The sequence below is a fragment of the Undibacterium sp. Jales W-56 genome (assembly GCF_025548535.1).
Taxonomy (GTDB): domain Bacteria; phylum Pseudomonadota; class Gammaproteobacteria; order Burkholderiales; family Burkholderiaceae_D; genus Undibacterium.
Map to the genome: position 1 here is coordinate 230,687 of NZ_JAJLQW010000004.1, position 195,294 is coordinate 425,980.

Below are 195,294 nucleotides of genomic sequence, written 5' to 3' on the forward strand. Positions count from 1 at the left end.
AATCACCAATTGACCATAGATGGTAGGACGCAGCATCTCGCGTGACGATGCCACCACTTCCTCCAGCCTTTCCTTGAGTACCAGCAAGCGGCCCTCACTGTACTGACGTTCTGCCAGGCGGCGCAGGGTATTTTCTACAATGATGACGGCACCATCGATGATCAGCCCAAAATCCAGTGCCCCCAGACTCATCAGGTTGCCAGAAATGCCCAGCGAGTTCATGCCTATCGCACTCATCAACAGCGACAAAGGAATCACCAGGGCCGCAATCAGAGCAGCCCGCCAGTTACCCAGCAAGGCAAACAGGATGACGATGACCAGTAAGGCACCTTCGGCAAGGTTCTTGGCAACGGTAGAAATTGTTGCAACCACCAATTGCGAACGATCAAGCGTGGGCACCACGGTAATGCCATCTGGCAGTGTCTTGCCAATCACTTGCAGCTTGTGGCCGACACCACGGGCAACGGTGCGGCTATTAGCACCTACCAGCATTAATGCACTGCCAACCACGGTTTCATAGCCATTGCGGCTAGCCGCACCAGACCGCAATTCACCGCCTATATTGACCGTGGCGACCTGGGCCACGGTGATGGGAACGCCTTTACGTGTGGCTACCACAGTACGGCTGATTTCATCCGCAGTCCGTATGCGGCCATCGGCGCGGACCAGATAGGATTCGCCCGAACGACGTATGTAGTTTGCCCCTACCGAGACATTGGCTTCTTCCAGTGCACGGGCCAGCTCAGCAAAGGAAATGCCGTGTGTTGCCAGTCTGGCGGCATCTGGCTCTACCACGTATTCTTTGACATATCCGCCCAGGGAATCGACATCGGCCACACCTGGTGTGATACGCAATTGTGGCCGTATGATCCAGTCCTGCACGGTACGCAGGTAAGCCAGTTTGGCAATTTCAGTTTTAAGGTGTTCGCCTTGCTCGGTCAGGAAGCTGCCATCAGTCTGCCAGCCAGGTTTGCCGTCATTGCGCGTTGCTCCGTTGCCGTTGGGATGGGCATATTCGACGCTATAGTGGAACACTTCACCAAGGCCGGTGGACACTGGCCCCAGTTGTGGTGTTGCGCCCTCCGGCAATTCTGGCTTTGCGCGTGCCAGGCGTTCTGCGACTTGCTGGCGCATGAAGTAAAGGTCAGCGCTTTCCTTGAAGATTGCAGTGACCTGGCTAAAGCCATTGCGTGAGAAAGAGCGCACGCTCTCTACGCCATTGAGGCCAGCCAAGGCTGTTTCAATTGGGAAGGTCACACGTTTTTCGATTTCAACCGGACTTAGCGTAGGTACGACGGTATTGATCTGCACCTGTTTATTGGTGATATCAGGGGTGACATCAATCGGCAGCAGGTTCAATTGCCAGCCGCCGACCAAAGCGAGAACGATGGTCAGGAACAGAATCACCCAGCGTGACCGGACTGAGCCGGTAAGTATGGAGTCAATCATCATTCTTCCTTGCCACTCTTGATCATGTCCGCCTTGATCAGGAAAGCATTACGGGTAGCTACCTGCTCGCCAGCACGGATGCCGGACACGATGTGTGCCACACCACCGCTGCGCGCACCTACCAGTACAGGCTGGATTTTAAAACCCTCTTTGGTACGCACGAACAATACGTCACGGCCATCGATGTTTTGCACAGCGTCTTCAGGCACTGAAATAGCAGTTGAACTGCTTTTAACATGCAGACGGGCTTGAACACCTTCACCTACGACCAGTGCACCTGTGCCCGCTGCCGGAGTCAGCACAACAGTGGCAGCGCGAGTATTGCCATTAACTGTGGTGCTTACTGAGCGGACGGTCGCTGCTACTGGCGTGCCACTGGCAGCCATGATGCTGGCTTTGTCATCAGTGGCAATGCGGCTGATGTCAGCAGCAGACACGGATACTTCAACCTGCACTGGCCCAGCACCAGCCACACGGAACAGTTCAGTCTGAGGTTGCACAAAACCACCCAGCACTCCCATTTGTGCCGTGATCTTGCCAGCAATAGGACTGACTACCGCCACTGATTTGCCATCGCCAGAGACCTGTGTGGTACGGGCTATGGTGGCAGCACGTTGCACTTCACTCTCTGCTACTGCCAGCGCAGACTGTGCAGCTTCCATTTCCTGGCGCGGCGTCACTCCTTGCTGGAATAGCGTGGATTCGCGGGCAAAGGTCTTGCGTGCCAGCTCTACCTTGGCCTTGGCGACGGTCCTGTCGGCAGCCATGGTAGCCGCCTCCATACTCTCTACCAGCGCCAGAGATTCACCAGCACGTACAGTGTCACCCAGTTGACGATGGATGCGAGACAGATTGCCCGATGCACGCGCCACAATGATGGCTTCACTATTCGGTGGCGCTGTGACGGTGCCCGAAGCCAGAATCTCGGCTTCCAGGCCACCATTGAGCACCGGTTCTACGGCAATCTTGGCGATGTTCAGGTATTCGGCTGGAATCTTGATTTCTGGCGTGCCACTCTCTGCCTGTGCAGACGCAGCAGCACCGGCTGTGCTGGCAGCGACAGGTGTCGTTGCAGGGGATCTCTTTGCCGCCATCCAGTGCGATGCACCGAATCCCAATGCGGCGGCGACTGCGACCATGCCTGCGGTGACAGGCCAGTTCATGGACCGGCGTTCTTGTTCTATCATGGTGATTCTCCAAATGCGACGCGGCCTTCAGCCGTTGAAAGAGTGGTGAGTGCGCGCACGCGAACCAGGCGGGACTCGATGGTGAGTGCCTTGGCTTCTGACAGGGCACGGCGGATAGCGAGTAATTCGACTAACGCGGTCTTTCCTGCGTCATAGCCAACACGGCCCAGCCGGTATGCTTCTCCTGCGGCAGCTTCACCTTGTTCTGCTGCTTGCAGGCGCTTTTCTGATGCCTGGACCTGGGATAATGCAGACCGGTGTGAGGCAGTGGCTTCCAGTCGTGCTGCTTCTACGCGCATGGACGCACTGACAGCACGTTCCTTGGCGGCGGTGACGCCACTCTGGTTGCGGTCAAATAGCGGAATATTGGCCGTCAAGCCTATGATTGCGGCTTTTTCTGTGCTCCAACCAAACTTGCGCATGCCAACACTGACACCGATATCTGGCAACCAGCGCTTTTCTTCCACCCGTATTTGTGCAGCGACAGCATCGCGCTCTGCCACAGCGCTCGCCAGTGCGGGCGTGGCATCAGCCGACCATGGGCCTGCTGGATGAACTGCGCTTGCCGTCGCCAAAAAAGGATGGTCGATCTGTGTAAAAGATTCGGTGGCACCGACCAGGGCGGTTAATCTCTCCATCGCCTCGATCGCATCGGCGGATGCCGACTGCACGGCAGCCTGGGCAGCAGCGACACTGGCGCGTGCCTGTGCCAGCCGCAGCTCTGCTTCCCGACCGGCCTTTACCAGGGCTTGCGCAGCACGCAAGTCATCTCCTGCTCTGACAAGTTCGGCATCGGCCACTTCCTTGCGTTGTTGCATGGCTTCTGCGGTGGCATAGGTGATAGCCAATTCATTGGCAAAGGAAATGCGGGCCTGGCGTTCGCGAGTGCCAACGGCAGCAGACTTGAGCTGTTCAGCCTCCATACGCGCCGAGCGCTTGCCACCCACTTCAAAGACCTGGGTAATAGCATACGTGTCCTGACGCTGACTCATGCCGCCGGACAAGGGCGCGCCCAAGTTCTCTGCGGTGACGCTCAGGGATGGGTTAGCCCAGGCACCAGCCTGGCGTGCCTCGGCACTGGCTGCCCTGACATTGGCGGCCTGTTCGAGTAAATACGGCGCATTCAGTTGCGCTTGTCGCAGCAAGGCAGCAAAAGACGGAGTTTCAGCAGCATGACTCACTGAGACGCCGGAACTGAGCATCAAAGCAAATATTGCCCTGTTGATGGTGCCATTGGTAAATAGACGCGCACGCGATAAGCCGCGCAAGCGTTTGGAAATTTTGTGCATGAATAGCCTCTGCAGAATTAAATTGAGTGCAGTAAGGCGGGCGACAAGACGAAGTGACCATATCAAACACTCAATGGCCACACAGGACGAATTACCCGCGTGTCAGGCGGGTGTACGGGGCGGACGCAATAAGGGTATGGTCGTGCGGTCAGAATAGGTATCTGACCATCTGACAGAAGGCGTAGGTGAAACGTATACCCCGTCTGGCTGACTGGGCACAAAAAACAATACATTCAAACTGCCAGCCTGGTCATAGTCGGCCAGATGCTGTATGGATTTCAGGGAATCATCGACATGCGTGTCATCGTCATCATCTTCATCCGCATCGTCGTCATGGTGATGCAGGACGTGGTCGGCATGCTCGGCAATGTGCTTGATGACGAACTCCATGCCATGGCTTTTACCGCTACCCAATACATGCGTGACGTTACGCTCCGTGGCAGCGATAGCTTGCCATGGAAGTATCATCATCAAGAAAATCAGGATTGCCTTTTTCATATTGGGGCAATTACAGGCCGTTTGAAACACGGCATTGTACAAAGTTTGGCGATTATATCCCCCAGGGACAATGGCGTGTCAATGCCTAGTGCATAACTCGCGAATATAAAGCGGTTAAGGCTCCTCCAAAGAGCGGGTAACTATCAATGCCATTAGATTGCAATGGTCTGCGCAATGACTTTTGCCACGCTTGATCTGAACACTTTATGGTATAGTCCCCCACCCTATACTTGGAGACTGCCATGGGTCACACTATCCGCGATAAGCAAAAACTATTGAACCGCGTGCGTCGCATCCGGGGACAAGTCGATGCCATAGAACGTGCTTTAACAGAAGAAAACGACTGTATACATGTGTTGCAACAAATTACTAGTTGCCGGGGTGCGATGACGGGCTTACTGGCAGTCGTGCTGGAGGATCATATTCGCACCCACCTTGTCGATGCCGAAGCGCATGCGGGTGAACATGGTGACGCCAAAGAGCAGTTGATCGATGTTGTCCACAGTTATTTTAAGTGAGTTAGTCATGAGTGAACTATATGAAAAACCCTTCGCTGTCGATCATGATCACGTCTTCCTAGGTGAAGGTCATGCAAAGAATGAACGAAAAACCTGGGTGGTAATTGCACTTTGTAGTGCAATGATGATCGCAGAGATTATCGGCGGTAGTTTGTTTGGCTCCCTGGCACTGGTAGCAGATGGCCTACATATGTCCACGCATGCTGGCGCAATGCTGATTGCAGCACTCGCTTACACTTACGCACGCAAGCATGCTAATGACCGGCGTTTTGTGTTTGGCACAGGCAAATTGGGGGACTTGGCGGGTTTCACTAGTGCCATCGTCCTGGCAATGATCGCCTTACTGATTGGTTATGAGGCCATTGCTCGTCTTATGGCACCGGAGCCCATCCACTTTGCTGAGGCAATTCCCATTGCTGTAGTTGGTCTCATAGTCAATATTGTCAGCGCGTGGCTGTTGAGTGGTGACGATCATCACGGGCACAGCCACGGTCATAGCCATGGACACGGCACACATGAGGAACACGATCACGATGACGAGGTGCGGCATATAGAAACACCTGAAGGCCTATTCGCGCTGTCTATTTATGAAGATGGCATTCCTCCTGTGTTTCGCATTCATACCGAAAAGGAAGGGGCAACCTTAATGCCTCAGGACTTTACGGCAACGACGATTCGACCTGACGGCACACGTCAGAAATTCATCTTTTTGCGCAAAGCCGATTTCTTGCAATCAACCACGGATATTCCTGAACCACATTCCTTTAAGGTAGAAGTTTCGTTGCACAGCCATATCCATGTTGCGGAGTTTGCCGAACATGCGCATAGTCATGACGACCATGACGTAGATCACCGTGATCACAACATGCGAGCTGCCTATATCCACGTCATTGCAGATGCTGCGGTCTCGGTGCTGGCGATCATTGGCCTGTTGTTGGCGAAGTCATTTGGCTGGCTATGGATGGATCCTCTTGCTGGTATTGTCGGGGCTTTTGTCATTGCTAACTGGTCTTACGGTCTGATTCGTGACACGGGGAAGATATTGATGGATGTCATTACTGACGACAAGATGGCGAATAAGGTTCGGGCGGTCGTGGATGCCGCTGGCGATAGATTGCTCGATTTACATGTCTGGCGACTTGGCCCGGGACATTTTGGTGCGGTGCTATCCGTGGATGCCTCTGATATACAACGTGGGCCAGCGTATTATCATTCACAACTTCGGCGTCTCAAAGGCTTGTCGCACATTACTGTCGAAGTTCACTCGCCGATTGAAATCTAAAGTATGAGTGTCAAGTCACACTGCATTGAAATATGCAAATTTGAGGGAAAAACCGGTTTTTGCGTTGCCTGTCTGCGTACACGTGAGGAATGTCGGGACTGGAAAAAGATGAAAGACAATCGTCGGCATCAGATTTTGAATGACAGACCGAGACGTGAAAGTAAACTCTCGGATTAAATTGATGACAGCTTAAATATTGACGACATTCAGCAAGTGTCAGGAAAGATTCACCATTGTGCAGACTTGTCGAAATTGCGCGTCCCTCCGTTACCCTATACACTTTCGCAACGCTCGGTTGATCTGATATTAGGTTGGTTTATCTATTGTTTTTTTGGAATCTTTTTTGACTACAAACCTGATCGCTCGCTATAAAACCGACCCCGAATCGGTCTATCACACTTGGTTCATTGTTGGCGAACAAAGGATGAAGGCGTTCCGGGCAATACGCTGATCACTCGCGCCGATGTTCATTCAATAAAAAATAGGCTGCAACCGCACCAATGACAAGATATTCAGGGCTGTATCTTGAGCGCCGGAAACACCAGATTCGGAATGACTTTCGTGTACGTGCTCGATAACACACCTCCTAATTCATTAACAGTTGTATAGATGGGCGTACTGTCCATCATCGTTCATCCGAATTGAAGGTTGTTTGATCTACGTCGAGCGCCTGCTCCCTCAGTATCAAAACAGTCGATCAGACTACAATGAAAGGGGGAAGATGGTCTTATGCTCTCTCGGTTTTTAGTAAGGCGTGTCTTTAAGTAACTCTGCGATTTCTTTATAGTGTCCTCGTCCCCGATCGACGTGATATTCGTACATGAGTGCATTCTCGGCATACTTAACCCGCTCAACCTCCATTTATACCGTGTTACCATCAATCGCACCTTGGCAAAGCGTCACATAGCGGCGTGTTACCGTATTTGAAGTTTTTCCGTCTCTCAATGCCACTTCATTTTCAATGTCCATGGTCTTATAACCAGGAGTGTCGGAGTTGGCGATATTTGAGGTCAGCAATGTCTGGCGATAGATCCGTAAATCCAGGGCGCGCCCGTTGAATTCATTTTCCAAGGCTTTATTGGTCAAACCAGTTACGGGCAAATGCGCGGGGAGAATGTTTGATGAAGTGAATGGTAGCGATCCTGGAGATTGCAGATGGTTGCGGCCACTTGGCGATCTTTGTTCAGCACGGGTCAACATCACTTTATCCTTTATATGTGCCAAGGCTTCCGCAAAAGATCCCCGAGTCAGTAGATTTGATTTTGCTTGTACCGGGGTAGCAGACGTAACGTTGAAAGTGCATAGCGGCACTAAAAGTTCTGAAATACTTTTCATATAAACTTCTCCGCTTATCAGGTCCGCTATCGCGATGCTTAGCCACAATTGCCGCGTGCAGCCTGTACTAAGGCTGTGATTTGGCCATTGCTATTTTGCTTTTCGGGAGGACCAATGGACATGCACGATTTGCCAGTCTTCGCCATTTTTTTGCAGTAAGGCAGTTTCTGTTCCAAATATCTGCGTGTCCTTGCCCTTTATTTTGGCTTTGGTCTCTGTCTCCGCCCAAATCACCGCCAGATTCCCGTCAATTCGCTGGCTTTGCTGCAATACCGTACGTATCGATTTCTTGGCAAAAGTCATATCTTCCGGCAGATGATGTCCGGCATAGTCTGCCCGTGAGCGTTCGACATAGCCGGATTCATAGATGGTGACGTCAGGTGCAAGCAGTTCAGTGGCTTTCGCTTTATCACCTGATGCCAAGGCCGAATAGAAGGCAGCCAGTGCGTCTTTGGGCTCACTGGCATAAGTAAAACTTGTCAGCATGCTCAATGCCAGAAGTGTCAATATTTTGATCATCGTAGTGCTCCCTTGTTTCTTATTGGATTGCGAGCATGTGCCAGCCCGCCTAACGTGCTGGCTGGCACACGTAGCTCGCTACGTTTATTTGGCGACTTGAATTTCCGTTACTACGATCGCGCCATCCGCTTTTTCTGCTCTGAATTTCACCTTGTCCCCGGGCTTCAGGGAGTCAAGTGCAGCAGGATCTTTAACCTTGAACACCATACTCATGCCAGGCATATCCAGATTCTTGATATCGCCGTGCTTCAGCGTAATCTTGTTGGTACTTTTATCGATTTTTTTGACCTCACCGTCTGTCATGTCGGTGCTGACACTATTCATGGAAGCGGATGCTTTTGCAGACATGGAGTGATCTGCTGCAAGGGCTGTATGAAATGTGACGGCAGTGAGAACGCTCAGGGTCAGAGATTTAATAATGGTCATGATGTTTCCTATTTTTAAGTCAATCAATAAAATTACCGTGTAATCAACTGAGAACACGGTCTGCATCATTACTGTTTGTGTGCGTGGGCATCAGGTTCAGCACTTGCACTGGCAACAGCCTTGCCCTTAGCGACGGCGACCTTACCCTTCATGCCAGCGTCATAATGACCAGGTTGCAGGCATGCGAAATCAATCTTTCCAGCCTTGGTGAATTGCCAGACAACTTCACCTGTTTGACCACTAGCCAGGGTGATCATGTTGGGATCGCTGTGTTCCATTTCTGGATTTCTCTTCATGACTTCATAGTGTTCTTTCAGCTCCTTTTCTGTTCCCAGGACGAATTCGTGCTTGATGCCGCCAGAATTCTTAATCACGAAACGAATGGTCTCACCTTGTTTGGCGACGATATTGGATGGCGTAAAACGCATGTTGTCGGTCATGTTGACGTTGACCGTACGGGTGGCTGCCGTGGCGGTGCCTGGTTTGCCGATGGCTTCGTTATCATGGCCATGTGCGTGATCATCATGGGCGAAACTGGCTTGAGCGGCTAACGCAAGCGCTAAAGTAATTGTGATGGCAGTGAGGCGAGTTTTCATGGGAGTGATCCTTTCAGTGTTAAAAATTAATGTTCCATCTTGCCGACAGGTTTGCGGACTTGTACTTCAACTTCTTGCTGATTCTTCCGTTTCAGGGGCATGGATTTACCGCCTACGGTCGTTGCCCTCGCAGGTTCTGCGATGCAGCCGGTCCATTCCTGAGCAACTGTTCCTGGCGGGTGTTTGTACCATCCGTGATCTTTGTAATCCCCTGGCTTCTGGTCTTTCCTGACTTTCAGGACGCTGAACATTCCTCCCATCTCAACGCCACCAAATGGGCCGTCGCCCGTCATCATGGGTAGCGTATTATCAGGAAGAGGCATTTCCATTTCTCCCATATCCGCCATGCCACGTTCGCCCATGGCCATGTATTCAGGGATAAGACTGGTAATTTTCTTGGCAACACCAGAGTGGTCAACGCCAATCAGGTTAGGAGTGTCGTGGCCCATCGCGTTCATGGTGTGATGTGACTTGTGGCAATGGAAAGCCCAGTCGCCTTCTTCATCTGCCAGAAATTCAATCTGACGCATTTGACCCACCGCGATATCTGTCGTGACTTCTGGCCAGCGCGCCGAATGAGGAACTGGGCCGCCATCCGTGCCCGTGACCTGGAATTCATGACCATGAATATGGATAGGATGATTTGTCATCGTCAGATTACCGATACGGATGCGAACCTTGTCGTTCTTGCGCACCACAAACGGGTCAATACCAGGGAAGACGCGGCTATTCCAGCTCCATAGGTTGAAGTCCAGCATGGTGGAAGTCTTGGGGGTGAAGGCACCAGGGTCAATATTGTAGGCATTGAGCAGGAATACGAAATCGCGATCCACTTCAGCAATCTGCGGATGTCTGGTTTTGGGATGCGTGACCCAAAAGCCCATCATCCCCATCGCCATTTGTGTCATTTCATCTGCATGCGGGTGATACATGAAGGTGCCCGGCCTGCGCGCGACAAACTCATACATGAATGTCTTACCAGGCTGTATCGACTTTTGTGTCAAGCCTGACACCCCATCCATACCGTTTGGCAAGCGTTGCCCATGCCAGTGCACGCTGGTATGTTCTGGCAGCTTGTTAGTGACAAATATTCGCACGCGGTCACCTTCGACCACCTCGATGGTTGGGCCAGGTGACTGGCCGTTATAACCCCACAAGTGTGCTTTCATGCCTGGTGACATTTCACGCACGACTGGCTCAGCCACCAGATGGAATTCCTTGACACCATTATTCATCCTCCATGGCAAGGTCCAGCCATTGAGGGTCACCACCGGGTTATAGGGGCGTCCTGTATTTGGCACTAGCGGTGCCATGGTATCCGGCGAGGTCTGGGTGGCAGGTTCTGGCAATGCTGCCATGGCGACTTTGCTGACTGACGCAGCGGAAGCCGCAGCAGTGATCGCGCCCAGGCCGCTTAAAAAATTTCTTCTTGAACTCATTTTATTTCCTCTATTTTTCGAATGCGCGATGTCATCAATGTCCGGCAGTTGGTGTATCGCTGCCACCCGTACCAGTCATCGGTGCGGCGCTCATGTTTGGGCGTCCCAACAAGCTCATTTCCAGATCAGCTTGCGCAATCCAGAAATCACGGCTGGCCTCAATCGCGCTGTTCACACTGGCGATTTGGGAGCGCGCATCGGCCAACAGATCAAACACGCCGATCAGCATGCCGTTGTAGCGCAGTTGGTTTTCTTCAGACACGCGCTTCTTCAAAGGCACAATTTCATTCTGATAATGCATGGCGATGTCGTAGCTTGAGCGGTAGCCCAAATAGGCTTCCCTGACTTCAGAACGGGCATTGATGGCAATCTCAGTAGTACGATTGAGCGCTTGCATATACAACGCTTCTGCCTTGGCTACTTTGGCACCGCTCCAGTCAAACAAAGGTAGCTCCAGTGTTACCGAGTAACCCCGTTGCACAGGCTGATCATTAAAGGTATTGCGGATAGCACCCACTTCCAGGACATTGATGAACCGGGTAGCCTTGCTCAAGCCCAGATTTTTCGCTAACTGCTCTGTACTGAGGCGGGCAGCCTGCACATCCAGCCGTTGCACCATCGCCATCTGTTCAACATTGGCCATGTCATTCGGTTTCTTAGGCAGATCAGGTAATCTGAGCGGCAGAGTAAAGGTTGTTTGAGGCCCCCATAGCCCCATCAGGCGCGTCAACTTCTCTTTGCTACGAGTCTGCGCCTGCTCTGCACGCGCCAGATTGAGGGCAGCTTCAGCAAAAAACCCCTGCTCGCGGACTTGTTGCAGTTTGTTGTAGTTACCCGCCTTTGCAAGCCTTCCCGCCAACTCTGCGCCTGCATCAGCAGCTTTTTTGACCTGTTGCATGTACAGCATGGTCTGGTCTGCCGCCACGGCCATGTAGTAGGCTTTGCGCGTTTCCGCAGCCAAAGACAACATTTGCATAGTCACTTCACGCTTGGTTTTCTCGAAGCGACGTTGTTCCATCTGCCTGGTTAAAGGCATCGTCAACAAGTGCGCAATATTGAAAGTCAGGCTCCGGTCAATTTCAACTTCACTACCTTGCCGTGTACGGCTGAATGAAAACCCGGGATTGGGCAATCGGCCAGCCTGCACAAAATCAGACTCGGAAATGCCCAGTTCATAGAACGAAGCCTGTAGCCTACGATTATTAAGCAAGGCGATTTGTACGGCATCATCGACAGTCAAAGGAGATGCAAGTAATTCTTTTACCCTTTGTGCTGCGGTATCAATCGCGTTATCAGAACGCTGCCAGGTAACTTCCTTGCCAAGGCGCTCTTTTGCTACTTGCTCTACCGTTGAAAATCCACTATCAGAACTGAAACTGGCGCAGCCGCCTAGTATCAATGGGAGACTTATCAGGGCGGCGAGCTTGCCTGGCCGGTGGAAAAACTTGCCATTTGAGGTTGTTCGCATGGTGGTTTCCTTCATTTTGTATGACTGCTGTGGTCCATGGACTTGGCCTTGTCCGATGTGGGAGTCTCTTTTTCGGTCGCGATAGGTTTAGCGTCATTGGGATCAGGCTCCCTGGCTTGCTTGGCATAAACTCGCCATCCTCCAACGCGCGCCGTTGTGTCATTCAACTCCTTCCAGGAACTAACTTCCTGATCCGTAAAAGGGCGATAATTTTGTAAAGTGGAGAGATAGATCACAGGTGGCACGATGGCCTGGGCGTCTACGGGATTTGGTCGTTGGCTGCGGTTTGCTTCCTGGGCAAGGACGTTCTGACCTAAGGTAAGCATGGCGAGCATAGCTAGTACCAACCGTAGCCTTGACGGAAAAATAGATGGATTCATGAAATCCTCAGTGAGTGAATGAATAAGGTAGCCAAGGCAAAACGCGCATAGACGCGGCAATGCAATGGCGAATATCAACGCAGGGCTAAGCTGATTGAAACAGACGATCAGCGCCTCTATAGCTTCAAATAGCTACTGGCGTTGCAGATGGAAATTAAGCGCGCGGAGGTCGTTCGAGGCCATCACTGATATGGCCAATGTGGCAGGAAAAGATCTGAGTAATTTTTTCCGAGGAAGGGCTAGGACTGCTTTGAAGCAGCGATCCTGTCACCATTGCAGCACCAACACAACAGGCAGCGCAAGAACTGCATTTGTTTTTGGAGAACTTTGAGGAGGTGTCGGGCTGCGAATGATCCGACGACTTTTCTACTACATCATGATGATGTTCATTTTGCTCGTGCTGGCTCTGATCACTAGACAATGCATGGTGATGCTCGGTTCCACAATAGAGCATGGTAGCCGCGGCAATACCCTGAACGGGAATCGTCGCGATCATGATGCATAATAGAAATAGTCGGACCAGCTTTTTCATATCAATGATTATAGCTGAAATTATTATTTACCATGGCCTTGCTAAAACTATCTTGCAAAATGACGTTATTACCTGCGATAGGTCACTCCGATCAAGGCTGTACTTCAGATGGCTACCAGAAAGCAGAATGTGTTACTTTTTTTAGATTTTGACGGCGTGCTGCACCCATTCGCTGCCCGAAACGATAAAGCTCAGCAATTTATATATCTGGCCTCAATAGAGGAAATTCTTCGTGAATTTCCCGAAGTAAACATTGTTGTTACTAGTGATTGGCGACTGCGATTTTCTATAGACGAATTGAGGGGATTTTTCGCATCAGATATCGCAACGAGAATTATTGGAGTAACCCCAGAAATTCAACTTCGCGAAACAACCGATATTTTAGGAAGTAGGCTACGTGAAATTGAAGCCTTCTTGCTAAGTTACTCGTCTGTCGTTCAAAGCTGGCTAGCATTGGATGACGATGCCTCTTTGTTTTCATCAGATTGCTCAGAATTAATTTTATGTACCGAGCTGTTTGCAACCAATCGATTTTCGATGTTAGAGGAACGTTTAAGAAAATCGCTTAACAAGATTGCCAATCATTCAGAATCGTTTAATCAACGCAAATACGACGGTTAGGACTGGGTGCTCATGGATTAAAGAAATGCATTGCTTTAGTTTTGTTACGTTATTTTTTTGAACGACTGTCCATCAACCCACGAATGTGTAGAAAACCACGTCCACCGATAAAACCAAAGACAGCAAAAGCAATCTTTTCGGCGGTGCCAATTTGATTGATACAAGCTAGATAAGCAGCAAAACCGAGACCACTAAAAATAACAGTAGCAACAAATATCGCTTCTGCCCAAAGTGCGCGCCCCCAAAGCTTAGCTTGCACATTATTGTGTTCTCTAATGGCTTCAATACTCTCTGCTTGGTTTTTCTGGAATGCCGCAATGATCTGTCCAGCGGTTTCGATCATTTGTGGAACGGTGATTGTTAATGGAATTGGCGGCTCTGATTTTTCTGGGTTTTCTGACATTACGTTTTCCAAAAGTGTGTTGTCCGGGAATTGTACCCTTTCATTCTAGCGAGAGATCTATCCGGAGGATCAGGGTATTAAACATTATTCTGGAGATACTTGGTAACGGATTGCCGGGATGAGGCTGATCATCAATGACAGGCAGTCATTGTTCACGCATCAGATAAATGGACGCGCATACATGTAGTAAAGAACGATGTTGGACTTACCCAAGTGGGAAATGACATTCGCATTCATGGCAAGATCATTGGCCGGATTGATAACAGTAGACGGAGTTGGCCGGTAGGTTGTACAAATCGAAGACATTCCATAGAACTTAAACAGGAAGGAAAACGCATGAGTACCACTAGTCAATTTGTCGATTACGTGCGAGAACTCCTTGCGCCTTTAGCGCCATTCTCAGACAGTAAATTCTTTGGTGGTCAGGCCATGAAATACCAAGGTATCCAGTTCGCCATGATTATGGGGAATACGCTTTATTTTCGCGTCAACGCTGAAACCCGACCTGAATATGAGAAGCGCGGTTCACTGCCATTTTCATACCACACTAAAAAAGGACGAATCGAGGTGAGGAAATTTTATTCGTTGCCCGAGGAATTATTTGAACAGCCTGAAGAATTAGTTGCCTGGGCCAGGCAAGCGATCATGGCATCCGAAGATAAATAGTTACGACTGCAATGGTCTAGGTCGCGCAGCCAGCAGCGATTGTTCCACCGCTTGTCTAACCGCTTTGGCGATCAACCATCCAAGCAAGGTAGCCGGCCCCGCATAGGACTGTGTCGTTCCGTGCCCGGTCGTGGCTACGGTGACGGTATCGGTCGACGTACCCGTGGCAAGCTCACCGTCTGGCGTGCGGATGTCCATCGCATACAAAACAGCACACTTAGCTTCAGTTGCGGTGATGATGGCGTTCACCATCGCCGCCCGGGTGAGCTTTGTATCCAGCAGCAAAATGATATTGATCGTGCCCGGCTTGGATGCATGCCACGGTCGTGTGATACCAGCACAGGTTGCGTTACCCACGCCTGCCGTTACCACAGCCCCCACGCGTATGCCACCGTTGAAGTTAGAGGCGTAGCCTTGACTCGGGGTGCCGTAGCAGCGGATAACTTGGGCCCAGTCTAATTTTCCAGGCTTGCCGGGCTGCGGTTTATGGTTCGCGACAGCGTACAACCGGTAGGAATCATCGAGAAAAATAACTATTCTGTCATTCGCTGCTTCGTCAAACTTCGCAAATCCCCACCTCACTAGCTCGGCCGGCGAGTCAGCTGCCCTAAGGTCTGACAGCCGCGCGTGAAGCGAAGGTCCCACGATTCCGCCATATTTCCGCTTCGCCGAAATACTGCTCTCGCAAACTTTTCTAAGATTTTCGTCTTGAAACGCCAGTTGTATAGGCATTGGATTAAATATTTCGACCGCCGATATTGCCGGCATGCCGACACCACAGACCCATTATGTGCGTTAGGAAAAAACCGGTGACACTTAACCTGTGCTGCACACCACTTTTGATGCTTTCATTATTACGATTCTATCAAAAAAATCTGCAGAACTGGAAATATCTACTAAGCCGTGGTTTGTATCGATTGTACCTGTTGAACTCGACGCGCCTCAAATCGGCAGCCAGAGAGTTCAGTGATTGTCGTGCGGCGTGCAAAAAAAGCGGCCACTTTTTGATGTGGCCGCTTTTTTTCGACACGGTGGCAGGCTAAGTGCCATCAACCTGAGTTATCAAGGTGCAATCATCAATAAATGTCTCAATGGATGCCTCCCATAATCTCACATTATAGGTCTCGCTACACTATACAGGTACAAGTATTGAGTGAATCAATCACACTTGGCGATGTGTGGTCAGAATACATTCTTGATTCACACACCTCTCTCTATAAAAGAGTAAAAACCAATTTTTCGCATTCAGAATCAATCGCCAAATTGGATATCGTTCATGGCTCTTGGCGTTCAATTCCATTCATATTGTGCCGGGTTACGCTGATCTGGTCATAGACCACTTTCCGCAAACGATTTAAGGAGCCTAAGGGCTTATGCTCGGGAATAGCATGCCATGGCGTGAATGATAAATTTTCACAAAAGGCATTCTGCTCAGGAGTGTCGAACTTCTGTTTCGGAATTCGGATAGTGGCAACCTTTACGAACGGCGCATCAGATTCGAGCCATTCTGAACGTGCGTCTTCTACCTTTTGTTTATCTGAAATTTTGGGCTGGATCAAGAATTCCATACAAGCGTCCTCCTTGTTTAGAGAGTTGATCATTGCTTCACGTAGGAAATTAGGACTTGGCTTATCTGGGATTATATCTCCACCTGATTTACAAGCTCTAGCAGAGAATTTGATCGCTTGCCGACCATCTCCTTGGCCCAACTGAATTGGTGCGGGAGACCAATAACGAGTCTGCAGTGGGTTAGCAATTTTTAAATCGTTTATTTTCAGCAATACCATTGTGCCATTCCAGCCCAATGCAAGAGGAATCCCCAGCTTGCTCAGAGGACCTCCCTCCAATTTTTCATAAAAGGAAACCGCATTCGAGGCGTCTGCCATAAAGAACACTGGATGGCTCATCATGATGAAGTCTTGAGTAGAAGCATGACGTTCATTTTCCAATATCTTGTCGCCTTGCACCCCAAGTAGTTTGATAGACATTCCTCGCTCATTACCCTCAATGTCAGGCTTACTTGCATCAGGATTACCATTAGAAAAACGTATCCAAGCGGCATATTGTTTTCCAGGTAAAAATACTCCTTTAGCCAATCGATTTGGAATATCGTTTTCAATTTGAAATTCGGCCCTCACGCAGCCATGCGCCTTTGGATGTGCGTCTCGATGTGCTTTGCTTCCATTCGCCTCTTTTCGTACGATCTTTTCAATGATGTTGGCAGTTTCACGGACGAGCGCTTCCTCATTTGGAAGAAGTTGCTCACCAAGTACTACATCGGGTTGAGGGTACGGCAACATAGATTTAGTCTCTGCGTAGACTGATGTTGTGATGAAGGCTACGGCCATAGCCACAGCGTGCGCAATTGGATTCAACTTGATCTCCTCAGGGGTTAAGATTGATTAATAATATGACTTCACCTGATTGGCGTATATCGGTCAAACATCCGATGTGGTTTGCGTCTCGAAAATGTTAGGATGGCAAATATGACACTATTCATTTTGCCGCCCCTTAAGGATAATTCGATAGACCTATTGGATGCCTTACATGCACTTGCATTTATGGGCGACCTCAGTATGGGACAGCCGACAGATCATTCGACACGCGTTGCTATGTTGAGTTCGAAGCTCGCTCAGCACCTCGGTCTCGATGAGGTGCATCAAGAATTCATTGAACAGGTTGCGTTACTGCGTTGGTCCGGCTGCACTGCCAATGCGATGGAGGTTTCCAGTGTTACAGTAGAATTTCTTCTATGCTTTCACAAATAACCATACACGGCATTGCTATTCACATAGAGCCAGAGGTGCTTCATATTCAAAGTCGGAAGATGTTGTCGATTCTTTCGTCTTCATTCTTTGGCGGTGGGTTCCGACGTGCTCGCCACATCGTCAACGCCAATGTGTCTAAGGATTATTGCTCAGATGACCCTGCGGCAGACTTGCTGAGCATTGCCAGTCGCCGCGGCATCGATCAACCGTTTGTTGGACTGCTGACGGCCGTGCCGTTGCGCAATGCCAGAGTCGCGTTCTTCGAGGAGGATGACATCATAGTGCGGTAGCGATGCGTGAGCTTGGAACCATGCGCGCTTAAGTCCGAGTGTATGAGCAAATTGATGCAGTTCATCAAGTGAGTCGGCGACCAGATGGCACCAGTGACGTCCGCGCCAAGCTATCCGCACGTTATCAACATATACTCCCAAAACTCCTCCAAAAATTACCCATCACAAATTGCTTACTATGATACTCAAAAAGTTGCGACTTTGTAACCACATTTTTTTCAGCTCCATTAACTCAGTAGCGAACTTGCCAGCGTCCTAATCTGGGGCTGGAACTGGAATCGGAGGGTTTAAGCAGGAATCAGTGTGCACAATATATCCACCAATTGGCAAATTTCAGCGGATCGGAATGTGACGAAGATACATTTTTCAGTTCGTCTCCGATATTTGGAATTCCATTGGTTTTGCTGCACTCATTGCCAAAGACATAGCTGATTGGGATACAAGTACAGCCTTGTCGCATGCATCCTGACGACGTGCCAATCGATGCGAGACGACCAACAAGTGATGCACTGTTGGATCGTATGTTGTTGATTTACATTTAAAAATGACCCATCGGGGGTGCGGTCAAGTTAACTGAGCTGGCCTCTAGAGTTGCGAATAGAGTGTGGCTTTCGCACTTTTAACCACGCTGATCTAACAGACACGTTCAGTTTAGATTTCGTTGAACGATAAATAAGAAGAGGAGAAGGACAATATGACAGATCTTGACAACATTTTGCAAAAAAAGAAGTAAAAAGCAAAATTCAGCGAAAAAACAAATTGGTCGCGGCAATGGGAAAGGGAAACGCACTTTGCGTTCGCAGCCTTTAACTGGGTCATTTTTCAGTCATCAGCAACACCCGGATAGCGGGATGTTTGATCGACTTTTATCTGTTCAGCACGGCACACAAAAAACCGAGTTATCACCTCAGAAATGTCCTGCTTGATCTTCTTTGCCAGACGTTCATCAATTCTTGCCTTGTTGCCGGGCAGAATGAAGGGCATGCTCTCGCGACCCTTAAGTTTCATGATAGTTCGAATATACATACGGGTCGTCTCAAGATCCGCGTGTCCGAGCTGTCCTTGCAGAACTTCTTGAAACACAGTGGCGAGCCGTACATCGGGCTCAATATTATGTATTTGGCAGTAGTTCCAAAGCGTGTGAGTTGCACCCGTATGGCGCAGCATGTGAGGGTGAACTTCCAAACCTGTGCCCCTAAATGCGTCCTCGATCATGTAAGGCTTCACAGGTGCTCCGGTCCGAGTCAGCCAGAGAATATCTTCCGGACAGGTTCGTCGAGATTTGTCGCGAATGTTGCCGAACTCAAGCGTTGCGTTTGCCCGTTTCATGTAGCTCGAATCAAACAATTCTTTCCGGTCTCGGTAATGTGGCTGGATGTAATCCTCATAGATGGCACGCAAAGTATCGCCATAAACATCGATTTCGATCAGCTTGCTTCGCTTGGTCAGAAGCTTGTAGCGCATTGAATTTCTGTCTTTGCGCTCGAACTCCGGCCAGAGTGGCAAATAGCGGTTGTGGCGATTGGCGTGCAGTGGCATCTCACAAACATCTGCGACACGCAAAAAGGTTTGCATCATTACTTGTGCCAGTACCGCATACACGGGATCAATCTCCTTGAGCGCCCGATACAGCTTACCGTAGTGATCAATGCTGATCACCTGGTCTTTATAATCCTCTTTCAGTGTTGTCCGCTTATGGCTGTCATCTTTTTCATAGGTCGTAGAGTGACCATACGCCGTATGACTTAGGAAGTTATCGTCAAGATTCAGGGAACGACGCTGGACGGTTCGAGCAGGAAACCTGGCCCTTACGCGAATACCTTGCTTCTGAAGGTATGTGTAGAAATCCCGAATGCGCGTGATTCTGGAGTTGTAGGTCGTGGGGTTCGCCGTCCCCAGCTGCGCTTCGATGATTTTCTCGATATGGTCAGAGAAGTCCGCTTCCGTATATTCGATGCCGTTATGTGCAAGCGCCTCAAGAAACGCCTTGAGGTCGTAGGCAATTTGGCGCAGAGAACCGCCTGTGACAGGAGCCATGTTCGGGGAGATGTCACGGGGATAGTAGTAGCGCGTCACCAGAAACCCGTACAGGTGGGTGTGCAGGTGATATTTGTCCGTGAGCGGAACAGGTACCACTCTGCCTTCTGGCCACACTAGTTCAAGTTGCATTTTCGTCTTCCTCAGATCGAATGGCGGTACATTCTACGCCAACCGTTGCCCGTATTCGTAGTTCGTCAGTCTAGATGGATCCATCAAAGTCGATGGAGTCAGGTCTCCGCTGTCGCTTAATTACGTCAAACCGTGTCTGGCAACAAACTTGGCAACCTCCACTTTTAGATTTTTCATCATGTTAAGGAAAACTTCTCCAAGGTATCGAATATACCTACCCAAAAACATGCAAGTTTATGCTTGAGGTCGGGAATTCAAAACTTTAATCTGGAATGAAGTCAATTCAGAGGACGACACACTTTTCTTTTTCTGATATATCATCAAGCCGTACACATTAGCCAGCGCTCGCGCTTCCTGACCAAGTGCAAGGCCATCAATGAGCCCATAATAACGCCAGGCGTTTATAGCTTGCTCAATCTCATTGATCGTATAGTCATTTTTCATAGCATCAGTTGGGTAATTTGTAATTAGATCCTTGGAGCCAGGGATTTTCCCAATGCGCCGAGTAGGAAGCGGCTAGCTCAGAGTTATTCAAAACAACACCTAATTCGTTACCAACCTCAGAGAGCCGCAGCACACGTACTGATTTGGGTTCCGTGAGCAGCGCATTGCTCATGGAGGCAGTTCAGCATATTGGGCAAATGAAGGCGGCAGTAACCACAGGCAGGGCATTCCCATTATTCCCCGCGATTGTGCGTGACCGAGACATGCGGACAGGAGCAACGAACACGCATATCCGTCCGGCCAACGACTCACTACCAATGCTTCTTCACATTGCTCTTTAGTGCCATTTTGATCAAAAAAAGTTTCCAACGAAATCCCTTTTTAAAACTCCAATCGATTCATCGCCATTTCGTCACTCCCGAAACGCTTTCAAAACATAACTGTATGCATAATCAGTAGTATTTGCAAGCTTATCTGAGGTTGGTAACTAATCAGGAGACGACAAGCACGTTTTCGCTGCACGATTTGATGGCAGCCATACTGAAATTAAAGGATCAGGTTGCAACGCGTTTGCAGTCCAAGACAATAAATTTCCCATGATGAATCGCATACGCACTAATCGTTCGAATCGGTATGTCACCCAAAGCCAGAGTGTTTAATGCCGAGTGGCGCGCATTTGATTTATTGACCTTCTCGCCCACCAACACCATCACATCGACACCACGTTTTTGGATCCAGCATATTTTGAATAAAGCTGGTTGGAGTTCAATTTGAGCCCACCGTCTGTAACTATCGTGAGGAGCTTTCGCAAGAGCTGTCCAATATACCATTTCAACGGTTAAGCGTCCGAATCTCTTGAAAGACGCCTGATTGGTTGGGTTTGAACCGGAACGAGTAGCATGGCTTCCACTGTGATACTTACTTAAAGGAAGCAAGTGCAACCGTCTTTTTTTGGTTAACCTAGGTCTGGTGTGTGAGGTGTGTAACTTTAGGTCAACCGATTTACGTTTTTTTCGGTCGTCTGGTCGGTTGATAAAAATTCGGTTCTACCGCTCATCATATCTACGGTTCGACGGTCAACCGTTTTTAGATAATAATAAAATGCGGACAATGCATCGAATGGGATTGAGCCAGCGTTTTCATGGGTCTATAACCGGAAAAAGCGCATGCACGACGGCGCCAGCAAAATCTATGAAGTCGCCGATCACGCCTGGCGTCTGTATCGCCACATGGGCAACGATGTCAGCGACGACAGCAAGCTGCCGCCGCAGTTTGTGACCGCGCTGAATATGTCGGCGACCGACCACATGAAGATGTTGCAAGTGGTGCAGCCTTACATTGATTCCTCGATTTCAAAAACAGTGAATGTCCCTGCGGATTATCCGTATCAAGACTTCCAGAACCTGTATATGGATGCCTGGCATGCCGGCCTCAAAGGCTTGGCCACCTACCGTCCAAACAACATTCTGGGCAGCGTATTATCGGTCGCAACGGAAACCGCCCCTGCGGTCAACACGACGCCAGACGACGATCTGCTGCGCAAGCAATTCGATGGCCGCCCTTTCGGCGACCTCGAATCGGTGACCTCCAAAGTCCAGTACATGACCTATGAAGGGAAGAAAACCGTCTACCTGACTGTCAGCTTCATCCACCTGCAAGGCATGGTCGGCGGCGAGCGCGTGACGATAGAGCGTCCGTTTGAATTCTTCATGCCGGCCGGACAAAAGAACGACGGCCAGCAATGGATCTCCGCCAGCATGCGCCTGCTATCGATGGCAGCGCGCTCCGGCGGCTCGATTGCCAAAGCGCTGGCTGATATGCGGGAAGTGGTATGGGACAAAGGTACGGTCCGGTGCGGCGCCATCACCAAAGAAGACGGTACCCAGGCGCCGCTATTCCATGAATCCGAAGTCGCGGCGATCGGTTATTCATTGCAGCGCATCCTGATCAAGCGCGGCTTTCTCGATGCCGCCGGCAATCAAGTTCCGGTGACTGTATTGGCAGAACAATTCCGCAACAAGAGCCTGGCCTATGGCATGGACGATCTGGCGTATGAGGCAGAGTCGGCCCCGGTCAGCTATCTCGCAACAGGCAAGAAATGCCCCGATTGCGGCGCCTATGCCTTGCAGAAAATCGATGGCTGCAGCCGCTGCGTTTCTTGCGGTTATGTGGGGGCTTGCGGCTGAAGAGGCTCGCATGAGCTGCACACAATTTGAGCAGGATTAGATCGTCGAATACCCTCCGCTGTAAACCGGAGGGCATTTTTCTGGTTCGCTACCAAGTTTATTGGGATCCTGATCAACAATCGCCTGGATGTAGCGCGATTCGCGCATCCAGTTCGGATACATCGCGGTAAAATTGTCCGATGAAAATTACCGTACTCTTCCCTACTCTTACCGAAGCCAGCCTGTTTCAACGTGATGGCGTTAACACGATCATCTCTGGTGTTGGACTGACGGCCACCGCCATCGCCACCCTGAAAGCGATACAGGCTGAGCAGGCGGATGTCCTGATCCTCGCCGGGATCGCAGGCGTCTATCCGCATTCGCCGCTCAAACTGTTTGATGTGGTGCTCGTAGAGAGCGAGTTGGAAGGCGACCTGGGATTTTTCACGGTGAACGGATTTGTCCACATGGCACACCTGCCTATCGCCATGGAATTCGAACGACGTCATACCTTGCACTGTCCGTCGATCACGACCAAAACCGCGTTCAAACGCGCGCGCAGTGTGTCCTTGAACGCCGCACTTGCGCCATTTATCGATACGGGCAATATCGATATTGAAAACATGGAAGGCGCTGCTTTTTTCCATGTTTGCCTGCAAGAAAATCAACGCTTTCTGGAATTACGGGCCATCTCCAATGTGGCCAGAATCGGCGACGATGATTGGGATATGCAGGCATCCGTCGAAGCGCTGACTGACGGCCTGCACCGGCTCATCGATGAGCTACAGCAAGCTAATGAACCTCACTAATGGACTGACACAAAAACCAAAACCTCTCACTACAGCGACACGAAGACAGAAAGAAAAGGCAAGAGCAACTGGCTCGAAGAAGTGCGCGTATAAAAACGAAGCCGCAAGCCGGGTGCGCCGGTTGGCGCGAAATTGCCCGGAAAGCCGCATCCAGCCTGCGGGCGTGATGTACATGGCGGTAAGCAGCTTTCTGTTTTGCGTAAATCCCAGGGCCTGCCAACAATTAGATCGGAATAAAAAAGGAGCCGCAGCTCCTTTTTGACTTTGTCTATTGCCGCACATATCCTTACCTGCAGATATGTGCGACAAAACTCCAGCACGATTATTTTTTCGCTGGCTCAGCCGTCTTTGTTTCCGCTGAAACAGCGCTTGCGGATGCAGACGCAGGTGCTGGCGCTGGCGCGGCAGCTTTTACCATCTCGATTTTCGCTTTGGTATGAATGTCGTCTAACAATTTCTTCAAACTCTCTTGCTGCACCTGCTGCTTCAAGCCATCCTTGATCTGTGCCAGCGGCGGAATCACTTTGGCGCGGGAATCTTCCAGCAAAATGATGTGGTAACCAAATTGCGATTTCACGGGCTCTTGGGAGAATTTACCTTTCTCCAATTTGGCTACGGCCTCGCCGAATTCCGGCACCATGCGCTTAGGATCGAACCAGCCTAAATCGCCGCCATTGGCTTTAGAGCCTGCATCCAGAGATTTTTGCTTGGCAATGGCCTCAAATGCGCCAGCATCCTTTTGGAGTTTGGCGATAATGTCTTTTGCGTCCGCTTCTTTTTCTACCAGGATGTGGCGCGCTTTGTATTCATTGCCGGCCAGCTTGGTTTTGAGTTTGTCGTATTCGGTATTGAGTACTTCGTCAGTGATCACATTATTTTTCAGGTAGTCCTGAATGAATGCATTCGCCAGGATCGATTGCTTGGTCAATTCGGTCTGCTCAAGAACTTCCTGGGATTTATCCAAGCCCTTTTTAACGGCTTCCTGCGCAATCAATAATTGCATCGCCAGGTGATCGACGATTTCTTTGCGTGCCTCAGGCGTATCCGGCTGACCTTGCGCTGCACGTTGTTTCACCATCAAATCCACGCGGCTCTCGCTGATTGCCGTACCGTTGACGGTGGCTGCGGCCGGACCTGTCGCAGCCACTTCGGTTTTATTACACGCGGAGAGTGCCAGCATAGAAACAGCGCTTGCCAACAAAATACGGTGATGCATACGAGATTTGATCGTCATGTTTTCATTCCTTTTCAATGAGGTAGGCTTAGTTGTGCTGCAGGCGGCTAAATTCGGTAGCGATGCAGCAAGCCGCACATATTAGCAGGATTAAATCCCTTGCAATACTAATGCCGTACGCACCACCTCATTTTCCGGCAAATTGCAGCGCCAATTCAAATATCTATATTATTAGGGCTTACCCAATACAGAAAACTGCTTGCCACGATCTGCATTGAACCCGCAGGCTGGATGCGGCTTTCCGAGCCATTTCGTGTCAACAGGTGCACCCAGCTTGCGGGTTCGTTTTAATATCATCATTCCATGGAGCTGTTTACTCTTGCGCTTCCTCTGAGTCTCCGTGTCTCTGTGGTGAGAGGTTTTGATTTTTGCGTCAATCCTATATAAACAAAAACCTGCTTTCGCAGGTTTTTTTTTGCAGGCTGACTCTTGCCAAATCAATGTTGCAACAAATCATTAATTTCTGCCAGGTCAGCTTCTTTCAAGGTTCCTGCGGCCGACTTTAAGCGCAAACCATTCATGATGGTGTCGTAACGTGCTTTGGCCAGATTCTGGCGCGTGGTGTACAGCTGCTGCTGGGCATTCAGCACGTCGATATTGATACGTACGCCTACCTGGTAGCCGAGCTTATTCGAATCCAGGGCGGATTGGGACGAAATCTCGGCCGCCTCTAAAGCCTTGACCTGTGCCAGGCCGCTATTCACGCCGAAATAAGCCTGGCGCGCTCCTTGCGCTGCGGTACGGCGCACATAATCGAGATCGCTCCTGGCTTTATCTTCCAAAGCGATTGACTCACGCACGCGGCTATCCACGGCGAAACCGGAAAATAAGGGAATACTCCATTGCACGCCGATGGTCGTCGGTTTGCTAACGCCGGTACCGGACAAGGAATTGCCGCCCGATGCAGTGCGCCCGGTACTGGCGACCAGATCCACCGTTGGCATATGACCGGCGCGATTTTTTGAGATATCGCGCTGGGCGATTTCTAAAGCGACCTGCGATGCAACGACGCCGTAGTTCTGTTTCTCTGCGGAACCGACCCATTCATCGATACGCTCTGGCTGAGGCGAGCTGAGTTTGATTCCCCGTTTTAAACTCGCCAGATCACCGGCCTCTTTGCCGATGATCTGTTGAAGTGCCGCACGTTTGATTTGCAGATCGCTTTGGCCGGCAAATTCTTGCGCAACGATCAGGTCGTAACGGGCTTGCGCTTCGTGCGTGTCGGTAATGGTGGAAGTACCGACTTCAAAATTACGCTTCGCCGATGCCAGCTGTTCGGACGTGGCTGACTTCTGCGCCTGCAAAGTGGCGAGTGTATCTTGCGCTGCCAGCACATCAAAATACGCCTGCCCTACCCTGACGATCAGGTCTTGCTGCGCTTGGGCAAACTGCGCATCGCTGGCGATCACGGATAATTTACCCTGCTCATACTGTTGCCAGTTGGCCCAGCGGAATAATGGCTGCGACAAAGCCAGCGTGTAGGTATTGGTGTAGCTGGTGCCCTTGCTGTCACGGCCGATATAGTCCGATTCAAAACTACTGTTGGTCCGCACATCGCTACCGCTCAACGCCACGCTAGGTAAAATGCCGGCACGGCCTTGTATCGATTTTTCTTTGCCTGCGACTTGCGAGGCGCGAGCGCTACTGTATTGCGCATCATTGACTAAAGCATCTTTGTAAATTTGCAGCAGGTCGCTGGCGCTGGCATCTAGCGACAGAAAAGCACTGGCAACCAGTGTGGCAATGATGGAATTACGCATGTAACACTCCGGGAGAGTAGTAGTTAGTTAAATGGTTGTTTGAGGTGTTGCACGTCAAACGTCTCAATCAATAGGTCGGCATTGCAGTATCGACCGACTGTGCCCAAGCATGCACACCGCCAGTCAGGTTGATCACTTGGGTAAATCCTTGACGCTCTAAGAAATTGGCGACTTGCATGCTGCGCGCACCGTGATGACAAATACAGACGATGCTTGCATCAGGATCCAGCTCTTGCTGTCGCGCCGGTATGCTCTGCATCGGCATCAGCACAACACCTGGAATATGACAGGTTTCATGCTCCCAAGGTTCCCTGACATCGAGCAAAACCGGAGGATTTTTTGCCGTATCCGCCAACCAGTTTGCCAACTCGGGTGCAGTTATATGTTGCATGAAAATTTCCGCTATTTAGAAAGTGAAACGCGATACGTGCCCGGATTGCGGCAAGGCTGGAACGACCGTTTCAAACAAAGTCGTCGCTTTAAAACTGGAACCGGATTCACGGCGAATCAATTGCGCCTCCATGACCGGTGCCTGTCCGGTCACGACGAACAGACGACCGCCGACATTCAGCATGTCCTGCAATCCTTGCGGCACGATTTCGAGAGAGCCGCTGACAACGATGACGTCGTAAGCCGCACCCTGCTGCGCAGTCAGGCCATTGGCTTGAATAATGCTCACATTTGAGACGTCGTTATCACGTAAATTTTTGCTTGCTGTCGCGATCAGTTCGGGATTGGTTTCAGTCACCGTCACATGCTTGGCCTGATGCGCCAGCAGCGCTGCGAGATAACCGGTGCCGGCCCCGATCAGCCAGACGGATTCCGATTTTTTTGCTGCCACCTCTTGCACGATCCGCGCTTCCAGTTTGGGACTCAATGCAAAAGCGCCGCCGGCTAGCGGTAACTCGGTATCAAAGAAGGCCAGGCTTTTTTGGCTTTCCGGGAAAAAATTTTCGCGCTTGCAAACGATCAGCAAATTCAATACATCCTGGTCCAGGACATTCCATGGACGGATTTGCTGCTCTATCATGTTGAAACGGGATTTTTCGATATTCATGGTATTTGCTCTGTCGCTATATAGGTGGAGAACCCGCATTTTATCAAAGCGCGCACCCCGATTAGAAGATTCCTTGTTTCCCGCCGCAAGAAGTCCGTTGCACTGATGCTCAGCGGCACTGACTTGTCCTTGAACGCAATCACTGACGGACTGTTTTGCTTTATCTGACCAGCAAACCGTGCAAAGCCATATCGATGTAATGCTCCAGATAATTCTCCAGATCCTTGGTAGGAATCTGGCACACGCTATATGAATGCTTCCACATCATCATCATGATCATCGGCGCAATCAAAATTTTCGCCCCGATTTCCGGGTCTATCGCGCGCATCTCGCCACTGGCGATACCACGACGCAGCATGCCGACGATCATCGCATCGCCCGGAGCAATCACTTCATCGTGATAAAACTGCGCCAGGTCCGGGAAATTGCTCGCCTCCGCCATCATCAGCTTGCTCAGGCCGGACAGCTTGGTCTTGCCCATGCGCTCCCACCAGGTCGTCATAAACAAGCGAAACAAATCGGCAGTGCTGCCCGAAAAAGCCTGTATCAATTCGCCGGCCTCATCGATCAACGGCAAAACATTTTCGCGGACGACCGCTTTAAACAATTCTTCTTTGCTGCTGTAATACAAATACAAGGTCCCCTTAGATACTCCGGCGGCTCGTGCAACGTCATCCAGGCGCGTAGCCGCGAAGCCTCGGTCGACAAACAAGTCAAGGGCGGCGGAGAGTAATTCTTGAGGGCGAGCATCCTTACGGCGCTCCCAACGTGGCTTAAATGGGCAAGACATCATGGCGGGGAAAATTAACTTACTTTTGAGTCAGTAATATAATCATCTATCCCGATAGCGTCAAGCAAAGAGCACGTCGATCCGCGAGAAGGAGTCTGACGGTTGCTTGCTCTAAGCACAATAGAAATGCGACGAATGCGCAAATCAGCAGCCTGAACTGCGGCAAAACGGTTTTAATCCGCATTGCTGGAACCGGAGCAGCCTACAACTGCCATGACGCCCGTGCTGACCCGCTCGGGCCATGCAAACCAACTGCAGCAGCGAACGACCTGCGGTAACAACTTACCGGGCAAAAACATGATCCGGTAGAATATCTCCCTATCCAGCCAAAAACGATCACCCTTGTTTCGACGCTACGCACTCCCGCCACAATAACTGCGTCATCTTGAATAAAGACCCACATGAACTGTCGCGACAACTGCGGCGCATGCTGCATCGCGCCCTCGATCTCCAGCCCGATTCCGGGTATGCCCAACGGCAAACCGGCTGGCGTGCGCTGCATCCAGCTCGCCGAAGATCACCGCTGCATGATCTTCGGCCAAGCCGAACGCCCCGCATGCTGCGGCGGCTTACAGCCTTCGTTAGAGATGTGCGGTGAGACCCGGGAGCAGGCGATGCTCTGGATTGACGAGCTGGAACGGGTTACCGCTGTGGGGTCAATTTGAGTTAGTTGATTTTTGACGTCCAATCAACCCAATTTTGATTGCCTGCGTACATTGAAAAGCTAAAAAAAATGGAAATGTTGGCCTTAATACTGCTCCCAATCAAATTCTTGGCTTTCAATCCGGTTGCAACCGGGGCAATCGCATTATTGTTTTCGGTGCCGTGCGTGCTAACTTATCACTCGCCGCCGGCCAAATGGCTGCTCGGCATCTGTGCCGCATTTTGGTGGCTGTTCACATATATCGAAGCGACCACGGCCATCCAAACAAATATCCGGGTAGATCTGGTTTTACTAGGGCCGGTATATTTACTCACTGCCATTGTGGGAGTCATCGCACTTTTCAAAAGAAAATAGAAGAAAACCGGTGCCGCGTAATCTGCCAGTGTTGAAAAAGTGTTGCGCGATCTGCCGGGTGTCCAGTTATTAATGGGATTGCTCATCAATAGAGTAATTATGTTTTTATTGCGACTCCAAATAATTTCAAATAAAAGCAAGGTAGAAGGTCTTGCACGCCGCATTGCATTATCGTATTGTCACGAACTCGCTTTGCTTACAGTATCAGACTAGGATTTATCTTAGCCATCCAGTCTCACTCTGCTTATTTCACTAATTTTAATATCCTCACATATGAGAAAACTACTAATCCCTTTGCTCTCAATCATCTTGTCAGCATGCGCTGCCATCAAACCACCTCTGTCTTCTGATAATCAAACATCGTCTTCCTACAAGCGCCCAGATGCGGGGGCGTTTATCGTATTACTACCACCAGAGGTAGATGTCTATGAGTTGAAGGCAGGGATCGATATATTGAAAAGAGAATTGCACCAGCAACTAAGCGCCGCTGGATATAAAATCGCAATCATTGATCAAAACAGCTATGACACCATTTGGTCACAAGAAGTATCTATCGTGGGTGGCATTTATGATCCTGTAAATGGAAATTTAAAACGTACAGAGTACTTAAAAGCACTTTCTTTTCTCGTTCAACGCATCAGCGGAGAAACCAAAGCCACCCTAGTTTTACGGCCTAACTTAGTCTTGCGGACCGCTAAATTGGCAGGTAGTGCGGCCACTTGGGATGGACAGCAAAGACGTGTTCCGGTGCTTGGCTCAGCGAATGAAACATGGCGTTACGATGGCACAACCCAAGGATTATCAGTCGAACTCACCGCATTCAGTACAGATGGCGCACTTGTCGTACATAGCTTTGGAGGTGCATCCCTGCCGTTTAGAAGTAATCTCCTGACAAGCAAAAATGAGGTGCGGCCCGATTTATTTGCCGCAGAAAATGAATTGAAAGAAGCCGTCGAATTGTCCCTCAAACCCGTGTTGGGTCAATAGAGTTTACTCGCGTGCAAATTAAGCAATCGCAGCGCGTGTACTCAACAATAGTCTGACACAAATACATACTCCTATCTAGTATTTTTTAATACCGCAATAGCAGTATGCAGATTAGCCTGTTTTTATGGCCAATACCTGGGAGTATCTGATTACCATCTTCATTGCTGAAATATTGAGCAGCGCACTGCAGGTGCGCATGTTAAGCTTCGTGCCGACTAAATCCCGCGCTCATTTTTGAGTTTTTTTAACCTTTCTACTCTTTCGCCGACCATGGATATTCTCTTCGCCGTAAAAATCATCATCATGGGTATCGTTGAGGGCTTGACAGAATTCTTGCCTATCTCGTCGACGGGTCATCTGATCCTGACCGGTAGCTTGCTGAACTTTACGACCGAGACCGCGAAAGTATTTGATATCGTGATTCAGGCCGGCGCGATTTTTGCCGTGTGCTGGGAATATCGTCAAAAAATTGCCAGCGTGTTGCTCGGCCTGGCGAGCGATGCGAAGGCGCGTAAATTTGCACTCAACCTGGTGGTTGCCTTCTTGCCGGCAGCGATACTCGGCGTCTTGTTCATCAAGAAAATCAAGGCCCACCTGTTTGCACCGGTGCCGGTGGCGAGCGCGTTTATTGTCGGCGGCTTGATTATCTTGTGGGTCGAGCGCAAGCGGGCCGACGCGAATGGCGGCAATGCGGCGGCTGACGGCGCTACCGATAGCCATGACGACCAGCATGCGCGCATCCACTCCATCGATGACATGACGATCGTCGATGCATTAAAAATTGGTTTCGCCCAATCATTCGGCCTGATCCCGGGCATGAGCCGCTCCGGTTCGACGATTATCGGCGGCATGTTGTTTGGTTTATCGCGCAAGGCGGCGACCGAGTTCTCGTTCTTCCTGGCGATCCCGACTTTGCTCGGCGCAACCGTGTTCTCGCTGTTTAAAGCGCGCAATGATTTGTCGGGCGCCGACCTGCCGATGTTTAGTCTGGGTACAATTGCGGCGTTTATCTCGGCGTTCTTTTGTGTGCGCTGGTTATTGCGTTATATCAGCTCGCATAATTTCAATGTGTTCGCCTGGTACCGCATTGCTTTCGGCATCATGATTTTAATTACGGCTTATACCGGCACGATTGCATGGGTTGACTAAGTAGTGACAGAAGCAAGCAATAACGCCAATCCCGCCCTGCACTTGTTGCAGACTGTATTTGGCTACCCGTCTTTTCGCGGGCAACAAGAACAGATCGTCGATCATGTAGTGCGCGGTGGCGATGCGCTGGTGCTGATGCCGACCGGCGGCGGTAAATCCCTGTGCTATCAAATCCCGGCACTGATACGGCATGGCGTCGGCATTGTGATCTCGCCCTTGATCGCATTGATGCAGGATCAGGTCGATGCGCTCGAAGAAGTCGGCGTGCGTGCGGCGTTCTTGAATTCGACTCAAAGTTTTGAGGAAGCCTTGCGCATCGAGAAGATGATGCGGGATGGCGAGCTCGACATGGTGTACATTGCGCCGGAACGCCTGATGACGCAACGCTGTCTGGAACTGCTGTCGGTCACGCCGCTGGCGCTGTTCGCGATCGATGAGGCGCATTGCGTCTCGCAATGGGGCCATGATTTCCGCCCCGAATACATCAAGCTGTCGATACTGCACGAGCGTTTTCCCGAGGTGCCGCGGATTGCGCTGACAGCGACGGCGGATCAGCAAACCCGCGATGAAATCATTCATCGGCTGCAACTGGAAAACGCGCTGCAATTCGTCTCATCGTTTGATCGCCCGAACATCCGCTATCAGATTGTAGAAAAGGCGAACGGCCGCAAGCAATTGCTCGACTTCATCAACGCGCAACACAGCGGCGATGCCGGAATTGTGTATTGCCTGTCGCGCAAAAAGGTCGAAGAGACTGCGGAATTTCTCAATGAAAACGGCATCACTGCCCTGCCGTATCACGCCGGCATGGCGCTGCCGGACCGGACTAAAAATCAAGCGCGCTTTTTGCGTGAAGATGGCATCGTGATGACGGCCACAATCGCCTTCGGCATGGGCATCGACAAACCCGACGTGCGCTTTGTCGCCCATCTCGACCTGCCCAAAAGCATAGAAGGTTATTACCAGGAAACCGGTCGCGCAGGTCGCGACGGCAGCAGCGCGAATGCCTGGATGGCGTATGGCTTGCAGGACGTGGTGCAACAGCGCCGCATGATCGATGAATCGGAAGCGAACGAGACCTTCAAGCGGGTGCAGGGCGTCAAACTCGATGCGATGCTGGGCTTGTGCGAAACGCTGAATTGCCGGCGCGTGCACATCCTCGATTATTTCGGTCAGCCATCGCAGCCTTGCGGCAACTGCGACACCTGCCTGGCACCGCCGACCTCGTTCGACGGCAGCCTCGCTGCGCAAAAAATTCTGTCGACCATCTATCGTGCCGATCAACGTTTTGCTGCCGGTCATATCATCGACGTGCTGCGTGGGGTAGATACCGATCGCGTCAAGCAATGGCGGCACGACCAGCTCTCGACTTACGGTATCGGTTCGGATAAAAGCGAGGCCGAATGGCGTGCGCTATTGCGTCAACTGATTGCGCTCGGCCTGGTGGCGGTCGATTACGACAACTTCAGTTCGCTCAAACTCACCAAAGAATCGCGGGCCGTCCTGAAGGGCGAGACCAAGGTCCAGCTGCGTCAGTACAAAAAGGCAGAAAAAGCCGTCAAGCATAAACGCCAATCCGCCCGGGATTATGCCGAGGCGAACCTGTCCAGCATTGAACAGACCATCTTTGAAAAGCTGCGCTGGTGGCGGGTCGAGACGGCCAAGAAACACAATACGGCGGCCTTCATTATTTTTCATGATGCGACCTTGCGCGAAATCGCCAAAGCGCATCCGCGATCGATGGCGGATTTGCGCGGCGTCACCGGGGTCGGCGAGAAAAAGCTGGAACGCTATGGCGCCGAGATCGTCGCCCTGATCGCCGAAGTCGGGTAGGCAGGCTGCCATGTCGCGCTCGCAACGTCTGCTCCAACTCCTGCAAGTCTTGCGTCGCCATCGTTACCCGGTCAAAGGCGCCGACCTGGCAAATGAACTCGGAATCAGCCTGCGCTCACTGTACCGCGATATCGCCACCCTGCAAGAACAGGGTGCCAAGATCAATGGCGAAGCCGGTCTCGGCTATGTATTGCAACCGGGATTCAGCCTGCCGCCCTTGATGTTTTCTGAAGAAGAAATCGAAGCGATCGTATTAGGCTCGCGCTGGGTTGCCGAACGCGGCGATACCCATCTGGCAGCGGCGGCACGCGATGCCCTGGCAAAGATCGCCGCCGTGCTGCCCGCCGACTTGCGCCACGATCTCGACAGCAATGCCTTGCTGATCGGCCCCGGCGAGACGCTGAATAAAAATGATGAACAACTGAGCCAGATCAGGCGCGCGATCCGGACTGAACATAAATTGGATATCGCCTATCTCGATCAGCATGGCAAGCGCAGTCAACGCATAATCTGGCCATGTGCCCTGACTTTTTTCGATCGGGTTCGCGTGATTGTGGCATGGTGTGAATTGCGCCAGGAGTTCCGGCATTTTCGTACCGACAGGATTGCCGGACTCTGCATCATGGAGCAGAGATTACCGCGCCGCCGTCAGGCTCTGCTCAAAGAGTGGAGAATCCTGGAAGGGGTGCAGGCGCAATAGAAAAAGAGTCGCGCCATTACATAAGCAAGGATTAAAATTATTTGATAATATAGCAACACATTCAACGACATTCTCACTCCTCATGCAAATCAAAACTTTCATTTGCGCCTTCGCTGTCGCGCTGTCTTTATCTGCTTGCGTAAGTACATCACCCTTGCCGAAGTTCAATGCGAAAGCAATTTCTCCGGTCGAAGCAATTCAACTGGCTGCCGCCGCACCGAATGGAGTAGCGGGTACTTTCGCCTTGCGAGTGAAAGCCACTGGTATGCAGGATAATCGGGTTTATTTGAATTCCGAAAGCGACTACCGTGATCAGCGCAATCTGTCGATAGAGATAACACCCGAAGCCGCCGCCAAAATGACGAAACTGCTCGGGGCGGATCCCTTGGTCGAACTAAAAGGTAAACAACTGCGTGTGGTGGGTACTGCACGTCGGGTCACGGTGTATTTTTTCATCGATGGAAAGCGAACCGACAAGTATTATTATCAAACGCATGTTCTGGTCAGCGATCCGACCCAAATCATGGTCGAAAACTAGCGATATGAGAAGGCGCGATCATCATGACCGCGTCTTCTAAGATCTCGGTATCTGAAAGTCTGGTTGGATTTTTTCAGCTCAATCGTTCAGATGATTATTCCAGCGAGTGCAGGCCGACCATATTGCCTTCCGTATCGAAGATCAATGAAATAAATCCGTATTCACCGATCGACATTTTTTCTCGCTGTATGCGTCCGCCGGCGGCGACTACCCGCCCTTCTTCCACCGCGCAATCGGCACAACTGAAATACACCAGCGTGCTGTTGCCGCCAGATGGATAGCCAGGCATCCGGACTAAGGATCCGCCGGCACCCCAGCCATCCATATTCGCCGGAAATGCCCACATGTCGATATCGGGACTGTTTAATTTTTCCAGAGTGATTTGAAACACGGTTTGATAAAAAGTCTTGGCACGCTCGATATCCTGGACATAGATTTCAAACCAGCCGACTGGATTTGTTTTCATGGCAATCTCCTGAAAATGCGATCTTTGAAGAAAGTAATTGTCTTGAGAGCAGTAAGCTGATTCCCTAAGCTCACTCCTTGTAAAACCTCATGACGATACGCCAAAATAAGACGCTTGACATCACTTCCTTTTCGGCAATTCTGGCGCTGGCCTGATGTGTTTCGCCGGGCCTCTTCGTGCTTAATTGTGCTGCTTAATCTGGTGCTTCCTCACTCTATTGTCACGGTCAAATCCGTTCCTTTGGTCGCAATATTACCGGCATAATCCGCGGCAAAAACCCTGATGACATACTCACCGGCCGGCAGATCGGCAATACGCCAGCGACCTGTTTTAGCCATGCCATCCCGCACAATATTGGTCACCATGTAGTTAAATCGGGTTTCGGCATTGCCATGCGCCGTGATGCCGCTGTTGGGTGCATAAGCAATCTTGACGGCGTCATTGTCGGCAGGCAATTGGCTGAAGTCGAGATTGATCAAAGGCTGCTCATAGCCGGGCAAAGCGCTGCCATCCTTGCCCAGGATCTGGTAACCGACCTGGTACAAACCCAAGCGGCGTCTGGCGGTGTTGCCATCGATCTTGTCATGCGCATCAACCGCAATGCCCAGCTCGCTGGCGGCCTTGGCAATATGCACGCGGCCATCGCGCGCTTTAGCGAATGGCTTGCCATTCGGATCAAGCACCTGGATTTCGTCGATCACGGGCACGACCCGATCAAGGAACCCATCGAATGAAAAAATAAACGGATTGCGGTAACGACCGAATTCCTGATACGCCAGATGGACGTGAAACATCCGATTGATCGTTCCCACCACATCCCCGCTGGTGAAACGGGTGCCGCGCTTGACGCGTATTCGTTCCAGTTTGCCATCTGGACTGATGATCTGCGTGAATTTTTCCGGATCGATGGAGACATCCCGAATGCTGCGGCCGACGCGCATATGGATGTAACTCATCTTGTTGATCGCCAGGCCTTCGCTCAATTCGCCAAAGCCCCAGTTCGGCATCGGGTCGCTGATTTTTTCATCCATGACCGCCAGCACACTCGCGCCCATGTCGCCTTGCACATCGAGGCCGTTATGCAAATGATCGCGGCTCTCGCCTTTGAAATTGCCGCGGACTTCACCGACTACGCCAACGACTTCATGCCTTGCATGCTGCGGTTTTAACGGCCAGGGTAATTTGTTTGCTGCTGGCGTACTTAACGATTTCTCTTGCCGCTGGTGCAGGGCGTTGAGGCTGCTGTCTGTACTTGCTGAGAAGTTGAGCAGTTTTTGTATTGCATACGCATTGGCATCAGCCACCAGCAGGTCGCCGTTTTTTTGGAAGGCCATCCCGACCGGACGCCCGAATCCGATATCGGATTCTTTACCAGCCAATGCCTGTATTTGCCGATCCGGCGTCCAGCTTAAGATGCGCCCGTTGCGCATTTCCGCGATAAATAACACGCCTTGTCTGCTCAGAGCCAAGGCGACCGGTCTTTTCAATAAAGCCTCTTTATCTTCCGCTAAAGAACGCACCACGGTACTGACCATACCGTCGCGATCGATGCGACGAACCGCATTATTGCGCGTGTCGGCAATCAGCAGTTCGCCTTGCGGATCGACCATGACGGCACAGGGTGTATCGAGCAATGCGTCCATACCAATACCATCGCTGTAACCGGGACGACTGCCTGCAATCGTCGTGACTTGCCCATCAGGACTGATGCGGCGAATTCTATCGTTATAGGTATCGGCCACATACACATTGCCGCTTTGATCCGCGGCAACGCCGATCGGACCATTGAACATTGCAGTCTTGGCCGGGCCATCTTGAAAGCCTGCGACACCTGTCCCGGCGACTGTGCTCACCAGACCTTGCGGTGTGATTTTGCGGATCGCATTATTGCCAGTATCGGCAACCAGCAGATTGCCTGCGGCATCGATGGCGAGACCTGAGGGTGTGTTAAACGAAGCCGCTGCACCAAGACCATCAGCATAGCCTTCGCGTTCCCCGGCCAGGCTAGTCACCTGGCCCTGCGGAGAAATTTTGCGAATCCGGTTGTTGTCGCCGGCATCGCTGACATACGTATTACCCGATGCATCAAGCACCACGCCATAAGGATCGGAGAAACGCGCCACGCCAGATTCCGCATCCTTCAAGCCCGCCAATCCGTCGCCTGCGAACACAATTTGCGCGACGGGAGAAGCCAGCAGATCTGCCGGCGCCGCAGCCGGCCTGCCGAATTGCTCTTTAAGCTTGCCGACACTGCCGGAGTCTTGAAAAAATACATAACCGCAAACTAAAGCGAGGCCAAGGATCGCGCCGGAGATAAGACGAAATTGGGATTTTTTTAGAGACACGTGTGGACTGATTCACTGATTTTGGAGCGCGTAGTGTAGCGCAAAAAATTTTGATATTTCCGCTAAATCACCCATCGCTGCTGACAGAAACTGACACCAGGGCCAGTGACAATGTCCTTGCAGCAGAATCGCAGAGACCCCTCAGGCTCTTCCATCAACAGTTATTTCTCACAAAGGACACATCATGCCGCATCCTAATTTCATTCTTCTGTATGTAGATAATCCCCTCGCCAGCGCACAGTTCTACCGCGACATACTCGGTCTGACAGCGATCGAAACATCACCGACATTTGCGATGTTTGCACTTGATTCAGGCATCATGCTTGGACTATGGTCAAAGCACACGGTAGTGCCGGCGCCGGCGCATCCCCAGATCGGAGGCACCAGCGAAATCGCGTTCGCCCTGGAAACAAATGCCCAGGTTGATCAGACATATCGTGACTGGAAAGAACGTCATTTGCCTGTTATTCAGGAACCGGCTACGGTGGATTTCGACTACACCTTCGTGGCGACCGATCCGGATGGGCATCGCTTGCGCGTGTTTGCCGCGAGCCATTAGCCGTTACCCAATAAAAATGCGCCTTAGCGGACTGTATTGGCCGCTAAGGCGCATCGAATATGCGGGTATTGCTGCGCTGTGCTTTACAGATTAAAACGCATTCGCGTTAAACAATGTTAACGCTTGCTGAAAACCAGATCCCAAACCCCGTGGCCGAGTTTCAGACCCCGGTTTTCAAATTTCGTGACCGGGCGATAGTCGGGGCGTGGCGCATAGCCATCGGCAGTATTTTGCAGGCCAGCTTCTGCACTCAGCACGTCGAGCATTTGGATCGCGTACTCTTCCCAATCGGTCGCGCAATGCAGGTAACCACCCGGAGCAATGCGCGAAGCGAGTAAGGCGACCAAAGGGCCCTGTATCAGGCGGCGCTTGTTGTGGCGCGCCTTGTGCCAGGGATCGGGGAAAAATACATGGACACCCGCCAGTGACTCCGGCGCAATCATATTGGTCAGCACTTCAAACGCATCGTGCTGAATAATGCGCTGATTTTTCAAGCCTAATTCACCGGTCAATTTCAACAAACTGCCGACACCCGGAGTATGCACTTCGACACCGATGAAATTCTTTTCCGGCACGCTGGCAGAAATTTTGGCACTGGTTTCCCCCATGCCAAAGCCGATTTCAAACACGGTAGGCGCATGACGACCGAAGGCCGCATCGATATCTAATATCGCTTTTTGGTAGGGCAGCATGAATTGCGGCCCCAGCGTCTCTATCGCTCTTGCCTGTGCATCCGACAAGCGACCCGCACGGGTGACAAAGCTGCGGATGCGATGCTCGGTTGGATCGTAAAAAAGGGCCTTAGGCGCGCCATCGGCAGATTTGGAATCGGACATACTTGAACTTAATAAGAGAGATGATGCGTGACTGGAAGCACCAGGATCATGCTCATAGAGATTTGATGGATTGATCGGTACGATTGATTAGTACCATACAAGGATAAGAGCGTATTTTACGCGGTTTTAAGCGTGCTTAGCAAACCGGGAGCCAGCCCTCAAGGATGCCCGCAACAAAAACAAACGGGGCAATCATTGCTGATTGCCCCGTTTTTACTGCGAATTCACTTCCGCTTAATTCAGACCTGAGTCTGAATTAAATTAGAACTGGTGACGTACACCAAATGTCAATTCTTTTACATCTGCGCCTTTAGAAGATGCGCCATTCTTTTGAGAATTTGCATCTTGTGTCAAGCCAGCGTATGCAGCGTACAAATCAGTGCGCTTAGACAAAGCGTATTGGTAACCCAATGCGAATTGCTTAGCATCGCCAACTGTATCTGGCGTTGTTGTATTGATACGTGTGGAATCTTTGATTTTTGTGTAAGTAGCGATGACTTTGCTGGAAGTATCGACTGGTACTGTTACGCCCAGTGTGAATACTTTTTGATCCAGGGCCAAAGCAGCTTCGTCTTGAACTTTTTGGTAGATCACGACTGGCTTAGCTACGCCGAAATCATAAGAAGCAGCGATTGTGTTTGCTTTCTTCGCATTGATTGGACCGCCAGCAACAGCTTGTGCGTTGTCTTTAGCGAAAGAGTAACCAACGTCCAGGCCGTTTGCCGTGTAACGCAGGTTCAGACCCAAAGCACGACCAGCGGATGTATTGCCAGCAACTTCACCGAAACCATATGCGCCAACAGCAGAGAAACCACTCAGGTTGCCTGGAGTTGCGTACATGATTGCATTAGTGATACGGCCATTGGATGCGCCAGCAGTGTTAGCACCGCCGCCAACGAAGTACAAAGTGTTGTTGGACAAACCGCTGCCGTTGTTGATGTAGCCAGATGCAAACGGATCAAAGTTGTCGAAGAATTTGAAAGTTGGAGTCTTGTCACGGCCCAGATCGACAGAACCGAAATCGCCAGACAGGCCAACCAAAGAGCGGCGACCAAACGCCTTGCTGCCTTGACCAGATGTGCCATCATCAACGTTCAGGCCCATTTCCAACACGAAGTTTGCTTTCAAACCGCCGCCCAGATCTTCAGTACCTTTGAAGCCCAAACGTGAACCACTTTCTTGACCACTTTGCAGTCTGGAAACTTTACCAGCGCCAGTGTCCAGGCTTTGGAAGCCAGCGTCAACGATACCGTAGACGGTTACAGAAGATTGCGCGAATGCTGCGCCGGAGAAAGCACCGATTAGAGCCAGTGCGAGTAATGATTTTTTCATAGGGTAATATCCAGAAAATTATAAGTTTGGTCTTTGCTGCAACACAACAAATTTAGCAAGCAAAAACAAATTTGCAGGTTTTTTACAGCCTTGAGCACCAGAAGCGACTCAATGACAGAAGCCACAATACCTGCGGAAAATGACAACTTGATGAAATTGGTAACAGTCCGTAAGCAAGATTGTACCTAGCGTTGCTTAAAAAATACACGAAGTGTTTTTCATAAGCTTATGGACAAAGCTTTGATACGCCAATTTCGATTTGGTTCGCATTATATGCAAATTTTCAAAATGCTGCAGAGCATCAATCATGTAAGGTGCCAAAACTTTATTTCAAGTCAAGAAAAGCAAATATTTTCGCTTGAATTGTAAGTAAGTGTTTCAGATGCAGTCATACCAGTTGAAGCTAACGAGGCATAAGCCAATTAATTTATTAGCCGACTGTCTCCCAGGCATTTTGCTGTTGATTCGACATGGCGCGCCAGTAATGGCGTCCGGTGTACCACAAACTCATGCCGATCACCGCAAACACGAATTGGCCTAGCGCCAGGGTCAATGCGGAATGATCCAGCGCAGGCGCCACGACACCGGCAACCACTGCGCCCAGCATGGTCACCGATGCCGATTGGCAAGAGGCGACAATGCCGCGAATAGTTGGAAACAGGTCCAGCACCAGCAACGTCGCACCGGGTGCTACCAGCGACATGCCGAAACAATAAAAAAATAGCGGCAATACCGACCAGGGCAACATCGGCGGCCAGACTGCGTGATACGCGACATTGAATAAGGCAGCGCCAATCAAGAAAGCAAAACCGATATTCACCTGCTTCCATACCGATAATTTGCCAGCCAGGCGATTCGCGGCCAGGGCGCCGAGGAAAATACCGCCGACCGATGGCACAAACTGCCAGCCGAACTGATCGGCCCCCAAATGCAGGTGCCGCGTGATGAATGCAGGGGCAGACGAGACATACAAAAACAATCCTGCGAAATTAAATGCAATCGTGCCCGCCTTCAAATGAAACAGTGGCGACTTAAATACCTTTTTATAGCTATCCCATAAAAATTCCGCGCTAAACGGCTGGCGCTTCTCTAGCGGTAAAGATTCTGGCAAACGCTTATAGCAAGCCCAAAACAACACCAGCGTGTACACGAACAACAGCAAAAATATGCTGCGCCAGCTCAGGTAGCTCACGATCCAGCCGCCCAGTATCGGCGCGATCGCTGGCGCGATCGAAAAAATCATGGTGACCAAGGACAGCAAGCGCTCCGCAGGTGCGCCGGCATACAGATCGCGGATGATCGCCCGGCCGACCACCACGCCGGCACCGGCGGATACCCCTTGCAAAATGCGAAAACCCCACAGGTAATGAATGCTATGCACCGACGCACATCCGAATGAGGCCACCGCGAAAATCGCCAGCGACACCAGAATCACATTACGACGGCCGAAGGCATCGGACAAGGCGCCATGCCACAGCGTCATTACGGCAAACGACAACATATACGCTGTCAAAGTCTGCTGCACTTCTATCGCGCTCGCCTGCAAACTCGCTTGTATTGCTGGAAAGGCCGGCAGATAGGTATCGATAGAAAACGGCCCCAGCATCGCCAGCGCTGCCAGCAGCGTGGCTAAGGCGCCTGTGCCGGCAACTTGCAAATGTGAGGGGAATGAGGGCGGCGTTGCGGGAGCAGCAGGTGGAGTGGTCGACATAATTTCACTTATTAAAACAGGAATATCACCACATCACATACGCGGCGATTTACAACATCTGGCAACAACGGCGTCGTAGTCAGGACGCCGTTTTTGCTTAAATCCAGTCAATTCACGTTCTGGCTTAAATTCCACCCATGCATAAATATTTCATTTCGAGATATTCATCCATGCCGTAACTCGACCCTTCGCGTCCTAAACCTGATTGCTTGACACCGCCGAATGGCGCGACCTCGTTCGAAATCAAACCCGTATTAATGCCGACCATGCCGTATTCGAGTTGCTCGGCAACCCGCCAGACGCGGCCGATATCGCGTGAATAAAAATACGAGGCCAGACCGAAATCGGTATTATTCGCAGCAGCGATCACTTCCGCTTCTGACTTGAACTTGACTACCGCAGCCACCGGGCCAAAGGTTTCTTCGCTCATGATCTGCATCGACTCTGTGACATTCGACAGCACCGTAGGTTCATAAAAAAGTGCGCCTGCCGCATGTTTCTTGCCGCCAGCCAGAATCCTGGCACCTTTAGCCAGGGCATCGGCGACATGTTCCTCTACTTTTGCCACGGCCTGCTCATCGATCATCGGCCCCTGATTAACACCCGCTGCGAGGCCATTGCCGACCTGGATTTTTTTCGCGCCTGCAGCGAGTTTCTCAACGAAAACATCGTAGATCGATTCATGCGCATAAAAACGATTGGTACATACGCAGGTCTGCCCGGCATTGCGGAACTTCGACAGCAAAGCGCCCTCGACCGCAGCATCCAGATCCGCATCGTCAAACACGATGAAAGGTGCGTGGCCGCCTAATTCCAATGCCAGTTTTTTCACTGTCGGTGCGCATTGCTGCATTAAAATCCGACCCACCGGTGTCGATCCGGTGAACGATAAATGACGTACTACCGGGCTATCGCACAGAACTTTACCGACTTCAATCGAGCGCTCCGAGTCGGCGGTAATCACGTTCATCACACCAGCAGGCACACCGGCACGATGCGCGAGCTCTGCCATTGCCAGTGCCGATAAAGGCGTCTGTTCTGCTGGCTTGATCACGATGCTGCAACCGGCAGCCATGGCCGGAGCGACCTTGCGCGTGATCATCGCAATCGGGAAATTCCATGGCGTGATCGAGGCGCAAACGCCGATAGGCTGCTTCAAGACGACCATGCGCTTGTCGCTCCAGGTCGATGCCATCACATCGCCGCAAACACGCTTGGCTTCTTCGGCAAACCATTCAATGAAACTGGCGCCGTAGATGACTTCGCCCTTCGCTTCGGCCAACGGCTTGCCCTGCTCTAATGTCATCAGGATTGCCAGGTCGTCCGCATTCGCGACCATCAGCTCGAACCATTTACGCATGATGGCGGCACGTTCTTTGCCGGTCTTCGCCGCCCATAGCGGGAAAGCCGCTTGCGCCGCGTCGATCGCGACCTGAGCCTGCTCACCGCCGAGATTAGGGACAGTCCCGACCAGCGCATGCGTGGCCGGATTCGTCACATCAAAATTGTTTGACGCACTAATCCAGGTACCGTTGATATATGCCTGATTACGCAACAAACCAGGATCTTTTAAATTGAAAGGGGGAAAACCTTGTTCCATGAAAAAATCTCCTATTGTATTTTTTAGTTTAGCAATGAATTGAGCATAAAGTGTGCTTAGAGCATAAAGCAAAACGGGCGAATCTGCTGTGCAGCTTCCGCCCGTTTTATCATGATTTAAGACAAGCTCTTAGGCTTGGCTTCTTCGCGCCGGTTAAATCCGGCGACCATATCGAAACGGAATAAACGACACTCCAATGCGCCGTTAAAGAACGGGGTTTTGCGCGACTCTTTCAGGCGCAGCATCTTCGGCAACCCCAGATCGGCTGTGAACAGGAACACGCTCCAGCCGGCAAAGCGCTGCTTCAAGGTCGAACTAAACGCGCTGAAAAAATCCTTCGCCATGTCATCTGGTTCTATGCTGCTGTCGCCACGCACACCGATACGTTCGCCGTACGGCGGATTGGTCAGCAAGACGCCTGGCAGCTCGGTCGGCGCTTTGATTTCCTGCGCCTCGATCTGCTTCAGCGGAACCTCGAAACGGATGCCTGCCTTATTCAGATTATTGCGTGTCATGACGATCATGTCGCCCGAAATATCGCTGCCAAAAATCGTCGGTTCTGCCGGCAGCGGATGCGGCTTAGCTTTAGCCTTGATCGCCTGCCATTCCTCGTCCTGAAAGCCGGCGAATTTCTCAAACGCAAATTCGCGACGCAAACCCGGTGGAATACCAGCGACCATCTGCGCCGCTTCGATCAGGATCGTGCCGGAACCGCACATAGGATCGAGCAAAGGTGTGCCCGGCTTCCAGCCCGTGGTGCGCAGCAAACCTGCGGCGAGATTCTCACGCAACGGCGCATCGCCGGTTTCCATGCGCCAGCCACGCTTGAATAAAGGCTCGCCCGAGGTATCGAGATAAAGCGTGAAGTTGCGCGCATCCAGAAAACCGACGATCCGCATATCCGGATTCTTGGTATCGACCGACGGCCGCTGGGTGAACTGATCGCGGAAACGATCGCAAATCGCATCCTTGATTTTCAGCGTCGTGAATTCCAGACTCTTGAGCGGCGACTTCACTGCGGTGACATCGACGCGAATTGTGTGATGATAGCCAAACCAATCTTCCCAAGGCTGCGCCAGAGTCAGGTCGTAAATATCGTTTTCGTTCAGGTAGCCGGCATGCGCCATGCGCAGCAAAACGCGGGATGCAATGCGGGAATGTAAATTGATGCTGTAAGCATCGCGCAACTCGCCGGAACAATGCACACCGCCCGGGACTTGCGTGTGCACATGCAGGGTTTTATCAAATTGGGCAATCTCATTCAACTCTTCAGCGAGAGCGACTTCCAGGCCGCGTGGGCAAGGGCAGAAATACGAGTAACGTGTCATGGGGAACCTTTTATCCAAATTAATTTTTAAAGGCTGAAGCTCTTGCTTAGCCGGTATTAAACATCAAACACTGCGTAAAAACCAAGGTGAGCATACGCAGCATTCGCTCACCTGATTACAATTACCACTACGAAAATTATTCTTGAAAAACACGTTCTAAAAAATCCAGACGATCCTGCCCCCAATAGCTTTCGCCATTGAAGACGAACCAGGGCACGCCGAATACATTATTCGCAATCGCCTCGTTCGTAAAACGCTCGTACTCGGCAGACACGCTGCCGGTTTCCGACGACTTCAGCAAGGCTTTGCCATCCAGATCGCAGTCGAGCGCAATGCCGGCCAGCGTATCGGCATCGGCAATATTTTTTTGCTCTGCCCAGACTGCGCGCATGATGGCGCCAGTCAACTGCAACGCGGTTTCGGTACCGTGCGTCAGCTGTGCGGCAATGATCAGCTGCGCGGCTGTATCGGCAGCGACCGGGAAAAACGTCGGCTGCAAATTCATAGGCAATTCCAGATGGGTACTCCAGCGCTGCATTTCCACCAGGCGGTAAGCCTGCCGTTGCGGCGCCCGTTTTGCCAGCGGCAGGCCGCCGGAAATCGCAAACACTTTACCTAAATCGACCGGCTTGAGATCAACTTTGACCGCATGCTTTTTCGCCAGATCGACGAAACGCTGATGTCCCAGATAAGCCCAAGGCGACTGCGGCGCAAAATAGTATTCACATACTCGGTTCATCGTCGTTCCCTGGCGAATTAAAACGGTTTAACTACCACGAGAACCACGACTGCGAGCAGCAAGAGCACGGGTACTTCGTTGAACCAGCGGAACCAGGTATGTGCGCGTTTGTTGTTACCCTGTTCAAATTTTTTCAGGATGCTGCCGCAGGCATGGTGGTAGCCGATCAGCAAAACGACGATAAAAAGCTTGGCATGCATCCAGCCGCTGCCAGGGCCACGTCCAATGCCTGTCGCCAACCAATACCAGACCCCAAATCCAATCGCCGGGATCGACAATATGCTCATAAAGCGATACAGCTTACGCGCCATCAGCAACAAGCGCTCAGTCGTAACGGCTTCATTTTCCATCGCCAGATTCACAAAAATACGCGGCAGGTAAAACAGCCCCGCGAACCATGAAATCACGAACACAATATGTAGCGCTTTAATCCAGAGCATAATTAAAATTTCCTAAATTGGAGAATGGTTTCAGTCTCAAATGCATCGAATGAAGAGAGGCCTTGGAGAGTTGAAAAATCTTCGGTTAATTCGGTAACACGCGCCCTTTGTAAGTGTGGATTAAATTTTGCCAATGCTCGACCAGTTTTTTCTGAAGATGCGAGTAAAGCATCAAATAAAATTTCCTTAGGGTTAGCAAGTACTTCCCATTTATTTTTTGGCGGCAAACTTAACTTTACTTTTCCATTGCGATTACCGGCGGCTGCTCGTATTGCCATTTCATCTGACAGAAGCCAAGCTTCTGTCATCCTGATTGGAATAATCGGCACGTATTTGTCAATGCTAAGATTTACTGCTGAACTGATTTCTTTCATTCGGTCAGCATATGATTGATTCTCCACATCTCTGTGAACAAACAATACATCGCAAGGAAACTGCTCTAATGCAACAACTAATCGACGCTGTAAATCTAAGCCGATTTGCCCCAGGTCACGGGCAAATTGGCTTTGAAAATTCAATGTAGGAAAATTTTTACGAATCACCCAATCAATAATTGGTATTAACATCGCGTCTGAACTGCCATCTGCCAGCAAGGTATAACGAATAATTTTCATCGTCTTATTTACTTAACAAATCTAATTGATGTTTGTATTGCTGGATTAATCCAATCCGACCTTGATGAGACTCGTCATCTACAGCGCCAACTTGCAAGTAGTCCAGTAAAACACCAAAAGCTGCTGTATCAGCACCAGCACTCTCACTACGCCAAGTATTTTCGACGGGCCTGAAAGCCGATAAAGAAGCACCTTCACGCTTGTATGCTTGAGAAACGATAATATCTTCAGACGCAATGTGTTTAACTACCAAAGGAGAATGAGTATTAATGATAATCTGGCGCAACGGATTATCGTTATTAATCGCAAATTCCGTATCCACCGCCATTTGATATAACAATTCTACGATAGCAGGGATACGCGCAGGGTGAATTCCATTTTCTGGTTCTTCCAAACAAATTACGCCACCTGACTCAGGATCAGCACCGATAATGGAAAGCGCCAAAAATCTCAACGTACCATCAGATAAAGCCCTGGCTTCGTGTTTTATCTGATTCATGCTCTCCAAATATAAGGTTTTTAATTGCCTCTTTTCGTCGACATCTACAAATACGTTCTTTACATCAGGCAAGAGATTCGCTAATTGATTGGCGATTTCCTGATTTTTACCCAACCGATCTAAAGTTGCAGGTAAATGTTCACCATACTCAGAAACATGATTTTTAGAAAGAAAATCATCCGGCTTCCTGAGTGAGCTGGATTCCAGTTGCAGTAAGGTCCAGGATTGCATCTCACGTCTGGCGGCCAAAGCAGTAGGTCGATCAATCGTGTTGATATTACTCAGTATGGTGCGGTCTGCTTTTGAAATTGGAATACTGATCGCATTACCACTGGTCTGATCCTGGCGGATTTTGACGACGTTAGAATTTTCTTCTGTATAGATAAAATCAATCTTGCTGCTACCCACATAAGCAGAATCAAAAAATTCTTTGGTAAGAGAAAAACCCAATTCCGACTTGGCACTACCTTTTTGAATAAAGTCCAAAGACTCGTGAACCAGCTCGATACCCTCTGGCGTTGTCGCAGTAGATTTTATGTACCTCAGACCAATTTTGTAGCGGAGATAAGTCACTTTAGGTTTCGCCTCTCGACTAAAATCATCAATGACTTTATCTCCCACCAACATATCTGCTTCAAACTCCATCAATTGAGCTTGACTGGAAAATGTCTGGGTAAATAAAGAAGCGATGCTGGTTCTTTGTTTACCACTGTTTCTTATACTATTTGCTGCCTCAATGATGGAAGTATTAGATAAACCTTTGAGAAAAAGAATTGCATCAAATAGATTCGATTTTCCGACACCATTTGCGCCAGCAATGCATGTAAAAGGTCCGAAGCGCACCTCAACATCTTCCAGACTTTTAAATCCTTTGACACGCAATCTCGTCAACATGGCTGTTCCCTATTTTTGATTTGAACTAAGCACGAACTTGGCCGTTGCCAAATACAACATACTTTAATGATGTCAGGCCTTCCAATCCCACCGGTCCGCGCGCATGCAATTTATCGTTCGAGATGCCGATCTCGGCACCCAGGCCGTATTCAAAACCGTCGGCGAAACGGGTCGAGGCATTGACCATCACCGAGGCCGAATCGACTTCACGCAAGAAGCGCATGGCGCGGGTGTAGTCTTCGGTAATGATGGATTCGGTATGTTGCGATGAATAGTGATTGATGTGCTCAATCGCTTCATCCATACCGGCCACCACTTTGACCGCCAGGATCGCCGCCAGATACTCGGTGCGCCAGTCTTCTTCAGTCGCACTGGCTAAATGCGGATAACCCGCCAAAATCTGTTGGGCCGCCGGATCGCAGCGCAATTCGACTTGCTTGCTGGCATACAGCGTCGCCAATTCCGGCAAAATTTGCGGGGCGATGCCACGCGCTACCAGCAAGGTTTCCATGGTATTGCAGGTGCCGTAGCGATGGCATTTGGCGTTGAAGGCGATATCCAGTGCTTTTTTCGGATCGGCCTTGTCATCGATATAGACATGGCAAATGCCGTCCAGATGTTTGATCATCGGCACTTTGGATTCGCGCATCAGGCGCTCAATCAAGCCTTTGCCGCCGCGCGGCACGATCACATCGACATACTCGGGCATGGTGATCAGTTCGCCGACCGCAGCGCGATCGGTGGTCTCGACCACTTGCACCGCGTCCGATGGCAGACCGGCGCCCGCCAGACCTTGTTTGACTAATTTTGCCAGGGCCTGGTTGCAGTGAATCGCCTCCGATCCGCCGCGCAGAATCGTCGCATTGCCGCTCTTGATGCACAAGCCTGCGGCATCGACCGTGACATTCGGCCGCGCTTCGTAAATGATGCCGATCACGCCCAGAGGCACCCGCATCTGGCCGACCTGGATGCCGCTCGGACGGAATTTCATATTCGAGATTTCGCCAATCGGGTCGGACAAGCTGACGATTTGCTCCAGGCCGTCTGCCATGGTGGCAATCGCTTGGTCGGACAAAGTCAGTCGATCCAGCATGGCGGCGTCCATCCCATTCGCGCGCGCGGCGGCCAGATCGAGTTCGTTCGCGGCGCGTAAGGTCGCAGCCTCGCGGCGTATAGCCGCGGCGATCAGCGACAAGGCTTGATTCTTGGCAGCGGTATTCGCCTTCGCCATGGCACGCGAGGCCTTGCGGGCGCGTATGCCCAGGTCCTTCATGTAGTCTTTGATATCCATGTGTGTTTCTTTGTGTGTTTCTTTATCGGTTGCCACGGGCCATATGATGATTAAACAGATACTCCACCGTGTATATTTTTAATGCGCAATACCAATATGCGGATCAATGCCTATTTTTTGACATACTCCCCAATAATTACTTGGCTCGCGCGGCGCGCCTGGCGGCACCCTGCATGGTGCAGATGCTACCCGCGCGCTACCCTGAGGCCCAACTGCAACAGCGCATCCCAGGCATCGCCCGCAAACGCTTTGGCACGCAAACCCTTGACCATCTTATCGACTTGCGCGGCTTCTTGCAGCGCGGCTTCCAAAGTGGCGAGGCTGACCCGGCGCAATGCCGGCTCCATCAATTTTTCACGCGGGCCCCAGATCCGGTATTCCTTGAGCAGCATGCCCAAGGACTTGCCCTGACTCATGCCGGACTTCAGTTTCAACAAGGTGCGCAGTTCTTCGGCGACCGCCCACAATACCAGCGGCAGCGCTTCGCCCTCGCCTTTCAAGCCTTCCAGCATACGCACCAGACGGGACACATTGCCGGCCAGCATGGCTTCATTCAGTTTGAAGACGTCGTAGCGCGCCACGTTCAGGACCGCATCATGGATCTGTTCAAAACTCAGCTTGCCTGGCGGATGCAGCAAGGCGAGTTTTTGGATTTCCTGGTGTGCCGCCAGCAGGTTGCCTTCGACCCGGTCGGCGATAAAATCCAGGCTCTGCCGATCGGTATTTTGTCCTTGCATAGACAGACGCAGGGAAATCCAGTTGGGCAATTGCGCCCGCTCTACCAGCGGGATCTCGATATATACCGCCGCCTGTTGCAAGCTGGTGACCCAGGCCGCCTTTTGCGTCGCCCAGTCGAGTTTGGGTAACGTGATCAGGGTCAGGTTATCGGGCGATAAATTGCCCGCATATTCTTGCAAAGCCGCACCGCCATCCTTGCCGGGCTTGCCGGTCGGGATGCGCAGATCGATCAGCTTTTTATCGCCGAATAAAGACTGCGATTGATTCGCGGCGAGTAGTGCGCCCCATTTAAAGCTGCGCTCTACGGTCAGGATTTCACGCTCCAGAAATCCCTGCGCTTTGGCGGCACGGCGGATTTTGTCCGCAGTTTCCAATGCCAACAGATGCTCGTCGCTGGTGATGACGTACAAAGACGCCAGCGATTTAGTCAGATGAGCGTCGATTGCATCAAAGCGTAATTGCATATCATTGTTCTCCAAGGATGACAAAGTCATCCTCAGTCTTCGCCCTCTCCCGCCTGCGGGAGAGGGATGGGGATGAGCGCGGAGCGAGGGAATGCATCCGCATCATCAATCCATTTTCAGCACAGCCAGGCGGCGCATGATTTGCTGGACCAGATCGCTTTGCATATCGCGATACAGCAGCGCTTCTTCCGCTTCTTTTGCCAATACCTGGGATTCGTTAAAGCTGATATTGCGCTTCAGGCTGATGTCGGTCGGCGCCAGCAATTCTTTACCAGCCTCGTTACGCACCCTGAAACGAAACGTGTACAGCAGATTGTATTCACGTGCCCGGCCCTGGTTGTTCAGCGACAAAATCACTTTCTCACGCGTCTCGCCCAAGACCTCGATGATCACATCAACATTCTTGGCTTCGTTGACGATGAGGGTTTTGCCGTTCGCGCGAATATTGCGCTTTAACTCACCACCGAGCGGCGAACTGTCCGGCAAGCCAACATAGATGCTGGAAAACGGGAATACCACCGGCCCGCGCAAAGCAAAACCGCAGGCAGATAGCATCAGCGCCGCGATCACGGCGATCAGTGAAGCCCAATGCTTATGTATACGATGCATACGCCCGCCCGAAGATAAGATCGTCATCATGATCAGGCGACGATGTTGATGAGTTTGCCCGGCACCACGATGATTTTTTTCGGCGTACCTTCGACAAAACGCTGCACATTCTCATTCGCCAGAGCCAGCGCTTCTATCGTCGCCTTATCCGCATCCTTGGCCACCGTGATGCTGCCGCGCAGCTTGCCGTTGACCTGGATCATCATTTCGATTTCTGTTTGCACCAGGGCCGCTTCATCGACTTGCGGCCAAGGTGTATTTAACAGATCGGTGAACGCGACAGCGTAGCCCAACTCTTCCCATAAGACATGCGTCAAATGCGGACAGGCTGGATACAAGACGCGCAACAGGACGCCGAAGGCTTCGCGCAAGACGGCTGCATGGCCCGCGCCTTCGAGCTGGAAGGCTTCCATCGTATTCAGCAACTTCATCGCGCCGGACACCACGGTGTTGTATTGCATGCGCTCATAGTCGTAGCTGACCTGGCGCAAAATGGTATGCACTTCGCGACGCAGGGTTTTGCTGTCGGCACTTAAGTCAGCGGTGACGGAACTCGCAGAACGCAATAATTCGGCATTTTTAAAACCAAAGTTCCAGACCCGGCGCAAGAAGCGGTGCGCGCCCTCAACCCCGGAATCATTCCACTCCAGGGTCTGCTCAGGTGGCGAGGCGAACATTACAAACAAGCGGGCGGTATCGGCACCGTATTGGTTGATCAGTTCTTGCGGATCGACGCCGTTGCTCTTCGATTTGGACATGGTGGTCATCTCGTATTCGAGTGCCGAGCCATCCGATTTCAGGGTCGCGCCGGTGATCTGGCCTTGTTCATTGGTGATGACATTGACTTCATCTTCCCAGAAATAATTCTTACCCGCGCCTTCCGGCTTCTGGAAGAACGCGCCCTTCAAGACCATGCCTTGCGTCAGCAATTTGGAGAACGGTTCATGCGCATCGATCAGCTTCAGGTCGCGCATCACCTTGGTCCAGAAACGCGCATACAACAGATGCAGAATCGCGTGTTCGATACCGCCGATGTATTGATCCATCGGCATCCAGTATTTGCTGCCTTCCGCGACCATCGCCTGATCGTTGCTGGCGTCGCAATAGCGCATGAAATACCAGGAACTGTCGACGAAGGTATCCATGGTGTCGGTTTCGCGCTTGGCAGGCTTGCCGCAACTTGGGCAGTCGACATGCAGGAAATCGAGACGTTTATTCAGCGGATTGCCGGAACCATCGGGGATGCAATCTTCCGGCAAGACCACCGGCAGATCTTTTTCCGGCACCGGCACCGCACCGCAAGCGTCGCAATGGATGATAGGAATAGGCGTACCCCAGTAGCGCTGGCGGCTGATGCCCCAGTCGCGCAGGCGCCAGGTGGTTTTTTTCTGGCCCAATTCTTTGGCTGCCATCAGTTCAGCGACTTTGCTGACTGCCTGTTTGCAGGTCAGTCCATTCAATTCGCCGCTATTGATGGTCAAGCCGCGCTGCTTGTCGCCATACCATTCGGCCCAGGCGTCAGTGGAATAGGTTTCGCCTTCTACGGCAACCACTTGTTTGATAGTCAGATTGTATTTTTGTGCGAAGAGGAAATCACGTTCATCATGCGCCGGTACACCCATGACCGCGCCGTCGCCGTAGCTCATCAACACGTAGTTACCGACCCAGACTTCGATTTGTTCGCCGGTCAAGGGATGCGTGACGAACAAGCCAGTCGGCTGGCCTTCTTTTTCACGCAAGGCCAGCTCGGCTTCGGTGGTGCCGCCTTTTTTGCATTCTTCGATGAAGGCAGCCAGACCCGCATTACCCGCTGCGGCCTGCGTTGCCAACGGGTGCTCCGGTGCCACCGCGCAGAAGGTCACGCCCATGATGGTGTCGGCACGGGTGGTGAACACGTACATCTTGCCGTCCTGGATCAGCTTGCCGCTGGCATCTTTGATGTCATGTGTGAAGGCAAAGCGTACGCCCTCGGATTTGCCGATCCAGTTTTCCTGCATCAGGCGCACGCGCTCTGGCCAGCCGGACAGATAATTCGGATCTTCCGGATTCGCCACGGCAGACAACAACTCTTCAGCGTAGTCGGTGATGTTCAAGTAGTAGCCGGGAATTTCGCGCTTCTCAACCAGAGCGCCGGAGCGCCAGCCGCGACCGTCGATCACCTGTTCATTGGCGAGTACGGTTTGGTCAATTGGGTCCCAGTTCACGACTTGGGTGCGGCGTTCGCAAATGCCGGCTTCCAGCATTTTCAGGAACAGCCATTGATTCCATTTGTAGTATTCCGGCGAGCAAGTCGCGACCTCACGCGACCAGTCGATCGCCAGGCCCATGGCTTGCATCTGGGTCTTCATGTAGGCGATGTTGTCGTAAGTCCATTTGGCAGGCGGCACCTTGTTTTTGATCGCGGCATTTTCTGCCGGCAGACCAAAGGCATCCCAGCCCATCGGCATCAGAACGTTATAACCATTCATGCGCAGTTGGCGCGCCAGCATGTCGTTGATCGTGTAATTGCGCACATGACCCATGTGCAACTTACCCGATGGATAAGGCAGCATAGAGCAGGCGTAGTACTTTCCTTTCGGGAAGCGCGGGTCGTTTTCCACGGCCTTATACGCGTCAATTTTTTTCCAATGGGATTGCGCAGATTGCTCGATGTCGGCTGGTTTATATACTGAGCTGAATTTTTCTTGCATGGCGGGCTATATTTTCTAAATGCGAGGGAATCTTTTGAACCTTCGATTATAACTGGTTCAGGGAGGCTGCTGGCTGCGGGACGCCTGAGCCTAGCGATTTTTTGCCGGTGCCGGCGGTTTCATTTCAGACTGGCCGCCAGAGCCTGCTGCGCCAGGATCGGTTACAAAGCCGATTTTATCCAAACCCTGCGCCTGCGCAACCGCCATGACCTGGGCGATGATCTCGTAGCGCGTTGCCTTATCGGCACGCAATTGCAGCTCCGGCTGCGGTTGTTTTTGCGCAGCCTCGCTCAGCCTGACTTCCAGGTCGCGAAAGCTGATCGGGCTGCTACCCCAGAATAGCTGCCCCTGCGCATTGAAGGATAGGCTGATGGTTGTGGGTTTTTCTGGTGCAGCGGTGGCTTTGGCGGCAGGCAATTCCAATTTGATCGCCTGGGTCATTAAGGGAGCGGTGATGATGAAGATCACCAGCAATACCAGCATCACGTCGACCATGGGCGTGACATTGATGTCGGCCATTGCTGCCGGCACTTTGGTAGTGAAATCATTACGGCTGAATTTACCGAAGGCCATGATCCGCTCAGGCCTTGGTTAAATGGGCATGCAAGTCATAGGCAAACGCATCCAGCTCGGCCTGACAGATTCGGTTCAGCCGGTTAAACGCGTTATACGCCAGCACCGCCGGAATCGCCACCAATAAGCCGAGTGCAGTCATCATCAAGGCCTCGCCTACCGGTCCAGCGACTTGCGCAATCTGTACGTTACCGGCCGTTGCAACCGTCGTCAGCGCATGACAAATACCCCAGACCGTCCCCAATAAACCGACGAACGGCGCGGTGGCGCCGATCGAGGCCAGCAGGCTCAAACCCGCTTCCAGCCTGACTGTGGCGCGATTCAACTGTTGTCGTAATACGCGGGTCAGCAGATCGTCGAGACTGGCTTTGGCATTCAGGTGTGATTGCTGCGGTGCTTGCGCGATTGCTGCCAGTGCAATCGATTCTCGCGCCAGCGGAACGTACATCTCTTCAAAATCGGCCTGATGCAGCAAGGCGAGTGCATCGGCCAGGCTCGGCGCTTGCCAGAAATTGGATAAGGACGCGGCAGCGCGGCGGATACGCCAGAACGACCAGGATTTGTACAGCAAAATGAACCAGCTCACTAGGGACATCGCCAGCAGTACATAGGCAATGAAGTGACTGAATTCATCCACTTGCGCCCAGTAGTGGGCAATCGTCGGATTCATAATAGGGTGAGCGGATTCAGGCGAACCGCGCAATAGCACGGGGCGCACTCAAGCGGCACCGGTTTAATGCAAACCCAGCACATCATACATATCGTACAAGCCGGTCTGCTTATCCGCCAGGAAGCGGGCTGCACGCAAACTGCCGTGCGCATAATTGATGCGGCTGGACGATTTGTGGCTGATTTCCACGCGCTCACCGATACCGGCAAACATCACGGTGTGATCGCCGACGATATCGCCGCCGCGTATCGTGGCAAAGCCGATCGAGGATGGATCGCGCTCGCCGGTCACGCCTTCGCGTGCAAATACGCCGACTTCGTTCAAATCACGGCCGAGCGCATCGGCGATGACTTCGCCCATTTTCAGGGCGGTACCGGACGGCGCATCGACTTTATGACGATGATGCGCTTCGATGATCTCGATGTCATAGCCTTGCGCAAAACTCTTGGCCGCCATTTCCAATAATTTCAACGTCACGTTGACGCCGACACTCATATTCGGCGCAAACACGATCGCTGTTTTACTCGCAGCGGCGGCGATCGCCGCCTTGCCTTCTTCATCAAATCCGGTAGTGCCGATGATCATCTTGATCCCATGTTCGGCACAATAGGCGAGATGCGTCAGCGTTCCTTCGGGTCGGGTAAAGTCGATTAAGAATTGCGCATCGGCCAGGCCTTTGGATAAGTCGGATTCAATCAACACGCCAGCTGGCTTGCCCATACTGGCCGCCGCATCGGTGCCGATGGAAGGCGAAGCGGCGACATCAATCGCACCCGCTAATACCATATCGTCGGCAGCAGCGATCGCTTCTATCAACATTTTACCCATGCGGCCGGAGGCGCCGGCCACGGCAATTTTCAATGCGCTCATGCTTGTCATCCCGATTATTTTTTCTTGTCTTTATCCGTGGTCAGGATAGAAGATTCAGCCCTGACGCCGATCGCGGAAGTCGTGATGTGGGCGAGATAGTCTTTCTCGGTCGGCAAGTTGCCGCCTTCAAAACGTTGCACCGTATTATTTTTAAAGAATACTGCGACGCGGCTGGTGATCAGATCGCCATTCGGCTTTTGCAGGCGGAAAGGATAATCCCAGCGGTCTTCATGGAACATATCTGTCAGCAAAGCCGTGCCCAATAAAAAGCGCACCTGCTCACGGGTCATGCCTACCTTGAGCTGCGACATCATTTCTTGCGAAACAAAGTTACCTTGTTGAATCGTAATCCGATACGGCGAGATATAGCCCAGGAATTTGGAAACTCCCGAGCGCGTCACAACTTGCGCATCGGTCGATGCCGCTGTCTTTGACGTTTCGGTGCTGGCCACATTGGCGTCCGGGGCGACTGCAAGCTTGGTCGTTGGCTGTGTATCGACCATAGGATTGAACAGCGCACAGCCAGACAAGCTTAAGGCAAAAACCATCGCCGTCAATCGTAATGGCGTGCCTCTGGATGCTTCGGGGAACAACAATCGCATAGTGTTAACCTCAATGTGTGTGCAACAGTGTACAGTTTGCAAATAGTTCACGGCATCAGCCGTGGCCCAACTCAAACGGATCTGCGGCGAATCGCAGGGAAATCGCCAAAAAATCAGCGCGTGATTTACTTTGAGTTAAGCTTTAAACCCTATATCATAAAGCAGATAGACTCTTTTTAACCGAAAACATGACGAATTCCACTACCGATCTCAAATCCAGCGGCCTCAAAGCGACTTTGCCAAGATTGAAAATTCTGGAAATTTTCCAAAACAGTTCGATTCGCCATCTGACAGCAGAAGACGTCTATAAAATCCTGCTGAATGAAAATATGGACGTCGGCCTAGCGACGGTTTATCGTGTTCTGACTCAATTTGAGCAAGCCGGCTTATTGCATCGCAACCATTTTGAAACTGGCAAAGCGATTTTTGAGCTGAACGAAGGCACGCACCATGACCATCTGGTTTGTTTGGACTGCGGTTTGGTCGAAGAGTTCTTCGATGAGCAGATTGAAAAACGGCAACAACTGGTCGCACTCGAACGTGGCTTTACCATTGCAGAACATGCGCTGGCGCTGTATGGCAACTGTACTAAACAAAATTGCCCGCATAAAACGCGTAAGATTTGAATGGTGCAATAAGCAATTAGGGCAGACTGAATAATTTCCGGCTGAATTTTAGATTAATTACCAAGACGTGCGCAAAACCCCAGACCTCTCATCCCAGAGATGCGGAGACGCAGAGAAAAAGCAAGAAGAAAGATTTCATCGGGTGTTGATATTAAAACGAAACCGCAAGCTGGATGCGGCTGTTGGCGCGAAATACCCTTGAAAGCCGCATCCAGCCTGCGGGTTACTTGTGAATTCTTACCGCGACGCCGGCAACCGTATCCAGTACACGTTGTGCGTTAAACGGTTTTACGATAAAGCCTGCGATCCCTGCCTTGACAGCCTCGCTGACCGTCTCCTGATCTTTATTGGCTGTGACCATCAATATTTTCACCTCCGGCAATACCTCTTTGATCCGCGGCAGAATTTCTAGGCCGCTGATTTTTGGCATCACGACATCGAGCAAAATAATGTTCGGTTTAAACTGGACCGCCAGCTCCAAGCCCGCGATGCCGTCAGCCGCTTCACCCACCACCTCATAATCTTCGCTCAAGATGAGGCGCAACACTTCACGCGTCGCTTCGTTGTCATCCACAATCAGGATGGAGATGTCTTTGCTATCCATACGTTTTTTACTGGCTGAGGGCATTGGAAAGCAATTTCGCCGTAATATCCACAATCGGAATGACGCGCTCATACGCCATGCGCGTCGGCCCTATAACCCCCAGGGTGCCGACAATTTTGCCGTTGACGCCATACGGTGCAGTCACAATACTCATCTCATCCATCGGCACCAATTGCGATTCGCCGCCGATAAAGATCTGCACCCCGGTTGCCTTGCTGGAGACATCCAATAGCTGCATCAAGCCGGTTTTCTGCTCGAACATATCGAACAATTTTCGCAAGGAAGTCATATTGTTCGACAAGTCCTGCACATTGAGTAAATTGCGCTCACCCGAAATGACCACTTCATCCGATTGATCCGACATCGCATCGCTGCCGGCCTCAACTGCCGCCTGCATCAGGCGCGTCATGTCGTTTTGCAATTGGCGTAACTCGCTATTGATACGCAACCTGGCATCTTCAAAACTCAAGCCGCCAAAATTCTGATTCAGATAATTCGCGGCTTGCACCAGCTGCGATGCGTTGTAATCGACATCGGTCAGCAGCAGGCGATTATGCACCTCGCCATTGGGCGCCACCACCACCAGCAAAATCCGCTTTTCAGACAGCCGCAAAAACTCTACCTGCTGAAAAATAGATTCATGCCGCGGCGTCATGACGACGCCGGCAAATTGCGACAGCGACGATAAAACCTGGGCCGCGTTAGAGATGATCTTTTGCGGGGAATTGGCGAACACATGCGCCTGCATCCGCGACTCCAGCGCGGTGCCGTCGATTTCCTGCACCGTCAGCAATTTATCGACAAACACACGGTAACCGCGCGGCGTAGGAATGCGCCCCGCCGACGTGTGCGGACTGGCGACAAAGCCCATCTCCTCCAGATCCGCCATCACATTGCGTATGGTTGCGGGCGATAGCTCCAGGCCGGAGATTTTAGACAAGGCACGTGAACCTACCGGCTGACCATCAGCAATATAGCGTTCTACCAGGGCTTTTAATAATGTTTGTGCGCGGATATCAAGTTGCATGAAGATATTCTATGCCAGTGCGGACAAAATCACTTAAAAATCTATGGATAACAAGCTCTGCTGAGGAAATTGCGATTGATACCGAGAGAAAATCCGTTTACTTTGATATTTCAATCAATATAGAATTATTGAATTAAAAAGGAATAGTATGGAAACCAAACAAGCGGTTGCCGCACTCGCTGCCATTGCGCAAGATTCCAGGCTCGCCATCTTCCGCCTGCTGGTACAAAGCGGGCCGGATGGCGTGATCGCCAGCAAAATCAGCGAAAGCCTGGGGATTGCGCCATCGTCACTGTCGTTTCATCTGAAAGAACTGACGCACGCCAAGCTGATCAGCGCTACCCAGGATGGCCGCTTCATGATCTATGCCGCCAATTTCGCGACCATGAATGCGCTGCTTGGTTTTTTAACGGAAAACTGCTGTGGTGGCAACGCCTGCGCAATACCGCTGGCGAATCAAGCGGAGACTGCGACATGAGTTCAATGAGTTTGTCACGACGACTGGTTGCAGAGGGCTTGGGCACTGCCTTCTTGCTCGCCATCGTGGTCGGCTCGGGCATTATGGCTGAGCGGCTGGCTGGCGGCAACGCGGCGATCGCCCTGCTGGCGAATGCGATTGCCACCGGCGCTGGCCTGGTTGCGCTGATTCTGATGTTGGGTGGCGTCTCGGGTGCGCATTTCAATCCGGTCGTCAGTTTATCGGAAGCCTGGCAAAAAAATCTGCCGTCGGCCGAAGTGCTTCCCTATATTACCGTGCAAATCCTGGGCGCTTTCGCCGGCGTCGCCGCGGCACATGGCATGTTCGATGATCCGGTGTTTTTTGCCTCGGAGCATATCCGTACCGGCATCGCGCAATGGTGGAGTGAATTTATCGCGACCTTCGGTCTGATCGGCGTGATTATCGGATGCTCACGCAGTCGCCCGAACCTGACGCCGTTTGCCGTGGCGGCCTATATCACCGCGGCCTATTGGTTCACCTCGTCGACCTCCTTCGCCAATCCCGCAGTGACGCTGGCACGCGCTGCCAGCAACAGTTTTGCCGGCATCCGCCCAGTCGATGCGCCCGGATTTATCATGGCCCAATTACTCGGCGCTGCTGCGGCGACCTGGCTATTTGGCTGGCTCTATCCCCCCGGCAAAGTCGCATTTGACAAAGAATCAACAACCCGCGCCGACTGAACTCAACTAAGGACGTTTCCCAACATGACGATCACCATTTACCACAACCCAAAGTGCGGCACCTCGCGCAACACCCTAGCGCTGATTCGCAACACCGGCGAAGAACCGCACATCATTGACTATCTGAGCCATCCACCCAGCCGTGAAAAACTACGAGAATTGATCGCGGCTATGCATCTCCAGCCACGTGAATTGCTGCGTAAAAAAGGCACGCCTTACGAAGAACTGCAGCTCGACGATAGCAAATGGTCCGATGAAGAGCTGATCGATTTTATGATCGCCCATCCCATCCTGATCAATCGCCCCATCGTGGTCACGCCTGTCGGCACCAGACTATGCCGCCCGTCCGAGCTGGTGCTGGATATTCTGCCGCTACCGCAATTGGGTGAATTTATCAAAGAAGACGGCGAAAAAGTCATTGATGCGGACGGCTGTCGCGTCTGAGTATAGGATTAAGCTGGCCACAATTGTGCGATAGTCGCCATTCAAATCTAAAGCTCTTTCTCAAAACATTGCCACCACATCATGCAAGCTAGTGACCACCGCATGCGGTTTGATGTGTGCATGATGCGGCTTGTCTTGCGCTAGCTGGTGGCGATTCATCCAGACGCCTTGCATGCCGACTTTTTGCGCGCCCTCTACGTCGAGCAATAGATCGTCGCCGACATACATGACTTGCTCAGGCGCCAGCTTCAGTGCGTGACAGGCCGCGGTAAAAATCCGCGGATCCGGTTTTGCGCAGCCGAAGCGATGTGCGGCGAGCGAGACTTTGAAATGCGCTGCGAGTCCGATTTCGTTCAGGTCGGCAAACCCGTTCGACACTGAGCCCAGGCTGACCCGCTGTCCCAGCGTCTGTAGCCCCGGCAAAACATCGTCATACAGGCTGACTTTATTTCTGGCATCAGCAAATACCGCCATTGCCTCATCGGCCTTGCTCACATCGACTTTAAATTCTTTAAACAGCCTGGATAACAAAGCGTGGCGCAGCGACCAGAGATCGTATTCAAAACGCGGATTGGTTTTCACCAGTTTTTCACGATAAGTCCGCATCCGCTCTATCGAATAATGCCGGGCGACTTCGGGGGTATTGAACATCATCCACTGATACAGAGTCGCCTCGGCATATTGGATCACCGGCGCGACCGGCCACAAGGTGTCGTCTAAATCAAATAGAACTGCCTGGATCTGCATCTTTGCTCACTTTTCCTTTATTTCCTGCTGCGTCAGGGTATTTGGAATATCCAAATCAGATGCAATTATGGTCTAATCTGAGTCATCCCGTCATTCCAGCGACCAAATCTGACCCTTATGACTTCTTCGGCCAAAACCATCGCACTCGTCGGCAAGTACAACGCCGCAGGTATAACCGAATCCCTGACCGAACTTGCCGGCTTCCTGCATCAGGCTGGTCACACCGTGGTGTTTGAAGAAGAAACCGCGCAAAACATTCTGTTAGACGGTTTTACCATCATGAGTGCCGCCGAGATAGGGAGGCTGGCCGATGCCGCGATCGTGCTCGGCGGCGATGGCACCATGCTGGGCATTGCACGTCAGCTGGCGCCCTATAACGTTCCGCTGATCGGGATTAACCAGGGGCGGCTCGGATTTATTACCGACATCCCGATGGACAGAATGTTTCCCGTCATCACAGAAATGCTGGAAGGTAAATATGAGTCCGAACGGCGCAGCCTGCTGCAAGGAATGGTGATCCGTGACGGTAATCAGATTTTCAGCGGCATGGCATTCAATGACATCGTGGTGTCGCGCGGCGCCGGATCGGGCATGGTTGAGCTGCGGGTCGATGTCGATCATCACTTTATGTATAACCAGCGTTCCGATGGCTTGATCGTCTCGACCCCGACCGGATCGACCGCGTATGCGCTCTCTGCCGGCGGGCCTTTGCTGCACCCTAGCCTGAGCGGTATCGTGATGGTGCCGATTGCGCCGCATGCCTTGTCCAATCGCCCTATCGTGTTGCCTGACTCCAGTGAAATCGTGATTGAGATCGTGGGAGGGCGCGACATCAGCGTGAATTTCGATATGCAATCCTTCGCCAGCCTGATGTACCAGGACAAAATCATCATCCAGCGCTCGGCGCATACGATCACCTTTTTGCATCCGCGTGGCTGGAATTACTATGACACGTTGCGCGAGAAGTTGCACTGGAATGAATACCCCTCGGTCGAAGGGGCTTTACGTTAAAATACCATGATGTTTTGCTGGACCTGACCTGTCGGTGCAGCCATCATGGTGACGCTACATTCACTATGTTGCGATTCCGGTTTCCTTCAATTTTTATTCCCTGTAACCACCTATGCTGCGCACGCTTGCTATCCGTGATTTTGTTATCGTCGATGCGATAGAACTGGAATTCTCCGCGGGTTTCTCCGTGTTTACCGGTGAAACTGGTGCGGGCAAATCGATCCTGATTGATGCCCTGAGTCTGACTCTGGGCGGCCGCGGCGACGCCAGCATGGTGCGCGAGGGTGCGGCACGGGCAGACATCTGCGCCGAGTTCTCGGTCGATGACAACGCCATGGCGTGGCTGAGCGCCAATGATTTTGCCAATGATGATCGGGAATTGATGCTGCGCCGCGTGATCGACAATGCAGGCCGCTCGAAAGCCTATATCAACGGCATCCCGGCAACGGCCAGCCAATTACGTGAACTCGGTGAATTATTGGTCGATATTCACGGTCAGCATGCGCATCAATCTTTATTGAAATCCGATGCCCAACGTGCGCTGCTCGATATGCAAGGCGGCCTGCAAACTCAGACGCAAGAGGCCGGGAAATTATTCAAGACCTGGCGCAATCTGGTCAGGCAAAGAGAAGAGTTCGAGCGCGATTCTAAAAATGTCTTACTAGAACGCGAGCGTCTGGAATGGCAAGTCAAAGAGCTCGATAAATTGCAGATCCAGCCCGGCGAATGGGAGAGCATCAGCCATGAGCATAGCCGTCTGGCACACGCTGCCAGCCTGCTCGAAGGTGCCCAGGAAGCTGCCGATCTGATTTCGGAAGCCGATCACCCCATGCTGTCGCAACTCTCGTCCTTGCATCAGCGTTTATTGAAATTACTCGAATACGATGTGGCGCTGCAACCGGTCGTCGATGCACTCGATTCGGCCCGGATTAATTTGCAGGAAACCAGCTATGCGCTGAATGATTACCTGAACCGGATTGAACTGGATCCGGCACGCTTACGTACCGTTGAAGCCCGCCTGGAAATCATGCATGCCACTGCGCGTCGCTTCCACGTCGCACCAGAATCCCTGCATTTGGAATTAGCAACTCTGTCGCAACAATTGCAGCAATTAGCCGATGCTTCAGATATCGAGGCCTTAAAAACCCAGGAAAAAAATGCCTATGCAGCTTACGAACAAGCCGCGCAAAAATTGTCCAAAGCGCGCCATAAAGTCGCTAAAGAATTGTCGGCGGCAGTCACCGCCGCGATGCAGGATCTCAGCATGAGCGGCGGCAGTTTTGCGATCGCATTGCATCCCAGCGAAGCGGCCAGCCATGGGCTAGAGCAAATTGAATTCCAGGTTGCCGGTCACGCCGGCGTCCAGCCACGTTCCCTCGCAAAAGTCGCATCGGGCGGTGAACTGGCCCGTATTTCGCTAGCGATCTCGGTGATTACCTCGTGCGCGACCGCCACGCCGACCTTGATCTTTGATGAAGTCGATAGCGGCATCGGCGGCGGCGTTGCCGAAGTTGTCGGACGCCTGTTAAAACGCCTTGGGCAAGATCGTCAGGTCTTATGCGTCACGCATTTACCGCAAGTGGCGAGCCAGGCGAATCAGCACTTCCAGGTCAGCAAAGACAGCAGCAATGGCAAAACCCTGTCGCAGATCGACAGGCTCGACTCCAAGCAACGCGTAGAAGAAATCGCCCGTATGCTGGGCGGCATAGAGATCACCGCAACCACCCGTAAACACGCCAGAGAATTGCTGGCATCCTGAAGCGGTTAATCTGCTAAACGTATCTATTCAAAAGTCTCCGCTTAATTTCATCTACTGATAACACCAATAAAAAACTATGCGCTTCCTGAAAGAACCCGATCATACGCACGGCAAAGCGACTAAAACCGGCGTCGTCCTGATCAATCTCGGTACACCCGATGCGCCCACCAGCCCGGCAGTCCGGCGCTACCTGAAAGAATTTTTGTGGGACCCGCGTGTGGTCGAGGTGCCGCGCCTGATCTGGTGGTGTATTTTGCACCTGATCATCCTGCCGTTTCGCTCGGGTCAGTCAGCCAAAAAATATGCTTCGATCTGGAGCAAAGAGGGTTCGCCGTTAAAAGTCCATACAGAAAAGCAAGCGATCCTGCTCAAAGGCTATCTGGGTGAACGCGGGCATGAGGTGCAGGTCGCCTATGCGATGCGCTACGGCTCGCCGAATATCCCGACGGTACTGCAAAAACTCAAGGAAGAAGGCTGCGAACGGATTTTGATTTTGCCGGCCTATCCGCAATACTCGGCAACCACGACGGGATCGAATGCCGACGCCGTCTTCAGCTATTATCAACGCACCCGCAACATGCCGGAACTGCGTCTGGTACGCAGCTATCACGACCATGACGCCTACCTCCGCGCCCTGCGTTTTTCGATCATGAACCACTGGCAAAATAATGGCCGCCCTGAAAAACTCGTCATGAGTTTTCACGGCTTGCCAAAAGCCTTCCTGATGCGCGGCGATCCTTACCATTGCGAATGCTATAAAACCGCCCGCCTGCTGGCAGAGCAGCTGGGACTCAGCAAAGACCAGTATGTCGTCACTTTCCAGTCGCGCCTCGGGCGTGCCGAATGGTTGCAACCGTACACGGCTCCCACCGTTAAGGCGCTGGCGCAGCAAGGAACCAAGCGCATCGACGTGGTTTGCCCGGGCTTCATCGCCGATTGCCTGGAGACGCTGGAAGAAATCGCGATCGAAGTACGCGATGAATTCTTGCATGCCGGAGGTAAAGAATTTAACTATATCCCCTGCCTGAATGAGTCGCCGGAATGGCTGCGTGCGCTGGCTGAAATTACCGAACAGCACCTGATCGGCTGGCCGACCATGTTGAGCGTCAGCATGCGTGACAAACAAAAACAAGATGCCTTGATCAGCCGCTCGGAATCCAGGCGTCTCGGCGCAACCCATTGATCCAGAAACCGAAACACAGTATGCATGCAACGCCATCAGGCAAATCCGACACCTACTTCATCGGCGACCTCCAGGGTTGCGCTGAGCAGTTACAGCAACTGCTGACGAAGATAGAGCGGCAGTCGCCGCAGGCCCGGTATTTGTTTGCCGGCGATCTGGTCAATCGCGGACCGCAGTCATTGGCAACCCTGCGGCTAGTCAAGCAATTGCATGAGCAGGGCCGTGCCGACAGCGTGCTGGGCAATCACGACCTGAATCTGCTGGCGGTCGCAAACGGGATACGTACGGCGCATCGTAGCGATACGCTGGACGATATCCTGAACGCACCGGAGCGCGGCGAATTACTCGACTGGTTGCGGCATCGACCGCTGGCCATCTGCCAGGACGATCATCTGTTGGTCCATGCCGGGCTAGTGCCGCAATGGTCGGTGCAGCAGACGATGGGATTGGCGCATGAAGTAGAGGTGCAATTACAAAGCGCTGACTGGGTCGCGCTGCTCAGCCGGATGTATGGCAACACGCCCGCTCAATGGGATGATCAATTGCGCGGTGCCGACCGCCATCGTTGCATCATCAACGTACTGACACGCATCCGTTTTTGCAGTGAGGACGGCATCATGGATTTCGCGAGCAAAGACGGCGCCGCTGCCGCACCAAGCGGCTACTTGCCGTGGTTCGATGTGCCGCGAGCGAGTGACGGCAGCACAGTGGTATTCGGACATTGGTCAACATTGGGATTGGTCTTGAGACCGAACTTGATCAGCCTCGATACCGGTTGCGTGTGGGGCGGCAAACTGACTGCCGTGTCATTGCAAAACCGGGACGTGGTACAGATCGCTTGTCCGCAACAACAAAAACCCGGCTAGTTTTAGGGCCAACTTATTCGGTGACGCCGAGCTGTTGCATCACCGCCGCCCGCGCTACCAGGGCGACTTCACGCCGGTGTGCGCCCTCGGTAGGGATCGACGGCAGACGCACCAATTCCGCGGTCATTTTGGGTGCTTGCAAAATCGCATGCATGCTTTCCACAAACGTCATGTCGCCGATAAAATCGGCTGCCGCATGCAAGCGTCCTTGCGCATCGACGTAGCGCACCACCAGCGGCTGCACCGGGACACGCGCTTCGATCGCGGCTTCAAACAGGTTCGCATGAAACGGCAGCACGCGACCCTGTGCCGCCGTGGTACCTTCGGGGAAAAAAGCGATGCGCTTACCGGCTTCGATCTGATGCACCAAACCCTCGTAGATACGGCGCACGTCGCGTTGCCTGCCGCGCTTGAGAAAAATGGTACCGGCTTTTTCGCATAGCCAACCTAACAGAGGCCAGCCGCGGATATCGGCTTTGGCGACGAAGTGACAGGGGTGCAGAGTATTGATGACAAAGATATCCAGCCAGGACACATGGTTGGACACGATCATGGCACGCTCTGCGACCTCGCCGTCGCTGCGATCTTTGAACACCACAGTGACAGTACAAATCGCCAGCAATTTTTGCGACCAGCGACGCACCAGGCGTTCGTGCGTCTGCACCGATGTAAATGGAAACACCACGGCACAAGTCAATAATCCGGCGAATAAATGGATCATCACCCGTGCGAAACGCCAAGCTATCATGCCTATCCTGTTTTTATATACTTAGTAGGAGTATTTTTTATCGCCGCGATATAATTTGCGCGAATAAGGCATTTTATGCCCATACTCCCCTATTTTTCGATACTGCAGCGTATTTTTGAGGTACTCGCAGCTTTTAAGAGACATTGACCGGGAAATCTCGGCTAAGAGAGATCAAATGCAATGTGACCGGAGACGATCGTCGCCTTCACCACTCCCGGCAATTCATAGCCGAGGAAAGGCGTGTGCTTGCCCTGGCTCGCCAATACTTTGGCATCGACAGTCCAGCGCGTGGCCGGATCGAACAGGCAGACATCGGCAACACTGCCGACACTCAGTTGACCGCAACTCAGGCCTGCGACTTTTGCCGCCGCATGCGTGATGGTGGAAATCACTTTAGACAGAGACACTGCGCCGCGACTTTCTTCCGCCCATTTCAAGGACAGCGACAGTAATAGTTCCAGTCCCGTCGCACCGGGCGACGCTTCGGCGAACGGCAACAGTTTTTCATCATCATCGACCGGCGTGTGATCCGAACAAATTGCATCGATGGTGCCGTCCACGAGGGCACGACGAATCGCATCGCGGTCACGCTGACTGCGCAAAGGCGGGGTCAGGCGCGCATTCGAATCGAAGTAGCCAATGTCGGCATCGGTCAGATGCACATGATGCGCCCCGACGTCGCAGGTCAGTAACAAGCCCTCTTGTTTCGCCTGCCTGACTAGTTCCAGACCGGCAGCCGATGAGATACGGCACAGATGCACTTTGGCACCGGTAGCCCGCATCAATTCAAACAGCGTATGCAGGGCAATCGTCTCCGACATCACCGGCACGCCAGCCAAACCTAAACGCGACGCCAGCGCTCCGCTATGCGCAACGCCGCCTTTGCCGATGAAGGCATCCTGCGGACGCAACCAGACGGTGTAGCCAAATGTGCTAGCGTATTGCAGGGCACGCTGCAATACATTGGTGTCGGCAATCGTGACTTCTGCCTGCGAGAAACCGATGCAACCGGCATCGGTCAGGGCGGCCATCTCGGTCAGCGCTTCGCCCTGCAAGCCGACGGTCAAGGCGCCTAGCGGATAGACGTGGGCTTTGTTCTGGATCTTGGCGCGCTGCTTGAGCATCTCGACCAGACCGGACTCATCCAGCACCGGATCGGTATCTGGCGGACAGACTAAACTGGTGACACCGCCGCGCATGGCGGCTTGCAACTCGGATTCCAGCGTGGCCTTGTACTCAAACCCCGGCTCGCGCAAACGGGCGCTCAGGTCGACCAGACCGGGAGCGACAACCAGACCGGTGGCATCGATGGTTTTATTCGCGACAAAATCGGCCGGCGCCTGGCCGATCGCGACGATCTTGCCGGCGGCGATGAATACATCCTGCACTGCATCGACTTGATTCGCAGGATCGACCAGGCGGCCGTTCTTGATATGTATTTTCATGCTTGTACTTTCGCTCGTTCTTCTCTTATTCTGGTGTTCGTTGTGCGCTTTTTCTGGCCGCAGAATGGCTTAATTGCCCGCCACGATGCTCATCACTGCCATCCGCACGGCGATGCCGAATGTCACCTGCGGCAAGATCACTGCCTGCGGCCCATCGGCCACGGCGGAATCGATCTCGACACCGCGATTCATCGGTCCCGGATGCATGACGATGGCATCGGGCTTGGCCAGCGCCAGACGTTCTGGCGTCAGCCCATAGCTCTTAAAGTATTCCTGCGCCGATGGCAGCAAAGCGCCGCTCATACGCTCATTCTGCAAGCGCAGCATGATGATGACGTCAACGCCTTTGAGGCCTTCGTTCATATTATTAAAGACGCGCACGCCCATTTGCTCCAGACCGCCGGGCAACAAGGTACGCGGCCCGATCACCCGCACCTCCGGCACGCCGAGCGTGGTCAAAGCGTGAATGTCAGAGCGTGCCACCCTGCTATGCAAGACGTCGCCGACAATCGCCACGGTCAGATTGGTGAACTCCTTTTTGTAATGGCGGATCGTGTACATATCCAGCAAACCCTGAGTCGGATGCGCATGGCGGCCGTCACCGGCATTCACTACGTGCACATGATTTTGCCGGGTGTCGTTCAGGTGCTTGGCAATCAGGAACGGCGCACCCGAGGTCGCGTGACGCACCACAAACATATCGGCATGCATCGCCGCCAGATTGTCGATGGTGTCCAGCAGGGATTCGCCTTTGCTGGTGCTCGATGCCGCAATGTTCAGATTGATCACGTCAGCCGACAAGCGTTTCGAGGCAATCTCGAACGTGGTGCGGGTGCGCGTCGAGTTTTCAAAAAACAGGTTGAACACGCTTTTGCCGCGCATCAGCGGGACTTTTTTAACATCGCGGTCACTCACGCTGACGAACGAAGAAGCGGTGTCCAGAATGTGATTGACGATGGATTTTGGCAAGCCATCGATGGTCAGCAAATGCTGGAGTTCGCCGTTTTTATTGAGCTGGGGATTATGCATGATCTATCGAGAAGCTAAGTTGACCACCGTCTGCGCGTTGCAGATTGACGGAACAGTTTTTTTCAAATTCGGCAGTGTGAGCGACGAAATCAGCGGCGATCGGCAACTCGCGCCCGCCTCTGTCCAGCAGGGCGGCCAGCATGATCTTGGCCGGGCGACCGTAGTCAAATAATTCGTTGATTGCCGCCCGCGTGGTGCGCCCGGTGTACAGCACATCATCGACCAGGATGATGTTGGCGCCATCCACGTCGAATGGAATCTGGCTGGGTTTGACTTCGGCATGCAAGCCCTTGGCCGCATAGTCATCGCGGTAAAACGAGACGTCGATAAAACCGGGCTTGCCGTTCAGTCCAAGGTCTTGCACCAGGCGCTCTGCCAGCCAGGCGCCGCCGGAATAAATACCGACAATGGCCAGGTGATCATCGGTGGCAACGCGGGCTTTAATTTGTGCCAGCAATTGCTGGTACAGCGTTTCTGCATCGGGTAGTTGCGTAGAAGAGGTCATGGGTTTTGGTCGAAATATTGTTGCAGAATGAGGGCCGCCGCCTGGGCATCGATATGTTCGCCGCGTCTGGCATTCAGCACCGCAGACGAGTAGCGCTCGTCGACCAAGAGGGTCGGTACCGCAAAGCGGCCATGCAGCTGGTTGGCAAACCGGGTGCAGCGCACCGTCATCTCATGCCCGGCACCGTCCGGATGCATCGGCAAACCCACCACGCAGAGCGCTGGCTGCCAGTCTTTGATCAGGTGCGTGATTTCAGTAAACTTGGCGTCATTAGTTGCGGCATTGATGATTTTTAAAGCCTGGGCCTGCCGCAGCAGGGTATTGCCGACGGCGACTCCAATACGCTTTAATCCGAAATCAAATGCCAGGATGGTGCCAGATACATTGGCCGCAACATTCATCAGGCGTGCCCCGCGTCGGCCGCGAGCATCGTCGGATCGATACCTAATAATTTGATCGCTGCGGTAAAGCGATCTTCAATCGGCAAATCGAACATAATCCTGGCATCGGCGGCGACCGTGAGCCAGCCATTCGCGCCTATTTCCTGCTCAAGTTGACCCGCACTCCAGCCTGCATAGCCGATACTTACCAGGACCTGCGCCGGGCCGTCACCCAGAGCAACGGCTTCCAAAACGTCGCGCGACGTAGTGAAAGCGATCTGATCGGTGACTTTCAGCGAAGACGAAAACTTGCCTGCCGGTGCATGCAAGACGAAACCACGATCATCCTGCACCGGGCCGCCAAACATGACAGGCTGCTGGCGCATGGGGTGAGAATCGGGAATAATTTCAAGTTGTAAATCGATGCGATCAAATAGCCCGGCCAGCGTCATATCAGTCGGCCTGTTAATGACTAGCCCCATGGCGCCGCGTTGATTATGCTCGCAGAGATAAATCACGGTTCCGCCAAAAATCGGATCATGCATCGCCGGCATTGCAATCAGGAAATGATTGGTCAGATTTAAGGTGGTATCGGAAGATGTGTCAGATCCGGCAGTGTCAGCAGCGCCCTCGACAGGAGCATCTGGCTCTTGTGGTGCGGATTCTGCCAACGACTCAGAGTGAGGGGTTTTAATTTGCTTCGCCATGCCATCATTTTAGCATTTTTAACCTGTTTTTTCGATGCCTGCTACCCCGGGTATCAACCCAAATTTTTGCTGCTTTTGTGCATCTTTTTCCTATTTTTTAGACTATCTGCATCTGTGCCGAGGCAAACTCATCACGACTCATAACAACCCATCATCAACAATGACGAAACCATGACTACCGCCCCTCCCCTGTTCGACCGCTCTCTGGTATGGTTCCGGAGAGATTTGCGTTGCTTTGATCATGCCGCCTTATATGCGGCGCTCAAACATAGTCAGTCGGTGTACTGTGTCTTTGTGTTTGATAAAAGCCTATTGCAGGACTTAGCGCCTCACGACAGGCGAGTCTGGTTCATCCATGCAAGTATTCGGGAATTAGCGCGTGAACTGACGAAGTTGGGCGGCCAGTTGATCGTGCGTTACGGTATTGCCGAAGATGAAATCCCGGCATTGGCAGTAGAATTAAAAGTCTCAGCCGTGTTCGCCAATCACGATTACGAACCGCAGGCGATCAGGCGTGACGCCAATGTGCAGAATCGGCTGGCCAGTTTCGGCTGCGCTCTGCATACGCGCAAAGATCAGGTCATTTTCGAAAAAGACGAAGTCTTGTCGCTGGCAGGAACCCCTTTCTCGGTATTCACCCCGTATAAAAATGCCTGGCTGAAGAAATTTTATGCGGACGGTAGCGACTTTTTCAGCAAGCCCTATCCGGTTGATACTTATGCAAATCGTTTTGCATCGGATCTGCCGGACGCACTGCGTTCCATACCCAGCCTGAAGGATATGGGTTTTAGCGATGCGCCCACGTCGCAGATGAACCTGCCGACGGGGATGTCAGGCGGCGCAATATTGCTGGAAGATTTTTTGCAACGGATACAGCGCTATGACCATGCTAGAGATTTTCCATCGGTCAAAGGGCCGTCGTATTTATCCGTGCATCTGCGCTTTGGCACCGTATCGGTGCGGCATTTAGTACGCGAAGCCATGGCCTGTATGCGTACCGCAGCAGATCAGGCCGGGGCACAAGTCTGGCTGGCTGAATTGATCTGGCGCGATTTTTATTTCCAGATTCTGCACCATCATCCGCACGTCGCAGAACGCTCGTTCAAGCCCGCTTATGATGCGATTCAATGGGAACAAGGTGCTCATGCTGAGCGCTTATTTGCTGCGTGGTGCGAAGCGCGTACCGGCTACCCTCTGGTGGATGCGGCAATGATGCAATTGAACCAGACCGGCTATATGCATAACCGCCTGCGCATGGTGGCAGCATGTTTTCTGATTAAAGATCTCGGCATCGATTGGCGCTGGGGTGAACGCTATTTTGCCCGGCATTTGAATGACTTCGATTTATCCGCCAACAATGGCGGCTGGCAATGGGCATCGTCTTCCGGCTGTGATGCGCAGCCGTATTTCAGGATTTTCAATCCCATCACACAGTCTGAGAAATTTGATGCGGAAGGCAAATTCATCCGGCACTATTTGCCGCAGCTCGGCAAACTGACGAATAAACAAATTCACGCGCCATGGCAGCATCACTCTGATGTATTGCGATCGGCCGGGCTCACATTAGGCAAAGACTATCCTCTACCCATCGTCGAACATGAGCAGGCGCGCACAGCGACCTTGGCGCGCTACGCAGTGGTGAAAAAAGCCGGCGAAAAAAATGCACCTTGAGCAAGGTGCATTTTTAAATTTACATCTGATGGATGATCTCTAGAAGACATCCGTTACGGTTTATTTATACGACAACCGCTTCTTTACCCACAAAACGCATAATCGCCCCGAGCAAATCATCTTCCCGATATGGCTTACCGAAGTATTCATTCACACCCAGTTCTTGCGCATAGTTGCGATGCTTGTCCGCTGTACGCGAAGTGATCATGATGATAGGGATATGGCTGGTGCGTGCATCACTGCGGACATTGCGGGTCAGGTCGAAGCCGTCCATACGCGGCATTTCAATGTCGACCAGCATGACGTCCGGCGTCACCGACTGCAATTGTTCCAGCGCATCGATGCCGTCTTTTGCCAAGACAACCTGATAACCCTCGCGCGTCAGCAAACGCTGGGTTACACGACGTACCGTCAGCGAATCATCGACTACCATAATCGTATGCTGGGTACGCAAGCCCTGAACCGGTGCGACCTGGGCATTCGCAGTACCAGCGCTGAGGTTCGCCACCGCCCCCATTTCCGGATGATCCTGCGTCGCTTGCTGGGTAGGATGACGCGCATGCTCATGTTCCATCCTGTGCGCCAAAGGTACCGGATTCAGAATCAGCACAATTTCACCTGAGCCCAGCACCGTTGCACCGGCAATACCGATCATACGCGCCAATTGCGGACCGATATTTTTAACCACGACCTCGCGGTTACCGACGATATCATCGACGTGAATGGCAACACGTTCGGTACCACTCTTCATGATCAGGATTGGCGAATACTGCTGCGCGATCGGCGCCACATCATGCTCACCCAGCATCGATGACAAGTAGTGCATCGCAACCCGATTGCCTTGCCACACGATCGCACCATCGTTATATGCCGTCGCCAGCATGGCGGATTTCAATTGCTGTACTTGCTCTACCAAAACGGAAGGCACCGCAAAGGTTTTGCCGCCGGATTTTAAGATCACGACTTGAGTCACGGCCAGTGTCAAGGGCAAATGAATCGTGAAATGCGCGCCTTTGCCTTCGGTAGAACTGACAGCAACACGACCGCCCAGGGAGGCGGCTTCTGAACGCACGACGTCCATCCCAACGCCACGACCTGCGAGTTCGGTTACTTCACTGGCAGTAGAGAAGCCTGGTTCAAAAATCATGTTGACAACATCCAGGTCACTGGCATTTTCATCGTAGCCAATCAAGCCGACTGTTTTGGCTTTTTCACGAATACGGGACAAGTTCAAGCCCTGTCCGTCATCACTGAAATGGATCACAACTTCATTACCTTCTTGCCGGATCTCGACTAATAATTCGCCGATTTCTTCTTTGCCGCTGGCACGACGGGCATCCCGGGACTCGATGCCATGCACAATTGCATTACGCAATAAATGCTCAAATGGTCCGATCATTTTTTCCAAAACGCTACGGTCAATCTCCACCGAGGTACCGCGAATATCCAGGTTGACGCGCTTATCCACTTCTTTGGAAGTTTGACGGGTTACCCGATATAAACGTTCGGCGATACTGGCAAATGGGATCATACGGACACGCATCAGATCCTGTTGCAATTCACGCGTCAAACGCGCCTGTATATGCAAATCGTTCGATGCGCCGTCAATCGTGCGTGTCAAGTTGGTTTGTACCGTAGCCACGTCGCTGACGCTTTCGGCCATCATACGAGTCAGCTCTTGCAAACGGGTAAATCGGTCGAATTCCAAAGGATCGAATTCACGATCGCCGGACATCGCCATACGCGAGGTGATTTGCGTCTCTGCCTGGATTTCTACTTCACGCAACTGATCGCGCAAACGGTTGACGTTTTCAGTCAATTCCGTCAATGAGGTACGCAAGGTGCCGACTTCGTTTTCCAGCTTGGAGCGTGAGATCGAAACTTCACCGGCCTGATTGACGAGGCGGTCGAGAATATCGGCGCGAACCCGCACCAGAGGCACAGGAGCTGCCGGCGTTGCAGCTGCGGGAGTAGTGGCACGGCCAGGCACGAAATTACTAAGCGCATTAGATGTCTGCAGCGGTATCACAGGTGCTAGGTTGATTAATTCTTTAGCTGCAGAACCGGTTTCAGCCGGGTTCGCAGCCGCTGCATCCTGGTTCAATACTTCCTGGAATTGATCTAATTCCTGCGCCGGCGTCAGCGCTTCCGCAGCGCTTGGCGCCGCCACCTGAGCCTGTGGATTTTGCAGGCGATCAAACAATTGCATGCTGTAATCATGACGCATGACCAGATCATCCATCAATGGCTGACGTGCTGCGCCGCCACCGGCGTGCATCAGATTCTCTACACGCGTTTCCATATCATGGGTATGTTGGCCCAACTCCATCGCCCCTGCCATGCGCGCGCTACCCTTGATGGTATGCATCAGGCGCAAGATGGATTGAGGGATCGCGGTCTCTTCAGGTTGCTGTTGCCAGGAACGCAGCAATTGCCCGACCATAGGCAATAAATCATGGCCTTCTTCGATAAACACCGGCAACAGATCGAGATCGAGATCATCCTTGATGCGCAAGTCAGGATCGGATGTCAGCGGAACGGCTTCATATAAAGCGTTTGCCGCGACCTCCTGATGTGGCGGCTCTGCCGGGGCCGTCACAGGCTCGGCGACGGCTTCAGCCAGCGGGGGCACGACCAGCGGCGGCGCCAGGTCTACGCTGACCAATGATGCAGGTTCCGGCTCAACCAGTGTACCTGAGGCTGGACTTGTCGATGCCGCGGGATGCTCAAGCAAATCGGCGGCAATCGCCTGTTGCGTTTCCAGATCCAGCAAATGATCTTCTGGCTTGTTTAAGCTGGTGTCTGAAGGTGAAACCAGAGTCAACTCTGGCGCGGCGGCATCGTCGGCAACACTTAACCCGGATAAATCATTGATATCCAGTTTTTCATTGGTAGAGGTAATGAATTCATCATCTGCACCGACATCAGAACGCGCTATGACGGCCAGCAATAATCTATCAAGCTGGCGGACTTCGGTCGAGGCATGCTCCGCAAGCTCGGATAAAGCAAATTTTTTCAACATCTGCTTGACCGTTTCAACAGCGTGATCAAGCGTATCAAACTCCGTCTTATCCAGTGCGACCGGGTGACGCTCCAGTCTCTGAAGTACCATTTCCAGACTGTGGGCCAACTCCTGAACCGACTTCAGGCCGACCGTAGCGGAGCTGCCAGCCAGAGAATGTGCGGCGTGTACCGCATGTTTTGACACATTGCGATGCGGCTCATGACGCCACTCGGCAAAATCTTGTGACAAGAAGCGGACAATTTCATCCGTTTCTGCCATGTAGATCGTATGCAAAGGCAAACTGATTTCTATATCGCCGATACGTTTTACGTTGTCATCTTGCGATTCTGCCGGCTTGGACAAGTCGGGAAATTCAAGAATCTGCGCAGTCACAGCTTCGGCGACGATGGTTTCTGTTACCGGTTCAGGAGCGGGAGTCGCTTCATGCGCCAAAGGCAGTTGCGTAACTAAGTCTAAATCGGCACCCAAATCAACGATATGTTCCAGCTCTTGATGTGCATCGGCCAACGGCTCTATTGGCAGCGCATCTGGAAGATCCAGACGCTCTGCAATCGGATGCGGTTCCGGAGCTGATGCTGGCTCCGCCAAAGCGGCAGGAGCGGCGCCTTCTGCGCTGCCGGCCGGATTCAGCAACGCTGATTCGGTGATCGCAATCTCGGCGATATCCTCTACATGCTCAAGCTCGTCGGCTTCATTTTCATCGAATGCGGCAACCGCTTCAATCACGGCTTCCGGCTCTTCTGCGGATAGAATATCGATCGCGGCAGCGGGTGCAATATCTGCAATAGAAAGAGGTTCATCTTGAGCAGTTTCAAGTACCCGATGATCCGCTTCCACTATGACAGCCGGGATAACCGAAGCGACTGTCTCGGCCGGTGCAGCTACTGCTGCTTCGACATAGTGGAAATCTTGACCGGCTTTAATGCGTTCTGCCGCAGCGATCAGCGCCAGTCCGTTACGGCTGGAGAATCCGGTATGTTTTAATTCTTCGACCCAGGCAAACAGGTCGTCGGCAGCCCGATCCAGCAAGGCATACAAATGTTCGCTGCCTTCACGCGACTCGGACAGCCACATGTTCATGACCTGTTCAATGCTCCATGCGGCTTCACCGAAGATGGTCAGGCCAACCATGCGTCCACTGCCTTTTAAGGTATGGAATGAGCGGCGCAGACTCGTGAGATGTTCTTGATTGCCTGGATCGCGTCTGGATGCCGGTACCGTTTCTCTGACAAAACCAAGAACCTCATCCGCTTCCATCAGAAATATCTCTAATAATTCTGCATCGATTGCTTCGTCATTGGCAGGCAACTCCGGGACATAGCTTGGCGCAGGCTCGCTGACCACAGGCGTCGTCGCCGCTACGATGTTGTTGAGCGCATCTTGCGAAATGGTGGCGTCTGCCTTGCCCAGCAAATCAATTGCTGCGCGGGCACGGGTACTCGCATCGGCATCATCCAGAAGGGTTGCTACCGAGCGTTCCGATTCCAGAGAATCTTTTAACTGGGCTTGCAGCGCCTGATTTTCCGGCTCTTCCATCAATGAGGCGACCAGTTTTGAGGATTGCTGCTGCTGGTTGGCCAGCTCTTGTTCAGCGGTCACCACCGATTCTGCCGATGGTGCCGGCACCGAGTTTCCGGCAGATTCATTCAGCGAAGACGGCAGCAATTCTTTTTCCGCACTCTTCTCAAGCAGTCTTGAGCGTAATAATCCGGCCTTCGCGTCAAAACTGAATTTTTTCTTCGCCGTATCCGGTTGCGATTGCAAAATCTCGATGAAGAAAGTCAGGGCGCCGATATTTTGCGCCACATTTTGATGAGCGCTTTCAGCATGCTCGGTACCTGCAACTTCTGAGAATTGCGCAATGATTTTGCGTGCATGCTCAACAGCAAGCATCGCATCGTCCTGATCCAAAATGGCCAATGCACCGCCAATCTGATGCAAAATCGGATCAACTGGCGACAACACATCGACACTGGCCGGATCACGGAAATATTCATCCAGGTTTTTTTCGACCTGGCGCAAACTGGACTGCATTTCTGCGACCAGTACCGACATGGTTTGCCTTTGCTGCGCTTCACGGGAAATTTCTCCCATCCATGCGGCCTGGGTAGCAGGCTCGTCGCCAGAAACCAGGGACAACAGACGCGCAGTGACTTCGTCAGCACGCTCAGCGAAGTGATCAGGTAAACGCGTTATATGATCAAGTGCGTTTTCTACAAACAACAAACTGGTGGCCAGTTCTATGCCTATCTTACTTTTTTCAGTGGTATGCGCTGCGTGACGTGCGATGCCGCTCAACTCCCGCAGCAACTTCGACAAAGGAGGTGAATTCAGGTTCGAGCCATTCTCCGCCAGGTCCTTCATTTTTTGCGCAAAACGATCTGCAATACTGGCATCGCCATTGGCAATCCGGCCCCACAGATTTTTCAAGCTCGCGACTTGTTCTTTGGCTGTCGCCAGAACATTGGCAGCAATCTTGCCGTAATTCTTTTGATCGTAATCGACTGGAACTTGATTATCGAGTTGATACGCGCGACGGATTTGCGCAACAAAGGCTGAAGGATGATCGACTTGAGCAATAAAAAATAATGCGTCCCGCAACAGTCGCTCTGGAATACTGGAAACGCCATCCACCAAACGACGAATCTGCAGATTGATGCGGCCGAAAATTTGCTTTACATATTGTTTGTTCTCGATCGCTCCCTGCGCAACCGCTTCGGCAAATCCACGCATCACCAGCCAGAATGCTTTGGCTTGCGGGGTTACCTGGGCATGTTCGATCTCGCCAATCAAGTCGTGCATCGCCTGCACCGCACCCAGTTGTTGCGCATTGTCCTTGCTGGTCAAGACGGTCAGCAAGAGTTTTTCAAAACGTTGCCTCAAGCCGGTGTAATTCACTGCCGCCACATTGTGCGCAATCGTCAATTCAGGAATTTGCTCCTGCACCGACAGAGAGGGAAAGAATAAGTCGGCAGGATGAATGCGTTCCGCCCCTTTCAACTCAAGCAAGGCACGGTAGTAAGGGAATAAACGGACCGGCTGATGCGCGCTGCCAGACAACAGATCTTCGAGGTAACGCAAAATAGCGTGAAAAGCGTCATTGATGACATCGATATGCACCGGACTCATTTCAAGCTGGCCTGATTGCAGGCGCTCGATTAAATCTTCGATGGTTTCTGTGACGATAGACACGCCATCGATATCCACAATCTGTAAGGCGCCATGCGCCTGATGCAGATAACTTTTGGCATGCAATAGCATCGTGGATTTGCTGTCGTCGTCCTGCGCAACAGCATCCGACAATAATTTTCCAGCACTGGTAATTGCTTCGCGAACTTCACCCATGACCCAAGACAATGGGCCGATATCAAACTGCTCCTGGGGAGTTTCTTGCGAAATTGAAAAATCAGACGTCATGCGTACCCCGCAAACTCAAAGGGCGATAAACCTTCGCTTATCGCCATGCATTTATGATATGGCTGCACATAAGGCACAGCCAATAGCTGAAAATTAAGCAGCAACCCGGAAACGAGATACGGAGTTTCTAAGTTCTTCAGCCAACATCGACAATTCACTAATGGAATGCGCAGTTTGTTGTGTACCGGTCTGAGTCTGCTCAGTAATCGTCAAAATATGCTGGATGTTCTGAGCAACGCCGTTCGCAGAAGTAGCCTGCTGTTCGGTAGCCAGGGAGATACCTTGAATCAGTTCCGCCAAACGATTGGAAACGCTACGGATTTCAGACAACGCCGTACCCGCAGCATCGGAAAGCTTGGCTCCCTCAACCACACCCTGCGTGGATTTTTCCATCGCGGCAACCGCGTCATGGGTATCGGTCTGAATCGTACGAACCAGCGCACCGATCTGCTTGGTCGCTTCAGCTGAACGCTCCGCCAGTCGCTGAACCTCTTCCGCAACCACAGAGAAGCCGCGTCCTGCCTCACCCGCTGACGCCGCCTGAATCGCCGCATTCAGCGCCAACACGTTGGTCTGTTCGGTAATGTCGGAAATCAGTTCCGTGATCTCGCCAATCTCTTGCGAAGATTCACCGAGTCGTTTAATACGTTTGGAGGTTTCCTGGATCTGTTCGCGAATCTCGTTCATACCCTTGATCGCATTTTCCACCGCATGAGAACCTTGCTCTGCCGCTGCAACCGACTGGCGCGCAACCTCGGCCGATTCATTCGCAGAACGCGATACGTCGGTAATATCCTGTGCCATGGTCACAACGATCTGACCGGCGTCAGAGATTTCGCGCGATTGCTGTTGCGACGCTTCCAGCAAATCGTTCGAAATACTTTGCGCCTGATTCGATGCAGAAGTAACCTGCGCTGCGGTTGAAGTTACGCGACCGACCAGACCGCGCAATTCTTCCACCGTGTAGTTAACCGAGTCGGCGATCGCGCCGGTGATGTCTTCGGACACCGTCGCCTGAATCGTCAAGTCACCATCCGCCACTTCCTGCAATTCATTCATCAGCCGCAAAATCGCAGCCTGATTCTGATCGTTTGCCGCTTTCGCTTCCTCTTCCTGCTTTTGCGCTTGTAACATCTGGGCATCGGCCTCGATACGACGTTCATTCGCTTCTTTAGCGCGGTTACGGCTATCTTGCAACAGAACCAGAGCGATACCTGCCGCGGAAACCAGCGCCAGAACAGCGCTCAACAACATCAGCCAGAACGAGATGCTGATCGTATCTTGCTGCGCGGTATAAGTTTTTTGGAGCTTGGTAATTTTTTGCTTCAGATCTTCGTTTTCATTAAATACCAATTGCTCGGACTGTTTCGCTGCAATAAAGTTTTGCAGGTTGCCGAGAATGCTGGAAACGGAAGTCTGGTATTCAGCAAACGCTTTTTGCAATTCGAGTAATTTTTCACGGGTTGCCGCATCTTTAGTCGGCGTCAGACGCAATACATCGCTACCGTTCAGGAAGCCGTCAACCAGATCACGGAAGGTGTTGGTATCTTTGCCCAGCAAGAACGCGGTTTCAGGATTGACACCCTCGGAAGTCAGGAATTCATTTGCGCTACGTGCCAGGCGTTGCGTCAACATGACCAACTGGCCAGATGCCGAAATTTCGCGGGAATTACCGCCGCCCTGTACTTTTAAGGTGGAAATTTGTTCCGTGAGTTCCAGCAAGCCACCGGACAAGCCATTCAGTTTCTGTAGCGTCTGACCGAAACCAGTCAATTCTTTACGTAACTTCAAAATCGTCTCAGCGGCTTTGTCGGAGTTATTCCAGGCTTTTTTGGTGTCGGCCAATACGGGTTCAACCGAAGAGTCCGGTTTTTTCAGTTCACGGCCCTGGTAAGAAAGCCCGTTCAGCAGCACGTTCAGATCGCTGTTGATCTCACGACGACTTTCGTCCAGCTGTTTAAACGCTGCCGGATTACCCTGAATCGCATTCGGCGCCGCTTTACCGATACGCTGCGAGTGCATCAGCACCTCACCCGCGATCTGCGCCTGAGTGGAAATCAAGGTCGATTGCGCGGAGTTCAGATACACGAACAAAGCAACCGCCAACAGCGAGCCCACCATCAGGATCAGCAATACGCGGATTTGTCTCTGCAAAGGCAAATGACCGATCAAAGGGAGACGTATATCGCCGCCTTTTTCCAGTGCATCACCGATGAAAGTCGCGTCAGCACGCGGCACATGCGTACGCTCTGCGGCTACCTGTACGGATTCTGCTTTCTGCGCGCTGCCGGCATCTTCCGGGAGCATCTTCACATTACTCGCCTCTTCAATCGAATCGGCAGCATTATTGAACTCCCGGACGCTTGATTCTGCTAAGTCAAGCTCTTGGTCTTGTTTTTTCTTGGACAAGGACGGTAGTTTAAATGCCATTACTAGGTCTCCTAAACGATTGAGAAGCTGTCAGCCAATCTAATGAAGATGGCTGACGAATTACAAACCAATATGTAAAAAATCCTGATCTTGCACCAGCGCAGCCAAACTCAGTTGCGTCCAGATGTTTGCATCACGATCACGATATTTTTTGACGATCCAGGGTTTCTGACCGGGCCGGATGCCCCCGTCCGAACTCTCTTGTTCTTCCATTTCTGCCGCGTTCCTCAAACCCAACACCTGGCTGACCAGCAAGCCGCTGTTAAACGCCAGGCTCGGTGCGAATGCGACCACACGGCAGCTATGATCCAGATTGGTCACATCGCGCCCTTCAAAGCGCGCGAGATCGACTACGCTGGTCAAGTTTCCCCGGATGTTGGATACGCCGACATACCAGTCTTTGGTCAGGGGGACTTTAGTCATCGATCCGGCAGACACGATTTCGCCCGATTCCTGCAAATCCAGCAAATACCTTACCTGCCCAATCATCACGCCCAATTGACTGGCGCTAACACGCGCACCACTTTGAGCAGCCTGCATACGCTCGACCAACTGCGCCTGAAATTCCCGCAAGCGGGTACGACGCAAACCGGCATCTGGCCTGGTTCTGTCCAGGCTTGTCGCTGGTTTATCGCGAGAAGTTTGGTCCATAATGGTCCGGAAAAGTTATCGAATGTGATCGAATAAAAAGCTTTAGCCGAGTGCGGCTATCTTTGCCAATAATTCTTGCGGGTCAATTGGCTTGACAAGGTAATCACGCGCACCTTGACGCAATCCCCAAATTCGGTCCGTTTCCTGATTCTTACTGGTGCAGATAATCACGGGCACATCCTGCGTTTCAGGATCGCGGGCAATTGCGCGCGTGATCTGGAAACCATTCTGGCCCGGCATGACCACGTCCATCAAAATCAATTGCGGCTTATCTGCCTTGATTTTTGTCAGCGCTTCTTCGCCATTTTCAGCGGTCGACACTGAAAAACCATTTTTAACCAGAATATCCGTTAAAAAGTAACGCTCGGTCGGGGAGTCATCCACTACCAAAATTTTCTGTATAGCCATTTTTTACCTCAACATTAATACGTTTAAATCATTTGGATGGCGTGCCGGATGTGTAATTACGCACTGTTTTGAGCAAACTGTCTTTTGTAAATGGCTTGGTCAGGTATTCATCTGACCCTACCATTGCGCCACGCGCGCGATCAAACAGACCATCTTTTGAAGACAACATGATGACCGGCGTATCACGAAATTTGGCACTTTTTTTGATCAGTGCACAAGTCTGATAGCCATCTAATCTTGGCATCAAAATATCGCAAAAAATCAAGTCGGGGTGAGAGTCGTTGATTTTAGCCAAAGCATCAAATCCATCTTCCGCTAAAACCACTTTATACCCCACCTGCCCTAAAAAAATCTCTGCTGAGCGACGAATCGTACTGCTGTCGTCGATCACCATAATTTTCAAGCTTTCATTGCCTGTCAATGTTGACATAAGATTATTCTCTAAGAAACCGGGGTTAAAAATCATTTCACACTGTAACAAAAAATGCCACACTTGCGACGTTTTTTTCCCCGAACAAACATTCGAGTACAACACGCAACACCAAACCACTTTAAAAATTATTTTTTAAGCAACCAAATCAAAAAGCAACCATCTCAAAATCTTCTTTGCGAGCGCCACATTCGGGACAAGTCCAATTCATCGGCACATCTTCCCAGCGGGTGCCTGGAGCAATCCCCTCGTCCGGCAAACCTTGTTGTTCATCATAGACCCAACCACAAATCAGGCACATCCATGTCTTAAATTCTGCAGTTGCTGATTCTTTATCACTCACGACCAAAACCCTTCAATCAAGTAAAATACCGAGATTGTCGCAAAACATTTCCGCAAGTCCTGTCCAAGCACTTTTAGCACCGGTCGCGCCGCAACTTGAAACACCATCGGAATATTGAGCAATAACCTCTACAAAGTCGACTATATTAATCTACCCAACGTGCAAAACCAAATTTCTCCACTTATTTTGACCTTTGGCGCTTCGGATCCGGTTGCCGCAATCGGCGTGCAGGCTGATCTTGCCTCGTTCGCCGCGATGGGCTGCCACGGCCTCCCTGTGATTACGGCCATTCTGGTCGGCGACACTTCGCAAATAGACGATATCTATCCCATGGAAACCGACCTGGTCATCGATCAGGCCAGAACCATCCTGGAAGACATGCCCATTGTCACCTTCAAGGTCGGACAAATCGCGAGTGTGGAAAATGTGACCGCAATCGCAGAAATCGTCTCGGACTATCCCGACATGCCCTTGATACTGGATCCGTTTAATTCCGGCATGCCGGAAGTCCCGGAAGCCGAAGACCTGTTGCTGGCGATCCGGGAATTACTCATCCCGCAAGCGACTTTGCTGCTGATTTCAGCGGTTGAATTATCCAGGCTGGCGGAAACCTGGCGCGAACCGGGAGCGCCAAGCAGCGCCAACAGCGACGACGACATGCTGGCCGATGTGATGGCCTTAATTGAATCCGGCTGCGAATATGTATTTGTGACGGGCACGCCGACCAGCACTACCGAAGTCGCCAATATTTTATTCAATGACGCCGGCGTAGTACGCAATGATCACTGGCCACGGGTAAGTGGCTTACATGCCGGTGGAGGCACTACTTTATCTGCCAGCATCGCCGCCCTGCTGGCGAATGGCCTGGAAATCCCGGAAGCAGTGCTGGAAGCACAGGAATTCACCGTCGCTGCCATCGGCCACGCACAACGTCTGGGCATGGGCAAACTGATACCCGATCGCTATTTCTGGGCGAAAGAGCCGGAATAAATAATGACGCCCAATTTGATTGCCAAATAATTTTGGCCAACAATCTATATCCACCTGATCCTGCATGACCATGACCAATAAAAACGACAGCTTGTTTTCCCGCGCGCAAAAAACCACGCCCGGCGGTGTTAACTCTCCCGTGCGCGCATTCCGCTCCGTAGGCGGCACGCCGCGTTTTATCACACGAGCTGAAGGCCCGTATTTCTGGGATGCCGAAGGCCAGCGTTATATCGACTACATAGGCTCCTGGGGCCCAGCAATCGTCGGACATGCGCATCCGGCCGTGGTCAAGGCGGTGCAGGAAGCCGCCGCACGCGGCCTGAGCTTCGGCGCACCGACCGAAGCTGAAATCCTGATGGCAGAAGAAATCTGCCGCCTGGTTCCGTCGATCGAACAGGTGCGCCTGGTATCCAGCGGAACCGAAGCCACCATGAGCGCATTGCGCCTGGCACGCGGCGCAACCAAACGCGACAAGATTATTAAGTTTGAAGGCTGCTATCACGGTCACGCCGACTCGCTGCTGGTGAAAGCCGGCAGCGGCTTGCTGACCTTTGGCAATCCGACTTCGGCAGGTGTGCCGGAGGATTTCACCAAGCATACGCTGGTGCTCGACTATAACGACCCGCAGCAATTGGAAGACGCCTTCAAAGCCTACGGTACAGAGATCGCCTGCGTGATCGTCGAGCCGGTTGCCGGCAACATGAATCTGATCAAAGCCACGCCAGAGTTCCTGCAAACCATGCGCCGCCTATGTACTGACTACGGCAGCGTCCTGATTTTTGACGAAGTGATGTGCGGCTTCCGCGTTGGTCTCGGCGGTGCGCAAGCGCTGTACGGTATTCAGGCCGATATCACGGCGCTGGGCAAGGTGATAGGCGGCGGTCTGCCGGTCGCTGCATTCGGTGGCCGCGCCGACCTGATGCAGCATATGGCACCGCTGGGCGGCGTCTACCAGGCAGGCACCTTATCGGGTAATCCGGTCGCTGTGGCTGCCGGCCTGAGCACACTGAAACTGGTGCAGGAGCCCGGTTTCTATCAGCACTTATCTGCACAGACTACCAAGTTGGTGGAAGGATTAAGCGCCGCAGCCAAAGCCGCGAATATCTCCTTTTGCGCTGACTCACAAGGCGGCATGTTTGGACTGTATTTTGCGCAAGAAATTCCAGGCAGTTATGCCAGCGTGATGGCCAGCGACAAGGAGAAATTCAATCGCTTCTTTCACCTGATGCTGGATGCCGGCGTGTATCTGGCGCCATCGGCATTTGAGGCGGGATTCGTCTCTGCACAACATGACGATGCGGTAATCGCAGCCACCATAGAAGCCGCCAAACAGGCTTTTGCGCAATTGCATTGATGCTAGAGTAGGTGCGGGTTGCACTAAATTAAGCTTCTTAGGATTGGTGCAGCGTTCCTTTGTTTTGCATCTTGATGATGATACTTACGGACACTTCATTTGTCATCGCGCTTTCGTCAATTGCACATGCTGGCTAAGCTGACATTTTTTGTGTCGGCTTTGTGCATGCTATTGACTGTCGGCGCGTTCGACTTCCCGCGCTTACAAGCCAGCATCCGCGCGCTCGGCGGCAGTCAGCAAGCACTCAACGATTGGCAAAAACTGGTGCAAGCCAATAGCCATGCATCGATCGCCAGCCAGCTCAAGAACGTCAACGATTTCTTCAATCAAAAAATAGCTTACGCCGAAGACCAGGAAGTCTGGGGCGTCCCCGATTATTGGGCGACGCCGATGGAAACGCTCGCCAAAGGCAAAGGCGATTGCGAAGATTTCGTGATCGCCAAATACTTTACTTTGCGCAGCATGAATGTCGCCGATAATCAGTTGCGTCTCATCTATGTCAAAGCGCGCATAGAAAATGCCGATGGCGCTGGCGGCAGCCTCCAGCAAGCACATATGATTCTGGCATATTACCCCTCGCTCGAGGGCGAACCGCTGGTATTGGATAATTTAAATACCGAGATACATCCAGCATCCCAGCGCAAAGATTTAACACCAATATTCAGTTTCAATAGCCAAGGGATTTTCTCCGGCGCTGCCGCCAATGCCACGCTGGGTGCCGGCGGCACCAGCCGGCTCTCAAGGTGGCAGGATTTATTGGAACGTGCACGACGCGAAGGTTTTTAAAGGAAACGCATTATGTCTATGTATCGTCAACTCTGGCTTGCCATTATCCTAAGCACCCTGCTCGCGTCGATGGGCAGTCTGCTGGCATCGACACTCAGTTCACGAGCGTATTTAAACGAACAATTAAGATTGAAAAACGCTGACAATGCCAGCGTTCTTGCGTTATCCCTCAGTCAAAAAAACGCCGACCCGGTAGCGCTTGAATTGATGGTCGCCGCGTTATTCGACCGGGGACATTATGAAAGCATCAGCATCGCGAATCCCGTTGGTAAAAAAATGGTCGAACGTACGGCTGCGGCAGAAAGAAGCCCGGTGCCCCAATGGTTTATTCAGCTATTCCCGCTCAGCTCTCTCCCCGGTCAGGCCCAGATCAGCGATGGCTGGAAGCAAGTCGGAACGATTTCTGTAGTCTCGCAAAGCGGTTTCGCGTATCAGGCGCTATGGGATTCGACCTGCCGCATGCTGGCAGCGATCGGTCTGGCGGGATTGATTGCCGGCTATCTCGGCACACGAGTGTTGCGCCGCCTGAAACAGCCTTTAGACAACGTCATAGCGCAGGCGCGCGCCTTGGCAGAACGCCGCTTTGTCACAACACCAGAGTCACTCGTTCCAGAGTTAAGACAACTGTCGATCGCCATGAATGCCTCGGTGAATTTATTAAAATCCATGTTTGCCGAAGAAGCCTCAAGGCTCGACAGCTTGCGACGCGAGGCCAATACCGATGCCATCACAGGCCTGGCAAACCGGTCGCATTTCATGGCGCAGCTGCAAGTCATGACAGAGCAGGAAAACGCAGCAGCCGGTTGTCTCGTGATGCTGCATCTGACCCATTTCGCGGAATTGAATCAGCAATGGGGGCGCGCAAAAACAGATGCCCTGCTCAAAGCGATCGGGCAAGTCTTGCATCAGCAGATAACGGCCTTGGAAGACGGTTTCGCGGCCCGCCTGAACGGTTCTGATTTTGCGATTTTATGCCGTCATCCTGACGCAGAACCGTTGGCGCACGCCTTGCTGGAATCGCTCAAAACCACGCTCGATCAGACGGGCGAACAGCCGTGCCGGGTCTGCATAGGCTACAGTGAATTTGAGTACGGCATGACGGCAGGTAATCTCTTGTCTCAAGTCGACACAGCCATTGCCAGCGTAGAAATGAGCGGTCACAGTGACATACGCCGCGCCGCGCCGCTGGGGATTGCGCAGGCACCAAAAAGCCAGGAGGAATGGGCCGGCCTGATACAGCAAGCGCTACAACAAAACAGGGTCAAGCTCGCCTTATTTCCGGTCGCTGATTTCAATCGCCACTTGCTGCATCAGGAGAGCGCATTGCGGCTGATGTTTGCAGATAACTGGTTCGCCGCAGCACGCTTTCTGCCGATCGCCGAACGCCTCGGTTTGTCGGCAAAACTCGATCTCAGCGCAGTCACGCTGGGCTTGACGACTCTGGGTCAGCAGCCAGAACTGCCTGGACTGGCGATCAACTTGTCAGGCTTATCCATACGCGACCCAGGCTTCAGGGAAGCGCTGCGCAAGCTCATGCAAGCCCACGCCGATTTATGTCATCGCCTATGGCTGGAAATTCCTGAGCACGGGGTGCTTGCACATCTCGATGCTTTCAAAATATTTGAACAGATGGTACGTCCGTCCGGCTGCAAGATAGGCTTGAAACATGCCGGCCATCAACTGAGTAAATTACATTTAATCGATGACGTGAAGTTGGATTACTTCAAGATTGACGGTGCTTTTGTGCGCAGCATTGATAGCAATGAGCGCAATCAGTTATTCATCAAAGGCCTTACCAGCATCATGGGCCGCATAGGTACGCAAGTGATTGCCGAGGGCGTTGTATCCCGGGAAGAATTAGAGACGCTGGCCAGACTGGGACTGGCAGGCGCAACCGGAGCAGGCGTGAGGACAAGCTGATGCCTGCCAGCCGTTTGCCTCAGTCGGTCAAGGCGAAGTATGCCGACATCAGCGAGTTTGCTTATTGATCAATTGCTCGCGTAAATCCGGCATGCCGTTCGCTTGACTTTCTGCGCTGGACGCGGGGACTTTGGGCGGTTCAAAGCCCTTGTTATCCATCAGCTTGATCGTGCGGGTTGTTGCATTCGTATCGAGACAATCGGTATTCGAAAAAACGACTTTCCCTTTGATGATACAACGACGTACCTCAGAATCTGCGGTAATCGTCTGTCCTGCCGGATTGCGCAAATTCGCCGCCTCTTTGATCCCGCTGGAAATGGCGTTGCCGGATTTGCTCCAGCGTGTCAACGCATCGTGAAAAGGTAATTCGCCATAGCGCATGAAATAAAAAAACGCCAAAGCCGCAGCCGTCAGCAACATCATCACGATCGCTGTCATGAGCAGACTGATGGCACCTGATTGACGCTGCAGAGTCATGGCAACTCCGCCCAATTCATACGTTTCAAAATCATTTCACTACGCCTTTGCAAATAAGCAGATCCTGTATTTTTATCGAAATATCGCGGCTTGGGCAACATCACCGCGAGCCGCGCTGCCTGCGCCGGACTCAGGGCCGCCGCGCTGATACCGTAATAATGCTGGGCCGCGGCCTCGGCGCCAAATACGCCGACACCCCACTCGACGACATTCAGATAAATTTCCAGAATCCGTTCTTTGTCCATGCACAGTTCCAGCATGTAGGTCACGATTAATTCTTGCGCTTTGCGTAGATAGCTACGCTGTCCTGACAGGAACAGATTTTTCGCTAACTGCTGGGTGATCGTGGAACCGCCGGAAACGACTTTGCCCTTCTTCTGGTTTTTTTCATAGGCCTTTTGCATGGCCTCCCAGTCGACTCCGTCATGATCGACAAAACTATCGTCCTCAGAAGCGATCACCGCACGCTTCAGATTGTTCGAGATTTTGCTATACGGCACCCATTTGTACTGAAGCCTGGCATCAGGATTTTTTTCTTGCAACACGCTGAGCTGTTGCCGCATGAAACTGGTTGAAGACGGATTGAATTGTACCCACCAGCAAATTTGCAAAAGGAAATACGCCTGCAACAGCACGAACAATAAAATCGGCAACAAGATCAGCCACGAGAAAAAACGCCTCATATTTAGCTCGCCGAGGTCGTCAGGGCGCTGCGCAATTCGGCCAGCACCGTCGCCGTTGCCGGCGCCACGCCGCGCCATAATTCAAAAGCGACAGCGGCCTGTTCGACCAGCATCCCAAGCCCGTCACGTACCTGCGCGCCGTGTGCCGCAGCAAAGCGCAAGAACGCCGTCGGCTGCGCACCGTACATCATGTCGTAGGCCAGGCTGGCGGTCGTAAAAACGGTGGACGGGACAGGCGGCACATCCTCATGCAGGCTGGCCGAAGTCGCATTAATCACCACGTCGAACGCACCATCCAGCGCGCTAAAAGAACTGGTTTTGACGCGCGCCACCATCGCTGCATTCTGTGCCTGCTGATGCGCCAGAGCCATCAACTCCTGCGCTTTCGCGACAGTGCGATTGGCAATCACGAGTTCCTTTGGCTCCTGTTCAAGCAAAGGCAGCAAAGCGCCGCGTGCTGCACCGCCCGCACCCAGCAGCAATACCCGCTTGCCTTTGATCGCCACACCGGCATTGCGCACGATATCGGCGATCAGTCCCTGGCCATCGGTGTTGTCGCCAAGAATCGTATCGCCATCAAATTTCAGCGTATTCACCGCACCGGCAGCCTGCGCACGCGGCGTCAATCGGGTGGCTAAGGCGAATGCGTCGAGTTTAAAAGGCACGGTGACATTCGCACCTTTTCCGCCAGCCTGGCGAAAAGACAGCACTGCCTCGGCAAAGCCATCCAAAGGCGCCAGCAAATGCCGGTAATCGATGTGCTGCGCGGTCTGAGCGGCAAAGCTGGCGTGGATCGCCGGCGACTTGCTATGCGCAACCGGATTGCCGATCACCACGTAACGATCGGGCGGCATGATGTCATTGAGTGCGTTCAATTCGGACCTCCGCGCAATTCTGTCTCTAGCTGCTGGTCGCGGGTAAATTTGAAGCGCGTGATGACCACCCAGAGATCGTCTTTGTCGTTCGAGCGCATATTCACTGGGAATTTCCCGAACGGTGCAGCGCGTCTTACGATGCGTAAGGCGGCGGCATCCAGGGAGCGGTTGCCGGAGGATTTTTCTACCCGCGGACCACCGTCTTTTTCATAGATGGTGCCGTCTTGAAAAATCGGGATATAGATAATCAATTCGCCGTAGAGCTTTTTGCCGTCTTTCTGCGGAAAATTCAGCGTACCGATATCTTCGATTTTTTTCTGCAAGGTTTTGTAATAGATGGCATAACCGACGGCCTGCGTACTCGGGGTGATAAAAGTCTTGCGCGGACGTTTATTCTGGTCTTCTATGGTTTGCGAAATTTCAGCCGCCATTCTTGCCAGCGCCTGATTGCTATCCGCATTATCGCGCCCGTTACTGCTTTGTTTACTATCGTCCGTTTTGTTGCTATCGCTGGCTTTGCTCGAGTTGAACGGGGTTTTTAGATTGACCTGATCCATCAAATTTTTTTGCCGCTCCTCCAATTCTTCGACCTTGCGCTTGGCGGTCATGATGCTGTCGCCATTCTCGGTCTTGCGCATATCCGGTAGCGGGGATTTAGCACGCCCGGCATCGCTGGCGCCGCCACCGTCAAGATCTGCCTGCGCTAAGGCTTCTGCCTTCAGCGGTTTTTTATCATGCTTGGCATTGACCAGGATAACCTCGAGGCCAGGATCGGCGGCAACTGCCTCGGCGGGCCTGGGGGCGACAAAATGCATCAGCAAGACCATCCCGTGGACTACCAGGGAGATCATGATGGCAGTGGACAGAATCAGATTATCAAAAATGGATTTCACAAATAGTTTCGTCGTTTTTTAATGGGGCTGCGGCACTCGGACTCAATCGCCTTCAGGTTCCGCTAATCTTCTGCTTTGGCGGGATTGATATGATGCTCGGCTTGCTGTGACACAGGTAGCGATTCGATATTGCCGTTTTCTTCTGCCATTGTAGCGCCGTTGGTTTCATCCGCATTCGCCAATGCGGCCTGACCGGCACTGCGATCGAGCGCCTCGCCGGCAAACTCATCGGCAACAGCGTCAATCACCTCGGCGATGACGCCGTCCGCCGCATCATCGTCGACATCGCCCAAGCCTTCATCGGTGACGCTGGCCAGCATTTCCAGGATGCGCGCTTCGACGCTCAGATCGACTTCATCCCAGCGCAGGATATCCAGTTTCACCTGTGCGCCACGCGCCATCTGCGGCATGCCGGGCAAACGGATAATCAGCGGGATATCGACCAGGCGCAGCACTTCATCCTTCAACACCACGGCGTCGACCTGACGTGCCTCTTCTTGCTGCAACCAGCGCAGGCACCAATATCTTTCCATGCTGGACTGGAAATCGCCGTACGCAGAATAGGCCGCATCGAAACCGGAGACGATGGCGAACAGGTCGGCATCTTTGGGTTTAAACGGCGCAACCAGCGGCGCCGTCACGCCACTCTGCACACAGGCGATGATTTGCCATTGATTGACCAGATCGGTATACCGGCGCAGCGGTGAAGTGCTCCAGGCATATTGATCGACGCCCAGACCCTGATGCGGCGCGGCGTGCGTGACCATGCGCACCTGCATCTTGGCAGCCCAGCCGCCGGAACCGCCGCCCTGCGCACGGTAGATGCCGGGGATGCCGTGATCGGCCATGAATTTACCCCAGGTGCTATTCGCGAAAATCATCAGCTCGGCAACCATCTTGTCGAGCGGCGCGCCGCGCTTGCGACGCACGATAGAGACGACATCGTCTTCGACGTAGAAATTGAAATCGACGCGATTGGTTTGTTCCGGCTTCAGGCCGAAACTTTCGCGCTTGGCCATACGCGCCTGTTCAAGCACCAGCGCCCATTGCCAGATTCTGGCGATCTCGGCTTTGTGCGGATACTCGCCAGCGCCATTCGCGAGATTGTCCTCGGTCACCAGCGCATCGAGGTTGTTGTGACGCAGATTCGATGCCATCGGTATCGCTTCGATCTTGGTCACCGTGTTGACGACAGACCAGTCCGTTGTATTCAGCGTCACATATAGAGACAAGGCCGGACGCGTCTGCCCTTCGCCGAGGGTGTAAGTTTCGACCAGAGCATCCGGCAGCATGGTGATCTTGTCGCCCGGCATATACACGGTGGACATGCGGGAACGCGCAATCGCATCGAGCGCATCGCCGCGCTGTATGCCGAGTGCCGGCGCAGCGATATGGATGCCGACCCGGATCTGATCGCCACCCAATTCGACCACGGAAAATGCATCGTCGATCTCGGTCGTGGTGACGTCATCAATCGAAAAAGCCTGCACATCGGCCACCGGTAAATCGTTGGGCAGAGCTGGAATAGGCGCAGCCGGAAAACCGACGCCTTTAGGAAAATTCTCAAACAAGAATTTAGAAAAATGCAGATCCTTGGCGCTCTTCAAGCCGCCGCACGCCAGCATCAAGCGGGCGGGCGAACTTTGCAAGGCGTCGCAAGCCTCTGCCATGGCTTTGTATTCGATACTGTTTTTATCCGGTTTGAATAGCAATTGCAGCGCCAGCGATTTAAACGCGTCGGGCAGGCGATGCTGTTTCAGTTCTTCGACGTACGCGGCCTGCACGATCAATTGCTGCTTCTTCTTTTCTATGCCGGCCAAGGCCGCTTTGAGCGACGCCTCCGGCGCTTTTTTATAGCGGCCGCGACCTTTTTTGTAGAAGTAAACCGGTGAGCTATGCAATGCCAGGATCAGGCCGGCCGCTTCCTCAGGGGTCGGCGCGTGACCAAAGTATTCGGCACCCAATTCGGCGAAACCGAATTCGTCTTCGCCCGCGACTTCCCACAAAAACGCCAGGTCCATCTCAGCCGCCAGCGCCTTGGCCTGGGCGATCAGGCTCGCCGGATCCGGCGAGCTGAATTGCAACAGCACGTCCTTGGCCTTGACCTTGCTGCGCTTGCCGCTCGCCAGTTCTACCTGATACGCCTCACCTGCCTGCGACAACACGCTACCTGCCTTGAAATCACCGGATTCTTCAAAAAATAAATTCATGCAATACTTCTTCGATGCGCCGGTCGCCCGGCTATTGTTTATCTAATATTTATTTAGCTTTAGAGGGAGTATCGTCAAATTTAAGCTCAATCCGCATAGAATACGGCGCGACTTAAATATGCTCCCTAGTAGTATGTATTAACTTCAATTCTGTAATTGCCGGCAAAAACACCTCCGTCACCAGCAAGCTGCTGCCTTTGCGGCGGAACACGGATCGCCTGGCCAGCAGGCTGAATACGCCCTGCGTCACCGCTGCCAATTCGTCGATTGCCAAGATTCTACGCATCAAGGGATGGGATGGCCGCAAGCGTGCGTACATCAGATCGCCACGCTCGACCAGAGGATCATTAAACAGCGTCGTGCCCAAAGAACGCTCCCCGAGCGAACGGAACAAAGGCCACTGGCTCGCACTCGCGGTCAAAGGCACCACCGTGTGCGCATACACCATCGCGCGTCCATCGCAACGCAAAATCACTTCGCGCTCATGCACTTTACTGACCGCCGGCAAACCGATCTGGCTCGCCTCATCGGCCAAACACATGGCGCGGCGCTGATGCAGGCGCTGCACGCGGAATTGCTCGCATCGCGCCACCAGCCGCGCTGTCAGCGAACCGCGATTGGATAGCCAGTCCGCCATGATAGCCGATGCCTGCACCCCATTCACATGGGCAAACCAGTGCGCCCAGGCCGGCGATGCGCTCAAGGGCATGCGATGCAGTTCATCATTTGTATGATTATCCTGCATCACGTTTTGCATCGCAAAATGCCAGTACCTGATCCATATATCCGGCGAAATCCGCCATGCCGTGATCGCTGCCCTGGATCACCAGTTGTTTCGCGCCGGGATAATGCGCGACCATCTCGCGCCAATCCAATACTTCGTCACCGGTTGCCGCCAGCAAAAAATAACGCTCGGGCCGGGTAATTGCAGCAACTTCGTAAGCACGCAATTCCGCCACGTAGCCGGCTTTGAATTCAAACACCTCGTCGCTGTGATACGCCGTCGTCACACCGACATATTTTTCCAGATCGCGCGGCGGCTTGACGGCGGGATTCAGCAGCACCGCCTGATAACCGTAGCGTTCCGCCAGCCAGGTCGCATAGAAACCGCCGAGCGAAGAACCGATCAGCGTCACTTCATGTGCCGGACAGGCGGCGAGAATTTGCTCGGCCTGCCGTATCGCCAGCAAAGGCGAGGCCGGGAGTTGCGGACAAACGTATTCGCCGGCACGGCCGAGACGCTGCATGTAGTCTGCCATCATGCGGGCTTTAAACGACTGCGGCGACGAGCGAAAACCGTGTAAATACACAATCATGCTTGCGCAGCCTTGGTCAGCGCATCCAGCAATTTTTGATGAACGCCACCAAAACCGCCATTGCTCATCACCAGAATATGGTCGCCAGGCCGCGCCTTGCCGACAATATCAGCAATCAGTTCGGCCAGATCATGATGCGCCCGCGCCTTGTCGCCCAGAGGGTGTAAAGTTTCGGCCAGATCCCACCCCATGACGGTGTTGCCTGTTGCCGGCGCACCGTAGGCGAAAACCAAATCCGCCTGCGCCAGGCTGGCCGGCAGCGCTTGTTTCATGGTGCCGAGCTTCATGGTGTTAGAGCGCGGCTCCAGTACGGCCAGAATACGCGCCGCGCCGACTTTACGGCGCAAACCCGCAATCGTCGTCGTGATCGCGGTCGGATGATGGGCAAAATCATCGACTACCGTGATGCCGTTCGCAATGCCGCGCACTTCCATGCGGCGCTTGACGTTGACAAACTGTCCCAAGGCGTCAATTGCAATCGCCGGCGTGACGCCGACATGACGCGCAGCGGCGATTGCCGCCAGCGCATTCATGCGGTTATGCGCCCCATTCAATTGCCAGCGCACCGTGCCTTGCCGCTCACCATTGAATAGCACGTCGAAATCTTCGCCGTCTTTTAATACGAATGACCAGCCCGGCTGATCCGCCGCATTTGCGGTAACGCCGAAGCATTCTTTTTCACTCCAGCACCCGCGTTCAAGCACTCTTTGCAGTGACGCTTCTTGCCCGTTCACAATCAGGCGACCGACGCCCGGCACCGTGCGCACCAGATGATGGAACTGCGTTTCTATCGCGCCGATATCCGGAAAAATATCGGCATGATCGTATTCGAGATTGTTCAGAATCGCCGTCTTGGTGCGGTAGTGGACAAACTTGCTGCGCTTATCAAAGAAGGCGGTATCGTATTCATCGGCTTCAATTACAAAAAAGTCCGAGGCTTGCTGACCGGACAAGCGCGCAGAAATACCGAAATTCAGCGGCACGCCGCCGATCAGGAAGCCCGGCGCATAGCCAGCCGACTCCAATATCCAGGCCAGCATCGCCGAGGTCGTGGTCTTGCCATGCGTGCCCGCCACTGCCAGCACCCATTTATCGCGCAGGATATGCTCGCCCATCCATTGCGGCCCCGAGATATACGGTAAACCGCGATTCAAGATTGCTTCCATCAAGGGATTGCCGCGGGTAACGACATTGCCGATCACATACAAATCCGGCGCAATCGCGATCTGCTCTGCGCCAAAACCTTCGGTCAAACTAATGCCCTGCGCTTCCAGTTGGGTACTCATCGGCGGATAGACATTGGCGTCACAGCCGGTCACCTGATGCCCCGCCTGTTTCGCCAGCACGGCCAGGCCGCCCATGAAAGTACCGCAAATACCTAATATATGAATATGCATAATTGTTTAACTAGACCTGCAGGCCTGCGCGCAAATTTCAGAATCCCGCAATTCTACCCGACAGACGACATCAACAGTCTGCGATTGTGGCTTGGGAAATTGTCCGGCTTGGGAAATCGCGAAACGACATAAAATGCCACTGCCTGGAAACGGCAACGAGTCTTTTAGTTTATGATGCCGCAATGATGATAAGTACTCCTAATCAAGCCGAATCCCTGCGCGCCGAGATCGCTGCGCTGGCGGCTCGCATGATCGCTGAAGACGGTGCCGATTACGGTTCCGCCAAACGCCGCGCTGCCAAACAATTACTAGGCAACCAGAAAATTCGTGGCGATGTCATGCCAGACAATCAACAAATCGAGCAAGAAGTGCGCGAATACAACGCCATTTTTTTGGGCGACAGCCAGCCGCAGCGCCTGCGCGACTTGCGTGCGATTGCGCTCGATGTCATGCAATTATTAGAGCGCTTCAATCCCTACCTGGTCGGTGCAGTTCTAAATGGCACGGCAGGCGAGCATTCGGATATCTATTTGCATTTATTTACCGACAATGGCAAAGACGTCGCGATTTTTCTGTTGAATCAAGATATTCGTTTTGAAGTCACAGAAAATAACTCGAGCAAACGTCATGAACCCGTCGAGACCCTGAGTTTTATGTATCAGCAAGAAGGTGTGCATCTCGCCCTGTATAACCAGGATGATCTGCGCGCAGGGGGCCGCAATGAGCGCGCCAATCTGGCCGCAGTGACTGCGCTAATTTCAGAAAGTCAGGAATGAATCCACGTTTTTTATTCGCCGCCGTACTGGTTGCCCTTGCCTCGCTCACGTTCGGTGTGGTTGCTGCCAACCGGCAGTTAGCACCCACTACGCCTAAAAATACCAGCGTGGCGCAATTACTTGCCCTGTCCTTGCCCGATAGCCAAGGACAAACCCAAAAACTGGCGCAATGGCAGGGGAAATTTCTGGTGGTGAATTTTTGGGCTACCTGGTGCGGCCCTTGCGTGCAGGAAATGCCTGAATTGTCTGCGCTGCAAAAAGATTTGGCGGGCCGTAATGTACAACTGCTGGGCTTGGGCATCGACAGTCCGACCAATATCGCCGATTTTGCTAAAAAATATCAGATTACTTATCCTTTGTTTGCCGCTGGCATGGAAGGTACCGAGTTATCCCGTCAGTTGGGCAACCAGGCAGGCGGATTACCGTTTACCGTGCTGATCGCACCGGACGGCACCATCGCAAAACAGTATCTGGGGCGCCTGAAAATGGATGAATTGCGTGCCGATATAAGTAAACTGACTAAAGCCGTCAAATAGTTTTCCTTGCCAATCCACCACAAATAGCGGCAAAATGCGCCTATCTTCGTGAAACAGAATTGATAATATGGCAAGCAACCTGCTGCTGCTGAATGGTCCGAATCTGAATTTGCTAGGCACCCGCGAGCCGCAGGTGTATGGCGCGACGACGCTAGCTGAGTTGGAAAATGCGGCAAAAATCCAGGCGCAACAGGCTGGCGCAAACCTGACAAGCTTCCAAAGTAATCACGAAGGTGCCTTGATTGACCGTATCCATGCTGCGCGTCTGGAACACATTGACGCCATCATCATCAATCCGGGCGGTTTGACGCATACCAGCGTTGCTTTACGCGATGCACTTGCCGGAGTCGCCATCCCTTTTATTGAGGTACATATTTCCAATGTGCATCAAAGAGAGCGCTTCCGGCATCATTCTTTTCTTTCTGAAATTGCCAAAGGCGTGATTTGCGGCCTTGGTACCGAAGGCTATCGATTAGCGATTGACTTTAGTTTAAAAAATCTTTAAATTCTTGCATCTTCACGCAATTTACTCACATTGGCTTTTATATAGCATATAATTGCGTGCATTCCAATAACGCATGCTGAGACAATTTTCAAGCTCAGACGCATCTTCACTAGGGGATTTCACATGGATTTAAGAAAACTCAAGACTTTAATTGATCTCGTTGCCGAGTCCGACATTGCAGAACTTGAAGTCACTGAAGGCGAAGGTAAGGTCCGGATTGTCAAAACTTCTGCCGTTCCGCAAAATCAAGTCGTGATGATGCAGCCTCAGCACATGCAACAAGCGCCCATGCCGGCGGCAGCAGCCCCCATAGCCAGCGCGCCAATAGCGCCTGTAGTACCGGAAGGTAATGTCGTCAAGTCTCCGATGGTAGGCACGTTCTACCGCTCCTCCGCGCCAGGTTCCGCCCCCTTCGTCGATATCGGCAAAAATGTCAATGTCGGCGACACCCTGTGCATTATTGAAGCGATGAAGCTTTTAAATGAAATCGAGAGTGATTTCAGCGGCACCATCAAACAGATTCTAGTAGAAAACGGCCAGCCGGTTGAATACGGCCAACCTTTGTTTATCGTCGGCTAAGTTCAAGATAACTAGCCTGGACTTCGTTTTAAGACAGGCCAAGATATCAGAACGGCTAAACTCAGTATTCCACGTTGTGTACGCTGTGAGTTTTGTACCCAAGTGACGATACTGCCTGCAACGCTGCAAGCACTGCTACTGCAAAATTTATATCATGTTTGAAAAAATTCTAATCGCCAACCGGGGGGAAATCGCGCTACGCATCCAGCGCGCCTGCCGTGAAATGGGCATCAAAACCGTGGTCGTTCACTCCGAAGCTGATCGCGAAGCAAAATACGTAAAACTGGCGGACGAATCTGTCTGCATCGGCCCGGCGCCATCCAATTTAAGCTACCTCAGCATGCCAGCGATTATCAGCGCGGCGGAAGTCACCGATGCGCAGGCGATTCATCCGGGCTATGGTTTTTTATCTGAAAATGCCGATTTTGCTGAACGCGTAGAACAATCCGGTTTTATTTTCATCGGCCCACGCGCTGAGTCGATCCGCTTGATGGGCGACAAAGTGTCCGCCAAGCACGCGATGATCAAAGCCGGCGTGCCTTGCGTGCCGGGTTCGGAAGGGGCTTTGCCAGACGATCCTAAAGCGATCGTCCAGACCGCGCGTAAAGTCGGCTATCCGGTCATCATCAAAGCCGCTGGCGGTGGCGGTGGCCGCGGCATGCGTGTGGTGCATACCGAAGCCGCGCTGCTGAATGCGGTCACCATGACCAAAACCGAAGCCGGCGCCGCTTTCGGCAATCCGGAAGTGTATATGGAAAAATTTCTGGAAAATCCACGCCATGTGGAAATCCAGATCCTGGCCGATCAGCACGGCAATGCGGTCTGGTTAGGCGAGCGCGATTGCTCGATGCAACGTCGCCATCAAAAAGTCATCGAAGAAGCGCCGGCACCAGGGATTCCACGCAAGATTATTGAAAAAATCGGCGACCGTTGCGCCGCAGCCTGCCGCAAGATCGGCTATCGCGGTGCAGGTACCTTTGAATTCCTGTACGAAAACGGCGAGTTCTATTTCATCGAAATGAACACCCGTGTACAGGTTGAGCATCCCGTGACTGAAATGATCACCGGCATCGACATCGTGCAGGAACAAATCCGTATTGCTTTTGGCGAAAAACTCCAGGTACGACAAAGCGATATCGAGTTGAAAGGTCATTCCATCGAATGCCGTATCAATGCGGAAGACCCGTTCAAATTCATACCGTCACCAGGTCGCATCACATCATGGCATGCGCCGGGCGGACCTGGCATTCGCGTTGATTCACATGCGTATGCGGGTTACTTCGTGCCGCCGAACTATGATTCCATGATCGGCAAGGTCATCTCTTACGGCACGACACGCGAACAAGCCATTCGCCGTATGCAGATTGCGCTGTCCGAGATGGTTGTCGAGGGTATCCAAACCAATATCCCTTTGCATCGTGAGTTGATGGTCGACGCAAGATTCATCGAAGGCGGTACCAATATTCACTATCTGGAACACAAGCTGGCGGAAATGCCGGATCTGGCAAAGAAAAATAAGTCGTAAGTCGGTTTTTCAGACTTTTAGGACTAAAAAAGTAATTCAGGACGCACTGATCCATCGATCCCTTGCGTCCTGATGCAGGGTCTGTTAACAAGGATATGAAAATGGGTTGGATAGAAATCGTTATCGAGGTCGCGCGCGATCATGCAGAAAGCCTGTCAGATGCGCTGATGGAGGCTGGCGCCTTATCGGTTTCTGTTGAAGATGCCGACGAAGGTACCGATGCGGAAAAGCCCTTGTTCGGCGAACCGGGCATGGAGCCGGAAGAAGCCGCATGGGACCGCAGCCGCGTCGTCGCTTTGATCGCAGAAGATGCCGATCCTGTCGCCATTTTGAGCGCAGCGTCGAATGAAATTGGCCTGCCAGCGGTCCCTGGCTACACCACCCGTAGAGTGGAAGAACAAGATTGGGTGCGACTGACCCAATCTCAGTTTGATCCTATCCATATCGGCAAGAATATCTGGGTAGTTCCGAGCTGGCATGAAATTCCCGATCCCCATGCGCTGGTGCTCGAATTGGATCCCGGCCTGGCGTTCGGCACCGGTAGCCATCCGACTACCCGTCTCTGCATGGAATGGCTGGAAGCCCATGCCCCCAAAGATTTGTCGGTGTTAGATTACGGTTGCGGCTCAGGCATTCTCGCCATGGTCGCGAAAAAACTCGGCGCACACTCTGTGGTCGGCGTGGATATCGATCCGCAAGCCATCGAGTCCGCGCAGTTCAACGCACAACGCAATCACTGCGACATCACGTATGCATTGCCTGAAGCTTTTGCACTCTCGCATCCGATCGGCCAGCAGTTCGATGTGGTCGTCGCGAATATTCTATCCAGTCCGCTGAAAGTCATGGCACCGATGCTGGCAGGTCGCGTCGCGGCTGGCGGCGCTCTGATTTTGTCCGGCGTCTTAGCGCGTCAGGCCGACGAAGTCGCCGCAGCCTATGCACCGTTTATTCAACTTACGGTCTGGGCAGAGCATGAGGGCTGGGTTGCCTTGTCCGGTCGTCGTTCTGCCTGAGGACTAGCGAAACATGGCACTCGCCACCCAATGCCCCCACTGCAATACAACCTTCCGGGTTGCCAATGATCAGTTGAAGTTGCATGGTGGCCTGGTGCGTTGCGGCTCCTGCCAGCAGACTTTTAACGGCATCGAACATTTGCTGGCACCGACGGCAACGGCAGCATCGCGGCCATCCTCCACGGCAACACCATCCCCTTCCACAGTGCCGTTTGAAGAAGCGCCGGCCAGCGTCGCAACAAGCACGGCGCTCGCAGAGCCTCAAGCCACGCCGGAAGAAACGTCTGCCGGTGAACCCGTTCACACTGCGCACGACAATGCGACAGAAATATCTGCCGCGGAAAACCATATTGACAGTGCCGAGCCGACAGTCGCGGTCATACCCGATGCAGGTATCGCACACGAAATAAGCGCTGACGATCTTGATTTCGATATGGGCATCGATGAGCCTGCGATGGATAGCAGTGCGCTCACCCCATCAACGACGCCACTCGATGACGAACAGATCAACAAGGTAGAACTGGAAACACGGATTGCCTTGATGGATGATCCCTCATGGTCGGCAGCCGAAGCGGACACGTCCAGCGCAGATGCCATATCGGCGCATGAGTCGGACTCCGCTAACTGGCCGGAGCCGCATTTAGACGATGCCGGCAACAGTTTGGATAACGACGCCGCAGCAGTTGCCCACGAACCGGTTCAAGATGCAAATAGCGATGATGCAATCTATTCCGGCGAGCCGGAGCAGCATTTACATGACGGTTTGGAATTCGACGCCAGCGGCAAATCCGACTCGATTACGGACGACTTGTCGCAGCCGGAACATCAGGCAGAATTACCGGGATTCATCATCGCCGCGGAAAAAAACAAAGGCCGCAGTCGCTGGATCCGTGTTGCGATGATCGTTTTTTCTTTGCTTATGCTATGCACGCTGCTAGGCCAGATCAGCTACAGTGCCCGCAATCAAATCGCCGCCTGGTTGCCGCAAACCAAACCGGCATTGAGCGACGCCTGCAAATTATTGAAATGCCAGATCAGCCTGCCCGCGCAAATTGATCAGCTCTCCATCGAATCGAATGAACTGCAAGCCCTGTCTACCGCCAGAAGCGTATTTTCACTCGCAGTGCAATTGCAGAATAAAGGTTCATTGACGCAGGAATGGCCGATGCTGGAATTGGTCTTGAACGATGCAAAAGACAAGCCGGTCCTGCGTAAAGTCTTCACCCCGGCCGATTATCTGAACAATAAAACCGATCTGCCTAAAGGCTTCCCCGCCTCCAGCGAACAAACGGTCAAATTGTATTTTGAGTTATCCGACCTCAAGGCTGCCGGATACCATGTGAGTATTTTTTATCCCTGATGGCTGACCTGAATGTATTGTTCCCGCCTGCCAAGCTGATTTATTAAGGCTTACGCAAAACGACAAGCTGTTTCTCACAATGCAGATTGAACCCGCAGGCTGGATGCGGCTTGCAGAGGTATTTCGTGCCAACAGGCGCATCCGGCTTGCGGGTTCATTTGAATATCATCACCCCATGAATGAAGTCTTTCCTCTCCTGTTTTTTCTCTGTGTCTGCGTGTCTCTGTGGTGCGAGGTTTTGGTTTTTGCGTAAATCCTATTTATTCAACGTATTTATTTAGCTTACTTATTCAGCTCAATTACTCAATTCACTTACCCGGCTTGATTCAGTGAATTCAATGCCACGGCCAGGCGTGCACCCGCCACCGCATTATTCTTTACCAGAGCGATATTGGTGATCAGGCTACGCCCTTCGGTCAACTGCTTAATCCTGTGCAGTAAAAATGGTGTTACCGCCTTGCCGCTGACGCCTTGTGCCGCAGCTTCTTGCAAAGCCTGTTCTGTGATCTGATCGATCTCGGCCTTGGGCATCGCCTCGCCCTGCGGCACTGGATTGGCAATCACCACGCCGCCTCGCAAACCCAGGCTCCATTTGCAACGGACGAACTCGGCCTGCTCCGGTGCGCTATCCAGGCGGAAATCAGCTTTAAAGCCGCTATCGCGGGTGAAAAAAGCCGGGAACTCTATTTGCCCTACGCTCACCACAGGCACCCCGTGGGTTTCCAGATATTCCAGCGTCAATCCCAGATCCAGTATCGATTTCGCTCCTGCGCACACGACTGCAACCGAGGTCTGCGCGAGTTCCTGCAAATCGGCCGAGATATCGAAACTGGTTTCGGCACCGCGATGCACGCCGCCAATACCGCCGGTGACGAATACCTGTATTCCCGCCAGTTCCGCGCAGATCATGGTTGCCGCAACGGTCGTGGCGCCCAGCTTGCCGCTGGTAAGCACATACGGTAAATCACGACGACTGACCTTCATCGCTTCCGGTGCGCTGGCCAGGTGTTCCAGTTCGGCATCCGATAAGCCTATCCGTATCTTGCCGTCGATAATCGCGATCGTCGCCGGCACCGCCCCCGATGCGCGGATCAGCTGCTCGACTTCGCGCGCCGTCTGGACGTTTTGTGGATAAGGCATGCCATGCGAAATGATGGTCGACTCCAAAGCGACGATGGCTTTGCCTTGCGCTTTGGCGTGAGCGACTTCTTCTGAAAAAACGAGATGGTTTTGCATGGCGATCAATTTCTATTCAGTTAGGTGAGTCAAAGTATCGGGGGTCAGGTCGGGACAAACGGTGGCCGCGCTCTGTAAGGTCAGCGCAGCCAAATGCAGGCCGCGCTGTGCGGCCGTCAACATGTCGGCGTTATCCTGGCACAGCGACCAGCAGACTGCCGCGGCAAAGGCATCGCCGGCACCGGTAACGTCCTGCACCGCAACGACCGGCGCAGCTAGCTGATGCCAGGCAGGGCCATCGGTCAGCATCACGCCAGCTGCGCCGAGAGTCACCATCACATCTTGCGCACCTTGGGCCTGTAACAGCCGGCACGCATGCCTGATCTCATCTTCGGTGATCAAAGCCTGTACGGTACGCGTTTCCAGTTCGGCACGATTCAACATCAACAGGCGCACGCCTTGCAAATTGGCGGGCAAGCGATTCATCTTCGGTTGCGACACGGCGACCAGTATCAGGGCATGCTCGCAGCGTATCGCTTCGGCCTGCAAATACTCGATACTGGATTTGGGTAAATTCAAATCTGCCACCGTCATGAGTGCCGCCGACCTCTGGGTTTGACGACTCGATAAAAAAGCGACGTCGAGCTGCTCGCATAATTGCATGTGCGCCAGCGCCAGTAGCATGTCGCCATCGGCATCGAGAACCGCGGTATAACTGCCGCTCCCCTGCCCTGCCAGCGTCAGGCAGGCACTGGTGTCTATCCCGGCAGCACGTGCTTGCCGCAGCAAATCCGCACCTGCGGCATCGTCGCCGGTGGCGCAGATCAGGCTCGACGGCAAACCCAAGCGCGCCAGGTTCTCGGCGATATTGCGTGCCACGCCGCCAAAACTTTCATGCTGGCTGACCGGATTCGAGGTGCCCATTTGCAAAGCACCCAAGGTGCGCACTTTGCGATCGATATTGGCACCGCCTATGCACACCACAGGCCGACTCTGAGGAAACACATAGGCACGGCCCAGCAGACGTTTTTCGCGGATCAGGCTGGCGATATGGCCGGCGACTGCAGAACGCGACAATTGCAGGCGCTCTGCCAACTCCTGCTGCGAGACGAAAGGTTGCGCGTGGATAATCTGATATACCTGCTCTTTTTTTGATTCGGTCACGAGACGTCCAAAAGAGTAATTCAATGAGAACATAACAAACATTTGTTTACAACAATAAACAAATGTCTTTTTATTGTCAATCAAACTTGAATTTTTGACGTATTTTTTGCAAGATGTGAATATGGAAGAACGCTATCGACATCTTGATTTGACACCACCAGCCATCCCGTGCAAAATCGGCAACATTTTGGATTTGAAGCAAAATTTCAACGCTTTGCAGATTAGTTCTTGACTTGCATAAGCCCACCATAGTTAAATGGGAAATCGATTGCGCAAACGATTGCGCACTCATTTTTTTAGCCAAGAGATCGTCAAATGAAGCCACGCATCGCCGTAGTTGGTAGCGTCAATATGGACCTGGTGTTTCGCACCCCTCGCATGCCCGCCGTTGGCGAAACCATGCATGGTCATGAATTTCGTCAAATTCCCGGCGGCAAGGGTGCCAATCAAGCCGTTGCGGCCGCACGCCAGGGAGCGGATGTCAGCTTTATCGGCGCAATTGGCAAAGACGGGTTTGGTGAATTTTCTCAGGCCTGCCTGGCAAAAGAAGGCATAGAACTCAGCCATCTGGCAAGCATCGATGGCGTCGCCACTGGCGTTGCCGGTATCCTGGTCGAAGACAGCGGCAACAATAGTATCGTTCTGGCCGCAGGCGCCAATGCCCGCGTGTCGGTTGCGCAAGTAGACCAAGCCACTGCCGCTATCAGTACCGCCAGGCTGTTGTTATGCCAACTGGAAACACCGCTGGCCAGCGTCGAACGGGCGATCCAGATTGCGCATCAACACCAAGTCGGCGTCATCCTGAACCCGGCTCCTGCGCAAGATTTACGCGACGATTTATTGCAACTGGTCGACTACCTGGTAGTCAATGAAACTGAAGCGTCCCAGCTCAGCAACATCGCCGTCACCGATCAGGACAGCGCCAAATCAGCTTCGCAGGCTTTGCTCAAGCGCGGTGTCGGCACAGTGCTGCTGACCATGGGCGAACATGGCGTGATCATCACGGATAACACGGGCAGCCAATTTATTGCGGCGATCAAGGTCGATGTAGTTGACACCACAGCCGCCGGCGATACCTTTGTCGGCGCTCTGGCGGTCGGCCTGGCGAATGGATTGAGCGTGCTGGATGCCAGCGGAGAAGCGCAATACACAGCGGCGCTGACCGTGACGAAACTGGGTGCGCAAACCTCCATCCCGCATCGGCAGGATGTGCTGGAATTCATGCAGCGCCGCAAGGCTGCATGAATATCTTGGGAACAAATACGCCGGATGCGGTCGCTGCGCCCATCACCTCAGCACTGCGGCAACAGAATTTGAAATAAAATCGGCGCTGCCAGACCGGAATAGAAAGACCATGTTAGGCTTGCTAGCTGCTGCTAAGAATACCCTTGAAATGATTTGAATCTGCCTGGCCACCAAACATCTCCAACGAATACGACCGACGAGGATATACCGATGAAACTGAAGCATCTTTGCCTGACCATGACCGCTGTATCGAGCCTGTTCGCTGCCAATGTGCGCGCCGCCGATCCTAAGCTGGCCGTGATTTATGACGCAGGTGGCAAGTTCGACAAATCCTTCAATCAATCGGCCTCGGAAGGCGCAGAGCGCTTCAAAAAAGAAACCAAGATCGCCTACCTCGAAGTGCAGGTCGCCAGCGACACCCAGACCGAACAGGTGTTGCGTAACCTGGCACGCAAGAACGTCGACCTGATCGCTGCCATCGGTTTTGCCCAAAGCCAGGCGGTACAAAATATCGCAAAAGAATTTCCAAAAACCAAGTTCGTTCTGATCGATGGCGTCGCCGCCGGCGACAACGTCAGTTCCGTCCTGTTCAAGGAGCAAGAAGGTTCGTATCTGGTCGGCGTAGCGGCCGCGATGGCCAGCAAATCCAAGAAAATCGGCTTCGTCGGCGGCATGGATATTCCACTGATCCGCACCTTTTCCTGCGGCTATACGCAAGGCGCCAAAGCAGTAGACGCCAAAGTCGATGTCACCAGCAATATGGTCGGCACCACAACGTCCGCATGGAACGATCCGGCCAAAGGCGGCGAACTGGCACGCGCCCAGTTTGAGCGTGGCGTCGACGTAGTCTTCGCCGCCGCCGGTGGCAGCGGCATGGGCACACTGCAAACCGCCAAAGAAAAAGGCAAGCTGGCCATCGGCGTCGATTCAAATCAAAACTACCTGTATCCGGGTACCATGCTGACTTCGATGGTCAAGCGCGTTGACCAGGCCATCTACGACAGCTTCATGCAAATCAAAAATGGCAACTGGAAAGCCGGCGTCATCAATAAAGGCCTGAAAGAAGGCGGCGTTGACTGGGCCCTGGACAAAGACAATCGCAGTCTGATTACACCGGAAATCGAAAAACGCGTGAACGCGGCCAAGCAAGACATCATCAATGGCAAGGTCAAGGTCATCGATTTCCGCGAGGGTAGTAAGTGCCCGGTTTGATAGTGATTGAGCGCCGCTGCCCACATCTGTGTAAAAGGTGATGGGCAGAATAAATTTTCCGATGACAGTCATTCATCTATCACCGTAGCCATCCTCATTCAGTCCATTTTTCACCATCCCTGTATGCACGCAGCCGTAGAATTCCAACAAATCTCGAAACGCTTTGGCGCAGTCCACGCCAATCGCGACGTGAGCTTTTCTATTGCGCCGGGCAGTATTCATGGCGTCATCGGTGAAAACGGCGCAGGTAAATCGACCCTGATGAGCATCCTGTACGGCTACTATCGCGCCGACAGCGGCAGGCTGCAGATCAATGGCCAGGCCCAACAGATCCGCAACAGCCAGGAAGCCATCAAGCTTGGTATCGGCATGGTGCACCAGCACTTTATGCTGGTAGAGAATATGACCGTGCTGGATAACGTGATGCTCGGCTCCGAAGGAGGATTCCGCCTCGCTGCACATCGTACCGAGATCGAAAAAAAGCTGCGTGAGATTTGCCAGCGCTACGCACTCGAGGTTGATCCATTGAGCAAAATCCAGGATCTCTCAGTCGGCCTGCAACAACGGGTTGAAATCCTCAAGCAGATCTACCGCAGCGCCAATATCCTGATCCTCGATGAACCGACTGCGGTCCTGACCGTACAAGAAACCGCCTCGCTATTCGATGTGCTGCGCCTGTTTAAAGAGCAGGGCAAGACCATCATCCTGATCACGCATAAGCTACAAGAAATTCTCGACATCACGGATCAGGTCACCGTGATGCGCGCAGGCACCGTGGTCGGCTCGGTCGCCACCGCAACTACGAATAAAGAAGAACTCGCGAACCTGATGGTGGGCCGTCCTATCCAGACGCAATTGCCGCGTGCGCCGTACGCGCCAGGCCAGACCGTGCTGGAAGTCAAGCACCTGAATTTACGCAGCAAGCAATCGGTGGCACTCTTAAAAGACATCAACTTCACACTCCGTGCAGGTGAAATTGTCGCCATTGCCGGGGTCTCAGGCAACGGTCAAAGCGAATTACTGGAAATCCTCTCGGGCATGCGTTTGCCGAGCAGCGGCGAACTGCTAATGCAGGGCAAGGCGCTGCCTATCGCCAGACGCAAAGATGCCGACGGTTTGCCGGCACGCTTCCGCGAACTCGGGATTGCCCATGTGCCGGAAGATCGCTTGCGGGACGCGGTCGTAAAGAATTTTTCGGTGATGATGAATAGCTTTCTCGGCTACCAAAAACAAGTCAAAAAGCGCTTCGGTCTGCTGGACCTGAAAAGCACCCTCAGCCACTGCACCGACCTGCTGAAAAAATTCGACGTGCGTCCTTCCGATCCGGCATTGCGCATCGCCTTGCTGTCGGGCGGCAACCAGCAAAAGGTGGTGATTGCACGCGAGATCGCTGCCGCCCCTAAACTGATGCTGGTCGGTCAACCGACCCGCGGCGTCGATATCGGCACCATAGAAAACATCCACGCCCAAATCCTGGCAATGCGCGATGCCGGCGTCGCGATCTTGCTGGTCTCGGTAGAACTGGAAGAAGTCCGTGCGCTGGCCGACCGCATCCTGGTCATGTCCGACGGCTGCATCACGGGTGAATTGAAGGCGGAAGAATTCGACGCAACGCGCATCGGCCTGCTGATGGGCGGCTCCTCTGCACACCCGGTCAAGCATAGTCATGAGTTACAGCGATGAATCACAGCAATGAATCACAGCAATGAATAATACCGAACTGCCGCGCTGGGCCACAGCGATCGCCCTGCCTTTACTCAACTTGCTGTCCGCATTGCTGGTGGCGGCGTTGGTGATCTACCTATTGGGTGAGAGTCCGATTGAATCATTAGGTATTTTGCTCAATGCCGCCGTGCTGAATCCCGAAGGCCTGGGCTATACCCTGTTTTACGCCTCGACTTTTATTTTTACCGGCTTGTCCGTCTCTATCGCGATGCAGGCGGGCCTGTTCAATATCGGCAGCGAAGGCCAGATGTATATCGGTGGTCTTGGCCTGACGCTGGTGTTGCTGGCACTCGATGCCAGTCTGCCTGGCTGGCTGCTGATTCCTTTAGCGATTATCGGCAGCGCGGTGTTCGGCGCGGCCTGGGCCTATCTGCCCGGCTATCTGCAAGCCAGGCGCGGCAGTCATATCGTGGTGACGACCATCATGTTCAACTTCATTGCGGCGAGCCTGATGAATTTTGCGATCGTGACTTACCTGATCCCGACAGGCCAGCAAAACCCCGCCAGCCGCGTCTTCGCCGAAACCGCATGGCTGCCGAAGTTGAATGCGATCTTGCCCGTGCTCGGCGAAACCCCGCTGAACATCAGCTTCATCCTGGCGCTGGTGGCGCTGGCGATTTACGGCATTGCAGTGTGGCGCTCTGCCTGGGGCTACCAGTTGCGCGCCACCGGCATGAACCAGCATGCCGCCCACTATGCGGGTATCTCGATCACAAAAACCATCTTGCTTGCGATGCTGATTTCCGGCGGGCTGGCCGGTCTGGCGTCGGTGAATTCCCTGATGGGTTCCACCCATTACCTGAATCTGAATTTCCCGGCAGGCGCAGGGTTTATCGGTATTGCAATTGCACTGATGGGACGTCAGCATCCGCTCGGCATTTTGCTGTCATCGATCCTGTTCGGCGCCCTGATTCAGGGCGGCTTCGATCTGTCGCTGGAAAAACCGAATATTCCGACCGAAACGTTTATCTTTATCCAGGGCCTGATCATCTTGTTTTGCGGCGCCATGGAAAACCTGTATGCGCCGGTGTTGGCACGCGCACTGAAGCGGAGTTAATGATGTTTGATGATTTTCATTTCGCCAGCATACTGGTCTCTACCATCCGCAATGCGCCGGTCCTGATTTTCGCCGCGATGGCAGGTCTGTTTGCCGAACGCAGCGGCGTGGTTGATCTGGCGCTCGAAGGCAAGATGCTGGCCTCCGCCTTCGCCTCGGCTGCAGTGGCCTACACCACGCAAAATCCGTGGCTAGGCATACTGGCGGGACTCGGCGTTTCTGTCGCAATCGCTTTGCTGCAAGGCTTCGTCAGCATCACGCAAAAAGGCAATCAGTTGGTCGCCGGTATTGCGATCAATATCGCGATGAGCGGCCTGACCTTCGTACTCGCCCAGTTCTTCTTTTCGCAAGGCGGCCGCACACCCGATCTCGCTCAGGCGCGCTTGTTCGACATCGCCTTGCCGGGTACCGCCGCCCTGGAAAACATGCCATTGATAGGCTGGCTCTATGGCCAATTAATCGGTGGTCACAGCGTGCTGGTGTACCTGGCGTTCGCCCTGATCCCGCTGGTGCACTGGGTGATTTATCACAGCCGCTTCGGCTTACGCTTGCGCGCCGTCGGCGAGAATCCGCATGCGGCCGATGCAGCAGGGATCAACGTCGAACGCACCCGTTTCATGGCGATGCTATGCGCCGGCGTCCTGTGCTCGTTTTCCGGCGCGTATCTGTCTATCATACAAAGCGGCTTCTTCCTGCGCGACATGTCGGCCGGTAACGGTTACCTGGCCTTGACTGCACTGGTGTTCGGCAACTGGCGCCCTTTGCAAACGGCATTGGGCTGCCTGATGTTCGGCTTTTTCACGGCGCTGCAAGTACAGATCGAAGGGGTAGAATTCCCCGGTATCGGCAAAGTCCCAGGCTCATTGATACAGATGATTCCGTATGTCGTCACGGTGATCGTATTGGCAGGCCTGATGGCGAAATCCGTCGCGCCAAAAGCGATTGGCGTGCCGTTTGTGAAATCGCGTTAAAAATTAAATCCCCCTAATCCCCTCTCCCGCCAGCGGGAAAGGGCTAGGGTAAGGGTGCTGGCAAACGACGTGCTGAACACAATATCGGGCGCTACATTATGCGGCGCTTGCCATTGAATTGCATCGCCCGACACCGTAACGGATACACAACGAACAGCAATGTTCGGCAAGGTTTTCGACCTCCTTGAACCGGGTCAACCGCAACAAGTCATTTCGCGTCTGGGTTCTGTTAATGGCCAGCCGGAGTAATTTTGGAGAACATCCATGCAAGCAAAACACAAAGTCATTTTTGATACGGACCCAGGTGTGGACGATGCAATGGCGCTGTACTTTGCACTCGCCCATCAAGACATCGACGTGGTCGGCATCACCACCACTTTCGGTAACGTGTATGTAGAACAGGCGACGATCAATGCCTTGTATCTGACCCGTATCGCAGGTCGCAGCATCCCGGTAGCACAGGGCGTCAACGTACCATTCGCCAAAGCAGCCGGTACCCCGCCGGATTTTATCCACGGTGCCGACGGTCTCGGTAACTTGACCAACCGCATCGAGGTCGGCGGTAAAGCCGAAGTCGAGAGCGCGGCGGAATTCATCGTCAAAATGGCACGCCAGCATCCGGGTGAAATCACCCTGGTTGCAGTCGGTCCGCTGGGCAACCTGGCTTTGGCGCTGAAGATGGAGCCGCAACTGCCTAAGCTGCTGAAAAAAGTCGTGTTGATGGCCGGTGCCGTCGATGAGCCTGGCAATGTATCGCCGGTCGCCGAAGCCAATGTCTGGAACGATCCTGATGCAGCGGACCTGGTGTTTACCGCAGGCTGGGATCTGACCATGGTCGGCCTGGACGTCACCCATCGCGTGGTATTGCCATCGAGCTTCTTCGCCCGTCTGGCAGTGCAGCACCAGCACGTCGCGATGGATACCCTGTCGCACGCGGTGAATTTCTATGCGAACTTCTACCAGAGCATCCGCCCCGACCTCGGTCATGCCTGCTATGGCCATGATGTACTGGCGTTTGTGTGGCTGGTCGCGCCGGAGATGTTCGAAACGCAAAATGGTCGTGTGCGCGTCGCCAAAGAGGGTATCGGCAACGGTCAGACCATGATGGCAAAACTCGCCATCCCTTACCCGCAAGCGGGCTGGGAAATCAGCAAGCCGGAGACCCGCGTTTGCATGAAAATCGATGCCGATGCCTGCGTCAAATTGATCGATGCGACCTTGTCCGGCAACTGGTTACAGCCAGCGCTGAACCAGTAACAGCAAAAGAGGAGAGATCATGTTTATCGAACCAGTTGATTACCGCAGTCCGGATGCGGCCAAAAAATTCACCGAAAGCCTGCACCACACCGGCTTTGGCGTCCTGACCAATCATCCCTTGTCGCAAGATTTGCTCAACACCATTTACAAGGAATGGTATGACTTCTTCCAGACCGACGCGAAGAACAAATACGACTTCGATGCCGAAAAAATGGACGGCTATTTTTCGCCAAAAATTTCTGAAACCGCCAAGGGCAATACCAAGCGCGACCTGAAAGAGTTTTACCATATCTACCCCGAAGGCCGCTATCCCGCCGAGGTATCGGATGCGGCGCGTCAGTACTACGATCAGGGCAACCAGCTCGCGACCGAATTGCTGCAATGGGTGGAGGATCACACGCCGGCCGACATCAAAGCCAAATACTCGATGCCGCTATCCGACATGATCACCGACAGCGACCTGACCTTGCTGCGGGTATTGCATTATCCGCCGTTGCGTGGCGATGAAGAGCCGGATGCGGTGCGCGCGGCAGCGCATGGCGACATCAATCTGCTGACCGTATTGCCGGCGGCGACGCAGGCAGGTTTGCAGGTGTTGGGCAAAGACGATACCTGGCATGATGTGCCCTGCGACTTCGGCATGCTGATCGTGAATATCGGCGACATGCTCGATGAAGCGTCGCAAGGTTACTACCCGTCGACCATCCATCGCGTCTTGAATCCGACCGGCGAAGAAGCGAAAAAATCGCGTATTTCCTTGCCGCTGTTCCTGCATCCGCGTCCTGACGTGGTGCTGTCGGAGCGTCATACTTCCGGCAGTTATCTGCAAGAACGTTTGAAAGAACTCGGCGTCAAGAAATAAAGTTTCAAAAGGGAGCTTCTAAAAACCTAATCGAGATGCAGCGCTAGGCAGGGTTATCAAATCGACGCAGCAATACGTCGGTATTGCGAGGCTTTGCAACGACACGATGCGTTCGAGTATGGAGTTTTTAGAAATTCCCAAAAACGCTCCCGCTTTATTCATAAGCCTTTCCAGCCATTTTCAGCCTGAAAGCCGCACCGGATAAGCGGGATTGATTTTGAAATGATGGCGAATCGATCTGCCTAGTCCGACTATTCTGACTATTCTGACTATTCTGCCAACCCCTTCACACCCAAAGAGAATCCGCATGACCACCCAAGACCTCACGCAACATTTGATCGCCGAAGCCCAGCAAGCCCGCGAACGCGCCTACGCGCCCTACTCCAGGTTTAAAGTCGGTGCCGCGGTTCAGACCAAGGACGGCACCATCTTCCGCGGCTGCAATATCGAGAACGCCTCCTACGGCCTGTGCAATTGCGCCGAGCGCACCGCCTTGTTCAGCGCGATTGCAGCCGGCTATCGTCCGGGCGATTTCGCTGCAATCGCCGTCACCGGCGACACCGACGGCCCGATCGCGCCCTGCGGCGCCTGCCGCCAGGTCATCATCGAACTCGGCGGACCGGCATTGCCTGTGGTGCTGAGCAATTTAAAAGGCGAAATCAAACACACCACGGCCGGCGCGCAATTGCCGGATGCGTTTTATCTGGCGCCGGACGCCAATTAAAAACCGATAAACTGATTGCCTAAACGCAATTACCCTGTCGATTGTAATCGGACAAGATAGATTCTTGTCCTCCCCCTCCTTGCTTAGCGTAAGCGACTTGCTATTCTAGGCACGAACAAGTGCCGCCCTAATGCTACTATCGTGTGTGCGATCTGCGTCATTAGGTTTTCTGCCGTCATCCTATTGCAACCCATAAATGTGCTGGAACTTGGTGCTGCGATGATACAAATAAAAACTACACCTGCCGGACCCGCACTTATCCAGAAAACTTAAGCAAATTCGTCCAGGTAAAGCGATCTGCGAAATCGGCGAAGACAGCAGGCATGAATACAGTCGCCTGCTTGAGTATGTTTTGCAGCAACGTCTACCCTAACCAACATCAACGGCAACACACCATGTCCACATCAGAAACCAAGCCAGAACCCGATCCGCGGCAAAACCGCATACTGGCGGCTCTTCCCAAATCAGAATATGAAAGACTATTGCCGAACCTGAAGTTTGTAGAAATGCCGCTAGGATGGACGGTGTCTGAATCCGGCGACCATGTTGATTTTGTCCATTTCCCTATCAGCGGAATCGTCTCTTTGATTTACGCTCTCGAGGACGGCTCCACCAGCGAAACCGCACTGGTCGGCAATGAGGGAATGGTGGGCATCTCTATTTTTATGGGCGGCGAGAGCATGCCAACCAGCACCGAGGTGCAAAGTGCCGGGGGCGCATTCAAATTAAGTCGCAAACTCATGAAACAGGAGTTTGAATTAGCCGGCGAGCTACAGCGGCTGGCGCTGCTATATACCCAGGCGCTCATTTGCCAGACCTCGCAAACGGCGGTCTGTAACCAACACCACGCCCTCGATCAACAGCTCTGTCGCTGGTTATTGATGAGCATGGACAGGCTGCAGGATAATCAAATTATCATTACTCAAGAAATGGTGGCTAATTTATTGGGTGTGCGGCGAGAAAGCATCACTGAAGCGGTTGGGCAACTGCAAAAAGACGGCATAGTTGAACGTGCGCGTGGCCGTATTACGGTGAGCGATAGAAAAAAGCTAGAGAAACGTGTTTGCGAATGTTATTCAGTCGTCAAAGAAGAATACGAACGGCTGCTTCCTTTCGAAAAAAAATAAACCTATTTTTATCCCTGCTGTCTGGGCATCGCCCACTCATGAATCTTGCCTGAAAGCAGGTCATTTATTCGATAGATCACTGATCAATACGATAGTTGATTTTGCGGTATGCTTTAGCTGCTTTTTTAACAGCGACACTCATTCCCACAGGAGTAATCATGCAAAACCAACAGGATTTCGATAGTCTGGTAGGCAGATCAAAATTAAACGACGGTATCGACCGTCGCACTTTTATCCAGACCGCGGTGGGCGTCGGCTTTGCCGCAGCCGCCTTGCCCGTGATGGCGCAAACCATGATCAAGACCGACACCCATGGCCTGACCGCCGGTGTCGTCATGTTGGAAATCGCCGGCCAGAAAGTACCGGTGTACCGCGCGCAGCCTGAAGGCAAAACCAATCTGCCGGTCGTGCTGGTGGTTTCCGAAATTTTTGGGGTGCATGAACATATCGCCGATGTCGCCCGCCGCTTCGCCAAGCTCGGTTACCTCGCCCTGGCACCGGAATTATTTGTACGTCAGGGCGACGCCAGCAAGTATCCGAACATCGGCGAACTGATTAAAGAAGTCGTCTCCAAAGTGCCCGATGCGCAAGTCATGTCCGATCTCGATGCCGTGGTCGCCTGGGCCAGCGCCAACGGCGGCAATACCGGCAAGCTGGCAATCACGGGTTTCTGCTGGGGCGGCCGCATTACCTGGATGTACGCTGCCCACAACCCCGGCGTCAAAGCCGGCGTGGCCTGGTACGGCCGTCTGATAGGCGAACCCAATCCGCTGTCGCCAAGCAACCCGATTGATATCGCTGCGAATTTAAAAACACCTATCCTGGGCCTGTACGGTTTGAAAGACACAGGCATCAGCCAGGAGTCGATCAGCCAAATGACGGCGGCCTTGAGCAAAGGGCATAGCAAATCGACCTTTAAAGTCTATGAAAATTCAGGCCATGCCTTCCACGCCGACTATCGTCCCAGCTATGTCGAAGCCGACGCCAAGGATGGCTGGAGCAGTTGCGTTGCCTGGTTTAAAGAACACGGCGTGGCGTAACCATCGCAACAAGCTGAATCTCAAAATACGCAATCCAACGATCAGTAGCCATCACGTTCAACCTGACGAAAGCGATCATCATGCAATCACTGGAACTGAAAATTCCGCCACCGCTGCTGGCGCTACTGATCGGAGTCGCGATGTACCTGCTGGCACAAATGCCGCCAGCAATCGAGCTGCCCAGATTGTTCCGGCTCACGCTAAGCATAGCGATAGCAGTGCTCGGCTTCGGATACAGTGTCGCGGGAGCAATCGCCTTCCACCAGGCAAAGACCACCGTCAATCCGATGTCGCCAGAAAAAGCCTCGTCACTGGTACAAAGCGGCATCTACAAAATCACCAGAAATCCGATGTACGTCGGACTGTTCTTGGTGCTGTGCGGCTGGACCGTATTCCTGATGTCTCCCTTCGCGGCAATCGGACCGCTGGGTTTTATGTTTTACATCAACCGCTTCCAAATCGCGCCCGAAGAACGGGCTTTGACCAAGTTGTTTGGCGAAGAATATATGAAATATAAGGCCAGGGTGCGGGCCTGGTTTTAAATATCCTCGTGGTCAATATTATTAAAAATTGGACTGACGCAAAAAACAAAACCTCTCACCACCGAGACACCGAGACACAGGGAAAAGGCAAGAGTAAACAATTCATGGAATGGAAATATTAAAACTAACTCGCAGTCTGGGTGCGCCTGCTGGCACGAAATGCTTCTGAAAGCGGCATCTAGCCTGCGGGCTCAATATAAGTTGAGATAAACAGTTTTCCGTTTTGCGTAAGCCCTAAAAAAATTCTCTTTGCTCGCTGGTCAGTATTTCAAGCTAAGCTCGGACCCATTCCAATTTGCAGAAACCCTCACTCTGTGTTTTAATTTGCAACCCAGTTGCAAGCGCATGGCTGGCATTGACGATCCGAGGTTCAAAATTCATTCCACGTTGTTATCCATACTTTTCGCCACCACGATTGCTGGCGTACTAAGCATTACCGCTGCGGCGATTTTTTCTTTTTCGCTGTTGTCGAAAATGGTCGAGCGCATGGTGAGCCTGTCGGTCGGCATTATGCTGTCGACTTCACTGTTGCATGCGCTGCCAGAGGCGTTTGAATCCGGGGCCGATCCGCGCACTTTGTTTGCGTGTTTGCTGGGCGGTTTGCTGGCGTTTTTTTTACTCGAAAAATTTGCAATCCTGCGGCACTCGCATCATCACGAGGGCGACGGTCATCATCACGCACATGGTCATGATGCGGATGAGGCGGGCAAAGCGGGTTGGATGATTCTGGTCGGTGACGGCTTGCATAATTTTACCGATGGCATCCTGATTGCGGCGGCGTTCTTGGCAGATCCGAAGCTGGGCCTGGTGACGGGGCTGGCGATTATTGCGCATGAGATTCCGCAAGAGATTGGCGACTTTATCGTATTGCTGAATGCCGGTTTTTCGCGCACGCGTGCCTATCTGTACAACCTGATTTGCAGCCTGATGGCGGTGATCGGCGGCGTGCTGGGTTTTTACATGCTGGAAGGCGCGAACAATCTGCTGCCGTATGTGCTGGTGTTTGCCTCATCCGGTTTTATCTACATTGCGGTCAGCGACCTGATGCCGCAAATGCAGCGCCGGGCGACGCTGCGCGAAACTATTCCGCAAATAATATTAATCGCACTGGGCGTCGCTCTGGTGCTGCTGGTGACAAGTCACAGAGGCTGATATGGGCAAAAAAATCGCGGGTTATGGATGGTTGCCGGACTTGCCTGATCATCGCGATCATCGCTTCGATCCGCCGCCGGACTATTTACAGCATCTGCCCGCCAGGATCGATCTGCGCCCGCACTGCCCGAGCGTGTTTGATCAGGGCGACCGCATCGGCAGTTGCACGGCGAATGCGGTATGCAATGCGTTTCGCTTCAACCTGATGAAGCAAGGCATGCAGCGTGCGTTTATGCCGTCGCGCCTGTTCTTGCATTACAACGCGCGCGTGATGATCGGTACTGAGCGGCAAAATCACGGTGCGCAGATTCGCGATGCGATCAAGAGCGTTGCCAAACAAGGGATTTGCCGCGAAAGCAGCTGGCCGTATATCGCTAAAAATTACGCGACCAAACCACCGCGCGCCGCTTATAACGAAGCCCTGGCGCATCAGGCGATCGGCTATCAACGACTGCAGCAAAAATCCGATCACCTGAAAGCCTGTCTGGCGACCGGTCATCCGTTTGTGTTCGGCCTGACCTTATACGAGGGATTTGAATCCGACAAAATGGCGGCATCCGGCGTACTGCACATGCCGAAAAAAGATGAAGGCCTGGTCGGCGGGCATTCGGTGCTGGCGGTCGGCTATGACGACAAGAGCGAACGTTTTATCGTGATGAATTCCTGGGGTGCCAAATGGGGCAAGCAGGGATTTTTTACCGTGCCTTATGCCTATTTACTCGAAGCGAATCTGGCCGCAGATTTCTGGACGATACGCGCAGTCGAAGGCTGAAAAGGGACAAGAACGGGTTTCACGGCTTTCTCGCAAAAATAGATACTCCCTCTATGTATATTTTAATACCGCTTATAGAACCTGCGGAATAAGGGCTATTTAAGAGGCAAATTGGGGAGTATCTATTTCTATCGGCTTATTCCTCAGCGCCGGTCATATAGGGGCGCGCCGGTTCCGAGCACCATTCGCTCCACGATCCGGGGTACAAGGCGGCGCCCGGCAAACCCGCAACTTCCAAGGCCAGCAGATTATGGCAAGCCGTCACCCCCGAGCCGCATTGCATGATGGCTTTGCTGGCGTCCGGCACAAGCGCGGCCCATTCAGCATGCAATGCTTGCGCCGGTTTAAAACGGCCGTCGGCTTGCAGGTTGTCTTTGAAGAAGCGGTTTTTAGCGCCGGGAATGTGACCGCCAATCGGGTCGATAGTCTCGTTCTCGCCGCGAAAACGATCGGCGGAGCGGGCATCGACCAGGGTGCGTGCCGAGGTCGCGAGATTGGCCAGCACATCGCCGACGCTGACTTTATGCACCAGACTGACCGACGCACTGATATTGCCGCGTCCGCTTTCGGTGATTTTATCGGTCAATGGCAACCCCGCCGACTGCCAGGCTGGCACACCGCCATCCAGCACGGCGACGGCCTGGTGACCGACCCAGCGCAGCATCCACCACAAGCGCGCTGCAAACATGCCGCCGTGCGCATCGTAAGCAATCACCTGACTCGAATTATCGATGCCCCATGAGCGTAAGGCACGGATGAAATCTTCTTTTTCCGGCAAAGGATGACGGCCGAGAAAAGCGCCGTTCGACGATGTTTTGGCGCCCGATAACTGGCTGTCGAGATGCGCGAATTGCGCGCGCGGCAAATGACCTAGTTCATAGGCTTTTTTTCCCGCAGCGCTATCCATCAAATCATGGCGGCAATCGAGGATGATCCAGCGCTGGTCATCGATGTTGGCAGCTAAATCCTTTGCAGAGATCAGGGTCGTGTACATAGTGTCCTTGTCTATTCAGAAGCAATCGGGTCGTTTGGGAGCGCAGGTTTATTGCGACTATTATAAAACGTAGCCATCAACCCGCTACTCAAAATAACGGCGATACCACACCAGCTTAACCAGCCCAGATGATCATGCCACAGCAGCACATCCCAGACGCTGGAAAACACGATGCCGACATATTGCAGGTTCGCGACCACCAGCGTATTGCCCAGGCGGTAAGCCCGGGTCATTGCCATTTGCGCCGATGCCGCAGTCAAGCCGATCACCAACAATAGCAGCAATCCTTTGAATTGGTGCGGATGCCAGCCGGAGGCCAGCGCATGACCGGACAAACCACCCGTCAGCCAAGCGCCGAACACGCCCGCCACCGCGCAAGTCGCAGAAAAATAGAATACGACGCGATATTCCGGCTCACCCATCAAGCCCATCTGCCGCACCTGCATATACGCGAGCGCCGCCAGCATGCCGGACACCAGCGCCACCATACCGCCGAACATCTGATCGGCATGCATATCAGGACGCAGCAACAGGATCACGCCGATGAAGCCCAGACTCACGGCGCCGATCAAACCCCATTCGACGCGACGCTTGCCGTTAGCGTCCTGACGGCTTTTAAACCAGGCCGCGCCGAACAAAAACACCGCGATCCACACTGGCGACATGTAATTCAAGGTGACCGCCATCGCCAGCGACAGGCGGCTGATCGAATAAAACCATAACCACAAGGCCAGCACCCCAATCGCACCGCGCCACAGATGATGGCCCGGCATGCGCGTGCGCAGCGTACCGCCCTGCACGCGGATCAGGATAAAAATCATCAGCATACCGATCGCACCCCGATAGGCGACGATCTCCGAAGTCGAATACGTATCCGAGGCGAGCTTGACGCAGACGCCCATAATCGAAAACAAGAAGCTGGCAACCAGCATCCAAAGTGACTGCATCGTTTTTCTCAAAAAAATAAGGGGAGCCGTTCCGCTCCCCTGCTATGTCGACAATACTAGAACGTCATCCTGCGCCGATACCACTCGTGGAAATGCTGCATGCCGTCTTCCATCGGCGACTGATACGGGCCGACTTCGCTGACGCCGCGCGCCATCAGGATCTGACGTCCGGCATCCATGCGCAAAGCGATCTCATCGTCCTCGATGCAGGTTTCCATATACGCAGCACGTTCGGCCTCGATGAATTCGCGCTCGAACAGGACGATCTCTTCCGGATAATAGAACTCGACCACATTCCGCGTCTTGCCCGTCGCGCTGGGCCACAGGGTCGAGACCACCAGCACATGCGGATACCATTCGACCATGATGTTCGGATACAGCGTCAGCCAGATCGCGCCGTATTTCGGCGTTTCGCCGTTGCGGAATTTCAGCACCTGCTCTTGCCAGGCCTGGTATTTGGCCGAGCCGGATTTCAACAAACCGTTATTCACGCCGACCGTCTGCACGCTGTAGTCTTCGCCGAATTCCCAGCGCAGGTCATCGCAGGTCACGAAACTGCCCAGGCCGGGATGGAAAGGCTCCACGTGATAGTCCTCGAGATAGACCTCGATAAAGGTCTTCCAGTTGTAATCACATTCGTGCACTTCAACATGGTCCAGCATGTAATCGCTGAAATCGAGATCCCTGGCGACGCTGAGCTGCCCCATTTTTTCCATCACGTTGTAACCGTTTTGCTCGAACAGTAAGCCGTTCCAGTTTTGCAAAGGGGTCCGTGACAAATTCAAACAAGGCGTGTCGTCGAAGTGCGGCGCGCCGATCAGCCCGCCTTTTAAATCATAGGTCCAGCGATGCAGCGGACAGACGATATTATGCGCATTGCCGCGCCCATTGAACATCAGGGCCTGGCGATGACGGCAGACGTTGGACATGAGTTCGATACCGGCGGCGCCTTCGGCATTGCGCACCAGCATGCGGCCTTCGTTCTCGGCAGCGAGCGTGGCAAAGTCGCCGACATTGGGCACCATCAGTTCATGACCGACATAGCGTGGGCCAGACTGGAAAAGTTGTTTGATCTCGCGCTGTAACAGGGCTTGATCAAAATACACATGAACAGGAAGTTGCGCGTCAGAGCGCGCGAGTTTGGAAAAAGAAGCCAGATCGGACATCCCTACCCCCCAAATTAATTTGCACCAACCTAAAGGAGAAAGAATCCACAAAAACCTGCTTTTAGCTGCATCTCGCGCTCAGTTGCGACAATATTCAGACAAAAGCTCACACAAAAAGAATGAAGAGGAAATTTTGGACAAGACCGCGGATTATACCTGAATCGGCTGTGCCGGGTAGCTGGCGCTTCATTAAAGCGATGGTGCCGCTCCCAATTAGCGACGTCAGACTGTTGTCGCCAAACTACATATTTGCCGCAAAATTATTGCAAATGCACTTTTAGTCATTTTCATCTAATTCTTCAGATCCCCCTCAAATTGCCTCGAGTGCGCTCGCCAATTCCATCGCTCGTTTCCCATGAAATCAGCTCATCCGTCCGCTATTTTTCGGTCAGCGCAATGAATGCTGCAGCGCACGATTGCCGGTTTCTTTGCTGCGCCGCAGCTTGCTTAAGAAATAGGCAAATCCTAGCCTGAGCCATGCAATTTTGATCAGCGGTCTTTTGCAACCACTACCAAGAAAGGAGCGTCAGTAAAGGACACGAGGCGGTCCGGCTTCATTTTGACTATGTGAAAAAAATAATTTAAGAGACAAAAAAATGAACAAATCATTCGTAAAAAAAATCTGCGCTTTACTGATTACATTGACGGTGCTACCCGCGCCTTCATGGGCCGCCGGCTATACGGAAACAAAATATCCTATCGTGCTGGCACATGGCCTGTTTGGATTCGACAATATCGGTCCGGTTGAATATTGGTACGGCATTCCGGCAGCTCTGCGCGCTGATGGCGCCAGGGTCTATGCAACCCAGGTCTCCGCCGCTAACAGTACCGAGGTTCGCGGCGAGCAATTGCTGACGCAAGTCAAGCAAATCATCGCGGTCACCGGCAAAGCAAAAGTCAATCTGATCGGGCATAGCCACGGCGGACCGACCGCACGCTATGTGGCCTCAGTGCGCCCCGACCTGGTCGCATCGGTGACCTCGGTGGGTGGCGTCAATCGCGGCTCCAAAGTCGCCGATCTGTTGCTCGGTATCGCACCCGACGGCTCCTTGTCGAATGCGGTGATTGTATCGATCACCAATGGCCTGGCGACGATCATCAACTTCCTGTCTGGCGGCAAAGGCTTGACCCAGGACTCTCTGGCGGCAGCAAAATCCCTGAGTACCGCAGGCTCCTTGAAATTCAACGCGGCACATCCCGAAGGCATCCCTACCAGCAGTTGCGGCGAAGGCGCTTATCAGGTCAACGGCGTGTCGTATTTTTCATGGAGCGGCGCACAGCCTTATACCAATATCCTCGACATCATCGATCCCGCGCTGGCATTAACGTCACTGGCTTTCGGCGGTGCAAAAAATGACGGACTGGTCGCTAGCTGTTCTGCACATCTGGGCAAAGTGATTCGCGATGACTACGCGATGAATCATTTGGATGAGGTCAATCAAACTGTGGGGCTGGTGAATATTTTTGAAACCAATCCTGTGACCGTTTATCGTCAGCATGCGAATCGCCTGAAAAATCAAGGGCTGTAATCCCAGGTAGTCGATCACGATCCTTTTCTTAAAGCATCTCATGACCATCAAAAAACGTTCTGCCTTCTTTGCGGTAACTGCAGCGGTACTGGTTACCGCTGCTTTTTTTATCTTACGCCCACCCCAAAACAATGAGATCGCTGCGGATCAAAATGGAGACAAAGATCCTTTCGCTTTCGTGCGTTCGATGGAGGGCACATTGCCCGATGGGCAGGTACAACAGACCGATGCAGACACACTCATAGTCGACAATGCCCTGCGGCGTTTGTTTGATTATTACCTTGCCGCCATAGGTGAAAAATCCTTAAACGAGATACGTACAGAAATAGAAAAAGAACTCGATGGCAAGCTCAGCAAGAATGCGGCCATTCAGGCAAAGAATTTATTGGGCCGTTATCTCGATTACAAACGGGAACTGGCAGAGATAGAAAAAAAACCGCTGCCATCAAGCGGCGCTCAAGAACAGAATCCGGCCACCGCAGCCATCAAAGCGCGACTGACGATCATGCAACAAACGCGTCAGCGCTACTTTAGCGAAAAAGAAAATCAGGCATTTTTCGCTTTCGACGACGCCTATGATTCGGATGCTATTGCACGCCTTGAGATCAGTGACGACAAGCGTCTGAACGAGGCACAAAAACAGCAGCGGCTACAGGCGCTGGATGCCGCCATGCCAGCGGGTTTGCGCGCAGAGAAAGAAGCGCCATACCAAGTCTTACGCCTGGAAGAAAATGTCGCAAAAATGCGCGCACAGGGTGCCAGCGACGACCAGATTTACAGAATGAGAGCCGCCGCCACGACACCCGAAGCAGCGGCCAGATTAGCCGATCTGGACAGAGAAGACGCGCAGTGGAAAACCCGCATTGCGAATTACCTGACTCAACGCAGCCGGGTATTGAGCGACACCGCAAACAGATCGACAGCCGAGCAAATCGCAGCGCTACAGCAGATCAGAAATCAGATGTTCGACGCGAATGAACAGAAGCGCCTGGCGGCGTATGAGTGAATGACTCAAGCCGAATTCAGATCATTCAACGGTGAGGCAAAAAAACCGGATACGGCTAAATTAGCTAACTGACTTCTGTCTCTGACTCGGCAGTTTCTTCGATTGCCTCCATAAGGGCGCGGTCGACAACTTTGTCCAGCATCAGAATTTGTGCGCGCTGCTCGCGGAAGGCTTGTTCCAGATCCGAAGCGGAGACTGAGAACGATTTTTCTTTTTCACTGGTAGTGAAGATAAACAAACTGCGCATAGGGCTGGCCCAGGCGAGTCTGACCCGGTTAACGCTGCCATCTTTTTTGGTGAACTGCAACCAGATACCTCTATCGAGGTTAGCGACAACCTCGGCAAAATCATCCTCGCCTGGCGCTACATTCGGTATGCCATCGGCTTCAGCGGCTTCTGCCTCCGCTTGCGCCTGCGCTTCTGCCTGGGCACGTTTTTCGAGGCGACGTTCGGCAGCTAATTGTGCTGCTTCTACAGCGATTTCAACTTGGCGTTGTGGCGACAATTCTAGCGGCGCCCTGACAATCGATGCGTGGCACTCCGCCAATTCAGCAAAAAATTGCGCGCGGTCGGCATCCTCCCATTTGATCAGGCTCAGCCATTTATTCAGTCTCGCCAAAATCGCCGGCAGGCGGTTCAACAATTCCTGACGCTGCGGCAGCGTGATCTTGGGTTGGCAACTCCAGATCAGGTCATCCATGGTCTTGATCGCATCGGTCACGGCATGCGGTTTTTGCTCTTGCACGCTGTAGGCCAGGGTCAGGACTTTGGTCCAGCGATTTTCCAGGAAGGTTTCGACAAAGGCGACGACTTCGCCGCTGCCTATGCGCAACGCCACCTCATTGGTGGCGGCGAGATTCGCCTGCTTGATTCTTTCTGTCTGCAGCGCACGCTGGATAGGTTCTTGCAGAGCCTTGGTGCTTGCCTCTTCCTCTTGCGCGACAAAGCTTTCGAGGTCGGTAACGACTTCGTCGAACAAGCTCATTTGCTGATCGAATTCGTTTTGCACACGGCGGACATTGCGCTGCATAGTCTGGAACAAAGGATCTTCCCGGCCTTTGCTGTCGTCTACCGCAACGCTATATCGAGTCAGCAAATCAATCAGGCGGCGCGCTGGATGGGTTTCCTGAAAGAAGAACTCTTTATCCATCAAAGCGGCTTTTAATACCGGGATTTGCAGCACGCCGATCAGTTCTTTGATCTGTGACGGAATGGTTTGATTATGAAATACCGTATCGAATATTTTTGACAGCAAGTCGAGCGTGGTTTTTTCCACGCTGCTGTTCGCTAATTCAGGCATCTGCTCGCGCATTTGCGACAAGCGCATCACATCTTGCGCCCCTGCGACAAACTGGCGTAGCGCCATGCCTTTTTGCAGGTCGGCCAGATATTGGAATAAGCGGGTATCGGTTACCCGCGATGCGGATGCATCGGCATGTTCCGGCTGGTAGTGCTGATCGTGTTGAGTCTGCTGGTTGTACCGGGAATACTGAGGCGAATTGAATTGGCCGGACTGCCGCTCGCCCTCTTGCCGTGCCTCAGACGCGTCGTTGGCCGCGCGTCCCGGCGCGGAACCGGACGAGCTCTTTCGGGAAAAAATATCGTTCAGCTTTTGCTTGACGTCGGACTTATCGACTTGATTGCCGTCGGTATTTTGCGTCTTCTTGATCCGATACGATTCATGCAGATCGGGCAACACGCCCTGGCGAACCAGGAATTCATTCAGCGACTGCAGGATCGGCGACAGGTCAAATAAAATCTCGGCGCGCAACAAAGGCAGTATCAGGGCATGCGCGTCCGCATCCGGATTAAATTCACACCAGGCGGCATGCAGGGTCCGCAGGAAAATCTCCGGTCTGAAGGGATTTTGCGCGGTACTCAGGCTATCAATATCCAGCACACTGGCAAGTCGCATATTCAGCGCAGCCAGTTGCTCGGCACTGGCTAATTCCAAACTGCGGCTGGCGCGACCGAAAGCCAGTTTGTTATCCATCTCTTCATACGAAACCAGCGTTAAGGCCACATCCTGCGCTTGCGGCTGCGGCTTGCCAGTCATTTGCAGCGCTTGTATTTCTTTACGAAACGCCGCCTCGATCCCGGCCGAACTCAGGTAGTAGAAGGCGTAACCATTATTTTTTAGCAGTTGTGCCGAGTTAAAACTCAGGCTTGCTTCGCGCGCATCGCTGACTTGCTCCGACATGGCAAAAAAAGCATTCGCCAGACGCGCAGCAAAAGCATCGAGCTGCGCTACCACCAAATGCGTCGCCTGCGGGATCAGGGCGCGCAACATCTCCGCACGCGCCTGGGGTGCTTTTGGAGTGGGGCGATGATCGGGCGACGGTGAAGACATAGATAGCTCAGGTCAGGTTGCGTTGTTTATTTCTATTTATTTTCGTTGCTTATTTGCGCTACCCTGATGAACACTAACTAGTATTCGATGAATAGTGCTTAAAATAAAGCTTACCGAGTTTAATACTTTATTAAATTGTAACCAACAAAAATGCGCGAAAGAAACCGAACTGCTAGCACTATAGGCGATTAATTTCCATGTGGAAATGTTTGAAACGCAATTTTCGTCAATTCTTGCGCAATTTTTGTTACCAGATGCGACAAAAAATGAGGTTTATCAAGCCGGATGACCTTCTTCTACTACCAGCATATTGTCAAAATCCTTGGCAAAAAATCAGTAATCCTTATTTATCGGCAGGCTTTGCTCTAAAATGCAGGGTTAATCTTAATTTGCATCCGTTATTTCTATGCCCAAAAAATCGCCAAGCGCCAGTCAACCCGAGTCATTTGAAGCGGCCATGTCAGAACTTTCCGAACTGGTTGCGCAAATGGAAGCTGGCGAACTGCCATTAGAAGCTTCTGTGAGTGCTTACCAACGTGGTTCGGAACTGATCAAATACTGCGCCAGCCAGCTGGATAAGGTCGAACAGCAAGTCAAGGTATTGGAGGCCGGTATGCTGAAGCCTTTTTCTGGCGACGGCAGCGACGAGGCCGAATCATGAGCCACACGGACCTGAGCCAGAATTTTCGCCAGTGGATGGCATCTGCCCAGCAACAATTTGAAGCATTATTCCCCTCCTTCTTGCCAGGAACCGATATCGTCCCCGGCAGACTGCATGAGGCAATGCGCTATGCGGCACTCGACGGCGGCAAACGCGTGCGGCCATTACTGGTATTCGCAGCAGGCCTGTTATTCGATGCGCCTGCCGACTTATTAGCAAGAGCGGCAAGCGCAGTAGAAATGATCCATGCCTACTCGCTGGTGCACGATGACATGCCTTGCATGGACGACGATGCCTTGCGCCGCGGCAAACCCACTGTTCATGTCAAGTACGACGAAGCGACGGCCCTGCTGGTTGGCGATGCGCTGCAAGCCCAGGCTTTCCTGGTCTTATCGGAAGGCCTGGGCGATCCGGCAACGCGCCTGGCGATGCTGCGTTTGCTGGCGCAAGCCGCAGGTTCAGTGGGCATGTGCGGCGGGCAGGCGATTGATCTGGCCAGCGTCGGGCTGGCGTTGAACATACAACAGCTGGAGCAAATGCATCGCCTGAAAACAGGTGCATTGCTGCGCGCTTCGGTCTTGCTGGGCGCAATGAGCGGCAAAACTTTATCCACCAGCGAAGTCGCTGCGCTGGATGTCTACGCAAGCGCGATTGGCCTGGCGTTCCAGGTGGTCGATGATGTGCTGGACGCGACCGCCGATTCTGCTACCCTAGGCAAAACTGCGGGCAAGGATGCGGCCGACAACAAGCCGACTTATGTATCGCTGTTAGGCTTGCAAGCATCGCAAGAACTCGCACAAAAATTATGCAAGGATGCCCACGCAGCATTGTTGCCCTTTGGTGAAAAAGCTCACATGCTGCGCAGCCTCGCAGATCTGATTGTGCAGCGGAAAGCATAATATGAATTTACTCAACAGCATTAATTCCCCCGACGATTTACGCAAACTCGCGCGCAGCCAGCTCAAACCGCTGGCCGATGAATTGCGGCACTTCGTGATTGATTCCGTCTCCAAAACCGGCGGTCACTTGTCGTCGAATCTGGGCACGGTCGAGCTCACGATCGCGCTGCATTATGTGTTTCAGACGCCGGAAGATCGCCTGGTCTGGGACGTCGGCCATCAAACTTATCCGCACAAGATTCTGACCGGCCGTCGCGACCGCATGCATACCCTGCGTCAACTCAACGGCATCTCCGGTTTTCCGCGCCGCGTTGAAAGTGAATACGATACCTTTGGCACGGCGCATTCCTCGACCTCGATCTCTGCGGCCCTAGGCATGGCTTTGGCGGCCAGGACCAAGGGCGAAGATCGTCACTCGGTCGCGATTATCGGCGATGGCTCGATGACTGCCGGGATGGCGTTTGAGGCCCTGAATAATGCGGGCGTGTATGACGACATTAATTTACTGGTGATCCTGAACGACAATGACATGTCGATCTCGCCACCGGTCGGCGCCCTGAATCGTTACCTGGCACGGCTGATGTCCGGCAAATTCTACGCGGCAGCGCGGAATGTCGGCAAATCGGTCTTGCCGCCCCCGATGCTGGAACTGGCGAAACGTTTTGAAGAGCACGCCAAAGGCATGATCGTACCGGCCACCATGTTTGAAGAATTCGGCTTCAATTACATCGGTCCTATCGATGGACATGATCTCGATTCGCTAGTGCCGACTTTGCAGAATCTGAAGAAACTCAAAGGCCCGCAATTCCTGCACGTCGTGACCAAAAAAGGCCAGGGTTACAAACTCGCCGAAGCCGATCCTATCCTGTATCACGGGCCTGGCAAATTCAATCCGGCCGAAGGCATCAAGCCTGCGGCGACACCTGCCAAGCAAACTTACACCCAGGTATTCGGCCAGTGGTTATGCGATATGGCGGCAGCCGATCAACGCCTGATCGGCATCACACCGGCGATGCGTGAAGGCTCAGGCATGGTCGAGTTCGAGCAAAAATTCCCGGCGCGCTATTACGATGTCGGCATCGCAGAACAACACTCGGTGACCTTCGCCGCGGGCATGGCCTGCGAGGGTTTGAAGCCGGTGGTCGCGATTTATTCCACCTTCTTGCAACGCGCCTACGATCAGTTGATCCACGACGTCGCCTTGCAGAATCTCGACGTCACCTTCGCACTGGATCGCGCCGGCCTGGTCGGTGCCGACGGTGCGACCCACGCCGGCAATTACGATCTGGCCTACTTGCGCTGCATACCAAATATGGTGGTGATGGCCGCATCCGACGAAAACGAATGCCGCCAGATGCTCTCGACCGGCTTCCATTATCCCGGCCCGGCAGCAATCCGCTATCCGCGTGGCGCAGGTATCGGTGCCGCGATTGCACCAGATCTGACCACGCTGACTATCGGCAAAGCCGAGCTGCGCCGCCAGGGTCAGCGCATCGCGATTCTGGCATTTGGCTCTATGCTGCAAGCGAGCCTGAAAGCTGCCGAGAATCTCGATGCCACCGTGGTCAATATGCGCTTTGTCAAACCATTGGATAGCGCAATGCTGGTCAGCATCGCGGCCAGTCACGACGTGCTGGTGACGGTGGAAGAAGGCACGGTGATGGGCGGCGCCGGTTCCGCAGTGGCAGAGGCGATGGCGGATGCAGGCATCAGCAAACCTTTGTTAATTCTTGGCTTGCCTGACCAATTTGTCGATCATGGCGACCCCGCCATTTTGCTGGCGCAATGCGGGTTGGATGCGCCGGGCATCGAAGCGGCCATCCGCAAAAAATTTGGCTCAGATGCACCGAAACTGGTAGTCAATAATTAAAGTCTGTTCGATTTAAACAAACAAGCCACGTCTGCGAACCCGCAACGTGGCTTTTTATTTGGTTTTAGAACAGGTATCAGATCTGCTTCACTTTTGATTCGCGCAAAAGATAGTCGACAAATTAAATATACTACCTACCAGTATATTTTTTAATCACCAATCTGGATAAGCGGATTAAGCACAATTTAAGACAAAATTATGGGGAGTATATTATCTCCCATCGTGCTTAATGAAGCGCCATGCGTCAAACAGTGCGCCCGGCTTGCCGAAACAGTCAACGCTCGCGCTCTTTTTCCCACAACACATCGCTACCGCCTGCATAACGGTTCAGCACGCGCGACAAGACGAATAAGAGGTCGGATAAACGATTCATGTATTGACGCGGATGCGCATTGATTTGCTCGGCCTTGCCGACGCTGACGATCGCCCGCTCGGCGCGGCGGCAGACCGTCCGGCAGACATGCGCAATCGCCGCTGCACGCGAACCGCCGGGCAAGATGAAATCCTTGAGCGGCTCCAGATCGGCGTTGTAAAACGCCAGCAGGGCATCCAGACGCTCGACCTGCGTTTCGGTGATCATGGTGTAGCCCGGAATGCACAGCTCGCCGCCCATATCGAATAAGTCATGCTGGATCGAGATCAGCGCATGTCGCATTTGTTCTGGCAAATCCTCGCACAGCAACACGCCGATCTGCGAATTCAGTTCATCCACGTCGCCCATCGCATGCACCCGCAAAGCGTCTTTGTCGATGCGGCTGCCATCCCCCAGGCCGGTGGTACCGGCGTCGCCGGTGCGGGTGGCAATTTTAGAAAGTCGATTACCCATAGCAAGAAATTTATTAGTTGAATGATGTCGGCAGGATACGGCATTTTTTTGAGGAACGCATCATAATGGAACACTGAAATCAATTCGGGGTCATCATGAACCAGCCCGCCAGGCTCGCATCGATCAAAAAACCGCTGCCAGATGAGCTATTGCAAGCGCTCAAGAATCTGCTTGAGGATCGCTACAGCACCGCATTGGCCGTGCGCGAGCATCATGGCCGGGATGAGTCGTCCTATGACGCTATGCCGCCGGATGTCGTGGTATATGCGCACACCACCGGCGAAGTCGCGGCAATTGCCAGACTCTGCCACCACTATCAGGTACCGATGATTCCGTACGGCGCCGGCTCATCGCTGGAAGGACATATTCTGGCGCTGCGCGGCGGCGTCACGATTGACCTGTCGCAAATGAACCAGATGGTCGCAGTCCACGCAGAAGACTTGACCGCAACAGTGCAGGCCGGCGTGACCCGCAAACAATTGAATCTCGAGATCAAGGACAGCGGTTTATTTTTTCCGATTGATCCCGGCGCCGATGCCTCGATCGGCGGGATGGCAGCGACGCGCGCTTCCGGCACCAATGCAGTCCGCTACGGCACCATGCGCGACAACGTATTGGCGCTGACGGTGGTCAGCGCCGACGGCCGCATTATCCAGACCGGTTCGCGCGCCAAAAAATCGGCGGCGGGCTACGACCTGACCAGGCTCTTTGTCGGCAGCGAGGGCACGCTGGGCATCATCACCGAAGTAACCGTCAAGCTGTATCCTTTGCCGGAAGCGATTTCAGCCGCGGTATGCAGCTTTCCCAGCGCGGTCGATGCCGTCAATGCCGTGATCCAGACCATACAGATGGGTGTGCCGGTGGCACGCGTGGAATTTCTCGATGAGAACGGGGTACGTGCCATCAATGCCTATGACAAACTTAGCCTGCCGGAAAAACCCTTATTACTTTTTGAGTTCCACGGCAGCCAGCACAGCGTGCAGGAACAAGCCGGGCTGGTGCAACAGATCGCCGCCGATCACGGTGCCGACGATTTTGAGTGGGCCATGCAGCCCGAAGACCGCTCGCGCTTATGGGCGGCGCGGCACAATGCGTATTTCGCCCTGCTGCAATTACGGCCCGGAGCACGCGCCATCTCGACCGATTGCTGCGTACCGATTTCGCGGCTGGCAGAATGCATACTCGATACCCAAATCGATTGCGAACGTCACCAGCTCATTTACTCTATTATCGGTCACGTCGGCGACGGCAATTTCCACGTCTTGATGATGATTGATCCGCATGACCCTGACGAAGTCGCCACAGCAGAAGGAGTGAACAGCCGCATGGTGACACGCGCCCTGGCCATGGATGGCACTTGCACCGGCGAGCACGGCGTTGGCATGCACAAAATGGCGTTCCTGATACAAGAGCATGGCAGCGACGCGATCCAGCTGATGCGCAGCGTAAAACATGCTTTCGATCCCGACAATCTCATGAATCCCGGCAAGATTATCGCCTGGGAAGCCGATGCCTGATACGCACTGGAGCGCATTGGAGATCGATGAATTGCCAAGAAATTACCAGCGAATTGAAACTGCATTACCACTGACTTACTGAAGAATACTGCCCATCTAACGACTCACGGATCCCCATAATGGCAACACGCTTACCACCAGTACACGCCTTATCCGCATTTGAAGCCGCCGCCCGCCATGCCTCGTTCGCGGTGGCAGCAGAAGAACTATGCATCACACCCTCGGCCTTATCCCATCGCATCCGTCTGCTGGAAGAACATCTGTGCGAACGCGTATTTGTGCGCGAAGGCCGCAGCGTCACCCTGACGGAATTCGGACGCCGCTATCTCGATGTGGTGCGCAGCGCCTTGCGCACTTTGTCCGATTTTCCGCTGCCGCATAAGGCCACGCAAAAACAATTGCGCGTCAAGGTGACTTTGCCGCCGACCTTTGCGCGCTATATGTTCATGCCGCGCCTGGCCAGCTTTACAACACTCCATCCCGAGATTGAAATCGAGATTTTCTTATTCGTGCCGCTGTACGATCTGAGTCTGTCCGAGAGCGATGTCGAGATTCGTTTCGGCGCCGGGGAATATCCGAATCTGGTGACCGAAAAACTCTTTGTCGAACCGTCTTTTGCAGTCGCCAGCCCGGCCTACCTGAAAACGATTCCAGCGCTTCAAAAGCCATCCGACTTGCAGCATGCAAAACTGCTGCGCTCCGCGCTGGAGCCGTGGCAACCCTGGTTTGAAGTAGCCGGACTGGAATGGCCGGAACCCGCGACAGGTCTGCGTATCGACGATCTGGGATTACTTCTGGAAGCAGTCAAACATGGTCACGGCATCGGCCTGACGCGCCAGCATTTTGCACAAGAACTGATAGAGCGCGGTGAGGTAGTCCGTCTATTCGATACCCAACTCGCCACCCCGCCGCATGCGTATTATCTGGTGCATGAAGCACAGGCGATAATCCGCCCTGAGGTCCAGTCGTTCATTAACTGGATGCGCCAGACCTATCAATATACGACTTAGGATGACAGAATTAAGATTGCAAAACAAGGGCAGGATTTTTTTCTAGCCAGACATCGATAGGCGTAGGTCTGCAATACAAATACCCTTGCAGGCAAGCGCAACCGCTGGCGATCAAAAAATCCGCCTGCTGCTGCGTCTCTACTCCCTCGGCAACTACGCGCAATCCCAGGTGACTCGCCATCGATAAAATCGATTGGACAATCGCTGTATCGTTCGGATCGGCTGGCGTGTCGTCGACGAAACTCTTGTCAATTTTAAGTTCGTAGATAGGCAGTTTTTTTAAGTAGGCAAGACTGGAATAGCCGGTTCCAAAATCATCAATAGAAAAGCGTACGCCCAATCTGGCCAGGGTATGCATACGCTCAATAGTCTCTTGCAGATTATTGATCAACAGTCCCTCGGTCACTTCCAGCACCAGCCTGGATGCCGGCGCACCGGTCTCATGCAATACCGCAATGACCTTATCGACAAAATCGGTCTGCCTGAATTGCTTAGGACTGACATTGATCGACAAGGTCAGCGGCCAGCCTGCGCGCTCAAGGCGTAGCAAGGCCAGGCATCCCTGCAGCAAGGCCCAATCACCTAATTGCACGATCATGCCGGACTCTTCCGCAATCGGTATGAATAAAGCGGGCGAGATGGCGCCGCGCTCAGGATGCATCCAGCGCATCAGCAATTCTGCGCCTTCCGGTATTCCTTCATGATTGACCTGCGCCTGCATTACCATTTGCAGTTGATCGCCATTCAGTGCCTTGGCCAAATCCCGGGTCAGGGTCAGGCGTTGTTCTACTTCAGCCTGCATATTCGCTTCAAAAAAAGCGATTTGATTGCGCCCGGCAGCCTTGGCCCGGTTCATCGCAGTATCCGCTTCCCGCAATAAATCATCGATATTTTGCTCTGCCTTAGGGAGCAAGGTCACGCCTATGCTGCAGCCGGAGTTATAGGTCTGCCCGTCAATCTCAAACGGTTCTGCAAGCGCCGCATGAATTTTTTCGGCGACTGCTAATGCGCCTAAAGCGCCGGCGCCGATATCGCTGGCCACATTAGAGATAATCACCACAAACTCGTCGCCGCCGATACGCGCTACGGAGTCAACTTCGCGCAACAAGGTTTTGAGTCTTTGCGTCACATGCACCAGCAGGGAATCGCCTACCGCGTGGCCAAGTGCATCATTGATGTATTTGAAGTGATCCAGATCAATGCATAAGACCGCGCTGATCAAACCAGTACGGCGCGCCGTCGCCAACAAGATATCAAGCCGATCCATCATCAGGCGACGATTCGGCAAGCCTGTCAAGACATCAAAATATTCGAGTTGATATAGCTGCTGCTCAGCTTGTTTTCGTTCGGTGATGTCTCTCTCAACAGCCACCCAATGACTGGCTTGCCCTTGCTCATCGGCCAGAGGAATAATATCGGTCTCAACCCAGAACTGCTCTCCCGATTTACTGTATTTGATCAGTTCTGCATGCACCGTATCGCCTTCCTGCAAGGCAATCGTGATGCGCTTCACCTCTTGTTGCTGGGTATTCGGTCCATACAATAAGGCGACCGTTTTTCCAGAAACCTCTTCCAGCGAATACCCTGTGCGCCTCTCAAAAGCATCATTGACGAACACGATCTGATGCTCGCCCTGCTGATGCGAGCCCACATCCATGATGATGACGATATCATTCAAACGCGATAAGGCGGCGGCATTCAATCGTAGAGCGGCATTGGCCGCGCGCAAGTTTGACTGGCCGGCTTTAAGCGAGTCCGAGATGGCCAGTTGCGCATCCAGCGAACGTTCCAGCCGCTGCAGCAATACACCGCAGGAGATGGTGATCACAGAACTAATGAAGGTAAAATTCAAAGTGATCACCACCCACTGAACCAAAGGCTGGTCGCTGAGATGATCAATGTGCAGATTCGCTTGGGCAAGATAGCCGATACCAAGCATGGAAATGGCGTTGATCAACAGACCAAAGATGGCCGGACGAAAACCGATCAGCAAGGCCGTCATGACCGGGAAAGCCATCAGATAGATCTGACTGACCGGTCCCACTTTGATCAAAAACCAGATGCCGAGAATGTATAAGAGGATAAGCAAATTCCAGGCGCGGAACTTGAACGACCATTGCGGCATGCACCACAAGCATGCCACCCAGATCAATGCAACCAGATCAATCGCGACGACCGACCAGAATCCCTGTCGGATTGCTAGAGTAATGCTTGGAATTGCCGTGAGAAAGCCCAGTACCAGCGCCGTCAGCAAAATAGCGGACAAAACTTGCGCCCGCCACTGTTGCATATCGGCTTGCCCTGATCCAGGCGTCAGTACATACCGGCGAAATCGTTGCGTCAAAGTCGTCAAGCGGCCCATCCAGATAAAAAAGGAGTGAAGACACTAAGCGAGAAATCTATTGCCAAGTTGCCATTTATACTCTGAATTTCGCTTCGTTGCCATCACTTCACGTAATTTACCGCCAAGCAATGGAGTAAACCGGTTTTATCTCCCTGAAATTGTTAACCGGTCAGGTCCGCGGACACCGGTTCAATCAACGTTTTTACCTGCCGAGGCACACCACAGAGTGAACCACTGCTCACGTGTCAGATGGACCTGGGTGGCTTGCGCCGCTTCCCTGATCGCAGCAATCCGTCCGGAGCCAGTCAGCACCACCGGTCTGGCAGGATGCTGCAATATCCAGGCGATCGCCACCGTTGATGGCGATACATGCAGTTGACCGGCAACCGTCTGCAGCGCCTGACGCACCCGCAGGCCGCGCTCGCTCTCATCCGCAAACAAACGCCCACCTGCCAGAGCGGACCAGATCATCGGCGCAATGCCCAGGCGCTGGCATTGGTCCAGCGTGCCATCATGCAAAGGCGGCAAATGCATTAACGACAGCTCAACTTGATTGGTCACGATGGGAAAGCGCGACGCCAGTAATTCAAATTGCGACGGCGTGAAGTTCGAGACGCCAAAATGCCTGACCTTGCCGCTGTTTTGCAAATGCTGGAATGCCTCCGCCATCTCATCGGCATGCATCAAGGGATCGGGGCGATGTATCAGCAATAAATCGAGGGTATCGATCTGCATCTGGCGCAACGAATTTTCCGCCGAGGCGATGATATGCGCACGGCTGGTATCGTAATGCTGGATCCAGTGCGCCGGTCGTTGATCAGACACGAGTTTGATACCGCATTTGCTGACGATTTCAATTTTGTTGCGCAGATGCGGTGCGATCGCCAGCGCTTCGCCAAACAGGCGTTCGCACTGGTAATTGCCATAGATATCCGCATGATCGGTGGTGGTAATACCCAGTTCCAGCGCCTGCTCGATCAAGGTGACGCGTTGTTGCGGCGTCATATTCCAATCGGCAAGACGCCACAAGCCGAGCGCGATGCGGGAGAACTGCGAGCCTTCAAAGGAAATATTGATGCGTTGCATAGGTTTCACAAGAAAAGATTAAAAAATCCAGACGACATCCCGCCGCCTGGAATGAGCTACGACATGATCAGGCGATCAAATTATCTTCGGCAAACATCTTCTTCAGGCCGCGTAATGCCTGGCGTATCCGCGCCTCGTTCTCGATCAGCGCAAAACGTACATACTCGTCACCGTACTCACCGAATCCTATCCCCGGCGACACGCAGAGCCGGGCTTTTTCCAATACCTGCCTGGCAAATTCCAGTGAACCGAGCTGCCGATAATGCTCAGGAATATGCGCCCAAATATACATCGATGCCTTTGGCGTATCGACCATCCAGCCGAGTTCGTGCAAACCCTTGACCAGCACATCGCGACGACGCTGATACTTGTCCCGGATGTCGTTCACGCAAGCCTGATCGCCCTCCAGCGCAGCAATCGCCGCCACCTGCACCGGCGTAAAACTGCCATAGTCATGATAGCTCTTAATGCGCGCCAGAGCAGCGACCAGTTCTTTATTGCCGACCATAAAACCGATGCGCCAGCCTGCCATGTTATAGCTTTTAGACAGCGTAAAAAATTCAACCGCGACATCGCGTGCGCCTGGCACCTGCATGATAGACGGCGCTCTCCAGCCGTCAAACACGATGTCGGCATAGGCGAGATCGTGGACGACTAAAATTTGGTGCTCTTTCGCCAGTTTCACGACCCGTTCGAAGAATTCCAGCTCCACGCACTGGGCGGTCGGATTCGACGGGAAGCCGAAGATCATCATCTTCGGCTTAGGATAACTTTCACGTATCGCCCGCTCCAGTTCGGCGAAAAAATCGACGCCGGGGCTCATGCGTATTGAACGTATATCGGCCCCCGCAATCACGGCGCCGTAGATATGAATCGGATAGCTGGGATTCGGCACCAATACCGTGTCGCCTTTATCCAGCGTCGCCAGCATCAGGTGCGCCAGGCCTTCTTTGGAACCGATGGTCACAATCGCTTCTGAGTCAGGATTCAAATCCACGTCGTAGCGCGTCTTGTACCAGTGCGCAATCGCGCGTCGTAAGCGCGGTATGCCTTTGGACGCCGAATAGCCGTGCGTATCGGGACGCTGTGCCACCTCGACCAGCTTGGCGACGATATGCGGCGGCGTGGCGCCATCCGGATTGCCCATCGACATATCGATGATATCTTCGCCGCGACGGCGCGCCGCCATCTTGAGCTCGGCAGTGATATTGAAAACGTAAGGAGGAAGGCGATTGATACGGGAGAAGGAATAACCCCGTCCCGGCGGAGTAGGTATAGTTGTCATCATCATTTGTACGTAAGCGCCCGGATCCGTCCGAGCGACGTTGAAGCGATTGCTTCTGGAATGATCATAACCAGCGGCGTCAATTCCTGCAATGATTTTATGCCGGATACAAGGCACCCAGCATGCGATGCGCTTTGGCACCGGTCACTTCCGGCAAATTACCCGGCAAACCCAGCACAAATTGCTGCGCCAACCAGGCAAATGCAAGCGCTTCGACATGCTGCGGCGAAACCCCTAAATCCTCTGTCGTAGCCAGGGTAGCCGATGACTGATGGCGGCTTAATTGCGCTGCAATGCGCTGCATTAAATGCCGGTTATATGCACCGCCGCCGCAGACATACACGCTGCTCACATCCGGCGCATATGCAATGATCGCATCGACCAGAGTCTGAGCCGTGAACTCACATAAAGTCGCCTGCACATCGACCGCCGGCACGGCAGAAAACCCAGGCAATTTTGCCGCCATCCATTCAGGCCGGAACAGATCCCGTCCGGTGCTTTTCGGCGGTATCTGACGCAAGAAAGACTCATCGCATAAGGCTGCCAGCAGCGCCGTATGTACTTGCCCCTGGCGCGCCCAAGCACCGTTCCCGTCATACGTTTTCGCCTGATGTTGGGCGATCCAGGCATCCATCAGCACATTACCGGGTCCGGTGTCGAAACCGGTAGTTGCCCCGTCCGCATGCAAGATGCTGATATTGCTGATGCCGCCGATATTAGCAACCACCCGGCACTGTCCTGCCTGACCAAAAATCGCACGATGGAACGCCGGCACCAGAGGCGCACCCTGCCCGCCCGCTGCCACATCGCGGCTGCGGAAATCCGCGATCACATCGATGCCGGTCAACTCGGCCAGCAAGGCCGGATTATTGGTCTGGCGGGTATAGCCCAGCTCCGGGCGATGTCGTATGGTTTGCCCATGAACGCCAATTGCACGTATCTTTATCGGCTCAACCGGAAGCTGGCGTTGCAAGTCCGCGACACATTCCGCGTAGCGCTCAACAAGGGCATGGGCAAGCAACGACTCCCGCTGAATTTCGTTTTCACCCGATTGCTGCAAGGCCAGCACATCGGCACGCAACCCGGCGGAAAACGGCACATAGGAACTGGCGAGTAAACGCATCGCTGAATGCTGTCCATTTTCTGGCAAAACGACCGCAACGCCATCCACACCATCCAGGCTAGTACCGGACATCAAGCCGATGTATATATTGTTTGCTAGGTGATCTTTGTTAGTCATGTCTGGTGTCGTGTCGGAAAAAGAAAAAGGCCGAACGTGGGGTGTTCGGCCTTGTATTGTAATCGCAGACAAACTATCTGGATGCCAGCTTCATGGTCTCTGCCATGCGTTCTGGACGTAAGAGCGCAAAGCGATGCGACATTTCATCCGCAATATTTTTAAATCGCGGCAGATCGGCGCCCGCCAGCGGCGGCGCACTTGGTACGCTGATCGACATAGGGTCGCGCGCCTCGTTATTCACGCGGAACTCATAATGCAGATGCGGTCCGGTTGACCAACCTGTCGTGCCGACATAACCAATGACTTCGCCCTGCACCACTTTGCTGCCCTTGTGGATGCCCGGTGCAAAGCGGCTCATGTGTGCGTATGCCGTGCTGTAGTTATTCCAATGCTTGATGACCACCATATTGCCGTATCCACCGCTTGGCCCGGCGGTATCCACCACGCCGTCACCGGAAGCGCGGATGGGGGTGCCTGTGACAGCCGCAAAATCGACGCCTTTATGCGCTTTCCACTGACCGGAAATCGGATGCACCCGCATCGAGAAGCCGGACGATACCCGGGTAAATTCTAAAGGCGATTTCAGGAAGGCTTTTTTCAGGGATTTACCGTCAAAGCTATAGTAGCCGCCGCTATTCGGCGACTCGTCAAACCAGACCGACTGGAATAATTTGCCGGCATTGCTGAATTCGCCGGCCAGCACGCGGCCGGTTTTAACGAACTCGCCGTTTTGCCAGAAAGTCTCATACACGACGTTGAAATGATCGCCGCGTTGCAGGTAGCGGAAATCGACATTCGTCTCAAACATGCTGACGATCTGGGTCGCAATATTGTCCGGGATCTGCGCATCGTCGGTCGCCGCAAACAAAGAAGAGCGGATGTCGCCTGAGCGCATTTCCACGCGTTTTTCCAATTTCGCATTGGTGTCGGTAGCGATCAATTTGCCATTGGCATCGCGTGCCACTGTGATGCTGCGGGCCGGCTTGTCGTTGTTGTCCAGCAGAGTCGCCTGCAACCATTCGAGCTCGCCTTCGTCATTGGTCTGGGCGCGGACGGATTTACCGGCCCGTAATTGCATCAGGCTACGCGCCGTCGCATCGGATTTCATGAAATCGCTGGCTTCGCTGTCATCCACGCCGAGGCGCAATAACAGGGCGCTCAGGGTATCGCCGCGCAATACTTTCTCTTCGCGGATGAAATGCTGTTCGTGCTCTTCCAGGGCGGCGATTTGTTCGTCAAGCTTGGGCAAATCGAGTTGTTGAGTGATTTTCTTGACTGGCAGGTCAGACGCATCGGGGGCCAGAGGTGCCACACCGACTGCACCAAAAGCGCACACCGCCAAAAATAATCCGCACACCGAAACGATACGCGAGGTGCGCGTGGTGCCGAACAACAGCCTGCTGCCAGAAGTTAAATGATGGAATTTATCTGATAGACGCATGCAATAAGTTAAAATTCACTGTTTTTACCGACATGATTCAGCTCATTCAGATGAAAAGAATGTTGTCGATGTGATTGATCATTAAATAATTGATCCCACATTTTCGTGAAAAACAATTACTTATTATTTCTTTACTACCGAATTCTGTCGCAATTAAAAAGTTCGCGTGATTATAGCAAAGCCTTTTTCAAGCAATCGCTGATTATGGATGCGCAGCCCTCATTCAACCAGCAGTGTTACAAAAAATTGATGTATAAAAAATCAACATGACTTCTACCCAGACTAACGCCAACACTCTCAAATCCACCACTGCCGTCTTGCCTTTGTCCGACGCCGTGCAGCATGCGCTGGCCGTGACCAAACGCGGTGTCGATGAACTCCTGATCGAATCCGAATTTGCCCAGAAACTCGCCCGCAGTGAGCAATCCGGCAAGCCATTGCGCATCAAGCTCGGCCTCGATCCGACTGCACCGGATTTGCACCTGGGTCACACGGTGGTGCTGAACAAGATGCGTCAGTTGCAAGATTTAGGCCATAACGTGATTTTCCTGATCGGCGACTTTACCTCGATGATCGGCGACCCGTCGGGACGCAATGCCACACGTCCGCCGCTGACCCGCGAACAGATAGAAGAGAACGCGCAAACTTACTTCAAGCAAGCCAGTCTGGTCTTGGACCCGGCGAAAACCGAGATCCGCTACAACTCAGAATGGTGCGATCCGCTCGGTGCGCGCGGCATGATTCAGTTGTCTTCCAAATACACGGTGGCACGCATGATGGAACGCGATGATTTCACCAAGCGCTTTAAAGCGGGCACGCCGATCTCTATCCATGAATTCTTGTATCCCTTAATGCAAGGCTATGATTCGGTCGCCCTGCATTCGGATCTGGAACTCGGTGGAACCGATCAAAAATTCAATCTCTTGGTTGGCCGTGAATTGCAAAAAGATTACGGGCAAGAGCCGCAATGCATCTTGACCATGCCTTTGCTCGAAGGTCTGGACGGCGTTGAAAAAATGTCCAAGTCCAAGAACAACTACATTGCGATTACCGAACCTGCCAACACCATGTTCGCCAAGGTCATGAGCATCTCCGACAGCATGATGTGGCGTTACTACGAGCTGTTGTCGTTCTGCTCGCTGGAGCAAATCGCCTCGTATAAAAAAGCGGTCGCGGAAGGCCAGAATCCGCGTGACATCAAGGTCGCGATTGCACAAGAGATCGTGACGCGCTTCCACTCCAGACAGGCGGCGGAAGATGCGCTGGCCGATTTCGTGAATCGTTCCAAAGGCGGGATTCCGGATGATGTAGCGGAACTTAGCCTGAGCGGTGCGCCGGTTGCCGTCGCCCAGCTACTGAAGCAAGCCAATCTCTGTCCATCGACCTCCGATGCGATGCGCATGATCGATCAAGGCGGCGTGCGTCTGGATGGCGCCGTCATCAGCGATAAGGCGCTGAAGATTGAAGCGGGCACCTTCGTGCTGCAAGTCGGCAAACGCAAATTCGCCAAAATCACTTTGTCTGCATGATCGCCTTACTGCAACGTGTGACCGAAGCCAAAGTCGTGGTCGATGGCACTATCGTCGGTGCGATCGAGGCCGGTCTGCTGGTCTTGCTGTGCGCAGAGCGCGGCGACAGCGAAGCGCAGGCCGATGCCTTGCTCAAAAAATTGCTGGCGTATCGCGTATTCTCCGATGAGGCCGGCAAGATGAACCGCAGTCTGACCGACACCAAAGGCGGCTTGCTGCTGGTGCCGCAATTCACCCTGGCGGCAGACACGAATTCCGGCACGCGCCCTTCGTTCACGCCCGCCGCAGCACCGGAGACAGGCAAGCGCCTCTTCGATTATGTGGTACAGCAAGCGAGCTTGAAACATGCGCCAGTCGCCACCGGTCAATTCGGCGCCGACATGCAAGTCTCGCTGAACAATGACGGCCCGGTCACCTTCTGGCTCACCAGCAAGCCAACATCCTAGAAATCCCATGACAGAAATCCTCCTGATACGCCACGGCGAAACCGCCTGGAACGCAGTGCGCCGCCTGCAAGGTCATCTCGACATTCCACTGAATGCCGAAGGTACCCGCCAGGCCAAAGCGCTGGCGTGGGCTTTGCAGAATGAAAAGCTCGATGCCATCGTCTCCAGCGACTTGCAACGCGCAGTCCAGACCGCCGGTGAAATCGCCCGGCTGCAAGGCCTCAGCACCCGCATTGATGTCGGTTTGCGCGAACGTTGCTTCGGCGGATTTGAAGGCCTGCTATATAGCGAGATTCCCTATCAGTTTCCGGCAGCGTATGCAGCCTGGCAATCGCGCGACCCCGATGCGCCGTTTCCGCCGGGCGAGAATCAAGGCGAAACCATACGCCAGTTCCACCAGCGCGTGATCACGCATATCCTGCATTACGGCAAACAATTCGAAGGTAAAAAAATCGCCCTGGTCGCGCACGGCGGCGTACTCGAATGCGCATATCGCGCCGCCAAAAATTTGCCGCTGAATGCGCCGCGCGATGTCACCATCTACAACGCCAGCATCAATCGTTTCCGCTACGATGCCACATTGCCGAATGGCCTGGAATTATTGTCCTGGGGCGACATTGCGCATCTCGATGCCGATGCGATCGATGAAATCAATCAAAGCAATCGCAACTAGGTTCCGCAGTATCCATGCGGCTTGCAGGACCAAATCGCGCCAGCAGGCGCATCCAGTCTGCGGCTTCAATCTAGGGAACCTCTACATGATGGTAAGCAGCTTGCTGTTTTGCGTAAGTCCAAACAATAAAAAAAGCAGAACCCGGTGTCGGGTTCTGCCTTGTTGCATGCGACATGATTGACAGCATGTCGGCATCGACTCACTAGCGCTTATTTCGCAGCAGCGTCTTTCTCTGTTTTGGCAAAATCGCCTGCGCTGATCACAGAGACATTGGCCGGTTTCAGGTTTTGACGTAAAGCCTCGTTGACTTGTGCCAGTGTCAATGCGGCGACTTTGGCTTCCAGGTCTTTATCGAACGCCATGGTGCGGTCAATGGTCAGGTAGCTTGCCAGGCGGCGGGCCAGTGAAGCATCTTGGGTACGCACGACTTCGGCCGACTGCTTCCAGCCTTTTTTGGCTTCGGCTAATTCGTCTTCGGTGAAGCCTTCGCTGACTGCTTTTTGCACTTCTTCACGCAATGCGGCTTCGACCTTGGCGGTGTTTTGCGGCGCGCTGATGGCGTAGGCTAACCACAGTGCGGTCGGGTCGAGTGCCGGTGCGCTGAATTGCGAACCGACGCCGTAGGACAGGCCTTCTTTTTGACGGATACGATCTGCCAGACGGCTGCGCAGTGCGCCGCCGCCCAGCATGTGGTTGGCCATCAATAAAGCAGGATACATCTCGGCGCTGTCCTTCATCGCCAAAGGATGGATCGCCAGCATGAAGCTATTCGCCTTGTCCGGTGTTTTCAGGGCGATTTTGGCACCCGCCACCGGTTTCATCACACCCGGAATACGCACATAGGCTTGTGGTGATTTCCAGCTATCAAACAGCTTGCCCAACTGCGCCTTCAAGGCAACGGCATCAAAATCGCCGACGGCAGAGATAACCGCATTGTTCGCGCCGTAAAATGCGGCGTGAAAGGCTTTCACCTCCTCTAACTTGACTGCCTTGGTATCGGCCAATTGATCTTGCAATGTGCCGACATGGCGTACATGACCGGCCGGGGTTGCATCGATCAGGCGCGACATGCTGTTCGATGCCAGCGGTTGAGGCTCAGGAATATTTTGCTCGGCGCGGTTGATGGCTTCCAGTTGCTTCTCCTGGAATTCTTTTGCCGGGAAAGCAGGCTTCTTCAAGACCTCGGCCAACAGATCCAGCGTCGCTGGCAAATTCTCGCGGGTGGTGGTGATGGCGGCACTGACGCCCTCTGCATTGCCGCTAATGCTGACCTGGGCTTTGAGTTTGTCGAAAGCGTCTTTGATCTCTTCGCGTGTCATGCGATCGGTGCCGCTCATCAGCATGCTGGCGGCAAACTGACCCGCTTGCGCTTTGCCGTGCAGGCTCTCATCGGCACCTAAGCGCAATTGCATTACGACGCTGACGGTAGCGCCCTTGGTTTTTTTCGACAGCAGGGCCGCTTTCATCCCACCGGGCAAGGTGAAGCGCTGGGTACGCGCTTCGATATTCGCCGGGCTTGGATCAAAGGCTTCGCCTTGCGCCACGACAGCACGGCCGGCATAGTCTTTGACCATCGCCATGACATCGGGCTTGCCCGGCACTTCGGTGCGATCAACCGTGTCCGTCGGGATGAAACGACCCAGCGTGCGATTGGTCGCTTTCAGATATTTGATGGCGGCGGCCTGCACTGCGGCGGCATCGACTTTTTCCATCTGGTCGCGCTGCAAGAAGAACAGGCGCCAGTCGCCTGCCGCCATCGATTCTGTCAGCGCAATCGTCAGGCGTGCCGTATCTGCGGTTGCGAGTTCGATGGTCTTATTGATTTGCTGCTTCGCACGGGCGACTTCGGCATCGGTGATCGGTTGCGACTTCAGATCTTCCAGGACTTTCAACATCGCGTCCTGGGTCTGATCGAGATTGCCGTCTTTGGCGACTACCGCGCCGAAGATGCGATAGCCGGGCTCTAAATTACTGACCGCTTCGTAATCGACTTTGGTTGCAAGTTTGGTTTCGACCAGCGCTTTGTGCAAACGACCGCTCGGGGCATCGACCAGAATCCGGCCAAGGATATTCAAGGCGACCGCATCGGGATGCGCCGACGGCGCCACGTGGTAACCGGCGCCGACGAATTGCGTACCGCCGCTGCGACGCACCGTCACTGCGCGTTCGCCATCTTGGGTTGGCTCTGCGGTGTAGGTCGGCTGAAGCACGCGCTTCGGCTTGGGAATGCGGCCGAACAGTTCATTGACTTGCTTAAGAATCTTCGCTTCGTCGAAACGACCGGCGATCATCAGCACGGCATTATCGGGCTGGTAGTAATTTTTGTAGAAAGCACGCAGGCGCGGGATATTCACTTGCTCAATGTCGGAGCGCGCGCCTATCGTCGATTTACCGTAGTTATGCCAGTCGTAGGCAACCGCCTGGATGCGCTCGGTAGTCACGCCGATAGGGTCGCTCTCGCCCATTTCGAACTCGTTGCGCACCACGGTCATTTCGCCTTTATTAGTCTTGGGATTCCACAGATCGTTTTGATCGATGGCGGCATTCACCATGCGGTCCGCTTCCATCGCCAGCATCTGGCGCAGATTGTCTTCATTGGCCGGGAAAGTCGCGTAGTAATTGGTGCGGTCGTACCAGGTGGTGCCGTTGAATTGCGCGCCGGTCGAATTCAGAATTTCTACCGGGGTCCGTGTACCTTTTTTAACGCCGAAATTCGCACTTGGCTTGAACAGTAAATGCTCCAGCAAATGCGCCATCCCGGTTTCGCCGTAGTTCTCATGACGCGAGCCCACCATATAGATCATATTGGTGGTCAGGGTCGGCTTACTGGCATCCGGGAACAACAGCACGCGCATGCCGTTGGCCAGGCGATACTCAGTCAGGCCTTCGACTGAGGTGACTTTCACCGCAGCGGCAACCGGGCCGCTTTTGATTTGTGGGGCAGTTTCAACAGGGGGCGCAGCATAGCCTAAACCCGGGGACAGGATGCCAGCGCTGAGCATGAGTACAGTAAGCAATTTCACGGAGTGTTTTCCTTTAAAAAGAACCGAAGTTGCAAAATAGATCATAATGTTATTTTTTGCAATGAAGATTGATATTGAAATTAAATTGCGATGATTAATTTTGTTTTTATCCGGGTTCGGCGAATAAAGTTGGCACTCTTTGTGTGGGGCTGATGAACCGAAGATGGGGGACTGCAGATTTTTTCTGCATCTCATTGAAGCGCGAGTGAAGGCAATTTTTCGATGAATGAGGGATTTGCTCCGATGAAGCCGTATTCAATATAGTCAATATGCAGGAAATACTCCCCCGCAATACTGGCGCGCCTTCCCGAAGCTTTTCATGCCGGAAGGCGCACCAGTATTGCGGGATTACTTTTGGGAACTTCTAAAAACCCTTTAATCGAGATGCAGCGCTAGCCACAAAACGCAGCAATACGTCGGTATTGCGAGGCTTTGTAACGACGCGATGCGCTCGAGTATGAGGTTTTTAGAAGTTACCTTTTCAAATTCCTGATCAGTGCAACTTGATGCGCGGATTGCGGACCCGGTCAATGGTCTCCGCCCAGGTTGACAGCCAGGTGTGGAATAAGCCGTTCACCGCGACTTGGTGGTGCTTGTGCAGCGACCAGTACATCCACTTGGCGATCGTTCCCTCGATGAATACCGAGCCGCTGGCCAGCGCGCCCATCAAGCTGCCGACCGTGCTGTAGTTGCCGAGCGATACCAGCGAGCCGTGATCTTTATAGGTGAATTCTTTCAGCGATTTTCCTTGCAGCATTCTGGCTAAAGAATCGGCCAGCATGCTTGCCTGCTGATGTGCCGATTGCGCGCGCGGTGGCACCGCAGGCTGTCCCTCGCCTTGCGGACAGGCGCAACAATCGCCGAGCGCAAAGATCGATGGATCGCGCGTGGTTTGTAAATAACGATTCACCACCAGTTGATTGATGCGGTTGCTTTCCAGGCCGTCCAGGTCTTTTAAAAATTCCGGCGCTTTGATTCCCGCGGCCCATACCACGATGCCGCTGGGAATGAACTTGCCGCTGGACATGCCGACGCCTTCTTTGCTGACCGCGACGACTTTCTCATTGGTGTGAATTTCGATGGCGATACTGCGCAATTCTTTGGCGACGGCGGCGGATAAGCGTTCGGGCAGCATTTGCAGTAAGCGCGGCGCGGCATCGACGATGACGATCTTCAGGTCTTTTTCAGGATGGAAATTCAGCAAGCCATAGCTGGATAAAATCTTGGTGGTCATGTGCAATTCCGCCGCCAATTCGACCCCGGTTGCACCGCCGCCGATAATCGTGACTGTGAAACGGCCCTCACCCGCAGCCTGCGCTTGCGTCTGCGCGCGCAGACAGCAATTGATCAGTTTTTGATGGAAGCGTTCGGCAGCCGCGAGCGAATCGAGCATGATGCAATTCTCCCGCGCACCGGGCGTGCCAAAATCGTTGGTCTGGCTACCGAGCGCCAGCACCAGGCTGTCGTAGGCAATTGCCTGGCGCGGCAATAATTCGCTGCCGTCTTCATCATGGGTCGCGGTCAGATAGATTTCTTTTTTATCGCGGGATAAACCATCCATGCGCCCCAGCCGGAATTCAAAATGATTGGAGCGCGCCAAGGCAAAATATTCACGCTCGTCGGCATGACTATCCAGCGTCCCTGCAGCAACCTGGTGCAACAGGGGTTTCCACAAATGGGTACGGCTGGCATCCACCAGCGTGATCACGGCTTTCTTTTTCTTGCCGAGTTTTTTGCCCAATCTGACGGCGAGTTCCAGACCGCCGGCACCGCCGCCGACGATGGTGATTCTGTGCAAGCCATCTGGTTGATGATCTTGCCGGTTCTTTTGCTGACTGTCTTGCGGACTGCTTTGCAGATGATTACTCACGACCACTCCTTAAAGTTTAAAACGTATTTCACCTTTGACCTTCAGGCTTGCGATGACGCGCAGTGCCAGCACCGATCAGTGGAGAGATACGCTCTGGCCGCACGACAAATCCGTGTTACCGGAAATGATTGACTAAAGCGGTTAAGTGAGCGATCTGAATAGAACTAACAGCAATATACACAAACTCGGATGGCGATTGGTTTCTCAGCAACACAAGCGGCGTAATTTGAATAACAAGTCCAAAATAAGCTATTAGCGAATAGGCATGGATAGATAAAAATATTCTGCCCAACATTGCGATAAATTGCTAATTATTTAGGCACAATTCAGGTAGAATACCCATCCTTGTCGCGTCCATTCGCGACTCCCCCTATCCGCATCATCCATCAAACCCAGTTCACGCTATGCAAATCGGCCCTCACCAATTGCGGAATAATCTTTTTGTCGCGCCGATGGCCGGTGTGACCGACAGACCTTTCCGCCAGCTGTGTAAAGAGCTGGGTGCAGGTTATGCCGTCTCTGAAATGGCGGCGTCGAATCCCAAATTGTGGGATACCGAAAAATCCTCGCGCCGCACCAATCACGAAGGCGAGATGGAACCCAAGGCGGTGCAGATCGCCGGCGCCGATCCCAAAATGCTGGCGGAATGCGCAAAACATAATGTCGATCGGGGCGCACAGATCATCGATATCAATATGGGATGCCCGGTCAAGAAAGTGTGCAATGCCTGGTGCGGCTCGGCCCTGTTGCAACACGAAAAACTCGTGGCAGAGATTCTCGATGCGGTGGTCAAAGCAGTTGATGTGCCGGTGACCTTGAAGTTCCGCACCGGCTGGGATCGTGCCAATAAAAATGCCTTGAATATTGCCCGCATCGCCGAGTCGGCAGGGATTGCCATGCTGACCTTGCATGGCCGCACGCGTGCCGATGGCTACAAGGGCGATGCTGAATACGAGACGATTGCCGCGGTCAAGGCGGCAGTCAATATTCCGGTGGTCGCGAATGGCGATATCACGACGCCTGAAAAAGCCAAATACGTTTTACAAGTCACCGGCGCTGACGCGATCATGATCGGTCGGGCTGCGCAAGGTCGCCCCTGGATCTTCCGCGAAATAGATTATTTCCTCAAAACAGGGAGCTATTTGCCGCCGCCGTTGGTATCCGAGGTCAGCCGCCTGATGGATGAGCATTTGCGGGCGCATTACGCTTTCTATGGCGAATTCATGGGGGTGCGTACCGCGCGCAAGCATATCGGCTGGTATGTGCAGGACTTGATTGGCGGTGAAGAATTTCGTCAGGAAATGAATTTATTGACCTCGTGCGAGGATCAGTTAGATGCAGTAAAAATGTTTTTTGATCGTCAGGTCGGCGAGCGGTTACAATACCGCCCCTCCGAAGAAAAGTTGGCCGCATAAGCCTCCCTGCATTCCAAAAGAGTGACAGGCAAATGATTCAATAATCAATCCGTACTGATAGAAAAATACAAGCATGAGCAAAGATAGCATTCAAGAAGCCGTTCACAAAAATCTGGAAAAATATTTCCGTGATCTGGGTGAACAACCAGCCTCCAATATTTACGACATGGTGGTCCTGGCAGTAGAAAAACCTATGCTGGAAATGGTCATGAGCCGAGCGGATAGCAATCAGTCGCAAGCAGCAGATATGCTGGGCATCAATCGCAATACTTTACGTAAAAAATTACAGCAGCACGGCTTGCTGTAACAGCCAGCCGCAGCGCGATGCAGATCGCGCGCCGCATTGGATCCGTCGCTGGCCTGCTACTGAGCTGTCACCGTCTTTAGTCTGCCATTGAGTAGCAAATAGTACCGAATTCTTTCACTTCACAAGCCCATCATCATGATCAAACAAGCTCTCATCTCCGTCTCCGACAAGACCGGCATTCTTGAGTTCGCACGTGCGCTGTCCGGCATGGGCGTCAAGTTATTGTCCACCGGCGGCACGGCAAAACTTTTGGCCGACAACGGTCTGCCAGTGACTGAAGTTGCTGACTACACCGGTTTCCCTGAGATGCTCGACGGTCGTGTCAAGACTTTGCATCCGAAAGTACACGGCGGCATTCTGGCGCGCCGTGATTTTCCTGAGCATGTGGCAGCCTTAGAAAAACACGGCATCCCGACCATCGACATGGTGGTGGTGAATCTGTACCCGTTCCAGCAGACGGTTGCCAAAGCCGAATGCTCGTTAGAAGATGCGATTGAAAACATCGATATCGGTGGCCCGACCATGTTGCGCTCTTCCGCCAAGAATCATAAAGATGTGGTCGTGATCGTCGATCCCAGCGATTACCAGGTCGTGCTGGATGAGATGAAGACGAATCAGAACGTGGTCAGCTACGACACTAAATTCACCTTGGCGAAAAAAGTGTTCGCCCACACCGCGCAATACGATGGCGCGATCACGAATTATCTGACCAGTCTTGGCGAAGATAAGGCACATGCCACTCGCAGCAGCTATCCGCAAACCCTGAACCTGCATTTCGAAAAAGTACAGGAAATGCGGTACGGCGAAAATCCGCATCAGTCAGCCGCGTTCTACCGCGACCTGCTTACCCTGGATGGCTCGCTGGCGAACTACCGGCAGCTGCAAGGCAAGGAACTGTCTTACAACAACATCGCAGACGCCGATGCGGCCTGGGAATGCGTAAAATCATTTGCGGAATCGGCCTGCGTGATCGTCAAGCATGCCAATCCATGCGGCGTGGCATTGGGTGCGACACCATTTGAAGCCTATAGCAAAGCCCTGCAAACGGATCCGACTTCTGCATTCGGCGGCATCATCGCCTTCAACCGCGAACTCGATGGCAAGGCTGCCGAGATCGTCGCGAAGCAATTTGTTGAAGTATTGATCGCGCCGTCCTTCACGGCAGAAGCCAAACAGATTTTTGCGGCCAAACAAAATGTGCGCCTGCTAGAAATCTCTCTGGGTAAAGGCATCAATACCTATGATCTGAAACGCGTCGGTGGCGGCCTGCTGGTGCAAGCACCGGATGCTAAAAATGTAGCCCCGGAAGAGTTGCGCGTGGTTTCGAAATTACAACCAACGCCACAGCAAATGGCCGACATGATGTTCGCATGGCGCGTCGCCAAGTTCGTCAAATCCAATGCGATCGTATTCTGCGGCAATGGCATGACACTCGGTGTAGGTGCGGGTCAGATGAGCCGCATTGATTCTGCACGCATCGCATCGATCAAAGCGCAAAACGCTGGTTTGACGCTGGCTGGCTCGGCCGTCGCATCCGATGCCTTCTTCCCGTTCCGCGACGGCCTCGATGTGGTCGTCGATGCAGGCGCGACTTGCGTAATCCATCCGGGCGGCTCTATGCGCGATCAGGAAGTGATCGATGCGGCGGATGAACGCGGCGTCGTCATGGTTTACACTGGTACGCGTCATTTCCGTCATTGATACAACGCTGATGCCACTCTTCAAAAATCACTCTGTGCAAGTCGCTATAGTAGCGTCTTCATGTGGTCGATTTTTGGAGGTGCTGCGATGAAAATTCTCGGCATCGACCCAGGCCTGCGCACCACGGGCTTTGGCGTCATCCTTAAGCAAGGCAGCAAACTCAGTTACATCGCTTCCGGCACCATCAAAACGGCGGATGAATCCTTACCGGAACGCCTCAAGACCATTTTGCTCGGCGTCTCTGAAATCATCAAAACCTACCAGCCCGATTGTGCGGCGGTGGAAAAGGTCTTCGTCAACGTCAACCCACAATCAACGCTATTGCTCGGACAGGCGCGCGGTGCGGCGATTTGCGCCCTGGTGAGTGCCGACCTGGCGGTGGCAGAATATACTGCGCTGCAGGTCAAGCAAGGCGTGGTCGGCCACGGCAAAGCGAAAAAAGAACAGGTACAAGACATGGTGCAGCGCCTGCTGAGTTTATCCGGCATGCCCAGTAGCGACGCGGCTGATGCGCTGGGCGTAGCGATTTGTCATGCCCATAGCGGCGACACTTTAGCGATGCTGGGCAAGCTTGCGCCCGCTTTGGCAAAAAAAGGTTTGCGCGTACGCGCCGGACGCTTGATAGGATAAGGTATCATTACTGCTTATTTATACAGTAATGCGCATCTTCATCTTCGTTTCAAGTAAAGCTAGCCAAAAGGGCCACCATGATAGGTCGTATCGCAGGGACTCTGCTCGAAAAAAATCCTCCACAATTATTGGTAGACTGCCAGGGCGTCGGCTATGAAGTCGATGTGCCGATGAGCACGTTTTATAACCTGCCCGCTCTCGGCGAGAAAGTCGTTTTATTGACCCATCTGGCGATACGTGAAGATGCGCATGTCTTGTTCGGCTTCGGCAGCGCAGAAGAACGCAGCACCTTTCGCCAGTTGATCAAAATCAGCGGCGTCGGCGCACGCACGGCCCTCTCCATTTTATCGGGCATGTCGGTCAGCGATCTGGCGCAAGCGATTACCTTGCAAGAGGCCGGAAGACTGACGCGCGTACCAGGTATCGGCAAGAAAACGGCAGAACGTCTGTTACTGGAGTTAAAAGGTAAACTCGGTGCCGATATCGGCGCAGTAGCAGGCGGCTCCCATGTAGCGGATCATCAGTCGGATATCCTGAACGCCCTTCTGGCTTTAGGCTATTCAGATAAGGAAGCACTGTTGGCGCTGAAGGCTTTGCCAGCGGGTACCGGTGTTTCTGACGGCATCAAGTTAGCCTTAAAGTCCCTGTCGAAAAGTTAATCGATTATGAGCATACAAACCGACAATTTCAGCAGCAATTTGAACGAAGCCCGCATTATTGCGGCGACACCTGCATCTCCGAATGAGGAGGCGATTGAACGCGCATTGCGCCCGAAACAACTGGACGAATACGTGGGCCAGGAAAAAATCCGCGGCCAGCTGGAGATTTTCATCACCGCCGCCAGACAGCGTAAAGAAGCGCTCGATCACACGCTGCTGTTCGGCCCCCCGGGCCTGGGTAAAACCACCTTGGCGCACATCATCGCCCGCGAGATGGGTGTCAATCTGCGCCAGACCTCAGGTCCGGTATTGGAACGTGCCGGCGACCTGGCCGCATTGCTGACCAATCTGGAAGCGAATGACGTGCTGTTCATTGATGAGATCCACCGTTTATCCCCGGTCGTTGAAGAGATTTTGTATCCGGCGCTGGAAGACTATCAGATCGACATCATGATCGGCGAAGGCCCTGCTGCCCGCTCGGTCAAACTGGATTTGCAGCCCTTCACCCTGGTCGGCGCGACCACGCGCGCGGGCATGCTGACCAATCCTTTGCGCGACCGCTTCGGCATCGTGGCTCGTCTGGAGTTCTATACACCGGAAGAACTGACCCGGATTGTCACGCGCTCGGCTTCGCTGCTGAATGCGCCAATCAACCCGGATGGCGCGCACGAGATCGCCAAGCGCGCACGCGGCACCCCACGTATCGCGAACCGGCTACTGCGCCGCGTCAGGGATTATGCCGAGGTCAAAAGCAATGGCGACATCACCAAAGCCACCGCAGATGCGGCACTCAAGATGCTGGATGTGGATAGTGTCGGTTTCGATCTGATGGACAGGAAGCTGCTGGAAGCGATTCTGTTCAAATTCGACGGCGGCCCGGTTGGCCTGGATAACGTGGCTGCTGCAATTGGCGAAGAGCGCGACACCATCGAGGACGTACTGGAGCCTTACCTGATCCAGCAAGGCTATTTACAACGCACACCGCGCGGCCGGATTGCGACACCCTCCGCCTACGAGCATTTTGGGGTGACCGCGCCGCGCACCAATCCGAATGGCGATCTCTGGGGCAGCAATTAAGATGGGCACTTCCCTATGAAGATCTGGGTCGATGCCGATGCCTGTCCGAATCCGATCAAGGATATTCTATTCAGGGTAGCCGATCGTTTGGGTATTACCACGACCTTGGTCGCCAATCGCCTATTGTCGGTTCCACCTTCGCGCTTTATCAAATCCGTGCAAGTGCCTTCCGGTTTTGACGTTGCGGACCAGGAAATCGTACGTTTGATGGAAGCCGGCGATCTGGTCATTACCGGCGACATTCCGCTGGCATCCGAGGTACTAGATAAAGGCGGCCATGCGCTTAATCCACGCGGATCGTTTTATACCAAGGATAATATTCGCGAATATCTTACAATGCGGCAATTCATGGATGAGCTGCGAAGCAGCGGCGTGGAAACCGGGGGCCCGAATGTCTTCAGCCAGGCGGATAGGCAGGCATTTGCGAACCAATTAGATCGTTTTATGGCAAAAACGGGACGTGCTTCGCCATGAACTGTCAGAGCCGTTACTTTTTTTGAACGTTTTTTTATCATCTCGCTTGCACATTCAAGATAGCTCACGGACAATAAGTGTCCCCACAAACCTACGGCATGACCATGCTAATGTCTTCACAAGCTGACCGTTACGCACGTCAATTCCTTGAGGCGCGTGCATCTGCGCAAACCCTGGCTCCCCTATCTGGCACCCATGATCTGAGCATCGCCGATGCCTATGATATTGCCAAAAGCCTGGACAATATCCGCATAGCCGAGGGCGAGATTCCGGTAGGGCGAAAACTTGGTTTTACTAACCGGACGCTATGGCCAAAGTACGGAGAAAAAGAAGCTATCCACGCCCCTATCTGGACAACGCTGTTTGATAGCACGGTACGTTATTTAAACGATGCCCATACCCGTCAGAGCTTGACCGGCGCAGTGCAGCCAAGGGTCGAGCCGGAGGTCGTGTTCAAACTCGGCCGCACTCCAGCGGCGGATGCGACGCTGGATGAGTTGGCCGATTGCCTGGAATGGATGGCGCATGGAATAGAGATCGTCGTCAGTCCGTATCCGGACTGGAAATTTGAAGCCGCCGATGCGATTGCCGCGCTGGGCTTACATGGAACCTTATTGATTGGTGAGCCGCGTATGCTTTCAAGCACTACACGCCACCACTTGGGAACGATGCTGGCGAATGCCAGTGTTTCTTTGTCTTGCGATGGTTCCTTGCTAGGCGCAGGCTTCGGTAGCAATGTATTGGATAGTCCTTTGCATGCGATCTGGCATTTACATCAATTACTTAAGACGCAACCACAATTTTCACCATTACGCGCCGGTGAAATCATCACGACCGGCACCTGGACCGATGCTTATCCTGTCTCGCCAGGGCAAACATGGTTCACCGCATTCTCTGGTGTGAGTTTATCTGGGCTATCTGTTTCTTTCGTTTAAATCTTACAAAAATCTATGATCATCGTCCATCATCTTAATAATTCACGCTCTCAACGCGTGCTCTGGCTACTCGAAGAACTTGGACTTGATTACCAGATCAAGTTCTACGAACGCGACCCCAGCACCATGCTGGCGCCCGCGTCGCTCATGGAAGTGCATCCGCTAGGTAAATCTCCGGTAATTACAGATGGTGAACTGACCATCGCAGAATCCGGCGCCATTGTTGACTATCTAGTCACCCACTATGGTAATGGCCGCTTCATGCCGGTTCGCGAATCGCACGATTATTTACGCTACAACTACTGGCTGCACTACGCCGAAGGTTCGGCAATGTCGCCACTATTAATGAAATTGGTATTCGACCGGATCGAAAGAAGCCCTATGCCATTTTTTGTAAAACCGATTGCCCGCGGCATCGCCCAAAAAGTGAAGGCAAGTTTTATTTCACCTCAGATCAGCCGTCACCTCGATTATCTGGAAACGGAAATCAGCAAAACAGGCTGGTTCGTCGGTAACGAATTCAGTGCGGCAGATATACAAATGAGCTTCCCTCTGGAGGCCGCCGCATCTCGTGGGGGTTTAAACGATAGCAGACCAAATTTGATGGCATGGCTGGCAAAAATACATGCCCGCAAAGCTTATTCATTGGCCTTGGAAAAAGGCGGTAAATACGATTTGCTTAGTTAAGCGTGAATTATTTGAATAAATTTATATAAAAATATCCTCATAATCCAACAACAAAAAAGCACCCGAAGGTGCTTTTTTGTTCACATTGATGGACTTAAGTCCATTTATGTTTAGAACAAGTGACGAATACCAGCGTTGACAAAGTGATCCGTCTTACCATTTGCAGAGGCCAGGCCACCACCATTGACATTTGCGTTATTGGATACGCGCGAATAAGACGTGTACAAGTTAGTACGCTTAGACAAGGAGTGGGTGTAACCGATCGCAAGCTGGGTGCTCTTGTTTGCACTCGCTGCCGTATTATCCTTCAACTGTGCTGCTGTCGCCAAGATAGCATCTGCAGGAGTTACCGGAACAGTCACGCCGAACATGAAACCTTTCTGATCAATGGCGGCCATATCAGAAGTGTCCTTGGAATAACCAAATGCAGCTTTGGCAACGCCGAAGTCATATGTACCACCGACTAAAATGGATTTCATACCATTACCTGGAGCAACAGCATCGTTCTGTTTGTAATAAACGGCGCCAACATAAATCGGACCTGCCGCATATTGGCCGCTGATACCAACGGAACGTTTAGCGGATGTATCGCCAGCAACTTCACCGAAACCATACAAACCCATTGCGCTGAAGCCAGACATGTCATTGGATTGATAGCTGACACTGTTATTCACGCGCCATGCGCTATTGGACAAGAAGCCGAACACGCCACCAGTAGAAGTTGATGCGCCAGCATGACCAGAAGTAAATCCAAGATCAAATGGATCAACTGCGTCGAAGAAGTAAAACTGTGGCGTGTATTGACGACCCATTTTGACCGTACCGAAGTCGCCAGTCAGACCGACCCATGATTGACGACCGAATGACAGACCACCTTGAGATGTACCGGTATCAGCCAGAATACCCATTTCCAAAGCAAAAATCGCTTTCAAACCGCCACCCAGATCTTCAGTACCTTTAAAGCCCAGACGAGAACCAGATTGTTCGCCGCTGTCCAACGCATATTTTGTGCCCGTGCCGCCGCGATTTTCAGCCTGAATAGCCATATCGACAACACCGTAGATAGTGACATTGGATTGTGCTTGTGCGGCACCTGAGATTGCTGCTAATGCTGCCAGAGCTAAGAGTGATTTTTTCATTGATATTTCTCCAAAGATTTTCATGTTGACATGAACTACATTGAGCCGGATTCATGCGATTAAGTTAATACTAATACGTTGCACAAAAACAGCTAATTCTTCAAGACTTACGAGACCGCTAAAAAGAAGTTAACGTATTTGACCAAAAATAAACGCTGACAGCCAAGCTAAATCAGCTCTGGAGTAGATGTAACACCTAAAATGTCGTTAAAAAGCAACGAATAATTGCTAATTAAACACTTATTTAAGGCGATTAGATAACGGAAAGAAATTATTTGAATTGCAAAATAGTTGATTCAAACAAAAAAAGAAGCTCCGCATTAAATGGAGCTTCTTTTATTTCTAAATCACCTCAAAATTAACTGGGTAATTCTAAATTTTGATCAGAACAAGTGATTAATACCGATAGACAAACCGTTTTGCGTACCAGTATTGATACTGCCGGAGCTGAGCGTCAATGGCAATGCAGTCAGCGCATTAGTTAACTTTCTGTTGTCAGCTTCGACATAGAAATTTGTTCTTTTTGACAATGAGTAAGTAGCTGCCAGGACCAAATTCTTACGGTCGCTATCGATTTTTGCCACTGTAGCCTTAGTGACATAATAAGCACCAGTCAACTCAACCTGAGGAGAGATAGCGTAGCTTACGCCACCCCAATACGACTTCTGCTCTGAATCTACTTTTGATAATGTTTCCTGTATTTCTTTTACATAACCAAATGAAACGCGCACACCACTTTCTTTATACGCGCCACCAACTGTGTAGTACTTGTTACGGTAACCATTAATATCACCAGACATGAAAGTACCGCCAAAATTGAATGGGCCAGTCGCGTAAGTTGCAGCTACAGACTTAACAGAATTTTTTCCTATATCGCCTGCTTGCTCACCAAAAGAATACTCGGCACTGACTTTGACCCCGCTCAGAATCGCTGTGTATTGAACATCATTGTTAAAACGGGTAGCCGCAGCGGGGTAGAACAAGGCTACGCCGGCAACTGGAGACGTAATTGAGGGAAATTTAAAACTGAATGGGTCATAAGTACCGATCGTCTTAAATGCTAAAGAGTATTGACGCCCCAGATCCAGGTTACCAAACTCACCCGTTATACCGACAAAAGCAGAGCGGTTAAACATCGCTGCTGAATCTGATGTACCTGTTCCCGTATTAAAACCGGATTCCAGTACAAAGTGCGCATTCATGCCACCACCCAGATCTTCCACGCCTTTGAAACCCAGACGATTGGAATTGGAAATACCGTTGCCAGTCGCTCCCGGGCTGGTGCCGCCCATGACCAATTTACTGTCGCCTGCCGCATTCACATTCGTTACGTTACGAATACCTGCATCAATAGAACCGTAGATAGTGACGGAAGATTGGGCGGATGCAGTAGCTGCAAATGCGCTGAGAACGGCAAATGCGATAAGGGGTTTTTTCATTGAGAATATCTCCAGGAAGATCATTTTTTTTAAGAGGTACTGATATATATCAGTTCATTTAGTACATTTACAAACGGTGTTCGGTCTTGCCAGGACTTCGAAACCTGCTGATTAAGAAGTTGTATTCAATTGAAACAAATAACCGGAAATAGGGCAAAGAGAATTTGCGAACGATCGTATTTAAGCAAATTTTATGTGGCGTCTCCACAACAATTAAGATTTTTCCCAATACCATTGCGGCAACAAAAAATGATTGAAGTAAGCGGCTCATCAGAACAGAGACGGCGCGCTTTATTGCCGATTACAATATGTCCTGAACTAAAAACTGAAGAAAGCACCAGATTATGTTGAATATCGACAATTTATTGATTAGTTTCGATCGTGCCTTGCGCGTTGTCAGCGGTCAGGCGAGCGCATCCCGCCCGAATCCCGGGGATGCAAAAGCAGAAATTGTCCTTGAAGAGCGGGAGCGCCAACATAGCGCAGGTCTGATGCGGGTCAATCATGTCGGTGAAATTTGCGCCCAGGCACTTTACGATTCGCAAAGACAATTTACTCAAACAACCGCGATCCAAGAACAATTTTTGCAGTCCGCCATGGAAGAACAAGACCATCTTGCCTGGACCGCAGAGCGTTTGCGTGAGCTCAACTCACGCATCAGCCTGCTTAGTCCGATCTGGTATATCGGCGCTTATGCCTGCGGCACGATCGCCGCCAAGTGCGGTGACGCGGCCAGTCTGGGCTTTGTCGTCGAAACCGAAAAGCAAGTCGAAGCACACCTCGCCAGCCATCTTCAACAATTGCCTGCACAAGACGCGAAATCCAGGGCCATCGTCGAACAAATGCGCATGGATGAAGTCGCCCACGGTGCCGCGGCCGATGCGCTGGGCGCCAGCAAACTGCCCTTGCCAGTCCAGATTGCGATGCAAGGCATGGCGAAAGTCATGACCACAACTGCTTACTATATTTAGCCGAAGCAAAGGCGTATCAACATCAAAAAGCCGTTCAGGACAAGTGAACGGCTTTTTCATGCAACACTGCTGCCTCACAGCATAAAGAGGCACCCGGCAGCAATCGCTGTTGGCAGCAAGGCAGCTAGCAGCAAACCCAGCGGACTGATGGCCTGCTCATCAAACGAGTCTTTCAAAATCGCAAAGCCGGCAGGATTCGGCGCATTCGCAATCACCGTTAAACCGCCGCCAGTGACGGCACCGGCAACCAGCGCATACTTGGCGCTGTCGGACAAACCTGCCACCAGCGAACCCAGATAAGTCAGTGCGGCATTGTCCGTAATCGCCGTCAACCCCATCGCGCCAAAGAACAAAATCGTCGAATTCATTCCGGCTAAGATGGGCTGCAACCACCACTGCTGCTTACCGCCCAGCACCACCAGCCCTGCCAGGAAAAACGCCACCAGCAAGCCTTCACGCAGCATCAACTTGTCCTGATATCGTTGATAGGCATCGGTGAAGCCGAGAAAAAACAAAAACAACCCCATGAATACCACCGGGTAATGCGCAAACACCACCGTCGCTGCCAGAAACGCATAATGAATCCCGATTACCGTCACAGGCATGAGTGCTGCCGGCTCATTCAACTTGAGCAAACCGGGCGCATCGACCGCCTTGATCTGCTTACGGAATAGCAATGCCGCCAGCAAGGCATTGATCGCCACGGCAATCGCGGCTTTCCAGCCAAAGACCCCCGACATAAACGCGATATCCCATTGCCATTTTTCCGCCACCATCAATACGGGCGGCGCAGCAAACGGCGTCAGCACGCCGCCGATAGAGATATTGACGAACAACACGCCCAGGGTCGCATACTTCAGTCGTTGCGAAATGCCCTTGTTGTAAAACCGGTCGCGCAACATCAAAGCGGCCAGCGTCATGGCAGCCGGTTCGGTGATAAACGAGCCCAGCAAAGGAATCAGAAACAAACACAGGAAGTAGGCGCTCAAGGCGGGACTGATGGGCAACAAAGCAGCCAGGCGGTTCACCAGACTTTGCACCGAATGCAAAATCGGCCTGGTGCCTGCAATCACCAGGATGACGAACACGAATAAGGGCTCCGTAAAGTTCTGGCTCTCCAGATAGGCAATCGCGGCTTTCTGTTGTTCAATCAAGGCGATGCATGTCACCAGCACCAACGCCCAGAATCCGAATACCACTTCAACCTCGCCTAGCAGATGCCACAAACCCGCATGGTGCCGGCTGGTGTGCGCCAGATGCAAAAAATACTTGGTTGAAAATGTATGCAAGACCGCCAGGCCGAAAATGGCAGCGCCGACATAATTGATTAATTGCGTACTATCCATACAGACTTTGCCTCATCGGTTGCACGAAGATTGACGCGGCGATTCAGCACTAAACGAATCACCCGCCCTGCTGAAATTGCTTCATTTAAATAGAGTTTGCGCAAAACGGTAAATAACGACTCACATCGAAACCGCATGCTGGATGCGGCTTTCCGAGACGTTTCGTGCCAACAGGCACACCCAGCTTGCGGGTTCATTTTAGTATCAAAACGCCATGGAGCCTTTCCTCTCTTAGCTTTTCTCTGTGTCTCCGTGTCTCTGTGGTGAGAGGTTTGGCAGTTTGCATAAGCCCCAGCTATTGATGCCAGCCTTCGCTGGAATGACGAATTTAACTGAACGACATGAACTAAGCCGTCTAGATTTTTTCCAGCTTGGCAATGCTCAGATCGAGCAATTTCATGCCCTCGCGACCAAAATTAATATGCGCCCGGATATTCGTACCGCTGCCTTCCATATTCACGATCACGCCTTCGCCGAACTTACCGTGCCTGACCGACTCACCGATGCGCCAGCCGGGCTTGGCCGAAGATGAATGCGCGCTCTGGTTAAAACTTTGCGCGATGCGATTTGCCTGATCCATCGGGTCTTCATCCCATGCCGATTTTTTATTGCCGAACCAGGATGCCTGGATTTTCGGCGACAACCACTTCAGGGATGCTTCCGGCATTTCGTCGAAGAAGCGTGAACGCATGTTGTAGCGGGTCTGCCCGTGCAGCATGCGGGTTTGCGAGAAGGTCGCGTACAATCGTTTGCGCGCCCGCGTGATCGCCACATACATCAGGCGACGCTCTTCCTCCACACCGCCTTCTTCCTTCGCGCTATTTTCATGTGGGAATAAACCTTCTTCCAAACCGGTGATGAAGACATTGTCGAATTCCAGTCCCTTGGCCGAATGCACCGTCATCAATTGCAGCGCATCCTGCCCGGCTTGCGCCTGGTTGTCGCCGGCCTCCAGCGAGGCATGCGACAGGAAAGCCGACAGCGGCGACATCACGGTTGCCATCGCGGCATCGGCATCGATTATCTCGACGCCATTGGCCAGCGTGATCACATTCGCTGCTGCCTGCGATTGCGGGCCGAGCAAGGCCGGCGCATCATGGCCGAAGCCTTCTTCCGCAATGAACAAGGTCGCCGCACTGACCAGCTGCTCCAGATTCTCGATCCGGTCTGCGCCTTCTTTCTCGTTTTGATAATGCGTCATCAGGCTACTCAGATCGAGCACGATTTGCACCATCTCCGGTAAAGGCAGGCGCTGCGTTTCAAAACGCGCCGACTCGATCACCTTCACGAAATTACCCAGCGACGTGCCGGCCTTGCCCGCAACATAGGGGACCGCAGCATACAAGGAAATGCCATACTGCCTGGCCGCATCCTGCAACTGCTCCAGCGAGCGCGCGCCGATACCGCGTGCCGGAAAATTCACGACCCGCAAAAATGCCGAATCATTATGCGGATTGTCCATCAACTGCAAATACGCAATCGCATGTTTGATCTCGGCACGTTCGAAGAAGCGCTGACCGCCATACACGCGATACGGCAAAGCGGCACTGAACAAAGCGTGTTCGATCACCCGCGACTGCGCATTCGAGCGATACAGAATCGCGATTTCGCTGCGCATCGCACCCTCGCGGATCAGGTTTTTTGCCTCTTCGATGATCCACTGCGCTTCCTGGATATCGCTGCTCGCTTCAAAAATACGCACCGGTTCGCCATGACCGGCATCGGTGCGCAGGTTCTTGCCGAGGCGCTTGCTGTTATTCGCAATCAAGGTATTCGCGGTATCCAGAATATGCCCGTGCGAGCGATAGTTTTGCTCGAGCTTGATCAGGTTACGTACTTTATATTCTTGCTCAAACGCCGACATATTGCCGACATTCGCACCGCGAAAAGCATAGATGCTCTGGTCATCGTCGCCCACGGCAAACACCGCACCGGCATTCAGCGTACCCTGCCCCGACATCAGTTTCAGCCATTTGTATTGCAGGTCATTGGTATCCTGGAACTCATCGACCAGAATATGCCGGAAGCGCGCCTGATAATGTTCGCGCAGCGGTTGATTGCGGCTTAAGAGTTCAAAAGTGCGCAACAATAGTTCAGCAAAATCGACGACACCTTCGCGCTGGCATTGGGCGTCGTACAGTGCATACAGCTCGACCATGCGGCGGTTGAAATCATCGTAGGCATCGACCTCATGCGCCCGCAAACCCTGATCCTTGGCGCTGTTGATGAAGTACATCAGGGTACGCGGCGGGAATTTCTCATCATCGACGTTATTCGCCTTGAGCAAACGTTTGATGAACGAGAGTTGATCCGACGAATCGAGAATCTGGAAAGTCTGCGGCAAACCTGCATCGCGATAATGGGCGCGCAGCAAGCGGTTGCACAGGCCGTGAAAGGTGCCTATCCACAAACCGCGCGTATTGATCGGCATCATGGCCGAGAGCCGCGTCAGCATTTCTTTCGCGGCTTTATTGGTGAACGTCACCGCCAGAATACCGTGCGGCGAAACCTGTCCGGTCTGGATCAGCCAGGCAATACGGGTCGTCAGGACACGGGTTTTGCCGGAACCGGCACCGGCTAAAATCAAGGCAGACTGGGAAGGTAAAGTGACAGCGGCGAGCTGCTCTGGATTCAGATTATGGAGGAGGTTTTGCATCCCCCGATTATACGGGAGTGCAGCGCACCGGTGGCCGCTATCGCGTCGCGCTGAAAGTCGGGAAGCGCCAGAAATAGCGATACTCCCCTATAAACTCATGAAAACTATGCTTTTCCCGCATTGTTTCAGGCGATCATAAAAATATACTCAGGATGAGTATATTAATTATTCAGCAAATAGCCTGACGAATTCTTGCGCGGCGACGCGCGGATTGTCGGCCAGGTAAATGCTGCTGATCACCGCCACCATCGCGGCCCCCGCCCGCACCAGAGGACGCGCATGATCGACCGTCATGCCGCCGATCACGACATTCGGCAAGGCGATCTCTGCTTTCGCCTTAGTCACGATGTCATGCGATGTGGTCACCGCATATTGTTTGACGCGCGATGGATAAAAACCGCCAAATGCGACATAGCTGGCACCCTCCTGCTGCGCGCGCTGCGCCAGCGCGAAGTCGCCATAACACGAGGCGCCGACAATTTTATCCGGGCCGATCGCCGCCCGCACCTGCGCCACCGAAGCATCCGTGCCGCCGACATGAATCCCGTCCGCCTCCAGTGCCAGACACAGATCCACATGGTCGTTGATGATCAAAGGCTTGCCATGCCGCCGGCACAGATCGAGCAAGGCGTGCGCTTGCCGTCTGCGCAAATCCGGGCTGGCAGTTTTATGCCGATATTGCACGACGCTGGCACCGCCCGACAAGGCCAGCTCCGTCACCTCCAGCAAACGCGCCGTGTCATCCCAATCCGGGGTGACGATATACAGTCCAGCTAATGCCCGCATGACTCTTCTTTCAAAATGCTTGTTACTTTATTTGTTAAATTGACTGTTGCACTCTGCGCGGAATCAATTGCCCCGCGGCGATGGCATAGGCGTATTGCAAACTACGCTGAGTAAATTCTTGCGCATTGTGCAAACTCTCGGCCATAGCCTGACCCGATGCGAGCTGCCCTGCGATGGCGGATGCCAGAGTACAGCCGCTGCCATGAAATTCGCCGCTTAATCTCGGCCATTGCCACTCGCGCTGACCATGCCGCGTGAACCAGATATTGCTGACGCATTCCCGATTCGCTTCGCCGGTCGCATGTCCGCCCTTGATCAATACATCCGTGCAACGATGCTGGAGCAAGCTCTGCGCCCAGCCATTGATGTCGCGTGTCAGCGGCGCCAGGCGCTGCGCTTCCGGCAGGTTCGGCGTGATCAGGGTCGCGATTTGTAATAAGGATTGCAGCGATTCCAGCGCATCATCGCGACCCAGGGCATCGCCATGCCCGCTGCCCAATACGGTATCGAGCACCACCGGGATTGCCGGATTGATCGCCAGGCATTGCTGCACGCAGTGCGCGATCGCGTCGGCGTTGTTGCGGCTGCCGACGATGCCGATTTTAATCGCAGCAATCGCCATCTTTTGCATCAGCGCTTGCGCCTGCTGCACAATCATGTCCGGGTCGACCGGATGCACTGCATAGACGCGCTCATTGTCTTGCACCGTCAGCGCCGTGATCACGGTCAAGGCATGCGCGCCCTGCGCGGCGATTGCCTCGCTATCGGCCTGGATGCCGGCACCGCCGCTGGGATCGTGGCCGGCAAATACCAATACACAAGGACGCGTTGCCGCCTGACGCATCAGGCTATCCGTCCCGCCATCGGTGATGAGGCTGAAGCCGCGAATTTGCGGGCGATGCGTCCGGCCAAAAATGCTTCGCGTCCGGCTTCGACCGCCAGCCCCATGGCACGCGCCATACGCAGCGGATCCTGCGCACCGGCAATTGCGGTATTCATCAAGACGCCATCGCAACCGAGTTCCATCGCAATCGCGGCATCGGACGCAGTGCCGACGCCGGCATCGACCAGCACCGGCACTTTGGCTTGCTGAATAATCAGCGACAGATTCCAGGGATTCAATATACCCATGCCAGAGCCGATCAGTGACGCCAGCGGCATCACCGCCACGCAACCGATGTCTTCCAGCATTCGCGCCTGAATCGGGTCGTCGCTGCAATACACCATCACGTCGAAACCATCGTTGACCAGAGTTTTAGCCGCTTTCAAGGTCTCCGGCATATTCGGGAACAAGGTCTTTTCGTCGCCCAATACTTCGAGCTTACACAGCTTATGCCCGCCCAATAGTTCGCGCCCCAGTTGCAGGGTGTACACCGCATCTTCGGCGTTATAGCAGCCGGCCGAATTCGGCAAGATCGTGTATTTCGACGGCGGCACCACATCGAGCAGGCTCGGTGCGTTCGGGTCCTGGCCGATGTTCACACGCCGTATCGCAACCGTGATGATCTCGGCGCCGCTGGCCTCGGTCGCTAGCCGGGTCTGTTCCAGGTCTTGGTATTTACCGCTGCCGACCAAGAGGCGCGAGCGGTAGATTTTACCGGCGATGGTGAGGCCGGCGTTGTTTTCAGTTTGCATAAAAATCCTTTTATGTAGGGTGCGTCATGCGCACCAAGGCAGATGAATACGATGGTGCGCACGGCGCACCCGCTTCAACCGCCGCCTATGGCCCGCACCACATCGACCTTGTCCTGCGCTTGCAGGCGATGGCTAGCCCATTGCGCGCGCGCGACAATCTGGCGATTAACGGCAACGGCAATTGCCTGCCCCGACAAGTTCAATGTAGCGATCAGCTCGGCCAGGTTTTTCTCTTGGTCGAGTTGATAGTTTTCACCATTCAATACGATCTCAGTCATGGCAGCGGCTTATTGCTTTCTATAGATTTCCGCGCCCGATTTGACGAACTCGACCGCTTTCACTTCCATGCCCTGCTTGAGGGCCTGAATCTCGCTGATACCCTGATTTGCTGCATAGTCGCGCACCTCTTGCGTGATCTTCATCGAACAGAAATGCGGGCCGCACATCGAGCAGAAATGCGCGACCTTGGCGGAATCTTTCGGCAGGGTTTCATCGTGGAATTCGCGCGCCTTGTCGGGATCGAGGCCGATGTTGAACTGGTCTTCCCAGCGGAATTCGAAACGTGCTTTCGACAAGGCATTGTCGCGGATCTGCGCGCCCGGATGGCCCTTGGCCAGATCGGCCGCATGCGCCGCGATCTTGTAGGTGATGATGCCGTCCTTGACGTCAACCTTGTTCGGCAACCCAAGGTGTTCTTTCGGCGTGACGTAGCACAGCATGGCGGTGCCGTACCAGCCGATTTGCGCAGCGCCGATGCCCGAGGTGATATGGTCGTAGCCCGGCGCAATGTCGGTGGTCAGCGGGCCCAGCGTGTAGAACGGCGCTTCGTGGCATTGCTCGAGTTGCAGGTCCATGTTTTCCTTGATCAGGTGCATAGGCACATGGCCGGGACCTTCGATCATGACCTGCACATCATGCTTCCAGGCGATCTGCGTCAGTTCACCCAGGGTTTTCAACTCAGCTAATTGCGCTTCGTCATTCGCATCGTAGATCGAACCCGGGCGCAAGCCGTCGCCCAGACTGAACGAGACGTCGTAAGCTTTCATGATTTCGCAGATATCTTCAAAATGTTCGTATAGGAAACTCTCCTTGTGATGCGCCAGGCACCATTTCGCCATGATGGAGCCGCCGCGCGACACGATGCCGGTCATGCGCTTCGCCGTCATCGGTACATATTGCAGACGCACTCCGGCGTGGATGGTGAAGTAATCGACGCCTTGCTCGGCTTGCTCGATCAGAGTGTCGCGGAAGATTTCCCAGGTCAGGTCTTCGGCCTTGCCGTTGACTTTTTCCAGCGCCTGGTAAATCGGCACGGTGCCGATCGGCACCGGCGAATTGCGGATGATCCATTCGCGCGTTTCGTGGATGTGCTTGCCGGTCGACAGGTCCATCACGTTGTCGCCGCCCCAGCGTATGGCCCAGGTCATTTTTTCGACCTCTTCACCGATGCTGGATGTCACTGCGGAATTGCCGATATTCGCATTGATCTTGACCAAGAAATTACGCCCGATAATCATCGGCTCGACTTCCGGATGATTGATATTGGCAGGAATAATCGCACGGCCACGGGCGATTTCCGAGCGCACGAATTCCGGCGTAATGGTATCGGGAATCGATGCGCCGAATGATTGCCCCGGATGCTGACGCCCCATCAGCTCGGCCAGCTTATTGCCCATCGGGCCGGATGCTTGCAGGCTTTCCAGATATTGCTGGCGCTGCAGATTTTCGCGGATCGCGATGTACTCCATCTCCGGCGTGATGATGCCTTGTCTTGCATAGTGCATCTGGCTGACATTTTTACCGGCCAATGCGCGACGCGGTTTGCGCTGCAGATTAAAGCGCAGCTCGGCCAGCTTGGGATCGTTCAGTCTTTCTATACCGTATTCAGAGGATGGGCCTGGCAGCTCTTCCGTGTCGTTGCGCTCGTCTATCCAGGCGCCGCGCACCGAAGCCAGGCCGGAGCGGATGTCGATTTTTACTGCTGGATCGGTATACGGCCCAGAGGTGTCGTAGACGTAAATCGGCGGATTTTTTTCCGAGCCGAACATCGCCGGCGTATCGGATTGACTGATCTCACGCATCGGTACGCGGATGTCGGGACGACTTCCTGTTACATAGATTTTGCGGGAATTGGGCAGCGGCTGTATTGCGGCTTGATCAACTGTCGCGGTGGCGGACAGGAATTGCGGATTGGCGTTCATCTTGCTCCCATTGTTTGTACACATTGTGGTGACAGCTTGGGAGGCTTGAGGCGCATGCAAGAGTATTGCGGCACGATTTGCTTCCCTTCGCTGGCATTATCCAGATCAGGTTCGAGGGTATTTCTCACCCGTCATCGCGTACAACTGCGGACAGGACCCCTAGCATTTACTGCATTTTTATTAGTTGTTACTAATTACGATCAACTGCTTTTTTGGTGCTGATTTTGATTACTGGCAAAAGTATATCTTGCCATTTTGTGGTTCCAATTGAAGTTTCAATTATATAGCGACTCTGGATTTAAGGCGGATATTTTAACTGGCCAGCTGTTCGCTGGCAGCAGGCGCTTTGAGCTTGACCGGACCAACCACTTCTATCAACTCAACCATACCCGCACTTAAGGCAGCAGAAAGATCGTGGTCCAATACCTTCATCGCTTGTTCTTGCGGCACCAGCAAACGCGCTAATCCATAGGCGCGATTGCGGCCATGTGCCTTCCCCAGATACAGGGCCATATCGGCCATTTGAATTGCTTTTTCCCAGTTGCAAATTTCTTCCGGGATGTCCGAAAATGGCAATGGAATAAAACCGGCGGTGACGGTCACCGGAATCGCTATATTGCCGATCTGGATGTCGTCTTCTCCAATCGCCAGCAAAATACGCTCGACTAATTTAGTCAATTGCGCAGGTTGCGATTTGGGCGAGTAGATTAAAAACTCCTCTCCGCCCCAGCGCAACACCATATCGGTATCCCGGACCGCACGCTTCAAACGATGCGCAACTTCCATCAATACGCTATCGCCAACCGCATGCCCCCAGGTATCGTTAATCTGCTTGAAATGATCAATGTCCATCAAAATCAGACAATCCGGATTGCCGGTATCGTCTTCACGGCGCTCTTTGTCGGAGATGAGCGTGCGCGTCTTCATCATATCGACAAAGGACCGGCGGTTATAAAGACCGGTTAACGGATCCCTTACCGCATGAAATTCGAGCTGCAAATTGGCTTCCCGAAGCTTTTCATTGGCACTGCGCACACGCCGGTACAGCAGGTAAACAAAGGTCCCCGCCATCACCGTCACGGCCGCCGCCAACATCGTGATGATTTGCTGCAGGCGACGGTTCTTTATCTCGGCATCTTTTAGCTGATTTTCTCGCGCCAGAAGCTCGATTTGCTTTTTTCTCTGGTTGGCATCGAATTGCTCCTGCAGTGCGGCGACGGCTTTGGCCCTGCCAGCGCGGAATAATTCACTGCTAAGAACCTGCTGCTCGCGCACAGTTGCCAGCGCCTCTTTATACATGCCGGCTTTTTCATACATACGGCCAATTTCACCCAGCATGGACTCGATATCCGTTTTGGCATCGGCATCTTTTAATTCCTTCAACGCACCATTGATATAGGCCATCGCCTGCGGGATTTTGCCTTGCCCGCCTAGCGCAAATCCTATGTTTGCCTTGGAATTTAAGATCGCCGATTTGTCTTGCGCCGCTTCCGACTTAATCAGGGCCTGGCGCGCGGTGCGCTCGGCCTCGACATAGTTGCCGACGCGCAGATAATAGTCGGCAATATTGCTCAAGGTGAGCGCTTCCATTCCCAAGTACTTGGTCTCTTTAAATATTTTTAAAGCCCGTTGATAGGAAGTCAGCGCCTCATCAAAACGCTCCAGATCAATCAGCGCCAATGCCCGGGTTGAGTATAAAGACCCGATTAATTTTGGCGAGTTGACTCCGGTAGACAACTCCAGAGCGGTAGCAACCGTCTCCAGCGATTTTTCGGGATTATGCATGTCCAGATACAGTCCCGCCAACGAGGACAGGCGATAGAGCTTGGACTGGATACGGCGTTTCGGCAACAGTTCAGATAAGCGCAAGGCCTCTAGCCTGTGGGTCAAGGCAAGTTCAAATTTACCCATAGATGAATACGCACTGCCGTAGGCAACTTCAATCCGCATCAAGACTTCTTGATTTTTAGTGCCCTCAATCGACTTATTGATGTCATCTAATTTTGCCAGGGCCAGATCCTGCTTGCCTTTTTCAATCAGGTCGTAAATCTCGGCCAGCCTTGCAAACGCAATCAGGTCTTTATCCTTGCGCTCAAGAGCCAGGCTTAACAATTCTGCCTGAGTCGCGGCGGCATCTTTGGGCCGTCCTGCGTCGTATAATAAAGTGACCAGGGTCCGGTATGTTTGAGCGCGAACTTCATCATCGGCATCTTGCGGCAAGCTGTCTTTGAATTTTTTTAATTGCTTCAGGCCTTCCTCATTATCACTATCGGATAATGCGCGAATCGCGTCCAGGCGCTCCATATCGTGCTTTTCTTCAGCACGAGCGATTCCGACTTGCAAAATCAAACAGAGAATTATCAACAGACGATAGTTCAACAATTGAAGCACAGTCGTTTACCCTTAAAGTGTGAAGCTATGACTTAGCACGCCATGTTAACTACGCATTGCTGGGATGCATATAACAAACTATTTTAGTAATCTGCCTAATCCTAGCATTTCTCTGATGCTAATTGCCAACATTTAAGGCAGGCCAGTTGCAAAATACGATGATGCAACAATTTTCAACTATGGCATCGCAATAGTTATGTGCTGTCTTGTACTTTCAGCATGGGCAACTTGCTTAATTAGCGAGTATTTAGCGCCTAATAAGTTTGCCGGGTCATTTATAATCAACGGTTTAGCAAACTAAGCACATATCATCATGGAATTAGCCAAGTCATTTGAGCCTGCAGAAATTGAAGCATTCTGGCGTACCGAGTGGGAGAAACGCGGATATTTCACCGCCAGTAGCGACGCCGGCAAACCCTCGTTCAGCATCCAGTTGCCGCCGCCGAATGTGACCGGCACCCTGCATATGGGACATGCGTTCAACCAGACGATTATGGACGGTCTGACCCGCTACTACCGTATGCGCGGCCACAACACTGCCTGGATCCCGGGCACCGACCACGCCGGCATCGCGACCCAGATCGTGGTCGAGCGCCAGCTCGATGCGCAAAAAATCTCGCGCCACGACTTGGGCCGTGAAAAATTCCTGGAAAAAGTCTGGGAATGGAAAGAAAAATCCGGCTCCACGATCACCGGCCAGATGCGCCGCATGGGTGCCTCCGCCGACTGGCAGCGTGAATACTTCACGATGGATGCGCCACGCTCCCAGGTCGTGACCGAAGTTTTCGTGCGCCTGGTCGAGCAAGGCCTGATCTATCGCGGCAAACGCCTGGTGAACTGGGACCCGGTGCTCGGTACCGCGGTGTCCGATCTGGAAGTGGTTTCGGAAGAAGAAGACGGTTCGATGTGGTACATCCATTATCCGCTGGCCGACGGCAGCGGACATCTGACAGTCGCCACTACACGGCCGGAAACCATGCTGGGCGACGTTGCGGTCGCGGTCGATCCGACCGACGAGCGTTATGCCCATCTGGTTGGCAAGCTGCTGAAGCTGCCGCTGTGCGATCGCGAAATCCCTGTCATCGCCGACGACTATGTGGACAAGGAATTCGGCACCGGCTGCGTAAAAATCACGCCGGCGCATGACTTCAACGATTATGCCGTCGGTCAGCGTCATAAATTAGAAATGATCAGCATCCTGACCCTGGATGCCAAGATCAATGAAAACGCACCTGCCGCTTATCAGGGCATGGATAGATTCGCCGCGCGCAAGCAAATCGTCGCCGACCTAGATGCGCAAGGCTTGCTCGAATCCGTCAAGCCGCACAAACTCATGGTGCCGCGCGGTGACCGTACCAATGTCGTGATCGAACCGATGCTGACCGACCAGTGGTTCATGGCGATGAGCAAGCCAGCGCCGGAGGGCACGCACTTCCCCGGCAAATCGATTGCCGAAGTCGCGCTGGAAAAAGTCGCAAGCGGTGAAATCAAGTTCGTACCGGAAAACTGGAATACGACTTACAACCAATGGCTGAACAATATCCAGGACTGGTGCATCTCGCGCCAGCTCTGGTGGGGTCATCAGATCCCGGCATGGTACGGCGACAATGGCGAAATTTTCGTCGCCCGCAATGAAGGCGAGGCAAAAGCCAAAGCCGCTGCGGCAAACTATACCGGCGCACTGAAGCGTGACGACGACGTACTCGATACCTGGTTCTCGTCTGCGCTAGTACCATTTTCGACGATGGGCTGGCCGGAACAAACCAAAGATATGGAGATGTTCTTGCCGTCATCGGTCCTGGTGACCGGCTTCGATATCATCTTTTTCTGGGTCGCGCGCATGGTCATGATGACTGCGCACTTCACCGGTAAAGTGCCGTTCCACACCGTGTACGTGCATGGCCTGGTGCGCGATTCCAGCGGTCAGAAAATGTCTAAATCGAAAGGCAATACGCTCGATCCTATCGATCTGATCGATGGCATCAGCGTCGATGATCTGGTCGCCAAGCGCACCATAGGCTTGATGAATCCCAAGCAAGCCACCGCGATTGAAAAAGCCACGCGCAAGGAATTTGCCGACGGCGTACCGGCCTACGGCACCGATGCTTTGCGCTTCACCATGGCCAGCTACGCCTCACTCGGACGCAACATCAATTTCGATCTGGGTCGCTGCGAAGGCTATCGCAATTTCTGCAATAAATTATGGAATGCCACGCGCTTCGTGCTGATGAATACCGAAGGCAAGGATTGCGGTTTTGGCGCGGACGTGAGCGCTGCCGATCTCGATTATTCACCCGCCGACAAATGGATCATCTCTGCCCTGCAACATGCGGAAGCAGACATCGAAAAGGGTTTCAGCGACTATCGCTTCGACAACATCGCATCGGCCATCTATAAGTTCGTCTGGGATGAATATTGCGACTGGTATCTGGAAGTCGCGAAGGTCCAGGTGCAGCACGGCAGCGAAGCGCAACAGCGCGCAACCCGCCGCACTTTATTGCGCGTGCTCGAAGCAATATTACGCCTGGCCCATCCGGTGATCCCGTTTGTGACCGAAGCCCTGTGGCAAACCGTAGCGCCACTGGCAGGCAAGCAACTGGATGCGGCCGGCGACTCCATCATGCGCCAGGCTTATCCGTTGGCGAATGCAGCGAATATCAATAGCGCTGCCGAGGAATGGATGAGCGCGCTGAAAGCCCTGACCGATGCTTGTCGCAATCTGCGTGGCGAAATGCAATTGTCACCGGCCCTGCGTGTACCTTTGTTATTGCAGGCAGGCAATGCGGAAGAAAAACTGCAATTGCAATCCTTCGCACCGTATCTGCAAGCATTGGCGAAACTGTCCGAAGTCCAGGTCGTCGACGCGCTGCCAGAATCCCCGGCACCGGTATCGATCGTCGGCACGGCGAAATTGATGTTGAAAGTGGAGATCGATGTCGCCGCCGAGCGCGAGCGTTTAGCTAAAGAAATCGCCAAACTCGATGCAGAAATCAGCAAGGCGCAGGCAAAGCTCAGCAATGAAAGCTTCGTCGCCCGCGCTCCTGCGCAGGTTGTCGCGCAGGAGAAGGAACGCGTGGCCAGCTTCTCGGCAACACTGGATAAAATGCGCGAGCAATTCGCCAAATTGCCGGCAACTTAGGCAGCTAGCAGCGTCTCAATAAGCAGATTAGCGATCACATCGGCAGCCAGACGGCTGCCGATTGTTTTTGTGCCGTCTATATGTTGTGTTTTTTCGTCATTAAAGTAGAAGCTCTAATTATTTAGTACATGACAAAAAAACTGCCACGTACAATGAATCGCAGAAATCCCCCCAATTTACCCCCTGAGGATGGAGACAACATGAACAAAAAAACGGGCATCGCCGCACTACTCCTGCTGTGCATGGCTTCACTGGCATTGGCCCAGGATACGCCGGTCGGCTTATGGAAAAATATCGATGACAAATCCGGCAAACCCAAGGCACTGATACGCATCACAGAGAACAGCGGCGAACTGATGGGCAAGATCGAAAAACTGTTTCTCGAAGGAGAAGAAGAACAAAACCCGAAATGCGACAAATGCGAAGGCGTGAATAAAAATCAGCCCATCATTGGCATGACGATTTTGTTCGGCTTAAAAAAAGACGGCGATGAATATAGCGGCGGCCGCATCCTCGATCCCGCCAACGGCAAACTGTATCGCAGCAAATTATCACTGACCGACAGCAATAAAAAACTCAATGTGCGTGGCTACATCGGCACACCGCTGTTCGGCCGCTCGCAAGTCTGGGTGCGCGAACAATAAGCAACAGGACTACTGCACCATCCCCTCTCCCGCAGGCAGGAGAGGGAGCTGTCACTACTTTTTCAGTCCTATTTAAAAACGCATGCGCAATACGAATGCGCGCTCTGCGTCAAACAATTTTCCTCGTTTTACGTAAGTCCTATTTATTTAACCCTGGCGTTTAGACCGAAACACCTTCGTATCCTGATAAAACTCGTCATCCTGATGCTGCCACCACCCCGGAATCCCCAACACAGGCAGCGGCGTGTAATCGGCGGTGCTTAGACTGCCTTCGTTTAAACGCATTGCGACTTCCCGGTCCAGCCACGAGCGTTTTTGATCTTCGCCTGCTGCGAAAAAATGGGCCTCGGCACGCACGACGAAACTATGTGCCGTGATCGCTTTATACGGATTGACCAATTTCTCCATCAGCGCATGACCGAATACCCAGACCTCGGCTCGCTGGCCGAATAAGGCACGTTGCCGGATGAATGCCTGTTGCCACTCATGGGCGCGTAATGCCGCGATCAGGGCGTCGCCCTGATCCGAATTTTCAACCACCAGCAAGGCCGCATTCTCATCAAAAATCGTTGCCGCATCGCGCGCCGGGCCGCGTGATTTGCCTATGCCGTGCAAGGCAATTTGCGCAGCCTGCATGGCGTTCAACTGACGCTTAATTCTGGGGAAAGTCAGCCAGACCAGCGCATTAAAAAAATCGTGCAGATTCTCGCGGGTCGGTACCTGTCCAGACTCATTGATGAAGATCTCATAGGCCACGCCTTCAGGCAAACATGCTTGCGCGACAAAGGATATCGTTTGCTGATGCTGATTCTGCAAGGACTGCGCCTGGGCGCTTTGATTCAGATGGGCGCGCCAGTCTGGCGCTGCCAGCAAGGCCAGCGCGGCTGGGCGCACCGCGGCATACCAGGCGTGCGACCAGTCGATGCCGGCATAAAATCGTATCGATGCTTCAGGTATCATGTTCCCAAGTGCGCGGACCAAGGTTCACCATGTGAATGCGGTCAGGCTTGCGGCGCGTCAGCCGCTTGCATTTTCCAGTGGATAGTTTCGCCGCCATTCAATGGGACGATGGTGGTATCGACGAACGGCAATTCGGCGGGCAGGGTCCAGTCTTCGCGCATCAATCTGATGCTGCCGGTATTGCGTGGCAATTGGTAAAAATCAGGGCCGTTGAAGCTGGCGAAGGCTTCGAGTTTATCCAGCGCGCCGGCCTGATCGAAGGCTTCGGCGTACAGCTCCATCGCGTGCAGCGCCGTGTAGCAACCGGCGCAACCGCAGGCATGCTCTTTCAACCCCTTGGCATGCGGTGCAGAATCGGTGCCGAGGAAAAACCGCGGGCTGCCTGAGGTGGCCGCCTTCAGCAAAGACAGGCGGTGCGTCTCGCGCTTCAGCACCGGCAGGCAGTAGTAATGCGGACGAATCCCGCCTTTAAAAATCTCATTGCGGTTGTACAGCAAATGATGTGCGGTAATCGTGGCGGCAATCGGCCCTGCTGCGCTGGCGACGTAGTGCGCAGCCTCGGTCGTGGTGATGTGCTCGAACACGACTTTCAGCTCAGGCATATCGCGGCGCAGCGGTTGCAATACGCGGTCGATGAAGACGGCCTCGCGATCGAATAAATCAATCTCAGGATTCGTCACTTCGCCATGCACCAGAAACGGCATGCCGACTTCTTGCATCGTTTCCAAGGTCTTATAGCATTTAGTCAGATCGGTCACGCCGGCATCCGAATTGGTGGTGGCGCCCGCTGGATACAGCTTGACCGCATGGACAAAACCACTGTCCCTGGCGCGGTGGATTTCATCGGATGGCGTGTTATCGGTCAGGTACAAGGTCATCAGCGGCTCGAACTGCATGCCCGCCGGCAGTGCTGCAAGAATACGCTGGCGATAGGCGGCGGCCTGCTCCGTCGTGGTTACAGGCGGCTTCAGATTCGGCATCACAATGGCGCGTGCGAATTGGCGTGCGGTGTCAGGTAATACGCTGGCGAGTGCGGCACCATCGCGCAAGTGCAAATGCCAATCGTCGGGACGAGTGATGGTGATCTGCTGCGGGCGTGGTGAAGTGCGCTGTTCTGTACTGCGGGAGGTTGGCTGGGGAATCGGGGAAGTCATGGCGGCTCGCTTTTTCAAGTAGCCGTCATTTTACCTTTTTTGCCTCAGCATCTATACGATGATAGATACTCTAACCCTGTATATTTTTAATCCGCAGATAAAACCTGCGGTATTTGGCATGTTTTATCTAAAAACAGGGGGAGTATATTGATTCACTATATGAAACTGCTCGCCTCAGCCTCGCCAATTGCTGACCAGGCCGAAGGCAAAATTTAGTGAATGATCTTGGCGAGGAAGTCGCGCGCGCGCTCAGAACGTGCGGCGTTGAAGAACTCTTCCTTGGCGCAGTCTTCCACGATCAGACCTTTATCCATGAACACGATACGGTTCGCGACTTTTTTCGCGAAACCCATTTCATGCGTGACCACCATCATGGTCATGCCTTCTTGCGCCAGGCCGACCATGACGTCCAGCACTTCATTGATCATTTCCGGGTCGAGTGCCGAGGTAGGTTCATCGAACAGCATGGCAATCGGGTCCATCGACAGCGCGCGGGCGATTGCCACACGTTGCTGCTGACCGCCGGACAGCTGGCCGGGAAACTTATCTTTGTGCGCCAGCAGGCCGACTCGATCGAGATATTTCAAGCCTTTTTCAGTGGCTTCGTCTTCGCTGCGACCCAGCACTTTGACCTGCCCGATGGTCAGATTCTGGCGTATCGACAGATGCGGAAACAGCTCAAAATTCTGGAACACCATGCCGATACGCGCACGCAGTTTCGACAAATTGGTTTGCGGATCGCCGACAGATACGCCCTCGACGGTGATCTCGCCTTTTTGAAACGGCTCCAGACCATTGACTGTTTTAATCAAGGTCGATTTACCTGAGCCGGACGGGCCGCATACGACCACGACTTCGCCCTTGGATACCTGTGTAGTGCAATCGGTCAATACCTGGAATTGACCGTACCATTTGCTGACATTATTTAATTTAATCATTCTAATCTCCGACGCACCCGCAATGCAGATCACGGGCACCTTTCTCAAATGTGTTAACTAGTAGCTGATGGACTATGCCGCAATCTCTTTATCGGATAATCGCAAATTTGGTTTGCAGTTTCTTCACCAATGAAGACAGTGCAAAACACAAAATGAAATACACGACAGCGACGAACGAATACATCTCGACCAGACGTCCGTCACGCTGCGCAACCTTGGATGCGGCGCCGACGAAGTCGGTAATCGACAACACGTACACCAGCGACACGTCCTGGAACAAGACGATGGTTTGGGTCAGCAACACCGGGATCATATTGCGGAAAGCCTGCGGCAAGACAATATTGCCCATGGTTTGCCAATAATTCATGCCGATCGCATAACCCGCCCAGATCTGTCCGCGTGGAATCGACTGGATGCCGGAGCGCATGATTTCGCAATAGTAAGCCGCCTCAAACATGACGAAGGTAATCAGGCAGGATGAGAAAGCGCCGACTTGCACCGGCTCATTGGCACCGATGATCCAGGCACCGATATACGGCACCAGAAAGTAGAACCAAAAGATCACCAATACCAGCGGGATGGAACGCATCAGATTGACATAGGTGGTCGCAAATACTTTGATCGCCTTGATACTCGACAAACGCATCATTGCCAGCAAAGTACCGAGGATAATGCCGCCTGTCATCGCCAGGAAAGTCAGCTCCAGAGTGAACGACATACCCGTCTTGAACAGGTATACCCACGAGCGCTGGATGACATCAAAATCGAAACTGTTAAACATGATTAATGTCCTCCCGCATTCGCAGAACCTGAGGTGATAAAGCCCGGCACGGTGAGCTTTTTCTCAAGCACATTCGACAGCACAATCGCAATCACCGATACCATCAGATAGATCAGGGTTGCTGCGGTAAATGCCTCGAATACCTGGAAAGAGAATTCCTGCATGGAACGCGCACTCGCGGTTAATTCCATCAGACCGATGGTCAAGGCGACCGAACTGTTTTTGATAATCGCCGCCAATTCATTGGTCAGCGCCGGAATGATGATGCGGAACGCCATCGGCAACAGCACATAGCGATAGGTCTGCGGCAAGGTTAAGCCCAAGGCGGTACCCGCCATCTTCTGGCCGCGCGGCAAGGCATTGATCCCTGCCGACACCTGCACCGCAACCCGCGCCGAGGTAAAGAAGCCCAGGCTTAATACGGCCGTGATAAAAGGCGCATTCGGCATAGATTTCAGCCAGGAGCCGATACTCTCCGGCACCAGCTCCGGCATTACGAAATACCATAAAAACATTTGTACCAGCAACGGTATGTTCCTGAATAATTCGACATAGCCGTTCGCCAGACGGGCCGCCCATTTATTCGGTGCGGTACGGATGGTACCGATCACCGCGCCCAATACCAGGGCAATGATCCACGCTAATCCGGCAGTTGCTAACGTCCACAGCAAGCCAGAAACCAGCGCATCCAGATAGGTGCCGCCGCCATCAGGCGCCGTCTCCCAAAAGATATTCCAATTCCAGTTGTAATTCATCTCCGACCCTTTACTCGACATCCATACGCATTGCCTGCATCGCAGCCTGTTGCTGACAATTTAAACAAAACGGGAGGCGTGCCTCCCGTTGTGCGCTGGCTTATTTCAATTTTTTTTAATTGCTTATTTTTTCTTTTTCAATACGGCTTTTTGCGCTTCCGGTACTGCTGCATAAGCAGACGGCTCGCCAGAATCGGTAGGCTTGGCGACGACTGCTTTAAATTGCTCAGACATAGGCCAGTTCAACGCGATGCCTTTTGGCGGAATCGGCTGCAAGAACCATTTGTGGTAGATGCGGTTGATATCGCCGGAGGTCAAGACATTGGAGATCGCCTTATCCACCGCGGCCTTGAAAGCAGGATCGTCCTTACGCAGCATGATGCCGTATGGCTCAACGGACAAAGCTTCTTTGCTGATCTCGTAATCGGCTGGCGATTTGGAATTGGCAGCGAGCGAAGCAAGCAAAATATCATCCATCACGAAAGCGACCGCACGGCCGGTTTCTACCATCAGGAAGGCTTCTGCATGATCTTTGGCAGGCAGGATATTGATGCCCAGATTTTGATCGGCATTGAGTGTCGTCAATTGTTTCAGGTTCGAAGTGCCCGAGGTAGAAACAACGGATTTACCTTTCAGATCGGCCAAGGTTTTTACATTCGACGATTTTTTGGACAGCATGCGATTGGCAGTCACAAACGTGGTCGGCGCAAACGAAACTTGCTTTTGGCGCTCCATATTATTGGTGGTAGAACCGCATTCCAGATCCACGGTGCCGTTCGCCATCAGCGGGATACGGGTGGCCGACGTTACCGGGTTTAATTTCACATTCAAGCTGGTCAGGCCCAATTGTTTTTGCACCGCAGTGACGATCTTCATGCACAGGTCGATGGAATAACCCTGATACGATTGCTTGTCGTCGAGGTAGGAAAATGGAATCGAAGAATCGCGCACACCGAGTGTGATCGTGCCAGTTTCTTTAATCTTTTTCAGTGTGCCGGTTTCTTGCGCCTGTGCTGCACCGGCAATCACTCCGGCAGCGATCAGGAAAGCGAACATATTTGTTAATTTCATACTATCTCCAAAAGTTACGTCAAAAGATTTAAGACAAAAAGCAACTACTGAGTTTACCAAAATCGACCAGATGGCACTGTCTTTTTTTGGCCCGGACGATACGTATAACTACGTAAAAAATCGGCAAAATCGATAAATTGGCTGTTATTTATTGATAACGACGCCTAACTAGTCTGCGACCTTGTCGGATGGGAAGCGTAACGTGTCACGCAATAAAAAACCCATCGGCATATTCAGATTGGCGCCTTTGGGCGGCACGGGTTGCTGGAACCATTTTGTATACAATTTATTGATTTCGCCATCACTCATCATGCGGGCAACTTCACGATCGACAAAAGACTTAAAAGCCGGATCATCCTTGCGCAACATGATCGCATAAGGCTCGGTAGACAAGGGGTCGCCGACAATCGCAAACTTGCCCGGCTCTTTGGCATTCGCGCGCAGACCGTACAGCAGTACGTCATCCATAGAAAAAGCATCGGCCTGGAAGGATTCCACCATCGCGAAGGAGTTATTGTGATCGTTGCCCTCGACCAGCTTTAATCCCAGGCCGCGTATTTTATCCCTGTCATTCAAGAGTTTGACTGAGGTCGTGCCCTTGGTGGTGACGACTTTTTTATCTTTCAGGTCGGTCCAGTTACTGATGCCGGAATCCGTCCTGACCAGCATTCTTGCGGTAGCAAAAAAATGCGGGATCGTGAAGGCTACCTGTTTGCGACGTTCGGCATTATTGGTGGTGGAGCCACACTCCAGGTCGGCCTTGCCGTCGGCAATACTGGAAATGCGGGTGCTAGGCGTGACCAGCACATAATTCACGTTCAATTGCGGGATCTTTAATTCTTTCTTGAGCGCCTCGACAATTTTTTGGCAAATTTCTACCGCATATCCGATCGGTTTTTTATTTTCGGACAAATACGAAAAAGGGAAGGATGCTTCCCGGTGTGCGATGGTGATGGTCTGCGTTTCTTTGATCCGCGCCAGGGTATCGCCAGCCTGGACGGCAGACACGCAACAAGCTAAGCCACTCAATGCAGCTATTTTTACGATCCAGAACTTAGCTTTCATGATCATTCCCTAAGTGAGACAACGATGGCTTGCGCCCAAATTTTAGAATGGTAAATACATTTACACGATCTTTTATATTTAAATATGTTATTTTCACAGAATTTTATTTAGTTTTAATTCAGTGCTGACTGTTTTTTAATGGCAAGAAAAAACAGCACTTCAAATAAAACAATACATCCATCGATGCTGTTGCGTCGATGGATGTATTTCTCTTACCGTTACTCCAAGGCACCGAAAGATACACTAAAGTAGTAAGCCCTGCTTTAAATTTATCTTACCAACGATCTTACCAATGGATCTTACAATCCGTTCAAAACAAGACCATCAACTGCGTACCGGTCTTATGGGCATTATGGATACAGGCCGCGGACTTCGCGTGCCTGCAAGACGCGTGAGCAACCGATGATGAAGGCTGCCGTGCGCAAAGACACTTTTTTATCTTCTGTCACATGCCAGACTGAATTAAACGCCTCCTTCATGATGCGGGTCAGGCGCTGATTGATTTCGTCTTCACTCCAGAAATAACTGGAGAAATCCTGCACCCATTCAAAATACGACACTGTCACACCACCGGCATTCGCAATCACGTCTGGCACCACCAGAACACCCTTGTCGCTCAAAATATCATCGGCTTCCGGCGTGGTCGGACCATTCGCACCCTCGAGAATAATCTTGGCGCGAATCTTGTGCGCATTCTTTTCCGTGATTTGCTGCTCCAGGGCGGCCGGAATCAGGATATCGCAATCGACCGACCAGAATTCTTCGCTCGGAATCACGGCTTCTGCACCGGCAAAACCGGCAACACTGCCATTGATTTCCACATGCTCCAGCAATTTGTGCGCATCCAGACCGTTAGAATGGAAAATCGTGCCGCCGTGATCTTGCACTGCCACGATTTTTGCACCGGCATCAGAGAACAAACGCGCTGCAATGCCGCCGACGTTACCGAAACCTTGCACTGCGACCTTTGAACCGGCAATATTCAGGCCACGTTTTGCCGCGGCTTCGCAACCGACCACGAACACCCCGCGACCAGTCGCTTCGCGCCGCCCCAGACTGCCGCCCAGCGAAATCGGTTTACCGGTCACCACGCCGGTCGCGGTACGACCTTCGTTCATGGAATAGGTATCCATCATCCATGCCATGGTTTGTTCGTTGGTATTGACGTCCGGTGCAGGAATATCCTTGTCCGGGCCAATGATGATGCCGATCTCGGAGGTGTAACGACGCGTCATACGCATCAGTTCGCCGCGCGATAAGGTCTTTGGATCAACCCGGACCCCGCCCTTCGCACCACCGTAAGGAACATTGACTGCCGAGTTCTTAATCGTCATCCAGGCAGACAAGGCCATCACTTCCGACAGCGTCACATCCTGGTGAAAACGCACGCCGCCCTTACCCGGACCGCGTGACGTATTGTGTTGTACACGATAGCCTTCAAAGTGGGAAATACTGCCGTCATCGCGCTCGATAGGCACGTCAACAATCAAAATACGCTTAGGGCGTTTCAGCGTCTCTACCCAACGGGACAGATGGCCGAGATAAGGCGTAACGCGATCGATTTGCTCTAGATAAACTGACCAAGGACCTGTCTCATGCGGGGTAAGATAAGAGGGTATTTGGTGATGGCTGGACATGATATGTCTCCTTCCTGTGTAAGTTAACTATGTTGACGACCATTGGTGACCAATGAGGTGATGCATAGTAGGACAACAGGCCATTTTATCGCCAATGCTTTGTTTGCATGTATGTATGCAACAAATGCATAGATTTATCTTGTCCTGATTTTATGACAATTTCGCAGAAAAATGTTGTGCAGATTTGCGGGCGCAGGCCCGAATCTGAAATCGGTACCAGTAAAAAAATGAGAGAAAATCAGTTGCACTGAACAGCAGCTTAGGACAAATCAAGTCGAATTTACAGGAGCTTCTGCACAACAGACAGGCAACGGGCTGCATTGGGACGAGCACTCAAGCGGGTTTGCGGCGTTCTTTCTTGGCGCTCTTGACCGTAGTATTGGCATGCGGCGCATGCAGCTGCGCCAGATAATCCCATAAGCGGGAGACGATCGCTTTGCCGGGCCGCTGTACTGATGGCCGTTCGCGATACAGGCGGATTTCCATCTCGACTTCCCATGCGCTGGAATGCCCGTCGGCGCGCGCCAGCTGCTTTTGTTTCAACTCACGCGTCACCGCCGATTCCGGTAAAAAAGCGATGCCGCGGCCTTCCAGCGCCATCATTTTCAAGCCCTCCGCCATATCGGTTTCATAGCATTTTTCGAGATGCAAAGGGATCCGGGCATCGTTCAGAATCAGATCGACCATGCGTCCCAGATAGGCATTATTGGCATAGGCTAAAAACGGCAGGGGCGCCCTCTCAGTGCCGGGTAACAGCAACTCGGGTTTGCCGGACTTATCGCAGCGCGTATAAGCCCGCAAAGCTTCGGTCCCCATGCTGATCATGTCGTACTGGCTGGCATCCAAGAGCAAGGGTTGGCGCGGGTGGTGGTAGCACAGCAGCAGATCGCAACCGCCTTCGACCAGACTCATCACGGCATCGTGCACATTCAACGCCAGCAAGCGGCTATTAATCTCGCCGAAGGCCGATTCCAGCTCCGTCAGCCATTTCGGCACATAGGTCAGCGACAGAGTGTGGGGTACCGCGAAATCGACCGTGGTCTGGGTAGTGGTGCGCTTACCGCGTAACAGCGCGCGGGCGTTGTTGATCTGGCCCAGCATCGCAATCGCCTGCTCGTAAAACACTTCGCCCGCATGCGTCAACCGGGTCGGATACGAAGTACGGTCTATCAGGTCGCTACCGAGCCAGGCTTCCAGCGATTGTATGCGGCGTGAGAATGCCGGTTGCGTGACGTGACGCAATTCGGCAGAGCGGCTGAAACTATTGGTTTCAGCTAAAGAGACGAAGTCTTCCAGCCATTTGGTTTCCATCCCGCCATGATAATCGCAGCGCGAAAAAAAAGCGCCAACTTGTGCGAGATACCCACACAGTGTGACGCTGATTATGTCGGCACTGCCGACACCTAGAAAATATTCGTTTGCTCGGTCAGACTGCCGCCGACGGATTCATAGATCACGACCGTCCCATCCTTCAGATCGCCTTTGGCATCGAACTCTATCGTGCCCTGGATCTTGCCATCGAATGACGTCTTTTTCATCTCGGGCACAAACACCTTAGGATCGATGGAACCGGCTCTCTGCATCGCCTGCGCATATACATGTATGCCGTCGTAAGAGATCGGCGACATCGCGCCGGGCTCGCCGAATTTGGCGCGGTATTTTTGCATGAAGGCGGCACCGCCCGACAGCCATGAAGGCGGCACACCGGCGACGGTACAAAAATAGCCATGATCGGCATTGCCTGCCGCCGCCTTGATGATCGCCGCATCGCACATGGAATCGCCGGTCACAAATTTGGCGGCAATACCGGCAGCCCGCATCGCCTTCAGCAATCCCAGGCCTACCGGCTCATCGCCGCCGTAGATGACGACATCGGATTTACTCTCGCCGATTTTCTTCACGAGTTGCGGATAATCGACCGTCAGCGGATTTACCGATTCTTTGCCGGGTGTGATTTTTTTCGACTCCAGGACTTTCAATACTTCGGCCGCCAGGCCGACGCCGAACAACGAGGCATCATCGATCACAAACACCGTTTTGGCTTTGAGCTTATCGACCGCAATACGCCCCAATGTTGTGCCCTGCTCGATATCATCCGCACCAATACGGAACGCGCTGGCTATTCCCATACGGGTGTATTTGGGATTGGTTGATGCCGACATCTGCGGAATGCCTGCTTTGGCATAGATAGGCGCTGCAGGAATCGTCACGCCGGAATTGAAATGTCCGTACACCGCTGCCACCCCGGCATCCACCAGACGTTGGGCGGCGGCCTTACCGTCTTCCGGATTGGCTTTGTCATCCTCTACTATCAAGGAAAAATGAGCGCGCTTGCCCTGGATATACATGCCGTCTTCATTCAATTCATCGACGGCGATTTGCGCACCGTTGGCAATGCTTTTGCCATTATGAGCAAGGTTGCCGGTCATCGGCGCGACCACTCCGATTTTGACTTCGACCTGACGACTACAGGCGCTGAGCAACAAAACTACAGCGAGGCTAATTAGTTTTTGTGACGAGACTTTCATCGTTGCTCCTGGGTAGAGAGGCGGATTTTAGAAAAAATTCTTCTTGATTCTTCTTGATGGTAGAGCCGGATGGAACGAATAAAATTTTGAAATTTTCAGCATTTTAAGCACTTTGCACCGAAGCTACCAGAACTAAAAATATCTTGAATACCCTAAAGCAATCTTTGTGCCTCAAACTGAGCACGGTGAATAAGCTGGTTTATCAAATAGGTCCGCTTTTTCGATCCGTCTGCAAATCAATCATCCACGCCAACAACTTCTTCGGCGGTTTCTTCGCTACGATTCTGCTGTCGCTCCCACATCTGCGCATACGCGCCGTCTTGCGCCAACAGTTGCTGATGGGTGCCGCGCTCGATAATGCGTCCTTTATCCATCACCAGGATCTGTCCCGCATCGACGATGGTCGACAGCCGATGTGCGATGACCAGGCTGGTGCGGGTTTTGGCGATCTCCTTGATTTGCGCCTGTATCATTTGCTCGGACTTGGAATCGAGTGCCGAAGTCGCTTCATCGAAAATCAGGATCGATGGATTTTTCAACAGGGTTCTGGCAATCGCAACCCGTTGTTTTTCGCCGCCGGATAATTTCAAGCCGCGCTCACCGACTGGGGTCGCATAGCCGTCCGGCAGGCTCTCGATAAAATCGTGGATATAGGCGGCACGCGCCACTGCGATGACTTCGTCCCGGGTCGCGCCCGGCTTGCCATAGGCGATGTTGTATTCAATGCTGTCATTGAACAAGACCGTATCTTGCGGCACGATGCCGATCGCGCTGCGCAAGGAGTGCTGGGTAATGCTGCGGATATCCTGCCCGTCAATCAGGATGGCGCCGTTCTGGATATCGTAGAAGCGGAATAACAGACGCGACAAGGTCGATTTTCCCGAGCCGCTATGACCGACCACCGCGGTGGTGGTGCCAGCGGGAATCGAAAAATCGATATCGAATAAAATCTGCCGCTTGCTCTCATAACTGAAATCGACATGGGAAAAGCGTATCGCGCCACCCTTGGTATGATCCACATGCAAGGGAACCGCATGGTCCGGATCGGCAATCTCCTTATGCTGATCCAGCAAGGAAAACAGCTTCTCCATATCGGCCAGGCTCTGTTTGATTTCGCGATACAAGACGCCAAGAAAATTCAGCGGAATATACAGTTGAATCATGAAGGTATTCACCAGCACCAAGTCGCCCAGACTCATTACTCCATCGATCACACCTTGCGTGGCGCGCCATAAAATCAGCGTCACCGCAGTGGCAATGATCAGCGATTGCCCGGTATTCAACAGAGACAAGCTCGATTGCGATTTGACTGCGGCATGCTCAAATCTTTGCAAGCCTTCGTCGTAGCGCCGCGCCTCGTATTCTTCGTTGCCGAAATATTTCACGGTCTCGTAATTCAATAAGGAATCGATGGCCTTGGTACTCGCTTTAGAATCCAGCTCATTCATGGTGCGGCGAAAATGAGTGCGCCATTCCGTCACCGCAATCGTGAACGTAATATAGGTCGCCAGCGCCACCATCGTGATCACCGAGAACCAGATATCGTAGTGGGTCGAGAGATAAATCAGGACCAGCGTAATCTCGAGCAGGGTCGGGAAAATACTGAACAGGGCATACGACACCAGCGACGAGATACCCCGTGTACCGCGCTCGATGTCACGCGTCATACCGCCGGTCTGACGATTCAGGTGAAAGCGTAATGACAAGGCATGCAAATGCCGGAATACTTTCAGCGCGATGGTCCTGACCGCACGCTGCGTGACCTTGGCAAAGACAAATTCACGCAACTCCGTAAACAAGGTAGTCGATAGCCGCAAAGCACCGTAGCCAATCAAAATCCCGATCGGCAATACCATCAGCGCGGCAGGATGCTGAGGGCTGATCGACATACTGTCGATCAATTGTTTGAGTACCAAAGGCACGCCAACATTGGCGAGTTTGGCGCCGACCAGGAACAAAAGTGCCAGCGAGACCCGCCATTTATATGCCCACAAATACGGTAATAAAGTTTTAACAGTAGACCAATCGCCGCGGGACGATGGCGTCGTCGTTACGGTGGCAGGCACAGACGCGGAGGCATCGGTTGATGAGTTGCGGCGCATAGAATTGCCTAAAGTAAAGAGTGGATATGGTTTATGATTTGCTCAAACGATCTAAGCGAATTGTATCTTTGAAAGGAAATACCATGTCTGAACCGACCAAAACCACGCTACCGGCCGGCATGCCGCAATTGCGCGTGATGCCCATGCCTGCCGACGCCAATGTCCACGGCGACGTTTTTGGCGGCTGGATCATGGCGCAGGTCGATATCGCCGGCGCCATCCCGGCCGCCCGCCGCGCCAATGGCCGCGTCGCAACGATTGCGGTGAATTCCTTCCTGTTTAAACAGCCGGTATTTGTTGGCGATTTACTCTCGTTTTACGCCGAAGTGACCAAGGTCGGCAATACCTCGATCACCGTGTCGGTCGAAGTCTATGCAGAACGCAATCGCCTGCAAGCGAGTACGGTCAAAGTCACCGAAGCGACGCTGACCTATGTGGCGACCGGCGAGGACAGAAAACCCCGCCCGATTCCGCCGCTGGAATCAATTTAAAATCGATCTAAAAGCATTCCGAATAATTTCATCTGGTGCTTGCTGCACTGAATCCTATGCATCGACGGCAGTTCTTACAGCACTCTTTACGTCTCTCACTACTTGCCGCTTCGGCATATCAGCTCCCCAGTTTTGCCGCGGATAAATCATCGGTTTATCCGTTCACGCTGGGCGTTGCCTCCGGCTCTCCGCGGCATGACAGCGTGGTAATCTGGACCCGTCTGTTGCCGGAGCCACTAAATGCCTTGGCACTACCCGCCGTGCCCTACAAGGTGCGATGGGAAATTTCGGAGGATGAAACCTTTCATCATATTATCGGCAGAGGCGAGCACACCGCCTTACCGGAACTGGCGCACAGCGTGCATGTGGATATCACCGGCTTGCAGTCGGAACGCAATTACTGGTATCGCTTTATGCTGGGCGAGGCGGTCAGCCCTGTAGGCCGCACCCGCACCGCCCCTGCGGCAGATGCGCTGCCGTCCAGCTTGCGCCTGGCGGTGGCATCTTGCCAGCATTGGGAGTTCGGTGAATATGCGGGGCACCGGCATATCGCGGCGGCGTATCCCGATCTCGTAGCTTTTCTCGGCGATTATATTTATGAATGGGGTCCTTACGATTTAGCGCATCCAGCCAAGCCGCGCCGCCGCGATGTGGAAAGTGTCAATCTGGCGGGTTACCGCAATCGCTACGCGCAGTACAAAACCGATCCGCACCTACAAGCGGCGCACCATGTCGCGCCCTGGATCGTGACCTGGGACGATCATGAAGTCTGCAACGATTACGGTAATGACCGGGACGAGCGCTTATCTGTCGATTTTTTGCAAAGACGGGCTGCCGCCTATCAGGCATTTTATGAGCATATGCCGGTACGCTTACCGAATCTGGCAGCGCTGATGAGTGAGGCCGGCCGCTTTGCTCATATGCGGATTTATGAGCGCTATGACTGGGGCAGACTGGCGCGTTTTCATGTACTCGACGACCGTCAATATCGCTCGCATCATGCCTGTCCAAAGCCGGGACAGGGCGGCTCAAATTCGGTGACGAATGCCGAATGCCGTGAATTGCTTGATCCGACCCGGACTTTGCTCGGAGCCGAACAAGAGAAATGGCTGGCACAGGGTTTTGCCGCATCCAGCGCGAAATGGAATGTGCTGACCCAGCAAACCTTGTTCGCGCAATCGAGCCAGACGCCCATAATCAAAGAAGGCGATGGCAAATTCTGGACCGACGGCTGGGATGGCTACCCGATTGCGCGTCAGCGTTTATTGGACGATCTGCAAAAACACAAGCCGGCGAATCCCGTGATTATCTCGGGTGATGTGCATACTTTTTATGCGGCGAATATCAAGCGCGATTTTTACAGCAAAGCATCGGCCAGCAACCCTGTTCTGGCGACGGAATTTTGCGGCACCTCGATCACTTCGAGTTCGCGCCCGCAAGAACGCACCGATCAATACGTGGCACAAAATCCGCATATCAAATTTGGATGCAGCGACAAACGCGGATTCATGTTGATGGACATCACGCCCAAACAAATGAGCACGCGCTTTATGGCGCTGGACGATGTATCGCGTGCCGATTCCGGTATCTCGACATTGGCTGGCTTTGTAGTCGAAGATGGTAAAACCGGTGTGGTGGCAGCTTAGCCGATTTGTGATTGCACATCTCGATCTGGCATAAAAAAGGAAGGCAGTTCGCCTTCCTTTTTCATATACTCCACTTCAGTATATTTTTAATGCGAAATCAGTATATGCGGATTAAGCCTGATTTTTATAGAAATATGGGGAGTATCCGAATTTACCGTAATCGGATGCAATCTCAGGCGGCTTTTTTCTCATCCCTTAATTCACGCCGCAAAATTTTGCCGACGTTGGTCTTCGGCAGTTCCAGGCGGAACTCGATGAACTTCGGTTTTTTGTAGGCGGTAAATTGCTCTTTGCAGTAATCCATGAGCTGCTCCACGGTCAGCGACGGATCTTTGCGCACCACAAATAATTTCACGGCCTCGCCTGAATTCGCATCCGGCACACCGACACACGCACACTCCAGCACGCCGGGATGCAAGGCAACCACGCCTTCAATTTCATTCGGATAGACATTGAAGCCAGAGACCAGGATCATGTCTTTTTTACGATCGACAATCGTGGTGTAACCGCGCGCATCCATGATCCCGACGTCGCCTGACTTGAAGAAACCATCCGCAGTCATGACCTTGGCGGTTTCATCTGGACGGTTCCAGTAACCGACCATGACTTGCGGGCCGCGGATCGCGATTTCACCCGGCGTCCCCAATGGCACCGCATTGCCATCGTCGTCCAGAATCGCGATTTCGGTGGAAGGAATCGGCAGGCCTATCGTGCCGGAGAATTCTTTGGTTCTCGCTGGATTGGCGGTGGCAACCGGCGAAGTTTCAGACAAGCCATAACCTTCGGCAATGGCGCAACCGGTGGTCTTCAACCATTTATCGGCAACCGCTTTTTGCACAGCCATACCGCCGCCGCTGCAAATCTCATAGCCGGAAAAATCGAGTTTGGCAAAATCGGGATTGTTCAACAGGCCGTTGTACAGAGTATTCACCGCCGGGAAAATATTCACCTTGTATTTCGCCAATTCCTTGATAAATCCCGGAATGTCGCGCGGATTGGGAATCAACAAGTTCATCGCACCGATACGGGTACCGAGCAGGCTGCACACCGTCAGGGCAAAGATATGATAAAGCGGCAAAGCGCAAACGATAATCTTCTGTTCAGAGGCACTCTGATTTTCCATGCCAGACATCAACCAGGCATCGTTTTGCAAAATATTAGCGATGACATTGCGATGCGACAGCGTGGCGCCTTTAGAGACGCCGGTGGTGCCGCCGGTATATTGCAGGAAAGCGATATCGTCATGACCCAGACTAACCGGTTGAAACGTCATGCGACTCGATTCAGCCAGCATTTGCTTAAACCGTATTGCCCCTGGCAGAGAAAAAGCCGGCACCATTTTTTTGACATTGCGCACGACAAAATTGACGATCGCGCCCTTCACGCCGCCCAGCATATCGCCCATGGTGGCGACCACGATATGTTTGATCGGGGTGTTGCTCAATACCTGCTCCAGCGTAACGGCGAAATTTTCCAGAATGAAAATAGCTTCAGCGCCGGAGTCTTTTAACTGGTGTTCTAATTCGCGTGGCGTGTATAGCGGATTGACATTGACGACGGTATAACCTGCGCGCAGCACGGCTGCCATCACGACCGGATATTGCAGGATGTTTGGCATCATGATGGCAACGCGAGCACCTTTTTTGAGCCCCTTGTTCTGCAGCCATGCGCCGACTTTTTTAGACAGCGTATCCAGCTCGCCATAGGTCAGAAATTTATCCATACAGGCGTAGGCATTACGTGCCGAGTATTTTTGAAACGACTCTTCCAGCACTTGCACTAACGATTGATATTGAGAGAAATCGATTTCTGCCGGAACGCCCTGCGGGTATGATTTCAGCCAAAACTTGTCCATACGGTTTTCCTTGTCTCTGAGTGTTGTTTTAATTTATTCAGCGTCAGTGCTGTCATTGATGCGCGGCACACTGCGGGCTGACAAACTGGTCTGCTTGCCTATACATACTGCGTCGGTAGTCGATGCTAGCGGCAATGCGAAACCAAGGCAAGCCTTTTGCGGTCAACTTGAAAGCATCCTCTACTAATTTGCTGCAACGCACAATAAAATGCTCGTTGATTCATGCAGCGCATTGCGCAAATTCACGATGTTTTTAAGCGCATCTGGTAACGGCAATCCATCGGCAGGCGGCCTGAAAACCCTGCTCAGGTTTTTTCCACCTGAACCAGCACATCATAAAACGTAGGACCGCCGCCCATATCGGTAAGTCGCTGGCTGGTAACTTCATTCGCATTTTTACGATCGGAGGCAAATTTTTTCCACCAGATGGATAAGCCCACCACCAGACCTTTTCTGGCTTTGTCGGTGACTCTCGCAAGTGCAACAAAAGAGCCGCGATCATTAAAAATCCTGACGCGGTCGCCGGAGCTGATGCCGCGTTGCTGTGCGTCTTCAGGATGGATGTCTAGATGCGGCTCCCCTTCGGTATCGCGTAAACTTTGTACATTGACGAAACTCGAATTCAGGAAATTACGGGCCGGCGGCGAGATCATTGCCAGCGGATATTTGCTGGCGAGTGCCGGATTACTCGCCGCCGACTCGTAGGGCGGGATATAGCTTGGCAAGGGATCATAGCCATCTTGTAGCATTTGCTGGCTATAGAATTCGCATTTGCCGGACGGGGTGGCGAAACCGCCTTGCGCGAACGGTGCGTCCGGCACGCGTAATTTTGCCCAGCCGGTTTTCTTCAGCGAGGCCCAGTCAAAATGAATCGCACGCACATCGGTTTGCTGGAACGCTTGCGCTGCCAGCTCATCATCGCTCTCGCTAAAACAAGCATCGTCGAAACCGACTTTTTTTGCCAGGAGCCGGAAGATTTCCGTATTCGGCTTGGACTCGCCCAAGGGCGCAATCGCCGGGTTATTTGCCATCATATATAAATGACCGTAAGCGCTGTGGGCATCGATATGCTCAAGCTGGGTCGTTGCCGGTAAAACGATGTCGGCATAATCTGCCGTATCGGTTTGAAAATGTTCCAGCACCACGGTGAATAAATCCTCGCGGGCGAAGCCGCGCAGCACCGCGTCCGATTCCGGCGCCACCGCCACCGGGTTCGAGTTGTAGACAATCAGCGCTTCAATTCGCGGACCAAAACTGGCGGAACTCTCACGCAACAAATCGTCACCGATAGTGCTCATGTTGATGGTGCGCGGCGTCAGCGATGGCGGGAAGAGGTCGGGCCGCTGTAAGCCCGCCATATTTTTGGGGAAGGCATCGGACAAGGACAGTTGCACGCCGCCGGCAGCGTGACGCCATGCGCCGACCAGTGCGGGCAGGCAAGCGATATTGCGTACCGCCATGCCGCCGCCGCGCACCCTCTGCATGCCGTAGTTCATGCGTATCATGCTGGCTTCGCCACGTTGAGCACACTCGCCATAGCTGCGCGCCAGGCCGATGACTTCTGCCGCACTGATGCCGCAGGTGTCTGCGACGCGCTCTGGGGTCCATTCGGCTACGCGTTGCCTGAGTTGCTCAAAGCCCAGCGTATACGACGCAATATAGTCATGATCGATTAAATCTTCTTTGATCAGAATATGCATCATACCGAGCGCCAGTGCCGCATCGGTGCCTGGCAATAAGGCGATATGCTGGTGACATTTTTCCGCCGTCAGAGAACGATACGGGTCTATCGCGATAATCCTGGCACCGTTGCGTTTTGCCTCCTGTACACGCATCCAAAAATGCAGATTCGAGGCGATAGGATTGCCGCCCCAGATCAAGATTAATCTGGCATTCTGGGTTTGCTCAACATCGGTGCCGATACGCGCGCCCAGTGTGTATTTATAGCCGGTACCGCCAGCGGTTGCACAAATCGTCCGGTCCAGAAAAGACGCGCCGATTTTGTGGAAAAACCGCTGCGACATACTATCGCCCTGCACCAGTCCCATGGTGCCGGCATAGCTGTACGGCAGTATCGCCAATGGATTCTTGGCAGCGATCTGTTTTAATTTCGCGGCAATCGTGGTCAGGGCTTCGTCCCAGCTAATTTGCTCGAACTTACCCTCACCTTTTTTACCTACGCGTTTTAGAGGATGCAGCACGCGATCCTTGTGATAGGTGCGCTCGGTATAGCGTGACACTTTAGTGCACAAAACGCCCGCCGTCGTCGGATGATCGGGGTCGCCACGGACTTCTGTGGCAATCCCATCTTGCACAGTCACGTGCAGGGCACAAGTATCTGGACAATCATGGGGACAGACGGCGCGGACTATTGTTGTGGTCATGCTATTTCCTAAATTTTTAACGCTAAATATGTGGTTTATGTGGCTTTGCTTAAGAGCCGCTTAAGATTGACATGGCTGTCATGAGATGATTCGTATTTTCGCGGATGGCGGTTGTGAAGCAAAACAAAATGCGCAGCTATTGTGATACGTATTTCTAGCTGAGGCATACTATATCGCTGAACGATAAGCATTGCTGATGAGCGCTCACCGTTCCGATCTGCGTGACTTTAAGATGGCAGAATATCTGGCTGATCTCCCAGGCGCTTACCGGGATTCTTCTGCTCCAATGCTAATAATGCGGCTGAATGGTCTGCGGTGGGCTGGCAGATAAGGAGCTGTTGATAAATCGCGGCAATCATCTCCGTGACAGGCAACTGCAAACCATTACTGTGAGCGGCTTGCAGGATATTTTGCATATCTTTGGACTGACTTTTTACTTGACCGCCGGGTAAAAAATTTCTGTCTAACATGCGCTGGCCATGCACCTCCAAAATACGACTTTCTGCAAAGCCGCCACGCAAAGCCTGTCGCACCGCAACCGGGTCAGCACCGCCGGCCTGCGCCAGCAATAAGGCTTCCGCCACGATATTGATCGTGCCGCCAACGATCAATTGATTGCATAGTTTGGCTAATTGTCCGGATCCGGGCAAGCCAACTAGCGTCGGCTTTCCCAATACATCAAGCACGGGCTTGATTTTGATAAAGTCGGCGGAATTGGCGCCGGCCATAATAGCCAGGGTGCCCGCCTCCGCCCCAATCACGCCGCCCGATACCGGCGCATCAACAAAGCGGACTCCTTTATTTCCTAATATGATATTAAATTCCTGCGCCTCTTTTTGCTGAGTCGAACTCATGTCTATCCAGGTCTGGCCCGCCCGCAAGGATACGAAGGTTTGCTGAATCATCTCTCCAACAATATTCCCTGCTTCCAGCATGCTGATAATCAGATCGGCGCTGCCATCGGGTCCTGCAATAGCGCCCGACGGTGTGGCAGCGATTTCTGCGCCTAATTTTTTCAAAGGTTCGCATTTGGCGGTGGTACGGTTCCATACGGTCAATGCATATCCCGAGTTGAGTAAACGTGCTGCCATCGGCAAGCCCATCAAGCCGATTCCAAGAAAAGCGATGCGTGGTTTATTCATGTCATTTATCTTTTTTAATTGAATGTGTCTGCAAGTTGTTGGTATGTTTTGATATTCGGCAATATGATTCTTAACTACTTGATACAATATCTTACGAATTCTTCTTTTACCCTCTTTCAGGACTCCGCTTTATGAAATTTTCCCTTAAAAAATCCTTGTTGTGTGGACTAGCATTAGTGTTCACGCAATCATTAGCACATGCGGTAGATTCAGCTTCATTGGAATTTGCCACCGGCAATAAGACAAAGATGCTGCGTGTCGGGGCACAGTGGAATTGGGATCAGCAATGGTATAAATCGAATGGTACCCACATAGGCGGCTATTGGGATGCCACGCTGGCCAGCTGGCAGGGAAATAATTATCAGGGAATCGGTGCGAAACAGAATATTGTCGATGCAGGCATCACACCGGTATTCAGGCTACAAAACGATAGTAAAAAAGGCGCGTATGCGGAAGCTGGTATTGGCTTGCATATGCTATCGGATATCTACGATAACAATGGTCGCAAGTTTTCGACGAATTTCCAGTTTGGCGATCACATAGGAGCGGGTTATGTGCTGTCTAACGGTTGGGATATCGCGCTGAAGATCCAGCACTATTCAAACGGCGGTGTGAAGCATCCGAATCCTGGCGTGAATTACGCGGTCGTGAAGGCGGGGTATGCGTTTTAGCCCGGTCGGTGAGCGCTGAGCGAACGAGAATCAAACAGGAAGAAGAAGGCAAAAAAGAAAGGGGCTGCGGCTCCTTTTTTTACGTGCTGGATGGACAGTACAGAAGTCCGGAGATTGCCGTTCTG

176 protein-coding genes, 3 pseudogenes and 1 riboswitch (1 of these 180 running past the window's edge) are annotated in these 195,294 nt (G+C 52.9%); of the genes and pseudogenes, 74 read left to right on the top strand and 105 right to left on the bottom strand.

What is annotated here, in order from left to right; genetic code table 11:
- From LPB67_RS12750 to LPB67_RS12765, 4 genes are all read right to left on the bottom strand, one after another.
- A protein-coding gene (locus LPB67_RS12750) for a CusA/CzcA family heavy metal efflux RND transporter (protein WP_262837637.1) crosses the window boundary here: on the bottom strand, nucleotides 1-1,449 show its start. 1,800 nt of this gene lie to the left of the window's left edge; only the first 1,449 of its 3,249 coding nucleotides appear in the window; the start codon lies at nucleotides 1,447-1,449; its stop codon lies beyond the left edge, outside the window.
- Nucleotides 1,449-2,636 carry an efflux RND transporter periplasmic adaptor subunit gene (locus tag LPB67_RS12755; protein WP_262837638.1) on the bottom strand — a complete coding sequence of 396 codons (1,188 nt, stop codon included), beginning with the start codon at nucleotides 2,634-2,636 and terminating at the stop codon, nucleotides 1,449-1,451. The genes LPB67_RS12750 and LPB67_RS12755 overlap by 1 nt, the downstream gene beginning before the upstream one ends.
- On the bottom strand, nucleotides 2,633-3,925 hold the full coding sequence (locus LPB67_RS12760; RefSeq protein WP_262837639.1) for a TolC family protein: 1,293 nt from the start codon (nucleotides 3,923-3,925) through the stop codon (nucleotides 2,633-2,635). The genes LPB67_RS12755 and LPB67_RS12760 overlap by 4 nt, the downstream gene beginning before the upstream one ends.
- Before the next feature lie 102 nt (nucleotides 3,926-4,027).
- Entirely contained in the window at nucleotides 4,028-4,423 is a 396-nt protein-coding gene (locus LPB67_RS12765; RefSeq protein ID WP_262837640.1) for a hypothetical protein, read from the bottom strand.
- Between the two features lie 242 nt (nucleotides 4,424-4,665).
- Here LPB67_RS12765 and LPB67_RS12770 point away from each other — a divergent pair, with 242 nt between their 5' ends.
- Genes LPB67_RS12770 through LPB67_RS12780 form a run of 3 tightly spaced genes read left to right on the top strand, consistent with a single transcriptional unit; the run spans nucleotide 4,666 to nucleotide 6,400 of the window.
- Nucleotides 4,666-4,941, top strand: a complete 276-nt coding sequence (locus tag LPB67_RS12770; RefSeq protein ID WP_262837641.1) for a metal/formaldehyde-sensitive transcriptional repressor — start codon at nucleotides 4,666-4,668, stop codon at nucleotides 4,939-4,941.
- Between the two features lie 7 nt (nucleotides 4,942-4,948).
- Nucleotides 4,949-6,223, top strand: coding sequence for a CDF family Co(II)/Ni(II) efflux transporter DmeF (dmeF, locus tag LPB67_RS12775; RefSeq protein ID WP_262837642.1), 1,275 nt, complete (start codon nucleotides 4,949-4,951; stop codon nucleotides 6,221-6,223).
- A 3-nt stretch (nucleotides 6,224-6,226) separates the two neighbouring features.
- On the top strand, nucleotides 6,227-6,400 hold the full coding sequence (locus LPB67_RS12780) for a DUF1289 domain-containing protein (RefSeq protein WP_262837643.1): 174 nt from the start codon (nucleotides 6,227-6,229) through the stop codon (nucleotides 6,398-6,400).
- 780 nt (nucleotides 6,401-7,180) lie between these two features.
- On the opposite strand, the pseudogene LPB67_RS12785 reads toward LPB67_RS12780, so the two are convergent.
- From LPB67_RS12785 to LPB67_RS12820, 8 genes and pseudogenes are all read right to left on the bottom strand, one after another.
- A pseudogene (locus tag LPB67_RS12785) lies at nucleotides 7,181-7,309 on the bottom strand (flagellar basal body protein); the annotation flags it as partial.
- A gap of 339 nt (nucleotides 7,310-7,648) precedes the next feature.
- Nucleotides 7,649-8,077, bottom strand: coding sequence for a YybH family protein (locus LPB67_RS12790; RefSeq protein ID WP_262837644.1), 429 nt, complete (start codon nucleotides 8,075-8,077; stop codon nucleotides 7,649-7,651).
- Between the two features lie 84 nt (nucleotides 8,078-8,161).
- On the bottom strand, nucleotides 8,162-8,572 hold the full coding sequence (locus LPB67_RS12795; protein ID WP_262837645.1) for a copper-binding protein: 411 nt from the start codon (nucleotides 8,570-8,572) through the stop codon (nucleotides 8,162-8,164).
- Nucleotides 8,572-9,099: a cupredoxin family protein gene (locus LPB67_RS12800; RefSeq protein WP_262837646.1), complete on the bottom strand. Its 528-nt coding sequence runs from the start codon at nucleotides 9,097-9,099 to the stop codon at nucleotides 8,572-8,574. Before LPB67_RS12800 ends, LPB67_RS12795 begins: the two co-directional genes overlap by 1 nt.
- 26 nt (nucleotides 9,100-9,125) lie before the next feature.
- Nucleotides 9,126-10,538 carry a multicopper oxidase family protein gene (locus LPB67_RS12805; protein WP_262837647.1) on the bottom strand — a complete coding sequence of 471 codons (1,413 nt, stop codon included), beginning with the start codon at nucleotides 10,536-10,538 and terminating at the stop codon, nucleotides 9,126-9,128.
- A gap of 34 nt (nucleotides 10,539-10,572) precedes the next feature.
- On the bottom strand, nucleotides 10,573-12,006 hold the full coding sequence (locus tag LPB67_RS12810; protein ID WP_262837648.1) for a TolC family protein: 1,434 nt from the start codon (nucleotides 12,004-12,006) through the stop codon (nucleotides 10,573-10,575).
- Nucleotides 12,007-12,017: 11 nt separating this feature from the next.
- On the bottom strand, nucleotides 12,018-12,386 hold the full coding sequence (locus LPB67_RS12815; protein ID WP_262837649.1) for a hypothetical protein: 369 nt from the start codon (nucleotides 12,384-12,386) through the stop codon (nucleotides 12,018-12,020).
- Nucleotides 12,387-12,540: 154 nt separating this feature from the next.
- On the bottom strand, nucleotides 12,541-12,918 hold the full coding sequence (locus LPB67_RS12820) for a hypothetical protein (protein WP_262837650.1): 378 nt from the start codon (nucleotides 12,916-12,918) through the stop codon (nucleotides 12,541-12,543).
- A 108-nt stretch (nucleotides 12,919-13,026) separates the two neighbouring features.
- Here LPB67_RS12820 and LPB67_RS12825 point away from each other — a divergent pair, with 108 nt between their 5' ends.
- Nucleotides 13,027-13,539, top strand: coding sequence for an HAD domain-containing protein (locus LPB67_RS12825; RefSeq protein WP_262837651.1), 513 nt, complete (start codon nucleotides 13,027-13,029; stop codon nucleotides 13,537-13,539).
- Nucleotides 13,540-13,588: 49 nt separating this feature from the next.
- Here LPB67_RS12825 and LPB67_RS12830 read toward each other — a convergent pair whose 3' ends face one another.
- Nucleotides 13,589-13,942, bottom strand: coding sequence for a hypothetical protein (locus tag LPB67_RS12830; protein ID WP_262837652.1), 354 nt, complete (start codon nucleotides 13,940-13,942; stop codon nucleotides 13,589-13,591).
- A 336-nt stretch (nucleotides 13,943-14,278) separates the two neighbouring features.
- On the opposite strand from LPB67_RS12830, the gene LPB67_RS12835 reads away from it, so the two are divergent.
- A complete protein-coding gene (locus LPB67_RS12835) occupies nucleotides 14,279-14,608 on the top strand; it encodes a TfoX/Sxy family protein (RefSeq protein ID WP_262837653.1) in 330 nt (109 codons plus the stop codon).
- Here the strand turns inward: LPB67_RS12835 and LPB67_RS12840 are convergent, their stop codons facing one another.
- Nucleotides 14,609-15,190, bottom strand: coding sequence for an adenosylcobinamide amidohydrolase (locus LPB67_RS12840; protein ID WP_262837654.1), 582 nt, complete (start codon nucleotides 15,188-15,190; stop codon nucleotides 14,609-14,611).
- Between the two features lie 692 nt (nucleotides 15,191-15,882).
- The gene (locus LPB67_RS12845) at nucleotides 15,883-16,983 is read right to left on the bottom strand and encodes a catalase family protein (RefSeq protein ID WP_262837655.1); all 1,101 of its coding nucleotides are present in this window, start codon (nucleotides 16,981-16,983) and stop codon (nucleotides 15,883-15,885) included.
- A 111-nt stretch (nucleotides 16,984-17,094) separates the two neighbouring features.
- Between LPB67_RS12845 and LPB67_RS12850 the strand changes: the two genes are divergently transcribed.
- Both LPB67_RS12850 and LPB67_RS12855 read left to right on the top strand, forming a co-directional pair.
- Entirely contained in the window at nucleotides 17,095-17,376 is a 282-nt protein-coding gene (locus LPB67_RS12850; RefSeq protein WP_262837656.1) for a hypothetical protein, read from the top strand.
- Complete coding sequence (locus tag LPB67_RS12855) at nucleotides 17,361-17,666, top strand: adenosylcobinamide amidohydrolase (RefSeq protein ID WP_262837657.1); 306 nt, start codon at nucleotides 17,361-17,363, stop codon at nucleotides 17,664-17,666. Before LPB67_RS12850 ends, LPB67_RS12855 begins: the two co-directional genes overlap by 16 nt.
- A gap of 39 nt (nucleotides 17,667-17,705) precedes the next feature.
- Here the strand turns inward: LPB67_RS12855 and LPB67_RS12860 are convergent.
- The 3 genes and pseudogenes from LPB67_RS12860 to LPB67_RS12870 all read right to left on the bottom strand — a co-directional run.
- Nucleotides 17,706-17,786: pseudogene (locus LPB67_RS12860) on the bottom strand (DUF4031 domain-containing protein); the annotation flags it as partial.
- Between the two features lie 702 nt (nucleotides 17,787-18,488).
- Nucleotides 18,489-19,835: a hypothetical protein gene (locus LPB67_RS12865; protein ID WP_262837658.1), complete on the bottom strand. Its 1,347-nt coding sequence runs from the start codon at nucleotides 19,833-19,835 to the stop codon at nucleotides 18,489-18,491.
- Nucleotides 19,836-20,069: 234 nt separating this feature from the next.
- Nucleotides 20,070-20,279: a DUF3717 domain-containing protein gene (locus LPB67_RS12870; RefSeq protein WP_262837659.1), complete on the bottom strand. Its 210-nt coding sequence runs from the start codon at nucleotides 20,277-20,279 to the stop codon at nucleotides 20,070-20,072.
- A 1,103-nt stretch (nucleotides 20,280-21,382) separates the two neighbouring features.
- Between LPB67_RS12870 and LPB67_RS12875 the strand changes: the two are divergent.
- Both LPB67_RS12875 and LPB67_RS12880 read left to right on the top strand, forming a co-directional pair.
- Nucleotides 21,383-22,465: pseudogene (locus LPB67_RS12875) on the top strand (ribonucleoside-diphosphate reductase, adenosylcobalamin-dependent); the annotation flags it as partial.
- A 179-nt stretch (nucleotides 22,466-22,644) separates the two neighbouring features.
- Entirely contained in the window at nucleotides 22,645-23,253 is a 609-nt protein-coding gene (locus LPB67_RS12880; RefSeq protein WP_262837660.1) for a hypothetical protein, read from the top strand.
- Between the two features lie 322 nt (nucleotides 23,254-23,575).
- On the opposite strand, the gene LPB67_RS12885 is transcribed toward LPB67_RS12880, so the two are convergent.
- The 5 genes from LPB67_RS12885 to LPB67_RS12905 all read right to left on the bottom strand — a co-directional run bounded on the left by LPB67_RS12885 (nucleotide 23,576) and on the right by LPB67_RS12905 (nucleotide 28,094).
- Entirely contained in the window at nucleotides 23,576-24,487 is a 912-nt protein-coding gene (locus LPB67_RS12885; RefSeq protein WP_262837661.1) for a peptidylprolyl isomerase, read from the bottom strand.
- Nucleotides 24,488-24,924: 437 nt separating this feature from the next.
- Entirely contained in the window at nucleotides 24,925-26,247 is a 1,323-nt protein-coding gene (locus tag LPB67_RS12890) for a TolC family outer membrane protein (protein WP_262837662.1), read from the bottom strand.
- A gap of 67 nt (nucleotides 26,248-26,314) precedes the next feature.
- Entirely contained in the window at nucleotides 26,315-26,638 is a 324-nt protein-coding gene (locus LPB67_RS12895) for a rhodanese-like domain-containing protein (RefSeq protein WP_262837663.1), read from the bottom strand.
- 15 nt (nucleotides 26,639-26,653) lie between these two features.
- Complete coding sequence (locus LPB67_RS12900) at nucleotides 26,654-27,304, bottom strand: protein-L-isoaspartate O-methyltransferase family protein (protein WP_262837664.1); 651 nt, start codon at nucleotides 27,302-27,304, stop codon at nucleotides 26,654-26,656.
- Nucleotides 27,305-27,464: 160 nt separating this feature from the next.
- Nucleotides 27,465-28,094: a TetR/AcrR family transcriptional regulator gene (locus tag LPB67_RS12905; RefSeq protein WP_262837665.1), complete on the bottom strand. Its 630-nt coding sequence runs from the start codon at nucleotides 28,092-28,094 to the stop codon at nucleotides 27,465-27,467.
- 401 nt (nucleotides 28,095-28,495) lie between these two features.
- On the opposite strand from LPB67_RS12905, the gene LPB67_RS12910 reads away from it, so the two are divergent.
- On the top strand, nucleotides 28,496-28,759 hold the full coding sequence (locus LPB67_RS12910; RefSeq protein ID WP_262837666.1) for a YkgJ family cysteine cluster protein: 264 nt from the start codon (nucleotides 28,496-28,498) through the stop codon (nucleotides 28,757-28,759).
- Between the two features lie 175 nt (nucleotides 28,760-28,934).
- Here LPB67_RS12910 and LPB67_RS12915 read toward each other — a convergent pair whose 3' ends face one another.
- On the bottom strand, nucleotides 28,935-29,198 hold the full coding sequence (locus tag LPB67_RS12915; protein ID WP_262837667.1) for a hypothetical protein: 264 nt from the start codon (nucleotides 29,196-29,198) through the stop codon (nucleotides 28,935-28,937).
- Nucleotides 29,199-29,385: 187 nt separating this feature from the next.
- Here LPB67_RS12915 and LPB67_RS12920 point away from each other — a divergent pair, with 187 nt between their 5' ends.
- The 5 genes from LPB67_RS12920 to LPB67_RS12940 all read left to right on the top strand — a co-directional run bounded on the left by LPB67_RS12920 (nucleotide 29,386) and on the right by LPB67_RS12940 (nucleotide 34,319).
- Nucleotides 29,386-30,099 carry a hypothetical protein gene (locus LPB67_RS12920; RefSeq protein ID WP_262837668.1) on the top strand — a complete coding sequence of 238 codons (714 nt, stop codon included), beginning with the start codon at nucleotides 29,386-29,388 and terminating at the stop codon, nucleotides 30,097-30,099.
- Nucleotides 30,100-30,369: 270 nt separating this feature from the next.
- Entirely contained in the window at nucleotides 30,370-31,248 is an 879-nt protein-coding gene (locus LPB67_RS12925) for an undecaprenyl-diphosphate phosphatase (RefSeq protein WP_262837669.1), read from the top strand.
- A gap of 3 nt (nucleotides 31,249-31,251) precedes the next feature.
- Nucleotides 31,252-33,081, top strand: coding sequence for a DNA helicase RecQ (recQ, locus tag LPB67_RS12930; protein WP_262837670.1), 1,830 nt, complete (start codon nucleotides 31,252-31,254; stop codon nucleotides 33,079-33,081).
- Nucleotides 33,082-33,091: 10 nt separating this feature from the next.
- Entirely contained in the window at nucleotides 33,092-33,781 is a 690-nt protein-coding gene (locus tag LPB67_RS12935) for a helix-turn-helix transcriptional regulator (protein WP_262837671.1), read from the top strand.
- An 82-nt stretch (nucleotides 33,782-33,863) separates the two neighbouring features.
- Nucleotides 33,864-34,319, top strand: a complete 456-nt coding sequence (locus tag LPB67_RS12940; protein ID WP_262837672.1) for a hypothetical protein — start codon at nucleotides 33,864-33,866, stop codon at nucleotides 34,317-34,319.
- A gap of 94 nt (nucleotides 34,320-34,413) precedes the next feature.
- Here LPB67_RS12940 and LPB67_RS12945 read toward each other — a convergent pair whose 3' ends face one another.
- A complete protein-coding gene (locus LPB67_RS12945; RefSeq protein WP_262837673.1) occupies nucleotides 34,414-34,785 on the bottom strand; it encodes a VOC family protein in 372 nt (123 codons plus the stop codon).
- A gap of 209 nt (nucleotides 34,786-34,994) precedes the next feature.
- Nucleotides 34,995-37,130 carry an NHL repeat-containing protein gene (locus tag LPB67_RS12950; RefSeq protein WP_262837674.1) on the bottom strand — a complete coding sequence of 712 codons (2,136 nt, stop codon included), beginning with the start codon at nucleotides 37,128-37,130 and terminating at the stop codon, nucleotides 34,995-34,997.
- Between the two features lie 184 nt (nucleotides 37,131-37,314).
- On the opposite strand from LPB67_RS12950, the gene LPB67_RS12955 reads away from it, so the two are divergent.
- Nucleotides 37,315-37,689 carry a VOC family protein gene (locus LPB67_RS12955; protein WP_262837675.1) on the top strand — a complete coding sequence of 125 codons (375 nt, stop codon included), beginning with the start codon at nucleotides 37,315-37,317 and terminating at the stop codon, nucleotides 37,687-37,689.
- Between the two features lie 116 nt (nucleotides 37,690-37,805).
- Here the strand turns inward: LPB67_RS12955 and trmB are convergent, their stop codons facing one another.
- The 17 genes from trmB to LPB67_RS13040 form a co-directional block, all read right to left on the bottom strand.
- Nucleotides 37,806-38,525, bottom strand: coding sequence for a tRNA (guanosine(46)-N7)-methyltransferase TrmB (trmB, locus tag LPB67_RS12960; protein WP_262837676.1), 720 nt, complete (start codon nucleotides 38,523-38,525; stop codon nucleotides 37,806-37,808).
- Between the two features lie 261 nt (nucleotides 38,526-38,786).
- Nucleotides 38,787-39,857, bottom strand: coding sequence for a porin (locus tag LPB67_RS12965; protein ID WP_262837677.1), 1,071 nt, complete (start codon nucleotides 39,855-39,857; stop codon nucleotides 38,787-38,789).
- Between the two features lie 430 nt (nucleotides 39,858-40,287).
- On the bottom strand, nucleotides 40,288-41,568 hold the full coding sequence (locus LPB67_RS12970) for a multidrug effflux MFS transporter (RefSeq protein WP_262837678.1): 1,281 nt from the start codon (nucleotides 41,566-41,568) through the stop codon (nucleotides 40,288-40,290).
- Between the two features lie 124 nt (nucleotides 41,569-41,692).
- On the bottom strand, nucleotides 41,693-43,168 hold the full coding sequence (locus tag LPB67_RS12975) for an NAD-dependent succinate-semialdehyde dehydrogenase (protein ID WP_262837679.1): 1,476 nt from the start codon (nucleotides 43,166-43,168) through the stop codon (nucleotides 41,693-41,695).
- 116 nt (nucleotides 43,169-43,284) lie between these two features.
- A complete protein-coding gene (locus LPB67_RS12980) occupies nucleotides 43,285-44,496 on the bottom strand; it encodes a class I SAM-dependent RNA methyltransferase (RefSeq protein ID WP_262837680.1) in 1,212 nt (403 codons plus the stop codon).
- Nucleotides 44,497-44,632: 136 nt separating this feature from the next.
- On the bottom strand, nucleotides 44,633-45,235 hold the full coding sequence (locus tag LPB67_RS12985; protein WP_262837681.1) for a 2-hydroxychromene-2-carboxylate isomerase: 603 nt from the start codon (nucleotides 45,233-45,235) through the stop codon (nucleotides 44,633-44,635).
- A 17-nt stretch (nucleotides 45,236-45,252) separates the two neighbouring features.
- The gene (locus tag LPB67_RS12990) at nucleotides 45,253-45,675 is read right to left on the bottom strand and encodes a CopD family protein (protein ID WP_262837682.1); all 423 of its coding nucleotides are present in this window, start codon (nucleotides 45,673-45,675) and stop codon (nucleotides 45,253-45,255) included.
- Between the two features lie 2 nt (nucleotides 45,676-45,677).
- A complete protein-coding gene (locus LPB67_RS12995) occupies nucleotides 45,678-46,289 on the bottom strand; it encodes a hypothetical protein (protein WP_262837683.1) in 612 nt (203 codons plus the stop codon).
- A 4-nt stretch (nucleotides 46,290-46,293) separates the two neighbouring features.
- Complete coding sequence (locus LPB67_RS13000; RefSeq protein ID WP_262837684.1) at nucleotides 46,294-47,682, bottom strand: AAA family ATPase; 1,389 nt, start codon at nucleotides 47,680-47,682, stop codon at nucleotides 46,294-46,296.
- Nucleotides 47,683-47,707: 25 nt separating this feature from the next.
- Nucleotides 47,708-48,973, bottom strand: coding sequence for a glutamate-5-semialdehyde dehydrogenase (locus LPB67_RS13005; RefSeq protein WP_262837685.1), 1,266 nt, complete (start codon nucleotides 48,971-48,973; stop codon nucleotides 47,708-47,710).
- Nucleotides 48,974-49,158: 185 nt separating this feature from the next.
- Nucleotides 49,159-50,175 (bottom strand): DNA polymerase III subunit delta, encoded by a 1,017-nt coding sequence (gene holA, locus LPB67_RS13010; protein ID WP_262837686.1) that lies wholly within the window; start codon nucleotides 50,173-50,175, stop codon nucleotides 49,159-49,161.
- Nucleotides 50,176-50,280: 105 nt separating this feature from the next.
- Nucleotides 50,281-50,784: an LPS assembly lipoprotein LptE gene (gene lptE, locus LPB67_RS13015; protein ID WP_262837687.1), complete on the bottom strand. Its 504-nt coding sequence runs from the start codon at nucleotides 50,782-50,784 to the stop codon at nucleotides 50,281-50,283.
- A gap of 32 nt (nucleotides 50,785-50,816) precedes the next feature.
- The gene (leuS, locus tag LPB67_RS13020) at nucleotides 50,817-53,474 is read right to left on the bottom strand and encodes a leucine--tRNA ligase (RefSeq protein ID WP_262837688.1); all 2,658 of its coding nucleotides are present in this window, start codon (nucleotides 53,472-53,474) and stop codon (nucleotides 50,817-50,819) included.
- Between the two features lie 90 nt (nucleotides 53,475-53,564).
- Nucleotides 53,565-54,047, bottom strand: a complete 483-nt coding sequence (locus tag LPB67_RS13025; RefSeq protein ID WP_262837689.1) for an ExbD/TolR family protein — start codon at nucleotides 54,045-54,047, stop codon at nucleotides 53,565-53,567.
- A 7-nt stretch (nucleotides 54,048-54,054) separates the two neighbouring features.
- Nucleotides 54,055-54,717 carry a MotA/TolQ/ExbB proton channel family protein gene (locus LPB67_RS13030; protein ID WP_262837690.1) on the bottom strand — a complete coding sequence of 221 codons (663 nt, stop codon included), beginning with the start codon at nucleotides 54,715-54,717 and terminating at the stop codon, nucleotides 54,055-54,057.
- Nucleotides 54,718-54,780: 63 nt separating this feature from the next.
- On the bottom strand, nucleotides 54,781-55,587 hold the full coding sequence (dapB, locus tag LPB67_RS13035; protein ID WP_262837691.1) for a 4-hydroxy-tetrahydrodipicolinate reductase: 807 nt from the start codon (nucleotides 55,585-55,587) through the stop codon (nucleotides 54,781-54,783).
- Nucleotides 55,588-55,601: 14 nt separating this feature from the next.
- Nucleotides 55,602-56,189 (bottom strand): outer membrane protein assembly factor BamE, encoded by a 588-nt coding sequence (locus LPB67_RS13040; protein ID WP_262837692.1) that lies wholly within the window; start codon nucleotides 56,187-56,189, stop codon nucleotides 55,602-55,604.
- A 188-nt stretch (nucleotides 56,190-56,377) separates the two neighbouring features.
- On the opposite strand from LPB67_RS13040, the gene fur reads away from it, so the two are divergent.
- Complete coding sequence (gene fur, locus LPB67_RS13045) at nucleotides 56,378-56,815, top strand: ferric iron uptake transcriptional regulator (protein WP_262837693.1); 438 nt, start codon at nucleotides 56,378-56,380, stop codon at nucleotides 56,813-56,815.
- A 223-nt stretch (nucleotides 56,816-57,038) separates the two neighbouring features.
- Here the strand turns inward: fur and LPB67_RS13050 are convergent, their stop codons facing one another.
- A complete protein-coding gene (locus LPB67_RS13050) occupies nucleotides 57,039-57,419 on the bottom strand; it encodes a response regulator (RefSeq protein ID WP_262837694.1) in 381 nt (126 codons plus the stop codon).
- A gap of 7 nt (nucleotides 57,420-57,426) precedes the next feature.
- Nucleotides 57,427-58,446 carry a heat-inducible transcriptional repressor HrcA gene (hrcA, locus tag LPB67_RS13055; RefSeq protein WP_262837695.1) on the bottom strand — a complete coding sequence of 340 codons (1,020 nt, stop codon included), beginning with the start codon at nucleotides 58,444-58,446 and terminating at the stop codon, nucleotides 57,427-57,429.
- Nucleotides 58,447-58,594: 148 nt separating this feature from the next.
- Between hrcA and LPB67_RS13060 the strand changes: the two genes are divergently transcribed.
- Genes LPB67_RS13060 through arsC form a run of 3 tightly spaced genes read left to right on the top strand, consistent with a single transcriptional unit; the run spans nucleotide 58,595 to nucleotide 60,069 of the window.
- Entirely contained in the window at nucleotides 58,595-58,924 is a 330-nt protein-coding gene (locus tag LPB67_RS13060) for an ArsR/SmtB family transcription factor (RefSeq protein ID WP_262837696.1), read from the top strand.
- 5 nt (nucleotides 58,925-58,929) lie between these two features.
- Nucleotides 58,930-59,625, top strand: a complete 696-nt coding sequence (locus LPB67_RS13065; protein ID WP_262837816.1) for an MIP/aquaporin family protein — start codon at nucleotides 58,930-58,932, stop codon at nucleotides 59,623-59,625.
- A gap of 24 nt (nucleotides 59,626-59,649) precedes the next feature.
- The gene (arsC, locus tag LPB67_RS13070) at nucleotides 59,650-60,069 is read left to right on the top strand and encodes an arsenate reductase (glutaredoxin) (protein WP_262837697.1); all 420 of its coding nucleotides are present in this window, start codon (nucleotides 59,650-59,652) and stop codon (nucleotides 60,067-60,069) included.
- 60 nt (nucleotides 60,070-60,129) lie between these two features.
- Here arsC and LPB67_RS13075 read toward each other — a convergent pair whose 3' ends face one another.
- Nucleotides 60,130-60,816, bottom strand: a complete 687-nt coding sequence (locus tag LPB67_RS13075; RefSeq protein WP_262837698.1) for an HAD family hydrolase — start codon at nucleotides 60,814-60,816, stop codon at nucleotides 60,130-60,132.
- A 117-nt stretch (nucleotides 60,817-60,933) separates the two neighbouring features.
- Between LPB67_RS13075 and LPB67_RS13080 the strand changes: the two genes are divergently transcribed.
- The 4 genes from LPB67_RS13080 (at nucleotide 60,934) to LPB67_RS13095 (ending at nucleotide 65,635) form a co-directional block, all read left to right on the top strand.
- Nucleotides 60,934-61,827, top strand: a complete 894-nt coding sequence (locus LPB67_RS13080) for an NAD kinase (protein ID WP_262837699.1) — start codon at nucleotides 60,934-60,936, stop codon at nucleotides 61,825-61,827.
- 112 nt (nucleotides 61,828-61,939) lie between these two features.
- Nucleotides 61,940-63,586: a DNA repair protein RecN gene (recN, locus tag LPB67_RS13085; RefSeq protein ID WP_262837701.1), complete on the top strand. Its 1,647-nt coding sequence runs from the start codon at nucleotides 61,940-61,942 to the stop codon at nucleotides 63,584-63,586.
- A gap of 76 nt (nucleotides 63,587-63,662) precedes the next feature.
- The gene (hemH, locus tag LPB67_RS13090) at nucleotides 63,663-64,769 is read left to right on the top strand and encodes a ferrochelatase (protein WP_262837702.1); all 1,107 of its coding nucleotides are present in this window, start codon (nucleotides 63,663-63,665) and stop codon (nucleotides 64,767-64,769) included.
- A 20-nt stretch (nucleotides 64,770-64,789) separates the two neighbouring features.
- Nucleotides 64,790-65,635 carry a symmetrical bis(5'-nucleosyl)-tetraphosphatase gene (locus LPB67_RS13095; RefSeq protein WP_262837703.1) on the top strand — a complete coding sequence of 282 codons (846 nt, stop codon included), beginning with the start codon at nucleotides 64,790-64,792 and terminating at the stop codon, nucleotides 65,633-65,635.
- 13 nt (nucleotides 65,636-65,648) lie between these two features.
- On the opposite strand, the gene LPB67_RS13100 is transcribed toward LPB67_RS13095, so the two are convergent.
- From LPB67_RS13100 to LPB67_RS13125, 6 genes are all read right to left on the bottom strand, one after another.
- Nucleotides 65,649-66,383: a lysophospholipid acyltransferase family protein gene (locus LPB67_RS13100; protein ID WP_262837704.1), complete on the bottom strand. Its 735-nt coding sequence runs from the start codon at nucleotides 66,381-66,383 to the stop codon at nucleotides 65,649-65,651.
- Nucleotides 66,384-66,544: 161 nt separating this feature from the next.
- Complete coding sequence (locus LPB67_RS13105; protein WP_262837705.1) at nucleotides 66,545-67,828, bottom strand: dihydroorotase; 1,284 nt, start codon at nucleotides 67,826-67,828, stop codon at nucleotides 66,545-66,547.
- 69 nt (nucleotides 67,829-67,897) lie between these two features.
- Complete coding sequence (locus LPB67_RS13110; RefSeq protein WP_262837706.1) at nucleotides 67,898-68,857, bottom strand: aspartate carbamoyltransferase catalytic subunit; 960 nt, start codon at nucleotides 68,855-68,857, stop codon at nucleotides 67,898-67,900.
- Nucleotides 68,850-69,362: a bifunctional pyr operon transcriptional regulator/uracil phosphoribosyltransferase PyrR gene (gene pyrR, locus LPB67_RS13115; RefSeq protein WP_262837707.1), complete on the bottom strand. Its 513-nt coding sequence runs from the start codon at nucleotides 69,360-69,362 to the stop codon at nucleotides 68,850-68,852. The genes LPB67_RS13110 and pyrR overlap by 8 nt, the downstream gene beginning before the upstream one ends.
- The gene (ruvX, locus tag LPB67_RS13120) at nucleotides 69,359-69,763 is read right to left on the bottom strand and encodes a Holliday junction resolvase RuvX (protein WP_262837708.1); all 405 of its coding nucleotides are present in this window, start codon (nucleotides 69,761-69,763) and stop codon (nucleotides 69,359-69,361) included. Before ruvX ends, pyrR begins: the two co-directional genes overlap by 4 nt.
- Nucleotides 69,763-70,449, bottom strand: coding sequence for a YqgE/AlgH family protein (locus LPB67_RS13125; RefSeq protein WP_262837709.1), 687 nt, complete (start codon nucleotides 70,447-70,449; stop codon nucleotides 69,763-69,765). The genes ruvX and LPB67_RS13125 overlap by 1 nt, the downstream gene beginning before the upstream one ends.
- Before the next feature lie 171 nt (nucleotides 70,450-70,620).
- On the opposite strand from LPB67_RS13125, the gene LPB67_RS13130 reads away from it, so the two are divergent.
- A complete protein-coding gene (locus LPB67_RS13130) occupies nucleotides 70,621-72,120 on the top strand; it encodes a cryptochrome/photolyase family protein (RefSeq protein ID WP_262837710.1) in 1,500 nt (499 codons plus the stop codon).
- A gap of 64 nt (nucleotides 72,121-72,184) precedes the next feature.
- Here the strand turns inward: LPB67_RS13130 and LPB67_RS13135 are convergent, their stop codons facing one another.
- From LPB67_RS13135 to LPB67_RS13160, 6 genes are all read right to left on the bottom strand, one after another.
- Nucleotides 72,185-78,562, bottom strand: a complete 6,378-nt coding sequence (locus LPB67_RS13135) for an Hpt domain-containing protein (RefSeq protein ID WP_262837711.1) — start codon at nucleotides 78,560-78,562, stop codon at nucleotides 72,185-72,187.
- A 93-nt stretch (nucleotides 78,563-78,655) separates the two neighbouring features.
- Nucleotides 78,656-80,992, bottom strand: coding sequence for a methyl-accepting chemotaxis protein (locus tag LPB67_RS13140; RefSeq protein ID WP_262837712.1), 2,337 nt, complete (start codon nucleotides 80,990-80,992; stop codon nucleotides 78,656-78,658).
- Between the two features lie 60 nt (nucleotides 80,993-81,052).
- Nucleotides 81,053-81,643, bottom strand: coding sequence for a chemotaxis protein CheW (locus tag LPB67_RS13145; RefSeq protein ID WP_262837713.1), 591 nt, complete (start codon nucleotides 81,641-81,643; stop codon nucleotides 81,053-81,055).
- 42 nt (nucleotides 81,644-81,685) lie between these two features.
- Nucleotides 81,686-82,051: a response regulator transcription factor gene (locus LPB67_RS13150; protein ID WP_262837714.1), complete on the bottom strand. Its 366-nt coding sequence runs from the start codon at nucleotides 82,049-82,051 to the stop codon at nucleotides 81,686-81,688.
- A 28-nt stretch (nucleotides 82,052-82,079) separates the two neighbouring features.
- Nucleotides 82,080-82,481 carry a PleD family two-component system response regulator gene (locus tag LPB67_RS13155; RefSeq protein WP_262837715.1) on the bottom strand — a complete coding sequence of 134 codons (402 nt, stop codon included), beginning with the start codon at nucleotides 82,479-82,481 and terminating at the stop codon, nucleotides 82,080-82,082.
- Between the two features lie 148 nt (nucleotides 82,482-82,629).
- Entirely contained in the window at nucleotides 82,630-82,782 is a 153-nt protein-coding gene (locus tag LPB67_RS13160; protein WP_262837817.1) for a rubredoxin, read from the bottom strand.
- 201 nt (nucleotides 82,783-82,983) lie between these two features.
- Between LPB67_RS13160 and LPB67_RS13165 the strand changes: the two genes are divergently transcribed.
- From LPB67_RS13165 to LPB67_RS13180, 4 genes are all read left to right on the top strand, one after another.
- Nucleotides 82,984-83,814, top strand: coding sequence for a hydroxymethylpyrimidine/phosphomethylpyrimidine kinase (locus LPB67_RS13165; RefSeq protein ID WP_262837717.1), 831 nt, complete (start codon nucleotides 82,984-82,986; stop codon nucleotides 83,812-83,814).
- Between the two features lie 70 nt (nucleotides 83,815-83,884).
- The gene (hemL, locus tag LPB67_RS13170; RefSeq protein ID WP_262837818.1) at nucleotides 83,885-85,168 is read left to right on the top strand and encodes a glutamate-1-semialdehyde 2,1-aminomutase; all 1,284 of its coding nucleotides are present in this window, start codon (nucleotides 83,885-83,887) and stop codon (nucleotides 85,166-85,168) included.
- A gap of 99 nt (nucleotides 85,169-85,267) precedes the next feature.
- Entirely contained in the window at nucleotides 85,268-85,954 is a 687-nt protein-coding gene (locus LPB67_RS13175; RefSeq protein WP_262837718.1) for a transglutaminase-like cysteine peptidase, read from the top strand.
- 12 nt (nucleotides 85,955-85,966) lie between these two features.
- A complete protein-coding gene (locus tag LPB67_RS13180; protein ID WP_262837719.1) occupies nucleotides 85,967-87,874 on the top strand; it encodes a LapD/MoxY N-terminal periplasmic domain-containing protein in 1,908 nt (635 codons plus the stop codon).
- A gap of 48 nt (nucleotides 87,875-87,922) precedes the next feature.
- Here LPB67_RS13180 and LPB67_RS13185 read toward each other — a convergent pair whose 3' ends face one another.
- From LPB67_RS13185 to mpl, 8 genes are all read right to left on the bottom strand, one after another.
- On the bottom strand, nucleotides 87,923-88,351 hold the full coding sequence (locus LPB67_RS13185) for a hypothetical protein (RefSeq protein ID WP_262837720.1): 429 nt from the start codon (nucleotides 88,349-88,351) through the stop codon (nucleotides 87,923-87,925).
- Nucleotides 88,348-89,034 carry a monofunctional biosynthetic peptidoglycan transglycosylase gene (gene mtgA, locus LPB67_RS13190; RefSeq protein WP_262837721.1) on the bottom strand — a complete coding sequence of 229 codons (687 nt, stop codon included), beginning with the start codon at nucleotides 89,032-89,034 and terminating at the stop codon, nucleotides 88,348-88,350. The genes LPB67_RS13185 and mtgA overlap by 4 nt, the downstream gene beginning before the upstream one ends.
- A 2-nt stretch (nucleotides 89,035-89,036) precedes the next feature.
- Nucleotides 89,037-89,888: a shikimate dehydrogenase gene (gene aroE / locus LPB67_RS13195; RefSeq protein WP_262837819.1), complete on the bottom strand. Its 852-nt coding sequence runs from the start codon at nucleotides 89,886-89,888 to the stop codon at nucleotides 89,037-89,039.
- Nucleotides 89,889-89,905: 17 nt separating this feature from the next.
- Nucleotides 89,906-90,802 carry a TonB C-terminal domain-containing protein gene (locus LPB67_RS13200; protein ID WP_410482736.1) on the bottom strand — a complete coding sequence of 299 codons (897 nt, stop codon included), beginning with the start codon at nucleotides 90,800-90,802 and terminating at the stop codon, nucleotides 89,906-89,908.
- Between the two features lie 62 nt (nucleotides 90,803-90,864).
- The gene (locus tag LPB67_RS13205; protein ID WP_262837722.1) at nucleotides 90,865-93,012 is read right to left on the bottom strand and encodes a ribonuclease catalytic domain-containing protein; all 2,148 of its coding nucleotides are present in this window, start codon (nucleotides 93,010-93,012) and stop codon (nucleotides 90,865-90,867) included.
- A 112-nt stretch (nucleotides 93,013-93,124) separates the two neighbouring features.
- Complete coding sequence (locus LPB67_RS13210) at nucleotides 93,125-93,757, bottom strand: chorismate--pyruvate lyase family protein (protein WP_262837723.1); 633 nt, start codon at nucleotides 93,755-93,757, stop codon at nucleotides 93,125-93,127.
- Nucleotides 93,747-94,328, bottom strand: coding sequence for a YqiA/YcfP family alpha/beta fold hydrolase (locus LPB67_RS13215; protein ID WP_262837724.1), 582 nt, complete (start codon nucleotides 94,326-94,328; stop codon nucleotides 93,747-93,749). Before LPB67_RS13215 ends, LPB67_RS13210 begins: the two co-directional genes overlap by 11 nt.
- Complete coding sequence (mpl, locus tag LPB67_RS13220) at nucleotides 94,325-95,725, bottom strand: UDP-N-acetylmuramate:L-alanyl-gamma-D-glutamyl-meso-diaminopimelate ligase (RefSeq protein ID WP_262837725.1); 1,401 nt, start codon at nucleotides 95,723-95,725, stop codon at nucleotides 94,325-94,327. Before mpl ends, LPB67_RS13215 begins: the two co-directional genes overlap by 4 nt.
- 182 nt (nucleotides 95,726-95,907) lie before the next feature.
- Here mpl and LPB67_RS13225 point away from each other — a divergent pair, with 182 nt between their 5' ends.
- From LPB67_RS13225 to LPB67_RS13255, 7 genes are all read left to right on the top strand, one after another.
- Nucleotides 95,908-96,501, top strand: coding sequence for a hypothetical protein (locus LPB67_RS13225; protein WP_262837726.1), 594 nt, complete (start codon nucleotides 95,908-95,910; stop codon nucleotides 96,499-96,501).
- Nucleotides 96,498-97,037: a TlpA family protein disulfide reductase gene (locus LPB67_RS13230; protein WP_262837727.1), complete on the top strand. Its 540-nt coding sequence runs from the start codon at nucleotides 96,498-96,500 to the stop codon at nucleotides 97,035-97,037. Before LPB67_RS13225 ends, LPB67_RS13230 begins: the two co-directional genes overlap by 4 nt.
- A gap of 67 nt (nucleotides 97,038-97,104) precedes the next feature.
- Nucleotides 97,105-97,542 (top strand): type II 3-dehydroquinate dehydratase, encoded by a 438-nt coding sequence (gene aroQ, locus LPB67_RS13235; RefSeq protein ID WP_262837728.1) that lies wholly within the window; start codon nucleotides 97,105-97,107, stop codon nucleotides 97,540-97,542.
- Between the two features lie 123 nt (nucleotides 97,543-97,665).
- Nucleotides 97,666-98,121, top strand: a complete 456-nt coding sequence (gene accB / locus LPB67_RS13240) for an acetyl-CoA carboxylase biotin carboxyl carrier protein (protein WP_262837729.1) — start codon at nucleotides 97,666-97,668, stop codon at nucleotides 98,119-98,121.
- 154 nt (nucleotides 98,122-98,275) lie between these two features.
- Complete coding sequence (accC, locus tag LPB67_RS13245) at nucleotides 98,276-99,646, top strand: acetyl-CoA carboxylase biotin carboxylase subunit (RefSeq protein WP_262837730.1); 1,371 nt, start codon at nucleotides 98,276-98,278, stop codon at nucleotides 99,644-99,646.
- A gap of 101 nt (nucleotides 99,647-99,747) precedes the next feature.
- Nucleotides 99,748-100,659 carry a 50S ribosomal protein L11 methyltransferase gene (prmA, locus tag LPB67_RS13250; protein WP_262837732.1) on the top strand — a complete coding sequence of 304 codons (912 nt, stop codon included), beginning with the start codon at nucleotides 99,748-99,750 and terminating at the stop codon, nucleotides 100,657-100,659.
- Nucleotides 100,660-100,672: 13 nt separating this feature from the next.
- Nucleotides 100,673-102,019: a DUF3426 domain-containing protein gene (locus tag LPB67_RS13255; protein ID WP_262837733.1), complete on the top strand. Its 1,347-nt coding sequence runs from the start codon at nucleotides 100,673-100,675 to the stop codon at nucleotides 102,017-102,019.
- Between the two features lie 312 nt (nucleotides 102,020-102,331).
- Here LPB67_RS13255 and LPB67_RS13260 read toward each other — a convergent pair whose 3' ends face one another.
- The 3 genes from LPB67_RS13260 to LPB67_RS13270 form a co-directional block, all read right to left on the bottom strand.
- On the bottom strand, nucleotides 102,332-103,255 hold the full coding sequence (locus LPB67_RS13260; RefSeq protein ID WP_262837734.1) for a pseudouridine-5'-phosphate glycosidase: 924 nt from the start codon (nucleotides 103,253-103,255) through the stop codon (nucleotides 102,332-102,334).
- Nucleotides 103,256-103,267: 12 nt separating this feature from the next.
- A complete protein-coding gene (locus tag LPB67_RS13265; RefSeq protein ID WP_262837735.1) occupies nucleotides 103,268-104,359 on the bottom strand; it encodes a carbohydrate kinase family protein in 1,092 nt (363 codons plus the stop codon).
- Between the two features lie 76 nt (nucleotides 104,360-104,435).
- Nucleotides 104,436-104,684, bottom strand: coding sequence for a hypothetical protein (locus LPB67_RS13270; protein WP_262837736.1), 249 nt, complete (start codon nucleotides 104,682-104,684; stop codon nucleotides 104,436-104,438).
- Between LPB67_RS13270 and rbsK the strand changes: the two genes are divergently transcribed.
- The 13 genes from rbsK to LPB67_RS13335 all read left to right on the top strand — a co-directional run bounded on the left by rbsK (nucleotide 104,675) and on the right by LPB67_RS13335 (nucleotide 118,045).
- On the top strand, nucleotides 104,675-105,604 hold the full coding sequence (rbsK, locus tag LPB67_RS13275) for a ribokinase (RefSeq protein ID WP_262837737.1): 930 nt from the start codon (nucleotides 104,675-104,677) through the stop codon (nucleotides 105,602-105,604). The genes LPB67_RS13270 and rbsK overlap by 10 nt on opposite strands.
- Nucleotides 105,605-105,814: 210 nt before the next feature.
- Nucleotides 105,815-106,816 (top strand): BMP family protein, encoded by a 1,002-nt coding sequence (locus LPB67_RS13280; RefSeq protein WP_262837738.1) that lies wholly within the window; start codon nucleotides 105,815-105,817, stop codon nucleotides 106,814-106,816.
- Between the two features lie 123 nt (nucleotides 106,817-106,939).
- Nucleotides 106,940-108,499 carry an ABC transporter ATP-binding protein gene (locus tag LPB67_RS13285; RefSeq protein ID WP_262837739.1) on the top strand — a complete coding sequence of 520 codons (1,560 nt, stop codon included), beginning with the start codon at nucleotides 106,940-106,942 and terminating at the stop codon, nucleotides 108,497-108,499.
- A gap of 22 nt (nucleotides 108,500-108,521) precedes the next feature.
- A complete protein-coding gene (locus LPB67_RS13290; RefSeq protein WP_262837740.1) occupies nucleotides 108,522-109,598 on the top strand; it encodes an ABC transporter permease in 1,077 nt (358 codons plus the stop codon).
- Nucleotides 109,598-110,569 carry an ABC transporter permease gene (locus tag LPB67_RS13295; protein WP_316685221.1) on the top strand — a complete coding sequence of 324 codons (972 nt, stop codon included), beginning with the start codon at nucleotides 109,598-109,600 and terminating at the stop codon, nucleotides 110,567-110,569. Before LPB67_RS13290 ends, LPB67_RS13295 begins: the two co-directional genes overlap by 1 nt.
- 264 nt (nucleotides 110,570-110,833) lie before the next feature.
- Nucleotides 110,834-111,826 carry a nucleoside hydrolase gene (locus LPB67_RS13300; protein ID WP_262837742.1) on the top strand — a complete coding sequence of 331 codons (993 nt, stop codon included), beginning with the start codon at nucleotides 110,834-110,836 and terminating at the stop codon, nucleotides 111,824-111,826.
- 19 nt (nucleotides 111,827-111,845) lie between these two features.
- Nucleotides 111,846-112,688 (top strand): isopenicillin N synthase family dioxygenase, encoded by an 843-nt coding sequence (locus LPB67_RS13305; protein WP_262837743.1) that lies wholly within the window; start codon nucleotides 111,846-111,848, stop codon nucleotides 112,686-112,688.
- Nucleotides 112,689-112,995: 307 nt separating this feature from the next.
- Nucleotides 112,996-113,412, top strand: a complete 417-nt coding sequence (locus LPB67_RS13310; protein ID WP_262837744.1) for a cytidine deaminase — start codon at nucleotides 112,996-112,998, stop codon at nucleotides 113,410-113,412.
- 395 nt (nucleotides 113,413-113,807) lie between these two features.
- Nucleotides 113,808-114,539, top strand: coding sequence for a Crp/Fnr family transcriptional regulator (locus LPB67_RS13315; protein WP_262837821.1), 732 nt, complete (start codon nucleotides 113,808-113,810; stop codon nucleotides 114,537-114,539).
- Between the two features lie 158 nt (nucleotides 114,540-114,697).
- Nucleotides 114,698-115,579 (top strand): dienelactone hydrolase family protein, encoded by an 882-nt coding sequence (locus LPB67_RS13320; protein WP_410482737.1) that lies wholly within the window; start codon nucleotides 114,698-114,700, stop codon nucleotides 115,577-115,579.
- Nucleotides 115,580-115,659: 80 nt separating this feature from the next.
- Nucleotides 115,660-116,121, top strand: a complete 462-nt coding sequence (locus LPB67_RS13325; protein WP_262837745.1) for a methyltransferase family protein — start codon at nucleotides 115,660-115,662, stop codon at nucleotides 116,119-116,121.
- A gap of 345 nt (nucleotides 116,122-116,466) precedes the next feature.
- Complete coding sequence (locus LPB67_RS13330; protein ID WP_262837746.1) at nucleotides 116,467-117,273, top strand: ZIP family metal transporter; 807 nt, start codon at nucleotides 116,467-116,469, stop codon at nucleotides 117,271-117,273.
- 1 nt (nucleotide 117,274) lies between these two features.
- Nucleotides 117,275-118,045: a C1 family peptidase gene (locus LPB67_RS13335; protein WP_262837747.1), complete on the top strand. Its 771-nt coding sequence runs from the start codon at nucleotides 117,275-117,277 to the stop codon at nucleotides 118,043-118,045.
- Nucleotides 118,046-118,181: 136 nt separating this feature from the next.
- Here LPB67_RS13335 and LPB67_RS13340 read toward each other — a convergent pair whose 3' ends face one another.
- From LPB67_RS13340 to LPB67_RS13350, 3 genes are read right to left on the bottom strand one after another with little or no spacing between them, the layout of a single operon-like run.
- Nucleotides 118,182-119,039, bottom strand: coding sequence for a sulfurtransferase (locus LPB67_RS13340; RefSeq protein WP_262837748.1), 858 nt, complete (start codon nucleotides 119,037-119,039; stop codon nucleotides 118,182-118,184).
- Between the two features lie 11 nt (nucleotides 119,040-119,050).
- Nucleotides 119,051-119,986, bottom strand: coding sequence for a DMT family transporter (locus LPB67_RS13345; protein WP_262837749.1), 936 nt, complete (start codon nucleotides 119,984-119,986; stop codon nucleotides 119,051-119,053).
- A gap of 56 nt (nucleotides 119,987-120,042) precedes the next feature.
- Nucleotides 120,043-121,152 (bottom strand): aromatic ring-hydroxylating oxygenase subunit alpha, encoded by a 1,110-nt coding sequence (locus tag LPB67_RS13350; protein WP_262837750.1) that lies wholly within the window; start codon nucleotides 121,150-121,152, stop codon nucleotides 120,043-120,045.
- A 596-nt stretch (nucleotides 121,153-121,748) separates the two neighbouring features.
- Here LPB67_RS13350 and LPB67_RS13355 point away from each other — a divergent pair.
- Both LPB67_RS13355 and LPB67_RS13360 read left to right on the top strand, forming a co-directional pair.
- On the top strand, nucleotides 121,749-122,681 hold the full coding sequence (locus LPB67_RS13355; RefSeq protein ID WP_262837751.1) for a lipase family alpha/beta hydrolase: 933 nt from the start codon (nucleotides 121,749-121,751) through the stop codon (nucleotides 122,679-122,681).
- 40 nt (nucleotides 122,682-122,721) lie between these two features.
- Nucleotides 122,722-123,687, top strand: coding sequence for a lipase secretion chaperone (locus LPB67_RS13360; protein WP_262837752.1), 966 nt, complete (start codon nucleotides 122,722-122,724; stop codon nucleotides 123,685-123,687).
- 64 nt (nucleotides 123,688-123,751) lie between these two features.
- Here the strand turns inward: LPB67_RS13360 and LPB67_RS13365 are convergent, their stop codons facing one another.
- Nucleotides 123,752-126,037, bottom strand: a complete 2,286-nt coding sequence (locus tag LPB67_RS13365) for a DUF1631 domain-containing protein (RefSeq protein WP_262837753.1) — start codon at nucleotides 126,035-126,037, stop codon at nucleotides 123,752-123,754.
- Between the two features lie 406 nt (nucleotides 126,038-126,443).
- Here LPB67_RS13365 and LPB67_RS13370 point away from each other — a divergent pair, with 406 nt between their 5' ends.
- The 3 genes from LPB67_RS13370 to dxs are packed head-to-tail and all read left to right on the top strand — an operon-like array spanning nucleotide 126,444 to nucleotide 129,467.
- A complete protein-coding gene (locus LPB67_RS13370; protein ID WP_262837754.1) occupies nucleotides 126,444-126,698 on the top strand; it encodes an exodeoxyribonuclease VII small subunit in 255 nt (84 codons plus the stop codon).
- The gene (locus LPB67_RS13375) at nucleotides 126,695-127,597 is read left to right on the top strand and encodes a polyprenyl synthetase family protein (protein WP_410482738.1); all 903 of its coding nucleotides are present in this window, start codon (nucleotides 126,695-126,697) and stop codon (nucleotides 127,595-127,597) included. Before LPB67_RS13370 ends, LPB67_RS13375 begins: the two co-directional genes overlap by 4 nt.
- A gap of 1 nt (nucleotide 127,598) precedes the next feature.
- Nucleotides 127,599-129,467: a 1-deoxy-D-xylulose-5-phosphate synthase gene (dxs, locus tag LPB67_RS13380; protein ID WP_262837755.1), complete on the top strand. Its 1,869-nt coding sequence runs from the start codon at nucleotides 127,599-127,601 to the stop codon at nucleotides 129,465-129,467.
- A 274-nt stretch (nucleotides 129,468-129,741) separates the two neighbouring features.
- On the opposite strand, the gene LPB67_RS13385 is transcribed toward dxs, so the two are convergent.
- A complete protein-coding gene (locus LPB67_RS13385) occupies nucleotides 129,742-130,293 on the bottom strand; it encodes a cob(I)yrinic acid a,c-diamide adenosyltransferase (protein WP_262837756.1) in 552 nt (183 codons plus the stop codon).
- A gap of 95 nt (nucleotides 130,294-130,388) precedes the next feature.
- On the opposite strand from LPB67_RS13385, the gene LPB67_RS13390 reads away from it, so the two are divergent.
- Together LPB67_RS13390 and LPB67_RS13395 are read left to right on the top strand one after the other, a co-directional pair.
- Nucleotides 130,389-131,810 (top strand): FAD-binding oxidoreductase, encoded by a 1,422-nt coding sequence (locus LPB67_RS13390; protein ID WP_262837757.1) that lies wholly within the window; start codon nucleotides 130,389-130,391, stop codon nucleotides 131,808-131,810.
- 119 nt (nucleotides 131,811-131,929) lie between these two features.
- Nucleotides 131,930-132,820: a LysR substrate-binding domain-containing protein gene (locus tag LPB67_RS13395; protein WP_262837758.1), complete on the top strand. Its 891-nt coding sequence runs from the start codon at nucleotides 131,930-131,932 to the stop codon at nucleotides 132,818-132,820.
- A gap of 10 nt (nucleotides 132,821-132,830) precedes the next feature.
- Here the strand turns inward: LPB67_RS13395 and LPB67_RS13400 are convergent, their stop codons facing one another.
- The 5 genes from LPB67_RS13400 to LPB67_RS13420 form a co-directional block, all read right to left on the bottom strand.
- Nucleotides 132,831-135,173 (bottom strand): putative bifunctional diguanylate cyclase/phosphodiesterase, encoded by a 2,343-nt coding sequence (locus LPB67_RS13400; RefSeq protein ID WP_262837759.1) that lies wholly within the window; start codon nucleotides 135,171-135,173, stop codon nucleotides 132,831-132,833.
- 180 nt (nucleotides 135,174-135,353) lie between these two features.
- On the bottom strand, nucleotides 135,354-136,250 hold the full coding sequence (locus LPB67_RS13405) for an aldo/keto reductase family oxidoreductase (protein ID WP_262837762.1): 897 nt from the start codon (nucleotides 136,248-136,250) through the stop codon (nucleotides 135,354-135,356).
- A 67-nt stretch (nucleotides 136,251-136,317) separates the two neighbouring features.
- A complete protein-coding gene (alaC, locus tag LPB67_RS13410) occupies nucleotides 136,318-137,535 on the bottom strand; it encodes an alanine transaminase (protein ID WP_262837763.1) in 1,218 nt (405 codons plus the stop codon).
- A 97-nt stretch (nucleotides 137,536-137,632) separates the two neighbouring features.
- Nucleotides 137,633-138,775 (bottom strand): anhydro-N-acetylmuramic acid kinase, encoded by a 1,143-nt coding sequence (locus LPB67_RS13415; protein WP_262837764.1) that lies wholly within the window; start codon nucleotides 138,773-138,775, stop codon nucleotides 137,633-137,635.
- Between the two features lie 73 nt (nucleotides 138,776-138,848).
- Nucleotides 138,849-140,216 carry a M23 family metallopeptidase gene (locus tag LPB67_RS13420; RefSeq protein WP_262837765.1) on the bottom strand — a complete coding sequence of 456 codons (1,368 nt, stop codon included), beginning with the start codon at nucleotides 140,214-140,216 and terminating at the stop codon, nucleotides 138,849-138,851.
- A 266-nt stretch (nucleotides 140,217-140,482) separates the two neighbouring features.
- On the opposite strand from LPB67_RS13420, the gene tyrS reads away from it, so the two are divergent.
- Genes tyrS through LPB67_RS13435 form a run of 3 tightly spaced genes read left to right on the top strand, consistent with a single transcriptional unit; the run spans nucleotide 140,483 to nucleotide 142,864 of the window.
- Complete coding sequence (gene tyrS / locus LPB67_RS13425; RefSeq protein WP_262837766.1) at nucleotides 140,483-141,745, top strand: tyrosine--tRNA ligase; 1,263 nt, start codon at nucleotides 140,483-140,485, stop codon at nucleotides 141,743-141,745.
- Nucleotides 141,742-142,191: a D-aminoacyl-tRNA deacylase gene (dtd, locus tag LPB67_RS13430; protein ID WP_262837767.1), complete on the top strand. Its 450-nt coding sequence runs from the start codon at nucleotides 141,742-141,744 to the stop codon at nucleotides 142,189-142,191. Before tyrS ends, dtd begins: the two co-directional genes overlap by 4 nt.
- A 7-nt stretch (nucleotides 142,192-142,198) precedes the next feature.
- On the top strand, nucleotides 142,199-142,864 hold the full coding sequence (locus LPB67_RS13435) for a histidine phosphatase family protein (protein ID WP_262837768.1): 666 nt from the start codon (nucleotides 142,199-142,201) through the stop codon (nucleotides 142,862-142,864).
- A gap of 209 nt (nucleotides 142,865-143,073) precedes the next feature.
- On the opposite strand, the gene LPB67_RS13440 is transcribed toward LPB67_RS13435, so the two are convergent.
- Together LPB67_RS13440 and LPB67_RS13445 are read right to left on the bottom strand one after the other, a co-directional pair.
- Nucleotides 143,074-145,887, bottom strand: coding sequence for a M16 family metallopeptidase (locus tag LPB67_RS13440; protein ID WP_262837769.1), 2,814 nt, complete (start codon nucleotides 145,885-145,887; stop codon nucleotides 143,074-143,076).
- Nucleotides 145,888-146,380: 493 nt separating this feature from the next.
- Complete coding sequence (locus tag LPB67_RS13445) at nucleotides 146,381-147,757, bottom strand: NAD(P)/FAD-dependent oxidoreductase (protein ID WP_316685227.1); 1,377 nt, start codon at nucleotides 147,755-147,757, stop codon at nucleotides 146,381-146,383.
- A 404-nt stretch (nucleotides 147,758-148,161) separates the two neighbouring features.
- On the opposite strand from LPB67_RS13445, the gene dusB reads away from it, so the two are divergent.
- From dusB to LPB67_RS13490, 9 genes are all read left to right on the top strand, one after another.
- On the top strand, nucleotides 148,162-149,172 hold the full coding sequence (dusB, locus tag LPB67_RS13450) for a tRNA dihydrouridine synthase DusB (RefSeq protein WP_262837770.1): 1,011 nt from the start codon (nucleotides 148,162-148,164) through the stop codon (nucleotides 149,170-149,172).
- A gap of 73 nt (nucleotides 149,173-149,245) precedes the next feature.
- Nucleotides 149,246-149,479 carry a helix-turn-helix domain-containing protein gene (locus LPB67_RS13455; protein WP_262837771.1) on the top strand — a complete coding sequence of 78 codons (234 nt, stop codon included), beginning with the start codon at nucleotides 149,246-149,248 and terminating at the stop codon, nucleotides 149,477-149,479.
- Nucleotides 149,480-149,614: 135 nt separating this feature from the next.
- On the top strand, nucleotides 149,615-151,180 hold the full coding sequence (gene purH, locus LPB67_RS13460) for a bifunctional phosphoribosylaminoimidazolecarboxamide formyltransferase/IMP cyclohydrolase (protein WP_262837772.1): 1,566 nt from the start codon (nucleotides 149,615-149,617) through the stop codon (nucleotides 151,178-151,180).
- An 87-nt stretch (nucleotides 151,181-151,267) separates the two neighbouring features.
- Complete coding sequence (ruvC, locus tag LPB67_RS13465) at nucleotides 151,268-151,810, top strand: crossover junction endodeoxyribonuclease RuvC (RefSeq protein WP_262837773.1); 543 nt, start codon at nucleotides 151,268-151,270, stop codon at nucleotides 151,808-151,810.
- 77 nt (nucleotides 151,811-151,887) lie between these two features.
- A complete protein-coding gene (gene ruvA, locus LPB67_RS13470; protein WP_262837774.1) occupies nucleotides 151,888-152,469 on the top strand; it encodes a Holliday junction branch migration protein RuvA in 582 nt (193 codons plus the stop codon).
- Nucleotides 152,470-152,475: 6 nt separating this feature from the next.
- Nucleotides 152,476-153,546 carry a Holliday junction branch migration DNA helicase RuvB gene (ruvB, locus tag LPB67_RS13475; protein ID WP_262837775.1) on the top strand — a complete coding sequence of 357 codons (1,071 nt, stop codon included), beginning with the start codon at nucleotides 152,476-152,478 and terminating at the stop codon, nucleotides 153,544-153,546.
- 15 nt (nucleotides 153,547-153,561) lie between these two features.
- Nucleotides 153,562-154,020: a YaiI/YqxD family protein gene (locus tag LPB67_RS13480; protein ID WP_262837776.1), complete on the top strand. Its 459-nt coding sequence runs from the start codon at nucleotides 153,562-153,564 to the stop codon at nucleotides 154,018-154,020.
- A 104-nt stretch (nucleotides 154,021-154,124) separates the two neighbouring features.
- The gene (locus LPB67_RS13485) at nucleotides 154,125-154,955 is read left to right on the top strand and encodes a 2-keto-4-pentenoate hydratase (protein WP_262837825.1); all 831 of its coding nucleotides are present in this window, start codon (nucleotides 154,125-154,127) and stop codon (nucleotides 154,953-154,955) included.
- A gap of 15 nt (nucleotides 154,956-154,970) precedes the next feature.
- The gene (locus tag LPB67_RS13490) at nucleotides 154,971-155,642 is read left to right on the top strand and encodes a glutathione S-transferase (protein WP_262837777.1); all 672 of its coding nucleotides are present in this window, start codon (nucleotides 154,971-154,973) and stop codon (nucleotides 155,640-155,642) included.
- A gap of 110 nt (nucleotides 155,643-155,752) precedes the next feature.
- Here LPB67_RS13490 and LPB67_RS13495 read toward each other — a convergent pair whose 3' ends face one another.
- A complete protein-coding gene (locus LPB67_RS13495; RefSeq protein ID WP_262837778.1) occupies nucleotides 155,753-156,781 on the bottom strand; it encodes a porin in 1,029 nt (342 codons plus the stop codon).
- 383 nt (nucleotides 156,782-157,164) lie between these two features.
- Nucleotides 157,165-158,220 carry a porin gene (locus LPB67_RS13500; protein WP_262837779.1) on the bottom strand — a complete coding sequence of 352 codons (1,056 nt, stop codon included), beginning with the start codon at nucleotides 158,218-158,220 and terminating at the stop codon, nucleotides 157,165-157,167.
- 344 nt (nucleotides 158,221-158,564) lie between these two features.
- Here LPB67_RS13500 and coq7 point away from each other — a divergent pair, with 344 nt between their 5' ends.
- On the top strand, nucleotides 158,565-159,191 hold the full coding sequence (gene coq7, locus LPB67_RS13505) for a 2-polyprenyl-3-methyl-6-methoxy-1,4-benzoquinone monooxygenase (protein WP_262837780.1): 627 nt from the start codon (nucleotides 158,565-158,567) through the stop codon (nucleotides 159,189-159,191).
- A gap of 74 nt (nucleotides 159,192-159,265) precedes the next feature.
- On the opposite strand, the gene LPB67_RS13510 is transcribed toward coq7, so the two are convergent.
- The 8 genes from LPB67_RS13510 to LPB67_RS13545 form a co-directional block, all read right to left on the bottom strand.
- Nucleotides 159,266-160,537: a putative Na+/H+ antiporter gene (locus tag LPB67_RS13510; RefSeq protein WP_262837781.1), complete on the bottom strand. Its 1,272-nt coding sequence runs from the start codon at nucleotides 160,535-160,537 to the stop codon at nucleotides 159,266-159,268.
- 355 nt (nucleotides 160,538-160,892) lie between these two features.
- Entirely contained in the window at nucleotides 160,893-163,193 is a 2,301-nt protein-coding gene (locus LPB67_RS13515; RefSeq protein WP_262837782.1) for a UvrD-helicase domain-containing protein, read from the bottom strand.
- Nucleotides 163,194-163,358: 165 nt separating this feature from the next.
- Nucleotides 163,359-163,979 carry a thiamine phosphate synthase gene (gene thiE / locus LPB67_RS13520; RefSeq protein ID WP_262837783.1) on the bottom strand — a complete coding sequence of 207 codons (621 nt, stop codon included), beginning with the start codon at nucleotides 163,977-163,979 and terminating at the stop codon, nucleotides 163,359-163,361.
- Between the two features lie 34 nt (nucleotides 163,980-164,013).
- Nucleotides 164,014-164,823 carry a hydroxymethylpyrimidine/phosphomethylpyrimidine kinase gene (locus LPB67_RS13525; protein ID WP_262837784.1) on the bottom strand — a complete coding sequence of 270 codons (810 nt, stop codon included), beginning with the start codon at nucleotides 164,821-164,823 and terminating at the stop codon, nucleotides 164,014-164,016.
- Nucleotides 164,823-165,614, bottom strand: a complete 792-nt coding sequence (locus LPB67_RS13530) for a thiazole synthase (RefSeq protein ID WP_262837785.1) — start codon at nucleotides 165,612-165,614, stop codon at nucleotides 164,823-164,825. Before LPB67_RS13530 ends, LPB67_RS13525 begins: the two co-directional genes overlap by 1 nt.
- 74 nt (nucleotides 165,615-165,688) lie before the next feature.
- Nucleotides 165,689-165,892: a sulfur carrier protein ThiS gene (gene thiS / locus LPB67_RS13535; protein ID WP_262837786.1), complete on the bottom strand. Its 204-nt coding sequence runs from the start codon at nucleotides 165,890-165,892 to the stop codon at nucleotides 165,689-165,691.
- A 9-nt stretch (nucleotides 165,893-165,901) separates the two neighbouring features.
- Nucleotides 165,902-167,815, bottom strand: coding sequence for a phosphomethylpyrimidine synthase ThiC (thiC, locus tag LPB67_RS13540; RefSeq protein WP_262837787.1), 1,914 nt, complete (start codon nucleotides 167,813-167,815; stop codon nucleotides 165,902-165,904).
- Between the two features lie 65 nt (nucleotides 167,816-167,880).
- Nucleotides 167,881-167,986, bottom strand: a riboswitch (TPP riboswitch).
- A gap of 141 nt (nucleotides 167,987-168,127) precedes the next feature.
- Entirely contained in the window at nucleotides 168,128-170,206 is a 2,079-nt protein-coding gene (locus LPB67_RS13545) for a diguanylate cyclase (RefSeq protein ID WP_262837788.1), read from the bottom strand.
- Nucleotides 170,207-170,519: 313 nt separating this feature from the next.
- Here LPB67_RS13545 and LPB67_RS13550 point away from each other — a divergent pair, with 313 nt between their 5' ends.
- Together LPB67_RS13550 and LPB67_RS13555 are read left to right on the top strand one after the other, a co-directional pair.
- A complete protein-coding gene (locus LPB67_RS13550; protein ID WP_262837789.1) occupies nucleotides 170,520-173,345 on the top strand; it encodes a valine--tRNA ligase in 2,826 nt (941 codons plus the stop codon).
- Between the two features lie 200 nt (nucleotides 173,346-173,545).
- Nucleotides 173,546-173,989 carry a DUF2147 domain-containing protein gene (locus LPB67_RS13555; protein WP_262837790.1) on the top strand — a complete coding sequence of 148 codons (444 nt, stop codon included), beginning with the start codon at nucleotides 173,546-173,548 and terminating at the stop codon, nucleotides 173,987-173,989.
- A gap of 147 nt (nucleotides 173,990-174,136) precedes the next feature.
- Here the strand turns inward: LPB67_RS13555 and LPB67_RS13560 are convergent, their stop codons facing one another.
- From LPB67_RS13560 to LPB67_RS13610, 11 genes are all read right to left on the bottom strand, one after another.
- Nucleotides 174,137-174,949: a DUF3025 domain-containing protein gene (locus LPB67_RS13560; RefSeq protein ID WP_262837791.1), complete on the bottom strand. Its 813-nt coding sequence runs from the start codon at nucleotides 174,947-174,949 to the stop codon at nucleotides 174,137-174,139.
- 41 nt (nucleotides 174,950-174,990) lie between these two features.
- On the bottom strand, nucleotides 174,991-176,103 hold the full coding sequence (pyrC, locus tag LPB67_RS13565) for a dihydroorotase (RefSeq protein WP_262837792.1): 1,113 nt from the start codon (nucleotides 176,101-176,103) through the stop codon (nucleotides 174,991-174,993).
- Nucleotides 176,104-176,315: 212 nt separating this feature from the next.
- Nucleotides 176,316-177,041 carry an amino acid ABC transporter ATP-binding protein gene (locus LPB67_RS13570; protein WP_262837793.1) on the bottom strand — a complete coding sequence of 242 codons (726 nt, stop codon included), beginning with the start codon at nucleotides 177,039-177,041 and terminating at the stop codon, nucleotides 176,316-176,318.
- Nucleotides 177,042-177,129: 88 nt separating this feature from the next.
- Nucleotides 177,130-177,822 (bottom strand): amino acid ABC transporter permease, encoded by a 693-nt coding sequence (locus LPB67_RS13575; protein WP_262837794.1) that lies wholly within the window; start codon nucleotides 177,820-177,822, stop codon nucleotides 177,130-177,132.
- A gap of 2 nt (nucleotides 177,823-177,824) precedes the next feature.
- Nucleotides 177,825-178,577 (bottom strand): amino acid ABC transporter permease, encoded by a 753-nt coding sequence (locus LPB67_RS13580; RefSeq protein WP_262837795.1) that lies wholly within the window; start codon nucleotides 178,575-178,577, stop codon nucleotides 177,825-177,827.
- A 123-nt stretch (nucleotides 178,578-178,700) separates the two neighbouring features.
- Nucleotides 178,701-179,648, bottom strand: a complete 948-nt coding sequence (locus LPB67_RS13585) for an amino acid ABC transporter substrate-binding protein (protein ID WP_262837796.1) — start codon at nucleotides 179,646-179,648, stop codon at nucleotides 178,701-178,703.
- 168 nt (nucleotides 179,649-179,816) lie between these two features.
- Nucleotides 179,817-180,713, bottom strand: coding sequence for an amino acid ABC transporter substrate-binding protein (locus LPB67_RS13590; RefSeq protein WP_262837797.1), 897 nt, complete (start codon nucleotides 180,711-180,713; stop codon nucleotides 179,817-179,819).
- A gap of 350 nt (nucleotides 180,714-181,063) precedes the next feature.
- Nucleotides 181,064-182,350, bottom strand: a complete 1,287-nt coding sequence (locus LPB67_RS13595) for a Glu/Leu/Phe/Val family dehydrogenase (RefSeq protein WP_262837798.1) — start codon at nucleotides 182,348-182,350, stop codon at nucleotides 181,064-181,066.
- Nucleotides 182,351-182,683: 333 nt separating this feature from the next.
- Nucleotides 182,684-183,661 (bottom strand): LysR family transcriptional regulator, encoded by a 978-nt coding sequence (locus tag LPB67_RS13600; RefSeq protein WP_262837799.1) that lies wholly within the window; start codon nucleotides 183,659-183,661, stop codon nucleotides 182,684-182,686.
- Between the two features lie 92 nt (nucleotides 183,662-183,753).
- Complete coding sequence (locus LPB67_RS13605) at nucleotides 183,754-184,878, bottom strand: branched-chain amino acid ABC transporter substrate-binding protein (protein ID WP_262837800.1); 1,125 nt, start codon at nucleotides 184,876-184,878, stop codon at nucleotides 183,754-183,756.
- Between the two features lie 236 nt (nucleotides 184,879-185,114).
- Entirely contained in the window at nucleotides 185,115-186,980 is a 1,866-nt protein-coding gene (locus tag LPB67_RS13610; protein WP_262837801.1) for an ABCB family ABC transporter ATP-binding protein/permease, read from the bottom strand.
- Between the two features lie 83 nt (nucleotides 186,981-187,063).
- Here LPB67_RS13610 and LPB67_RS13615 point away from each other — a divergent pair, with 83 nt between their 5' ends.
- A complete protein-coding gene (locus tag LPB67_RS13615) occupies nucleotides 187,064-187,471 on the top strand; it encodes an acyl-CoA thioesterase (RefSeq protein ID WP_262837802.1) in 408 nt (135 codons plus the stop codon).
- 56 nt (nucleotides 187,472-187,527) lie between these two features.
- Complete coding sequence (locus LPB67_RS13620; RefSeq protein ID WP_262837803.1) at nucleotides 187,528-189,117, top strand: alkaline phosphatase D family protein; 1,590 nt, start codon at nucleotides 187,528-187,530, stop codon at nucleotides 189,115-189,117.
- Between the two features lie 172 nt (nucleotides 189,118-189,289).
- Here the strand turns inward: LPB67_RS13620 and LPB67_RS13625 are convergent, their stop codons facing one another.
- The 3 genes from LPB67_RS13625 to LPB67_RS13635 form a co-directional block, all read right to left on the bottom strand.
- Entirely contained in the window at nucleotides 189,290-190,972 is a 1,683-nt protein-coding gene (locus LPB67_RS13625; RefSeq protein ID WP_262837804.1) for a long-chain fatty acid--CoA ligase, read from the bottom strand.
- Between the two features lie 305 nt (nucleotides 190,973-191,277).
- On the bottom strand, nucleotides 191,278-193,356 hold the full coding sequence (locus LPB67_RS13630; protein WP_262837805.1) for a molybdopterin-dependent oxidoreductase: 2,079 nt from the start codon (nucleotides 193,354-193,356) through the stop codon (nucleotides 191,278-191,280).
- A gap of 227 nt (nucleotides 193,357-193,583) precedes the next feature.
- Nucleotides 193,584-194,498 (bottom strand): NAD(P)-dependent oxidoreductase, encoded by a 915-nt coding sequence (locus LPB67_RS13635; protein WP_262837806.1) that lies wholly within the window; start codon nucleotides 194,496-194,498, stop codon nucleotides 193,584-193,586.
- 131 nt (nucleotides 194,499-194,629) lie between these two features.
- Between LPB67_RS13635 and LPB67_RS13640 the strand changes: the two genes are divergently transcribed.
- A complete protein-coding gene (locus LPB67_RS13640; protein WP_262837807.1) occupies nucleotides 194,630-195,169 on the top strand; it encodes an acyloxyacyl hydrolase in 540 nt (179 codons plus the stop codon).
- The last annotated feature ends 125 nt before the right edge of the window (nucleotides 195,170-195,294 follow it).

Excerpts from the sequence above, each read along its gene's own strand:
- ruvA (WP_262837774.1), top strand. The coding sequence starts at position 151,888 with ATGATAGGTCGTATCGCAGGGACTCTGCTCGAAAAAAATCCTCCACAA.
- LPB67_RS13155 (WP_262837715.1), bottom strand. The coding sequence starts at position 82,481 with ATGTCAACATTGACAGGCAATGAAAGCTTGAAAATTATGGTGATCGAC.
- LPB67_RS13345 (WP_262837749.1), bottom strand. The coding sequence starts at position 119,986 with ATGCAGTCACTTTGGATGCTGGTTGCCAGCTTCTTGTTTTCGATTATG.
- tyrS (WP_262837766.1), top strand. The coding sequence starts at position 140,483 with ATGACTTCTACCCAGACTAACGCCAACACTCTCAAATCCACCACTGCC.
- LPB67_RS13230 (WP_262837727.1), top strand. The coding sequence starts at position 96,498 with ATGAATCCACGTTTTTTATTCGCCGCCGTACTGGTTGCCCTTGCCTCG.
- LPB67_RS12765 (WP_262837640.1), bottom strand. The coding sequence starts at position 4,423 with ATGAAAAAGGCAATCCTGATTTTCTTGATGATGATACTTCCATGGCAA.
- LPB67_RS12945 (WP_262837673.1), bottom strand. The coding sequence starts at position 34,785 with ATGAAAACAAATCCAGTCGGCTGGTTTGAAATCTATGTCCAGGATATC.
- accC (WP_262837730.1), top strand. The coding sequence starts at position 98,276 with ATGTTTGAAAAAATTCTAATCGCCAACCGGGGGGAAATCGCGCTACGC.
- LPB67_RS13330 (WP_262837746.1), top strand. The coding sequence starts at position 116,467 with ATGGCTGGCATTGACGATCCGAGGTTCAAAATTCATTCCACGTTGTTA.
- dapB (WP_262837691.1), bottom strand. The coding sequence starts at position 55,587 with ATGAGCGCATTGAAAATTGCCGTGGCCGGCGCCTCCGGCCGCATGGGT.
- hemH (WP_262837702.1), top strand. The coding sequence starts at position 63,663 with ATGCGCTTCCTGAAAGAACCCGATCATACGCACGGCAAAGCGACTAAA.
- LPB67_RS13210 (WP_262837723.1), bottom strand. The coding sequence starts at position 93,757 with ATGCAGGATAATCATACAAATGATGAACTGCATCGCATGCCCTTGAGC.
- LPB67_RS13455 (WP_262837771.1), top strand. The coding sequence starts at position 149,246 with ATGAGCAAAGATAGCATTCAAGAAGCCGTTCACAAAAATCTGGAAAAA.
- LPB67_RS13635 (WP_262837806.1), bottom strand. The coding sequence starts at position 194,498 with ATGAATAAACCACGCATCGCTTTTCTTGGAATCGGCTTGATGGGCTTG.
- aroQ (WP_262837728.1), top strand. The coding sequence starts at position 97,105 with ATGGCAAGCAACCTGCTGCTGCTGAATGGTCCGAATCTGAATTTGCTA.
- LPB67_RS12990 (WP_262837682.1), bottom strand. The coding sequence starts at position 45,675 with ATGCTCTGGATTAAAGCGCTACATATTGTGTTCGTGATTTCATGGTTC.
- LPB67_RS13095 (WP_262837703.1), top strand. The coding sequence starts at position 64,790 with ATGCATGCAACGCCATCAGGCAAATCCGACACCTACTTCATCGGCGAC.
- LPB67_RS13605 (WP_262837800.1), bottom strand. The coding sequence starts at position 184,878 with ATGAAAGTCTCGTCACAAAAACTAATTAGCCTCGCTGTAGTTTTGTTG.
- LPB67_RS13530 (WP_262837785.1), bottom strand. The coding sequence starts at position 165,614 with ATGCAAACTGAAAACAACGCCGGCCTCACCATCGCCGGTAAAATCTAC.
- LPB67_RS13185 (WP_262837720.1), bottom strand. The coding sequence starts at position 88,351 with ATGACTCTGCAGCGTCAATCAGGTGCCATCAGTCTGCTCATGACAGCG.
- LPB67_RS12880 (WP_262837660.1), top strand. The coding sequence starts at position 22,645 with ATGAAAATTACCGTACTCTTCCCTACTCTTACCGAAGCCAGCCTGTTT.
- LPB67_RS12925 (WP_262837669.1), top strand. The coding sequence starts at position 30,370 with ATGGATATTCTCTTCGCCGTAAAAATCATCATCATGGGTATCGTTGAG.
- LPB67_RS13575 (WP_262837794.1), bottom strand. The coding sequence starts at position 177,822 with ATGTTTAACAGTTTCGATTTTGATGTCATCCAGCGCTCGTGGGTATAC.
- LPB67_RS13500 (WP_262837779.1), bottom strand. The coding sequence starts at position 158,220 with ATGAAAAAACCCCTTATCGCATTTGCCGTTCTCAGCGCATTTGCAGCT.
- coq7 (WP_262837780.1), top strand. The coding sequence starts at position 158,565 with ATGTTGAATATCGACAATTTATTGATTAGTTTCGATCGTGCCTTGCGC.
- arsC (WP_262837697.1), top strand. The coding sequence starts at position 59,650 with ATGACGATCACCATTTACCACAACCCAAAGTGCGGCACCTCGCGCAAC.
- LPB67_RS13385 (WP_262837756.1), bottom strand. The coding sequence starts at position 130,293 with ATGGGTAATCGACTTTCTAAAATTGCCACCCGCACCGGCGACGCCGGT.
- LPB67_RS12850 (WP_262837656.1), top strand. The coding sequence starts at position 17,095 with ATGACACTATTCATTTTGCCGCCCCTTAAGGATAATTCGATAGACCTA.
- LPB67_RS13335 (WP_262837747.1), top strand. The coding sequence starts at position 117,275 with ATGGGCAAAAAAATCGCGGGTTATGGATGGTTGCCGGACTTGCCTGAT.
- LPB67_RS13595 (WP_262837798.1), bottom strand. The coding sequence starts at position 182,350 with ATGTCCAGCCATCACCAAATACCCTCTTATCTTACCCCGCATGAGACA.
- LPB67_RS13160 (WP_262837817.1), bottom strand. The coding sequence starts at position 82,782 with ATGTGCCTGATTTGTGGTTGGGTCTATGATGAACAACAAGGTTTGCCG.
- trmB (WP_262837676.1), bottom strand. The coding sequence starts at position 38,525 with ATGTCCGATTCCAAATCTGCCGATGGCGCGCCTAAGGCCCTTTTTTAC.
- LPB67_RS13625 (WP_262837804.1), bottom strand. The coding sequence starts at position 190,972 with ATGGACAAGTTTTGGCTGAAATCATACCCGCAGGGCGTTCCGGCAGAA.
- LPB67_RS12890 (WP_262837662.1), bottom strand. The coding sequence starts at position 26,247 with ATGCGTAATTCCATCATTGCCACACTGGTTGCCAGTGCTTTTCTGTCG.
- LPB67_RS13075 (WP_262837698.1), bottom strand. The coding sequence starts at position 60,816 with ATGCAGATCCAGGCAGTTCTATTTGATTTAGACGACACCTTGTGGCCG.
- LPB67_RS13110 (WP_262837706.1), bottom strand. The coding sequence starts at position 68,857 with ATGCATAATCCCCAGCTCAATAAAAACGGCGAACTCCAGCATTTGCTG.
- LPB67_RS12820 (WP_262837650.1), bottom strand. The coding sequence starts at position 12,918 with ATGAAAAAGCTGGTCCGACTATTTCTATTATGCATCATGATCGCGACG.
- LPB67_RS13485 (WP_262837825.1), top strand. The coding sequence starts at position 154,125 with ATGCTAATGTCTTCACAAGCTGACCGTTACGCACGTCAATTCCTTGAG.
- LPB67_RS13320 (WP_410482737.1), top strand. The coding sequence starts at position 114,698 with ATGCAAAACCAACAGGATTTCGATAGTCTGGTAGGCAGATCAAAATTA.
- mtgA (WP_262837721.1), bottom strand. The coding sequence starts at position 89,034 with ATGAGGCGTTTTTTCTCGTGGCTGATCTTGTTGCCGATTTTATTGTTC.
- LPB67_RS13490 (WP_262837777.1), top strand. The coding sequence starts at position 154,971 with ATGATCATCGTCCATCATCTTAATAATTCACGCTCTCAACGCGTGCTC.
- LPB67_RS13620 (WP_262837803.1), top strand. The coding sequence starts at position 187,528 with ATGCATCGACGGCAGTTCTTACAGCACTCTTTACGTCTCTCACTACTT.
- LPB67_RS12900 (WP_262837664.1), bottom strand. The coding sequence starts at position 27,304 with ATGAATATCGAAAAATCCCGTTTCAACATGATAGAGCAGCAAATCCGT.
- LPB67_RS13255 (WP_262837733.1), top strand. The coding sequence starts at position 100,673 with ATGGCACTCGCCACCCAATGCCCCCACTGCAATACAACCTTCCGGGTT.
- LPB67_RS12770 (WP_262837641.1), top strand. The coding sequence starts at position 4,666 with ATGGGTCACACTATCCGCGATAAGCAAAAACTATTGAACCGCGTGCGT.
- LPB67_RS13100 (WP_262837704.1), bottom strand. The coding sequence starts at position 66,383 with ATGATAGCTTGGCGTTTCGCACGGGTGATGATCCATTTATTCGCCGGA.
- LPB67_RS12970 (WP_262837678.1), bottom strand. The coding sequence starts at position 41,568 with ATGTCGACCACTCCACCTGCTGCTCCCGCAACGCCGCCCTCATTCCCC.
- LPB67_RS12760 (WP_262837639.1), bottom strand. The coding sequence starts at position 3,925 with ATGCACAAAATTTCCAAACGCTTGCGCGGCTTATCGCGTGCGCGTCTA.
- LPB67_RS12800 (WP_262837646.1), bottom strand. The coding sequence starts at position 9,099 with ATGAAAACTCGCCTCACTGCCATCACAATTACTTTAGCGCTTGCGTTA.
- LPB67_RS12865 (WP_262837658.1), bottom strand. The coding sequence starts at position 19,835 with ATGCAACTTGAACTAGTGTGGCCAGAAGGCAGAGTGGTACCTGTTCCG.
- LPB67_RS12895 (WP_262837663.1), bottom strand. The coding sequence starts at position 26,638 with ATGCAACATATAACTGCACCCGAGTTGGCAAACTGGTTGGCGGATACG.
- LPB67_RS13390 (WP_262837757.1), top strand. The coding sequence starts at position 130,389 with ATGAACCAGCCCGCCAGGCTCGCATCGATCAAAAAACCGCTGCCAGAT.
- LPB67_RS12935 (WP_262837671.1), top strand. The coding sequence starts at position 33,092 with ATGTCGCGCTCGCAACGTCTGCTCCAACTCCTGCAAGTCTTGCGTCGC.
- LPB67_RS13205 (WP_262837722.1), bottom strand. The coding sequence starts at position 93,012 with ATGAATTTATTTTTTGAAGAATCCGGTGATTTCAAGGCAGGTAGCGTG.
- LPB67_RS13590 (WP_262837797.1), bottom strand. The coding sequence starts at position 180,713 with ATGAAAGCTAAGTTCTGGATCGTAAAAATAGCTGCATTGAGTGGCTTA.
- LPB67_RS13615 (WP_262837802.1), top strand. The coding sequence starts at position 187,064 with ATGTCTGAACCGACCAAAACCACGCTACCGGCCGGCATGCCGCAATTG.
- LPB67_RS13350 (WP_262837750.1), bottom strand. The coding sequence starts at position 121,152 with ATGTCCGATCTGGCTTCTTTTTCCAAACTCGCGCGCTCTGACGCGCAA.
- LPB67_RS13280 (WP_262837738.1), top strand. The coding sequence starts at position 105,815 with ATGAAACTGAAGCATCTTTGCCTGACCATGACCGCTGTATCGAGCCTG.
- fur (WP_262837693.1), top strand. The coding sequence starts at position 56,378 with ATGACGAATTCCACTACCGATCTCAAATCCAGCGGCCTCAAAGCGACT.
- accB (WP_262837729.1), top strand. The coding sequence starts at position 97,666 with ATGGATTTAAGAAAACTCAAGACTTTAATTGATCTCGTTGCCGAGTCC.
- LPB67_RS12815 (WP_262837649.1), bottom strand. The coding sequence starts at position 12,386 with ATGAATCCATCTATTTTTCCGTCAAGGCTACGGTTGGTACTAGCTATG.
- LPB67_RS13225 (WP_262837726.1), top strand. The coding sequence starts at position 95,908 with ATGATGATAAGTACTCCTAATCAAGCCGAATCCCTGCGCGCCGAGATC.
- LPB67_RS13105 (WP_262837705.1), bottom strand. The coding sequence starts at position 67,828 with ATGAAAATACATATCAAGAACGGCCGCCTGGTCGATCCTGCGAATCAA.
- thiE (WP_262837783.1), bottom strand. The coding sequence starts at position 163,979 with ATGCGGGCATTAGCTGGACTGTATATCGTCACCCCGGATTGGGATGAC.
- LPB67_RS12915 (WP_262837667.1), bottom strand. The coding sequence starts at position 29,198 with ATGAGCAATCCCATTAATAACTGGACACCCGGCAGATCGCGCAACACT.
- thiC (WP_262837787.1), bottom strand. The coding sequence starts at position 167,815 with ATGAACGCCAATCCGCAATTCCTGTCCGCCACCGCGACAGTTGATCAA.
- dmeF (WP_262837642.1), top strand. The coding sequence starts at position 4,949 with ATGAGTGAACTATATGAAAAACCCTTCGCTGTCGATCATGATCACGTC.
- LPB67_RS13180 (WP_262837719.1), top strand. The coding sequence starts at position 85,967 with ATGTCTATGTATCGTCAACTCTGGCTTGCCATTATCCTAAGCACCCTG.
- LPB67_RS13525 (WP_262837784.1), bottom strand. The coding sequence starts at position 164,823 with ATGCGTCAGGCGGCAACGCGTCCTTGTGTATTGGTATTTGCCGGCCAC.
- LPB67_RS13285 (WP_262837739.1), top strand. The coding sequence starts at position 106,940 with ATGCACGCAGCCGTAGAATTCCAACAAATCTCGAAACGCTTTGGCGCA.
- LPB67_RS13050 (WP_262837694.1), bottom strand. The coding sequence starts at position 57,419 with ATGGATAGCAAAGACATCTCCATCCTGATTGTGGATGACAACGAAGCG.
- LPB67_RS12805 (WP_262837647.1), bottom strand. The coding sequence starts at position 10,538 with ATGAGTTCAAGAAGAAATTTTTTAAGCGGCCTGGGCGCGATCACTGCT.
- LPB67_RS13080 (WP_262837699.1), top strand. The coding sequence starts at position 60,934 with ATGACTTCTTCGGCCAAAACCATCGCACTCGTCGGCAAGTACAACGCC.
- LPB67_RS12965 (WP_262837677.1), bottom strand. The coding sequence starts at position 39,857 with ATGAAAAAATCATTACTCGCACTGGCTCTAATCGGTGCTTTCTCCGGC.
- LPB67_RS13370 (WP_262837754.1), top strand. The coding sequence starts at position 126,444 with ATGCCCAAAAAATCGCCAAGCGCCAGTCAACCCGAGTCATTTGAAGCG.
- hemL (WP_262837818.1), top strand. The coding sequence starts at position 83,885 with ATGACCAATAAAAACGACAGCTTGTTTTCCCGCGCGCAAAAAACCACG.
- LPB67_RS13025 (WP_262837689.1), bottom strand. The coding sequence starts at position 54,047 with ATGGCCTTCGGTAAATTCAGCCGTAATGATTTCACTACCAAAGTGCCG.
- LPB67_RS13610 (WP_262837801.1), bottom strand. The coding sequence starts at position 186,980 with ATGCGCCGCAACTCATCAACCGATGCCTCCGCGTCTGTGCCTGCCACC.
- LPB67_RS13580 (WP_262837795.1), bottom strand. The coding sequence starts at position 178,577 with ATGAATTACAACTGGAATTGGAATATCTTTTGGGAGACGGCGCCTGAT.
- holA (WP_262837686.1), bottom strand. The coding sequence starts at position 50,175 with ATGCAATTACGCTTTGATGCAATCGACGCTCATCTGACTAAATCGCTG.
- recN (WP_262837701.1), top strand. The coding sequence starts at position 61,940 with ATGCTGCGCACGCTTGCTATCCGTGATTTTGTTATCGTCGATGCGATA.
- mpl (WP_262837725.1), bottom strand. The coding sequence starts at position 95,725 with ATGCATATTCATATATTAGGTATTTGCGGTACTTTCATGGGCGGCCTG.
- LPB67_RS12830 (WP_262837652.1), bottom strand. The coding sequence starts at position 13,942 with ATGTCAGAAAACCCAGAAAAATCAGAGCCGCCAATTCCATTAACAATC.
- LPB67_RS13415 (WP_262837764.1), bottom strand. The coding sequence starts at position 138,775 with ATGACTAACAAAGATCACCTAGCAAACAATATATACATCGGCTTGATG.
- LPB67_RS13630 (WP_262837805.1), bottom strand. The coding sequence starts at position 193,356 with ATGACCACAACAATAGTCCGCGCCGTCTGTCCCCATGATTGTCCAGAT.
- LPB67_RS13510 (WP_262837781.1), bottom strand. The coding sequence starts at position 160,537 with ATGGATAGTACGCAATTAATCAATTATGTCGGCGCTGCCATTTTCGGC.
- ruvX (WP_262837708.1), bottom strand. The coding sequence starts at position 69,763 with ATGAATGTTGCGGCCAATGTATCTGGCACCATCCTGGCATTTGATTTC.
- LPB67_RS13125 (WP_262837709.1), bottom strand. The coding sequence starts at position 70,449 with ATGGCGAAGCAAATTAAAACCCCTCACTCTGAGTCGTTGGCAGAATCC.
- ruvB (WP_262837775.1), top strand. The coding sequence starts at position 152,476 with ATGAGCATACAAACCGACAATTTCAGCAGCAATTTGAACGAAGCCCGC.
- LPB67_RS13420 (WP_262837765.1), bottom strand. The coding sequence starts at position 140,216 with ATGCGTCTATCAGATAAATTCCATCATTTAACTTCTGGCAGCAGGCTG.
- LPB67_RS13560 (WP_262837791.1), bottom strand. The coding sequence starts at position 174,949 with ATGATACCTGAAGCATCGATACGATTTTATGCCGGCATCGACTGGTCG.
- thiS (WP_262837786.1), bottom strand. The coding sequence starts at position 165,892 with ATGACTGAGATCGTATTGAATGGTGAAAACTATCAACTCGACCAAGAG.
- LPB67_RS13140 (WP_262837712.1), bottom strand. The coding sequence starts at position 80,992 with ATGGCATTTAAACTACCGTCCTTGTCCAAGAAAAAACAAGACCAAGAG.
- LPB67_RS12985 (WP_262837681.1), bottom strand. The coding sequence starts at position 45,235 with ATGAACCGAGTATGTGAATACTATTTTGCGCCGCAGTCGCCTTGGGCT.
- LPB67_RS12955 (WP_262837675.1), top strand. The coding sequence starts at position 37,315 with ATGCCGCATCCTAATTTCATTCTTCTGTATGTAGATAATCCCCTCGCC.
- LPB67_RS13005 (WP_262837685.1), bottom strand. The coding sequence starts at position 48,973 with ATGGATATCAAAGACTACATGAAGGACCTGGGCATACGCGCCCGCAAG.
- dxs (WP_262837755.1), top strand. The coding sequence starts at position 127,599 with ATGAATTTACTCAACAGCATTAATTCCCCCGACGATTTACGCAAACTC.
- LPB67_RS13325 (WP_262837745.1), top strand. The coding sequence starts at position 115,660 with ATGCAATCACTGGAACTGAAAATTCCGCCACCGCTGCTGGCGCTACTG.
- LPB67_RS13290 (WP_262837740.1), top strand. The coding sequence starts at position 108,522 with ATGAATAATACCGAACTGCCGCGCTGGGCCACAGCGATCGCCCTGCCT.
- LPB67_RS13640 (WP_262837807.1), top strand. The coding sequence starts at position 194,630 with ATGAAATTTTCCCTTAAAAAATCCTTGTTGTGTGGACTAGCATTAGTG.
- LPB67_RS13355 (WP_262837751.1), top strand. The coding sequence starts at position 121,749 with ATGAACAAATCATTCGTAAAAAAAATCTGCGCTTTACTGATTACATTG.
- LPB67_RS12855 (WP_262837657.1), top strand. The coding sequence starts at position 17,361 with ATGCTTTCACAAATAACCATACACGGCATTGCTATTCACATAGAGCCA.
- LPB67_RS12755 (WP_262837638.1), bottom strand. The coding sequence starts at position 2,636 with ATGATAGAACAAGAACGCCGGTCCATGAACTGGCCTGTCACCGCAGGC.
- LPB67_RS12995 (WP_262837683.1), bottom strand. The coding sequence starts at position 46,289 with ATGAAAATTATTCGTTATACCTTGCTGGCAGATGGCAGTTCAGACGCG.
- LPB67_RS12980 (WP_262837680.1), bottom strand. The coding sequence starts at position 44,496 with ATGACACGTTACTCGTATTTCTGCCCTTGCCCACGCGGCCTGGAAGTC.
- LPB67_RS13375 (WP_410482738.1), top strand. The coding sequence starts at position 126,695 with ATGAGCCACACGGACCTGAGCCAGAATTTTCGCCAGTGGATGGCATCT.
- LPB67_RS12810 (WP_262837648.1), bottom strand. The coding sequence starts at position 12,006 with ATGCGAACAACCTCAAATGGCAAGTTTTTCCACCGGCCAGGCAAGCTC.
- alaC (WP_262837763.1), bottom strand. The coding sequence starts at position 137,535 with ATGACAACTATACCTACTCCGCCGGGACGGGGTTATTCCTTCTCCCGT.
- LPB67_RS13300 (WP_262837742.1), top strand. The coding sequence starts at position 110,834 with ATGCAAGCAAAACACAAAGTCATTTTTGATACGGACCCAGGTGTGGAC.
- LPB67_RS13130 (WP_262837710.1), top strand. The coding sequence starts at position 70,621 with ATGACTACCGCCCCTCCCCTGTTCGACCGCTCTCTGGTATGGTTCCGG.
- LPB67_RS12780 (WP_262837643.1), top strand. The coding sequence starts at position 6,227 with ATGAGTGTCAAGTCACACTGCATTGAAATATGCAAATTTGAGGGAAAA.
- LPB67_RS13395 (WP_262837758.1), top strand. The coding sequence starts at position 131,930 with ATGGCAACACGCTTACCACCAGTACACGCCTTATCCGCATTTGAAGCC.
- LPB67_RS13585 (WP_262837796.1), bottom strand. The coding sequence starts at position 179,648 with ATGAAATTAACAAATATGTTCGCTTTCCTGATCGCTGCCGGAGTGATT.
- LPB67_RS13435 (WP_262837768.1), top strand. The coding sequence starts at position 142,199 with ATGACAGAAATCCTCCTGATACGCCACGGCGAAACCGCCTGGAACGCA.
- hrcA (WP_262837695.1), bottom strand. The coding sequence starts at position 58,446 with ATGCAACTTGATATCCGCGCACAAACATTATTAAAAGCCCTGGTAGAA.
- LPB67_RS12910 (WP_262837666.1), top strand. The coding sequence starts at position 28,496 with ATGAACTGTCGCGACAACTGCGGCGCATGCTGCATCGCGCCCTCGATC.
- leuS (WP_262837688.1), bottom strand. The coding sequence starts at position 53,474 with ATGCAAGAAAAATTCAGCTCAGTATATAAACCAGCCGACATCGAGCAA.
- LPB67_RS12920 (WP_262837668.1), top strand. The coding sequence starts at position 29,386 with ATGAGAAAACTACTAATCCCTTTGCTCTCAATCATCTTGTCAGCATGC.
- pyrR (WP_262837707.1), bottom strand. The coding sequence starts at position 69,362 with ATGACCTCTTCTACGCAACTACCCGATGCAGAAACGCTGTACCAGCAA.
- pyrC (WP_262837792.1), bottom strand. The coding sequence starts at position 176,103 with ATGACTTCCCCGATTCCCCAGCCAACCTCCCGCAGTACAGAACAGCGC.
- LPB67_RS13495 (WP_262837778.1), bottom strand. The coding sequence starts at position 156,781 with ATGAAAAAATCACTCTTAGCTCTGGCAGCATTAGCAGCAATCTCAGGT.
- LPB67_RS13310 (WP_262837744.1), top strand. The coding sequence starts at position 112,996 with ATGACCACCCAAGACCTCACGCAACATTTGATCGCCGAAGCCCAGCAA.
- LPB67_RS13570 (WP_262837793.1), bottom strand. The coding sequence starts at position 177,041 with ATGATTAAATTAAATAATGTCAGCAAATGGTACGGTCAATTCCAGGTA.
- aroE (WP_262837819.1), bottom strand. The coding sequence starts at position 89,888 with ATGCCGCCCGATCGTTACGTGGTGATCGGCAATCCGGTTGCGCATAGC.
- purH (WP_262837772.1), top strand. The coding sequence starts at position 149,615 with ATGATCAAACAAGCTCTCATCTCCGTCTCCGACAAGACCGGCATTCTT.
- LPB67_RS12975 (WP_262837679.1), bottom strand. The coding sequence starts at position 43,168 with ATGGAACAAGGTTTTCCCCCTTTCAATTTAAAAGATCCTGGTTTGTTG.
- LPB67_RS13340 (WP_262837748.1), bottom strand. The coding sequence starts at position 119,039 with ATGTACACGACCCTGATCTCTGCAAAGGATTTAGCTGCCAACATCGAT.
- LPB67_RS13030 (WP_262837690.1), bottom strand. The coding sequence starts at position 54,717 with ATGAATCCGACGATTGCCCACTACTGGGCGCAAGTGGATGAATTCAGT.
- LPB67_RS12795 (WP_262837645.1), bottom strand. The coding sequence starts at position 8,572 with ATGATGCAGACCGTGTTCTCAGTTGATTACACGGTAATTTTATTGATT.
- LPB67_RS13060 (WP_262837696.1), top strand. The coding sequence starts at position 58,595 with ATGGAAACCAAACAAGCGGTTGCCGCACTCGCTGCCATTGCGCAAGAT.
- LPB67_RS12885 (WP_262837661.1), bottom strand. The coding sequence starts at position 24,487 with ATGACGATCAAATCTCGTATGCATCACCGTATTTTGTTGGCAAGCGCT.
- lptE (WP_262837687.1), bottom strand. The coding sequence starts at position 50,784 with ATGCATCGTATACATAAGCATTGGGCTTCACTGATCGCCGTGATCGCG.
- LPB67_RS13405 (WP_262837762.1), bottom strand. The coding sequence starts at position 136,250 with ATGCAACGCATCAATATTTCCTTTGAAGGCTCGCAGTTCTCCCGCATC.
- LPB67_RS12835 (WP_262837653.1), top strand. The coding sequence starts at position 14,279 with ATGAGTACCACTAGTCAATTTGTCGATTACGTGCGAGAACTCCTTGCG.
- prmA (WP_262837732.1), top strand. The coding sequence starts at position 99,748 with ATGGGTTGGATAGAAATCGTTATCGAGGTCGCGCGCGATCATGCAGAA.
- dtd (WP_262837767.1), top strand. The coding sequence starts at position 141,742 with ATGATCGCCTTACTGCAACGTGTGACCGAAGCCAAAGTCGTGGTCGAT.
- LPB67_RS13365 (WP_262837753.1), bottom strand. The coding sequence starts at position 126,037 with ATGTCTTCACCGTCGCCCGATCATCGCCCCACTCCAAAAGCACCCCAG.
- LPB67_RS13040 (WP_262837692.1), bottom strand. The coding sequence starts at position 56,189 with ATGCGATTGTTGTTCCCCGAAGCATCCAGAGGCACGCCATTACGATTG.
- LPB67_RS13600 (WP_262837799.1), bottom strand. The coding sequence starts at position 183,661 with ATGGAAACCAAATGGCTGGAAGACTTCGTCTCTTTAGCTGAAACCAAT.
- LPB67_RS12790 (WP_262837644.1), bottom strand. The coding sequence starts at position 8,077 with ATGATCAAAATATTGACACTTCTGGCATTGAGCATGCTGACAAGTTTT.
- LPB67_RS13480 (WP_262837776.1), top strand. The coding sequence starts at position 153,562 with ATGAAGATCTGGGTCGATGCCGATGCCTGTCCGAATCCGATCAAGGAT.
- rbsK (WP_262837737.1), top strand. The coding sequence starts at position 104,675 with ATGAAGCCACGCATCGCCGTAGTTGGTAGCGTCAATATGGACCTGGTG.
- LPB67_RS12825 (WP_262837651.1), top strand. The coding sequence starts at position 13,027 with ATGGCTACCAGAAAGCAGAATGTGTTACTTTTTTTAGATTTTGACGGC.
- LPB67_RS12940 (WP_262837672.1), top strand. The coding sequence starts at position 33,864 with ATGCAAATCAAAACTTTCATTTGCGCCTTCGCTGTCGCGCTGTCTTTA.
- LPB67_RS13550 (WP_262837789.1), top strand. The coding sequence starts at position 170,520 with ATGGAATTAGCCAAGTCATTTGAGCCTGCAGAAATTGAAGCATTCTGG.
- dusB (WP_262837770.1), top strand. The coding sequence starts at position 148,162 with ATGCAAATCGGCCCTCACCAATTGCGGAATAATCTTTTTGTCGCGCCG.
- LPB67_RS13315 (WP_262837821.1), top strand. The coding sequence starts at position 113,808 with ATGTCCACATCAGAAACCAAGCCAGAACCCGATCCGCGGCAAAACCGC.
- LPB67_RS12905 (WP_262837665.1), bottom strand. The coding sequence starts at position 28,094 with ATGTCTTGCCCATTTAAGCCACGTTGGGAGCGCCGTAAGGATGCTCGC.
- LPB67_RS13135 (WP_262837711.1), bottom strand. The coding sequence starts at position 78,562 with ATGACGTCTGATTTTTCAATTTCGCAAGAAACTCCCCAGGAGCAGTTT.
- LPB67_RS13000 (WP_262837684.1), bottom strand. The coding sequence starts at position 47,682 with ATGTTGACGAGATTGCGTGTCAAAGGATTTAAAAGTCTGGAAGATGTT.
- LPB67_RS13150 (WP_262837714.1), bottom strand. The coding sequence starts at position 82,051 with ATGGCTATACAGAAAATTTTGGTAGTGGATGACTCCCCGACCGAGCGT.
- LPB67_RS13305 (WP_262837743.1), top strand. The coding sequence starts at position 111,846 with ATGTTTATCGAACCAGTTGATTACCGCAGTCCGGATGCGGCCAAAAAA.
- LPB67_RS13215 (WP_262837724.1), bottom strand. The coding sequence starts at position 94,328 with ATGATTGTGTATTTACACGGTTTTCGCTCGTCGCCGCAGTCGTTTAAA.
- LPB67_RS13145 (WP_262837713.1), bottom strand. The coding sequence starts at position 81,643 with ATGGACCAAACTTCTCGCGATAAACCAGCGACAAGCCTGGACAGAACC.
- LPB67_RS13065 (WP_262837816.1), top strand. The coding sequence starts at position 58,930 with ATGAGTTTGTCACGACGACTGGTTGCAGAGGGCTTGGGCACTGCCTTC.
- LPB67_RS13360 (WP_262837752.1), top strand. The coding sequence starts at position 122,722 with ATGACCATCAAAAAACGTTCTGCCTTCTTTGCGGTAACTGCAGCGGTA.
- LPB67_RS12870 (WP_262837659.1), bottom strand. The coding sequence starts at position 20,279 with ATGAAAAATGACTATACGATCAATGAGATTGAGCAAGCTATAAACGCC.
- LPB67_RS13555 (WP_262837790.1), top strand. The coding sequence starts at position 173,546 with ATGAACAAAAAAACGGGCATCGCCGCACTACTCCTGCTGTGCATGGCT.
- LPB67_RS13515 (WP_262837782.1), bottom strand. The coding sequence starts at position 163,193 with ATGCAAAACCTCCTCCATAATCTGAATCCAGAGCAGCTCGCCGCTGTC.
- ruvC (WP_262837773.1), top strand. The coding sequence starts at position 151,268 with ATGAAAATTCTCGGCATCGACCCAGGCCTGCGCACCACGGGCTTTGGC.
- LPB67_RS13295 (WP_316685221.1), top strand. The coding sequence starts at position 109,598 with ATGATGTTTGATGATTTTCATTTCGCCAGCATACTGGTCTCTACCATC.
- LPB67_RS13260 (WP_262837734.1), bottom strand. The coding sequence starts at position 103,255 with ATGCAAAACCATCTCGTTTTTTCAGAAGAAGTCGCTCACGCCAAAGCG.